This window comes from Marinobacter xestospongiae, from assembly GCF_023156385.1.
Taxonomy (GTDB): Bacteria; Pseudomonadota; Gammaproteobacteria; order Pseudomonadales; family Oleiphilaceae; genus Marinobacter; species Marinobacter xestospongiae.
Window position 1 is genome coordinate 1 of record NZ_JAKZAK010000006.1, and the last position, 222,658, is coordinate 222,658.

At 60.2% G+C, this 222,658-nt stretch carries 195 protein-coding genes, 2 tRNA genes, 1 other RNA gene and 1 riboswitch; of the genes, 118 read left to right on the forward strand and 80 right to left on the reverse strand.

Annotated elements, in window-relative coordinates; all coding sequences use genetic code 11:
- Positions 1-1,200 (forward strand): ATP-binding protein (locus MLD24_RS05520; protein ID WP_248165037.1); only part of this gene is annotated, 1,200 nt, incomplete at its 5' end.
- A 25-nt stretch (positions 1,201-1,225) separates the two neighbouring features.
- Here the strand turns inward: MLD24_RS05520 and MLD24_RS05525 are convergent.
- Both MLD24_RS05525 and MLD24_RS05530 read right to left on the reverse strand, forming a co-directional pair.
- Complete coding sequence (locus MLD24_RS05525; protein WP_248165040.1) at positions 1,226-2,278, reverse strand: ExeA family protein; 1,053 nt, start codon at positions 2,276-2,278, stop codon at positions 1,226-1,228.
- Between the two features lie 22 nt (positions 2,279-2,300).
- Positions 2,301-3,173, reverse strand: coding sequence for an XrtA system polysaccharide deacetylase (locus MLD24_RS05530; RefSeq protein ID WP_248165410.1), 873 nt, complete (start codon positions 3,171-3,173; stop codon positions 2,301-2,303).
- Between the two features lie 352 nt (positions 3,174-3,525).
- Between MLD24_RS05530 and MLD24_RS05535 the strand changes: the two genes are divergently transcribed.
- The 17 genes from MLD24_RS05535 to MLD24_RS05615 all read left to right on the forward strand — a co-directional run bounded on the left by MLD24_RS05535 (position 3,526) and on the right by MLD24_RS05615 (position 24,571).
- On the forward strand, positions 3,526-4,941 hold the full coding sequence (locus MLD24_RS05535; protein WP_248165043.1) for a TIGR03013 family XrtA/PEP-CTERM system glycosyltransferase: 1,416 nt from the start codon (positions 3,526-3,528) through the stop codon (positions 4,939-4,941).
- A 35-nt stretch (positions 4,942-4,976) separates the two neighbouring features.
- Positions 4,977-5,615 carry an XrtA/PEP-CTERM system exopolysaccharide export protein gene (locus tag MLD24_RS05540; RefSeq protein ID WP_248165046.1) on the forward strand — a complete coding sequence of 213 codons (639 nt, stop codon included), beginning with the start codon at positions 4,977-4,979 and terminating at the stop codon, positions 5,613-5,615.
- Positions 5,615-7,177 (forward strand): XrtA system polysaccharide chain length determinant, encoded by a 1,563-nt coding sequence (locus MLD24_RS05545; protein ID WP_248165049.1) that lies wholly within the window; start codon positions 5,615-5,617, stop codon positions 7,175-7,177. The genes MLD24_RS05540 and MLD24_RS05545 overlap by 1 nt, the downstream gene beginning before the upstream one ends.
- An 8-nt stretch (positions 7,178-7,185) precedes the next feature.
- Positions 7,186-8,058 (forward strand): CpsD/CapB family tyrosine-protein kinase, encoded by an 873-nt coding sequence (locus MLD24_RS05550; RefSeq protein WP_227171234.1) that lies wholly within the window; start codon positions 7,186-7,188, stop codon positions 8,056-8,058.
- Positions 8,059-8,063: 5 nt separating this feature from the next.
- Positions 8,064-9,410 carry a hypothetical protein gene (locus MLD24_RS05555; RefSeq protein WP_248165051.1) on the forward strand — a complete coding sequence of 449 codons (1,347 nt, stop codon included), beginning with the start codon at positions 8,064-8,066 and terminating at the stop codon, positions 9,408-9,410.
- A complete protein-coding gene (locus MLD24_RS05560; protein WP_248165053.1) occupies positions 9,407-10,414 on the forward strand; it encodes a polysaccharide deacetylase family protein in 1,008 nt (335 codons plus the stop codon). The genes MLD24_RS05555 and MLD24_RS05560 overlap by 4 nt, the downstream gene beginning before the upstream one ends.
- A complete protein-coding gene (locus tag MLD24_RS05565; protein ID WP_248165056.1) occupies positions 10,411-12,237 on the forward strand; it encodes a carbamoyltransferase family protein in 1,827 nt (608 codons plus the stop codon). Before MLD24_RS05560 ends, MLD24_RS05565 begins: the two co-directional genes overlap by 4 nt.
- Before the next feature lie 21 nt (positions 12,238-12,258).
- Positions 12,259-13,386 carry a GNAT family N-acetyltransferase gene (locus MLD24_RS05570; RefSeq protein ID WP_248165059.1) on the forward strand — a complete coding sequence of 376 codons (1,128 nt, stop codon included), beginning with the start codon at positions 12,259-12,261 and terminating at the stop codon, positions 13,384-13,386.
- Positions 13,376-14,515, forward strand: a complete 1,140-nt coding sequence (locus MLD24_RS05575) for a FemAB family XrtA/PEP-CTERM system-associated protein (RefSeq protein WP_248165061.1) — start codon at positions 13,376-13,378, stop codon at positions 14,513-14,515. Before MLD24_RS05570 ends, MLD24_RS05575 begins: the two co-directional genes overlap by 11 nt.
- Positions 14,516-14,598: 83 nt before the next feature.
- A complete protein-coding gene (locus MLD24_RS05580; RefSeq protein ID WP_248165063.1) occupies positions 14,599-15,858 on the forward strand; it encodes a glycosyltransferase family 2 protein in 1,260 nt (419 codons plus the stop codon).
- Complete coding sequence (locus tag MLD24_RS05585) at positions 15,855-16,766, forward strand: sulfotransferase family protein (RefSeq protein ID WP_248165065.1); 912 nt, start codon at positions 15,855-15,857, stop codon at positions 16,764-16,766. Before MLD24_RS05580 ends, MLD24_RS05585 begins: the two co-directional genes overlap by 4 nt.
- A 9-nt stretch (positions 16,767-16,775) precedes the next feature.
- Positions 16,776-18,122, forward strand: coding sequence for an O-antigen ligase family protein (locus MLD24_RS05590; RefSeq protein ID WP_248165068.1), 1,347 nt, complete (start codon positions 16,776-16,778; stop codon positions 18,120-18,122).
- 1 nt (position 18,123) lies between these two features.
- A complete protein-coding gene (locus MLD24_RS05595) occupies positions 18,124-19,281 on the forward strand; it encodes a glycosyltransferase family 4 protein (RefSeq protein WP_248165071.1) in 1,158 nt (385 codons plus the stop codon).
- The gene (asnB, locus tag MLD24_RS05600; protein WP_248165073.1) at positions 19,282-21,171 is read left to right on the forward strand and encodes an asparagine synthase (glutamine-hydrolyzing); all 1,890 of its coding nucleotides are present in this window, start codon (positions 19,282-19,284) and stop codon (positions 21,169-21,171) included.
- On the forward strand, positions 21,168-22,007 hold the full coding sequence (locus MLD24_RS05605) for a hypothetical protein (RefSeq protein WP_248165075.1): 840 nt from the start codon (positions 21,168-21,170) through the stop codon (positions 22,005-22,007). The genes asnB and MLD24_RS05605 overlap by 4 nt, the downstream gene beginning before the upstream one ends.
- Positions 22,000-23,115, forward strand: a complete 1,116-nt coding sequence (locus MLD24_RS05610) for a glycosyltransferase (protein WP_248165078.1) — start codon at positions 22,000-22,002, stop codon at positions 23,113-23,115. Before MLD24_RS05605 ends, MLD24_RS05610 begins: the two co-directional genes overlap by 8 nt.
- Positions 23,116-23,128: 13 nt before the next feature.
- Positions 23,129-24,571, forward strand: a complete 1,443-nt coding sequence (locus MLD24_RS05615) for a lipopolysaccharide biosynthesis protein (RefSeq protein WP_248165080.1) — start codon at positions 23,129-23,131, stop codon at positions 24,569-24,571.
- Between the two features lie 9 nt (positions 24,572-24,580).
- Here MLD24_RS05615 and MLD24_RS05620 read toward each other — a convergent pair whose 3' ends face one another.
- From MLD24_RS05620 to wecB, 5 genes are read right to left on the reverse strand one after another with little or no spacing between them, the layout of a single operon-like run.
- Entirely contained in the window at positions 24,581-25,516 is a 936-nt protein-coding gene (locus tag MLD24_RS05620) for a glycosyltransferase family 2 protein (RefSeq protein ID WP_248165083.1), read from the reverse strand.
- Positions 25,517-25,527: 11 nt separating this feature from the next.
- Positions 25,528-26,370, reverse strand: coding sequence for a sulfotransferase family protein (locus MLD24_RS05625; RefSeq protein WP_248165086.1), 843 nt, complete (start codon positions 26,368-26,370; stop codon positions 25,528-25,530).
- Entirely contained in the window at positions 26,360-27,799 is a 1,440-nt protein-coding gene (locus tag MLD24_RS05630) for a glycosyltransferase (protein ID WP_248165101.1), read from the reverse strand. The genes MLD24_RS05625 and MLD24_RS05630 overlap by 11 nt, the downstream gene beginning before the upstream one ends.
- A gap of 24 nt (positions 27,800-27,823) precedes the next feature.
- The gene (gene wecC, locus MLD24_RS05635) at positions 27,824-29,089 is read right to left on the reverse strand and encodes a UDP-N-acetyl-D-mannosamine dehydrogenase (RefSeq protein ID WP_248165104.1); all 1,266 of its coding nucleotides are present in this window, start codon (positions 29,087-29,089) and stop codon (positions 27,824-27,826) included.
- Between the two features lie 30 nt (positions 29,090-29,119).
- The gene (wecB, locus tag MLD24_RS05640) at positions 29,120-30,244 is read right to left on the reverse strand and encodes a non-hydrolyzing UDP-N-acetylglucosamine 2-epimerase (protein WP_248165106.1); all 1,125 of its coding nucleotides are present in this window, start codon (positions 30,242-30,244) and stop codon (positions 29,120-29,122) included.
- Positions 30,245-30,522: 278 nt separating this feature from the next.
- Between wecB and MLD24_RS05645 the strand changes: the two genes are divergently transcribed.
- Positions 30,523-31,545: a glycosyltransferase family 2 protein gene (locus MLD24_RS05645; RefSeq protein WP_248165109.1), complete on the forward strand. Its 1,023-nt coding sequence runs from the start codon at positions 30,523-30,525 to the stop codon at positions 31,543-31,545.
- Between the two features lie 225 nt (positions 31,546-31,770).
- Complete coding sequence (locus MLD24_RS05650; RefSeq protein ID WP_248165112.1) at positions 31,771-32,898, forward strand: hypothetical protein; 1,128 nt, start codon at positions 31,771-31,773, stop codon at positions 32,896-32,898.
- Positions 32,899-32,931: 33 nt separating this feature from the next.
- Here MLD24_RS05650 and MLD24_RS05655 read toward each other — a convergent pair whose 3' ends face one another.
- The 13 genes from MLD24_RS05655 to MLD24_RS05715 all read right to left on the reverse strand — a co-directional run bounded on the left by MLD24_RS05655 (position 32,932) and on the right by MLD24_RS05715 (position 52,129).
- A complete protein-coding gene (locus MLD24_RS05655; protein ID WP_248165115.1) occupies positions 32,932-33,885 on the reverse strand; it encodes a glycosyltransferase family 2 protein in 954 nt (317 codons plus the stop codon).
- Complete coding sequence (locus tag MLD24_RS05660; RefSeq protein WP_248165118.1) at positions 33,882-35,285, reverse strand: phenylacetate--CoA ligase family protein; 1,404 nt, start codon at positions 35,283-35,285, stop codon at positions 33,882-33,884. Before MLD24_RS05660 ends, MLD24_RS05655 begins: the two co-directional genes overlap by 4 nt.
- Positions 35,282-35,944, reverse strand: a complete 663-nt coding sequence (locus MLD24_RS05665; RefSeq protein ID WP_248165120.1) for an acyltransferase — start codon at positions 35,942-35,944, stop codon at positions 35,282-35,284. The genes MLD24_RS05660 and MLD24_RS05665 overlap by 4 nt, the downstream gene beginning before the upstream one ends.
- Complete coding sequence (locus MLD24_RS05670) at positions 35,941-38,541, reverse strand: hypothetical protein (protein WP_248165123.1); 2,601 nt, start codon at positions 38,539-38,541, stop codon at positions 35,941-35,943. Before MLD24_RS05670 ends, MLD24_RS05665 begins: the two co-directional genes overlap by 4 nt.
- An 88-nt stretch (positions 38,542-38,629) precedes the next feature.
- The gene (locus MLD24_RS05675) at positions 38,630-40,123 is read right to left on the reverse strand and encodes a lipopolysaccharide biosynthesis protein (protein WP_227171209.1); all 1,494 of its coding nucleotides are present in this window, start codon (positions 40,121-40,123) and stop codon (positions 38,630-38,632) included.
- Complete coding sequence (locus MLD24_RS05680; protein ID WP_248165126.1) at positions 40,123-41,595, reverse strand: exosortase/archaeosortase family protein; 1,473 nt, start codon at positions 41,593-41,595, stop codon at positions 40,123-40,125. Before MLD24_RS05680 ends, MLD24_RS05675 begins: the two co-directional genes overlap by 1 nt.
- A gap of 149 nt (positions 41,596-41,744) precedes the next feature.
- On the reverse strand, positions 41,745-42,506 hold the full coding sequence (locus MLD24_RS05685; protein ID WP_248165128.1) for a DUF4114 domain-containing protein: 762 nt from the start codon (positions 42,504-42,506) through the stop codon (positions 41,745-41,747).
- Positions 42,507-42,550: 44 nt separating this feature from the next.
- Positions 42,551-42,631, reverse strand: a riboswitch (cyclic di-GMP riboswitch).
- Positions 42,632-42,966: 335 nt separating this feature from the next.
- Positions 42,967-45,585: a tetratricopeptide repeat protein gene (locus MLD24_RS05690; RefSeq protein ID WP_248165131.1), complete on the reverse strand. Its 2,619-nt coding sequence runs from the start codon at positions 45,583-45,585 to the stop codon at positions 42,967-42,969.
- Between the two features lie 63 nt (positions 45,586-45,648).
- Complete coding sequence (gene prsR / locus MLD24_RS05695) at positions 45,649-47,025, reverse strand: PEP-CTERM-box response regulator transcription factor (RefSeq protein WP_227171206.1); 1,377 nt, start codon at positions 47,023-47,025, stop codon at positions 45,649-45,651.
- Between the two features lie 214 nt (positions 47,026-47,239).
- Positions 47,240-49,372, reverse strand: coding sequence for an XrtA/PEP-CTERM system histidine kinase PrsK (gene prsK, locus MLD24_RS05700; protein ID WP_248165134.1), 2,133 nt, complete (start codon positions 49,370-49,372; stop codon positions 47,240-47,242).
- 77 nt (positions 49,373-49,449) lie between these two features.
- Positions 49,450-50,397, reverse strand: a complete 948-nt coding sequence (locus MLD24_RS05705) for an SDR family oxidoreductase (protein WP_227171204.1) — start codon at positions 50,395-50,397, stop codon at positions 49,450-49,452.
- On the reverse strand, positions 50,397-51,212 hold the full coding sequence (locus tag MLD24_RS05710) for a lysophospholipid acyltransferase family protein (RefSeq protein ID WP_248165137.1): 816 nt from the start codon (positions 51,210-51,212) through the stop codon (positions 50,397-50,399). The genes MLD24_RS05705 and MLD24_RS05710 overlap by 1 nt, the downstream gene beginning before the upstream one ends.
- On the reverse strand, positions 51,209-52,129 hold the full coding sequence (locus MLD24_RS05715; protein ID WP_248165140.1) for a D-hexose-6-phosphate mutarotase: 921 nt from the start codon (positions 52,127-52,129) through the stop codon (positions 51,209-51,211). The genes MLD24_RS05710 and MLD24_RS05715 overlap by 4 nt, the downstream gene beginning before the upstream one ends.
- A gap of 202 nt (positions 52,130-52,331) precedes the next feature.
- Between MLD24_RS05715 and ffs the strand changes: the two genes are divergently transcribed.
- The 23 genes from ffs (at position 52,332) to MLD24_RS05830 (ending at position 78,539) form a co-directional block, all read left to right on the forward strand.
- Positions 52,332-52,428, forward strand: an RNA gene (gene ffs, locus MLD24_RS05720) — signal recognition particle sRNA small type.
- A 200-nt stretch (positions 52,429-52,628) separates the two neighbouring features.
- Positions 52,629-54,668 (forward strand): DNA polymerase III subunit gamma/tau, encoded by a 2,040-nt coding sequence (gene dnaX, locus MLD24_RS05725; RefSeq protein ID WP_248165143.1) that lies wholly within the window; start codon positions 52,629-52,631, stop codon positions 54,666-54,668.
- An 84-nt stretch (positions 54,669-54,752) separates the two neighbouring features.
- On the forward strand, positions 54,753-55,076 hold the full coding sequence (locus MLD24_RS05730) for a YbaB/EbfC family nucleoid-associated protein (protein WP_227171200.1): 324 nt from the start codon (positions 54,753-54,755) through the stop codon (positions 55,074-55,076).
- A gap of 41 nt (positions 55,077-55,117) precedes the next feature.
- Positions 55,118-55,720, forward strand: coding sequence for a recombination mediator RecR (gene recR / locus MLD24_RS05735; RefSeq protein WP_248165155.1), 603 nt, complete (start codon positions 55,118-55,120; stop codon positions 55,718-55,720).
- Between the two features lie 23 nt (positions 55,721-55,743).
- Positions 55,744-56,865, forward strand: coding sequence for a ribonuclease D (locus MLD24_RS05740; protein ID WP_248165157.1), 1,122 nt, complete (start codon positions 55,744-55,746; stop codon positions 56,863-56,865).
- Positions 56,858-57,148: a YcgL domain-containing protein gene (locus MLD24_RS05745; protein WP_248165159.1), complete on the forward strand. Its 291-nt coding sequence runs from the start codon at positions 56,858-56,860 to the stop codon at positions 57,146-57,148. Before MLD24_RS05740 ends, MLD24_RS05745 begins: the two co-directional genes overlap by 8 nt.
- Entirely contained in the window at positions 57,145-57,591 is a 447-nt protein-coding gene (locus MLD24_RS05750) for a YcgN family cysteine cluster protein (protein ID WP_227171196.1), read from the forward strand. Before MLD24_RS05745 ends, MLD24_RS05750 begins: the two co-directional genes overlap by 4 nt.
- A complete protein-coding gene (locus tag MLD24_RS05755) occupies positions 57,592-57,936 on the forward strand; it encodes a hypothetical protein (protein WP_227171195.1) in 345 nt (114 codons plus the stop codon).
- A gap of 24 nt (positions 57,937-57,960) precedes the next feature.
- The gene (locus MLD24_RS05760; protein ID WP_248165161.1) at positions 57,961-60,057 is read left to right on the forward strand and encodes a VWA domain-containing protein; all 2,097 of its coding nucleotides are present in this window, start codon (positions 57,961-57,963) and stop codon (positions 60,055-60,057) included.
- A gap of 131 nt (positions 60,058-60,188) precedes the next feature.
- Positions 60,189-61,031, forward strand: coding sequence for an AAA family ATPase (locus MLD24_RS05765; RefSeq protein ID WP_227171193.1), 843 nt, complete (start codon positions 60,189-60,191; stop codon positions 61,029-61,031).
- A 53-nt stretch (positions 61,032-61,084) separates the two neighbouring features.
- Complete coding sequence (locus MLD24_RS05770; RefSeq protein WP_248165163.1) at positions 61,085-62,263, forward strand: vWA domain-containing protein; 1,179 nt, start codon at positions 61,085-61,087, stop codon at positions 62,261-62,263.
- Between the two features lie 341 nt (positions 62,264-62,604).
- On the forward strand, positions 62,605-63,138 hold the full coding sequence (locus tag MLD24_RS05775; protein WP_248165165.1) for an AraC family transcriptional regulator: 534 nt from the start codon (positions 62,605-62,607) through the stop codon (positions 63,136-63,138).
- Between the two features lie 16 nt (positions 63,139-63,154).
- Positions 63,155-64,786, forward strand: a complete 1,632-nt coding sequence (locus MLD24_RS05780; RefSeq protein ID WP_248165167.1) for a tetratricopeptide repeat protein — start codon at positions 63,155-63,157, stop codon at positions 64,784-64,786.
- Positions 64,783-67,569: a tetratricopeptide repeat protein gene (locus MLD24_RS05785; protein WP_248165169.1), complete on the forward strand. Its 2,787-nt coding sequence runs from the start codon at positions 64,783-64,785 to the stop codon at positions 67,567-67,569. The genes MLD24_RS05780 and MLD24_RS05785 overlap by 4 nt, the downstream gene beginning before the upstream one ends.
- Complete coding sequence (locus MLD24_RS05790) at positions 67,562-68,212, forward strand: tetratricopeptide repeat protein (RefSeq protein WP_248165171.1); 651 nt, start codon at positions 67,562-67,564, stop codon at positions 68,210-68,212. Before MLD24_RS05785 ends, MLD24_RS05790 begins: the two co-directional genes overlap by 8 nt.
- A gap of 44 nt (positions 68,213-68,256) precedes the next feature.
- Positions 68,257-68,574 (forward strand): hypothetical protein, encoded by a 318-nt coding sequence (locus tag MLD24_RS05795; protein WP_248165173.1) that lies wholly within the window; start codon positions 68,257-68,259, stop codon positions 68,572-68,574.
- Positions 68,575-68,592: 18 nt separating this feature from the next.
- On the forward strand, positions 68,593-69,240 hold the full coding sequence (locus tag MLD24_RS05800; RefSeq protein ID WP_248165175.1) for a MotA/TolQ/ExbB proton channel family protein: 648 nt from the start codon (positions 68,593-68,595) through the stop codon (positions 69,238-69,240).
- A gap of 13 nt (positions 69,241-69,253) precedes the next feature.
- Complete coding sequence (locus MLD24_RS05805) at positions 69,254-69,775, forward strand: ExbD/TolR family protein (RefSeq protein WP_248165177.1); 522 nt, start codon at positions 69,254-69,256, stop codon at positions 69,773-69,775.
- Entirely contained in the window at positions 69,772-70,287 is a 516-nt protein-coding gene (locus MLD24_RS05810; protein ID WP_248165179.1) for an ExbD/TolR family protein, read from the forward strand. Before MLD24_RS05805 ends, MLD24_RS05810 begins: the two co-directional genes overlap by 4 nt.
- Positions 70,280-71,251 carry an AgmX/PglI C-terminal domain-containing protein gene (locus MLD24_RS05815; protein ID WP_248165181.1) on the forward strand — a complete coding sequence of 324 codons (972 nt, stop codon included), beginning with the start codon at positions 70,280-70,282 and terminating at the stop codon, positions 71,249-71,251. The genes MLD24_RS05810 and MLD24_RS05815 overlap by 8 nt, the downstream gene beginning before the upstream one ends.
- Before the next feature lie 343 nt (positions 71,252-71,594).
- Complete coding sequence (locus tag MLD24_RS05820) at positions 71,595-73,268, forward strand: AMP-binding protein (RefSeq protein ID WP_227171182.1); 1,674 nt, start codon at positions 71,595-71,597, stop codon at positions 73,266-73,268.
- A 155-nt stretch (positions 73,269-73,423) separates the two neighbouring features.
- Positions 73,424-77,305, forward strand: a complete 3,882-nt coding sequence (hrpA, locus tag MLD24_RS05825; protein ID WP_248165414.1) for an ATP-dependent RNA helicase HrpA — start codon at positions 73,424-73,426, stop codon at positions 77,303-77,305.
- Between the two features lie 112 nt (positions 77,306-77,417).
- Positions 77,418-78,539 carry a beta-ketoacyl-ACP synthase III gene (locus MLD24_RS05830; RefSeq protein WP_248165194.1) on the forward strand — a complete coding sequence of 374 codons (1,122 nt, stop codon included), beginning with the start codon at positions 77,418-77,420 and terminating at the stop codon, positions 78,537-78,539.
- A gap of 46 nt (positions 78,540-78,585) precedes the next feature.
- On the opposite strand, the gene MLD24_RS05835 is transcribed toward MLD24_RS05830, so the two are convergent.
- Positions 78,586-78,999: an acyl-CoA thioesterase gene (locus MLD24_RS05835; RefSeq protein ID WP_248165196.1), complete on the reverse strand. Its 414-nt coding sequence runs from the start codon at positions 78,997-78,999 to the stop codon at positions 78,586-78,588.
- Positions 79,000-79,110: 111 nt separating this feature from the next.
- On the opposite strand from MLD24_RS05835, the gene MLD24_RS05840 reads away from it, so the two are divergent.
- The 5 genes from MLD24_RS05840 (at position 79,111) to dinG (ending at position 86,264) form a co-directional block, all read left to right on the forward strand.
- Positions 79,111-79,884, forward strand: a complete 774-nt coding sequence (locus MLD24_RS05840; protein WP_248165198.1) for an MlaA family lipoprotein — start codon at positions 79,111-79,113, stop codon at positions 79,882-79,884.
- 71 nt (positions 79,885-79,955) lie between these two features.
- Positions 79,956-81,437: a DUF3336 domain-containing protein gene (locus MLD24_RS05845; RefSeq protein ID WP_227171178.1), complete on the forward strand. Its 1,482-nt coding sequence runs from the start codon at positions 79,956-79,958 to the stop codon at positions 81,435-81,437.
- Positions 81,438-81,605: 168 nt separating this feature from the next.
- A complete protein-coding gene (locus MLD24_RS05850; RefSeq protein WP_248165199.1) occupies positions 81,606-83,333 on the forward strand; it encodes an ExeA family protein in 1,728 nt (575 codons plus the stop codon).
- A 1-nt stretch (position 83,334) separates the two neighbouring features.
- Positions 83,335-84,111 (forward strand): general secretion pathway protein GspB, encoded by a 777-nt coding sequence (locus tag MLD24_RS05855; protein WP_248165209.1) that lies wholly within the window; start codon positions 83,335-83,337, stop codon positions 84,109-84,111.
- Positions 84,111-86,264 carry an ATP-dependent DNA helicase DinG gene (gene dinG, locus MLD24_RS05860; protein ID WP_248165217.1) on the forward strand — a complete coding sequence of 718 codons (2,154 nt, stop codon included), beginning with the start codon at positions 84,111-84,113 and terminating at the stop codon, positions 86,262-86,264. The genes MLD24_RS05855 and dinG overlap by 1 nt, the downstream gene beginning before the upstream one ends.
- Positions 86,265-86,611: 347 nt before the next feature.
- Here the strand turns inward: dinG and MLD24_RS05865 are convergent, their stop codons facing one another.
- On the reverse strand, positions 86,612-89,302 hold the full coding sequence (locus tag MLD24_RS05865; protein WP_248165219.1) for a winged helix-turn-helix domain-containing protein: 2,691 nt from the start codon (positions 89,300-89,302) through the stop codon (positions 86,612-86,614).
- Between the two features lie 371 nt (positions 89,303-89,673).
- On the opposite strand from MLD24_RS05865, the gene cysB reads away from it, so the two are divergent.
- The gene (cysB, locus tag MLD24_RS05870; protein ID WP_227171173.1) at positions 89,674-90,651 is read left to right on the forward strand and encodes an HTH-type transcriptional regulator CysB; all 978 of its coding nucleotides are present in this window, start codon (positions 89,674-89,676) and stop codon (positions 90,649-90,651) included.
- A 15-nt stretch (positions 90,652-90,666) separates the two neighbouring features.
- Here the strand turns inward: cysB and MLD24_RS05875 are convergent, their stop codons facing one another.
- Positions 90,667-91,395 (reverse strand): phosphoadenylyl-sulfate reductase, encoded by a 729-nt coding sequence (locus MLD24_RS05875; protein WP_227171172.1) that lies wholly within the window; start codon positions 91,393-91,395, stop codon positions 90,667-90,669.
- A 256-nt stretch (positions 91,396-91,651) separates the two neighbouring features.
- Between MLD24_RS05875 and thrH the strand changes: the two genes are divergently transcribed.
- The gene (gene thrH / locus MLD24_RS05880) at positions 91,652-92,260 is read left to right on the forward strand and encodes a bifunctional phosphoserine phosphatase/homoserine phosphotransferase ThrH (RefSeq protein ID WP_227171171.1); all 609 of its coding nucleotides are present in this window, start codon (positions 91,652-91,654) and stop codon (positions 92,258-92,260) included.
- Between the two features lie 39 nt (positions 92,261-92,299).
- Here the strand turns inward: thrH and pabB are convergent, their stop codons facing one another.
- A complete protein-coding gene (gene pabB, locus MLD24_RS05885) occupies positions 92,300-93,613 on the reverse strand; it encodes an aminodeoxychorismate synthase component I (protein WP_248165221.1) in 1,314 nt (437 codons plus the stop codon).
- A gap of 426 nt (positions 93,614-94,039) precedes the next feature.
- Here pabB and MLD24_RS05890 point away from each other — a divergent pair, with 426 nt between their 5' ends.
- Positions 94,040-94,585: a hypothetical protein gene (locus MLD24_RS05890; protein ID WP_227171169.1), complete on the forward strand. Its 546-nt coding sequence runs from the start codon at positions 94,040-94,042 to the stop codon at positions 94,583-94,585.
- Positions 94,586-94,761: 176 nt separating this feature from the next.
- Positions 94,762-95,781, forward strand: coding sequence for a DUF6160 family protein (locus tag MLD24_RS05895; RefSeq protein ID WP_227171168.1), 1,020 nt, complete (start codon positions 94,762-94,764; stop codon positions 95,779-95,781).
- A gap of 212 nt (positions 95,782-95,993) precedes the next feature.
- On the opposite strand, the gene MLD24_RS05900 is transcribed toward MLD24_RS05895, so the two are convergent.
- Positions 95,994-96,584 carry a hypothetical protein gene (locus tag MLD24_RS05900; protein ID WP_248165223.1) on the reverse strand — a complete coding sequence of 197 codons (591 nt, stop codon included), beginning with the start codon at positions 96,582-96,584 and terminating at the stop codon, positions 95,994-95,996.
- A gap of 272 nt (positions 96,585-96,856) precedes the next feature.
- Here MLD24_RS05900 and MLD24_RS05905 point away from each other — a divergent pair, with 272 nt between their 5' ends.
- The 10 genes from MLD24_RS05905 to MLD24_RS05950 all read left to right on the forward strand — a co-directional run bounded on the left by MLD24_RS05905 (position 96,857) and on the right by MLD24_RS05950 (position 107,789).
- Positions 96,857-97,849: a DUF58 domain-containing protein gene (locus MLD24_RS05905; protein ID WP_248165225.1), complete on the forward strand. Its 993-nt coding sequence runs from the start codon at positions 96,857-96,859 to the stop codon at positions 97,847-97,849.
- On the forward strand, positions 97,846-99,903 hold the full coding sequence (locus MLD24_RS05910) for a transglutaminase TgpA family protein (protein WP_248165227.1): 2,058 nt from the start codon (positions 97,846-97,848) through the stop codon (positions 99,901-99,903). Before MLD24_RS05905 ends, MLD24_RS05910 begins: the two co-directional genes overlap by 4 nt.
- 33 nt (positions 99,904-99,936) lie before the next feature.
- Positions 99,937-100,977, forward strand: coding sequence for a DNA polymerase III subunit delta' (locus MLD24_RS05915; protein WP_425562287.1), 1,041 nt, complete (start codon positions 99,937-99,939; stop codon positions 100,975-100,977).
- 106 nt (positions 100,978-101,083) lie between these two features.
- Entirely contained in the window at positions 101,084-101,434 is a 351-nt protein-coding gene (locus MLD24_RS05920; RefSeq protein ID WP_008171779.1) for a PilZ domain-containing protein, read from the forward strand.
- Positions 101,435-101,463: 29 nt separating this feature from the next.
- A complete protein-coding gene (locus MLD24_RS05925) occupies positions 101,464-102,384 on the forward strand; it encodes an alpha/beta hydrolase (protein ID WP_248165229.1) in 921 nt (306 codons plus the stop codon).
- A complete protein-coding gene (locus MLD24_RS05930) occupies positions 102,368-103,324 on the forward strand; it encodes a DUF4892 domain-containing protein (RefSeq protein ID WP_248165231.1) in 957 nt (318 codons plus the stop codon). Before MLD24_RS05925 ends, MLD24_RS05930 begins: the two co-directional genes overlap by 17 nt.
- A gap of 68 nt (positions 103,325-103,392) precedes the next feature.
- Positions 103,393-104,520, forward strand: a complete 1,128-nt coding sequence (locus tag MLD24_RS05935) for a patatin-like phospholipase family protein (RefSeq protein ID WP_227171162.1) — start codon at positions 103,393-103,395, stop codon at positions 104,518-104,520.
- 42 nt (positions 104,521-104,562) lie between these two features.
- A complete protein-coding gene (gene prmB / locus MLD24_RS05940; RefSeq protein ID WP_248165233.1) occupies positions 104,563-105,471 on the forward strand; it encodes a 50S ribosomal protein L3 N(5)-glutamine methyltransferase in 909 nt (302 codons plus the stop codon).
- A 57-nt stretch (positions 105,472-105,528) separates the two neighbouring features.
- Positions 105,529-106,629, forward strand: a complete 1,101-nt coding sequence (gene aroC / locus MLD24_RS05945; RefSeq protein WP_248165236.1) for a chorismate synthase — start codon at positions 105,529-105,531, stop codon at positions 106,627-106,629.
- Between the two features lie 17 nt (positions 106,630-106,646).
- The gene (locus MLD24_RS05950; RefSeq protein WP_282450495.1) at positions 106,647-107,789 is read left to right on the forward strand and encodes an MFS transporter; all 1,143 of its coding nucleotides are present in this window, start codon (positions 106,647-106,649) and stop codon (positions 107,787-107,789) included.
- On the opposite strand, the gene MLD24_RS05955 is transcribed toward MLD24_RS05950, so the two are convergent.
- Positions 107,790-108,968 carry a PilT/PilU family type 4a pilus ATPase gene (locus tag MLD24_RS05955; RefSeq protein ID WP_248165238.1) on the reverse strand — a complete coding sequence of 393 codons (1,179 nt, stop codon included), beginning with the start codon at positions 108,966-108,968 and terminating at the stop codon, positions 107,790-107,792.
- A gap of 53 nt (positions 108,969-109,021) precedes the next feature.
- Positions 109,022-109,903 carry a LysR family transcriptional regulator gene (locus MLD24_RS05960; RefSeq protein WP_248165425.1) on the reverse strand — a complete coding sequence of 294 codons (882 nt, stop codon included), beginning with the start codon at positions 109,901-109,903 and terminating at the stop codon, positions 109,022-109,024.
- 222 nt (positions 109,904-110,125) lie between these two features.
- Between MLD24_RS05960 and leuC the strand changes: the two genes are divergently transcribed.
- The 20 genes from leuC to cobA all read left to right on the forward strand — a co-directional run bounded on the left by leuC (position 110,126) and on the right by cobA (position 135,816).
- Positions 110,126-111,544, forward strand: coding sequence for a 3-isopropylmalate dehydratase large subunit (gene leuC / locus MLD24_RS05965; RefSeq protein WP_248165246.1), 1,419 nt, complete (start codon positions 110,126-110,128; stop codon positions 111,542-111,544).
- Between the two features lie 20 nt (positions 111,545-111,564).
- Positions 111,565-112,212, forward strand: a complete 648-nt coding sequence (leuD, locus tag MLD24_RS05970; RefSeq protein WP_248165248.1) for a 3-isopropylmalate dehydratase small subunit — start codon at positions 111,565-111,567, stop codon at positions 112,210-112,212.
- Positions 112,213-112,276: 64 nt separating this feature from the next.
- Positions 112,277-113,350, forward strand: a complete 1,074-nt coding sequence (gene leuB, locus MLD24_RS05975) for a 3-isopropylmalate dehydrogenase (RefSeq protein ID WP_248165257.1) — start codon at positions 112,277-112,279, stop codon at positions 113,348-113,350.
- Positions 113,351-113,459: 109 nt separating this feature from the next.
- The gene (asd, locus tag MLD24_RS05980) at positions 113,460-114,575 is read left to right on the forward strand and encodes an aspartate-semialdehyde dehydrogenase (protein ID WP_248165258.1); all 1,116 of its coding nucleotides are present in this window, start codon (positions 113,460-113,462) and stop codon (positions 114,573-114,575) included.
- Between the two features lie 514 nt (positions 114,576-115,089).
- Entirely contained in the window at positions 115,090-118,476 is a 3,387-nt protein-coding gene (locus tag MLD24_RS05985; RefSeq protein ID WP_248165260.1) for a FimV/HubP family polar landmark protein, read from the forward strand.
- A 121-nt stretch (positions 118,477-118,597) separates the two neighbouring features.
- Positions 118,598-119,500, forward strand: coding sequence for a tRNA pseudouridine(38-40) synthase TruA (gene truA, locus MLD24_RS05990; RefSeq protein WP_248165262.1), 903 nt, complete (start codon positions 118,598-118,600; stop codon positions 119,498-119,500).
- A complete protein-coding gene (locus MLD24_RS05995) occupies positions 119,497-120,129 on the forward strand; it encodes a phosphoribosylanthranilate isomerase (protein WP_248165427.1) in 633 nt (210 codons plus the stop codon). The genes truA and MLD24_RS05995 overlap by 4 nt, the downstream gene beginning before the upstream one ends.
- Positions 120,122-121,330, forward strand: coding sequence for a tryptophan synthase subunit beta (gene trpB, locus MLD24_RS06000; protein WP_248165429.1), 1,209 nt, complete (start codon positions 120,122-120,124; stop codon positions 121,328-121,330). Before MLD24_RS05995 ends, trpB begins: the two co-directional genes overlap by 8 nt.
- 59 nt (positions 121,331-121,389) lie before the next feature.
- Positions 121,390-122,202, forward strand: a complete 813-nt coding sequence (gene trpA / locus MLD24_RS06005; protein WP_248165264.1) for a tryptophan synthase subunit alpha — start codon at positions 121,390-121,392, stop codon at positions 122,200-122,202.
- Positions 122,203-122,252: 50 nt separating this feature from the next.
- Complete coding sequence (gene accD, locus MLD24_RS06010) at positions 122,253-123,185, forward strand: acetyl-CoA carboxylase, carboxyltransferase subunit beta (protein ID WP_227176008.1); 933 nt, start codon at positions 122,253-122,255, stop codon at positions 123,183-123,185.
- The gene (gene folC, locus MLD24_RS06015) at positions 123,169-124,500 is read left to right on the forward strand and encodes a bifunctional tetrahydrofolate synthase/dihydrofolate synthase (protein ID WP_425562288.1); all 1,332 of its coding nucleotides are present in this window, start codon (positions 123,169-123,171) and stop codon (positions 124,498-124,500) included. Before accD ends, folC begins: the two co-directional genes overlap by 17 nt.
- Positions 124,501-124,638: 138 nt before the next feature.
- Positions 124,639-125,325, forward strand: coding sequence for an SPOR domain-containing protein (locus MLD24_RS06020; RefSeq protein WP_248165268.1), 687 nt, complete (start codon positions 124,639-124,641; stop codon positions 125,323-125,325).
- Positions 125,326-125,438: 113 nt separating this feature from the next.
- Positions 125,439-125,984: a CvpA family protein gene (locus MLD24_RS06025; RefSeq protein ID WP_227176005.1), complete on the forward strand. Its 546-nt coding sequence runs from the start codon at positions 125,439-125,441 to the stop codon at positions 125,982-125,984.
- 35 nt (positions 125,985-126,019) lie between these two features.
- A complete protein-coding gene (gene purF, locus MLD24_RS06030; protein WP_248165270.1) occupies positions 126,020-127,540 on the forward strand; it encodes an amidophosphoribosyltransferase in 1,521 nt (506 codons plus the stop codon).
- Between the two features lie 11 nt (positions 127,541-127,551).
- Positions 127,552-128,781, forward strand: a complete 1,230-nt coding sequence (locus MLD24_RS06035) for an O-succinylhomoserine sulfhydrylase (protein ID WP_248165272.1) — start codon at positions 127,552-127,554, stop codon at positions 128,779-128,781.
- Positions 128,782-128,876: 95 nt separating this feature from the next.
- The gene (locus MLD24_RS06040) at positions 128,877-131,501 is read left to right on the forward strand and encodes a DNA translocase FtsK (protein WP_248165274.1); all 2,625 of its coding nucleotides are present in this window, start codon (positions 128,877-128,879) and stop codon (positions 131,499-131,501) included.
- A 73-nt stretch (positions 131,502-131,574) separates the two neighbouring features.
- Positions 131,575-132,228: an outer membrane lipoprotein periplasmic chaperone LolA gene (gene lolA / locus MLD24_RS06045; protein WP_248165276.1), complete on the forward strand. Its 654-nt coding sequence runs from the start codon at positions 131,575-131,577 to the stop codon at positions 132,226-132,228.
- The gene (locus MLD24_RS06050) at positions 132,228-133,580 is read left to right on the forward strand and encodes a replication-associated recombination protein A (protein ID WP_282450488.1); all 1,353 of its coding nucleotides are present in this window, start codon (positions 132,228-132,230) and stop codon (positions 133,578-133,580) included. Before lolA ends, MLD24_RS06050 begins: the two co-directional genes overlap by 1 nt.
- Positions 133,581-133,675: 95 nt before the next feature.
- Positions 133,676-134,953 carry a serine--tRNA ligase gene (gene serS / locus MLD24_RS06055; RefSeq protein WP_248165278.1) on the forward strand — a complete coding sequence of 426 codons (1,278 nt, stop codon included), beginning with the start codon at positions 133,676-133,678 and terminating at the stop codon, positions 134,951-134,953.
- Entirely contained in the window at positions 134,950-135,816 is an 867-nt protein-coding gene (cobA, locus tag MLD24_RS06060; RefSeq protein WP_227175999.1) for a uroporphyrinogen-III C-methyltransferase, read from the forward strand. Before serS ends, cobA begins: the two co-directional genes overlap by 4 nt.
- A 48-nt stretch (positions 135,817-135,864) precedes the next feature.
- On the opposite strand, the gene MLD24_RS06065 is transcribed toward cobA, so the two are convergent.
- A complete protein-coding gene (locus MLD24_RS06065; RefSeq protein ID WP_227175998.1) occupies positions 135,865-136,947 on the reverse strand; it encodes a 3-deoxy-7-phosphoheptulonate synthase in 1,083 nt (360 codons plus the stop codon).
- 314 nt (positions 136,948-137,261) lie between these two features.
- Here MLD24_RS06065 and MLD24_RS06070 point away from each other — a divergent pair, with 314 nt between their 5' ends.
- A complete protein-coding gene (locus MLD24_RS06070; RefSeq protein WP_248165280.1) occupies positions 137,262-139,076 on the forward strand; it encodes a DUF1631 family protein in 1,815 nt (604 codons plus the stop codon).
- Between the two features lie 73 nt (positions 139,077-139,149).
- Positions 139,150-139,536: a PilZ domain-containing protein gene (locus MLD24_RS06075; protein WP_248165281.1), complete on the forward strand. Its 387-nt coding sequence runs from the start codon at positions 139,150-139,152 to the stop codon at positions 139,534-139,536.
- A gap of 47 nt (positions 139,537-139,583) precedes the next feature.
- Here the strand turns inward: MLD24_RS06075 and MLD24_RS06080 are convergent, their stop codons facing one another.
- The 7 genes from MLD24_RS06080 to gloB all read right to left on the reverse strand — a co-directional run bounded on the left by MLD24_RS06080 (position 139,584) and on the right by gloB (position 148,971).
- Complete coding sequence (locus MLD24_RS06080; protein ID WP_227175995.1) at positions 139,584-140,369, reverse strand: enoyl-ACP reductase FabI; 786 nt, start codon at positions 140,367-140,369, stop codon at positions 139,584-139,586.
- Positions 140,370-140,433: 64 nt separating this feature from the next.
- Positions 140,434-142,074, reverse strand: a complete 1,641-nt coding sequence (locus MLD24_RS06085) for an ABC transporter ATP-binding protein (protein ID WP_248165283.1) — start codon at positions 142,072-142,074, stop codon at positions 140,434-140,436.
- Position 142,075: 1 nt separating this feature from the next.
- A complete protein-coding gene (locus tag MLD24_RS06090; protein WP_228752873.1) occupies positions 142,076-143,095 on the reverse strand; it encodes an ABC transporter permease in 1,020 nt (339 codons plus the stop codon).
- An 8-nt stretch (positions 143,096-143,103) separates the two neighbouring features.
- Positions 143,104-144,183: a microcin C ABC transporter permease YejB gene (locus tag MLD24_RS06095; protein WP_248165285.1), complete on the reverse strand. Its 1,080-nt coding sequence runs from the start codon at positions 144,181-144,183 to the stop codon at positions 143,104-143,106.
- 56 nt (positions 144,184-144,239) lie between these two features.
- Positions 144,240-146,129, reverse strand: coding sequence for an extracellular solute-binding protein (locus tag MLD24_RS06100; protein WP_425562289.1), 1,890 nt, complete (start codon positions 146,127-146,129; stop codon positions 144,240-144,242).
- Between the two features lie 76 nt (positions 146,130-146,205).
- Positions 146,206-147,939: a lytic transglycosylase gene (locus tag MLD24_RS06105; RefSeq protein WP_248165287.1), complete on the reverse strand. Its 1,734-nt coding sequence runs from the start codon at positions 147,937-147,939 to the stop codon at positions 146,206-146,208.
- Between the two features lie 237 nt (positions 147,940-148,176).
- Positions 148,177-148,971, reverse strand: a complete 795-nt coding sequence (gloB, locus tag MLD24_RS06110; RefSeq protein WP_248165289.1) for a hydroxyacylglutathione hydrolase — start codon at positions 148,969-148,971, stop codon at positions 148,177-148,179.
- 105 nt (positions 148,972-149,076) lie between these two features.
- Between gloB and MLD24_RS06115 the strand changes: the two genes are divergently transcribed.
- The 5 genes from MLD24_RS06115 (at position 149,077) to MLD24_RS06135 (ending at position 153,696) form a co-directional block, all read left to right on the forward strand.
- Positions 149,077-149,868 (forward strand): class I SAM-dependent methyltransferase, encoded by a 792-nt coding sequence (locus MLD24_RS06115; RefSeq protein ID WP_248165291.1) that lies wholly within the window; start codon positions 149,077-149,079, stop codon positions 149,866-149,868.
- Entirely contained in the window at positions 149,858-150,301 is a 444-nt protein-coding gene (rnhA, locus tag MLD24_RS06120; protein WP_227175988.1) for a ribonuclease HI, read from the forward strand. Before MLD24_RS06115 ends, rnhA begins: the two co-directional genes overlap by 11 nt.
- 46 nt (positions 150,302-150,347) lie before the next feature.
- The gene (dnaQ, locus tag MLD24_RS06125; protein WP_248165293.1) at positions 150,348-151,052 is read left to right on the forward strand and encodes a DNA polymerase III subunit epsilon; all 705 of its coding nucleotides are present in this window, start codon (positions 150,348-150,350) and stop codon (positions 151,050-151,052) included.
- Between the two features lie 286 nt (positions 151,053-151,338).
- Positions 151,339-153,045 (forward strand): FimL-related protein, encoded by a 1,707-nt coding sequence (locus MLD24_RS06130; protein ID WP_227175986.1) that lies wholly within the window; start codon positions 151,339-151,341, stop codon positions 153,043-153,045.
- A gap of 3 nt (positions 153,046-153,048) precedes the next feature.
- On the forward strand, positions 153,049-153,696 hold the full coding sequence (locus MLD24_RS06135) for a multidrug transporter (RefSeq protein ID WP_248165294.1): 648 nt from the start codon (positions 153,049-153,051) through the stop codon (positions 153,694-153,696).
- Positions 153,697-153,798: 102 nt separating this feature from the next.
- Here the strand turns inward: MLD24_RS06135 and MLD24_RS06140 are convergent, their stop codons facing one another.
- Entirely contained in the window at positions 153,799-154,113 is a 315-nt protein-coding gene (locus MLD24_RS06140) for an SCP2 sterol-binding domain-containing protein (RefSeq protein WP_227175984.1), read from the reverse strand.
- Between the two features lie 283 nt (positions 154,114-154,396).
- Here MLD24_RS06140 and sohB point away from each other — a divergent pair, with 283 nt between their 5' ends.
- Positions 154,397-155,479 carry a protease SohB gene (gene sohB, locus MLD24_RS06145; protein WP_248165296.1) on the forward strand — a complete coding sequence of 361 codons (1,083 nt, stop codon included), beginning with the start codon at positions 154,397-154,399 and terminating at the stop codon, positions 155,477-155,479.
- A 24-nt stretch (positions 155,480-155,503) separates the two neighbouring features.
- Positions 155,504-156,502: a YhdH/YhfP family quinone oxidoreductase gene (locus MLD24_RS06150; protein ID WP_248165298.1), complete on the forward strand. Its 999-nt coding sequence runs from the start codon at positions 155,504-155,506 to the stop codon at positions 156,500-156,502.
- 128 nt (positions 156,503-156,630) lie between these two features.
- On the opposite strand, the gene MLD24_RS06155 is transcribed toward MLD24_RS06150, so the two are convergent.
- The 4 genes from MLD24_RS06155 to metH form a co-directional block, all read right to left on the reverse strand.
- Entirely contained in the window at positions 156,631-157,134 is a 504-nt protein-coding gene (locus MLD24_RS06155; RefSeq protein WP_227175981.1) for a DUF934 domain-containing protein, read from the reverse strand.
- Complete coding sequence (locus tag MLD24_RS06160; protein WP_248165300.1) at positions 157,127-158,779, reverse strand: nitrite/sulfite reductase; 1,653 nt, start codon at positions 158,777-158,779, stop codon at positions 157,127-157,129. Before MLD24_RS06160 ends, MLD24_RS06155 begins: the two co-directional genes overlap by 8 nt.
- Before the next feature lie 441 nt (positions 158,780-159,220).
- A complete protein-coding gene (locus tag MLD24_RS06165) occupies positions 159,221-159,466 on the reverse strand; it encodes a DUF2970 domain-containing protein (RefSeq protein WP_227175979.1) in 246 nt (81 codons plus the stop codon).
- Positions 159,467-159,516: 50 nt separating this feature from the next.
- Positions 159,517-163,215 (reverse strand): methionine synthase, encoded by a 3,699-nt coding sequence (gene metH, locus MLD24_RS06170; RefSeq protein WP_248165302.1) that lies wholly within the window; start codon positions 163,213-163,215, stop codon positions 159,517-159,519.
- A gap of 225 nt (positions 163,216-163,440) precedes the next feature.
- On the opposite strand from metH, the gene nfuA reads away from it, so the two are divergent.
- From nfuA to MLD24_RS06185, 3 genes are all read left to right on the forward strand, one after another.
- Positions 163,441-164,028, forward strand: a complete 588-nt coding sequence (gene nfuA / locus MLD24_RS06175) for a Fe-S biogenesis protein NfuA (protein WP_248165304.1) — start codon at positions 163,441-163,443, stop codon at positions 164,026-164,028.
- A gap of 364 nt (positions 164,029-164,392) precedes the next feature.
- Positions 164,393-165,556, forward strand: coding sequence for a DUF445 domain-containing protein (locus MLD24_RS06180; RefSeq protein ID WP_248165306.1), 1,164 nt, complete (start codon positions 164,393-164,395; stop codon positions 165,554-165,556).
- Positions 165,557-165,684: 128 nt separating this feature from the next.
- A complete protein-coding gene (locus MLD24_RS06185) occupies positions 165,685-165,921 on the forward strand; it encodes a hypothetical protein (protein ID WP_227175975.1) in 237 nt (78 codons plus the stop codon).
- Positions 165,922-165,974: 53 nt separating this feature from the next.
- Here MLD24_RS06185 and MLD24_RS06190 read toward each other — a convergent pair whose 3' ends face one another.
- From MLD24_RS06190 to MLD24_RS06220, 7 genes are all read right to left on the reverse strand, one after another.
- Complete coding sequence (locus tag MLD24_RS06190; protein WP_248165308.1) at positions 165,975-167,030, reverse strand: glycosyl transferase family protein; 1,056 nt, start codon at positions 167,028-167,030, stop codon at positions 165,975-165,977.
- Positions 167,031-167,066: 36 nt separating this feature from the next.
- A complete protein-coding gene (locus tag MLD24_RS06195) occupies positions 167,067-167,387 on the reverse strand; it encodes a TusE/DsrC/DsvC family sulfur relay protein (RefSeq protein WP_227175973.1) in 321 nt (106 codons plus the stop codon).
- Positions 167,387-167,707 carry a sulfurtransferase complex subunit TusB gene (gene tusB, locus MLD24_RS06200; RefSeq protein WP_248165310.1) on the reverse strand — a complete coding sequence of 107 codons (321 nt, stop codon included), beginning with the start codon at positions 167,705-167,707 and terminating at the stop codon, positions 167,387-167,389. Before tusB ends, MLD24_RS06195 begins: the two co-directional genes overlap by 1 nt.
- A complete protein-coding gene (locus tag MLD24_RS06205; protein WP_248165312.1) occupies positions 167,704-168,051 on the reverse strand; it encodes a DsrE family protein in 348 nt (115 codons plus the stop codon). The genes tusB and MLD24_RS06205 overlap by 4 nt, the downstream gene beginning before the upstream one ends.
- A complete protein-coding gene (gene tusD / locus MLD24_RS06210; protein ID WP_227175970.1) occupies positions 168,051-168,473 on the reverse strand; it encodes a sulfurtransferase complex subunit TusD in 423 nt (140 codons plus the stop codon). The genes MLD24_RS06205 and tusD overlap by 1 nt, the downstream gene beginning before the upstream one ends.
- Positions 168,474-168,592: 119 nt before the next feature.
- Positions 168,593-169,303, reverse strand: a complete 711-nt coding sequence (locus tag MLD24_RS06215; protein WP_227175969.1) for a Bax inhibitor-1/YccA family protein — start codon at positions 169,301-169,303, stop codon at positions 168,593-168,595.
- A 147-nt stretch (positions 169,304-169,450) separates the two neighbouring features.
- Positions 169,451-170,014 (reverse strand): hypothetical protein, encoded by a 564-nt coding sequence (locus MLD24_RS06220; RefSeq protein ID WP_248165314.1) that lies wholly within the window; start codon positions 170,012-170,014, stop codon positions 169,451-169,453.
- Positions 170,015-170,190: 176 nt separating this feature from the next.
- Between MLD24_RS06220 and MLD24_RS06225 the strand changes: the two genes are divergently transcribed.
- Positions 170,191-170,281: transfer RNA gene (locus MLD24_RS06225), tRNA-Ser, on the forward strand.
- Between the two features lie 448 nt (positions 170,282-170,729).
- Positions 170,730-170,966, forward strand: coding sequence for a hypothetical protein (locus MLD24_RS06230; protein ID WP_248165316.1), 237 nt, complete (start codon positions 170,730-170,732; stop codon positions 170,964-170,966).
- 277 nt (positions 170,967-171,243) lie between these two features.
- On the opposite strand, the gene MLD24_RS06235 is transcribed toward MLD24_RS06230, so the two are convergent.
- From MLD24_RS06235 to MLD24_RS06260, 6 genes are all read right to left on the reverse strand, one after another.
- Positions 171,244-172,200: a hypothetical protein gene (locus MLD24_RS06235; protein WP_248165318.1), complete on the reverse strand. Its 957-nt coding sequence runs from the start codon at positions 172,198-172,200 to the stop codon at positions 171,244-171,246.
- Positions 172,201-172,752: 552 nt separating this feature from the next.
- Complete coding sequence (gene hemH / locus MLD24_RS06240; protein WP_248165320.1) at positions 172,753-173,844, reverse strand: ferrochelatase; 1,092 nt, start codon at positions 173,842-173,844, stop codon at positions 172,753-172,755.
- A gap of 100 nt (positions 173,845-173,944) precedes the next feature.
- Positions 173,945-174,355 carry a protein tyrosine phosphatase family protein gene (locus MLD24_RS06245; protein WP_227175957.1) on the reverse strand — a complete coding sequence of 137 codons (411 nt, stop codon included), beginning with the start codon at positions 174,353-174,355 and terminating at the stop codon, positions 173,945-173,947.
- 49 nt (positions 174,356-174,404) lie between these two features.
- Positions 174,405-174,839 carry a DUF6691 family protein gene (locus MLD24_RS06250; RefSeq protein ID WP_227175956.1) on the reverse strand — a complete coding sequence of 145 codons (435 nt, stop codon included), beginning with the start codon at positions 174,837-174,839 and terminating at the stop codon, positions 174,405-174,407.
- A gap of 3 nt (positions 174,840-174,842) precedes the next feature.
- Positions 174,843-175,280, reverse strand: coding sequence for a YeeE/YedE family protein (locus tag MLD24_RS06255; protein WP_248165322.1), 438 nt, complete (start codon positions 175,278-175,280; stop codon positions 174,843-174,845).
- Positions 175,277-175,705 (reverse strand): ArsR/SmtB family transcription factor, encoded by a 429-nt coding sequence (locus tag MLD24_RS06260; protein WP_344815305.1) that lies wholly within the window; start codon positions 175,703-175,705, stop codon positions 175,277-175,279. The genes MLD24_RS06255 and MLD24_RS06260 overlap by 4 nt, the downstream gene beginning before the upstream one ends.
- Before the next feature lie 405 nt (positions 175,706-176,110).
- On the opposite strand from MLD24_RS06260, the gene MLD24_RS06265 reads away from it, so the two are divergent.
- Complete coding sequence (locus MLD24_RS06265) at positions 176,111-176,524, forward strand: phasin family protein (protein ID WP_227175953.1); 414 nt, start codon at positions 176,111-176,113, stop codon at positions 176,522-176,524.
- A gap of 43 nt (positions 176,525-176,567) precedes the next feature.
- Here MLD24_RS06265 and MLD24_RS06270 read toward each other — a convergent pair whose 3' ends face one another.
- From MLD24_RS06270 to MLD24_RS06315, 10 genes are all read right to left on the reverse strand, one after another.
- A complete protein-coding gene (locus tag MLD24_RS06270; RefSeq protein ID WP_227175952.1) occupies positions 176,568-177,200 on the reverse strand; it encodes a TetR/AcrR family transcriptional regulator in 633 nt (210 codons plus the stop codon).
- Positions 177,201-177,224: 24 nt separating this feature from the next.
- Positions 177,225-178,037 carry an exodeoxyribonuclease III gene (gene xthA, locus MLD24_RS06275; protein ID WP_227175951.1) on the reverse strand — a complete coding sequence of 271 codons (813 nt, stop codon included), beginning with the start codon at positions 178,035-178,037 and terminating at the stop codon, positions 177,225-177,227.
- Between the two features lie 159 nt (positions 178,038-178,196).
- Positions 178,197-178,982, reverse strand: a complete 786-nt coding sequence (locus MLD24_RS06280; RefSeq protein WP_248165323.1) for a hypothetical protein — start codon at positions 178,980-178,982, stop codon at positions 178,197-178,199.
- On the reverse strand, positions 178,979-179,518 hold the full coding sequence (locus MLD24_RS06285) for a DUF2878 domain-containing protein (protein ID WP_248165325.1): 540 nt from the start codon (positions 179,516-179,518) through the stop codon (positions 178,979-178,981). Before MLD24_RS06285 ends, MLD24_RS06280 begins: the two co-directional genes overlap by 4 nt.
- The gene (locus MLD24_RS06290) at positions 179,519-180,805 is read right to left on the reverse strand and encodes an SAM-dependent methyltransferase (RefSeq protein WP_248165335.1); all 1,287 of its coding nucleotides are present in this window, start codon (positions 180,803-180,805) and stop codon (positions 179,519-179,521) included.
- Positions 180,793-181,794, reverse strand: coding sequence for a DUF1365 domain-containing protein (locus MLD24_RS06295; protein ID WP_248165337.1), 1,002 nt, complete (start codon positions 181,792-181,794; stop codon positions 180,793-180,795). The genes MLD24_RS06290 and MLD24_RS06295 overlap by 13 nt, the downstream gene beginning before the upstream one ends.
- Positions 181,791-183,062 (reverse strand): NAD(P)/FAD-dependent oxidoreductase, encoded by a 1,272-nt coding sequence (locus MLD24_RS06300; protein ID WP_248165347.1) that lies wholly within the window; start codon positions 183,060-183,062, stop codon positions 181,791-181,793. The genes MLD24_RS06295 and MLD24_RS06300 overlap by 4 nt, the downstream gene beginning before the upstream one ends.
- Positions 183,059-183,859 (reverse strand): SDR family NAD(P)-dependent oxidoreductase, encoded by an 801-nt coding sequence (locus MLD24_RS06305; RefSeq protein ID WP_227175945.1) that lies wholly within the window; start codon positions 183,857-183,859, stop codon positions 183,059-183,061. Before MLD24_RS06305 ends, MLD24_RS06300 begins: the two co-directional genes overlap by 4 nt.
- Positions 183,856-184,344 carry a nuclear transport factor 2 family protein gene (locus MLD24_RS06310; RefSeq protein WP_227175944.1) on the reverse strand — a complete coding sequence of 163 codons (489 nt, stop codon included), beginning with the start codon at positions 184,342-184,344 and terminating at the stop codon, positions 183,856-183,858. Before MLD24_RS06310 ends, MLD24_RS06305 begins: the two co-directional genes overlap by 4 nt.
- Positions 184,332-185,297 (reverse strand): acyl-CoA desaturase, encoded by a 966-nt coding sequence (locus MLD24_RS06315; protein ID WP_248165349.1) that lies wholly within the window; start codon positions 185,295-185,297, stop codon positions 184,332-184,334. Before MLD24_RS06315 ends, MLD24_RS06310 begins: the two co-directional genes overlap by 13 nt.
- Positions 185,298-185,441: 144 nt before the next feature.
- On the opposite strand from MLD24_RS06315, the gene MLD24_RS06320 reads away from it, so the two are divergent.
- A complete protein-coding gene (locus tag MLD24_RS06320) occupies positions 185,442-186,461 on the forward strand; it encodes an NAD(P)/FAD-dependent oxidoreductase (protein ID WP_248165351.1) in 1,020 nt (339 codons plus the stop codon).
- 1 nt (position 186,462) lies between these two features.
- Here MLD24_RS06320 and MLD24_RS06325 read toward each other — a convergent pair whose 3' ends face one another.
- Positions 186,463-187,926, reverse strand: a complete 1,464-nt coding sequence (locus tag MLD24_RS06325; protein WP_248165353.1) for an HD domain-containing protein — start codon at positions 187,924-187,926, stop codon at positions 186,463-186,465.
- A 123-nt stretch (positions 187,927-188,049) separates the two neighbouring features.
- Between MLD24_RS06325 and MLD24_RS06330 the strand changes: the two genes are divergently transcribed.
- From MLD24_RS06330 to MLD24_RS06365, 8 genes are all read left to right on the forward strand, one after another.
- A complete protein-coding gene (locus MLD24_RS06330) occupies positions 188,050-189,348 on the forward strand; it encodes a PP2C family protein-serine/threonine phosphatase (RefSeq protein WP_248165356.1) in 1,299 nt (432 codons plus the stop codon).
- 13 nt (positions 189,349-189,361) lie between these two features.
- A complete protein-coding gene (locus tag MLD24_RS06335; protein ID WP_227175939.1) occupies positions 189,362-189,853 on the forward strand; it encodes an STAS domain-containing protein in 492 nt (163 codons plus the stop codon).
- A 131-nt stretch (positions 189,854-189,984) separates the two neighbouring features.
- Complete coding sequence (locus tag MLD24_RS06340) at positions 189,985-191,049, forward strand: NAD(P)H-dependent glycerol-3-phosphate dehydrogenase (protein WP_227175938.1); 1,065 nt, start codon at positions 189,985-189,987, stop codon at positions 191,047-191,049.
- A 19-nt stretch (positions 191,050-191,068) separates the two neighbouring features.
- Positions 191,069-191,518 carry a SixA phosphatase family protein gene (locus MLD24_RS06345; protein WP_227175937.1) on the forward strand — a complete coding sequence of 150 codons (450 nt, stop codon included), beginning with the start codon at positions 191,069-191,071 and terminating at the stop codon, positions 191,516-191,518.
- A 68-nt stretch (positions 191,519-191,586) separates the two neighbouring features.
- Positions 191,587-192,483: a radical SAM protein gene (locus tag MLD24_RS06350; RefSeq protein ID WP_248165357.1), complete on the forward strand. Its 897-nt coding sequence runs from the start codon at positions 191,587-191,589 to the stop codon at positions 192,481-192,483.
- Positions 192,484-192,514: 31 nt separating this feature from the next.
- Positions 192,515-193,066 carry a DUF1285 domain-containing protein gene (locus MLD24_RS06355; RefSeq protein ID WP_248165359.1) on the forward strand — a complete coding sequence of 184 codons (552 nt, stop codon included), beginning with the start codon at positions 192,515-192,517 and terminating at the stop codon, positions 193,064-193,066.
- Between the two features lie 188 nt (positions 193,067-193,254).
- Positions 193,255-193,716 (forward strand): FKBP-type peptidyl-prolyl cis-trans isomerase, encoded by a 462-nt coding sequence (locus tag MLD24_RS06360; RefSeq protein WP_227175934.1) that lies wholly within the window; start codon positions 193,255-193,257, stop codon positions 193,714-193,716.
- A gap of 226 nt (positions 193,717-193,942) precedes the next feature.
- Positions 193,943-194,593 carry a PEP-CTERM sorting domain-containing protein gene (locus tag MLD24_RS06365; protein ID WP_248165361.1) on the forward strand — a complete coding sequence of 217 codons (651 nt, stop codon included), beginning with the start codon at positions 193,943-193,945 and terminating at the stop codon, positions 194,591-194,593.
- 108 nt (positions 194,594-194,701) lie between these two features.
- Here MLD24_RS06365 and MLD24_RS06370 read toward each other — a convergent pair whose 3' ends face one another.
- Positions 194,702-196,354, reverse strand: a complete 1,653-nt coding sequence (locus MLD24_RS06370; protein WP_227175933.1) for an electron transfer flavoprotein-ubiquinone oxidoreductase — start codon at positions 196,352-196,354, stop codon at positions 194,702-194,704.
- A 754-nt stretch (positions 196,355-197,108) separates the two neighbouring features.
- On the opposite strand from MLD24_RS06370, the gene MLD24_RS06375 reads away from it, so the two are divergent.
- Positions 197,109-197,858 carry an electron transfer flavoprotein subunit beta/FixA family protein gene (locus MLD24_RS06375; protein ID WP_227175932.1) on the forward strand — a complete coding sequence of 250 codons (750 nt, stop codon included), beginning with the start codon at positions 197,109-197,111 and terminating at the stop codon, positions 197,856-197,858.
- A complete protein-coding gene (locus MLD24_RS06380; protein WP_227175931.1) occupies positions 197,859-198,794 on the forward strand; it encodes an electron transfer flavoprotein subunit alpha/FixB family protein in 936 nt (311 codons plus the stop codon). It begins immediately after the preceding gene.
- 76 nt (positions 198,795-198,870) lie between these two features.
- Here the strand turns inward: MLD24_RS06380 and MLD24_RS06385 are convergent, their stop codons facing one another.
- Together MLD24_RS06385 and MLD24_RS06390 are read right to left on the reverse strand one after the other, a co-directional pair.
- The gene (locus tag MLD24_RS06385; RefSeq protein WP_227175930.1) at positions 198,871-199,314 is read right to left on the reverse strand and encodes a hypothetical protein; all 444 of its coding nucleotides are present in this window, start codon (positions 199,312-199,314) and stop codon (positions 198,871-198,873) included.
- Between the two features lie 9 nt (positions 199,315-199,323).
- Positions 199,324-199,647: a hypothetical protein gene (locus MLD24_RS06390; protein WP_227175929.1), complete on the reverse strand. Its 324-nt coding sequence runs from the start codon at positions 199,645-199,647 to the stop codon at positions 199,324-199,326.
- Positions 199,648-199,913: 266 nt separating this feature from the next.
- Between MLD24_RS06390 and MLD24_RS06395 the strand changes: the two genes are divergently transcribed.
- A complete protein-coding gene (locus tag MLD24_RS06395) occupies positions 199,914-200,333 on the forward strand; it encodes a hypothetical protein (RefSeq protein ID WP_227175928.1) in 420 nt (139 codons plus the stop codon).
- Between the two features lie 34 nt (positions 200,334-200,367).
- The gene (locus MLD24_RS06400; protein ID WP_248165363.1) at positions 200,368-201,603 is read left to right on the forward strand and encodes a saccharopine dehydrogenase family protein; all 1,236 of its coding nucleotides are present in this window, start codon (positions 200,368-200,370) and stop codon (positions 201,601-201,603) included.
- An 8-nt stretch (positions 201,604-201,611) separates the two neighbouring features.
- On the opposite strand, the gene cydC is transcribed toward MLD24_RS06400, so the two are convergent.
- From cydC to MLD24_RS06420, 4 genes are read right to left on the reverse strand one after another with little or no spacing between them, the layout of a single operon-like run.
- Positions 201,612-203,255 carry a thiol reductant ABC exporter subunit CydC gene (gene cydC, locus MLD24_RS06405; RefSeq protein ID WP_248165365.1) on the reverse strand — a complete coding sequence of 548 codons (1,644 nt, stop codon included), beginning with the start codon at positions 203,253-203,255 and terminating at the stop codon, positions 201,612-201,614.
- A complete protein-coding gene (gene cydD, locus MLD24_RS06410) occupies positions 203,248-204,960 on the reverse strand; it encodes a thiol reductant ABC exporter subunit CydD (protein ID WP_248165367.1) in 1,713 nt (570 codons plus the stop codon). The genes cydC and cydD overlap by 8 nt, the downstream gene beginning before the upstream one ends.
- Before the next feature lie 14 nt (positions 204,961-204,974).
- Complete coding sequence (gene cydB / locus MLD24_RS06415) at positions 204,975-205,979, reverse strand: cytochrome d ubiquinol oxidase subunit II (RefSeq protein ID WP_227175924.1); 1,005 nt, start codon at positions 205,977-205,979, stop codon at positions 204,975-204,977.
- 2 nt (positions 205,980-205,981) lie between these two features.
- Positions 205,982-207,412, reverse strand: coding sequence for a cytochrome ubiquinol oxidase subunit I (locus MLD24_RS06420; protein ID WP_248165369.1), 1,431 nt, complete (start codon positions 207,410-207,412; stop codon positions 205,982-205,984).
- A 188-nt stretch (positions 207,413-207,600) separates the two neighbouring features.
- Between MLD24_RS06420 and MLD24_RS06425 the strand changes: the two genes are divergently transcribed.
- Together MLD24_RS06425 and MLD24_RS06430 are read left to right on the forward strand one after the other, a co-directional pair.
- Positions 207,601-208,227 carry a class I SAM-dependent methyltransferase gene (locus MLD24_RS06425; RefSeq protein WP_248165371.1) on the forward strand — a complete coding sequence of 209 codons (627 nt, stop codon included), beginning with the start codon at positions 207,601-207,603 and terminating at the stop codon, positions 208,225-208,227.
- A gap of 91 nt (positions 208,228-208,318) precedes the next feature.
- Positions 208,319-208,405 (forward strand) — tRNA-Leu (locus tag MLD24_RS06430).
- 300 nt (positions 208,406-208,705) lie between these two features.
- Here the strand turns inward: MLD24_RS06430 and MLD24_RS06435 are convergent.
- The gene (locus MLD24_RS06435; protein WP_248165373.1) at positions 208,706-209,284 is read right to left on the reverse strand and encodes a sigma-70 family RNA polymerase sigma factor; all 579 of its coding nucleotides are present in this window, start codon (positions 209,282-209,284) and stop codon (positions 208,706-208,708) included.
- A 245-nt stretch (positions 209,285-209,529) separates the two neighbouring features.
- Here MLD24_RS06435 and MLD24_RS06440 point away from each other — a divergent pair, with 245 nt between their 5' ends.
- The 3 genes from MLD24_RS06440 to MLD24_RS06450 all read left to right on the forward strand — a co-directional run bounded on the left by MLD24_RS06440 (position 209,530) and on the right by MLD24_RS06450 (position 211,942).
- On the forward strand, positions 209,530-210,540 hold the full coding sequence (locus MLD24_RS06440; RefSeq protein ID WP_248165375.1) for a permease: 1,011 nt from the start codon (positions 209,530-209,532) through the stop codon (positions 210,538-210,540).
- Between the two features lie 40 nt (positions 210,541-210,580).
- Positions 210,581-210,817 (forward strand): thioredoxin family protein, encoded by a 237-nt coding sequence (locus MLD24_RS06445; RefSeq protein WP_248165377.1) that lies wholly within the window; start codon positions 210,581-210,583, stop codon positions 210,815-210,817.
- 63 nt (positions 210,818-210,880) lie between these two features.
- Positions 210,881-211,942: an ArsO family NAD(P)H-dependent flavin-containing monooxygenase gene (locus MLD24_RS06450; protein WP_248165379.1), complete on the forward strand. Its 1,062-nt coding sequence runs from the start codon at positions 210,881-210,883 to the stop codon at positions 211,940-211,942.
- A 4-nt stretch (positions 211,943-211,946) separates the two neighbouring features.
- On the opposite strand, the gene arsJ is transcribed toward MLD24_RS06450, so the two are convergent.
- The 3 genes from arsJ to MLD24_RS06465 are packed head-to-tail and all read right to left on the reverse strand — an operon-like array spanning position 211,947 to position 215,025.
- Complete coding sequence (gene arsJ / locus MLD24_RS06455) at positions 211,947-213,146, reverse strand: organoarsenical effux MFS transporter ArsJ (protein WP_248165382.1); 1,200 nt, start codon at positions 213,144-213,146, stop codon at positions 211,947-211,949.
- A 1-nt stretch (position 213,147) separates the two neighbouring features.
- Positions 213,148-214,152: an ArsJ-associated glyceraldehyde-3-phosphate dehydrogenase gene (locus tag MLD24_RS06460; RefSeq protein ID WP_248165384.1), complete on the reverse strand. Its 1,005-nt coding sequence runs from the start codon at positions 214,150-214,152 to the stop codon at positions 213,148-213,150.
- A gap of 45 nt (positions 214,153-214,197) precedes the next feature.
- Positions 214,198-215,025, reverse strand: a complete 828-nt coding sequence (locus tag MLD24_RS06465; RefSeq protein WP_248165386.1) for a metalloregulator ArsR/SmtB family transcription factor — start codon at positions 215,023-215,025, stop codon at positions 214,198-214,200.
- A 149-nt stretch (positions 215,026-215,174) separates the two neighbouring features.
- Between MLD24_RS06465 and arsH the strand changes: the two genes are divergently transcribed.
- Together arsH and arsB are read left to right on the forward strand one after the other, a co-directional pair.
- The gene (gene arsH, locus MLD24_RS06470) at positions 215,175-215,891 is read left to right on the forward strand and encodes an arsenical resistance protein ArsH (RefSeq protein ID WP_248165388.1); all 717 of its coding nucleotides are present in this window, start codon (positions 215,175-215,177) and stop codon (positions 215,889-215,891) included.
- A 10-nt stretch (positions 215,892-215,901) separates the two neighbouring features.
- Complete coding sequence (gene arsB, locus MLD24_RS06475; protein ID WP_248165390.1) at positions 215,902-216,972, forward strand: ACR3 family arsenite efflux transporter; 1,071 nt, start codon at positions 215,902-215,904, stop codon at positions 216,970-216,972.
- Between the two features lie 10 nt (positions 216,973-216,982).
- On the opposite strand, the gene MLD24_RS06480 is transcribed toward arsB, so the two are convergent.
- Genes MLD24_RS06480 through phnD form a run of 5 tightly spaced genes read right to left on the reverse strand, consistent with a single transcriptional unit; the run spans position 216,983 to position 221,350 of the window.
- Positions 216,983-217,930, reverse strand: a complete 948-nt coding sequence (locus MLD24_RS06480; protein ID WP_248165392.1) for an HAD-IIA family hydrolase — start codon at positions 217,928-217,930, stop codon at positions 216,983-216,985.
- A 4-nt stretch (positions 217,931-217,934) separates the two neighbouring features.
- Positions 217,935-218,750 (reverse strand): phosphonate ABC transporter, permease protein PhnE, encoded by an 816-nt coding sequence (gene phnE / locus MLD24_RS06485; RefSeq protein WP_248165394.1) that lies wholly within the window; start codon positions 218,748-218,750, stop codon positions 217,935-217,937.
- Positions 218,747-219,565 (reverse strand): phosphonate ABC transporter, permease protein PhnE, encoded by an 819-nt coding sequence (gene phnE, locus MLD24_RS06490; protein ID WP_248165402.1) that lies wholly within the window; start codon positions 219,563-219,565, stop codon positions 218,747-218,749. The genes phnE (MLD24_RS06485) and phnE (MLD24_RS06490) overlap by 4 nt, the downstream gene beginning before the upstream one ends.
- A complete protein-coding gene (gene phnC, locus MLD24_RS06495) occupies positions 219,566-220,384 on the reverse strand; it encodes a phosphonate ABC transporter ATP-binding protein (RefSeq protein WP_248165404.1) in 819 nt (272 codons plus the stop codon).
- 18 nt (positions 220,385-220,402) lie between these two features.
- Positions 220,403-221,350, reverse strand: coding sequence for a phosphate/phosphite/phosphonate ABC transporter substrate-binding protein (gene phnD, locus MLD24_RS06500; RefSeq protein ID WP_248165406.1), 948 nt, complete (start codon positions 221,348-221,350; stop codon positions 220,403-220,405).
- 486 nt (positions 221,351-221,836) lie between these two features.
- Here phnD and MLD24_RS06505 point away from each other — a divergent pair, with 486 nt between their 5' ends.
- Positions 221,837-222,451, forward strand: a complete 615-nt coding sequence (locus tag MLD24_RS06505; protein WP_248165408.1) for a tyrosine-type recombinase/integrase — start codon at positions 221,837-221,839, stop codon at positions 222,449-222,451.
- Positions 222,452-222,658: the final 207 nt, after the last annotated feature.

A 222,658-nucleotide genomic window follows, 5' to 3' on the forward strand; every position in this document is an offset into this window, starting at 1 on the left:
CGCCTGGGCCTGCTGCAGCCGAACAACGCCACCGTGCGCAGCCACGAGGAAGGCGTGCTGGCGGCCCGTGAAATCGGTTACCCGCTGGTGGTACGGCCGTCCTACGTGCTCGGTGGCCGGGCGATGGAAATCGTCTACAACGAGGAAGAGCTGGTGCGCTACATGCGCAACGCGGTGCTGGTGTCCAACGACAGCCCGGTGCTGCTGGATCACTTCCTCAACGCCGCCATCGAGGTGGACATCGACGCCATCTGCGACGGCAAGGACGTGGTCATCGGCGGCATCATGCAGCACATCGAACAGGCCGGGGTACACTCCGGTGACTCCGCCTGCTCGCTGCCGCCGTACACCCTGCCGCAGGACGTCCAGGACCAGATGCGCGACGCCGTCCGCAAGATGGCCATTGAGCTCGACGTGGTGGGTTTGATGAACGTTCAGCTGGCGTGGCAGGATGGCCAGATCTACGTCATCGAAGTGAACCCGCGGGCCTCGCGGACGGTACCGTTCGTGTCCAAGGCCATCGGCGTGTCCCTGGCGAAGGTGGCGGCCCGCTGCATGGCCGGTACGTCACTGGTTGAGCAGGGCTTTACCGAGGAAATCGTGCCGTCGTACTACGCGGTGAAGGAATCGGTGTTCCCGTTCAACAAGTTCCCGGCGGTGGATCCGATCCTGGGACCGGAGATGAAATCCACCGGTGAGGTAATGGGCCTGGGCGACAGCTTTGATGAGGCCTTTGCCAAGGCTGAGGCGGCGGCCGGGGAGCTGTTGCCGCAGGCCGGTACGGTGTTCGTTTCCGTCCGGGATCGTGACAAACCAGGCATCGTTGCGGTGGTCCGGGTATTCCTTAAATGCGGCTTTACCATCGTCGCAACCCGGGGAACGCTGGCCTATCTGCGCGCCCAGCAAGTACCCGACGACATGATTCGGCTGATCGGCAGCGATGAAACCGAGGTGCTGGCGGCCATTCGCAGCAGTGATATCCAGCTGATTGTGAACACCTGTGAGGGTCGGGAGGTTGCCGCCGCCACCGCCGCCCAGCGCATCCAGGCCCTGCGGTGCCGGATTCCCATCGTCACCACCCTGACCGGCGGGGAGGCCTTCTGCCGAGCCATCGCCTTTGGTGAGGAGCAATCGGTGCGTTGTCTGCAGCACTTGCACGCCACACTGGCTCCGGGCAACCAGACCCCGGATGGGTTCTGAGTTGCGGTGCTGTCCAGGCTTAGGGCTACTTGGTCTTGTTGCGATTGGGAGACAGCGGTTTGACGTTGTCTGCCGCCTCGGCCGCCCGACGTTTACGCTCCGCACTGCCCATGATGCGATCCAGCTTGCTGTCGATGCTTTCCAGGGCCTGGGCGATGCGGTTCAGTGCCTGGCTGGCGCCAGCGTCCAGTTGCTGCTCCGGTGACGCCTGCGGGTTGGCCTGTTGTGAAGAGGGTGGGGGCTGGCGTCTGGATTTGCGCCCGCCCGGGCCGAGATCATCCTCACCCAGCAGGTCCTTGCGAATGCTCTTGAGGTCGTGGGGATCAATGAAGGGGCGATCCTCGGAGTAGGCACACATCATCATGCCGTCGCACAACTTGTTGATCAGTCGGGGAATGCCCCGAGACAGCCGGTGAATTTCCTTGACCGTATCCTCATCAAACAAGCGGTTGCCACCATGGCCGGAGACCAGCAGACGATAGTCGATATACTCGGCGGTTTCCGCCGCTGTCAGTCCTTCCAGGTGAAAGAACAGTTTGACCCGTTGGGAAAGTTGCGGAATGGCTGTTACCTGATCCTTCAGCTCCGGCTGCCCCAGCAGGATCACCCGCATGGAGGGTCCGCCCATGCTCTCCATGCCGGTCAGCATGCGAATGTCTTCCAGGTTTTCTTCGGTCAGGTTCTGCGCTTCGTCGATGGTGAGGACCACCGGCGTACCTTTCTCCGCCATGGCCTGCAGGTACTCGGTGGCCTGGAACAGCATGGCTACCTTGCTATCGGATTCGACCGGAATTCCGGCCTTGCGAAGGATCAGGCTGAACAGGTCTTTCGATTCCAGGTTGGTGTAGGAAATATTGAGTAGCTTCAGGTTGCCATCGAGGTTGCGGATGGTCTTCTTCAACAGAGTGGTCTTGCCGGAGCCGATTTCCCCGCTGATGACCACGAACCCCTCCGAGCTCCAGATCGCTGACGACATATAGACATAGGCCCGCGAGTGTTGCTGGCTCATGAAGATGAAGTCGTCTTCCGGAGTGATACGAAAGGGGTGGCGGTGCAGGCCGAAGTGTTCCAGGTACATGCGAAAAATCCTGTCGGTGGCTTCAGGCCAGTCGAACCCGCTGGTCCGGACTGGCCTCTGGCTGCTGGCGTTGGTAATCAGTATAGCTGTCGCTCACCGTACCGAAGCGAAAGTCGGTGAGCAGGCGCTCCAGGCGCGACTCGCACTTGTCCAGGTTGGTGTAGTGGCGGAAACGGGAGAACCAGCTGGCGTTGTTGTAGCGGGGCTGGCCCGGGTCAATCTCCCAGGGGTGCAGGTAGAACATCTGGGGCTTACGGCCGTGGTCCGAAGCGCGATGGAACAGGAAGCGGAACAGCGGGTACGGGAACTGGCGGAAGTAGCCACCACCGGCGGCGGGAATGGTGACGCCAAACAGCTTTGCCGTGGTCAGCGGGAACTCCTGCAACTGATGCCCCGCCGGGGTTTCCAGGGTGTAAGGCGCGGTCGGTGAACCGGGAATCCCGTAGCGATCGTGATGAATGGGGAAAATGCTGGAATCCCAGGTAAACCCGAGCTCCGCCAGTATATCCAGGGCCCACAGGGACTGCCGGGTAATGGAGTAGCTGGCGGCTCGATAGCCCCGGACCGGTCGCTGCACCTGGTCCTCAAGCAGTGCCTTGGCACGCTGGGTTTCCTCCCGGAAGACCTCTGGTGTCTGGTTGTAGATCAGTTGATGGCTGTAACCATGGGAGGCGATCTCGTGTCCGCCCTGGGCCAGCTTGCGCACCAGCCCCGGGTAGCGCTCGGCGACCCAGCCAAGCACAAAAAACGTCGCCCTGACGTTATGGCGTTCAAACAGTGCCAGTAGCTGTTCGGTGTTGCGTTCAACCCGGGACGGCAAATCGCCCCACTGGTCAGGCCGGATCACCTGCGCCAGGGCCGCGACGTGAAAATAGTCTTCCACGTCTATACTCATGGCATGCAGCGGAGCGGGGGCTTGCCCGGGTGATTCCGTCACTGCGTCCTTGCCGGTGGTGTTGTCATCCTGCCAGGCCATGGCCTGTCCCTCCGAATCCAAAGCTGTCACCGAATTTTCACTCACTGGGGTTACAAAAACAATTCACAAAGACGAACTTAACCGCTACAAAAATGAAAACAATGTAAAAATATGTTACAAACAGATACAATTTGATTGAGCGTGCAGTGTCCAGCGATCAGAATGAATACAGAGTGTTCAGGGGATTCGGTGGGCCGGTCCATTTAGCGCCGGCTCAGGGGATTGCTTTGTCGATTGAATTTGTCGCTGATTGTCAAAACAGACGACAAGGATGTTCAGCGTGTCGTATATAAGATTCAGAAAACACTATCTCCACATCCCGTATCTGGTGCTTGCCGTGCTGGAATTCGGGCTGTTGTACGTCATTTTCTCCCTGCAGTCGCTGCTGTTCGGGCTGTTTGACATCGGCTATGCCTCGGTGTCTGTTGGCCCTCTGGCATCGCTGCTGTTTGCCTTCATTCTCAGCTGCGGCACGCTGGCCATGGGCGGCTACTTCGCCATGGTGCACGAGACCTTCTCCTCGCTGTTCTTCCGCACTCTGGTGGCCTACTGCTTTGTGGGTGGCATTGGCCTCACGCTGCTCTACGTGGTGTTTCCCGATGCCGATCCTGGCAGCACCAATCTGCTGTGGGTGGTGCTGATGGCGTCCGCAGCGGTCATCGCGCTGCGGCTGGTGTTCCTGCGCATTGTCGATTCCGAGCAACTGGTACGACGGGTGGTGATTTTCGGGTCTGGAGAGTATGCCGGTGCGCTGATGGATGAGTATCAGCAGAATCTCCGTTTCCTCGGTGTGCGGATTGTCGGCTGCATCCCGGACAGCCAGACCTCGATCGTGGATGAGGCGCATCTGCTGAATGTGCCCAACGATTTCTATCGCTACTGCCGTGAACACCGGATTTCCGAGATCGTGGTGGCGCAGCAGGAACGTCGGCGGACCGAGGGGGCCTGGTCGCTGTTGCAGGAAATGATGGAGTGCAAGCTGCGGGGTATTGCCGTGACCAGCGCCGTGGATTTCTACGAGCGGGAACTCAAGAAAGCGAAGCTGGATCTGGTGCACCCGTCGTGGATCGTGTTTTCCGAAGGCTTCAAGGGCTCCAGGAGCCGGGCATTCGCCAAGCGTTGCCTGGATCTGGCCGTCAGCCTCAGCCTGCTGGTGGTGATGCTGCCGTTTATTGTGCTGACCGCGCTGGCGGTGTTTCTGGAAACCGGGCGTCCGGTGCTCTACAGCCAGACCCGTGTCGGCCTGCTGGGCCAGGAATTTCGCATCTACAAGTTCCGCAGCATGCGCCAGGACGCCGAGAAAGACGGCAAGGCCCGCTGGGCGTCCGCCAATGACAGCCGGGTCACCCGGGTCGGGGCTTTTATACGCAACACCCGGCTCGACGAACTGCCGCAGATCTACAACGTCATCCGTGGCGAGATGAGCATCGTCGGGCCCAGGCCGGAACGTCCGGAGTTCGTGACCGAGCTGAAAACCAAGGTGCCATTTTATGACACCCGTCATTACGTCAAGCCCGGTTTGATGGGGTGGGCGCAGCTCAAATATCCCTATGGCGCTTCCATCGAGGACGCTAGAGGAAAACTGGAATATGACCTTTACTACTCTAAAAACCACAGCCTTTTAATGGATCTGCTGATCATGATCCAGACCGTCGAGGTGGTTCTGCTGGGCAAGGGCGTGCGCTAGCCGGGCAGGGCAGTAAAACCGACTTTGGGGGAACTATGAACAAAAGCAAAGCGTTGCGAGTGGGTATTCTGGGCATGTTGGCACTGTTGGTCAGTGCCTGCGGAGGCATGACGCCGTCATCGCAATCGCCCGTGCTTACCGAGGTGTCTGCCGACCCTTACCGCATTGGCGTGGGAGACATGGTGTCGATACACGTCTGGCGCAACCCGGAGCTGTCCCAGAGCATCGTGGTGCGGCCGGACGGCTTCATTTCCATGCCGCTGATGGGCGATGTAATGGCCGATGGCAAGCAGCCGGAGACGCTGGCGGAAGAGATCCGCGGCGCCTTGGCGGAGCTGATTCGCAGTCCGGAAGTGACGGTGATGGTGACCAACCCGGTCAGCAAGGAGTTTCGCAACCGGGTGCGGATCACCGGTCAGGTCATGTCGCCCCAGTCCATCGCCTTCCGGCCAGGCATGACGGTGCTTGATATTGTTCTGCAGGCCGGCGGCGTGACGGATTTTGCCGCCGAGGATCGGGCGGTACTGCACCGTGAGACTGGCGAAGGCTACAGCAGCTTTGGCGTGGATGTGGAAGCCATCCTCGACGATGGCGATATGACGTTCAACTATCCCCTGCAACCCGGGGATGTGATCAGCGTGCCACGTAAAGAGCTGTTCCGGGGCGAACTCTGATGGATGTCCAATTCATACTTGATCTGATCAAGTCGCTGCGCCGGGAGCTTTACGAGCACCGGGTAGCGGCGGCGGTGATCTTCATGGCGGTGACCTCGGGGGTACTGGCCTTCGGCTACCTGACGCCGAAAACCTACACCTCTGAAGCCCTGTTGTACGCTGATCAGTCCACCATCCTGGAGCCGTTGTTGCGGGGCCAGGCCGAAGTGACCGACCTCGACCGGATCAGCGAAGCGAGGGAGCTGATCCAGAGCCGCTCATTCCTTGAGCAGGTGGGCACTGACACCGGGCTGATAAGAGCAACCATGGACGATGGCAGCAGGAATGGCGCCATTCAGTCACTGCGTAACCGTCTCAATCTGAGGGTGTCAAACCGCAACTTTCTGGAGCTGACCTATCGCAGTGGAGATCCTGACCAGTCCTTCCGGGTCCTGAGCGCGGCTCTGAACCGGTTTATCGAGCGAACCGTGCGCAAAAAGCGCTCAGAAAGCCAGGGCGCCTTCGAGTTCATTGATTCCCAGGTGAAGCTGTACCAGCGTCAGCTGGAAGATGCCGAGCGGCGGCTCAAGGACTTCAAGTCCAACAACCAGGACGGTACCGAGGGCAGTGTCCAGTCCCGGATCGAAGGGCTGCGAGCATCCATTGAGAACCTGAAACTGGAGATTCAGCAGACAGAAGCCGAGATCCGGCTCACCACCTCCCAGCTGGAAACCGAGCAGCCGGTTCGCCGGGTCACGGTTGATCCGGGGCAGTCGTCGCTGGAACGTCGCCTGGCGGCTCTCCACCAGGAGCTGGATTCCCTGCGTTTGCGCTACCACGACAGCCATCCGGACGTGGTCAGTGTGCTGGGGCAGATCGAGGACCTCGAGCAGCAGGTTGCCTCCAGTGACGGTTCCGATCGTCGCGGGGCGGTTACCGAAGTCATGGAAAACCCGGTTTACGAAAGCCTGAAACTGCAATTGGCTGAGAGCCAGACCCAGCTTGAGGTCAAGCGCAACCGGTTGGCCTCGTTGCAGACACTGCTGGATGAAGCCTTTGCCCGTGCCGAACGGGTGGCGGTAAACCAGGCGGAGCTGTCGGAGCTGACCCGGGACTACGATGTAACCCGCAACGTCTACGAAGACATGCTCCAGCGCCGGGAAAAGGCCCGACTGTCGATGACGCTCGATGTCCAGGGCGAGGGTGTGAGTTACCAGATTCAGGAACCTGCCACCTATCCGACCCAGTGGGACGGGCTTCAGCTTTACCAGGTGGGTATTGCCGGTCCGTTCCTAGGCAGCGCCGTGGTATTGGGGGTGCTAACCATGCTGGTGATGTTTGACCAGCGCCTGCGCTCGGTCCGGGCGTTGCACATGGCGTTGCCCGAGAGCATCCCGGTGCTGGGGTCCATTCCGCACTATTCCAGCACCTGGAAGGAGCGACTGCTGCGCAAGGACGTACTGGTGCTGTTGGCTATCTTGGGGCTGTTCCTGTTCGTCTACCTGAATATTCTGGTGTTCAGCGTCATGGGCATTCAGGTTGAGCAGATAATCGCCAAGCTCACTGGTCTGGTAGGGGAGTAGCCCGGCAGATGGACGAAAGCAAACTCTACAATGCGCTCCTGAGGAGCCAGCAGGAACGTCGCAAACGCGGCTCAGACTCGGGCGAGGCGAGGGCCGAGGACAACTTCCGCAAGGAGCGTCCTTTTGCCGGAGCGACGACCGCACAGCCCAACTGGGTGCGGATAGAGACCGATGAGGAAAGCAAGCCGACGGTCTACGATTCCGCCGTTTCCCTGGGCATGATCGGCAATCCGCGCCCGTGGAACCGTGAACAAATGCGGATGCGCAAGATCATCTACCCGGGGATGGCCAACAAGGCGATTCTCGATGCCTATCGGGAGATTCGCATCCAGCTGCGGAACCGGGCCGGAGAGAACAATTTCTCGGTGCTGTTTTCCAGTCTTGGCAATGGCGAAGGCTCGATCCTGACCGCCTTTAACCTGGCGGTCTCCTTTGCTCTTGATGCCCATACATCGGCGCTGTTGGTGGACTGCGACCCCTACAGCAGCGCACTGCCGGAGTTGGTGTCGACCCCCATGGAGTATGGTCTGACGGATTTCGTCGCTGACTCCTCGCTGGCAATCAAGGACATCATCTACCCCAGCGGCATTGAGCGGCTGTCGGCGATTTCTGCGGGCACCCAGGCGTCCTCGGCGGTGGAGCTGTTCTCCTCGGTGCGGATGAAGCAACTGATGGGCGAACTCAAGCAGCGGTACCCCGATCGCTGCATCATCATCAACGCGCCCCCGTTCAGGCTCAGTACCGAAGCCCGCATTCTGGTTCGTTACGCGGATCAGGTCGTTTTCGGTGTGCCGTTTGGCAAGGTTACTGGCGACGAGCTGATGGATTCGATGGATGCCCTGGGCTCTGACAAATTCTCCGGCCTGATTTTCCAGGAGTAGGCGGTATGGCGGGTGACGTATTGTGGGCGAGTGTTGGTAGGCCTCTGGTGTTGCTTGTGGCGGCTTCGGCGGTCTCAACCGCGAATGCCGACTGGCTGGGTGAACGGCTGAACGGCTATACCGTATCCGCCTCCGGCTTCACCGCCGTCAGCCACACCGTGACGGACCGCAGTGCCGGCAAACAGTACGACACCACACCCAGTATTGGCGTTGCCGGCGGGCTGGGGGCCGATCTTGCCTGGGGTGCCAATTCCCTGTCCGCCCGCTACAGCGCGAACCTGGAAAGCAAACGCATCGACCGCAAGGACAGCAGCAGCGACACCAGCTACATCAACGGTGCCTCCCGGTACGCCTATTACCGGCCCGCAGGGCGATTCGACTTTGATCTGGGGCACTCGGTGCGGTCAGTGCGCAACGACACCGGTTTCCTTATCGATCCGGCCAACTACGATACCCGCAATACCCTGTCGACCGGCGCCGGTCTGCGGTTTTTTCCCGGCGACCTGTCGACCCTGCGCTTTTTTGGCCGGGCCGGGCGCAGTTTCGAAGAGGGTGAGCGCGAGGATACCGACTCCTACAGCTCCGGTGGCGAGTTCAGCCGGCGCCTGTCCGAGGATTCATCCCTGAGTCTCAGTGGCCAGAGGAGCTGGTCAGAGGAAGAGGGCTCGGATGTCACCATCGACAGCGCCAGCCTGGGCTATCGCAACAACCTGGAACACGGTCGTTTAGAATTTGGCGTCGGCGTCAGCCAGGCCGACGTCGAATACACCTCTGGCGGCGATACGGACAGCGACGCCGTAACCGGTTATCTGCGTCGGAGCTGGGTCTCCGAGGAGAGCACCACCGGCGTCAGCTATAACCGCAGTATGTCCAGCACCGCGCTGGACCTGGTGCTGGATCTCGGACTGCCGAGCGAGTTCGATCCCTTCACCGTCCGGGTTACCGAGCTCAACGTTCAGGACCAGCTGGAGATCTTTCACTCGTCGTCAGCGTTTTGCGGTGGCTGCTCGTTTGGCGTGGTGGCCGGCGGCACCCGCCAGGAATCCCAGACCACCGACCTCCGCACTTACCAGTACCGCGCCGGCGTTCGTTTCGGGTTTCCCGTGGCCCACCTTCAGGATGTCAATCTGAGCTACAACTGGAGAGGGGATGCCGGTGACGACAGCGGAGACATCGAAGACCAGATTCATCGCCTGAGCGTGAACTGGCGCCGCTATGTCGGCGAAGCGACCACCGTTGGCGTACGCGTGACCCAGTCTTACCTGCGCCGGGATGCCAGCGCGGACCCGGACCAGGAACGGCTGTACGTCCGGCTTTCAATCACCCATGAACTCAATGCGACCTCACGATGACCAGGGACTGTTTTCAGAATCGCACTGCGGCAACACTGCCTGCCGATCTGCCACCGCAATTGCTGGTGGTGATCGATACCGAAGAAGAATTTGACTGGAACGCCGAACCCGACTCCGCGGCGGATTCGGTCGACTCCATGGCCCATGTGGGACGTGTGCAGGACATTTTCAACGACTACGGCATCTGCCCCTGCTATGTGGTGGATTACCCGGTTGCCAGCAAGCCCGAAGGCTACCGGTTGCTGAAACAGTTCGCCGACGCGGGTCAGTGCGAGATTGGCGCCCATCTTCATCCCTGGGTGACGCCGCCGGTGTCGGAAACCCTGAGCCGATCCAATATGTACCCGGGCAATCTGCCGGCCGCACTGGAGAAGGCTAAACTGCAGAGTCTGCGGGACACCATTGCTGACAATTTCGGCACCGCACCTGTCGCCTACAAAGCCGGCCGCTATGGGTTTGGACCCAATACCCCGGCGATCCTCCGGGAGCTTGGTTTTACCATTGATCTGTCGGTCTGCCCGCCGTTGGATTCCCGCGCGGACGGTGGACCTGACTACCGTTACTTCAACGCCGAACCGTTCTTTTTCGGTGCTGATGATCCGTCGATCCTGGAGCTGCCGTGTACCGGCGAATTCGTTGGCTGGGCCAATGGCTGGTCGGTGCCGCTGTTTGAAATGGCGAATCGGCTGAAGCGCTTCAAGGTGCCGGGCATCCTGTCCCGCCTCGGCGCGGTGGATCGGCTGATGCTTTCGCCCGAGGGCTTCTCCCCGGAAGAGCACATCAAGTTGACCCGGTTCCTGTTGAAGCGGGGCGTGCGTACGTTTACCTGGAGCTTCCACAGCCCAAGTGTCGTGCCTGGTAACACCACATACGTCAAGGATGATCAACAGCTGCGGGAATTTCTCGACAGCTTCCGGCGTTTTTTCGATTTTTTCTTTAATGACCTGGGAGGGCAGGCGTCATCACCCTCCCGGCTTCGCAAGACGATGGAGAGAATGGCATGAAGGTGCTTGGGATTTCCCCCCTGGACAAGGATTCCACGGTGTCGGTGGTCGAGGATGGCAACGTCCTGTTCGCAGCTGGTGAGGAGCGGTTTTCCAGGACCAAACAGCAGTCCGGTTTTCCCAGGCTCGCATTGCAGAAGGCCCTCGAGTACACCGGCCTGTCGATGGAAGATTTCGATATGGTCTGCTACCCGTTCCTGACCTGGGAGAACGAGCAGAAGCTGTACACCCGGAACCTGGAGGAGGAACGTCAGTTTATCCGCAGTTTTCAGCCCGGCGACCTCAGCCGCCAGGTTAAGGAGGCGATGACCAGGGTGCCGGACCGCAACGAGCCGATCCATGGGCTTGAGCACCCGAACGCGACCATGGAGAAGGGGTTTCTGCACAGCTCCTATTACAGCATGGCCGGGGTTCAGAAACTGGCATCGAACAACGCCGCCCTCAAGGGCAGCCGCCAGTGGGGCGAGCTGGCCACGGAGTCCTTCCAGCACTGGCAACAGGACCTGGAGCAGGGGCTTCGGGACGTAGGCTGGGAGCAGCCCGTCAAGCGTATGGATCACCACCTGTCCCACGCCGCCAACAGCTTCTACTGCAGCGGGTTCGATGAGGCGCTGTGCGTGACCCTCGACGGCTACGGCACTGGCCTGGCGGGCTCAGTCAGCGAGGCTCGCGATGGCCGTATACATCGGCTTCATGGCCTGCCGTTTCCGAACTCGCTGGGCACCATGTACGAGCATGTGACTTCGTCCCTGGGGTTCAAGCCCAGCCGGCACGAAGGCAAGATTGTGGGGCTGGCCTCCTACGGCGATCCTTCGATTCTGGCGGACGTGCTGCTCAGTCGCATTGACCAGACGCCGGGGGATTTCCGGATCTATGAGTCCAACAACGTCTATTTCTCCCGTTACCTGGCATCCAAGTTTCCCAAGATCGATGTGGCTGCGGCCTACCAGTATGTGTTGGAGAAAGTGGCCACCGATTACATCCGTTACTGGGTCGAAAAAACCGGTATGGACACGGTGGTGCTCTCCGGCGGTGTCACCGCCAACGTCAAGCTGAACCAGCGCATCTTCGAGATCGAAGGCGTGCGCCGTATCTTTGTCTACCCCAACATGGGCGACGGTGGCTGCGGCACCGGCGCGGCGCTCTATCACAGCTGGCCGGGGGGCGCCAAACCGTCCATCGCGAACGCCTACTTCGGACCGGACTATGGGGAATCGGAAATGGCTGCGGCACTGGCGGCCGAGGATCTGGATTACCAGCGACCAGACAATCTGGCCGCGGAGGTTGCCGCGTTGATTCATGATGGCAAGGTCGTGGCGCGTTTTGATGGTCGCATGGAGTATGGACCCAGGGCGCTGGGCAACCGGTCGATTCTGTATCACGCCCGTGAGCCGGAGGTGAACCAGTGGCTCAACCAGCGCCTGGGACGCACCGAATTCATGCCGTTTGCGCCGGTGACCCTGTGGGAGGAACGTGAGCGTTGCTATCACAACATTGAGGGTGCCGAACACGCCGCCGAGTTTATGACCATTACCTTCGACTGCACCGAGTTCATGAAGCAGAACTGTCCGGCGGCCGTCCATGTCGATGGTACGGCACGGCCCCAGTTGGTGCGGCGGGAGGTCAATCCCGGCTACTACGACATCCTCAAGGAGTATCAGAAGCTCAGCGGCATCCCCAGTCTGATCAACACCAGCTTCAATATGCATGAGGAGCCCATCGTGAACAGTCCCCATGACGCGGTACGGGCTTTCCTGCAGGGCACGCTGGATTACCTGGCGATAGGGCCTTTCCTGGTCAAGCATCCCAACCCAACCCATTGACGGACTTCGGGACGGTCATTGATGACTGAGGCAACACTCACCGTCAGCCGGGCGCCGGCGACAGATCTGACCGCGCTGGCGGAGCAATGGCTGGAACTGGAAGCCAGGGCGACGCCGACGGTGTTCCTGTCGTGGCAATGGATGGGGCATTGGCTGAAGGTATACGCGCCCAAGGCCTGGGTGCTCCGGGTGGCGGACGGTGACCGGCTGATCGGGCTGGGACTGATTGTGGAGACCGACGAGCGGCGACACCGTTTTCTGCGCTCCCGCTGTCTGCGGTTACATCAGACCGGGCACCGGGTTCTGGACCAGATCTGGATTGAATACAACGGCTTCCTGGCGGAGAACGGCCGTGAGGACGAGGTCGCCGAGGCCTGTCTGAACTACCTGTGCCGGGAAATGCCGGAATGGGATGAGTTCATCGTGGGGGCGATCGATGCCGGGGATGCGGACCGCTACACCGCCATCACCGGCCTGCAGCGACAGCTGCGCTGGGAGGCTCCCTGCTACGGCGTTGATCTGGATGAGCTGCGGACCACCGGCGAGCCCTATCTCGATAGCCTGTCACGCAATACCCGCTACCAGATCAACCGGGCACACCGGCTTTACCGGCAACGCGGGCGGGTGACCCTGGTGCGCCCCGACTCACTGGAAGAGGCCCTGGAGGTGTTCGATCGAATCGGTCCCAAACACCTGGCCCGATGGGGTGATGGGCCTGACCAGAGCGGTTTCGCCAACCCGGACTTTGTCCGCTTCCACCGGGAGATGATCCGCAGTCAGTGGCCCCGGGGCGGGATTGATCTGATCACGCTGATGGCTGGAGATGATGAAATCGCTTTCTTCTACAACCTGCTGCACAAGCAGGTCGTGTACTTCTATCTGGGTGGAATGAAGCTGGAGGAAGACAACCGGCTCAAACCCGGCCTGCTGGGTCACAGTCTGTGCATTGAGGATTATCGCCACCATGGCTTCCACTACTACGATTTCATGGGTGGGGATGAGCGCTACAAGGCCAACATGGGCCGGTTGCATCGTCACCTGGTGCAGGTATCCCTGCAGCGAGAGCGTTTCAAACTGAAGCTGGAGGATGTGGCGCGTCGCGCCCGCAACCGTTGGCTGGGGGAGGGCAGCATTCACTATGAGCGTTGATCTTGCCCCCCAGGCTCTGGATGGCTCCTCCTCCGCGACCGCTGAGCTTGATGTGGTCGTGGTGGCGTTGGCGGATCTGGACGTTGCTGCCTACGACCGCTATGTCCATCAACACCCGGACGTCACGCCTTACCATGCCAGTGCCTGGCTGTTTGCGGTTGAACGGGCCTACGGCCATCCCGGCAAGGTGGTGCTGGCGATGGCGGATGGACAGTTACGGGGGGTATTGCCGCTGGTCTGGGTCCAGCGCCCGTTGATGGCTCCGGTGCTGTCCTCGCTGCCGTTCTGCGATCTGGCTGGCCCCCTGGCCGATTCGCCGGACCTTTCGCTGAAATTGATCGCTGCCGCCCGTGATCTGGCGAGGCAACAGCGGGCTGGTCGCCTGGAGGTTCGCCGGTCCCAGCCCTCAGTGGTGTCCTCACCGGGGGCTGGCGGCTGCTTTCCGGCGGGAACCAAGGTCCGCATGCTGGCGCCTCTGCCGGCATCCAGCGAGGCGCTGTTTGCCGGTTTCAAATCCAAACTGCGCAGTCAGATACGCAAGGCCGAGAAAAACGGTCTGGCGGTCTCGGTCTGTGACCAGGACAGCGCGATCGACGAGTTTTACCCGGTGTTTGCCCGCAACATGCTTCGGTTGGGGTCTCCGGTGCACAGCAAAGGCTGGTTTCAGAGTCTGAAAACCGCCTACGGCCGTCAGTTGCGGGTTGGTCTGGTGACCCTGAATGAGATGCCGGTCGGTGCCGGCATTGTGTTGTTGCTGGGTGACAGGGCCTGCATTCCATGGGCATCGACTCTGGCGGAATACAACCGTTTGGCGCCCAACATGTTGCTGTACTGGGCCCTGTTGGCTCATGTGTGTGATGCCGGTTGCCGTCAGTTTGATTTTGGTCGTTCCACGGTGGATGAAGGCACCTACCGTTTCAAACGCCAGTGGGGTGCTGAGCCCCATCCGTTGCTGTGGCAGGAGTGGTATCCCGACGATCGGGATTCGTCCTGTCAACACACGGAAACCCCCGACTCGCCGGGCCTGTCGGCGCGATTACGGCCGCTGGTTGAGCGGGTGTGGCAACGACTGCCATTGCCCCTGGCCAATTGGATTGGTCCACGAGTCCGGAAGTACATCACGTTATGACGTTCAGCACTCTGATCAGTCCGGCACGCTATCAAGATGCAGCATTCTCATGAACAAGAATACATTATGAAAAACAAATCCCTATGACGATTTTGCTTGTTACTCTCACGCTCTGCTGTCTGGCACTGCCAGGCTATGTCTACGCCGGCTATCCGATTCTGCTGTGGCTGCTGTGCCGGGGACGACCGGCCGTGACCCATCGGCAAGGGCCGCTGACACCGCGGGTGGCGCTGGTGATTTCCTGCTACAACGAGATCGGCGTGATCCGGCAGAAGCTCGACAACGCGCTGGCCCTCGACTATCCCGGCGACCGGCTCACCATCTGGGTGGTGTCCGACGGCTCTGACGACGGTACCGATGAGGTCGTGCATGAATACGCGGATCGGGGCGTGCGACTGGTGCGACAGGAAGGCCGGCTGGGCAAGACCATGGGGCTAAATCTGGTGCTTGAGGAAATCCGGGACGACGTCGTGGTTTTCAGTGACGCCAATGCGATGTACGCCACCGATGCCATTCGGATTCTGGTGAGAAACTTCCAGGACCCGGAGGTTGGTTATGTGGTGGGCGCGGCGCTGTATACCGATGGAGCATCCGGTGCCAGCGCCCGAAACGAAGGGCTGTACTGGCGCTACGAGCTTGCCATCAAGACCATGGAATCCCGTCTGAGTTCGGTGGTGGGCGGGGATGGCGCGATATACGCCATCCGCCGGCGGTTGTGGCAACCGCTGCAGCAGCGGGACATCAACGACTTCGTCAATCCACTGCAGATCATCGCTCAGGGCTACCGTGGCGTGTTTGACCCACTGGCCCGTTGCTATGAAGAGACCGCTGGCGAGTTCAGCAAGGAAATCAGTCGCAAGGAGCGGATCGTCAATCGCAGTATTCGCGGTTTGATGAGAGTCCGTGAGGTGATGAACCCTTTCCGCAGTGGCCTGTTTGCCTGGCAGGTGGTTTCCCACAAGCTCCTGCGCTGGTTGGTGCCGCTGTTCCTTGCCATTGGCGTGCTGGGCAGTGCGATTCTGGCGAGCCAGGGGCTCTGGCTGTTCCAGTTGATCACCGCCGGCGCTCTTATGGTGGTGCTGGCGGCCGGTGGTGGGCACCTGCTCCGTCACAACCAGGCCATGCCGATGCTGTTTTCTGCGCCATACTATTTTGTGATGGTCAACCTTTACGCCCTGAAGGGAATTTGGCGGGCCCTGCAGGGGCAGACCCAGGTCACCTGGACCAGTGCCCGGGCCAGTGAAGGTGGTGGTGCGGTGTCGGTATGGGGAAGCGGCGTTGCCCTGTGGCTGGTAACTCTTGCTGTCCTGGTGGGCAGCCTGGGCTGGGGAGTCTGGAAATGAACGAAGCCAATACGCAGGACAGGGAGGTCAACATGCATTCACCGGTGTTTCTGATTGGCACCCAGCGTTCCGGCACCACCCTGCTATGCCGGATGCTGACGGCACACCCCCTGGTGTTCATCAAGAATGAGTTACCGGTTCGCTCGGTGTTCACCCCTGGCGCAACCCGCGATCAGATTCGCGATGGCATCGACGGCTTTGTAAAACAGCAGTACGGCAAGAGCATCGATGAGTTGCTGGCCAGTGAAGGCAAACGCATCTGGGGACTGAAAGACCCGGAGCTCACGGCCTACCTGGAACCGCTGAAACAGTTTCTGCCGGAAGCGCGCTTCATCATCATCACCCGGGACCCCCGGGCGGTGGTCAATTCCTATATCGAGAACAAATGGGGCCTGGGCACCAACGCCTACACCGGTGCCCTGCGTTGGCGGGACGAAGTGGCAAGCCAGCTGGCGTTTGAAGCAGAGCTGGGTGACAGGGTTCTGCGTCTGCGGTACGAGGACCTGGTGATGGATCAGCAGAACTGCCTGCACCGGGTGTGCGATTTCCTCGGCATCGATTTCGACGACGCCATGCTCAACTACGCGGAACAGAAAGCATTTGTGATTCCCAGCCGGGAGAATCGCCACACCTTTCGCGCGCCGGACCCGGAGATGACCCGCAAGTGGCGCAAGAAGCTGTCAGCTCACCAGATTCGCGTCATTGATTCGCTGACGGCGGAGATCATGGCACAGACCGGCTATCAGCCGGACTCAGAACAGTACCAGGTGCCCTGGGTGTCCCAGCTCTATTACCGCGCCCATCAGGCGGTGGTCGGTGAGATGCAGATCCAGTATCGCTGGCGTATCAAGCGCTGGCAGCGGGAACTGCGGGAACGCCTGCTGCCGTCAGGGCCGTCGTCCGGGTAAGCCAGTCTTATGTCGAAGTTCGCGCTGTTATTCATAGTCGTGGTGATGGGGGGCGTTGCTGCAACGTTCCTGGTCAGCGGGGCGGCATCGTTCATCCTTTATCAGCTCATTTATTTCCTCAATCCGGGGGCCCGCTGGTGGAGTGTCGAGATACCGCAGCTGAGCTATTCCTTCATCGCCGCGGTGTTGATGCTGTTCTCCCTGGGCATCCGTTACCGCCAGTACACCGAGGTCAGTCCCTGGCGTCGGCAGCCGGCTTTCAAGTGGATGCTGGCACTGCTGGTGATGTATTTCCTCGCCAATCTCTACGCCCTCAATCCGGCAGCGCATCACCGCTTCACCATCGATCTGGCAAAACTCGTGGTGATTGTCCTGGTGGCGTACAAGTTGCTGAACTCCGAGCGCACTCTGAACGCCGCGCTGTGGGGCTATCTGATCGGGGCCACCTATATCGGTTACCTGGCCACCATTACCGGCCGAAACTCTGGCGATCGGGTAGAAGGGATTGGGCTTGTTGACTCCCCGGATGCCAACGGTGTTGCTGCAGCCCTGGTGCCCGCCGGGGCCTTGCTGATGTACTACGCCTGGATGGGCAACTGGAAAGTGCGGATGCTGTGCGTGTTCTGCGGCGCGCTGATCGCCAACGGTCTGGTACTGATCAACAGCCGGGGTGCGTTTCTTGGGGTGGTCGCCGGCTCCGGGCTGTATCTGCTGTACATGATTTTCTCCCGGTACCGGGGCAAGGGCCAGCGGGCGATGGCGATTGTGATTGCCATTGCCGGTCTGTCGGGCGCCCTTTATGTCACCGATGCCCAGTTCTGGGAGCGCATGAGTACGCTGCAGGATCTGGAATCCCGGGAGAGCGGTTCCGGACGAGTCACGTTCTGGCTGACTACCTTCGACATGCTGGAGGATCACCCCATGGGAATGGGGGTGCAGGGGTATAACCAGTTGGCTTCGGTGTACATGGATGATGCAACCCGCGGTGGTGTGGAGAACCGCAGTGTGCATTCCATGTGGTTCCAGGGGCTGTCAGAGGTTGGGCCGGTCGGTTTTGCGTTCTTCCTGATTATGCTGGTGACGCTGTATCGGTCAACGAAGCGGGCGCGACGATGGGTGATCGCGAACGGTGACAACCGGGTGTACTTCAAGATGCTGGCCATAGAGTGTGGCCTGATCAGTTATCTCGCGGCTGCCACGTTCATCAATCAGTTCCGCGCCGAAATACTCTACTGGATGGTGATGCTGGTGGCGGTGGCCGTCAACGTCTTCTATCTGCAGAAGGTCACAGAAGAGAACGTCACCCCGGTTCGGGGCCGGCGACGGAATCAATCCATGGTCAGGGAAGCAGGCTAGCATGACGACCCTTCGAGTATTGCAGTTCATTACGCCCAACGGTTTCTATGGCGCCGAACGCTGGGTCATCGCCCTGGCCAACAATCTGCCCGGAGATCACTTGCTGTGTGACCTGGCGGTGACCCGTGAGAGCGACGATCAGGACCTCTCGGTGGCTGAGTACTACCCCAGGGAAGCCGGAGAGGTGCACTACCTGCCGATGAAGGGCCGGTTCGATCCCCGGGTCGTGGGCCAGCTGGTGGAGGTGATCCGTCGGCGCCGTATTGATGTGATCCACACCCATGGCTACAAGTCAGACATTCTGGGCTGGCTGGCCGCCCGTCGGGCCGGAATCCGCTGCGTGAGCACACCCCATGGCTACTCCGGCAAGGTGGGCTGGAAGCTGGCGGCCTTTATCCGCCTGGGAACCTACCTGCTGCGCCATTTTGACGCGGTGGCGCCCCTGTCGGAGGAGCTGGTGGACGACATGCGGCGCTTTCGGGTGCCCGATCGCAAGGTGCATTTTATCCGCAATGGTGTCGACCTGCGGGAAATCGATGGCCTCCGTCAGCAACTGCAGCAGACATCGCAAGAGCGTCAGGACAATCACCGCACCCTGGGCTTTATCGGCCAGCTGATTCCCCGCAAAGGCTTGCCGGACCTGCTGAACGCCTTTGACCGCCTCCATGCCCGTTTCCCCGAGCTGAGGTTGCAACTGTTGGGGGAGGGCCGTCAGCGGGATGAGCTGGAGGCCCTGGCGTCGGGTCTCGAAAGCGCGGACGCCATAGAGTTTCTGGGGTTTCGCCATGATCGTCTGGAGCGTCTGGCAGGTTTTGACCTGTTTGTAATGACGTCCTCCCTGGAAGGCATTCCCCGCTGCATGATGGAAGCCATGGCGATGGAAGTCCCGGTGGTGGCATACGACATTCCCGGGGTTGACCAGTTGGTGGATAACGAACAGACCGGACTGCTGGCACCGCCGGGCGACGTTGACCGGTTGGTGGCGCAGTGCGAGCGGGTATTGTCGGATGCTTCGCTGGTGGCGACTCTGCGTCGTCAGGGCCGCGAGCGGATTGACCAGGACTATTCTGCTGCCCGCATGGCCCGGGAGTATGAACGACTGTTTCTGCAATTACTGGATCGTTCACCGGCACAGGCGTCCCCGGGGGAGATCCGCTAGATGTGTGGACTGGCTGGATTTCTTCGTACGCCGGCGATGCCTGCCCGCGACAGTCATGGCGCCTGGCTGGCGCGGATGACCGATGCCATTGTACATCGGGGGCCGGACGCCGAAGGCCACTATCTGGATGACCGCATCGCGCTGGGTCATCGCCGGCTGTCGATCATTGATCTCAGTGAGCATGGCAATCAGCCCATGACCTCTGCCTGCGGCCGTTACGTCATTGCCTTCAATGGTGAGATCTACAACTACCGCGACCTCAAAACGGCGTTACAGGGGCAGGGCGTTTCGTTCAGCACCGAATCGGACACTGAGGTGTTGCTGGCGCTGTATGCCCGCGAAGGCCGCGCTTGCCTGGAGCGGTTAAACGGCATGTTCGCCTTTGTGGTTTGGGACCGGGAGGCCGGCAAGCTGTTCATGGCCCGGGACCGGCTGGGCAAGAAGCCGCTGTATTATTACCAGGCCAACGGCCACTTTGCGTTTGCCTCGGAGATCAAGGCGCTGCTGCCGCTGCCACCGCTGGAGCGCCGGTTGCGCCCGGATGCGGTCAAGGATTTCTTCGCGTACCAGTATGTGCCCGATCCGAAGACGGTGTTCCAGAACCTGTTCAAGTTGCCCCCGGGGTACTGGCTGGAGACCGATGGCCAGGAGACGCAACTGCATCGCTACTGGGACGTGTCGTTTCGCTCCCTGGATGACCGGTCTGAGGAGCAGATCGCGGGGGAGTTGCTGGAGCTGATGTCAGACGCTGTGCGGGTGCGGATGGTGAGCGATGTGCCGTTGGGGGCCTTCCTCAGCGGTGGCATCGACTCCAGTGCGGTGGTCGGGTTGATGGCGGAACAAAGCAGCGGTCCGGTAACGACCTGCGCCATTGGTTTCGATTCCGAGCGGTTTGATGAGGTTCACTACGCCGAGCAGGTCGCCCGCCAGTTTTCCACGGATCACCACGAGTACACCGTGAGGGACACCGTGGCGGACCAGCTCAGGGGCATCGCCCGCTATTTTGACGAACCCTTCGCCGATCCGTCGTTTGTGCCAACCTATTTTGTCTCCCAGTTGGCCCGACAGACTGTGACCGTCGCCCTGGCCGGGGACGGCGGCGACGAGAACTTTGCCGGTTACAGCAAGTACGTCACCGATCTGTGGGAGAACCAGTTGCGGGGGCTGTTTCCCCGCCCGTTGCGACAGCGCCTGTTCCCGACGCTTGCCGGGGTGGCGGGTAAGGGCAGTCACGCCCTGTTCCGCAAGGCCGGGTCGTTGTTGTCTGCGCTTGCCCGGGAGCCGGACGAGGCGTTCTTCCTGACCAACTGTTTTTTCCGTCCAACCCTGTGGGATCAGTTGGCCACCGGGGAACTGGCCCGCGAGACCCAGCACTACGATCCGGCGGAACTGACCCGCATGCACTATGGCCATGCGGACGGGCCCGACCACCTGTCCCGAATTCTCTATACCGACATCAAGACCTACCTGCCGGGGGACATTCTGGTCAAGGTGGATCGCATGAGCATGGCCAATTCCCTGGAGACCCGGGCGCCGCTGCTGGACTACCGGGTGGTGGAATACGCCGCGTCGATACCGTCGGCGCTCAAGCTCCGGGGCCGGGAGAAGAAACACATTCTCAAGCAGTCGCTCAAGCCGATGTTGACGGATGACATCCTGTACCGGAAGAAAATGGGATTCTCGGTGCCGCTGGCGGAATGGCTGGGGCAGGAACTGCGTAACCTGGCCCACGAACGCTTCACCGCCACCGACGGCGGGCTTGCCCAGTGCTTCGACATGACTCAGTTGCAGTCCCTCTGGCAGCGTCACCTGGCTGGCGAGCAGCAGTTCAGCCAGGAATTGTGGAGCCTGCTGGTGTTTGATCTCTGGTGGCAGGAGTACGGTCCATGAAAGCCGTCCGCACGGGCATCGTCCTGATCGCCGTGGTATTGGGACTGACGCTGTTGGCGATCAATCTGTATGGCCTGAGCCAGCCGCTGCGCAGGCCCGGACTTGGCGTGACCGAGCTCGACCAGCTGCGGTTTGTGCCCAAGGAAGTGGTGAGCTACCACCGCAGCCTGGCCCTGATTGATGAGCTGGCAGAGCTGGACTCTCCTCATGTCGTGGCGGAACGGGCCAATCAGATCACTAACGCCAGCCTCGTTCATGTCGACTGGAAACGGGTAGACCCGGTGGCCTATCGCCAACTGGTGCCCGTCTGGGAGAACTATTTCCTCTGGGCCATCGGACGGTTTTCCGGCCTGCCCCAGTTCGAGCGGTATCACTATGCCGATTACCGCCGCAACCTGAAGCGGGGCATCGGCATCTGTGGCGATGCGTCGACCATCCTGTCGTCGGTTCTGGACCGGTACGACATCGACAACCGCATTGTCTCCTTCGCCGGTGGCCACGTGATCGTGGAATATCAGGTGCCGGGCGAGGAGAGCGCACGACTGTTGGACCCGGACTTTGGTGTGCCGTTGACCGTGTCCCTGGACCAGTTACTGGCCGACCCGGGCCAGGTGCGCGACGCTTACCTGGCGGCGGGTTACAGCGCGGCGGAAGTGGATTATCTGGTGGAGATCTACGGTTCCCGCTATGCCTTGTTTGATGACACCTATCACTTTATGACCAAGCGCTATCTCTTTGAAAATATGAGTTATGTTATGAAGTGGCTGTTGCCTGTCGGGCTTCTGGCGGTGGCGGTTTTTCTGGCTCCCAGCAGACAACGCAGGTTCCATGGCTAAGACTCCAATCCGTATTACGCACGTTACCTTCAACATGGGCATCGGTGGGACCGAGCAGGTGATCCGGCAACTGGTGTCCAACATGCCGCAGTCGGACTTCTGCAACCAGATCGTCTGTATCGACGGTCAGATTGGGGAGATCGGCCAGCAACTGGCCCGCGACGGCATCGAGGTACGCTCGGTTCCCCGCCAGCCCGGTTTCGACTGGCAGCTTGTGAGGGCGCTGAGGGACCATATCCGCGAATTCGACAGTGATCTGGTGCACTGCCATCAATACACCCCCTGGGTGTACGGCTGGCTGGCGGCGCGGGGCACGGGGGCTCGCGTGGTGTTCACCGAGCATGGTCGTTTCCACCCGGATCGACGCCGATACAAGGCCATGCTTATCAACCCCATGCTGGCCTTGCTCAGTGGCGCGGTGGTGGCGATATCCCGTGCCACCCGGGAGGCCCTGCACCGTTACGAATTCCTGCCCCGGCGGGGGATTCGGGTTATTTACAATGGCATTCGTGGTTTACAGCGGGATGCCCGTGAGGGGCAGTCGATCCGCCAGTCCCTGGGCATCCCCGGGCAGGCGCGGCTGGTCGGAACCGTGGCCCGACTCGACCCGGTCAAGAATCAGGGCATGATGTTGGCGGCGTTTGCCGAACTTGCCAGCGAGATGCCGGATCTGTGGTTGTTGATGGTGGGGGATGGTCCGGACCGTGCGGGCCTGGAGCGGCAGGCGGAACAACTGGGACTGGCGGAGCGGATTGTCTTCACCGGGTTCATTGAACAGCCCGCCCAGTACCTGGCCACCATGGACCTTTTCCTGCTCTCGTCCCACACGGAAGGCACCTCGATGACATTGCTGGAAGCAATGAGCCTGGGCGTTCCCGCGGTGTGCACCGAGGTCGGTGGCAACCCGGAGATTGTGGCCGACGGAGAAACCGGGCTGCTGACACCTCCAGGCGACAGCGCGGCGTTTGCTGAAGCCATGCGCCAGCTGCTGACCCGGCCAGAACTGTATCAGCGGCTGGCGAGCAACAGCCGCGACCGTTTCGCCAAGCGCTTCTCCGTCGATCACATGTTGGCGGAGTACAGCGCCATCTACCATTCCCTCGCTTGAGCCGCAGTTGCCGATGTCTTCCATTCGTCAGGCCGTTATCTATTCCTCCGCCGCCCGCTACAGCATGAAGCTGATCGGGCTGGCGTCCACCATGCTGATTGCCCGGCTGCTGACGCCGGATGAGATCGGTACCTTTGCGATTGCCAGTGCCATCGTGATGATCATGACCGAGTTTCGTATGCTTGGCGCCGGCGGCTACCTGGTTCGTGAGGAGGAGCTCACCGCCGATAAGGTCCGGCGGGCGCTGGGGCTGACGGTGATTATTTCCTGGGGGCTGGGCGCGCTGATCCTGCTATCGGCACTCCCGGTGGCGAGATTCTATGACCTGGAGCCGCTGGCTGGCATTTTCGCGATACTGGCGCTGGGGTTCTTTCTGGCGCCTTACATCAGTATTCCGACGTCGCTGCTGTCCCGGCACATGGAGTTTCGGGTGCAGTTCAAGATCCGCTTTATCGGCAGTATCGTCGGTTTTGTTTCCACCATCGGGCTGATACTGGCCGGCTTTAGCTATTACGCGCTGGCCTGGGGGCAGACCCTGGTGGCTCTGCTGAACTTCCTGATGCTGATCCAGCTCAAGCCCCGGGACATGGTCTGGAAACCCAGCTTCCGCGGTCTCGGTGAGGTAGCCAGCTTTGGCGTGTTCAGCTCAGCGACCAATTTTCTTCGCAAGCTGAAAGTCACCGCCCCGGACATGATCATCGGCAAACTGGGGACCACCACCCAGGTGGGTATGTTCTCCCGTGGTCTCGGCTTTGTGGAATTCATTTCCCAGACCCTGATGATGGGGGTGACGCCGGTGGCGCTGCCATACCTCTCCAAAACCCGGCGCGAGGGCGGTGACGTGACCCAGGCCTATCTGCGGGCCAGTGTGTTACTGGGGGCACTGGTGATTCCGGTGCTGGGGGTGGCGAGCCTCGCCAGCCTGCCCACCATTCGCCTGTTCTTCGGGTTGCAGTGGGACGCCGCAGCGCCCATTGCCACCTGGCTGGCGTTCTGGGGAATGGCCAGGTGTGTGCACTGGTTTGCCAACGACCTGCTGCTGGCGGCAGGCCGTGAGCGGATCATGCTGGTCAAGGAAGCGCTGGTGCTGTCGACGCTGGTGCCGGGGATCTTCTGGGCCTATCCCTATGGCCTGGAGTGGATCGGGCGGGCGTTTCTGGTGGCGGGGATCGCAGAGGTGCTGATTACCACCGTGCTGTTGCGGGTGTTGTTTCAGCTGCACGTGACTGATTTGCTCAGGGCCTGGCTTGGCAATGGCGTTCTGCTGTTGCTGTGCATGGCCGCCACCTGGGGGATCGGGCTGTGGGTGCCGTTTGACCAGGACCAGTACTGGAAGCCGATTCTGGTGATTGCTCTGGTATTGCCATGGGTCTGGTTGGCGGGGCTGGCGCTGCTGCGGCATCCGTTGTTTGATGAACTCCGGGGCCTGGCAGGGCGACTCCGGCGCAAGCGCTGATACCGGTGGTCAGAAAAACTTGTACCGGACACTGCCGGTGAGTACGTAAGCCAGCTCGGAGCGTGCCTGCCACAGTGCATACAGCTTCTTGCGGCCATGATGACTGCTGCCGAGACTGCGGATCAGGTGCAGGCACTCCATCACCCTGCGTTTGACCAGTATTTTTTCGAAGTCAGGGTGACCGGAGCGACGGCACCACTCCAGCGCGTTGCTGATGGCCGTCAGGTTGTCCTGGATCAGCAGGCATTGGGGACGAACCCGTGAGGCGCCGTCACTGGTGATATGGATGATGACGTCCAGCGCATCGGAATAGCCCACCCGATGAGCTTCAACGACCGCCCGCCAGAAGAACTCATAGTCCTGACAGGTTTTCAGGGTCGGGTTGTAGTGGTATTCCAGCCGGTCCAGCAGGCTGCGCCTGACCACCACGGTCGAGGTCTTGATGCCCCAGACTGCCAGAAGATAACGCTTGTCGCCAAAATCCGAGGCGGGCTGGTGCTGCCGGCCATTGTCCTGGCGACCATCACTCCAGTGATGGCGCCGGTTGCCATGGAGAAACTCCAGGTCCGGTGTGGCCAGGATCATTGCGCGGTCAGTGGCGAGCTTGTTGGGCAGCCATTCGTCGTCGGAGTCCAGGAACGCAATCCAGTCACCCCCGGCATGTTCGATCCCCCGGTTGCGGGCAGCCGCTGAGCCGGCATTGGCCTGCCGCAGGTAACGCACACGGCTACCAAACTGCTGTTGCACCAGCTGCTCGGTGCCGTCGGTGGAGCCGTCATCGACAACCAGAATCTCCATGGGTGGGCAGGTTTGCGACAGCACGGATTGAATCGCCCGTGTCAGGTTGTGGGCCCGGTTGTAGGTCGGAATCACCACGCTGATGCGGGGTGTGTTTGCGGTGTCGGGGGCTCGGCCTTGAGCTTGTGATGAAACGGGCTTGATCATCGTCGTGCGTCCTATTCCGGTACCCAGGTTGAGGTGTCGATACCAAACTCGCTCTGCAGCAAACGGCTGTCCTGATGATAGAAACGCTGGAGTTTGTCGCGTTGGGCCTCGGTCAGGGCGGGTTTTCTGATTTCCTGGCCACCAATGTCGCCAAGGCTGGCGACCGCTTTCTTGAAGGTGAAGGGCAGGTCCCGCTGCTCCAGGTGGCGGCGATAGAACTCGGAGATCCACTTGCCCATGGGGGACTTCATGACGACCCGGTTGGTAGCGTTGTGGATACGGTTCAGGTCCGGGGCCTGATAGGTCTCATCGACGTTCAGAAAGCGATAGATGCGTTTGACCGTGTCAGCGGCATTGTGCTTGAGGTCTTCCATCGCAAACACCAGCAGCTGATCGCGATCAAATTTCTGGAGGTAGTGTTCCAGCTGGTAGAAGTAGCGGCCCTGCCAGGCACTGGCCTCGTTGTCCAGATTGTCCAGGGTGCGCTCGAAGGGGCGGCTTTCAATGCCGGTCTGAACGCGCTTCAGGTAGTGGGAAAGGTAGCGCTCAATGGGGTCGCGAACCACATAGATCAGTCTCATGGCCGGGTTGTAGTGCGCAATGCGGCCGGGTACGTCGTCGGTGAAAGGTGCTTTGGTGTAGCTGGTGGAGGCTTCGCCAGCGGCCTTGATGCTGCTGGCGTTGGGGAAGCGGGATTCGTACCAGTCGAACCCCTTGTTCCAGTATGTGGGATTGGAGAAAAAATTCAGTTCTTTAACCTGGGACATGCCAATTTCAGGGTGGGGTTCCAGGTATTGGAAAAGGCTGGTCGTACCGGATCTTGCTGCGCCTATAACCACAAAATTAGGTTTCATGGGGCTGCCTTTCGCGACTGAGACTGAGTAGGGTCTGGATCAGGTCCTGAGTGATGTTCTCAATCAGGAAACGGCTCCGGTTCGGGTAGGCCTCGTCAATGCCGGCACCCGTCGCAACTCGTTGTATACGATTAACAAGATAGTCCACGATGGCCTGATGTTCCTCCTGCGCCAGGCAGGTACCGAGCTGATATTTTCTGACCAGATTGGCAAGCGCGCCGTGATCGGGCGTGATGTGCAGAATGGGCTTCTCCAGCGCCAGGTAGTCGTAGAGCTTCGACGGTACCTGGGTTTTGGTGCCGGACTGGATATTGACCACAATGTCAGCACCGGCAAGATCACCCAGACACTGACGGTACGGCTGGGCGGGTTTGACGATCAGCGACCCCTGCTCGATCAGATCGGCGTAGCGGTCGTGGACATCGTAATCCAGCGACAGGTCACCAATCTGGGTGAACACCACCTTCTGGTCCGTCTCGGCCAGCTGGCCGTTGACCTCGCGTATGGCATCCAGCAACGACGCCGGGTCGCGGACGCCATACAGGAAGCCGGCGTGGCACAGGTTCAGAGTGCCAGCCTGATGGGGTGCGGTGGCATCCGGCAGGTCCTGGAAATCAGATTGATCAATTCCGTTCGGCATCACCAGGAACTTGTCCGGATTGACCTCGGGATAACGCTCGAGGAATTCCGTCATCAGCGGTTCGGTGTTGAGAGACACCGCCGAGGCGTGCATTACGATGCGGCGCTCCAGTTTGGCGCTCAGACGGTCCAGCCAGGGCCCTTTGGACTGATGGAACGGGTTGTTGACCCAAGGGTCGCGGAAATCGGCCACCCAGGGCTTGCCACTGACCAGACTGATCAGATAGCCCACCAGCAACCCTGACCAGGGAGAGCCGGTGGCAAAGATGACGTCAACCTGGCCGCGCCGGACCAGGCGCCAGCCGCGGAAGAACGCCGGCAGAATCCATGGGCCGGCCTGGTCGGGAAAGTAGCAGAGGTTGTAGATGAAATCCTTCAGCTGCTGCAGGCGCCCACGCTTGCCGGCGCCATCAGCTTCGGATTTGAACACCACCTTTTGCGGCTGGGTGGCGGATGCCTGGTTAGTATCCTCCGTCGTACCGGAGGAACGAACCCGGGACAGCAGGGACTTGATCAGCCCCCGCAATGCGAGCAGCAGCTTAAACAGATCCCAGCCTTTGACCCGGTGGATGGTCTCGCTGTTGACGGGCAGTTGCACGTGGCTCAGGGCGTTGTCGCCATCCGCTACGTCCTGATCGTTGGTGAGTACGTGGCATTCGCCATTCTCAAGGTTTCTGAGAAATTTCAGGGTGCGCATGCTACCTGGCACACCGGTACTGACGGTCGGAGGGTAAAAGTACGCGATGAACAGCGCCTTGGTTCCCTGAAGGTCGGCCTTGGGGGCAGTCATGGAAACATCTCGCTTGCCGGGTTTTTAGTTAACAAGTCCAACAGTATCAATAAGCTGCGGAATGCTTTTTATCTCGTTTCTGGCTTCTGTGAAGGGCTTGTGCCTGACCAGTATGCAGACAATGTCGGCTTCTTCCAGTGCCTCGGACAGTGAGGCTTTACGCAGGTTGGGACGGCTGAGGTGGTCCGGCAGCGTGCGGACGTTGGGCTCGACCACCAGCACCTGGCAACCCAGTTCAGCGATGGCCCGGGTGATCTTCAGCGCTGGGCTTTCCCGAAGATCGTCGATGTCTGGTTTGAAGGCGACGCCCAGGCAGGCAACCTTGATGTCCTGGCGGGTGCGACCGGGCAGATCCCGGTGCAGAGCTTCCATCATGCCGGTGACTTTCTGCAGTACCCAGTCCGGCTTATGGTCATTGACCTCCCGCGCCAGCCGGATAAGTCGGGCCTGCTCCGGCGCACTGTCCACAATGAACCAGGGGTCAACAGCGATACAGTGCCCGCCCACGCCGGGGCCGGGGCTGAGGATGTTGACCCGGGGGTGACGATTGGCCAGTCGGATCATCTCCCAGACATTGATGTCCAGGCGATCACAGATCAGTGACAGCTCATTGGCGAAGGCAATGTTGATGTCGCGGAAGCTGTTTTCGGTGAGCTTGGCCATCTCCGCGGTGCGAGCGGTGGTGGTGATGCAGTCGCCCTGGACCACCTTTTTGTAAAGTTTCAGCGCTTCGGTGGCACAAGTTGGGGTAATGCCCCCGATCACCCGGTCATTCTCCACCAGTTCCCGTATCACCTGGCCTGGCAGCACCCGCTCCGGACAATGGGCAATGCGGATATCCGAGGCATCACCGGCCTGATGGGGAAACGTCAGGTCTGGGCGCTCTTCCGCCAGCCAGGCGGACAACTGCTCTGACGTCCCCACTGGTGATGTGGATTCCAGCACCACCAGGTTGCCTGCCGCCAGAACCGGAGCGATGGCCCGCGCGGAACTCTCGACATAGGCCAGATCCGGCACCTTGTCGTCCTTGAACGGGGTGGGGACGGCGATCAGGAAGGCATCGGCCGGTTCCGGTTGGGTCGCGGCTTTCAGGTAGCCTTCGGTAACGGCAGCGCGGACCACGATGTCGAGGGAGGGCTCGACAATGTGAATCTCGCCCCGGTTGATGGTATCGACGGCCTGCTGGTTCACGTCCACCCCCAGCACCTGGATGCGCCGGGAGGCGAACACTGCGGCGGTGGGGAGGCCGACATACCCAAGCCCCATTACTACGATCTTACTGACATTCATGGTCCTGTTCCTTGAACTGCTGATCGGCTGTCATCGAAGGGTCTGTGCCAGGCTGGCGATGATGCGCTCGCAGGCCTGACCGTCACCATAGGGATTGTGCGCCCGGGCCATGTCGTCGTAGGCCCGGGTATCGTTGAGCAGGGTCTCCACGGTGCCGGTGATGGCCTCCACGTTGGTGCCCACCAGTTTCACGGTGCCTGCGTCCACCGCTTCCGGGCGTTCGGTGGTATCCCTGAGCACCAGTACCGGCTTGCCGAGGGAGGGCGCTTCCTCCTGAATGCCGCCGGAATCGGTGAGTATCAGGTGGCTGCGCTGCATCAGGTAGACAAACGGCAGGTAGTCCTGGGGCGCAATCAGGTGGACGTTTGGTGTCTGGCCAAGACGTCTGCGTACCGGTTCCTGAACCTGGGGGTTGAGGTGAACCGGGTACACCACGTCGCACTCCGGGTGATTTGACGCGATGCGGGCCAGGGCGTCGCAGATCCGCTCGAAGCCGCCGCCAAAGCTTTCCCGTCGATGGCCGGTGACGAGAATCAGGCGACGATCCGCGGCCAGGAATGGAAAACGTCCGGCGAGTTCGGCCTGCAGTTCCGGCGCACGCTGAATGCGATCGGCGACATTGAGGAGAGCGTCAATCACGGTATTGCCGGTAACGGTGATGAGTCCGTCTTCCACGCCTTCGGCAAGCAGGTTCTGACGGGCACCATCGGTTGGCGCGAAATGCAGGTTGGTCAGGGCTCCAGTGAGACGGCGGTTGCCTTCTTCCGGCCACGGGGAGTAAAGGTTGCCGGTTCGCAAGCCCGCCTCGACATGGCCAATGCAGGTTTTGTGATAGTAGCCCGCGAGGCTGGCCGCGAACGTGGTGGTGGTGTCGCCATGAACCAGCAGGCAGTCCGGTCGCACCTCCTGCAGCACCCGGTCAACCCCGGCAATGACCCGTCCGGTCAGCTCTGCAAGACTCTGTCCGGGTTTCATCACATTGAGGTCGAACTGGGGTTCGATGGTGAACAGATTCAGCACCTGATCCAGCATCTCCCGATGCTGGGCGGTGACACACACATAGGACTCGAAACGGGAATCGTCGCCGAGCGCCTTAACGAGCGGAGCCATTTTTATGGCTTCCGGTCGGGTTCCGAAGACAGTGAGAACCTTCATCAATGTCCTTCCATGGTCCGATACATTTCGGATAAAATTTGTTACAAAAGTTTACCAGATAAATGCCGGTGACTGCATAGCACAATTATCAGCATCGCGATGAAACTGGATGGAACGGGTATCGGACGATATACCTTTATATAGCAGCCGGCCGTCAGGTTTGCCCGATCGCGAGTGACGGGCTAATGACGGGCTAATGACGGGCGAGCGACGGCCAAGCTGATGGACAAAGCAGCCACCAGCGAATTCTGAGGCGACAGGGAAGGGAGCAGGCGCGAGTGTCGGAAACATCAGTACCGGGGGATTTAGCGGCAGCGGGCGACGCTGATCGCGCGGTCGGCATGACAGTGGTGATCCCGGCCCACAATTGCGAGCAATATATAGAAGAGACCATCGCCAGTGTGGAGGCCCAGACTCTGCCGCCGGTCGAGGTGATTGTGGTTGAGAACGCCTCCAGCGACGGTTCCCGGGAACTGATTGCCCAGTTGGCGGAAGAAAGCCATCTGAAAATCCGGTTGGTGACGACGGATTGCCCGGGCGTGTCCAACGCCAGGAACCTGGGCTTCTCCCTCGCTCACACACCGCTGGTTGCCATGCTGGATGCTGACGACCGCTACCTGCCTGGATTCCTCAATTCGGCCTCTGAAGCATTTTCCCAACAGCCAACGTTGTGCCTGTTCTTCGGAAACCGCAGACCGCTGCGTGATGGCGAGGTGGTTGATGAGCCCTTTCTGGAGCGCACGGGGTTGCCTTCACTGGCATTTACGCCATTGGCAGGGGACAGCCGGCTGATCCGCAACGGACTGTTTGAGCTTCTGCTTCGGGGCAGCGTGGTGTCCTGCAGTGGTGCGGTTGTTCGACGTTCTGCCGCCTATCGGGCGGGGCTGTTTCCGGTATCACTGAATTCCAGCGAAGATCGCTGCTTCTTCAGCCGACTGGCACTGGAAGGCCCGGCGGCCTATACCCTGGCGCCGACGCACCACTACCGCAGCCACCCGGCCAGCAAGACCGGCAGCAGCGGCTGGCTCGAGATCCGGCGCAACATGGTGCGCTGTCTGGCCCAGCTCCAGCTGGACACGCTGGAACGGGGGCTCACCGCCGCTCAACGTGAGGCACTTCAGCAGGCGTTCAGCCAGGCACTGGCCGGATTTCACTATTCTGCGGCGGACAACGGCCTGGCCAGCTTTCTTGATGCCCGCGCCTGGAGCCGCCGGGCCGGGTTGCCGGTCACCCGGTCGCCAAAACTCTGGCTGAAGGCGGTAAAAAACAGCATCGGTCGACAACAGCCGGCAAATATATAACGGAAGGGGATATGGTGGCGGTATTCAGCAGAACTCTTTCTATAGTGCGTCTGTGCGCCATAACATTCGGTGCTAGACTTTGTGTAATTGCGACCTATCCGTCGCAGGCGCTTTCGGTTGACGAGTCGTGATCCAGGACCTGCCAGGGCCGTTGGTTTGGTCACAACCACAGGGACAGGAATCCTTTACCCTAGATCAAGGGTTGCATGTATAGGGCTAAAAACTATGAATATCTCTAAATTGGCTTCAGGTCTGGTACTGGCATTGGGTATGAACTCGATCGCCATGGGCGAAGCCGGCGTGATCTTCCAGGACAACTTTGACAACCAGCCGGATTTTACCTCCACCATGCATTCGACCGAGTCAGCACAGGACGCGAGCCTCGGATTCACTCTGCCGGAAGGTTGGACCCACCTCTACCAGGGCACCCGCTGGTCGCCGGAGACCGGCTATCCAGACAACCATGCGTCCCTGGAAATACTGGCATCCAATGCCGACAAGGCCCGCGGCGGTAGCGGCAAGTCCGCGGTGTTCTGGCGGGAATCCTACACTCCGGATTCCGGCTGGGCGATGTGGAACTCTGACAGCCAGTTGATGAAGATCCTGGATCGGGGTTACGACCAGCTCTACGTTGAGTTTTACATCCGTTTCTCAAAGGAATGGTGGAACCGCACCAACGCCTCCAGCTATACCTCGAAAATGTTCCGGGTCGGCCACTGGAATGGTCAGGGGACTCCCTACAGCGGCTATCGCGGCGACCTGGGGCCCATCGCTTTCTGGGATTACAAGCGTGACAACTACGGTCTCAGGCACGTGATCGCCTTTCGCGGCGGGCCGCCCCAGACCGACAACTACTACTTCAAGGATCAGTACCGCCGTGGTGAATCCCGCAACTACACCTCCTCGATAGAAGGCCAGGAAGAGGGGGGGACTGATCCGAAGCTTCAGGATCAGGTCTATGGCGGCAACATTGTGGATTACAGCGGCATCGTGGAGCACGACCAGGTCTTCGGGGATGAGAATCGCTGGACCAAGGTGGGCTTCTACGTGAAGATGAACTCATCACCCGGTGCCACCGACGGCATCTATCGGATCTGGGTGGATGGGCACCGGGTACTCAACCGAACCAACATTCCCTGGACCATGGACAATCCGGAAAACCGGATGGTCAAGTGGAATTACTTTGCCATCAGTGGCAACGACTATTTCCAGGCGGAGCCCAACAGTCAGAGATTCGAGGACTGGTACGCTATTGATGACGTGGTGGTAATGGACGACTACCCCGGTTCAACCGGCGGCGTGGACGATGGCGTGATGCCGCCGAATCCGCCCCAGAACATCACGGTGGAATAGCGTTCTAACGATTTCAGCGCGGTTTGAAAGGCCTCAGGCGACTTGGCGGTTCCTGAGGCCTTTTAGTATCCCGAGGCTGCGGCCGACCAGGTAGGCGAGGTCGAGCAGATAGATGCGGACCAGTGCGGTCGGGCCCGGTGGCCGCCGGAAACCTGCCCGCAGCAATCGCTTGGCAGTCAGCACCAGTGGCAGCAGCAGGCTGAACACCAGCAGCCCGAGCCCAATGGGGGGCAACAGAGCCAGGGCCGCCAACGCCGTTAACAGGCACACCAGAAATACGCTCACCAACAGGAACACCGGGTCCCGGATCGAATCCTCAATGCGGGAGAGGTAGTTCTCTGCGTGCCAGCTTTGTCGACGAATGAACTCGCCAAGGGTGAGGGCATTGCCAAGATGGACGACGCTCAAGCGGTCGTCGAAGCGCAGTGGCAAGCCGGCCTGGATGACCTGGTCCGACAGCATGGAATCCTCTCCAGAGCTCACCTGTTCGTTGAAACCACCGAGTGTCTCAAACGTGTGTCGGGCAATGAGGATGGAGGCACCGATGAGCTTGGAGGGCAGTGTGGTGGGACGATCCGGGGCGGAAAGCAGCCAGTACTTCTCGACCCAGACCGGGTCCGGTCGCAGTTTGCAGCCCCCGCCAAACACCGACCCGGGATGGGCCGCAATCAGCGCCTCGGCGTGAGCCAGCCAATCCGGGGACAGCAGACAGTCACCATCAATAAACACCAGAAACTCGCCGCGACTGTGTCGGGCGCCATGGTTGCGCACGGCGCCCACTTTGCCATCCGGAAACTCCAGTATCTGCACGCCGGCAAAGCCGCGGGCCAGCGCAACGGTGTTATCGCTGGAGCCATTGTCCACGACGATGACTTCGACGTCGCCACGCTGGCCGATGCCCTCGCGGATTGAGGTCAGGCACTGGCCAATGTATTGGGCTTCATTATGGGCGGGTATCACGATGGAAAAGCGGTAACGAGTGGTCATGCCTGGTCCATTGCCTGCGTTCCCTGGGGCGCTGAAAGTTCGCGGATCACCGCCCGAAACTTGCCATTGGCCCCCCGGGGAATCCGGTCCACCTGCTGTACGGTGATGGCCAGCATCCCGGCGGTGCGTTTGCTCAGGTTGTCCTTAAGCGTCCGCAGTTCGGCGGGGTCGAGATCCGGCTGCACCACCACCTTGATGGTGCAGTGATCTTTGGCGTCCTGAATAATCTGGGCTTCGGCGATGCCGTTGAGGCCCTTGAAGATGTGATCCAGCCGGCCGATACGGCGACCATCGGGGGTCTCGACGTAGTCGTCGATGCGGCCATTGATGCGGGCAAGGCTGGTGGGGCGTAGCGGTTGGTATGCCGGTTCCGGCAGTTGGGCGGTATCACCGATGTGGTACCGTAACAGTGGCATGGTGGTATTCGTCAGCGTGGTTGCTACCAGGGTGGCGGTCTCGGCCCCCGTCGTCTCATCGGGAATGGCTTCGGTGATACCCAGCACCGGGTTGAGCCGATAGAGTCCCTCACTGTCCTGTCCGGCAAACAGGGCGTACTCGGCCGTGCCATAGTAGTCCCGAACCGGGCAGCCGAACACGGATTCAATCACTGTTCTCTGCCAGTCCAGCAGGGTTTCGGAGTTGGTGACCACCGCCTGTGGCTGAAAGCCCGGGCGGGTTCCTGCCTGCTGGTAGTGGTTGGCCAGGTCGGCAATAGCCGATGGGTAGCCAATCAGCTCCATCGGCTGAAAATGCTCCAGCGCCTGTTGATACCAGGGAAAACTGTTGTCATTGAGGTGGTAACTGGAGAACAGCATCTGGTTCTCCGCCCGGTTGAAGCGGGCAAAGGGGGGCGTTGTGCACTCAGCGGGCTGGATCATGCGCCCGGCGAAGGTGGCCCGTCGGGCGCCAAAGGGAACCCCATGGTATTCCTCGAATTCCACCAGCAGTGCCATGGCGAGTTGGTAGGTGCGGCGGTTCACTGCCAGCGCCAGGGGGGTGCCGGTCGACCCGCTGGTATGCTGGATCATAAAGGGTTGCTCACCGGCTGCGCGGAATCGTTCGGGCTCTGCGCGCAGGGTCGCCTTGTCGAGGATGGGCAGTTTGGTCAGGTCCCGGGTGGCGGTGAAATCCTGTTCGGTCAGCCCCAGTTTTGCAAACAGGGACTGGTAGTAGGGGACGGAGTGACGACAGTGTCGCACCATCTCATGGAGTCGTTCGGACTGGTAGGCTTCGATCTCATCGGCGTCCCAGTGACGGGCCCGGCGCACTTGCTCGAGCAGCTCACGATAAACGCCGGTATAGCGTTTACGGTAGAGGTTATAGCCATAGGCTGACACCAGCAGGTTCTGAAACCAAACCGGTGAGCCGTCATAAACCCGTTGAACAATTCCGGCGGTCATGGTGACGTTTCCTCCCTGACAGTACCCTCAGTGCTGGAACCCCGTTGTTCGCCGTCAGCGTCATGTGCCTGCTGGTAGCGGTTGCGCAGGCGGCGAGCCGGGTTGCCAGCCAGAATGTCGCCGGTTTCGAATTCGGCGACCACCACGCTGCCGGCGGCGACGATGCTGTGATCCTTCACTGAGGTCAGTACCACGGCCTGATTCCCGAGCCAGCAGTCGGCACCAATCGATACTTTCTCAAAACTGCCTCCCTGCTCACGAATGGGCTTGCCGGGATCGCTGAAATCATGCTGTCGGCTGCCACTGAGAATGTGTACGCCACTGCCCAGCAGTGTATTGGGACCGATAAAGCACTTGCCAATATTGCACTGGGGCCCGATGTAGACGCCGGATTGAATGCTGGTGTCCCGATGCGACAGAACGGTCAGAAAACCAATGGAAATGTCGTCGGAGGTGTCGGGGCAGGCGAGTCGATAGAAGGCTGCCCGAAGGTAGATGCCCAGTTTTCCCGGCACCAGGCTCAGGGACTGGGAGAACGACTGAAACACGCCATCCCGGTTTCCGGCCAGACTCATCAGATGGCACAGCAGCCACAACGGCAGGGCGAGGCCCAGAAACACCGTTTTCACTGCCCGTTTGATCACCTGCCGCCTGTTCATGAGCGATCCAGCCTCGCGTTGAGCCAGGCCTTCTCCCGTGCTGGCCGAAAGCCCACGATCCCGGTGATCAGGCGCCGGGTCATCCGTGCCAGCAGGTGGGACCAGGTCATGACCGGAGTCGACAGGGCCGCGATGGCCTGCTCGTTCGGTTCCGGCGCCTGACACGGCACGGGAAGGGGCTGCTGATGGGGGCCATGGTTCTGCATAAGGATCACCAGAATGCGAGTGAAATGGGCTTCCGGGCTGTCGGTCAGGGTGTCGGTAACCTGGTCGAGCCAGTGTTTGCCCTGAGCCAGGAAGTCAGTGCGCTGGTCCGGGAACAGGCCGCCAGCCTGGTACATCAGCATGGCCTTGCGGATATCCTGGGCGACCCAGGTATCGTTGGCGAATTCCAGTGGTTCGGGGTCCTCAAGAAATGGCCGTTCGTGAGTCCTCATCCATTGCGCATAGTGACGGAACGCCGAGAGCGCGAACTGGTACGGACCGTCCGTACGGTCGAACTGGCGCTTGAGGTTGAGGTATTTCACCAGGCTGGCGAGCAGCACCAGATAGGACCAGCCGGTCTCAACATCGAGCAGATCCCGCTGGTCCAGGTTATCATCCGGGTGGATGGTGCCCTGAATCACTGATTCGCAACGCGCAAGCCAGCGCGATTCTCCGGTAAGCAACCAGGCATCGAGCAGGGCGTTGAGGTAGTTACCGGTTCCCCGGGTGAACGGGTAACGGTGTTTGAGCGGCGCCTTGCCCTGGAGTAGATCTTTGAGCTTGGGGACGTCCTGTTTCTTCAGTGCCAGCAGTTGCTCCAGCAGTCCGCCTTGCCCCTCATGAATCGTCACCATCCACTCCGCCAGTTCCAGCACGGCGTCCCGGGAACGGTCATTGCCTGTTAAGTAGTAGTGATACAGCAACCCACTGGTGTAACAGTGTTCCGCCGCTGGACCGCCACCAGTCTGGCCGGGGGTGGAGCTGGTGTGGTTGTGTTGGCTGAAGGTGCGATGGGTGGCGGTATGGGCATCCAGATAATGGTCGGTATGCCAGAACAGCCCGTTGTTGTATTCAGAGCGGTCTTCCTGGGTATGGTAGATGTCGATGTCGGTGACATGGCAGGCCAGATCGTCCATCAACTCATACCAGCGCTGATCGCCGGTCAGCGCAAACTGGCGGGCAAAGCCCTGAATCGGATCGTACTGGTTGTTGTAGTGAGAAATCAGAGGCGGCTCACCAGGCTCCTGATACAGCGTTTCATGGTCGGCAAACAGGTCGCCGAAATTGCGCCAGCCATACTCGTCGATGATTTTCCGTTTGGCGAAAAAACCGGTATCTGGATCGAGACCCCGCTGGATCAGCGCCTCCAGGGCTCCGGGTTTGGCGTCGGCCTGGAAGTGAGGAAAGACCTGGCAGGTTTCGACATGGGCAGGTTCCAGTACTGGGCAGAGCGGCTGCTGGGTCCAGTCCAGCGCCTGGGCATCGTCCCCCCAGTGCAGGTAAGCGGTCCGGGTTTTCCGTTCCCCGCCCTGCAGTTCATGACAGTCGGCGGTATCGCCGGGGAAGAGTTCGATCACCAGGCCATCGCTGTCGGCGCCAAGCCTGCTTGGAAAGTTCTGCCAGAAGCGCTCCAGACTGGCCTGGAGGGTGGTATCCGCCCGGGTAAAACCGAGGATCGGGCTGGCCTGATCACCGCCTTCCGGAGGCTGGTTGCCGATATTGACCCGGTAACCCCGGAACCGGGGCCGGCTGACACCATCGGCCCCGATATGGTTGCGGCTGTGCCAGTTGTCAAAACCACTGGATTCCTGCAGCAGACTGATGGTGTCTGAAGACGTCCGGGATTCGGCCAGCGGCGTTGGCTTCAGCCAGACCTGGTAGGGCCGTTCGGCGGACTCCCGGTCCACGTGCAGTGCCAGGCTCCTGAAGCGCAGTGAGCCTTCGTCACCCAGATCCCAGAGCCCACCGGAATGCCTTGCCCGCCGCGGGTTGTGCAAACAGATCTCTGCAGCCAGGGTGCGGCCATGGTCCAACAGGTCCAGGCGGCATTGGAAATGCGCCACAGCCTTCTTCTTACCGTCACCCCGAGGGTCGAGGAAGTACCCGCTGGCGTGGAATCGGCGGCTGATCAGGCCCTTGCCAGCCAACGCCCAGCTGGTGTCGAGGGCTCCGCGGTACTGGGTGCCATCCTCGCCTTCAAGAACGAGGGAACAACGGGCCTTCTGATCGTTGTTCGGGGCATTGAAGCGCCAGCTTGGCTGATTGTCGTCAAACTGCAGATTGTCTGGCCAGGAGGGCGTTTCAGCCTGAAGGGCTGGCCCTTGCTGGTGCTTTAACTGGAGGGTAAGAGACTGTCGGGCATCCAGATCGAGCAGGAATTCCAGCAATACCCAGCGGAGGCTGCCATCTGGCCAACGGCCAGTGACGGTAACGTCGCAGGGAACCGCCGTTTCCTTTCGTTCACCTTGTCCCGGTCCTTGCTCCATCGAAGTGAGTGTGAGTTCTTCGGTCTGGTGGACCTGAGAGCGGGCAATGGGCACGCCGCAGCGTATCCGCTCCCGTCGCCGGTTGAGGCCGTGGTGTTCCTGAAGCTGTATCGAAATGGGGGTCACGGTTGCGCTACTACCTGAACTGTCAAAGTATGCGAGTTATTGAAAGAATAGCTCTTTTTTTGTGTTACATAAAGTTACATTCGGCTCGTTAACGGGCATCGCCGGGGTGTCGGTTCCTTGTCAGCAGACTTCCCAGCAACTCCTGCACCTGCCGGAATTCCTCGGTATGGCGGAGGATCAGCAGGCAGGCCACGATAAACACCGCGCCATAACTCACCAGCACCAACGGGCCCATCCAGAGCAGCTCGATCACTCCGATCGGCTCGCCTGCGGCGGTCAGTGAAGACCGTCCAGCCAAGGCGAGAAAGGCCGCGAGCGCGGCCAGCAGGGCAGTGGCCGTTGGCAAACAGAGGAAGGCCAGGCGTTGCAGGCCAAACTGGCACCAGCGATTCAGTAACAGCATCAGGGCGGCGGTTGTCAGCACCGCCAGCCAACCCCGCAACCAGGCCATGGTGTCGAGGTTGCTGCTGCCATAGAGCAGGAGGGCCGCGATGATGGTTAGTGTGGAGATCACATCAAACCAGAACAGGGGCTTGACCCGCCCCTGGGCGATTACGGCGTCGCTAGTCAGGGCGAACAGACAAAACGTGAAAAAGAACAGGCCAAAAGGACGCAATAGTGGGCCATAGGCCGCCCAGTCACTGCCCAGCAACAGGGCGACGATGGCCTCTGGAAACAGCATGATGATGGCAGTGATCGGGGTGAGCAGGGTAATCATGATGGCCAGGCTGAGGCGCACCCGATAGGCCAGCACCTCGGCCTGATCCTTGCGCTCGGCGATCGCCGCCAACAGCGGCTCACTCATCGGGATAATGGCGGACAGCGCCGGCAACAGGCTGATCTCCCGTACCAGGTTGTAGCCACCAAGCTTCTCGGTGCCGAAGAAGCGGGACACCAGCAAGTTATCAATCTGGGATCGGGTGAACCCGACCAGGCCACGCATCAGCAACCATTGGCTGAACTGCCATTGCTCCCGGGCATGGACCAGGGTCCATCGCGGCCGGAAGCTGTGGACGCGATAGGACCCGACCGCCAGTATGACCGCCGACACCACATTGCCGGCAATGATGGCCCAGTGATCCGGACGCACCAGCGCCAATCCGATGACCGTGATGAACGACAGGCTCTTCTGCCACAGCGTCAGTCGGAACAGCGGGCGGTAATTGATCTCCCTGGCCAGCTTCATCATTCCGGGAGTTTTGAGGGCCCGGATTGGCAGTGTCAACGCCGCTACGCTCAATGCCAGGGTTAGTTCCGGGGTGTCGAAATAGCGGGCAAGCGCCGGCGACGAGGCGATGATCAGTACCGCCACCGAGGACTTGATCACGACGTCGAGACTCCACGCGGTGTGGAGGTCGTCATCGCTGAGGTGCTTTTTCTGGACAATGTACTGCTGGTTCCCGGTTTCGACGAGAAGCTCAAAGAACTGCAACGCAATGGTGACCAGGGCAACGATGCCGAAATGCTCGGGGGTGAGCAGGCGGGCCAGGATCAGCGTGCTGATAATGCCCAGCCCACGCTGGACTACCTGCAGGCCCAGCAGCAGGGCGGCGCTTCTGATGACCCGGAATCCGGCTGACACTAGCTGTTTGATCCGTCGATTGTCTGGGGCGCCTCATCCCTGGGGTGCAGCGTCAAGGTAGCAAGTTGCGCTTCCATGTCCAGCAGGGCCTGGTCACAGCTGAGCCGATCGCAGGCCAGTTGCGCAGTAACCAGCGCGAACCGGCTCTGGCCACTTAGGGTCGCCGGTATCTGAAGTAACTTGGCCTGTTGGTAGCTCTGCGCCCGGAACTGCCCAACCTGATACCACTGGGCCAGCACGACCTGTTCGCGGGTAAAGATATTGCGGTAGAGGCGGGCCCCTTGAGGGCTGGTTTTCTGTAACTGCCAGGTGTCCTTATCAACCGGGGGGCGTAGGTAGGGAACCAGTTTGTCATTGCTCTGGCGTTTCTGAGTCTGGGCCAGGGAATACCAGAACGGCCCGGATTGCCAGACTTTCTGGTCAAGATTGCCCGGTAGTTCCATGGGCAGCGGCAGTCCGGCACTGGCCTCCACCCGGGCATCGACGAGCTCCAGGGTCCAGGGTGGTTTCGGGTTACCCGGGGCCTGGAAAAACGCCAGCGAAACGGGCCCCAGCAGAGCGGCTGCAACCACAAAAGCGAGTGCCGGGCGACGGATCGAGCCTGGTGCTGTGATGTGTCCCGGTTGGCGACGTTTGACCGGTGCCAGATACAGAGCAGGCCCGATAAAGAAAGCAAACACCACCCAGCCGAGGAATTCGTGATCGGTGATCAGGGCACTTTCCATATCCGTAGCGTAGGCCACAACCACCAGGATGGTGATGCGTACCCAGTTGGCCAGCAGGCCGAGGGCTACCGCAACGCCCAGGCATGCAAGCCAGCCGCGCCAGCGATAGTCGTTGAGAACCGCCGTTACCATCGACAGCAGAATGGCGATGGCGAAGTAACGAATGCCGGAACAGCCATCGGCGATGACCAGGCGGCCATAGGGCAGGGTGATGTAATGCCCCTCAATCAATGCGGTCATCCCCATCCATTGCACCCAGGTGCCCACGACCGCGCTGGCCATTGCCACCAGTGGTGGCACCAGGTCGGCCCAGATTGGCAGGGACAATGACAACAGCAGCAGGTATGGAAGAAACGCGCGGGTAGCCGCCCAACCCAGCAAGGTCCAGCAGGTGGCTGCCAGCCCTACTGGAAGAAGCAGGTAGGCGAGGGTGTCGATACGTGCCAGTTCAATCAGTAGCCAGACAAGAACGGTGGCCACAAGCGCGAGGCCGCCACCCAGGGAGGCTTTGTTCAGAGAAATCGAGGGTGTGTCTGCGTTGCGGGCGGTCAGAGGTGGGTGCAGCAGTAACAATCCGATGAACAACGCTGCGGTGGCCAGACCGTGGACCAGCACCTGTTCAAACTGCAACCACTTTGACAGCAAACGCCACCAGGTGGGGTAAAAAAGTATCAGGCTGATCAGTGTGACCGTGAGATAGGGTACAGCCTGGGGCAGGTTCGTGTGCGCCTTCCTTAACATCGACATCCGGGGTCCGCCTGACCTGAGCGACTACGTTACAGCATACTGGGTATTCGCCGCCGTTCAACAACCTGGGCTTAACCGGCGGTGATTTGGCCCTGGCAGAGCCAATAAAAAAGCCAGCCGAAGCTGGCTTTGGGATACTACTTGCTGGCTTACGCCTTTTTACGACGGGCCGCGCCCAGACCGGCCAGGCCGAGACCGAGCAGCGCCAGGGTTCCCGGCTCGGGAACAGGCAGTACGGACTCAACCATCACCACCAGGTCATTGAAGTCCTGGTCGCCATCGGCGTAAAGCACGTCTTCCCAGCCGAGGATGAACTCGTTGTCAGTCCAGGTGCCGGCGAAGTAGCCAGGGATGTTGATCGTGTCAACGTCGTTGCCCTGCAGGGCCACCATCTGATCAGAACCGTTGGCGTTCAGATCGCTGTCTGAGAAGAAGGTGGGACCGGAAGCGCTGCCCAGATAGTAGCCGAACTGGTTGCTGGAAAAGTCGATGCCAGTGTCGGAGCCATTGATACCAACCGAACCATCGGCCAGGAAGCTCAGAGTTACCTGGCTGCCGAAACCGTTGTTGGGGCCGTCGCTGCCGGAAAACAGTTCAACGAAGGTCGTTGGATTCGAGCGATCGTAGACACCGAATGTGTTTGACCCGGAATTGCCCGCAACCTCTACTACGAAGGTGCTGACACTGCCGCCTGAGCCGGTAATGCTCCAGTAGCTGTCCAGACCGTCATCCAGTTGATCCGCGTTGACATCAATGGAAGAACTTCCCGGGGTTGGTGCGGTGGTGATTGCGTCAATCTGGCCCTGCAGACCGGTACCAACGCCGTCATCGCCATCATTACTGACATAGACCGCACTGGCCGAGGAAGCCCAGGTCAGTGCCATTGCTGCAGTCAGGAGTTTCAGTTTCATGGAATTGTCTCCAATTTGTCACTAATTCCTTGTATCCATCTCTCTTGTGCAGCCAGGCCGTCTCTATTGTTTTGAGATCCTTGGCTTTCCGTCCCACCCTCACAGATGGTTTGGCCGGTGGGTGAGCTTGTTCAAACCCCTCCCTGCCGAGTAATAAGCGATTACCGTGCCAATGTTGTAGCTAATTGATTTTCTGAACTTTCCGAGGTGCTCTGTAATGGGCATGTAAAAGAAGCTGACAAGCAGGGTGTGGTAGAGCACCAACACTGTTACGCCCACTGTGCCTGGAATTGGCCGCTTGGTACGGCTAGTGAGCTGTTTTAACGATAATTCTTCTGGTTGAGGGTGGTGAGAGGAAGACCTGTTCCGTGGGGTGTACAAAGTCTGACGCTGGGTTTTGCGGGCATGTAACCCACCGATGACAGACGTAGGCGCTGTCATCGGTGGACGGTGTCTATGCCTATAGTGCCTGTTTCACCTGTTCCAGATGGTCGGCAATTTCTTCGCTTTGTGGTGCTGCTGCCAGAGCCTTTTCAATGGCTGCCATGGCTTCCTGGTGCTTGCCCTGCAGATGGAGTACCCAACCGTAAGTATCCAGCACAGCGGGATTGTCCGGTGCCAGCTCGCTGGCCCGTTGCGCCAGCTCCAGCGCTCGTGCCGGCGAGGACTCCCGCAGTAGCCAGGCCAGGTTATTCAGCGCCAGTATGTTGTTGGGTTGCCGATCCAGGACTTCCTGGTAGTGTCGGGCTGCCGCCGCATCGTTGCCCTGTTGCATCAGGTAGTTGGCTCGTTTCATCTGGGCCTGCAGATTGCCGGGCGCCTGGCCCGCCCAGGTCTGGGTGAGTTCGTCCACGCGATCCGGGTCCTGGGTCTCAGCCAGACTGATCAGTGCTGGCAACATGCGCTGATCTTCACTGGCCTGCCATTGCTCTTCCAGATACCGATAGGCCTCGTCGGCCCGATCCATCTGCTGCAACAGCGAGGCCCGGCTGACCACAATTTCAGGTCGGGTGCCGAATCGCTCTTCCACCTCATCCAGTTGCGCCATGGCCTCTTGCTGCTTGCCTTCGAGTTGGTAGAGCCGCGCTGGCAGCAGTGCGAAGCCCAGATGTGCCGGTTGCAACGCAATGGCCTGGGTCGCGTTGGCCTGGGCGTCGGCCCAGTTTTTATCACCAATCAGGCCCTCCGCCTGCGCCACCAGCAGACGGGCTTTGGCGTGTTTGACTGGCTCAGAGGCGGTGTCTGCGTCGATTCCGGCCAGAGTGTTGGCCGCCGCGTCCAGCTCGCCCTGACGCACCTGAACCATGGCAATCAGCGCCGCACCGCTGTTGCTCAGCTCTGGATCATCACCGGTCTGCGACTTCAGCCATTCAGCGACTTCCTCCATGGAATGGGTCATGGCGTACAGTCGGCCGGCCTGTCGCAGGGGTTCCAGATTCTGTGGCGTGAGTTTCGCCGCCTTGATCATGGTCTCCGCTGCTGCCTCGGTGCGTTCCAGCTTGGTTTGCAGGTTGGCGAGGGCAATAAGGCCCGGCTGGTAGTTGGCCTGCTTGGTGGTCAGCTCCTTGAGCCTGGCCAGGGCGCGTTCGTTGTTTTCCAGGCCGGCATCGACAAGGCTGGCCATCAGAATAGCCTGGGGCGAGTCCGGATACCCGTTAAGTAGGGAATCGCGAATCTCCCTCGCTTCGCCCAGCTCGTCCTGTCGCAGCAGTTCGCCGACGTAGGAACTGGTGGTGGGCCAATCTGCCGGGTTGTTTGCGAACGCCATTCGCAGTTGCCCCAGTGCCTGTTGTGGTTGACCTTGTGACAGGTGGTGGCGGGCAAGGGCCAGGTTAAGGCGTGTCATCTGGGGATTTAGCCCCAGGGCCTTGCTGATGCTGGCAACGCCCTCATCAGCGCGTCCTGGCAGTGACAGCGCCAGCACGCCATGCATCGCAAGCAGGTCCGGGTCGTTGGGTCTGGCCTCGATGGCGCGGCTGAGATTGTCGAGGGCATCTTTGCGCTGGCCCTGCTCAACCTGGGCCAGGGTGGCGGCGCGAATGAAGGGGGTGGGGGACGTTTCCGGGTCCAGGTTCTCGGCCAGCAGACCCGCGCCTTCACTCAGATCCCCCAGTTGCAGGTTGAGGGCGCCAAGCATCAGGGCGGCCTGCTCGTTCTCCGGGTCCAGCTGCAGCATGTCCTGCAGGGTGACCCGGGCTTCCTCCAGGTTGCCGGACTGGATCGCTGAAACCGCGGCCTTGGCGCGTTCACGAGCGTCGGTGTCGGTGTTCTCCGCGAGGATGCGGTTGTAGAGCTGGGCCTCGGTAATCCGGCCCTGCTGTGTCAGGGCCTGGGACAGCAGCGTCAACAGGTCTCTGCGCACCGGCAGGAAGACATCAACGCTGGGCAGTGCGCCCGTTGCCTCGGTAAGCACCTCGATGGCCGATTCGACCTGACCCTGTTTGTACAGGGCCAGACCTTTCAGGAATAGCAGTTCCGGGTCAGGGTTCTGCGGGTCGAGGGCATTGTCGGCTGTCGCCACTGCCTGGTTCGCGTCTCCCAGGTCGATGCGGGAGCGCAGTATGCCGATCAGAGCCTCCCGGTTATCCGAACTGCGCTCATGGACGGCCTGGAAGCCGGCCAATGCCTGTCGGGGCTTGCCTGACTGCCGCAGGGCCTCGGCCCGAACCAGCTCGTGCTCCAGTTCCGCCGCTTCCGATTCCGGTTCTATGCGGTCCAGGGTCTCAACCGCCGAGAGGTGCTTGCCCCTGGCGAGGTAGGCCTGGGCCAGGGTGAGGGCGACCGCCTGGGTTTGATCTTCAAGCCAGGGCTCAAGAAGATCGGATGCTTCCCGTGCTGCGCCAAGTTCCAGATACAGCGAGGCCAGTTGAACCAGGTGGTTCACGTTGTTGGGTTCTTTCTGGATGGCATTCTTGATTTCGAGAAGCGCCGGGCGATACTGGCCCTGCTCAACGTAGGTGTCGCTGCGGGCGATGTGGGACAGCGCCTCGGACTTCTCAGCCTGGTCTCCGCAACCGGTCAGCATCGGCAGCGGCAGGGCCAGCGCTCCAATCAGCAGTAGATGACGGAAGTTGGTCATGAACGTATTCCCTGTTGGTATTTTATTGTGAGGCCATTCGCACGATCTGGTTGCGCCGGCAGACTAGCCGGCGCTGGACGCCTCCGGTGACGTTTCGATCCGGTACTTGTCCGTCAGGTTATAGAGGGTGGGGCGGGTAACGCCGAGCAGGCGTGCTGCCTGAGCCATGTTGAAGCCGCTGCTTTGCAGGGCTTGCAGAATGGCCTGGCGTTCTGCGGTTTCACGCACCTGGCGCAGGTTGATGGCATCCTGACCTGAGCTCGTCGGGGCCTCCAGCTCAAGATCGGAGGCGGTCACCCGTTTGCCTTCCGCCATGATGGTGGCGCGCTTCACCTTGTTGATCATCTCCCGCACGTTGCCTGGCCAACCATAGGTATTGATGGCCCGAACAGCGCATTCCGAAAACGTCAGATTGGGACGCTCCATCTGCTTGCCGAGGGATTTCAGCAGCGAATGGGCAATCACCAGCGCGTCGCCATCCCGCTCTCGCAGTGAGGGCACGTCCAGGGTGATTTCGCTGATGCGGTAGTAGAGATCCTCGCGGAAGTCGCCACTGTCGATCAGTTGCCGCACATCCCGGTGGGTTGCGCACACAACCCGTACATCGACCGGTATCGGGTTGACGCTGCCGACCCGGTCGATCAGCCGTTCCTGCAGAAAACGTAGCAGCTTTGCCTGCAGCGGCATGGGCATGTCGCCGATCTCGTCCAGGAACAGGGTGCCGCCATTGGCACTCTCGATCTTGCCTTTCTTGCTCTGGGTGGCGCCGGTGAAAGCGCCTTTCTCATAGCCGAACAGCTCACTCTCAAGCAGATTTTCCGGTATCGCAGCGCAATTGATGGCGGCAAAGGGCTTGGTGGCCCGGTGGCTGAGGTCGTGCAGTGCCCTGGCGAGCAACTCCTTGCCGGTGCCGGTTTCGCCGGTAATCAGTGTGGTTACGTCTGTTGGGGCAACTTTCTCCAGGGTGCGGCAAATGGTCAGCATCTGCGGGCTGGCGGCAACAATGCCCTTGATGTTGGCACCATTGTTCTGGCGGTTGAGCTCCTGGTTTTCCTGCTCCAGCTCTGCCAGGCGAAACGCCCGATTGACCACGAACGAGAGAATGTCGGCGTCCAGCGGTTTCTGGTAGAAATCGCTGGCCCCCATGCCAATGGCCTTGACAGCGTTTTCCTTGTCTTCACGGCCGGTAACCACGATGACTTTGGTTTGTGGAGCGAGGCGAAGAATTTCATCGAGCAGGGCGAAGCCCTCGGAGGCGCCGCCGGGATCGGGTGGCAGGCCCAGGTCGAGGGTAACCACCTCGGGTTCATGCCTTCTCAGGGCGGCCATGGCAGCCTCCCGGTTGTCGGCAACCGCCACTTCCAGGTCATCACTGAAACACCAGCGCATCTGGCTCTGCAGGCCTGGGTCATCCTCTACGATCAAGAGTCGCTTAGTCACAACTGCAACAAGTCCTTGTACTGTCTGGATAGATCAAGTACCGGGCCCTGTGCGGCTGAACCTTTGTTTTGCCAGCCCGTGAGGGGGGGTGGCTTAGCGCGCGAGCAACGTTGAGCCCCGGTACACTCTCGGCACGATTTCTCGTTACCGTCGATTCTTAACTGTAGTTTAGGCTATTGCAATCGTCTCTGGGCGGTTTTTTGGCACTCGACGATCAGCTGGCGGTGTTAATGCGCTTTGGTGACTTGATTTCGTCGTTTTCTGTGGTTTGTTGCGAGGTTGGCGCGTTGGGTTGGGCCAGCGGCAGACGCACCGAAAAGCACGAGCCGACCCCTGGCTCGCTGGTCACGTCGATGTTGCCGCCAATCTTGCGGATATACTCGCGGGCCTGATAGGCCCCGATACCCATGCCGGTAAGGCCTTTTGTGCTCTCAAACGGTTTGAACAGCTGGAACTTGATGAATTCCTCACTCATGCCACTGCCTGTGTCCTGAATGAACAGCACTACCTGGCCCTGGGACGTTTTCAGGGTCAGTGTGACTTCTCCGGTTGGCGGTGTGGCATCCTGGGCGTTTTTTACCAGATGGCCCAGAACGTTACGCAGCTGGTCAGCGTCGGCGTGAATCAGCACCCGGTCCGGATTGCCGATCAGTTGCGGAGCAGGCTGGTCGTTGCTGTGGTGCTCCAGCAGCTGCTGGACAACCGCAAAGAGATCGATCGTGGCGGTTTCGTTGCCGCTATCCTCCGGCTTGCGGATATGCTCCACCAGGTTCGACATCTTCCGTACCGCGTGCTCCGTGGTTCGAATCATGTCGTCGATAAACTCAGGATTGTTCCGGTGGCGATGGGCATTGTTCACCAGCAGGCCAAGCTGGGCGATCAGGGTCTTGAGGTCGTGCACCATAAACGCTGAGGCCTTGCTCACGGCCTCGAACTGCATGGCCCGGGACAGCCGGTTCTGGGCATCGGCTTGCGCCAGCAGGTTACAGGTCTGGCGCGCGACTACCTTGATCAGGTCAAAGTTCTCCCAATTCAGCTCAACTTTGGCGTAGGGGCTGCCAATCAGTGTCAGGCCGTAGAACGAATTATCCAGGTACATGGGGATAACCAGCCAGCCGTCGGTGAACTTGGTGATGGCGTCGGGAATCTCCAGCAGGTTATAGCGCACTGGATCTTGCCGGTACTCCGCCAGGTTGATGATCCACTCACGCTCCTGCAGGAATCGGATCAGCTCGGATTCGCCATCGATGGTGGTGTATTTGGGAGGCGTCATGTTGGTGGCGGCCTGCAGGGCAAAGTTGCCATCCTCGTCCCGCAGCCAAAGGACGCCGGAATTGCTGTCCACCAGGTCGCCAAGGATGCGGATCACCCGCTCCGGCAGGGGTGGAGCGTCCCCCAGATCCGCCAACTCCCGGGTCATCTTCAGCCACTCGTCCCGGTAGTCGTACTTGTAGTCGAAGAAATTCTGACTGATGAAAATCATGGTCCGGGCACGTACTCGGCGGGAAGTGACCAGAATGAGGAACGCCGCCAGGGACAGGGTGATGAACAAAACCTGCAGGGCTTCGCCCCAATCACCGCCCATGACCTTGACGTAGTAGCCGCCAAGTGCAAGAAAAATCAGATAGATACCGGCAAAACTTAATGTGCCGACATGGTAAACGGCGTTGCGTGACAGCTGGAATTCCACCGGCTGCTTGCGGGTATTGATGACATTTACCGCGAACAACGGCACCAGGAAGGCATTGATGAAGCCGCGGGCGTCCCAGAACGAATCGGCGATCTGGCCAAACAGCAGGGCATCGGCGTACATGAAGAAATCAAACGCCATCAGAGTGGCGGTGCCAACGCATATGTACTTCATGCTGGAGCGGCCGAGGCTGCCGCAGTTGCGCCAGATTTGCTCCACCAGAGACAGGCCGAGCAGCGACAACGCGATCTGGCCCACCACCTTGGTCTTGCCATCCAGCAGGGCAATGCCGAAGGCATATTCCAGGACGCCGGAGGCAAGCAGCAACAAGACAAGCGTGATGGTGGCGTTGCTGAGCACGGTGCGAACCTTGCCCATGAACTGGCCGGAGCGTCCGGCATCCCGCAGCAGTGCCAGCAGCACGGCAATCCAGGCGGCGTCGCGGATCAGCTCCAGCAGGTAGCGCAGGAAAAAGCCAGGCTGCTGCCACAGGCTCTGGCTCACCAGCGAGAATGCCCAGATGGCGGACACCAGGGCGGCGAGGAACATGGTGCGATCCACTTCGCGACGCAGGTACTTGCCGGCAATAAGAATGGCGAGCAGCAGGTATGACAGCACTGCTGCAGAGTGGCTGATTACACCAAGGTCGGTCGCCATAGGCTATTGCGTCCCTTGCCCTGTGAACGAATGGACTCCGTCTGCGCGGGCGTCGGAGTCCTTACCGACCTGTCGCCCTAGACGGGATGCTTGTTTTCCCGATAGTACCGGAAAATTTCCTTCAGTGACCGCTCGGGCGTGAAATCAAACTCCCGGGCAAACAGCCGACCGTCGATCACTACCGGGTACTTGAAGAAATTCATCAGGTAGGAGGGGAAGCTCCTGAGTTTCAGTGTACGCAGGATTGTCCTTGCCAGGGATGGCGGAATGGAAGGCACGGGAATACGTCGGCAGCCGCATAGCTGCAGGGCATGCTGATAGGCCACCCAATCGTCCGGAGCTACATTGAACACTCCACGGGCCTTGTGGTGATAGGCGAGCACGAGAGCGGTGGCCATGTCGTCGATGTGAATGAACTGCATCATCGGAGAGAAACCGGCCAGCACCGGCGCATGTTCGCTGCCAAGCAGAGTACTGATGCTGTTGCGGACACCCGGGCCGACGATGTTACACGGCCGCAGAATGGTGATGTTGAGTTCCGGGTAGCGCCACAGGTAGATGTTGGCCAGATTCTCCAGTTCCACCGAGTCCACCAGGTCCATGGACAGGCCGGCGCTTTTCAATGGCGCTTCCTCATCGATGAGCGCCGGATTGTAGGCGGTGGCGCCGTAGACGTGGTAGGTCGACAGCACCACCACGCGGCGGATGCCGTATTTGTGGCTGAGATCCAGCAGCTTCTGGGTGCCCAGCACGTTGGCGTTGTAACGGCGCATGCGGGTCAACTGGCTGGACTGGACGCGCCCGAGGTGAATCACGCCGTCGAAATCGTAGCGGCGAAACAGGTCTTCGAACACCCGCTTGTTGAAATCGATGCAGTAGCTGGGAATGTCGTCCCCGAGGTACACCTGTTCACGGAAATCCACCGCCACCAGGTCACAGTCCTGGCGCAGGCGCTGGATTACCTGTTGGGCCAGGGCACCGGCGGCGCCGGTTACCAGGATGTGTGGTCGTTTTTGTTCGCTCATCAGAAAAGCCCCTTGCGTTCGCTCAGTCCCTTGTCGATCAACTCGCTGATTGCGGCCTTGACCTGTTCCACCCGCTCGGTGACCTGCTCCTCGGGAATCTCCGATTCGTCGAAGATCATTGGGTCACCGAAGTTCAGGTGTACTTTGGCGGGGAGGACCGCCGGTACCGCAACGGGCACATAAGGGACGCCAAGCAGCTTGGCCAGGGGTTTGACGTTGGCGATGGCGGGGATGGTCTCTTCGCAACCAACGACGCCAACCGGCACGATGGTCGCGCGGTATTTCATCGCCAGGTGCATGAAGCCATTGCCGAACCGCTTGAGCTGGTAACGATCCCGGTAGAGCTTGCCGGAGCCGCGCACGCCTTCGGGGAACACGATCACCGCCTCGTTGTTTGCCAGCATCTTGGCGCAGTTCACCGGGTCTCCGAGAACCGCGCCGAACTCATTAAGCAGGTTGCCCAGATAGGGCACGGTCGGGAAAAAACGCTCGATCATGGCCCTGGGAATCCGGGGCTTGTCGCTGCGGGAGGCCAGGGCGTAGCCAATCAGCAGCCCATCCAGCGGGAGCTGGCCGCTGTGGTTGGCAATCAGCAGCACCGGTCCCTCCGCGGGTACCTTTTCGACGCCGTGAGTCTCAACCCGAAAGTACTTTTCATACAGCAGTCTGGTAAATGAAAAGCCGTACTTGATGGTTTCGTTGTTATAGCCCCAGGGGTCGTAGCCAAGGCTGCCAATGGGCTTACTGATTTTGCGGATCTGGTCTTCCAGGGATGATGGAACCAGGGCAGATTTTATTCTTGATGTCAGGCTCATGAGTCGCTAGCAAGTCCTTGTCGACAGCTGATCATTGCTCCAAGGGTATGGGTCTGTCCGCTATTTAGCACCCGAAAATCGTGCAGCGCATTGGCAGTTTCGACGCAGACCATCGATCGCCAGGCCTCGGCGGGAAAGTCGGACAGGCAGTCCGCTTTTTCCGGGCCGGGATTCCAGACCACCGTAGAGCGGCTGCCGAGGCTGGTGATCTGTTGCTGGCGGTTGCCGTTGTGGATGCAAACCTGCTGCTCGGCCGGGCGTTGATAGATCCGGTCGACTTCGCCATCGAAGGTGACCGGGCCGCATTGCTCATAAAGCTCCCAGTCTCGCAGGGTGTCGACGACCTTAACGCCATCAAAACCCTCCAGCTGGGTGCTGGCGATGTCGTCGCAGGGCAAATAGGTGTGAAGCGCCTGGGTAAGCGCCAGTGGTTTGTTGTCCAGGTTGGTGGTGGTGAGGGCAATGTGAAGGAGATCGGCGCTGAACCGGAACGTCAGCAAAGCCCGGGCCTTGCCGCGCCATAGCGTGGGCATGTCGTCGTCTATCTCCAGTGCCAGGCTGACTTCCACGGTTTCCGGGGACTCCGTCAGTTGGTCCAGCTGCCACAGTTGGGTGCGGGCGAAGCCGTGACTTTGCCGGGTCTGAATGTGTTCGCGGACCTGTGGTGGGTTTCGGTCCGGAACGCCAAACCAGGGCCAGCAGATAGGAATGCCACCTCGCACGGCTCGGCCGGTTTCAAAGCGGGCGGCCTTGCTCAACCACAGCCAGTTGGCCTCGCCGGTGGGGGCGAACTGAATCAGGTGTGCTCCCTGAAGCAGCAGCTTGGCATGAAAATCCGGGTGGTGAATCTCCAGCCCCTCCAGCTGTCCTTCGGTTATCCAGCGGGTAAATGACCAGCTTCCGGGAGTTTCAGTCACGTGCACCTCGTATCGGGTTGGAGGATCCATTCATGTGGTTTTCCGAAGATTAATCCAATTGCGTTACCGCTGCGAGGGTGGCCTGGGTATGAGGAAAACACCCGGAAAGAAATCAACAACAAAAAGCGTTGATGCGCCTGCCAACCCCTGTTAACATGCGCGCCGCATCTGGACGAGCACGTCCGGATCGTTATGGTGGCTCCATTGGTGCCTTCGCAACAATAAACCGTGAACCCGGTCAGGCCCGGAAGGGAGCAGCCGCAGCGGTGGACTTGTGTGCCGGAGTGTCGCTGGTGGGGCCACCCCCAGTTTTTCAGTACTCCCCGCATCCCGCCTGTTGGACTCACAAGCCAAACCTGTTGCCCAAGCCTCGTTTACTTCCCCTTTTAGAACCAAAGATTTGCCGGCAATTCAGCAAGTTGAACCATTGGGTATTGGCTTCTTATCAATCCGGGTCCATGCTAAGGTTGAGGCTGATCACAACCGCAGTTGATGGACAATGAGCTACCAGGTACTCGCCCGTAAGTGGCGCCCGCAAACATTCCAGGACATGGTAGGGCAGGAGCATGTGCTTCAGGCTCTGGTGCATGCACTGGAGACCCAACGGCTGCATCACGCCTATCTGTTTACCGGCACCCGAGGTGTGGGCAAGACCACCATCGGCAGGCTGCTGGCCCGTTGCCTGAACTGCGAAACCGGCATCACCCCGAATCCCTGCGGCGAATGCACAACCTGCCGAGAGATTATGGAGGGGCGTTTTGTCGATCTGATCGAGATTGACGCCGCCTCACGAACCGGGGTGGATGACATGCGGGAACTGACGGACAACGTTCAGTACTCGCCGACTCGCGGCCGCTATAAGGTGTACCTCATCGATGAGGTGCACATGCTCACCAACCAGTCATTCAATGCATTTCTGAAAACCCTGGAGGAGCCGCCAGAGCACGTCAAGTTCCTGCTGGCGACCACGGACCCCCAGAAGCTGCCGGTTACTGTGCTGTCACGGTGTTTGCAGTTCAACCTCAAGCGCATGACGCCGGAGCATATCGCCGGTCACCTCAATCATGTGTTGTCCCAGGAGGGCATCCCGTTTGAAGAGGCCGCATTGTGGCTACTGGCACGGGCCGCCGATGGCAGCATGCGGGACGCGCTCAGTCTCACCGATCAGGCCATTGCCTTCGGCAACCAGAAACTGGCGGCCAGTGATGTCAGCAGCATGCTGGGCACAATCGATCAGCGGGACATCGAGAAACTGGTGGATGCCCTGGTGGCCGGCGACGGCCCGGGACTGTTGTCGGAGATTCAGCGGGTGTCCGACTTTGCACCGGACTACGGCGTCATCCTGGCCGATCTGTTGTCCCTCTTTCATCGGGTCACCATGGAGCAGGTGGTTCCGGGCAGCGTTGATAATGCCCTGGGGGATGTCGGTAAAGTTCAGTCGCTGGCGCGCCAGCTCAGTGCCGAAGACGCCCAGCTGTTCTACCAGAGTGCACTGATGGGACGAAAAGACCTGGCAGTGACGCCGGACGCCCGCATGGGATTCGAAATGACCCTGCTGCGGATGCTGGCGTTTCGCCCCGGCGTTGAGCGTCGTGAACCGCCGACGATAGCGGCCCAGGGCGCGCCAGCGCTGCCGGAGAATGCCGATGAGCCTGGGCCGGCTCCGGCGCCTGTCGCCGACGCGGAGAAGGCACCATCGAGTGCGGCCGAGAGCCCGGCTGCCCCACCTGAGCCAGTGTCGCCCGTTTCATCAGCGCCAGCGCCATCAGAACCCGCGCCGGAACCGACCGCATCCCCGGTCAGCGAGCCGAGCCGGGGCAGTGAGGCGGCTCCGCCCCAGCCGGTTGAGTCGTCACCAGCGGTCAACTCGATGCCGGAATCTGCACCGGCGGAGGATGGCCCGCCCCCGGCCAGTTACGATGATCTGCCACCGGAATACCTGGCGTACAGCGAAGAGCCAGCAGCCCGGAACCCGGCGCCGGAAGCGGTGACGCCGCCCGAGCCGGTAGCGCCGGCACCGTCCGTGCCAGACGCCGAGATGGCAGAATCCATGCCGGCACCGCCAGCACCAACCGGGCAACCTGAACCAACCGAAGCCGTTCCTGCCAGCGACCAGCCGGAGGCGGCGGGGATGGATAGCCCCGCGCCAGCACCGGCAGCAGACGAATTCCACTGGCCGCGGGATTTCCGTTCCCTGGGGATTGTCGGTATGCCGGGCAACCTGGCCAGCCACGCAGCCATGAGCCGGGACGGCGATACGGTCGTACTGACGTTTGATGAGGGGCATGCCCGTCTGCTCAACGACCGTCACCAGGACCGTATTGCGGATGCCTTGCGTCAGTTCTTCGGTGACCAGGTGCAGCTCTCGGTACGCCAGGGTCATCCCGGTGGAGACACCCCCGCGGCCTGGGAGCAGCGAGCGCGACAGGAGCGGCAGCAGGCGGCAGAAGCTTCCATCCAGAACGATCCCCACGTACGTTCCATCGTGGAACGCTTTGAAGGCAGGGTGGTCGAAGACTCCATTAAACCGGTATCGTGATCCGCAGCCAACAAACGCCGTGGTAATGATGCCGAACCAGTTCACCCGGACTTCCGGGCAGGCAAGAACAGAGGTAGAAAGACGATGATGAATGGCATGGGCGACCTGATGAAAAAGGCCCAGCAAATGCAGGAAGAGATGAAGAAGGCCCAGGAAGAGATCGCCAAGGCGGAAGTGACCGGCGAGGCCGGCGCGGGCCTGGTGAAAGTGACCATGAACGGCCGTCACGATGTCCGTAAGGTGGACATTGATCCCAGCCTGATGAGCGAAGAGCGTGAAGTGCTGGAAGATCTGCTGGCAGCGGCGGTTAACGATGCGGTGCGTCGTGTCGAGGCCAACCAGAAGGACAAGATGTCTGGCATGATGTCCGGAATGGGCATGCCGCCGGGCTTCAAGATGCCGTTCTAAGGGCTACTCGATGTTGATCACTTTGCAGCCGGGAGAGCAGCATGGCTTTTAGTCCTCTGGTGGACGAGCTGGTGGAATCCCTGCGTTGTCTGCCCGGCGTTGGCCAGAAGACGGCCCAGCGGATGGCCTTTCACCTGCTTGAGAAAGGACGCACCGGCGGCCATCGCCTGGCCGAGTCCCTGCAATCGGCGATGGACGGCGTTCGCCGCTGCGAGCGCTGCCAGAATTTCTCGGATACCCCGGTATGCGGGATCTGCGAGAATCCCAAGCGCGGTAACGGCACCATCTGTGTGGTGGAGAGCCCCTCTGACCTGTTGGCCATCGAGCAGGCCGGCGATTACCAGGGTGGCTACTTCGTATTGATGGGGCACCTGTCGCCCATCGATGGTATTGGACCGGCCGACATCGGCATCGAGTGCCTGCTGCAACGGATCAACGACGAGGACATTTCCGAACTGATCCTCGCCACCAACCCCACTGTCGAAGGTGAGGCCACGGCCCATTACATCGCCGATCGTCTGGACGGTCGTGATGTATTGATCACCCGGCTGGCTCACGGTATCCCCGTGGGTGGCGAGCTGGGTTATGTGGATGGCTTCACCCTGACCCATGCCTTCCGCGGTCGCAAACCCCTGAGCGACTAGCCCCAACCCAGTCTCTATACACCATGACCACTGATTCACAATCCCCTGCCTGCTGGCTTCATAGTTCTGCCGAACTGGACGAAGTACTGGATAGGCTTGGCGATCAGCCACTGGCGCTGGACACCGAGTTTGAACGGGTATCCACCTTCTTTCCGATTCCCGGACTGGTACAGCTTGGTGTCGGTGAGGATTACTACCTGGTGGACCCGGACGTCGCCGCCGGCTCCACCCGCTTCCGGGATACCCTGGCGGATGCCGGCAAGACCAAGATCCTCTACGCCATGAGCGAAGACCTTGAGCTGTTTCGTCATTGGCTGGACATTGAGCCAGCCGGGCTACTGGACCTTCAGCTCGGAGCCGCGCTTGCCGGGGCGGGCTTCTCCGTTGGCTATGCCCGCCTGGTGGAAACCCTGTTCGGGGCGACCCTGGACAAGTCCGCTACCAGATCGGACTGGCTTGCACGTCCGTTAACGCCAGCGCAGGAACAGTACGCCCTGGATGACGTCCGTTTCCTGTTGCCGCTCTACCGCTGGGTGACCGAGTCTTTGGAGGCGCGTGGTCTGTTGCCCGCGCTGGCAGAAGAGACCGCACGGTTCGCCACCGACCTGGCTGCCCAGGATAATCCACAGCGCTATTACCTCAAGATTCGCGGAGGCTGGGCGTTAACTACCTCCAAGCAGCAGGTTTTGCAGAGACTTGCGCTCTGGCGTGAACAGGAGTGCCGGCGCCGGGATCGTCCCCGCAACCGGGTGGTGTCTGATGCGCTGCTGATCGCCATCGCAGACGCCATGCCGGCACGAGTGGGCGCACTGAACGGCATCAAGGACCTGCCAGCGCCGGTCGTTCGCCGTTACGGCGAACAGATTGTGGAGATGGTCAACCAGCCGGTTGCGGCGGATGGCGACTTTGAAACCATCCGGCCGCCATTGACCCGGGAGCAGCAGAAGCTCTACAAGCGGGTAAAGGCGTGCTTTGTGTCGGCAGCGGAGACCGCGGATGTGCCCATTGAGCTGCTTGCTCCGCGCAAACGGCTGGAGTCCCTGGTGCAACAGGGCGAGGTTTCCGGCGAATGGCTGTCGGGCTGGCGCGGTCAACTGATCGAGCCGGTCCTTTCTGAGATTGAAGCGGAACTGCAACATGACTGATAAAACCTTTGTCTCTGTCTTTCGCAGCAGCAAGAAGGCAGACACCTATATCTTTGTACGGCGTGGCCATGACTGGTCGACATTGCCGGAGACGTTGCGCGAAATCTTTGGCCAGCCGGTGCATTCGATGGACCTTGTGCTGACGCCTGAGCGCAAGCTGGCGAGAACCACGGGGCAGGCCGTTCTCGAGGCTATCGAAGATAAGGATTTTTACCTGCAAATGCCTGAAGAACTGGAAAGTTATGTCGTAGAATTTAAGGAAAAGCTCAAGGACAGAAGATGATAGCGGCCATCCCGTTCTGGCAGCGGAAGCGACTCCATGAGATGAGCCCCACGGAATGGGAATCGCTGTGCGATGGTTGCGGCAAGTGCTGCCTTGCCAAGCTGGAAGACGAGGACACCGGCGAGGTATACCATACCGACCTGGTGTGCCGGTATATGGATCAGGAGAGCTGTCAGTGCACGGTGTATGCCACCCGCCTGGCGAAGGTGCCTGGTTGTACCGTTCTGACCCCGGCCACGGTGGGTGACTACCAATGGTTACCCTATACCTGCGCCTACCGCACACTTCACGAAGGACGTCCTCTGGCGGACTGGCACCCGCTGGTATCCGGTGATCCGGACAGCGTTCACGCTGCCGGCGTATCGGTCCGGCACCGGGTCTTATCCGAAGACCGGGTGCCGGAAGAGGACTGGGAAGAACATATTATTCACTGGGTTCTGTAAATGATGAATGCGGAAGCACAACTGGCGTATGGCATATTCTGGGGAATCTACATCCTGGGTTTTCTGGTGTTTTTCTATGTGATGAGCCGGTTCTTCCGACTCCTGCCGCTTTATGGATTGCGGACCCTGCTGCAGGCAGTGCTGATCGTCGCCATCGCGACGCCGGTGGAATCCTCCGAGGTGGCGGGGTGGTGGATACCTGCCTGGTTGCATGGCGGTTATGAGGCCATACTGGGTAATGCCGAGGAGGCGGCCAGGGCATTCTTCAACATGGGACTGGCTGCCATGGTAATGACCCTGGTCTGGTTACTGGATCTGGTTCGTTATCGTCTGACCCGGCGCTGACACAGCACTGATTCAGGAGACACTATGCTCAAAGGCCTGAAACGCCTCCTCATCCTCGGGGTTGTGGTCCTCGCCCCGGTTGTCCAAGCCCAGCAAAGTACCCTGGAACTGCCTGAAGACAGCGATGTCCGGGTGATCGTTGATATTTCCGGGTCAATGAAACAGACCGATCCCAACAACCTGCGGCAGCCTGCTGTCCGGTTGCTGGCCCGCATGCTGCCCAGCGGTTCGACCGCCGGCGTCTGGACCTTTGGCCAGTACGTCAACATGCTGGTGCCCCACGGGGAAGTGAGCGAGGTCTGGCGGGACAAGGCCATTGAACGTTCCCGGGCCATCAATTCGATCGCCCTTCGCACCAATCTGGGCGAGGCTCTGGAAGTTGCCAGTGACGACTTCTACACCGGTGGTGATCTCAGCCGAACCCACTTCATCCTGCTCACCGATGGTAAGGTCGATATCTCTCCGGATTCGTCGGCCAACAGCCGTGAGCGCCAGCGTATTCTGGATTCGCTGCTGACCCGCCTGCAGGATGCGGGCGCCACAATACACACCGTGGCTCTTTCGGACCAGGCGGACCTTGAACTGCTGCGGCAATTCGCCAGCCAGACCGAGGGTTCCTATTCCCTGGCCGAATCGGCCGATGGGCTGAACCTGGCGTTCCTGAGAGCGTTGAATACCGCGGTTCCACAGGAGCAACTGCCGATTGAAGACAACGGCTTCCTGGTGGACAGCGGCGTCAAGGAATTCACCGCGTTGATCTTTCCGGGTGAGCGCGTCAATGGTGAGGCGGCAGTTGAGCTGGCACTGATCGACCCCCAGGGCCGTCGCAGTCAGGCAGACTCGCCTCAGGACGGATTGCGCTGGGCCAGTGAAACTGGCTATGACCTGATCACCGTATCCAACCCAACCGCCGGCCAGTGGACCATCGACGGTGACCTGGGTGAGGGCAGCCGGGTCACCGTGGTCAGTGATCTGCGAATGGTGGTCAGCCCCATTCCGCCGGCGTTTACGGCTGATGAGCCGCTGGCGATCCAGGCGATGTTCTACGAGGAAGATCAGAGTATTCAGGACCCCGATTTCCTTGGCGTGATCGATGTCTCCCTGACCATCACCTCTGCGGACGGCCGTTCCGGCACCAAGCCTTTGGCGCCAAACGGACCGCCGGAAGACGGCGTCTATCAGGACACCATTCCCAAACTGCCGGCCGCCGGTGACTATCAGTTGTCACTGGTGGCGGATGGCCAGACCTTCTCCCGAAAGTTCAGCCAGATTGTTACCTTCGAGTTGCCGGAAACCGGTGGCGAGGTTGCCGGGGCGCCTTCAAAGCCATCGCCTGCGGTAGAACCGGAGCCTTCAGCGGAAGCAGAGCCATCAGCTGAGCAAGAGCCCCCAGCAGAATCAGCCCCGGCGATACCCGAGGCCGGTCCAATCGATGTCAGTGACGTCGAGGAGCCGACAGAAACTCCGCCGGAGCCCGCGGCAGACGATACCGGGATTGATCAGAAGTGGCTGTTCATTGGTGGCGCAGGGATCGGTGGTGTGGTGTTCCTGGGCGCGCTGTTCTTGTTGTGGCGTCGCCGGAACAAGGCCAAGGCTGCTGCAGAGCCGGATAAGGAAGCCGATACCAAGTCAGCGCCAGAGCCGGAACCCGAGCCGGAACCCGAGCCAGAACCAGAGCCAGAGCCAGAGCCAGAGCCAGAGCCAGAGCCAGAACCAGAACCAGAACCAGAACCAGAACCAGAGCCAGAACCAGAGCCAGAACCAGAGCCAGAACCAGAGCCAGAACCAGAGCCAGAACCGGAGCCAGAACCGGAGCCGGAGCCAGAGCCAGAGCCAGAGCCAGAGCCAGAACCGGAGCCAGAACCGGAGCCAGAACCGGAGCCAGAACCGGAGCCAGAACCGGAGCCAGAACCGGAGCCAAAACGGGAATTCCCAGAGGATTTTGACCTCGATGAGGAGATCCCTGAGCTGGACCCGTTCCCGGACGATTCGGAAGATGATGACGATGAGTTCGGCCTGGAGGACTTTGATCTGTCCGATATCGAGGACTTCGATCTGCCCGATGAGTCGGGCGATGAAGACGAAAACCGGGAGCGCAGAAAAGATGACGGAAAGGAGTGATCGTCGGGCTATCGGGCCGAATTCGACGCGATACGAATAGAAAAGGACGCAGGCTAAGGTTTTCAGTCCGGTAGGCGTCCGGCTATACTCGGCCGCCAGATCCGACGATAACAGCAACAGGAATCGACCGTATGAAGTTCACCGGCTCCGACAAGTACGTCGCCACCAATGACCTGCAAATGGCCGTTAACGCAGCCATTTCTCTGCAACGCCCGCTGCTGATCAAAGGCGAGCCCGGCACCGGCAAGACGCTGCTGGCCGAGGAGATGGCGGCTGCCCTGGGCATGAGACTGATCCCGTGGCACATCAAGTCCACCACCAAGGCCCAGCAGGGACTGTACGAGTACGATGCGGTTTCACGGCTGCGGGATTCCCAGCTCGGCGACGAGAAGGTCAAGGATATCCGCAACTACATCGTCAAGGGTAAGCTCTGGGAAGCGTTTGAAGCCGACGAGCAGGTGGTGCTGCTGATTGACGAGATCGACAAGGCCGACATCGAGTTTCCCAACGATCTGCTGTTGGAACTCGACCGCATGGAATTCTTCGTCTACGAGACTCAGGAGTTCGTCAAGGCGAAGAAACGTCCGATTGTGGTGATCACCAGTAACAATGAGAAGGAACTGCCCGATGCTTTCCTGCGTCGCTGCTTCTTCCACTACATCAATTTCCCGGACCACGACACCATGCAGAGCATCGTGGATGTGCACTTCCCCAATATCCAGCAGGAAGTGGTACGGGATGCCCTGGAAGTGTTCTTTGATGTTCGCAAGGTACCGGGGCTCAAGAAGAAGCCTTCCACCTCTGAGTTGATTGACTGGCTCAAGCTGCTGATGGCGGATGACCTGTCTGCCAAGATGCTCCAGGACAAGGACGCTGGCAGCGCGCTACCGCCGCTTTATGGCGCACTGGTCAAGAATGAGCAGGACGTTCACCTGCTGCAGAAGCTGGCGTTCATGGCGCGCCGCCGCAGCTGATTGAGGGGGTGCCACGGTGCACCCCACCATTCATTCAGGGCAGGGGACCTACCATGCTGATCGACTTTTTTCTGGAAATCCGACGTGCCAAAGTGCCCGCCAGCCTGCGGGAGTTTCTGGATCTGCTGGAGGCCCTGAAAAGCCGGCTGGCCTTCGCCGATATGGAAGAATTCTATTACCTTTCCCGATTGTGTCTGGTAAAGGATGAGCGTCATTTCGACAAGTTTGACCGGGCCTTTGATGCCTATTTCAAGGGGATTGAAAACCTCGACGAACTGCTTGAGGCGCTGATCCCGGAAGACTGGTTGCGGGCCGAGTTCGAGAAACAGCTGTCTGACGAGGAAAAGGCCAGGATCGACTCCCTTGGTGGCCTGGAAGAGCTCATTGAAGCCTTCAAGCAGCGAATGGAAGAGCAGAAGGAACGTCACCAGGGTGGCAACAAATGGATCGGCACCGGTGGCACCTCGCCATTCGGAGCCAACGGCTATAACCCCGAAGGTTTCCGCATTGGCCAGAAGGACGGCCGTCAAGGCCGCGCCGTCAAGGTCTGGGAGAAGCGCCAGTTCCGTGACCTGGACGATGGCATTACGCTGGGTATCCGCAACATCAAGGTGGCGCTGCGCCGGCTTCGCAAATTTGCCCGTCAGGGCGCCGCGGATCAGCTGGATTTGGACGACACCATTGCCTCCACAGCCCGCAACGCCGGTTACCTGGATCTGAAGATGGTGCCGGAGCGCCACAACGCGGTGAAGGTGCTGATCTTCTTTGACGTCGGTGGTTCAATGGACCCCCATGTGCGGGTGTGTGAAGAGCTGTTCTCCGCCGCAAGGCTGGAGTTCAAGCACATGGAGTACTTCTATTTTCACAACTTCATTTATGAGAGCGTCTGGACCAACAACATTCGCCGGATGAATGAAACCACAGACACCTGGGACATCCTCCACAAGTATTCACCGGACTACAAAGTGATCTTTGTCGGTGATGCCACCATGGCTCCCTACGAAGTTTCCCACCCCGGAGGCTCTATCGAGCACTGGAATGAAGAGGCCGGTGCCACCTGGATGCAACGGGTAACCGACCACTTCCGTAAAGTCGTGTGGCTGAATCCGTTGCCAGAGAGTTACTGGGGGCAGGGCGGCTCCCTGGGCATGACCCGCCAATTGGTGTCGGATCACATGTACCCGCTGACGATCGACGGCCTTGAATCCGCCATGCGGCACCTCAGCAAGTAAGCAGAATCCCCGGGAGAGGGGCGCCCAGGCAAAAAAAAAGCCGATGCGGTTGAGGGCATCGGCAAAGCTCGGCATATCAAGCGGTCGGCGCCCTTGGGCGCTACCGCCACCCTGGCTGAAGCAATCGCGAGGCCATGTCTTAATTTTTCAGTATTTTCAGTGGCCTGAAAATCTCCAGCTGATCCGGCTGGGTGTTTTCTCCCTCCAATCATCACCTCGCTGTAAAAATCCCCGACGAACACCGGTTTTCCATTTGGTGACCTGGATACCGTTCTTGTCAGTTTCCCAGTGTTACTCTCCATATACCTTTTGTTACAGAGTACATGCGGAAGCAGGCAGTTATGACGGCAACAGGTTTGTACGCGCCGGGCTGGCAGCGCCTTGCCCTGGCATCGGTGATGGTTGTCTCGGCATGGTCCGGGGCGGCATGCGCCGAAGCACTGGATCAACGGATTGATCGGCTCAAGTCCGAGGTGTCACAACTGAGTGAATCCCTGTTCACTCTGGAGCAGCAAGTGCTGCATCCCGCTGATACCCGGCTTTCTGTCTTTCTATCGCTGGATAATGTCGAGGCGCTGGAGCTTGACTCCATCGAACTCAGCATCGACGGCAAGCCAGCAGCATCCTATCTCTACAGTGCCCGTGAACTGAGGTCCCTGCAGGCCGGCAGTCTGCAACAGCTGTATGTCGGCAACGTGGCATTAGGGCCCCATACCCTGTCGGTGACCTTGACCGGCCAGGGCGCCAACGACCGCTACCTGCGCCGGGAAACCGAATTGGATTTCCGTAAGCGAAGTGGCGAAGCGCACCTGGAACTGGTTATCGCCGCGGAGGCGCCGGACTTTGAACCGGAAGTCCTGCTCAATCACTGGTAGTTGGCCTGGAGGTAGCGTGGTCAGGGTTGTCTGCTCAATCATTCTGATGCTGTCCGTGACGTTGGTGACCGCCGCACCGTCAACGGATGCTGAGCGCCGGCTGGCGCTGGCGCGATTCAGTGAAGCGGCCGGCGAACCATCGCAGGCCCTGGCCTGGCTGCAGGGGCTGGCGTCTCCGACCGCCAATCTGGTCCGAGCCAAGGCGCTGCTGGCCAGTGGCCGCCCAGAACACGCTCGCCAACTGCTGGAAGCGCTGACCCGGGGCGACCGCCACCGTGGCGAAGCCTGGCTATTGCTGGCACGAGAGCAACTGGCGGAGCAGGGTCGGGAGGCGGCCCGTCCGGCACTGCAGAACGCCGCCCGTCTCAGCCATGGAGCAACCAGGCAGGAAGCCCTGTACCACCTGGCTGACGACTATCTTCAGCTAGGGCAACTGGATCAGGCCGGGCGGGTTCTGGCCAGCATGGATGATGGCTACTGGGCAGCGATGGGCTATCACAACATCGCCACGGGCTACAGTGACGTTGACAGTACCTCGGCCAGATCCCTGGTGGCGATCCGGGTGGCGCTGGCGATGCTGGATGGTGATGGCAACCGGCGGCGAGCAGAGGCGCTGCGTGCCGAGCTTCTGCTTAAAGCCGGTTTTCTGGCCTACCAGAGCAATGAGTTCCAGAAAGCCACCGGTTTTCTTGACGACGTCCCGCTGAACAGCTTCGCGACCCCTAGAGCCCTGTACCTTCACGGTTTGGCCACCTTCGCCCAACGCCATTACCGTGGTGCGATGCAATCCTGGCACCGCGCCCGCAAGTTTCCGCTGGCCTTTTCCGGTTCGGTGGACGCCTGGCTGGGAATGGGGCGCAGCTATGATGAACTGGGCTACCTCGCCCAGGCCGGCGAAGCCTACCTGGCGGCCAACGCTGCCCTGGAAAGTGAGCAGGTGACCCTGTCCACGCTTGCCGACGAAGTCGACAACAAAGGCGCTTATCAGGCCATGGTACTGGCTGCCCGCAACAGCGATGTGGAGTGGTTCCTCGCCGACAGCCGTACACTGACACAGCCACGACTGGCGTATCTGCTCCACCTGGCCAAACAACCGGATGCCCAGCAGGCGATCGCTCGGCTGGCGACCCTCGCGGATCTGGCACAGACGCTTCAACGTCACGAGCACGACCTCGGACTGTTCATTGAGACCCTGGATGAGCGTCAGCGGACGTCCGTCTCAAACCCGACAGCCGAGCAGCTGGCCGCTCAGGCAACCAGGTTGGCCCGTGCTCTGGCGAACCTTCAGGGCGACGGGGAGCAAGCCAGCCGGACGGAGCTGGCGTCGATCACGGTCCAGCTGTCGGACATCCGGGATTCGCTGGATCGCTGGCAGGACCGAACCACGCTCGCGAGAACGCAGCAGTCCCGTCTTCGTGATCGGGCCCGGACATTGAAAACGACCATCCCCGGGCTCCTGACAGCCGTAACCGAGTTGCAGGAGGCGGCGGGACAGGAGCTTGACCGCATCGCTACCGACTTTATTGAAGGTGAACGCCGACGCATTCGTCTTGCACAGGATCGTGCTGAACAGCACATTGCCTACCTGTATGAGTATCTGGCGCTTAACACCCTCGAGCGGGATTTGCAGCGGGAGGTGGCGGAATGAGATGGCCAGCGTCCAGGGCGCATCTGTTGCTCGGCTTGGTGCTGGCAACATCGACTCCGGTATGGGGGCAGGAGGCCTTCCAGGTAACCCTAGACCGTGATGGCGAGACCATTGGGGACATGCGGCCTGTGTTCCTGCAATTCGAGAGCAAGTCGCTTCCGGCCATCTCGCCCCGGGAAGTGGCCCGCCGCTACGTTCGCATGTTCGACCAGACCTTTGATCCGACGTTGCGGATTGATGCCCTGAACCGTCTGGCCAGCCTTCAGGACCGGGCGGCCGGGGATCTGCAGATAGATGTTGAAACCGAGCTTCGCCTCTATCGTGAAGCCATCAGGGACTACGAGCAGCTCATTGCGACCGGTGAGTCCGATTACCCGCGGGACCAATTGCTGTACCAGCTTGCCAAGGCCCACGCCTTGGTTGGAGAAGGCGAACGCAGCATCGCCCAGTTGCAGCGTCTGGTCCGCGAACACCCGCGCTCGCCACTGATTCACGAAGCCCGTTTCCGTATTGCTGAACGGGCGTTTGCGCTGCAGGACTACGCTCAGGCCGAGGCCGGCTACCAGCAGGTCATCAAGGCCGACGACGCCACCGACAGTCTCAAGACCAAGACCTGGTACATGCTGGGCTGGAGCCAGTACAAACAGGAAGCGCTGGATCGGGCGGGAGACTCCTTCATCGCAGTGCTGGACCAGAAAGCCGCTGTTACCGACCGCTTCCGGGCTGTTCCCGACGGTGAGTTGGAAGTGGTCGACGATACCCTGCGCATTCTGGCGTTGATCAGTGCCCGGACTGGCGGAGCCAATGCCTTGGCGAGCCGTCTAGCGCGTGTCGGCGAGCGGGACTACGAATATCTGCTGTATGACCGGTTGGCTGACTACTACGCCAGTGAAGGTCGAGCCAGGGACAGCGTAGCGGCAGCGGAGCGCTTTATTCGCAATCAGCCAGCTCACGCCAGCGTGCCGGCCTTGCGCCAGCAGGTTATTGCCGTCTGGCAGCAGCAGGGGTTTGCCGATCAGGCCCGTGATGCCAAGGCCGACTACATCGCGGCCTACCGCGATCAGGGCAGCTACGATCGGCTGCAGGAGAACGAGCAGGTACTGTGGCAGCGTTATACCCGGGAACTGGCGGATTACCACTATCAGCGCGCCGGCACGGCGACTGCCACCGCCGAGGAATTTGCCCGTTCTGGCGATCTCTACAGCCTGTTGGCGCCACGTCTGACCGATAGCGGCGACGTTCAGCGCCTGGCCGGGGATGCCTGGCTGCAGGCCGGGGACTATCAACGGGCGCTGGATGAATACCGCAACGCCGGTTACAACGCACCGGGCTACAACGAGGCGGCCGATGCCGCCTGGGCGGCGGTGCGGCTTATGGCCGAGGGTCTGGACCGGAAGGTGGCGCTGGCCATCGACCTGGATGGCTACGTTGCCGGCATCCAGCGCTTCCATCGTCGCTTTGCAATGGACCCCCGGGGATACCAGGCCTTTGTTGATGCTGCCAACCGCTTGCTGACGGCGGAGCGCGACGCCGAGGCGTTGACCATGGCTGCCGAGGTCTCCGCTGATCCTGCCGCGAGCCCGGAGGATCGTTACGCCGCCTGGCTGGCCCAGGGCCGCGCCCAGCAGGGTTTGTCCCGGTTTGATGCGGCCGAGAGGTCCTGGCGTGAAGCGCTGGCCATGACGACCCAGGGCCTTCTGGCTGTTGTCGAAAGCGAGCGCCAGGCTCTGGTGGAGCAGCTTGCCACCAGTATCTACCGGCAGGCCGAGGTAGCGCTGGCTGCGGACCAGATCGATGTCGCTGTGGCCCATTTCCAGCGCATCGACAGTGTCGCTCCCTCCAGTGAGCTGGCGATCCGGGGTCGGTTTGACGCGGCCAACACCCTGTTGAGCAGTGAACGCTGGCAGGCCGCCATCAACGAACTGGTGCGGTTCCGGGGCGATTTCCCCGACCACACGCTTGCAGCCCAGATCCACGACAAACTGGTGTATGCCTACCATGCATCCGGCCAACCCATTCGCGCTGCGGATGAACTGATGGCCGGAGCCTCGCAGAACAAGGTGTCCTGGGAAAAACAGCTGCGGGCGGCGGAGTTCTACCACCAGGGAGGCGCTGATGGCGATCGCAATCGCATCTATCAGGCTTACCTGGCGACAGCGGCCCCGGCGGGAGATGAGCAGGAACACCTGTTGCAGCAGCGGATGCGGCAGCGGCTGATCACCTCTGGCGCTGCCGGAGATGCGCTGCGGCAGACTCTGGTCGCCCGCGAGCTGGAGAGTGACTGGCACTCGGAAGCCTCGCTGGCGGCCGCCGCCGAGGCGGCGCTGGTGCTGGGGCGTGCCGCCGGCGAGAGCTTTGCGGACATTGCGCTGGTTCATCCATTGCCCCAGTCCCTGGCCCGTAAACGTCAGGCGCTGGACCGTGCGCTGGAGCGCTACCAGCAAGCGGTCCGGTTTGGCACCGACGCCGCTGGCTCGGAAGCTCTGTATCGCCAGGCTGAGTTGTACCGGAAGCTGGCGGCAGACCTGATGGCTTCCAGCCGGCCAGACGGTCTTAATGAGCTGGAGTCGATGCAGTATGACCTGTTGCTGGAAGAACAGGCCTACCCGTTTGAAGAGAAGGCCCTGGCGCTTCACGCCCGCAATCACCAGCGGCTGTCTGAAGGTTACTTCGACGAATGGGTGGCACAGAGCCTGGATGTCCTGTCCCAGTTGCATCCGGGGAGATACCAGCGGGATTCCCGCTGGATGGCCTGGACAAACGAGGAGGGTGGAGATGCCTAGCGCACAGCTGTCACTGGTGTTGAGTGTGCTGATTGCCCTGGCGGGCTGCGCCGGTAACCCGATGTCTGGCGACGACGGGGGACGTCCGGAGGGAGCCGGGCAGGCGGCAAACACCGCTCGGCAGTCGCCGGTGTCCACCAGGGCGATACCTCCGGAGCCGGAACTGACCGAAGTCCAGCAACAGCTGGTCGAACGTGCCCGAATGGCGGCCGCAAGTCAGGCGTGGGATGACGCCGCCCAGGCACTAGAGCAGCTGTTGCAGCAGCGGGATGACCTCCCGCGATTGACCGCGCGCCTGGCCTGGGTGCGTCAACAGCAGGGGCGCACGGGGGAGGCAACGGTGCTCTACCACAACGCCGTCGCTGCCAATCCGGCGGATGCTCTGAGTATCAACAACCTTGCCCTGCTGTTGCGGGAGGCCGGGGACTTCCGCCAGGCCAGTCAGGTCCTGGAACAGGGGCTGGCCTATTCCCCCCGGGTGCCGGAGCTGCATTTCAACCTGGCGGTGCTGAGTGAGTTGTATCTGCTGGACCTGCCGCGGGCGCTCGACCATTACCGCCAATACCAGGCCCTGCTGCCAACGCCGGAAAAACGGGTTGAAGGCTGGATTGCAGACATCGAACGCCGGGTGGACGAATCATGATCGGCCATGACCAACCTGTACAGATCAGCTGCCGAATGCCGCTGATGGCTGTTGCTTTGATGACCATTGGCCTGATGGCGACCACATTGCCGGCGCTGGCCGAGGAGACGGTTACTGACACGATATCCAGGACCCAAGGCCTGGGGGTGGAAGGACAGGCCTCATTCAACAAGGACGATGATCCGCGAGTGCTGTACATACTGCCCTGGCGATCACCGAGCATACCCCGGCGACCGAGAGCGGCGCTGCCGGCGGCCGGGGATGGTTTTATGAGTCCGCTGGAGCCGCTGACGTTTGAGCGTCACCGGCAGTTCCGGCAGACATTGAATCCCGATCTGGATTCGGTGCACAACCAACAATAATCACAGTGGAGTATGACGATGCTGGAAACAGTGGTGCGGTTCTTTCAGGACGGTGGTCCCTTCATGTACCCGATTGCTGCGGTGCTGGTGATTGGTCTGGCCATAGCGCTGGAGCGTTTCCTGTTCCTGGGCAGTGTGCGTCGGCGCAATCGCCGCATTTTTGAGAAAGGCCTGCTGCCGCTCCTGCACAAGCGCGATTATCGCCGGGCCATGAAGGCGGCCAGCAATTCCAGCAGTGACATCGCGGCCATCATTGGCGCCGGGGTTGGTCGGCTGCTGAACAACCAGCGTCGGGAGGACATTGAGTACGCCATGGAAGAGGGGCTGATGGAGGTACTGCCGAGACTGGAAAAACGCACCCAGTACCTCGCCACACTGGCCAATGTGGCTACGCTGCTGGGCCTGCTGGGTACCATCATCGGGCTGATTGCTGCCTTCACGGCGGTCGCCAATGCGGACCCCTCGCAGAAAGCCACGTTGTTGTCCGAAAGTATCTCCGTGGCAATGAACACAACGGCCTTTGGCCTGATGTCAGCGATTCCGCTGCTGATGTTCCACGCCCTGCTGCAGACCCGGACCAATGAGATTGTCGACAGTTTCGAGATGGCCGGAGTCAAGCTGCTGAACATCATTTCCGACCAGGCGGCCGAGCCGGCTGCAGCCTGATCAGGAGAGCGGCATGAGACGCAGACATCGCCGGATGAATACCACGCCGGAACTGGACATTACCGCCTTCATGAACCTGATGATTGTGCTGGTGCCGGTGCTGTTGCTGGGCATGGTGTTCAGTCAGCTGCACATGATCGAATTGAACTTTCCGGGCATGGCCCCCGGTGAGGCTCCGGAGGCGGAGGAATTGCAGCTGGTGGTGACCGTCACCGACCGTGGCTTGCTGGTGGCGGACAGCGAGCGAGGCAACCTCGGCCAGCTGCCGTTGGTGGAGGGCGCGCAGGACTTTGACGGGCTACGTGAGCTGCTGATCCGAATCAAGCAGCGGCTTCCAGAAAAAACCGACATTATCCTTGAGGTCGGTGAAAGCGTTGATTATCAGACCCTGGTAACGGCGCTGGATACCGTGCGCTCCTACGAGGCCGTAGTGGCTGCCAGCGTGGTGAAAGCGGAGCTGTTCCCGGATGTGTCCCTGGCCAGCCCGGTGCCCGGTACCGCGATCAGTCCGATCGCGACGGGAGGGGCGACATGAAGCGTTCGAGTCGCGCCCTGCGGCGCCAGCGCCACTACGGTCGCATGCATCGCGCCGGTGGTCTCAACCTGGTTTCTCTGATGGATATCTTCACCATCCTGGTGTTCTTCCTGATGGTGAATTCCTCGGACGTCAAGGTGCTCAAAACCAACACCGACCTGCCGCTGCCGGCATCCAGTGCCGATCAGCTGGCGGCTGAGAGCCTGACGGTTGAGGTCAAGGGCAGGGCTATTCTTATCGATGGCCGTCAGGTCGCTGCCCTCGAGGTAACGGAGGGTGAGGGGCCCGATGGCGGAGTGGCTCCGGAGGGGCTGGATGCGCTGGCGGCAGCCCTGGCCAGCCGCCGCGAACAGCAGGGTGAGATTCCGGACGCGGGCCTGCCGGTGACGGTATTGGCGGGCAAGGACACCGAGTACAAACTGCTGCGACAGGTGCTCCAGACCTGTGTTGATGAGCAGTTCCGTCAGGTGCGACTGGCGGTAAAACCGCTGGAGGTGGCCGCCCATGGCTAGTATCACCGCACCGGCCGTTAGTTTGCCCTGGTCTTCTGGGTCAGCAGAGGGCCATCGTTTTGGCGTGATTCTCGTTATCCTGATGGTATTGGCGGCGGTGCCGGCCGTCTGGATTCCCTGGATTCAGTTACCAGAACCCAGCCTGGGCGAGGTTCAGCGGACACCGCCACAATCTGCACAGCTGCTGCCACCCAGGCCCGTTGAGCCACCGCCAACCCCTGTTCAGCCTGAGCCCGTGGAGCCGGAACCTGTTCCCGAACCCAGGCCCAAGCCGGAACCGAAACCCCCGGCAGCCAGAGCGGCGCCACAGCCTGAGCCGGCGCCGCAACCGAGGCCCGCTGTAACCGAGCCGCCGCGCCAGACGGTGGAGCAGGCCAGGGAGAAGGCGGCCAGCTCCGGGCTGCTGGCACTGCAGGACCAGTTGGCCAGTATGCAGCAGGATACTGCCATACCTGCGGGGCAATTGCGGGCCAATGCATCAGATCGGCGCAACACCGATACCCGGGAGCCGGAAAAGGACGTGCTGGCCAGCAGTGGTGGTGTGGCTGATACCAAGGCACCGCAACGGAGCGCGGAACTGGCGGATCATCAGGTCAAATCGGTGACGGTGGCGGCAGAGGCGGCTCCAGCCAGGCCCCGGTCCGAGCCGGCTCCGGCAGCCGGTGATGGCAATGGCGAACGCGCCATGAGCAACATTCGCCAGGTGTTCGATGCCCAGAAGAATGCCCTGTATTCGTTGTATCGACGGGAACTGCGCCAGGACCCGACACTGGAAGGCAAGGTCCTGCTTGAGCTGGTCATTGAGCCGGACGGTCGGGTGTCGAAATGTGAGGTGGTGAGTTCTGAGCTGTCACACCCGGAACTGGAAACCCGGCTGGCCAACCGGGTACGGTTGTTCAACTTCGGAGCTGATGCCGTCGACAAGCGCACGGTTCGCTTTCCCATTGAGTTCCTGCCGTCATGAGGCGGATATGGTTGTGCTGGTTGGGCCATCAAATAGGGCGATGGTGATGGTAATTCATCACTGGGGGAGGGTATAAAGGACCGGGATCAGGGCCTTATTCCGAAAACTACCTCATCGTTCGCAAAACTGCTATTCTCTGCGCTCGTTTTCAGGACTGAGACTTTAGTCTGGTTGTTTTTTGGGCTAAGAGTGTGCAATCGCGACGGAGTGCATTGTCACATTATCCCAGCCGTGACTCACTGATATTGTGGCCTGATATAAAAAGAGTGAAGGGTGAGGAGCCGCAGAGCACCGACCGTACCCAAGAGCCTACAAGCACAAACGACAAACAGGAGATGGTGTGATGGATTTTGAGCAGTTCTATCAGGATAAATACCCGGGCGGCGTGCCCCGGGAGGTAGACCTGGACAAGTACCAGAATATGATCGAGGTATTCGAACAGGCCGTTAAGAAATATTCTGATCGCCCTGCCTTCAGTGCTGTCGGTGTCACTCTGACCTACCGCGACCTGGATACGCAAAGCCGTAACTTTGCTGCCTGGTTGCAGAACCATACCAACCTCAAGCCTGGCGATCGCATCGCGGTCCAGATGCCGAACCTGACCCAGTATCCGGTGGTGGTTTTCGGTGCCATGCGTGCCGGCATGATTGTGGTGAACACCAACCCGCTCTACACCACGCGGGAAATGGAACACCAGTTCAACGATTCCGGTGCCAAGGCGCTGGTTGTGCTGGCGAACATGGCCGATAACGCCGAGAAGGTGGTCCCGCATACCGGTATTGAGCATGTCATCGTGACCGAAATCGCTGACATGCACTCGCCGCTCAAGCGCACCCTGATGAATGCGGTGGTCAAGCACGTCAAGAAGATGGTTCCGGCCTACAACCTGCCCAAGGCGCATCGCCTGCCCGCGGTGCTCAGTGCTGGCGGTAAGGCCAAATTTACCCCGGTGGACTGCAAGAAGGATGACATCGCAGTGCTCCAGTACACCGGTGGCACCACCGGTGTGGCCAAGGGCGCCATGCTGACTCATGGCAACCTGGTGGCGAACCTGCTGCAAACCCGCCCGATGATGGGGTCTATCGTCCAGGAAGGGCAGGAAGTGGTGATCGCGCCGCTGCCGCTTTACCACATCTACTCCTTCACGCTGAACTGCGGCATCATGCTTGAGGCCGGTGCCCACAACGTGCTGATCCCCAACCCGCGGGACATTCCGGGCTTCGTCAAAGAGCTGAAGAATCACAAGTTCACCGCCTTCCTGGGACTCAACACCCTGTTTGTGGCGCTGTGCAATAATGACGACTTCAAGAACCTGGATTTCAGCGCGCTGAAGATGACCGCTTCGGGTGGTATGGCGCTCACCAGTGACACCGCCAAGATGTGGCAGCGTGTGACCGGTTGTGAAGTCACGGAAGGCTACGGCATGACCGAAACCTCACCGGTCGTCACCTTCAATCCGCCCAGCGCCATCCAGCTTGGCACCATCGGTCTGCCGATCTGCAACACCGAGATCAAGACCATTGATGAAGAAAGCAATGAGACCCCTCTGGGTGAGCCGGGTGAGTTGTGCGTCAAGGGCCCGCAGGTGATGCGTGGCTACTGGCAGCGCCCGGAAGACACCCAGAAATCCTTCACTGACGACGGCTTCCTTCGCACCGGTGATATTGCCCTGATCCAGGAAGACGGTTACATTCGCATCGTCGATCGCAAGAAGGACATGATCATCGTGTCCGGGTTCAATGTGTTCCCGAACGAAATCGAGGATGTGGTGATCAGTCATCCGAAGGTGATCGAGTGTGCCGCGGTGGGTGTTCCCGATACCAAGAGCGGCGAAGCCGTGAAGGTGTTCCTGGTGGCATCGTCGTCGGATCTGACCGAAGGCGAGCTGAAAGAGTTCTGCCGCGAGCGCCTGACCGCTTACAAGGTGCCCAAGTTGTTTGAGTTCCGCGAGGAGCTGCCGAAGACCAATGTCGGCAAGATCCTGCGTCGGGAACTGCGGGACGAAGCGACCCAGTAACCGGCGTCACGGATATCGGTCGTGTCCCTCCGAGGGCGCGACCGCCAGGCCCCGAAAACCCTGCCTTGGCAGGGTTTTTTCGTTGATTAGAGAAGGTTTCCGAAGTCCCTATGCCAGCCCAAGACCCCCACGCTGAAGCCACCAATCCGGCCGAAATGAGTATTGGCGAATTGCTGTCGAAACTGGACCACTGCAACCAGCAGGAAGCGGCCCGCATTCGCCGTCTGATGGCCCGAAGCCGGGGGCGCAAGCTCTCCGCCCGGGATCAGGACAAGGCCCGTGACTGGTTCAGCCGAGGCCTGGCCAAGGTTGAGGCGCGTCGCCAGAGCCATAGGGCCATCAGTTATCCCGATGGCCTGCCGGTGTCAGAGCGGGTTGATGACATTGCCGCGGCGCTCGCCGAACACCAGGTCATCATCGTGGCAGGGGAAACCGGCTCGGGTAAAACCACCCAGATACCCAAGATCTGTCTTAACCACGGCCGCGGTACCCGCGGGCTCATTGGCCATACCCAGCCGCGACGGCTGGCGGCCCGCAGCGTCGCTGGGCGTATCGCCGAGGAACTGGGAGAATCGGTGGGCCAGCAGGTGGGTTACCAGGTCCGCTTTACCGACAATACCAGCGACCAGTCCCGGGTCAAAGTGATGACCGATGGTATTCTGCTGGCGGAAATCCAGCATGACCGTTTCCTCGATCGTTATGACACCCTGATCATCGACGAGGCCCACGAGCGCAGCCTCAACATCGACTTCCTGCTGGGCTACCTCAGGCAGTTGCTGCCAAAGCGGCCGGACCTCAAGATCATCATTACCTCCGCGACGATTGAAGTGGAGCGCTTCAGTGATTTCTTCGGTGAGGCGCCGGTGCTGGAAGTCAGCGGTCGGACCTACCCGGTGGAAACCCGCTACCGTCCCCTTGCCGGCGATGAGGATGACCGCGACCAGAGCTGGGCCGATGGCATTCTCTCTGCGCTGGAAGAAATTGAGGCTCACGAGCGCGGCGCCGGCCAGGGGCCAGGCGATGTGCTGGTGTTTCTGCCGGGGGAGCGGGAGATTCGCAACCTCAGCAAACAGCTGCGGCATTCGGACCTGCGCCACGCCGAGGTGTTGCCGCTGTATTCCCGGCTCAGCAACCAGGAGCAGAACCGGGTGTTTCAGGCGCACCGGGGCCGACGCATCGTGCTTTCCACCAACGTAGCGGAAACCTCGCTGACGGTGCCGGGTATTCGCTACGTCATCGATACCGGCGTGGCCCGCATCAGCCGGTACAGCGTGCGTTCCAAGATCCAGCGCCTGCCGGTGGAGCCGATTTCCCAGGCCAGCGCCAATCAGCGGGCTGGTCGTTGCGGACGGGTGGCTCCGGGGATCTGCTTCCGTTTGTACGATGAAACCGATTTCATCAATCGCCCGGAGTACACCGATCCGGAGATTCTCCGCACCAACCTGGCGTCGGTCATCCTGCAGATGGCCACCAGCGGGTTGGGGGACATCCGTCAGTTCCCGTTCCTTGAGGCGCCGGACAACCGGCTGATCAACGACGGTTATAAGTTGTTGGAAGAACTCAACGCCGTGGATGGCAAGCGCAAGGTGAGCCAGTTGGGGCGTACCATGGCGCGGTTGCCTCTCGACCCCCGGCTGGCGAGGATGCTGGTAACAGCGGCGGACGAGGGCAGCCTCAGTGAAGTGCTGGTGATCATCGCCGGCCTGAGCGTTCAGGACCCAAGGGAGCGGCCGCAGGAAAAGCAGCAGGCAGCGGATCAGGCGCATTCGGAATTTGTCGACAAGGAATCGGACTTTGTCAGCCTGCTCAACCTGTGGAACTTCTATGAGGAGCAGCGCCAGGAGCAGACCCAGAACCAGCTCAAGAAACTCTGCAAGAAGTATTACCTGTCCTGGATGCGGATGCGGGAATGGCGGGACATTCATCGCCAGCTCACCCTGATCTGCCGCGAGCAGAAGCTGGCATTCAATGCGGAAGCCGCCGCATACCCAGCCATTCACAAGGCCATCCTGGCCGGTCTGCTGGGGCAGGTGGCCACCAAAATCGAGAAACGGGAATACCTGGCCACCCGCAACCGCAAGGTGCAGATCTTTCCCGGCTCCAAAGTCTCCAAATCCGCGCCGAAATGGCTGGTGGCGGCAGAGATTGTCGAGACCAGCCGGGTGTTCGCGCGCATGGTGGCGAAGATCGAGCCGGAATGGATCGAGCCGCTGGCGGGCCACGTCGTCAAGAAACACCACTTTGAACCCCACTGGGAGCGTAAGCGGGCTCAGGTGGTCGGTTTTGAGAAGGTCTCATTGTATGGTCTGGACGTGGTGCCTCGACGGAAGATCAACTACGCCAAGGTCGACCCGGCACAATGCCGTGAGCTGTTCATTCGCCGGGCGCTGGTCGAAGGGGATTACACCAGCAAGGCCCCCTTCCTGGAAGCGAACCGGGCCATGCTGGCCGACGTGGAGGATCTGGAACACAAGACCCGTCGTCGTGACCTGCTGGTGGATGACGAAACGCTGGTGGCGTTCTACGATCAGCGGCTGCCGGACGCCGTCATCAGCGGCGGGCATTTTGAGCGCTGGTGGAAGTCGCTTGCTGCGGACGAGCTGAAGGCGCTGGAGCTGACCGAGGATGACGTTCTGCAACGCCCGGTCGATGAGGGAGAGCAGGCGCAGTACCCGGATTACCTGGAGTGGGAAGGCGTCAGTTACCCGCTGAGCTATCAGTTCGAACCGACTGGCGACGACGACGGTGTCACCCTGCAGGTGCCGATTGTGGCGCTGAAACAGTTGCCCAACCAGCGCCTGGAATGGCTGGTGCCCGGGCTGGTGCGGGAGAAATGCATAGCGTTGGTGAAGGCGTTGCCGAAGTCGCTGCGCCGAAACTTCGTGCCGGTGCCGGATTTCGTCGATGCGGCGCTGGAGAACATGGCGCCTTCCAATGAGCCATTGACCGAGACCCTGGCGCACCAGTTGCGGCGGATGACCGGGGTACGAATTGAACCGCAAGACTGGCAACTGGATGGCTTGCCCCACCACCTGCGGATGAACGTCCGGGTGGTGGACGATCAGGGCGGAGTGATCGCTCAGGGCCGGGATACCGACCAACTCCAGCAAACGCTGGAGAGCCGGGCGGAGGAGGCTCTGTCATCAGCCCCGGTTAGCGGAAACGATCTGCCGGATCTGCCCGATGCGCAGGACTGGCAGTTTGGCGAATTGCCCGTCCAGGTTCAGACCGAACGCGGTGGCATGCAGGTTACTGTCTATCCGGCGCTTGAGGACCTGGGCCAGGACGTCCGGCTCACCCAGTACCTCGATCCACTGGCAGCAGAACGGGCCAGTCGTAAAGCCATTGCCCGGCTGATCATCAACCGCCTGGGTAACACCCTGGAGGATGTAGATCGACGTCTGGCTCACTTCAAGGCCTCCGCACTGCTGTTTGCCCCCATCGGTCAGGCCCGGGTGCTGCTGGATGACCTGTTGCTGGCGGCCGCCATGGCGCATTTCCTGGGCGAGGGGCTGCCGCGGTCGGAGCCGCAGTTTGTTGCGTTGTACGATCAGCGGCGGGGGGATTTCTTTGACACCCTGTCTGCCCTTGACGAGCATCTGCACCAGGCCATGACCGGCTACCACAACATCATGAAGCGGCTCAAAGGCAAGATAAATCTGGCTCTGGCCAACAGCATGGCGGACCTTAAATTCCAGCTTGAACACCTTGTGTTCCCCGGCTTCCTGGTGCAGACCCCGGGTGAATGGCTGGCGGAGTTTGGCCGCTACTTTGAGGCTGCCCAGGTGCGACTGGAGAAAATGCCCCGGGAGATGGGCCGGGAGCGGGAGTTCCTCCACGCCATCGAGCCTCTCTGGAGTCGGTATGCCAAGAGGTTGGAGCAGCATCGTCGCCAGGGCATTGATGACCCGGAGCTGACGCTCTATCGCTGGATGCTGGAGGAGTACCGGGTGTCTTACTTTGCCCAGCAACTGGGAACCCGGATGCCGGTGTCCATCAAGCGCCTCGACAAGCAGTGGGAGCAGGTGCGGCAGTGAGGGGACACTCGTGATCGGTGTCCGACACAAGTCGTGTCAGCCCAGGCGCCAATCTGTGCTAGGATTTGCCTTTGATTGAACCGTTTTCAATAGACATGACTTGGGGTTACGCGTGATTAAAGCCGTCATTAGCGGGACTGGACTGTACACACCGCCTGCAACCATCAGCAACGAAGAGCTGGTTGTCGCCTTCAATACCTTTGTAGAGCGCCACAATGCCAGCAACGCTGAAGCCATCGAACGGGGTGAGCTGGAGGCATTGCAGCCTTCGGCCGCCGATTTCATCGAGAAAGCCTCCGGCATCAAGCGTCGTCATGTCATTGATCGTGAGGGGATTCTGGACCCGGAACGGATGGCCCCGCACATCCCCGAGCGCAGCAACGATGAGCCGTCGGTACAGTGTGAAATGGCGGTGTCAGCCTGCCAGCAGGCGATGGAATCCGCCGGCCGGACCGCGGAAGACGTGGATGCGGTGATTGTGGCCTGTTCCAACATGCAGCGGCCCTACCCCGCGGTTGCAGTGGAAGTGCAGCAGGCACTGGGTATTGACGGTTTTGGTTACGACATGAATGTGGCCTGCAGCTCCGCCACCTTTGGCCTGCAGGCGGCGGTCAATGCGGTGGAGAACGGCACCGCCCGGGCGGTCTTGGTGGTCAGCCCGGAAATCTGCTCCGGTCACCTCAATTTCCGCGATCGCGACAGTCATTTCATCTTTGGTGACGCCTGCACCGCGATCCTGGTTGAGCGGGACAGCGATGTTGATGCCGGCAAAGGCTTCGACATCCTTGGCACTCGCCTGAAGACCAAATTCTCCAACAACATCCGCAACAATTTCGGTTTCCTCAACCGCGCCGATGAGAGCGGCATTGGCAAGCCGGACAAGCTCTTCGTTCAACAGGGGCGCAAGGTGTTCAAGGAAGTCTCGCCGATGGTTGCCGAAACCATTCTGTCGCACCTTGAGAGCCTGTCGCTGACCCCGGATGATCTCCGTCGCCTGTGGCTGCATCAGGCTAACCTGAACATGAATCAGCTGATCGCCCGCCGGGTACTCGGTCGGGACGCCACCACAGAGGAAGCTCCGGTGATTCTGGACGAGTACGCCAACACCAGTTCGGCGGGTTCAATCATCGCATTCCACCAGCATCAGGACGACCTGGCCAGTGGCGATCTGGGCATTATCTGCTCGTTCGGAGCCGGCTACTCCATTGGCAGCGTGGTGGTGCGTCGACGCTGATGCCGGAAGGGCGGCACCGTGGTGCTGCCCATCTTTCCTACGCCGCTCAGGCTTCTGTCAGAGCCAGTTCCCGAAGCTGGTCTGGCAGGCGAGTGGAACTGCGGGAAGTCCAGTCCATCCAGACGATCTTGGCATATCCCTCGGCGTAGCGAACCCCCGTGTCCACGTCAGTCAGAGTGTACTGGGTGTCAAGGCTGGAATTTCCGGCCTTACCCACGTATGTTTTCACTTCCACGGTTGCCGGGTGGGCCATCTCCCTGAGAAACGTCGCACCGGTGGTAATGATGACCGCGCCGCTGGACGCGTTTTCATCGGCCAAACCGAGTGAGTCGAGCCAGACCATTCGGGCCTCTTCAAAGAAACGGAAGTACACGGTGTTGTTGGCGTGGCCCAAGGCATCCATATCGCCCCAGCGTAGGGGGATACGGAGACTGCTGACCGGGTTGCCGGAAATGGACATGGATTCTCCTCTTTAGACGTACGAACGGGCGTTAAAAGCCCGAGCGGGTGCTGATTTCGGGGGAGTCTACTTTTAACCAATTGAGACAGGTATCACAACCTCAGGAAGGCTATGGTGCAGTATCTGAGCAGGGTATGGATCGCGGTTGCATGTTTCTCGATGATGGTGGGTTGCTCAACCCAGCAGGCCCGGCCGGATGCCGACACCTGGGACGATACGCCGCCTCAGGTTGATCCCGCCGATCCCTACGAAAACTGGAACCGGAATATCTTCGGTTTCAACGAGTTTGTTGACGACTGGTTCCTGCGCCCGGTTGCTGAAGGCTACCGCTGGGTGATGCCAACCTTCGCTGACCGCGCCGTGACCAACTTCTTCAGCAACCTTTCCGAATTGGGCAACTTTGCCAACAGCCTGCTCCAGCTGAAAGGGGAATCGGCGATCGTGGCAGCCGGGCGCTTCACCTATAACACCGTGTTCGGGCTGGGCGGGCTGATTGATGTGGCCACGGTGTTTGAGCTTCCGGAGCGCCCGGAAGACTTTGGCCAGACTCTGGGCTACTGGGGTGTCAACAGTGGCCCCTACCTGATGCTGCCGTTCCTGGGGCCGTCAACGCCGAGAGATTTTGGCGGCATGCTGACCGACATGTACGCCATGCCATCGCTGTGGAGCCTGGCCGAAGCACCGGAAATCTACTATGCCCAGGGCGTTCAGATCGTCGACATCCGTGCGGATCTTATCCCTGCCGAGAGCTTTATTTCCGGCGACAAGTACAACTTTATCCGTAACGCCTATCTGCAGCGCCGGGAGTTCCTGATCAACGACGGTGAAGTCCAGGAAGACCCGTTTGCCCAGGAAGATGAAGATCTGATGCTCGACGACTTTTGATGCACTTTTGATACCGCCCGGTGGCCGGGTTATAGTCCGGATACACCCAGCCACCCGGGATTGGTAGTGCCATGATGGATTCCCGTATCCGCAAGTTCCGGCAAATGCTCGTCAACGCGCCCAACTACGAAGTGTGGAAGGGCGCGGCACTGGAGCTGGATTACCTGGAAGGCAATGTGGAGTGGAAGGAGGAGTTTGCCTCTGACCTTTACCATTATGAACTGATCCTCGACCGCCTCACCAACCTCAAACACTACCGTCAAGGCGGGGAGTATGATCGCCTCAAGCGTGCCCTGAGGGAGGGGCTGCACCACGATCTGGGTAACATTGGCAACCCCGCGCTGTACACTCACTCCCATGTTGGTACCAAGCACCTGATCGAGGAATACATTACCCAGGTGTGCGAATCCCTGGATTTCCTCTGTGATACGCCGATTCCCGACTTTCCGGTGCCTGACAAACTCCAGTTCTTCCGCGATACCCTGACCAGTTTCGGTCGTCCCACCCTGTTGCTGAGCGGAGGTGCCACGCTGGGGATGTTCCACCTCGGGGTGATCAAGGCGCTGTGGGAAAAAGGGTTGTTACCGCAGGTTGTGGCCGGTTCCTCCATAGGTGCCATCATTGCGGCCATGCTTGGCGTTCACACCGACGCCGAGATTCCCGAGATGCTGGTGCCGGAAACCCACAACCTCAAAGCCTGGAAGTGGCGCGGCCTGCTCAGCGCCTGTCGTGGGGACGGGTTGATGGATCAGGCCCAGCTCAAGGCTTGCCTGCGCAACAACATTGGTGAGTACACCTTCGAAGAGGCCTATCAGAAGACTGGGCGTTCCATCAACATCAGCGTCTCACCGACCCAGAGCCATCAAAAGGCCCGCCTGCTCAGTGGCTACACCTCACCGTACCTGCTGGTGTGGAGCGCGGCCCTGGCCAGCGCCGCGGTTCCGGGGGTGTTTCCGCCAGTAACGTTGATGAAGAAAGATCTGCAGGGTTCGGTGTTGCCCTACATGTCCCGGCAGCAGTTTGTGGACGGCTCGGTGGTCAGCGATCTGCCCATTGAACGGCTGATGCACCTCTACGACGTCAACTTCACCATCGTCAGTCAGACCAACCCCCATGTGGTTCCTTTCCTCAACCGGCGCGGTCGGGATGAGAAACTGAGCCTCTGGCAGCTGCCGCTGCATGTGCTGCAGGCCGAGGTGCAGTTTCATGGCCAGGGCGTGTTTGACTACCTGCGCAAGCGGGTGCGTCCGGAACTGATGCGCCAGGTTTCCGGGCATCTGTACACCATCATGGCGCAACGATACTTTGGCGATGTCACCATTGCCCCGCACTACACCTTCGCCCATTACCGCCGCATGCTGGCCAATCCGGAACCGCAGTTTGTACGGCAGCTGATCCTGGAAGGTGAACGTGCAACCTGGCCGAAGATTTCCATGATTCGCTCCCACGCCCGCATCTCCAAGACTCTGGAGCGGTGCGTGGCCCGGCTGAAAGACCAGCAGCGCCGCAGCCAGCGTGAACTGTATCTGGTGAAGCCGGATAAGTCGGGCTAACGGGCTGGCCGAGATGGCGTGACCCCGGCCAGACAGGTATCATATCGCGAATATTCCGACCCCAGGGTCGGCTGACCCGCGCTGCCAGGGATCGGGCAAACGAACGTCCGGCGTACCGTTTGCAACCTGCGCAGGGAAGTCGACGGAAGGCACCAGATCTGGATACCCATGTACTACGATTTCTTCGGCTTTCGGGAGCCGCCGTTCTCCATTGCGCCGGACCCTCGCTACCTCTACCTCAGTGACCGCCACAAGGAAGCGCTGGCACACCTGATGTATGGTGTTGGCGGCCAGGGCGGTTTCATTGTCATCACCGGCGAGGTTGGCACCGGCAAGACCACGGTCAGCCGCTGCTTCATCGACAATGCGCCCGACAACGTTGACATGGCGATCATCCTCAATCCGCGGCTGTCGGCCCGGGAGTTGCTCTCCAGTGTCTGTGATGAGCTGGGTATCCGCCACCCGGCAGGGTCGTCCATCAAGCGACTGGTGGACCTGATCAATGAAGACCTGCTGAAAGCCTACGCCGCCGGCCGTCACAAGGTGCTGCTGATTGACGAGGCCCAGAACCTCTCTTCGGAAGTGCTGGAACAGCTGCGATTGCTGACCAACCTGGAAACCGCCGAGAAGAAGCTGCTGCAGATCATCCTGCTGGGCCAGCCGGAGCTCAACGACATGCTGTCGCTGCCGGAACTGCGCCAGCTCAACCAGCGCGTTACCGCCCGCTATCACCTGGACGCCCTGCAGAAAGAAGAGCTGCCCAGCTACCTGCAGTATCGGCTGAGTGTGGCCGGACAGCGGGGCGAGCTGTTCTCCCGGGGGGCGATCCAGGCGCTGTACAAACTCAGCGGCGGCGTACCCCGGTTGATCAACCTGGTCAGCGATCGGGCCCTGCTGGGGGCCTACGCCGAGGGCGAGCATCTGGTGACCCGTGAGCACATCCGCACCGCAGCGCGGGAAGTGACCGGTCCCGATATGCCTGGTCGCAGGCAGTTTCCCCGCAAAAGCGTCTTTGCCGCCCTGGCGGTTGTGGTGCTGGCCATCGCGGTGTCATGGGGGCTATCCGACCGTGAACGCCGGCAATGGCTGACCAGCCCCTATGTCGCCCAGGCGGCGGGTGACTCGGAGCCGGAGGTGTCCGGTTCAGATCCTGGCGAGGCCGAGGGCCAGGGCGCAGCCGACGTCGATGGCGCAGACGGAAACGAATCAGCTGAGGCGCAGGACACCGCGCAATCGGACCAGGCGGCACCCGTCGGTGACCTGGCCGAGCCAGCAGCGCTGGCGCCGTTCCGGTTTGATACCGATGCGCTGTCCAAGGTCGAGGCGTTCCAGGCCCTGTTCCAGCAGTGGGGCGAGCGTTACACGCCGTCCGACTTCCCGGTTGCCTGTGAGTTTGGCCGGCGCCAGGGCCTTGGTTGCCTCCATCGCGAAGGCACCCGCCGCAGTCTGCTGCAGATCGACCGGCCGACCATCCTGCGGTTGCGTGATGGCAATCGGGAGCGTTACGTCACCCTGGTTTCGCTGCGTGGTGACGAGGCGCAGCTACGCCTTGCTGATGGCGAGATCCGCACGGTGTCGTTCCGCGAGCTGGAGGATTTCTGGTACGGCGATTTCAGTGTGCTCTGGCGGCTGCCGCCGTATCTGGGTGACAACGACAGTACCAGCAAGGAAATCTGGCTGAGCAGCCAACTGATGCAGCTGGCCGACCTGCATGCGGCGTCGGACCGGGAACGGGTGGAGGTCCAGAACATGGGCCCGGAGCAGCAGGTGGAATGGTATCAGGGTATCAAGGGCCTGCAGGTGGACGGTATTCCCGGCGCCATGACGCTGATCCAGATCAACAACGACCTGCACCCCGGCGTGCCCAGGCTGGCCAACACCGGGGCGGAGGGCTGAGATGTCGTACATCCTGGACGCACTGCGCAAATCCGAGAGCGAACGGCAACAGGGGCGGGTGCCGGACTTTGCCCAGCAGGTGCAAATGATTCACCGGCCTCGTCGACAACGCCGTTCGGTGATGATCTGGGTCATTCTCGCCCTGGCATTGCTGCTGAACGCAGGGGTACTGGCTTATCTTTTCTGGCCTGGGCATCGAACCGATGCGGTAACACCTTCGATGGCATCTGCGCCTCAGGCCACGGAACCGGCTGCGACTCAGTCGGCGAACGCGACCGGGGTGGCGGAACCAGCGCTGGCGCCGACACACTCTGTTCCAACAACGTCTGCTCGGACAACGCCTGATCCGTCAGAGGCGGCGTCGGTTTCGCTCAGTGACAGTACGCCACAGCCTGAGTTGACGGACGATCCGGTGAGCCAGCAGGGCGACCCGGGTGTCTCCCAGCCCAGTGAGCGGCCGACGGTGATTGTTCCATCCACACCCCGGCCTCTGCCGGCCGCAGCCGCGTCAACCGCGGAATCCACCAGCCGGGTTCCGCATCTGGTGGAGTTGCCTTTGTCGTTCCAGCGCAGTGTTCCGGACCTGATTTTCAACAGCCATATCTACGCCTCCGATCCGGCGGCACGACGGGTGATGATCAATGATCACTACCTGCGGATCGGAGACCGGTTCGACGGACTTCGGGTTGAGCGCATTACCGAGCAGGGTGTGGTTCTCAGCCAGAATGGCGTCAAATTCCGTGTCGGCACGGTCCGGGACTGGAAGCGACCACGCTGATGGCTCTGTCGGACGCACTCAAACAGGAAATTCAGGTCGCCTACCGCGCAGTGCTGGAGGGAAAGGGCATTCGTGCCCGTTATGGCCAGCGCCTGATGATTGCCGAGATTGCCCGTTACCTGGGCGGTATCACCGAGAATGACGGCCAGCGCACGTCGGCTCCGGCTACCTGCGTGGTGGAGGCCGGTACCGGTACCGGCAAAACCCTGGCCTATCTGATTTCCGCGATTCCCATCGCCCGGGCACTGGGTAAGACGCTGGTGGTCTCCACGGCGACCGTGGCGCTGCAGGACCAGATTGTTAACAAGGATCTGCCAGACCTCCGCAAACACAGCAAACTCAAGTTCAACTGGACCCTGGCCAAGGGTCGGGGACGTTATCTGTGCATGTCGAGGCTTGAGGCCCGCCTGCACGATGAGGGCAACGGCGACAGCGACACCATGCCGCTGTTCCTGCTGGACGAGAACAACGATGAAGAGCCCGGTACCCGCGCGTTTTTTGAGGACATGCTGGCGCGCTACGGCTCCCGCGAGTGGGACGGTGACCGGGATCACTGGCCGACGCAGATTCCCGATGACACCTGGCGCCAGGTGACCACCGATCACCGTCAATGCACCAACCGTCATTGCAGCTACTTTGACAGCTGTGCCTTTTTCGATGCCCGCAAGGGGCTGGAAGAGGCCGACGTCGTGGTGGCGAACCACGACCTGGTGCTGGCGGACCTGGCCCTGGGCGGCGGGGCTATCCTGCCGGAACCGGAGAACGCTCTGTTCATCTTCGATGAGGCGCACCACCTGCCGGACAAGGCGCTCAACCACTTTGCGGCGTCGGTGCCGCTGAATGGCACCCAGCAGTGGCTCAAGCAGCTATCCCAGGCCCTGGCCAAGATCCCACCGTTCCTGGCGCCCGCCACCCTGGCCGCCAAAACCGTGGACAAGATCAGCACCGCGGCCCGGGATGTCGGTGTGGAACTCGATCAGGTCTACCAGCAGGTGAATCTCAATACCGACTGGGACATGAGTGAAGAGCGCCGCTCAGCGCAGTGGCGTTATCCGGAAGGCGCGTTGCCGGAGGATCTGCGGGAGCTGGCCGGTAACGCCCAGGTCGCCACCGCCACGCTGGTGCGTCAGTTGGGCGTGCTGGCCGACGAACTGCAGAAAGCCTTCGACGACAAGAAAGAGCACGACGTTGACCGCGAGACCGCCGAGGCCTGGTATCCGGTGATCGGCTCCTTTCACAGCCGCGCCGAGGATCAGTCGCGATTATGGGCGGCCTGGCGGGAGGATCGTCCGCTGGATGATGAGGGCAAGCCCAAGGGACCACCAGCGGCGCGCTGGGCGATCAAGCAGCGCTGGGACCATGCAGAAGACATCACCCTGTACAGCAGTCCTATCCTGGCGGACAACCTGTTGCACAGCAGGCTCTGGTCCCGGGCTTACGGTGCGGTACTGACCTCTGCGACGTTGACGGCCCTGGGCCGGTTTGACCGCCTCCAGAGCCGCGCCGGTCTGCCATCCGACAGCCGCTTCCTGGTGGTGCCATCGTCGTTCCGTTACGCCGACATGGCGACCGTGGAGGTGCCGTCGATGACGGTACTGCCGACAGACGAGGGGTACGCCGAGGCATTGGTCAAACGTCTGCCGGAACTTTGGGCCGGCGAAAAGGCCACGCTGGTCCTGTTCAACTCCCGTCGCCAGATGCACGACGTGCGGGATGCCCTGGCGTCGGACTACCCGGAGCTGATCATGACCCAGGACGACATGGCCAAGGGGGAAGTGCTCAAGCAGCATTGCGAGCGGGTAGACAGCGGCAAACCCAGCGTTCTGTTCGGGGTCGCCAGTTTTGCCGAGGGCATTGACCTGCCCGGCAAGTACCTGGGGCATGTGGTCGTGACCCGGTTACCGTTCTCTGTTCCGGATGACCCGATCGATGCGAGCCTGGCGGAGTGGGTGACGGAGCGGGGCGGCAACCCGTTCATGGAGATCACCGTACCGGATGCGTCGATCAAGCTGGTCCAGGCTGTGGGGCGATTGTTGCGGACCGAACAGGATACCGGGCGGGTGACCATTCTTGATCGTCGTATTGTCGCCCGTCGCTATGGTCAGTTGCTGCTGGACGCATTGCCGCCATTCCGGCGCATCATTGAACGCTGAAAACCGGCCGAGCAACGCTGGCCAGGCAGAACAAGCAATGCCGCGCAGTAGCGAAGGGCTGAGCCAGCGAGAGGTTCCGGGGGTTTTCGTGGACAAAAAAAAGTGCCAACAAAGGTTGGCACTGTCGGAAGGAGTTAGTGTGAACTCAAGTGCGTCAGTAGAACGCAGGACAAGAAGACTGAAGGCCTGAAGTTTCAGTATTCTCTGTGAGGGTCATCTCACTACGGGTTCATCATAGGGAATCGGCGGCGTAGGCGGATCGTCCAAAGGGCGTAGGTGGGGGGATTAGCCCCCCTGAAATGTGATTACCATCACGTAACCTGACACCATCCGTGGCCCGCCAGGTGTTATTCCAACAGCCCCAGCTCCCGGGCTCTCGCCAGTGCCTCGGTACGACTGCCGACGGCCAGCTTGCCGTAGAGGTTGCGGATGTGTGCTTTTACAGTGGCTGCCGCCACCTCCATGGTTGCGGCAATATCCTTGTTGGCCAGACCCTGGTGGATCAGTTCCAGCACTTCCCGCTCGCGCTGGCTCAGCGGCTCAAGCAGTTGGCTGTTGGCCGTCTCGGTACCCTCGGAGACCGGCGCAGTCCTTGCTGTCTGCGCTTCCAGTAACCGGCACAGCGCCTCGGCCCGCTTGCCACCGCGGATCAGCGTCGCCCTGGCAAGCAGGCGGGTTTGCAGTCTCGATGGGGTATCCGCAAACAGACGCAGGAAGCCCGCCTCAAGGCCATTCGCCAGCAGGGCGTCAAGAATGCCATCGGCTTCGGCCTCCTGTTGGCGACTCAGCAGGATCTCGGCCTGAACCAGTCCGGCTTCCAGTGCCAGTTGGTGGAAGCCGCGTTGCTGAGCCGATGCGAGCACGGGCTGTAGTCGGTTATGGGCCTCATCGACACGGTTGTCCGCCAGCAACACCCGCACCGCAACCAGCGTTTCATGAAGCTGGTTGAGAGGGCTGCCGGAGCGGTTGGGGTCTTCTGCCTCCAGCCAGTGGCGGGCACGGGCCAGCTGGTTGCTGGCCAGCAGGCAGCGAACCAGTAGTGCCCCGCAGGCTGGCGGGTCGAACACAATCTGCTCCCGCCGCCGACGGGCGACCGCTTCGGCATCTTCCAGCGCGTCAATCGCCTCTTCAAACCGCCCCTCACTGAACGCGAGGTGACCGCGTACGTACTGGATAACAATGTGCTGCCCCGGCTCGGTGCCGGACTTCAGATGGTCCAGCAGCGGCGACAGGTGGGTTTGCGCCAGTGCTGGTTCGTTCCGCTCCCGGTAGATCTCTGTCAGCACGCTTTGCTGCCAGCAGGAGATCAGGCGGGGTTGTTGCGGATCGTAGAAGTGCTCGTCGACCCAGTGCCGGATGTCGTTGCAGGTTTCCAGCGCCAGGTCGAGGTCGCCCTGATAGTACTGAATCCAGGCCAGCAGGCCGCCACTGGAGAGTACGGTGCTGGGTTTGCGCTCGATGCGCCCATGCTGGACCGATGAGCGCAGTGCTTCGGCGGCGGCAACCAGGTCGCCCTGGCCGAAGCAGTCCAGTCCCAGGCCATAGTAGGTGACAGACTTTAATGGAATGCGGGTGTGGTCGAGCTCCTGCAACACCTGACGGGTCAGGTCACTCGCGCTTTTCTCGTCGTTGTGGATGCGGGCCAAGTAGGACCGGATCAGCGAAATCTCGCTGTGCAGGGCCAACGCCCCTTCAGCATCGGGATGGGAATCGGCGACCTGCCGGTCCAGTAGATCCTCCAGCTCGCCCAGTAACGGTTCAATCCGGTCCACCCGGTTGGCGAAGTACAGGCCCCAGATCTGCAGCATCAGCAGGGGCGGGCTGTCATGCAGCCAGCGGTCCGGGAGGTGGTCGAGCCACTCCAGCACCGGCAGGTGGAAGCCAGCATGGATCAGTGCATTGCCATGCTGCGTCAGCGCGGAAGCAAGGCCCTCCCAGTCTTCCCGGAGAATCTGCTGACTGATGCCTTCCTGGACATGGTCATTGGCCAGCAGCCAGTCAATGGCCCGCGCCTGGCACTGGTCAAGCCGGTGCGGGGCCTGGTGGCTGGCACGCTGGATCAGCGCCTCGCGAAACAGGTCGTGGTAACGGAACCAGGTGTTGGTGTCATCCAGCGGCACCAGAAACAGGTTTTCCCGCAGCAGACGTTCCAGATAGTCCTGGCTGTCGGACGATGCCCGGATGTGATCACACAGCGACCCACACACCCGGGTGCAGGTTGCCGTATCAAGCAGGAACTGACACAGCGCTGGCGGCTGGTTATCGAGAATCTCCGTCAGCACGTAATCGCTGATATGGCGCCCGTCCAGCTTGACCGTGGGCTTGCCGCCATCAGCGCTGCCGTCAGTACCTGACAGGGCCGTCAGTTGCATGGCGGCGGCCCAGCCCTCGGTGGTCTGCCACAGGCTGCGGATCTCGTCATCCGACAGTGCCAGGGACATGAAGTCACGAAAGAAGTGACCACATTCCTGCTCTGAAAACGCCAGGGTGCGAGGGTGAATCTCGCTGAGCCAGTGGCGGACTCGCCAGCGCGCCAATGGCAGCTCGGGTTCGTTGCGGGAGGTGAGGGTGACCGTGACGCTGGCCGGAAGATAGTCAATGAAGAAGGCCAGTTGCCGCAGAATGGTCCGGTTCTGAATGGCGTGGAAATCATCCAGCACCAACAGAACCGGCTCACTGGTGGCGGCCAGGGCGTTCAGCAGGCCGGTGACGCCGCCGTCAAGTTCTGATGCCTCGGCCTGGCTCAGTGTTCGCTGGGCATCGTCCACACCATTCAGTCCGCTGTGTGCCAGCGAGCCCGCGACATACTGCCAGAACCGCCGGGGCTCATTGTCCGCGCTGTCCAGGGACAGCCACGCCAGCCGTTCGGTCGCGCCCGCGCACCATTGGCCCACCGCCGTCGTCTTGCCATAGCCGGCCGGTGCGATCACCAGGTTGAGCCGCTTCGGCGGTGCCGGTTCCAGCATCTCAACCAGCCGAGGGCGCTGCACGGCCCGGGGATCGGTCGCTGGAGGCAGAAATTTGGTGGTCAGCAGCATAGCGCAGCCCAAGAAAAGTGTCGTTCGGAGGCAGGGTCGGTATGGGACATCAGTGTCCGGACTGGTCAGAGGTTCCCAGGCACTCCGTGGTCAATAAGCCTATGAATTGTGTGGTTTGTCACAGTGAAGTCAAGGGGCGATATGCCTTTTGGGATGAGGATGGTCCGTTGAGTCGCAGGATATGGTCTAAACTGACTAACAGGTAACAATCTATTCTAAAAATTCATGAAAAACGATTTTTTTATGCGTATTCTATTCGGCGAGTCTTAAGCTGGGAGCCTGAACCGCTACCCAGATGCCACCAACGCTGAAACTGATCGTGCCCCGCGCTGTCGGGGCGCCGCGAACCGTTCCAGGGAGCAACTAGGTCGATGAAACTACAGCAGCTGCGCTACATCTGGGAAGTGGCACACCATGACCTGAATGTGTCTGCAACCGCGCAAAGCCTGTTTACTTCGCAACCCGGCATTTCCAAACAGATCCGGTTGCTGGAGGATGAATTGGGAATCGAAGTGTTTGCCCGCAGCGGCAAGCACCTGACCCGCATCACGCCGGGCGGTGAAACCATCATCCGGGAGGCCGGTGAGATTCTCCGCCGGGTGGAGGGCATCAAGAAGATTGCCCAGGAGTTCAGTAACCAGCGTAAGGGTGATCTAAGTATCGCCACCACCCACACCCAGGCGCGTTACGCCCTGCCACCGGTGATCCAGGGGTTTATCGAAGCTTTTCCGGACGTATCATTACACATGCATCAGGGCACGCCGATGCAGATATCGGAAATGGCCGCCAACGGCGCCGTGGACTTTGCCATTGCCACAGAGGCGATGGAACTGTTCTCCGACCTGATCATGATGCCCTGCTACCGCTGGAACCGCAGCATCATCGTGCCCCGCGAGCATCCCCTGGCGAAAGTCGGCGAGCTGACCCTCAAGGACCTGGCCGAGTACCCGCTGGTCACCTACGTCTTTGGCTTTACCGGACGTTCCAAACTGGATGAGGCGTTCCAGAGCCAGGGGCTGACGCCGAAAGTGGTGTTCACAGCGGCTGACGCGGACGTGATCAAGACCTATGTGCGATTGGGTCTTGGTGTCGGTATCGTCGCCAGCATGGCCTACGATCCCAAGACCGACGCCGACCTGGTGTGCCTCGACGCCAAGCAGCTGTTCCGCCCCAGCGTCACTCGCATCGGGTTCCGCAAGGGCACCTTCCTGCGGGGTTACATGTACGATTTCATCCAACGTTTCGCTCCCCACCTGACCAAAGAGCGGGTGGACGAAGCGGTTGCCCACCAGGGCAACCGGGCCGAGCTGGAAGCGTTGTTTGATGATATCGAGTTGCCGACCTACTGAGTGTTTCAGGGCGCCTCAGTCTTGCCCGGTGGCAATGATATTCCCCGCATGCAGGCCACACTCTTTCTTGGTGGCCTCTTCCCACCACCAGCGGCCCTCCCGTTCGTGCTGGCCGGGCAGCACCGGGCGGGTGCAGGGTTGGCAGCCGATGCTGATGTAACCCTGTTCATGGAGCTTGTTATAGGGTGCTTCTGACATGCGGATGTAGTCCCAGACTTCCTTGGAACTCCAGTTTGCCAGCGGGTTGAACTTCACCAGCGTACGCCCTTCGCCGGAGAAGGTGGTATCGAGCTGGACCACGGGGACATCGTTGCGGGTGCCGGGGCTCTGGTCCTTGCGTTGCCCGGTCACCCAGGCATCCAGGGTTGCCAGCTTGCGGCGCATGGGATTGATCTTGCGGATGCCACAGCATTCCTTGTGGCCATCCTGATAGAAGCTGAACAGTCCCTTGCGGCGAACCAGATCCTCAACTTCGGCGGAATCCGGAAACATCACTTCAATATCCAGGTTGTAGTGCTCGCGAACCCGGTCTACGAACTCATAGGTTTCGGGATGGAGTCGGCCGGTGTCGAGGGTGAAGACCTTGAGGTTGTCGGTGAGCTTGTGGGCCATCTCGATCAGTGCCACGTCTTCGGCACCGCTGAATGAGATGGCGATGTTGTCGTAATGGGCGAGGGCAGCCTTCAGGATGGCGCGGGGACTCTTGCCTTCCAGTTCCTGCCTCAGGGTATCGATATCAGTCATAGTGCTCTTATCAGGAGTTGGCCGGCAGTGCGGCTACTCAGCCATGGTTATGATTGTGTACCCGGGCGCGTGGGTAAGTGTTCGTTTTCTGGAGGCTTTACAATCTACCACTCCGCGGTGAACGTCTGAAAGACATTGCACTCATATCCTTATAGCAGTGCCTTTGCCCGGTGCATTCTCGGCCCTAATTACATATCATACCGCGAGACCCAAACGGCGTTCGTTCGCGCCCCATGAACAAACCAAGGAGATCACCGTGGAACTCGCATGCCTTGACCTTGAGGGAGTACTGATCCCGGAAATCTGGATCGCTTTTGCTGAGAAAACGGGAATTGAAGAGCTCAAGGCGACCACCCGCGACATTCCGGACTACGACGTGCTGATGCAGCAGCGGCTGCGACTGCTGGATGAGCATGGCTATGGCCTGCCTGAGATTCAGGAAGTGATCAGCACCCTGGACCCGCTGGAAGGCGCCCGTGAATTCCTGGACTGGCTGCGTGAGCGATTCCAGGTGGTGATCCTGTCAGATACCTTTTATGAGTTCGCCATGCCACTGATGGCCAAGCTGGGACATCCCGCGCTGCTGTGTCACAAGCTGGAGGTGAACGAACAGGGGCGTATCACCAACTATCTGTTGCGTCAGCGTGACCCCAAGCGCCAGTCGGTACGGGCATTCCAGCTGCTGAACTATCGGGTGATTGCCACCGGCGATTCCTATAACGACACCACCATGCTGACCCAGGCTGAAGCTGGCATCCTGTTCCATGCGCCTGACAATGTGATCGCGGAATTTCCCCAATTCCCGGCGGTGCACAATTACGACGATCTGCGAGAAGAGTTCCTGAAAGCCAGCGAACGCTTCTGAGCCCAGAAAAGCCTTCGCCTATAGTGGCGGAGGCTTTCTCTACTCCCCAAACGCCAGTTCCAGCGCCTGCATCAGCGGCCCTACCTTATCCAGTGTCTCCCGGTACTCCTCTGCCGGATCAGAATCCGCAACAATACCGCCGCCGCCGTGGCAGTAGAGTGTGTTCCCCCTGGCGTACAGGGTGCGGATGGCAATGTTGCTGTACAGCGTGCCGTCGCCGTCGAGGTGGAATACGGAACCACAGTACGGGCCTCGAGGTGACGTCTCCAGCTCCCGGATAATCTCCATGGCGCGGATCTTGGGTGCGCCGGTGATGGAACCTCCAGGGAAGGCCCGAAGCAGGGCGCTGATGGCGTCACAGTCGGTCGCCAGCCGCCCCGAGACGGTGCTGACCAGGTGGTGCACGTTGCGGTAACTTTCCAAAGCAAGTAACTGATCCGCCCGTACACTGCCGGGTTGGCAAAAACGGCCCAGATCATTGCGCAGCAGGTCGACGATCATGATGTTCTCGGCGCGGTCTTTGGGGCTTTCTTTCAACGAGCGCGCCAGCGCCTGATCCTCTTCCTCTGTTTCGCCTCGGGGCCGAGTACCCTTGATAGGCCGGGTGACCACTTGCCGGTCCCGGTCGATGGCAAGAAAGCTTTCTGGCGAGATCGACATCACCTGCTGTTCACCCTGGCGCAGGAAAGCGGCATGATCGGTGGGGATGCACTGGGTCAGGTGACGGTAAGCCTGCCACAGGTCGCCGTTAAAGCGGCACTGGAAGCGTTGCGACAGGTTTACCTGATAGCAGTCGCCAGCGAGGATGTAGTCTAGGATGCGCTGTACTTTTCGCCGGTAGCTGGTCTCGTCCTCATCGGCCCTGAAGGGGGACAGAGTAAGGGGGGCGACTTCAGCACTCGGGGCAGCTCTGCTCTGTCGTCTTAGAACGTCCAGCTTGTCGAGGGTGGTCGAATCCGCCGTCGCTGCCAGATGAATCTGCCAGCGCAGACCGTCGTGGTCGACTGGAACAAGTTGCCAGTCGTACCAGCCGGCGGATGCCGGCGGGGGCGTGTCTGCCAGCCCCGGAGCACTCTTGGCGAAGGCACTTTCTGTCCAGTAGCCCAGTTCATAATCCAGACAACCCGCCAACCGGACACCGTTGGCCAGGCCTTGGGCGACGCACTCATGGAAATCTTCCGTACCGGAGTTTGCCAGCGTTCTGATGGGCCAGGCGGAAAGCCAGCAGGGCGCCCCCCTGGGTCGCCCGGGATCGCCAAAGCAGACAAATCCGGGCTGCGAGGCAAACGCAGTGAGAAAGCGTTCACGGTGTTGGTGTGAATCTAGGTGCAGGATGTTGCGGTGTTCTGACATTGGAACTCGGGTTTGAGAGATGAACCCCAGAAACAAGGTATGTTGCCGGGTGCTGGCTGGGTAGATGCTGAACCCGGCCAATTATCTCAGACTTTACCGCAAAATGGGCGGCTCGCATTGCCCGAAAATAACAACGAAGCTAAGGAGTCTCTGATTAACTCCGGATCACCTCTGGCCTTCAGAGCGGTTCACACTCAAGGCGCGGCTTTGCAGGAAGGCTGGTTGCCTTTCAAGAAGGTGCAACGCCGAGTGTGGATCGCTCTGAAGACCCCGAAGGGCGTGCTCTGAGGGCTGCATCTGCGGCGTTACGGTCCTTGCCAAGGGCTACGGCCATTGGCTGCGAACCGCGCCTTGCAGCTACAGCCCTCAGATCGCGCAGAGGCGATTCGGATTTAATCAGAGGCTCCTCAATCACCTGGAGGTACTGTGAAAAAGCTGATTGCTGCTACGGCCCTGTCCCTTACACAACTTTTGACTCCCGCGCAGGCGGAGGAGCAGGCACAGGCACCAAAAACCGTGACCACCGAGCAGGTGGCGCGTGAGATCCGCACCAACACTCAATACCTGTCTCGTCACGCCCTGCGCAAAGCCAAGGCGCTGATGGAAGCCTACGGCGATTTTGCGCCGTTTGGTGCGGGGCTGCTGCCCAATGGTGACGTGAAGTATGTCTGGGCGGTGAAGCCTGGCGAAGAGATTGAGAACATCAATGCGCCCCTGGTGCTGGACGCGATCAGGCGGGCGCTGGCAACCCAGGCCGACTCCGGCCGGATACTGGGGTCTGCCGTGATCTACCAGTACAAAGGCGACGAACAGCCGCAGATCAATATCGAGCTTGAGTACCTGACCGGATTCGCGCAGATCCTGGCAACCCGGTACCGCGAATCCGATGCCGGAATTGAGTATGGAGAAGGGGTTACGGGCACCTTCGACGCTATGATCTTTGTAGAAAATCGAGGAAATTCGGCTAATTAGCGGCGTTCTCCGTAGAACTGGTACGCGCCTCTCAGAAATGTAAGGAAATGTTAGTGACGGGTTAAATATTGTGCACCGTATCGCAGAATCGCCCGTCCTGCTCTGCAACACTGGCCTTGCGGTGACGGAATCAAGCCGCAACAAAAATAAAAGTTATTTCCTTTAAGGAGAACAAAATGAAAGGCCTGAAGAAACTTGCTTTGGCAACCGCGGTTGCATCCATTCCCTTCGCTGCCCAGGCAGAGCTCAAAGCCCTCGACGATTCCATGATGGGCAATGTGACCGGTCAGAACGGTATCACCATCGAGCTTGAAGCTGAGGTGGGCATTGGCGAGATCGCGTATGAAGACGCCGGTTTCCTCGCCATCTCCGACGTTAAAATTGGTGGTGCAAATAACCCGCTGACTGGTACTGGTGGTACCAATGGCGCACTTGATGACGTCGCACTGTACATTGACGTGGCTGGTAGCTCCGGCGCCGGAGACACTGCACAAGCTTCGATCGGAATGGGTAACAGCTACCTCGTTGGTGCCGACACCAACAAGCCTAATGTTACGTGGACCAATACCGAAACCGGAACTGGCGGAACTGCGAGCTATGAAGCAGACATGCCTGAGGTTCAGAACGGTGACCTCGTAATTGGCATTCGTTCAGTATCTGGCGTACCGGTTGACTTTGGTGTGAGCATCGGCGCTGTTAGTCTCGCGAAGCAAGGTAGCACGGTTGGTAATCTCGATGCGGAACGACGTGCCAACGGCGGAACCAGCACCACGCTCGTTTCCGATCTGGACATCACCGGTCTGCTCGGTCCGATCGACATCGTGATCCAGGAAGACCAGAACGCGCTGAACGTCAACGCCTACTTCAACGCCAACGGCAGCCTGAATGCTGATTTCATCGGCACCTACATGGACTTCAAACTGCACAACAGCCGTGGCGATGACACCAACGGCCTGACCATTGTTGACGCCTCCGGCACTCCGATCGTTGACACCAGCTTTGCTCACGCTCAGGTTGATCTGGGCACCGCGACCAACAACGCGGGTAATGATGCTCTGGCCTTCAACATCAACAACTTCTCCGGTGACCTGGATTTGGAAAACATCCGCATGGGTAGCAGCACTGCTGCCAGCATCGGTAACGTCTACATGACGGATCTGGACATCAGTGCGAAGATGACCGTCTACGGTCACTAAGACAGCAAGGCAGTTTCATTGCCTGACTGGAGAAATCCAAACACCGGATTTCTCCTCTGTCGAAGACCCGGGGGATTGCCTCCGGGTTTTTTTGTTTTGGAGCCGGGCATGCGACTGTTAGGCCTGACGGATCAACATAAAAAAGGCGCTCGCCATTGCTGGCGAGCGCCTTTTTACATTGCGTAGGCGTCTTACATTGCGCAGGCGTCCGGTTATTGCTGGTCCGGCACCTGGATCGAAAGATCAAACCCGCCACCCGGTCGCGGGGTCAGGCGCACCGGGCCATCATTGATGCCCTGCGGCATGGTGATCTGGTCGACCCCCGGCAGATTGCCGAAGGACAGGTTAACGTTCTGGCCGTCAAAATTGATGCCCAGCTGATCATTAAGAAACATCTGGGTAAAAGGTTCGTCCGGGATCACTGCCTGCTGCCCGAAGACGATGGTTGGTATCTCCGGATTGAAATTCGCCGGTGGCTGGGCAAGTGCCAACTGATCCTGTGGAATCAGCAACGCCCGCCGGAGAAACTCCTCCTCCGCCTGGGCCAGGGCATCGTCCTGGTTGAGCGACTGGTAATGGCGGATCGAATCCTGATAGGCCAGTTCCTCCGCTTCCGTGATCACCGGCTCGCCCGGGGAGATCGTCAGCGACTTCAGAATTCGGCGCCGATCGGCGTCGGATTTGCGCTGGGACTGGGGGACAACAATAACCGCAGAGTCCTTGACGTACGTTTCTACCATTTCATCGGAGGTCAGTGTTCGAACCCCGGCATTCACCGGTAATGAGATGATCAATCCTGACATCCCTGCTAAAAGCCATTGCTGTCTTGTCATAGTCCACCTCAGGTGTTTAACCCGATTGCTGCGCCCCGGCGTACCTCATTGAAAGGGCGGAAAAAGTATTGCGCGTTTATGCTATTGTCAGGCCACTTGGCAAAGTGGCTGCAGACATCGGTGCATTGGCCAGTATTTAGCCTGCGACACGGCATTGCAAGTCGCTTAGCGGGTCTTTGTGAACGTAATGGGTAATGATTGGTCACTCACTGTCAGAAGCTGTTAACAACCCCGGGAAACGCATGCTGTTGAAGTCCGTTAGAAAACGCTGGCAAGGCTGGGTCAACCGACGGATTCCCCGTTCGGACACCCAGCAGTTCGTGCAGAACAACATCTTTATCCTGCCGACCGGTGTTGGTGTGGTGTTCGGTCTGCTGTTGGTGGTCATGCTGCTGACGGGAATCAACTACCAGAACAGTCTTATCTATCTGATGACCTTTATTCTGGGGGTGGTGTTCGTGGCGGCGATGCACCAGACCCACCGCAATCTCAGCGGGCTGCAGTTGACCCTTGTACAGACGGGTGAGGGCTACGCTGGTGACAAGATACCTTTCGTGTTTCGGGGGACGAGAAGCAAGGAGGCAACCCTGGCCCTGGAACTCCGTTACCACGATCAGGTACTGGCGCAGCAGCACATTCAGCCCGGGGAATCCCAGGATATGACGTTGCTCGCCCGCAGCAGCCTGCGTGGCTATCTGGTGATGGACCGGGTGAGGGTGGAAACCCGTTTTCCGTTTGGTCTGCTCAAGGCCTGGTCCTGGATTCGACCGGCGACGGCTGCGGTGGTGTACCCAAGACCGCTGTTACCTCCGGAATCGCCCATCGCCGAGGGCGACGACGGTGAGGCGGACGCCCGGACCACCAGCGATGGCCAGGATCACGTGGATATCCGCCCCTGGCGCCAGGGGGACCTGAGCCAGCGGGTGCTGTGGAAACGCTATGCCCGTACCGGAGACATGGTCATCGCCGAGTGGAGCGGGCAGCAGGGCAGTCCGGACTGGCTGGACTACGACGCGTTCCCGGGCGTGGAGCAGGAGCTGAGACTCAGTTATCTCACCGCCCTGGTGCAGCAGAAACTGGGGGCAGATGAGGCCTTTGGCCTGAAACTGCCCGGGGAGTTCATTGCACCGGACACCGGCCCTGCCCATGGCGCTCGCTGTTTGCGTGCGCTCGCCGTATTTGGTCAACACGATCCCGCCGATCAGGGAGCGGGGCACCGGGGGGCGATGTCATGAAGTTGGCTCAACGCAGTAACCCGGTTTCATCCAGCGGTACACCGATTCCCGCCAGTGCGCTGTTGTGGCTGATCGCGGCGTTTTTCATCCTGCTGCTGCCGCAATGGGACCGGCTGCCTCCCTGGCTGCTGGGCGCCTGCGGTCTGCTGGCCGGCTGGCGCTGGCTGGTTCAGAGCGGGCGCGTGGGGCTGCCGGGACGCTGGCTTCGGCTGACGGTTATGGCTCTGCTGATCGCGACCTACATCGTCACCGTCGAGGGCCGGTTCACGGTGGATACGGCGGCTTCCTTCTTTGTCATTGCGGTAGGCCTGAAATGGCTGGAGACCCGCACGTCCCGCGATTTCTATGTTCTGTTCTTCATTCTGGTCTATCTGGCGACGGTCAACTTTCTGTTTGAGCAGGGCATTTTCTGGACACTGCTGAACCTTGTGGGGGTGGCGCTGCTGCTGCTGGGCATCCAGGTGCTGAACGCTCCGGGCGCGCCTCATGTACTGGCAGCCGGCTGGCGCCGTCTTGGCGGAATGTTTCTCAAGAGTCTGCCGATCGTTTTGCTGCTGTTCCTGTTTTTTCCACGGCTTGAGCCTTTGTGGAGCGTGCCTCTGGTGTCTGATCGGGGCCAGACCGGTATCAGTGACACCATGTCCCCCGGCGATATTTCGAACCTGGCGCAGAGCAGTGAGCGAGCCTTTCGTGTGACCTTTGCCGATGGCCTGCCGCCGAATCGCGAGCTGTACTGGCGGGGGCTGATCCTTGACCGGTTTGATGGCACGACCTGGCGCCAATGGGATACCGAACGGCCGACCCGTCCCGGCCGGGTGTCCGTCGACAGTGGTCTTGAAGAGCTTCAGGACAACGAGTACGACGTCCTGATGGACCCCAGCGGTCAGCGCTGGGCATTCGCACTGGCCGATTCCCGGGCTGTATCGGAGAACCTCGAGGAGGAGCGCTGGGGCCTGTTCCGCTTCAAGCGGCCCGCGGATACGCCGGTGCGCTACCGCTTGTCCCGGGATACCGCCACTTTGCTCAACGCCGGTCTGTCACCGGCCTTTCGTCGCCGATTCCTGCAATTGCCGGCACAGGGCAACCCACGTGCCAGGGCCCTCGCCAGCGAGCTTAGGGCTACCTCCAGTTCGGATCGGGAACTGGTTGCCCGCCTTCTGACCCGGTTCCGTGAGCAGCCGTACTTCTACACCCTGCGTCCACCGCTGATGCCGGACGATGGCATCGACACTCTGCTGTTTGATGAACGACGGGGCTTCTGTGAACACTACGCCGGGGCCACCACCTTTGTACTGCGTTCGGCGGGCATTCCGGCCCGTGTGGTTGCGGGTTACCAGGGCGGAGATCCCGGTGCCAATAACGAATACCTGATTGTCCGTCAGTACGATGCCCACGCCTGGGTGGAAGCCTGGTTGCCGGGCTCCGGTTGGACCCGGGTAGACCCGACGGCGGCGATCGCACCGGACCGTATCGAATCCGGTCTGCGGGAAGCGGTGGCGGACGAGGGTTCGTTTCTGGAAGAGGACTGGACGTCACCACAGCGCTATGGCGATCAGGCGCTGATCCGCTGGGCCAGTCTCCAGGTCGACCGACTCAACTACCAGTGGCAGCGCTGGGTGGTCGGCTACCAGGGGCAGTCGCAACTGGATCTGATGTCCCGCTTGCCTGGCAACATCGGTATGAAGGAACTCGGTTACTTCAGTGCTGGCCTGGTGGCGTTTGGCCTCCTGGTGGCAGGTCTGGTGTCGGCCTGGAAGCAGCGGGGGATTCTGACGCGGGACCCGTATCTGCGGGTGGTGGCGCAATGGCGTCAGCTGTTGGAGCGCTCCGGCCTGGAGGCGCCGACAACGGCAACCCCCAGCCAACTGGCGGACTCGGCAGAGGCTCGCTGGCCAGCCTTGCGGGGGACAGCAAGAGCTTTTGCCCGGATGGTGAACAGCCATTACTATGGTGCCTCGGCCGGAAGCGTTGAGCCTGCTCAGCGCAAGGCCGATCTGGCACGCCTGAAACGCATCTTGGGCGTGAACCGGCGCATTCTTCGCAAAGCCCGTTGACGGCCGATGAACACACAGACTCCAGGAACCAACTTGATCACCGCGATTGACTCCATGCCCTGGCTGCACACAGCCTGGAACCAGCTGATCAGCAATCTCCGCAATGATCGCCTGCCTCATGCCTTACTGGTTGCCGGAGAGCGCGGGGTAGGGAAACGTGACTATGCCGAGGCGGTGGCGGCGTTGCTGGTCTGTGACCGGCTTACCAGCGTGATCGCTGACTCCTGGCCTGTGCCCTGCGGACAATGCAAGCAGTGTGAGCTGGTTGCCGCGGACTCTCATCCCGATATCCGTCGCTACGCGCCAGAAAAATCCCGCATGATCAAGGTCGATCAGGTGCGGGCATTGTCCGCGTTTGCGGTTGCATCCCCTCAGGTCAGCCATCGCAAAATTGTCATTGTGAATCGCAGTGATCAGCTAAATATCAATGCAGCCAACGCGTTACTCAAGACTCTTGAAGAGCCATCTGATGATGTCACACTGCTGTTATTGCAGGAGACCGGTCGGCCAATACTGCCAACCCTGCGTTCCCGCTGTCAGACCGTCACTTTGCCGACCCCGGACTTCGCAACCGGCCTGACCTGGTTGCAGCAGCACATCCCTGAGGGCAATTCCGGGCAGGGTGGAGCCATGGACCAGGAACACCTGGCCCAGGCACTTCGGTTGGCTGGCATGGCACCCAGACTGGCCCTGGATTACCTCACCGGTGACTTCATCCAACAGAGACAGACCGCTCTGGACGCGTTTCGTCGGTTCATGAAAAACGAGCTGTCACTGCCGGAAGCTGCCAAGCCGTTCAAGACCCTCGGGCTCGATGGCTCGCTGCTACTGATGGAAAAGTGGGCGGCGGACTTGGCGCGCCTGGGTGTGGGGGCTGATCCTGCTGATCCCGAGGCGGCGGAAATGCTGCGCTATCTGGCCAAACACAACCCGCCCTGGCGAGCTCACGAGCTGTTGTCATCAGTGCGGGAGAGCCGGGCGGCCGGCATCAACAATGTCAGTCCTGAGCTGGAGGCGGAACGGCTGCTGATGCAGTGGCAGGCGCTGATGCCCAGGCGTCGCCGGCGGGCCTGAGCGGGCCGCTGTGCGGGGCTGGTGTTAGCCTGCTATGATTGTGAAATATAATGAATTTTGGACAGCCCCTCCGGTCTTGGGGCCATTAGCACAGAGGTAGTTGATCATGGGGCCTGGATTTGGCGCTCGAAGTGGCATTCTGACACTGACCATCAAGGACAAAGCGGTGCTTTACGCCGCCTATATGCCCTACATCCGCCAGGGCGGCTTGTTCATTCCTACCCAGAAGCAGTATCAGCTCGGGGACGAGGTGTTCCTGTTGCTGAACCTGATGGATGAGCCGGAGAAGATTCCGGTTGCCGGCAAGGTCATCTGGATCACGCCCAAGGGTGCCCAGGGAAACCGGGCGGCGGGTATTGGCGTACAGTTCAACGGCGATGACGAAACGGCACGCACCAAGATCGAATCGTACCTGGCTGGCTCCCTCAGCTCGGATCGCCCGACTCACACGATGTAGCGGGCGCCGCCCGCGAAAGGCCGGACTTCATGAACCACAAAGCGACGCCAGTGCCGGACGTTTCCGAAGCCGGAGGCGGCCAGGAGATTCGCTGGCCACTTCGACACCTCACTCTTGCCGGGCTGCACTGGCCTAAAACCAGGGTTGATTCATCCGCCGCGACCCCGGTGGTGATGGTCCACGGCTGGCTTGACAATGCCCGCACCTTTGCCCGCCTGGCTCCTGAGCTGGCTGGCACCCGGGATGTGTTTGCCATTGACATGGCAGGGCACGGTCACTCCGATCACCGTCCGGCCGGCCAGTCCTACCTGTTGGTGGACTACGTTGCTGATCTTGCAGAACTGTTGGCCAATCATTTTGACGAGCCAGTCGATCTGGTATCCCACTCGCTGGGGGGGACCGTTTCCCTTCTGTGCGCGGCGGCATTCCCGGAGCGGGTGCGTCGGCTGGTCATGATCGACAGTCTAGGGCCCATCACCCGGCCGCCGGAACAGGTGTTGGGGCAACTGCGCTCGGCCCTGGTCAAACGCGAACAGGGCTCCTCACCCGGGCCGCTGTATCCGTCACAGGAACAGGCCGCCAGAGTTCGTGCAGGCGGGTTGAGTCCCCTGTCCCAGCAGGCCGCGGAAGAGCTGGTACCCCGTAATCTGGTGGCAGTGGATGGCGGCTATCGCTGGCGTACCGATCCCCGCCTTCGGCACCCATCCAGTATGCAGTTTGATGAGCAGCAGGTGCTGGCCATGCTGACCGAGGTCAACACGTCGGCGCTGCTGCTGGTCGCAGAGAACGGGCTTCTGCCTGCGCGGCCAGAGATGACAAGGCGCCTGGATGCTATCCGGTCATTACGCAAGGTTTCGGTGCCGGGCGGTCATCATTGCCACCTGGATGGTGAGATTGCTCCGGTCAGTCAACACATCAAGGAATTTCTGGATGATGACTCGCAGAATTAGTCCACTACGCCTTTTCAAGCCGGTGGTCGTGCAACCTCGGGGGCGCCGGGCAAGTGCCCGGGTCCTGACTGCTCTCGGGTTGCTGTTGGGGCTGATTGTGCCCCTGTCGCTGCAGGCACAGACGGTTGTTCCGGCCTTTCCTCTTGCCTCAGTTGAAGCCGAAACCGAGATTGTGTCGCCGGCCCACCTGGTGCTGCTCAGCCGGGTGAGGGAGGTGAATGACCGTATCCGTTCGGAATCGCTGGCACGGGTGCCGGTCAACGGCGAAGGGCAATTGTTGAAGATTGCGGAAGACTCCAATCGCGAGGACGCCCGGGCCTACTACTTCAATCAGCTCAAGAAGCTCAATGCCCAGATTCTCTATCAGTGTGAAGGTCGCAGTTGCGGCCGGAGCAGCGTCTGGGCCAACCGTATATTCCGGCAGTCAATTCTCTACGGCCGCGATGCCAACCAGGACTACATGGTTGCCGCGGTGCAGGAAGGCGCCTCGATTCACCTGGTGTTGGTGTACACCGTCACCCGCGGTAACCTGACCGACTATGTCTGGGTGGAGCAACTGCGCCTGGGCGAGGGTGCCGATGTGCCTGGTCTGGATCTGTTGTCGGAACGGGTCCGGGGGCCGATTGTGGTGCCCTGGCAGGGAGGAATCACCTATCGTTTCGAGTGGGATTCCGCCGATCGCCGGCAGGTGACGGATTGGGCCAGCGGCGCGGACAGCGCCGTGGTGATCACCGCCCATTCGTCCCTGGCAGACGGTGAAACCCTTGAAGTCTCAATGGCGCGTGCCAGTGAGGCGCTGGAAGCCATGTCGTCACTGCTGCAGAAAAGCGGGATCAGTCGTGAGCAGCAGGTGCCGATTGTGGTGGGCCCCGCCGTTTCCATGCCAACCCCGGATCGCAGCGGTGACCGTATTGAGATTGTGGTGATCTCAGCCCCCTGATCCGTCATCCGCTACCTGAGCCAGGCTGGCCGGGTAGCGGCACAGTGCATTTCTGCAGGACAGTATTCATGAGTGACCACCCTGACGCTCAAGGTGACCCGTCCCCCGCGGTTACCGGGGAAAACCCGCCCACGCCCCAGACTGGCAGGCGAAAGACCGTCGCATTGACTCTGGGCAGCGGTGGTGCCAGGGGCTATGCCCATATCGGCGCCATTGAGGTGCTGCAGGAGCGGGGTTACGACATCATTGCGATCTCCGGCTGCTCCATGGGGGCGCTGATCGGCGGTATGCATGCGGCGGGCAAACTGAAAGATTACAAGGACTGGGTCACCGGTCTCGGTCAGTTCGATGTACTCAAGCTTCTGGACGTCACCTTCAATTCCGTTGGTGCAATCCGTGGTGAGAAAGTGTTCTCAGTGGTCAGAGAGCTGCTCGGCGAAACCCGGATTGAAGACCTTCCAATTCCCTACACCGCAGTGGCCACTGACCTGCTGGCCCATAAGGAAATCTGGTTTCAGGAAGGCCCTCTGGATCAGGCTATCAGGGCCTCCATCGCGATACCGAGCGTGGTGACCCCGCTGGTGCTGAATGGCCGGGTGCTGGTGGACGGAGCCTTGCTTAACCCATTGCCGATCATCCCCACCATTTCTTCCCACGCCGACCTCATCGTCGCGGTGAACCTCAGCGGGGAAGACGACCGCCGGCGTCCGCCGACCGCCCCCGATGCCAGTTTTGATCTGGCGGAAGACAGCGAGAGTGACGCGGAGGAGTGGGTTCAGAAGGTGCAGGAGAAGGCGTCCCGATGGTTCGACTGGGACCTGCTTAAGGCCTTTACCGGCAAGCGGGAGCAGGGCGAGGGTGCCGATGTGGAGGCGCGCATCAGCAAGGCCGTGTCGGAGAAAAAAGACGAGGATCGCAAAGGCACGGACGAGGGAGCTGCCATTGACTGGGAGCGTCTGGGTATCGGTAAGTTCGATGTGATGAACCTCACCATTGAGACCATGCAAAGCGCGCTGGTGCAGTACAAGATTGCCGGCTATCCGCCGGATCTGCTGGTGAACGTGCCCAAGAATGCCTGCCGTACCTACGATTACCACAAGGCACCGGAGTTGATACAGCTGGGCCGTGAGCGAATGATTCTGGCCCTGGATCGCTACGAACAGGCGCAGAACAGTTCTGGTCCGTTGGCGATCTAGCGTATAATTCGCCACCCGACGCATTGATCTCAAGGAAATGACGTGACCCAGCCGATTGACGACCTGCACACCGTGCGCGATTACCTCCGCTATGTCTCTTCCCGGTTTGCAGCCTCGCCGCTGTTCTATGGCCATGGCACTGACAATGTGTGGGATGAGGCCGTCCAGCTGGTGATGCGCAGCCTCCATCTGCCGCTGGAGAACAACAAGCTGTTCCTGGATGCCCGTCTCACCCGGGAAGAGCGAGAGCTGATCCTGGACAGGGCTGACCGCCGTATCAATGAGCGCGTGCCGCTGGCCTACCTGCTGGGTGAAGCCTGGTTTATGGGGCTGCCATTCCATGTCGATGAGCGGGTTCTGGTGCCCCGATCGCCGATTGGTGAACTGCTTGAGGCTGGCCTGCAACCCTGGCTGGGGGATCGTCCGGTCAACCGGATACTGGATCTCTGCACCGGCAGCGGCTGTATTGGTATCGCCGCGGCGGCGGTGTTTGAGGATGCCGAGGTGGATCTGGCGGATCTTTCCGGCGATGCCCTGGACGTTGCCGTCAGCAACATCGATTACCATGAGCTGGGTGACCGGGTGCAGGCCATTCAGTCCGATGTGTTCGACAACATCGAAGGCCGCTACGATGTGATCCTCAGTAACCCGCCGTACGTGGATGCCGAAGACATGGCGAGCATGCCGGATGAGTTTCGACATGAACCGGAACTGGGGCTTGCTGCGGGGGACGATGGTCTTGATATTGCCCATCGGATACTCGCCCAGGCTGCGGACCATCTGACCCCGGACGGTTTGCTGATAGTTGAAGTCGGGAACAGCTGGCCGGCGCTGGATGCCGCCTACCCACAACTGCCCCTGACCTGGCTGGAATTTGAGAACGGCGGTGATGGTGTATTCCTGCTTTCCGCTGCCGACCTGAAAGCCTGGCGAGCGCAGAGTGGTCGTTAGGTCGGCATCTTCAATGGCTCGAACCTGTTTTAAATAACCTGAATAAGATATTGAATTATGTCTGGAAATACCTTTGGAAAGCTGTTTTCGGTGACCACCTTTGGGGAAAGCCACGGGCCAGCTCTGGGGTGCATCATTGATGGATGCCCACCCGGAATTGAGCTGAGCGAGGCCGACCTGCAGGGCGATCTGGACCGTCGCAAGCCGGGCACGTCACGCCACACCACCCAGCGCCGGGAACCGGATCAGGTCCGCATCCTCTCTGGCGTCTTCGAGGGGCGTACCACTGGCACACCGATCGGCCTGCTGATTGAGAACACCGACCAGCGTTCCAAGGACTACTCCAAGATTTCCGAGCAGTTCCGGCCGGCCCATGCCGATTACACCTACACCCACAAGTACGGGTTCCGCGACTATCGTGGTGGCGGCCGCTCTTCCGCCCGGGAGACCGCGATGCGGGTTGCCGCAGGTGCCGTGGCCCGCAAGTTTCTGCAACAACGGCTTGGTATTAACATTCGTGGCTACCTGTCCCAGCTTGGTCCCATCGTGATCGACAAGCTGGACTGGGACCAGGTACACCAGAACCCGTTCTTCTGCCCGGACGCCGACAAGGTGGCGGAACTGGAAGCCTACATGGATGCCTTGCGCAAGGAGGGTGACTCCATTGGCGCCCGCATCAATGTGGTGGCCGAAGGCGTCCCGCCGGGGCTTGGCGAGCCGATCTTTGATCGTCTTGACGCCGATCTGGCTCATGCGCTGATGAGCATCAATGCTGTCAAAGGCGTTGAGATTGGGGCCGGATTCGGATCGGTCAGCCAGAAGGGGACCGAACACCGGGACGAGCTGACGCCGGAAGGCTTCCTCTCCAATCATGCCGGCGGTGTCCTCGGGGGCATCTCTTCCGGTCAGCCGATCCTTGCCAGTATCGCGCTCAAGCCGACTTCGAGCCTGCGCCTGCCGGGGCGTAGCATTGATGTCCATGGCAACCCGGTGGAAGTGATTACCACCGGTCGCCACGATCCTTGTGTCGGCATCCGAGCGACACCCATTGCCGAGGCCATGATGGCCCTGGTGCTGATGGATCACTATCTGCGCCATCGCGCCCAGAATGGCGACGTGGAGGTTGCCACCCCGGATATCGAGCGCAACCGAGGGTAGGGCGTATTTACTGGCGGCTGTCCAACCTCTACTTCTGGTTCTTTGCCCTGCTGGGGGCGCTGCTGCCTTACTGGTCGCTGTATCTGGAAGACAGAGGGTTCAGCTACCTTGAAATCGCCACCCTGATGGCGACGATCCAGCTCACCAAGATCGTCGCGCCCAGCGTCTGGGGCTGGCTCGGCGACCGCACCGGACAGCGGGTGCGACTGGTGCGCACCGGCGCTCTGGTTGGCGCCGTCTGCTTCTCCGGCGTGTTTCTGGAACCGGCGTTCTTCGGACTGTTGCTGGTGATGCTGGCCTTCACCTTCTTCTGGAACGCCGTGCTGCCGCTGTATGAGGTGATCACCCTGCAGGGGCTGGGTCGGGATCGGGCGCGCTATGGCCGGGTTCGGCTCTGGGGTTCGGTGGGCTTTGTCGGTGCGGTGGCCGGTGTTGGTGCGATCCTGGAGTGGCTGCCCATCGGTTTCCTGCCGTGGATTGTGATGCCGGTGTTTGCCGGCATCGCCATCTCCGCCTTTCTGGTGCCAGCCGAGCGTGGTCCGGCACGCTCAACGGCCGGTGCTGCCGAGTTATGGGCCATCCTGCGGCATCCGGCAGTGATCGCCTTCTTTCTGATGAACTTCCTGCTACAGGTGTCGCACGGCGCCTACTACACCTTCTTCAGCATTCACCTGGAACAACACGGCTACGGCAAGTTTGCCATTGGCGTGCTCTGGTCGCTGGGGGTCATTGCTGAAATTGCGCTGTTTATCGTAATGCATCGGCTGTTTCGTCGGTTCACTGTGCGCCAGATTGCGATCGCCGCGCTGCTGTTGACGCTGTTACGGTGGGTGCTCATCGCCGAGGCAACGTCCCTGTTGGCCGTTCTGGTGTTTGCCCAGCTGCTCCATGCCGCATCTTACGGCGCGCTGCATGCGCTGTCGGTCCAGTACATCCATGGCTATTTCGGCGGCGGCCATCATGGCCAGGGTCAGGCACTCTATAGTGGCCTGACGTTTGGTGCCGGCGGCGCTGTCGGTGCCTGGCTCTCCGGCTTCCTGGTGGAGGGCGTGGGTACCGACGGGGCATTCTGGGGCAGTGCGGTCGCCATCGCCCTGGGGGTGCTGGTTGCCTGGCGGGGCCTCAAAGCGCCGCCGGAGCCTTCCGGTGTTCCCGACTGATCAGCTTTGATCCGGGTCCTCATCCGGTTCCTCCAATTTGAGCGACAGGCCGCCATCCGGTTTGCCTGGTGCCGATGCTGGTCGGGGGCTGGCAGTTACAGTTGGCGGACTGTCAGGCTGGCCACCATCCAGCTTGATCTTGAGGCGGAGGTTGTTGGCAGAATCCGCGTTTTTCAGCGCCTCCTCCTGGCTGATCCTGCCTTCTTTCCAAAGGTTGAACAGCGCCAGATCAAAGGTTTGCATGCCAAGGTTCGACGACTTTTCCATAATTTCTTTAATGCCATCAATCTCGCCACGGAGGATCAGCTCGCTGATCGTGGGCGTGCCCAGCAGCACCTCGATAGCGGCGCAGCGCTTGCCGTCCAGGGTTGGGATCAGGCGTTGTGACACAAAGGCGCGAATGTTCATGGCCAGGTCCATCAGCAACTGAGGACGCCGCTCTTCCGGGAAGAAGTTGATGATCCGGTCCAGGGCCTGGTTGGCGTTGTTGGCGTGCAGCGTGGAGATGCACAGGTGGCCGGTTTCGGCGAATGCCAGGGCGTGCTCCATGGTTGCCCGGTCGCGGATTTCGCCGATCAGGATAACGTCCGGCGCCTGTCGCAGGGTATTCTTCAGCGCCTGATGAAAGCTCCGGGTATCAACGCCAACTTCCCGTTGATTGACGATGCACTTCTTGTGACGGTGAATGTACTCAACCGGGTCTTCAATGGTGATGATGTGACCCCGGGAGTTGGAATTTCGGTGATCGATCAGTGCCGCCAGGGAAGTGGATTTACCAGAGCCGGTCGCGCCAACGAACAGCACCAGGCCACGCTTGGACATCACCACATCTTTCAGGATGGGTGGAAGCCCAAGGTCATCCGCGTTGGGAATCTCGGTCACGATATTGCGGGCCACAATGGACAGCTCATTGCGCTGTCGAAAGATGTTGATACGGAACCGGCCTACCTGGGGAATGCTGTAAGCCAGGTTCATTTCCAGTTCCTGCTCAAATTCCTCGATCTGCTCCTGATCCATGATCCGGTAGGCGATCTCCTTGATCTCGCCGGGCTTCAGGGGCGTTCGGTCGATCGGCTTCAGGGTGCCCTGGAACTTGGCGCAGGGTGGCGCGCCTGTGCTGAGGTACAGGTCAGAGCCGTCTTTGACGGCAAGGATCTTGAGGTAGTCGTCGAAGCCCATTCGGGTCTCCTTGTCTCTGTCGTTAAAGCGGGTTCAGTGAGGGAGATCTCTGTTCAACCCGGTGTCTTGATCTGTTCGCCATGAACAATATCCCGCAGCGCCCGTGCCGCCGAACTCAGCGTGCGTCCGTCCAGGCCGATGGCGCCCAGAACCCGGCTCACCGGCTGGGTGATCGGCAGGCGAACGATGGAGTCATCCACCATGCTCAGCGGCAGCACACTCCAGCCCAGCCCAACGCTGGTCATCATTTTGATGGTCTCCAGGTAGTTGGTGGGCATCTTCGGCTTCAGTGCCAGGGACTGCTCCAGGAACAGTCGGCTGACCACTCGATAGGTTGCGGTGGAGGTGTCGGGCAACAGCGCCGGGTACGGGCTAAGGTCCGCGAGCCCGGGTGCGGTCAGTCGCGCCAGCGGATGCTCCGGTCCGCTGACGAAGACCATGGGGTCCGCCCATTGTTCGTACACCACGAAGTTGTTGTCCATGTCATCACTGAGGGTGACGAACGCCAGTTCGGCGTTGCGTTTTCGCATTTGCACGTAGGCGCTTTCGGACTCCATGAACTGCAGGTTCAGGCGCACCTGTGGGTGCTCCCGATTGAACCGGCGCAGCCAGGCTGGCAGGTGATGGAGTCCGATATGGTGGCTGGCAATGATGTCCAACTCCCCTCCAATATCGTCGTTGTCTGGCGAAAGCGCCACCCGGGCGTTGTGAAGCTCGTCCAGAATGCGGCGGGCATGGGGCAATAGCCGGCTGCCGGCTTCGGTCAGTTGCAGGTGACGCTGGCGTCGATCCACCAGCGGGCTGCCGAGTTGATTCTCAAGGGCTGCCAGTCGTTTACTGATGGCGGGCTGAGTCAGGTGCAGGGTTTCAGCGGCCTCTGAGAAAGAGCCGATATCGACAATGGTGACGAACGCCTTGAGGCTGTTGGTGTCCATGGTTGTCCCTGCAGGCATTTGCATTCCTAAGTGGAATGCAATCTATAAAAAACATGAATTGAGGTTATCTCAAGGAAGGGTATACCATGATCGCCACAGTCACCGCCACTTGTTCCAGGGATTCACGCGCCGGGCAGGCGGTTACCGAAAAGACGTTGTCGGATAGACGCGGTCGAATAAAACACAGTCAGAATAACCACTGAGAGAGCTGAGGAGCCAGTCATGGCCGGTAAAACCCTTTACGACAAATTGTGGGATGACCATCTCGTCAAGCAACGGGATGACGGGTCTGCGCTGATCTATATCGATCGCCAGTTGCTCCACGAAGTCACATCGCCCCAGGCGTTTGAAGGCTTGCGCCTGGCCAACCGCAAACCGTGGCGACTGGACGCCAACCTGGCGACGCCGGATCACAACGTGCCAACCACCGATCGCGACAAGGGCATCGACGGCATCGTGGATCCGGTATCCCGTACCCAGGTTGAGACTCTGGACCGCAACTGCGACGAGTTTGGCATCCTCGAGTTCAAGATCAAGGATCAGCGTCAGGGCATCGTTCATGTCATCGGGCCGGAGCAGGGCGCCACGCTGCCGGGGATGACCGTCGTGTGCGGTGACTCTCACACCTCGACTCACGGCGCGTTTGGCACACTGGCCCACGGGATCGGCACGTCCGAAGTTGAGCACGTCCTCGCGACCCAGTGCCTGGTCCAGAAAAAGATGAAGAATATGCTGGTGAAGGTCAACGGCGAACTCGGTGCCGGCGTGACCGGCAAAGACGTGGTTCTCGCCATCATCGGCAAGATCGGCACCGCCGGTGGTACAGGCTATGCGATCGAGTTTGGCGGCGAAGCGATCCGCAAGCTGTCAATGGAAGCCCGTATGACCATCTGCAACATGTCCATTGAAGCCGGTGCCCGGGTCGGTATGGTGGCGGTGGACGACATCACCATCGATTACGTCAAGGGTCGTCCGTTCGCCCCGAGCGGTGAGCAGTGGGATGCCGCGGTTGACTACTGGCGCACCCTGCACAGTGACGATGACGCGGAATTCGACAAGGTCGTGGAGCTGGAAGGTCGTGATATTCAGCCTCAGGTAACCTGGGGCACCTCGCCGGAGATGGTCACAGGTGTGGATGGTACGGTGCCAGACCCGGCCGCCGAAGCGGACCCCATCAAGCGCGAAGGCATTGTCCGGGCGCTGAAGTACATGGGGCTGGACGCCAATATGCCGATTACGGACATCAAGCTCGACCGGGTGTTTATCGGTTCCTGCACAAACTCCCGCATTGAAGATCTGCGCGAGGCGGCCGCGGTGGTGAAAGGCCATAAGGTGGCGGCAAGCCTGAAACAGGCGATGGTGGTACCGGGCTCCGGTCTGGTCAAGGCCCAGGCCGAACAGGAAGGCCTCGACAGGATCTTTATCGAGGCCGGTCTGGAATGGCGTGATCCCGGCTGCTCCATGTGCCTGGCGATGAACGCCGACAAACTGGGGCAGGGCGAGCACTGCGCCTCCACCTCCAACCGTAACTTCGAGGGGCGGCAAGGCTTCGGTGGCCGTACCCACCTGGTGAGCCCGGGTATGGCGGCCGCGGCAGCCATCGCCGGCCATTTTGTCGACGTTCGCGATCTGACCCACTGATCCACAAGGAGATAAGTCCCATGCGCGCTTTTACGCAACATCAGGGCGTTGTTGCCCCCCTGGACCGTTCCAATGTGGATACGGACATGATCATTCCCAAGCAGTTTCTCAAATCCATCAAGCGCAGCGGGTTTGGTCCCAATCTGTTCGATGAACTGCGTTACCTGGACGAAGGCAAGCCGGACCAGGACTGCTCGCAGCGTCCGCTGAATCCGGACTTTGTCCTCAACCAGCCGCGTTACCAGAGCGCGAGTGTGCTGCTGGCGCGAACCAACTTTGGCTGTGGCTCCAGTCGTGAGCACGCTCCCTGGGCTTTGGACGACTTTGGTTTCCGGGTCATCATTGCCCCGAGTTTTGCCGATATTTTCTACAACAACTGCTTTAAGAATGGCTTGTTACCCATTGTTCTGGAAGAGTCTGTGGTTGACCAGTTGTTTGCGGAAACTGAGCAGCAGGAAGGCTATCAGTTAGCCATTGACCTCGAAGCCAAGACGGTCATGACGCCTGGCGGCGACACCTTTGGCTTTGAGGTGGACGACTTCCGCCGTCACTGTCTCCTCAATGGCCTGGACGACATTGGCGTGACCCTGGAAGATGCGGACCTGATCCGGGATTACGAGAGCAAGCGCCGCCAGAGTGCGCCCTGGCTGTTCAATACCGGTAATTGATTCCCGGCCCGGGGCTGCCCCGGGCCGGACAACGACAGAACAACAGGTTGAGAAGGAGTAGAGCATGAGTAAATCGGTATTGTTGTTGCCCGGCGACGGCATCGGCCCGGAAATCGTGGCAGAGGCGGAGAAGGTGCTGCACAAGGTGAACGAGCAGTTCGACCTCGGGCTGGTGTTTGATTCCGCTCACGTTGGCGGCGCGGCGATTGATGCCACCGGAGTGCCGTTACCGGACGACACCCTGGACAAGGCCCGCAAGGCCGACGCGATCCTGCTGGGCGCTGTTGGTGGTCCTAAATGGGATGGCCTGGACATGGCCATTCGTCCCGAGAAAGGCCTGCTGGGTCTGCGCTCGAGCCTCGAGCTGTTCGGCAACCTGCGGCCGGCCATTCTCTACCCGCAACTGGCATCGGCGTCTTCCCTCAAGCCGGAAGTGGTGTCTGGCCTTGACATCCTGATCGTGCGCGAGCTCACCGGTGGCATCTATTTTGGCCAACCACGAGGTGTCCGTGAGCTGGATGGAGGAGAGCGCCAGGGGTACAACACGTATGTGTACTCCGAGTCCGAGATCCGTCGAATTGGTCGGGTCGCGTTTGAGGCTGCGCAGCAGCGCAACAAGAAACTGTGCTCTGTAGACAAGGCCAACGTACTGGAAGTAACAGTGCTGTGGCGGGAGATCATGGAAGAGTTGTCGAAGGACTACCCTGATGTCGAACTGAGCCATATGTACGTCGACAATGCGGCGATGCAGCTGGTTCGCGCACCCAAGCAGTTTGATGTGATTGTGACCGGCAACATGTTTGGTGATATTCTTTCCGACGAAGCGGCAATGCTGACCGGCTCAATTGGCATGTTGCCATCGGCCTCACTGAACTCTGACAAGCAGGGCATGTACGAGCCCTGTCACGGTTCCGCGCCGGACATCGCCGGTCAGGGCATTGCCAATCCGCTGGCCACCATTCTGTCTGCCGCCATGATGCTGCGTTACAGCCTGCAGGCGGAAAACGCAGCACAGGCCATCGAGGCAGCGGTCAGCAAAGTGCTGGACCAGGGACTGCGTACCGCGGACATCATGTCCGACGACGGCCGCAAGGTAACCACCCGTGAAATGGGTGAGGCGGTACTGGCAGCGCTATAACATCAGCGAACCCGACGGCAACAAGATGCGTTGCCGCGGGATCATCCATCCTGTCCCTGCCGGCGATACGGGCAAGGGGCGGGCATAAAATGAGGTTCAAAGGTCGCACATGAAGCGAGTTGGACTTGTAGGTTGGCGTGGCATGGTGGGATCAGTCCTCATGCAGCGCATGCGTGAAGAAAACGATTTCGCCGACATCGAACCGGTATTTTTCTCCACTTCCCAAACCGGTAAACCGGCACCGGACGTGGGCAAGGATGGCGTTCCACCTCTCCAGGACGCGTTTGACATCGAGACCCTGAAAGGAATGGACGTCATCGTCACCTGTCAGGGTGGCGACTACACCCAGGACGTATTCCAGCGCCTGCGTGACAGTGGCTGGGAAGGCTACTGGATTGACGCCGCGTCTACGCTGCGGATGGCGGATCATTCCGTCATTGTTCTGGACCCGGTCAACCGTAACGTTATTGATGAAGCGCTTGACCGCGGCGTCAAGGACTACATCGGTGGCAACTGCACCGTCAGCCTGATGATGCTGGCCCTTGGTGGTCTGCTGGAGCAGGACCTGATTGAGTGGGTATCTCCGATGACCTATCAGGCAGCCTCCGGTGCTGGCGCCCAGAATATGCGGGAACTTTTGTCGCAGATGGGCGAGCTGCGTGATGGCGTGTCGGAGCTGCTGGCCGATCCGTCCTCTGCCATTCTGGACATTGATCGCAAGGTCACCGAAACCATGCGTTCTGACAGCTTCCCAACCGACCACTTCGGCGTGCCGCTGGGTGGCAGCCTGATTCCGTTTATCGATAAACAGCTCGATAACGGTCAGAGCAAGGAAGAGTGGAAAGCGCAGTGCGAAACCAACAAGATTCTGGGTCGCAGCGATAACCCGGTGCCGATCGATGGCATCTGTGTTCGTATCGGCGCCATGCGCTCCCACAGCCAGGCGCTGACCATCAAGCTGCGCAAGGATCTGCCGCTGGACGAGATCGAATCGATTCTTGATGGCGCCAACGACTGGGTGAAAGTCGTTCCGAATGACAAGGAAGCGACCATGCAGGAGCTTACGCCTGCAAAGGTTACCGGCACCTTGGGCATTCCGGTGGGTCGAATCCGCAAACTGGCGATGGGGCCGGAGTATATCTCCGCATTCACCGTTGGTGACCAGTTGTTGTGGGGTGCGGCGGAACCATTGCGCCGGATGCTGCGGATACTGCAGGAGCGCTAATGGCGCCACCGGCACTTTGGCGTTCTGCCAACTGTGTCCGGTTTCCGGCAACCAAACAGGGGCGGAGGCTGACTTTCAGTCTCCGCCCCTGTTATTTTCGGTGGTTGCCGGTTCACGCCGTCTGGCGTGTAGGCTAGACTTGCAAGTCTCCCAGGCGACCCCCCTTGAGACCGGTCGTTTCCCTTCCGGATGACGAATGGATGCAACCTGCTTCACTGGTAAGCTGGGTTGTCCGGAGTCAAAGGAGCGATCTGCTGGGAATGACATACTGCGCGTCATAAAACTGAAGCTATGATGACGCGGTAACAGCAAGTTCCATGAAACAGCTAAAAAATTGGTGGAACGAAAAGGGCTGATTGATTGATAAAACTGGCTTTATCAACAATACTTGCCCAATCACTACGATGTCGGGTCGCATAATAACTAGAAGAGTTATAGACGATAGTCATCCAACCTCGTCCGATTCTGTTTGAATAAAGCAGTAACGAATAACGGAGACTGGAAAGGAAAAAGCATGAAGGTACGCAAGCTTGCGGTTGCCCTGGCGCTGGCTGGAGGGCTCGGCTCGGGAGTCGCACAGGCTCTTGGATTGGGAGATATTGAGCTTCAGTCCTATTTGAATGAGCCGCTCGAGGCCGACATTTCCCTCAACAGCAGTGAGGGCGTTAACCCCAACGAAGTCTTTGTGAACCTCGCTTCGGAAGACGCGTACCGGCGGGTTGGCATTGATCGAAATTACTTCCTTAGCAGACTCCGCTTTAACGTCAGTACGGCTGCCGATGGCAGTCTGATTGTCAACGTTTCCACCACGGAACCTGTCAAAGAACCCTATCTCAACTTCCTGCTGGAAGTGACCTGGCCCAGCGGCCGGTTGATGCGGGAATACGCGGTGCTGGTTGATCCACCGGTCTACGCCGAGGATTCCGGTGTCGAGGAGACCGTTCAGGCGCCCACCACCCAGGCACCGACGCCCCAGCGTCAGGTATCTGCACCCAGCACGCCGTCTCGTCAGGCTCCGGCGGCGCCGCGTGCGTCTGCCGGCGATACGCTGGGGCCAACCAGTGCCTCGGACACGCTCTGGGGCATCGCCTCACAGGTTCGTCCGAACAACAGCGTTTCCCATCAGCAGGTGATGCTGGCAATCCAGGACCTGAACCCGGATGCGTTTATTGGCGGCAACATCAATCGCCTCAAGCGCGGCCAGGTACTGCGAGTGCCCAGTCTTGAGCAGATCCAGTCCCGTACCGCAGGTGAGGCCAGTCGCCAGGTTGCCCAGCAGAATCAGCAGCTGTCTACTGAACGCCGTGCCGTGGATGCGCGCGATGATGCGCCTTCAGCGCCATCGACGGACTCCGGTACCGCGAGCAGCGGCCCGGATGAGCTGAAGCTGCTGGTTGCCGATGATGAAGGCTCTCGTGATGCCGACGACGGTGGTTCCGCCGGCGGCCAGGGTCAACTGGCTGGTGGCGTGGATGCCGGTAGCGCAGTGGCGATGGAGGAACTTGAAGCCACTCGTCGCGAAAACGAAGACCTCAGTGGCCGGGTTGAAGACCTTCAGGATCAGGTCGAAACCCTGCAGCGTCTGTTGGAGCTTAAGAACACCCAGTTGGCGGAGTTCGAACAGTCGGTATCGGAAGGTGACGCGCCGCAGGTGTCTGCCCCGGTTGAAGGTGGTGATGACATCACCACCAATGAAGCCGCAGGTGACGATGCCATGGCCAGTGAGGTTGACGCCTCACAGGACGGGATGGCGGATGATATCGGCCTGGAGCCGGCAACGGACGTGGAGGGCGAGGCCCCGACCGAACTGGCCGGTGATGAATCCGAACTGGCAGACGATGATGGCATGATGCCTGACGGTGGCGATGAAGCGACCGGCTCAGACACCATGACTGCCGAGCCAGATGCTGAGACTGGCATGGCGGCAGACGGCGAAACGGATATGGCCGGCATGGATCAGTCATCCAGTCAGCCCGAGTCTGCGGCCGGAGAGCAGGCCGCACCGGCAACGACGGCAGCCAAAGAGCCCAAGAAAGCCGCCCCGCCTGCGCCGCAGCCCGAGCCCGAGAAAGGCTTCCCGGACAACCTCATCGACGAGATCATGACCAACCCGATGTACCAGATTGGTCTTGGTGGCGGTGTGGTTGCGCTGTTGCTGGGTCTGTTGCTGGTGGCTCGCCGCAACGCCAGCAAAGAGAAAGAATTCTACGAGCAACTCACCAACGAAAGTGACGACGAGGGCGATTCCATTGCCCTTGGCGATGAGGTCGAGACCGGCGAGGAAGCCGCACCTCAGGATGCTGAAGAGCGGGTCGACCCAATCGCTGAGGCCGATACCTACGTCGCTTATGGTCGTACCGATCAGGCTGTAAGCACTCTGGAGAATGCCATTTCCCGGGAGCCGAGTCGCACCGATCTGCGCCTCAAGCTGCTGAGTGTTTACGCTGACGCTGAAGATCGCGACTCCTTTGAGAAGCAGTACAGCGAGCTGGAAGCGTTTGAGGATGAGCAGGCGATTGCGGAGGCCGAAAGCCTGAGAGCACGCCTCGAGGAAGCCGAGTCGGTTCCGAGCATTGACGATCTGGAATCCCAGTTGATGTCGGACAGCTTCGGTGCAACGCAGCCAGAAGAGGACGAACAACCTGAGGCGGCGCAGCCGCAAGCTGACGATGACGCACTCACTGCGGACCTCGAAGGCGCACTGGAGGGCCTGGACGAAAACGGCGTTGAGGAAGATGATCGCGATACCCGGGACCGTCCCATCGAGTACGATCTGTCGGATATCGACGTGAAATCCGGTGAGGACGACGCTGGTGTCGAGTCGGCGGAAGCAGACGAGACCACAGAGCCGGCAAGCGAGGACGATGGCTACAGCCTCGAGTTCGATTCCGTAGAGTCCACAGACAGTGCGGACGACTTCGATGCAGAGCTGGCAGAGCTGGAACAGTCACTGGATCTGGGCGACGACGTCGAGACTGGGCTTGAGAGTGCTGACAGCGATTCACTGGAGGATGAGTTTGCCTCCCTGGATCTGGATGACGGTGATCTCGATGGCCTGCTGGAGGACGATCAGGCTACTCAGTCCAAAGATGCGGACAAAGACGAGCTGGAGTCGCTGGACGATCTCGATATCGACGCCCTCGACCTCGAGGAGCCCTCCCAGGAGGAGAGCACTGAAACGCCATCTCTGACCGATGAAGATCCGCTTGCCACCGAAGATTTTTCGGCCCTGGAAAGTGGGTCAGAGTCTACGGATGATGCCGGAGCGCAAGGCGATCTGGTGGTTGGTGAAGACGGTGCGCTGGATGAGTCGTTCCTTGACGAACTGGACGCTGAGCTGGACAAGGTTGCCGGTGAAGATGAGAGTGACGCCCTGGCAGGTGATGATGGCGGTCTTGATGATCTGGAGCTCGATATCAGCGATGAGGATCTGGCGCTGATGGAAGAGGTTGCGGAGGAACAGCCAGCCCAGCCTGAGTCTGACGCCGAGGTGCCGGAAGCTCTGGATTCACCGGCCGACAGCGACGATTTAGAAGCCGCTGACGCCGATCTGTCAGTCGCGGATGATCTGACTGACGAGGATCTCGATATTCCGCTGGCAGATGAATCTGTTGACGACACAGCGGATGCCGGGCAAGAAGCGAAGGAATCGGATCAGTCGGAGTCGAAAGCGGAAGGCCGTTCAGCCGTTCCGGATATCGATGAATCCGAGCTGGGGGACGATGATGACTTCGACTTCCTTGCCGGTACCGATGAGGCTGCCACCAAGCTCGACCTGGCGCGAGCCTACATCGAGATGGGCGACAGTGATGGTGCCCGGGACATTCTCGAAGAGGTCGCGATTGAGGGGAATGACCAACAGAAGGCAGAGGCGCAGGATCTCCTTAAAACTCTGTCCTGATTGGTTATAATAACCTCTCACCCTGTAAGCCGCCGGCCCGGACTTGGGCCGGCGTTTTACGTTCTGGCGGCGGCTCAACAGGGCTGCCGACAAGACCCATACGATCAGGCGCTGACGACCCTTGTTTATCGATCCACCCCCGCTGAGTACTGATAATGCGATTGGCGATGGCCGTGTCGCGGTAGTTTTTGAATACGATGGCGAGCACTTTCACGGCTGGCAGTACCAGAAGTCCGGAGTGCGTTCTGTCCAGGGGGAATTGGAGAAGGCCATTGCCAGGGTCGCGGACCATCCGGTGGAGCTGGTCTGCGCAGGCCGCACCGATGCGGGTGTTCATGCCAGCTATCAGGTCGTGCACTTTCACACCACCAGTGTCCGCAACCGCCGTTCCTGGGTGATGGGCATCAACACCGCCTTGCCCGATGACATCTCGGTTCACTGGGCGGGAGCCATGGCGCCAGATTTCCATGCCCGCTTCTCCGCTATCTATCGGCGCTACCGTTACGTCATTTTCAATGGGCCGGTGCGGCCTGGCATTCTTCGCCGCCAGGTCAGCTGGAACTTTCGGCCACTGGACGCAGAAGCAATGCATCGCGCTGCTCAGGCACTGGTCGGCGAACACGATTTCACGTCGTTCCGCGCCGCCGGTTGTCAGTCTCGGTCCCCCAATCGCTTCATGGAGTTTGTGACGGTCAGCCGCCATGGTGACTATGTGGTGATTGACGTTCAGGCCAATGCCTTTCTCCATCACATGGTCCGGAATATCGCCGGTGCACTGATGGCGGTGGGCACTGGGAAACGACCGGAGCAATGGGTTGCCGAGGTACTGGCCGCCCGCAATCGGTCCCTGGCAGGGGTAACCGCGCCACCGTTTGGCCTTTATCTGGTTGATGTGGGGTATCCTGAGGGCGTTGGTCCACCACTCGCAAATTGTGGGCCGGGATTCCTGAGACCCTGGTTTGGTGATGGTGGCAATCGCCCGCGACCAATTTCACAGATCCATGTCAAAGCCAGGCACAACTGATGAAGACCAAAACCAAGATTTGCGGCATTACCAACGTCGGCGATGCCCTGGCGGCGGCCAACGCTGGTGCTGATGCTATCGGCCTGGTGTTTTTTGACCCCAGCCCGAGGGCTGTCGACGTTGCCCAGGCGCGGGGAATTGCTGCGGCCGTGCCTGCATTTGTCACTTTGGTCGGGCTGTTCGTCAATCCCGACGCCGACTATGTTCGTAACATTCTCGACCAGGTGCCGCTGGATCTGCTCCAGTTTCACGGCGACGAGTCACCCGAGTTCTGCAATCAGTTCGGGCGACGCTGGATCAAGGCGGTCCGGGTGGCCACCACCGAAGATGTCGAAGACGCGTTTGAGCGCTATTCGCTGGGGTCGGGGTTGCTGCTTGATGCCTATGATCCAAACCTTTATGGCGGTACAGGCAAGTCCTTTGACTGGACCCTGATCCCGCAGCAGCGGCCGCTGCCGCTCATATTGGCCGGGGGGTTGAACTCTGATAACGTAGCCCGCGCCATTACCGCCGTGAAACCCTGGGCCGTTGATGTCAGCGGTGGCGTGGAAATCCGCAAGGGCGTGAAAGACGCCGCTCGAATCAAAGAATTCCTGAACGAGGTTCATCGTGTCGATAAAACTGACTGAAGAGATGCTGGGTTCACTGCCGGACAGCCGCGGACATTTCGGGGCGTTTGGTGGCCGTTTCGTGTCCGAAACCCTGATGGATTCGTTGATGACCCTGGAGCGAGAGTACCTCCAGCTGAAGAACGATCCGGAGTTTCAGGCGAAGTTCGACAAAGACCTGGCCGATTACGTGGGTCGCCCCAGTCCGCTGTACTTTGCCGAAAGGCTCACCCGTGAAGTCGGCGGTGCCCAGATCTGGCTCAAGCGCGAAGACCTCAATCACACCGGCGCTCACAAGGTAAACAACACCATCGGCCAGGCGCTGCTGGCCAGCTTTCTCGGCAAGAAGCGTGTTATCGCAGAGACCGGGGCAGGGCAGCACGGCGTGGCGACGGCAACAGTCTGTGCCCGGCTTGGACTGGAGTGCCATGTGTTCATGGGCGCCGAAGACATTGCCCGCCAGACCCTCAATGTCTATCGCATGAAGCTGCTGGGTGCCGAAGTGCATGCGGTTGAAAGTGGCACCCGTACTCTGAAAGATGCAATGAACGATGCCATGCGGGACTGGGTCTCCCATGTCGACGATACCTTTTACATCATCGGCACGGTGGCTGGTCCCCACCCATACCCGCTGCTGGTGCGGGATTTTCAGTCGGTGATAGGCCGTGAAACCCGGGCCCAGAGCCTGAAGCAGGCCGGTCGTCTGCCGGATGCGCTGGTGGCCTGCGTTGGCGGTGGCTCCAACGCCATCGGCATGTTCTACCCGTTCCTGACCGATGAAGGCGTGGAAATGTATGGTGTTGAAGCCGGCGGTCACGGAATCGAGACCGGGCAACACGCGGCGCCGCTGTGCTCCGGCCGCCCCGGGGTGCTTCACGGTAACCGGACCTACCTGATGGAAGATGAGAATGGCCAGATTGCGGCTACTCATTCCGTCAGTGCCGGCCTGGACTACCCTGGCGTCGGACCCGAACACAGCTGGCTCAAGGACATTGGGCGTGCCAACTACGTGTCTGTGACCGACGACGAGGCACTGGCCGGCTTCCGTCAGCTGACCCGTGTTGAAGGCATCATGCCGGCACTGGAGTCCGCCCATGCCGTGGCCTACGGAACCAAACTGGCGGCGACCATGGACAAGGACCAGATTCTGGTTATCAACGTCTCGGGTCGGGGCGACAAGGACATTCACACCATCGCCAAGATCGACGGCATCGAAATCTGAGTTAACCGAGCTTCTGCCGGGTGGCGACGCCGCCCGGCCGGCCTGCACAAGGAGCAGCCATGAGTCGTATTGAAGGGGTACTTAAGAACCTCAAGGGGCAGGGACGAAAGGCCCTGATCCCGTTTATCACTGCCGGCGACCCGCACCCGGATCAGACCGTATCGCTGATGCATACGCTGATTGAAGCCGGCGCTGACATCATTGAGCTGGGGGTCCCGTTTTCCGATCCCATGGCCGATGGCCCAGTGATTCAGGCGGCCTGCGAGCGCGCGCTGGTTCATGGCACGTCCCTGCGTCAGGTCATCGACATGGTTCGCCGCTTTCGCGAGGATGACAACGATACGCCAGTGGTGCTGATGGGCTACCTCAACCCGATGGAAGCCATGGGCTATGAGACGTTCGCCGATGCTGCCGCCGCAGCCGGCGTGGATGGTGTACTGACGGTCGACCTGCCGCCTGAAGAAGCGGATGACGTGGCGCCACTGTTTGCGGCCCGCAAGCTCGACCCGATCTTCCTGCTGGCACCGACCACCACGGACGACCGTATCCGGGCGATCAGCGATCACTCCTCCGGCTATGTGTACTATGTTTCCTTCAAGGGCGTTACCGGCGCAGCCAAGATCAACGTTGACGAAGTGGCCGAACGCGTGCAGCACATTCATGACCTGACCGCGTTACCGGTTGGCGTTGGCTTTGGTATCCGGGATGCAGAAACCGCCGCCGCTGTGGGGCGGGTATCCGATGGTGTAATTGTCGGTAGCGTGCTGGTCGATACAATTGCCCGAAACCAGGCGGATCCGGAGCAGCTGAAGCGCGCTCTGGGGGATCTGCTCAAACCTATGCGCACCGCACTGGATGACCTCGCCTCCTGATCAACAGGCCTGGTGAGGCTCAGGCAGGCATCGAAGGACAGGACAAAACCATGAGTAACTGGCTTGACAAGATCATGCCGAGCAAGATCCGCTCGGAATCCAAGCAGCGGACTGGCGTTCCCGAAGGGTTGTGGAAAAAGTGCCCCAAATGCAGCGCTTTTCTGTACAAGCCCGAGCTCGACAAGAATCTGGATGTCTGCCCCAAATGTAACCACCATCTCCGGGTTACTGCTCGCCGCCGTCTCGACATTTTTCTCGACGCCGACGGCCGCGAAGAGATCGGTGCCGATCTGGAACCCTGGGATCGCCTGAAATTCAAGGACAGCCGCCGCTACAAGGAGCGGTTGGCCCAGAACCAGAAAGCCACCGGCGAAAAGGAAGCCCTGCTTGCCATGCGCGGTAAGACGCTGGGTATTCCGCTGGTTGCCTGCGCCTTCGAGTTCAACTTCGTTGGCGGCTCCATGGGTCAGGTGGTTGGTGAGAAATTTGTCCAGGCTGCCAACGTCTGTCTGGAAGAACGGATTCCGCTGGTCTGCTTTTCCGCCAGTGGCGGTGCCCGAATGCAGGAGGCGATCTTCTCGCTGATGCAGATGGCAAAGACTGCTGCGGTATTGGAGCGGATGAAGCAGGAGGGGATTCCCTACATCTCGATCATGACCGACCCGGTGTTCGGTGGCGTTTCCGCCAGTCTGGCCATGCTGGGCGACCTCAACATTGCCGAACCGAACGCGCTGATCGGCTTCGCCGGTCCCCGGGTCATTGAGCAGACCGTCCGCGAAAAGCTCCCCGAAGGTTTCCAGCGCAGCGAGTTCCTGCTGGAGCACGGCGCCATCGATATGATCCTGCACCGTCACGAACTGCGCGAGCGCGTCTCTGGCCTGCTGGCAAAATTCACCGATCAGGAGCGCCCGGAAGGGGAGCCGCCGATCGAGTTTGAGATCACCGAGAAACCGGACGCTGATGCCGATGCCGACGTCAGCTGAACCACTGGCGCCCGGGCCGAACGCCAGTCTTGACGACTGGCTGGGCTACCTGGAAGCCATTCACCCGGTTGAGATCGATCTTGGCCTTGACCGGGTCCTCACCGTCTATCGCCGCCTGTTTCCCCGACCGCCCGTAGCGCGGGTGGTGACCGTTGCCGGCACCAATGGCAAGGGCAGCACCGTGGCGTGTCTGTCCGGGGTCCTTTCTGCCGCCGGCCGCACCGTGGGCTGCTACACCTCCCCCCATCTGCATCGCTACAACGAACGGGTCACCATCGACGGCCGCCAGGCGACGGACGATGAACTGATGACTGCGTTCGCCCAGGTCGAAGAGGCCCGGCGCGGCGTTTCCCTGAGTTACTTCGAATTTGGCACCCTGGCGGCATTTGTCGTGCTCGCCCGGGCTGGCGTGCAGGACTGGGTGCTTGAGGTGGGGCTCGGGGGCCGTTTGGATGCGGTCAATGTAGTGGATGCGGACCTGGCGATCATCACTTCGGTGGACATTGATCACGTCGCGTTCCTGGGTAACGATCGCGAGGTTATCGGCTTCGAGAAGGCCGGTATCTTCCGGGTTGGTCGACCCGCCATCTGTGTCGACCCCAATCCGCCCCGGTCGGTGCTGCAACAGGCCGCCGCCCAGAGGGTTGCGCTCAAGCGCCTGGGGGTCGACATGATGCTGACGGGAGACGCTGCCCAGCCGGTTTTGTCGATTCCTTCACTGGGTCAACAGTTGTCACTGCCCCGGGATGCGGCGCTGCCATTGGCAAGCATGGCCGCCGCGGTGATGGCGGCGCTGACGTTGCTGCCGGAGATGACGGCGACGGAGATCGAGGCGGCTCTGGCGAAAGTCCATCTGCCTGGGCGTTTTGAGCAGCGTGCCCAGCAGCCGGATGTCTATCTGGATGTCGGCCACAATCCCCATGCCGCTGCCTGGCTGGCAAGCCGGGTGCAGGCCAGGTGTCGCGCCGGCGGTGTCGTCCGCGCGGTCTATGCCTGCCTGGCTGACAAGGACGCCGGCGGTGTCGTCGATGCCATGGCCACCGTGGTGCAGCACTGGTACCTGGCGGGGCTGGACCAGCCTCGGGGGCGCAGTGCGGATACCCTGGCGGCACTGGTGTCCGAGCGGTTGGGAGAGTGCGCCCTGACGCAGCAGGCAACCGTTGCCGATGCCCTGAAGCAGGCCGTTGCCGACGCTGCTGAAAATGACCTGATTGTCGTGTTCGGATCGTTCTTTACGGTTGCCGAGGCGCGAGTGGCGCTCGGGGCGTCCGATGAACGTGCGGAGGCATTGGCGGCCGAATCGAAGGCGCCTTAAACTTCCGTCATCCGGTGGCGATGATTTTGAGTTCTTGACCCTGGCCGGTTAGTATCGGCGGACATCAAAGACACATCGATACGTTGAACACAGCACGTTGAACACAGCACGTTGAACACAGACAGGGGTTAGCTAAAGGTGGACGGACTCAAACAACGGGTGATCGGCGCATTGGTGTTGGTGTCCCTGGCGGTTATCTTCGTGCCCATGCTGTTCGATGAGCCTCACTCCAAGCGCTCGACCCAGGTTATTCCCCTGCCGGAGGAGCCGCCATTCCCGGAGGTTGAGCCGGTTGAGGAACAGGATATCCAGCAGCCTTCCTACTATCTGGAAGAGGCGGACGGCCAGTCCCAGCCAGAGCCGATCATTGAGCCGGTAGACGACGAGCCGCAGGGTGTCGCGGCAAAGAGCAATACCGCTGAGCCCGTCGCTGAGTCCGTCAATACGACACCGGAGCCGGCTCCCCAGTCAGAACCCACGCCTGAACCAGAGCCAGCCCAGGCTGAGGTTGCCGCAGAGGCCGCCCCGAAGCCGTCTCAGCCAGCAGCCGAACCACCGGCAGATGAAGAGTACAGCCGGTCACTGGAGGGTGCCTGGGTGGTGCAGCTTGGCAGTTTTGGTAACGCCGACAATGCCCGCCGTCTTCGGGACAATGCCCGCAAGGAGGGTTACAGCTCCCACCTGCAGACCGTCAGTCGGGGCGACAGCACGCTGACGCGGGTGTTCTGTGGTCCTTTCGCCGACAAATCCGAGGCCGAGCGTGCGAAAAAAGCACTGGATGGCATGTTTGGCCTCAACAGCCTGATCACCAGCTCCGATCGGTGAGCAGCGTCAAGGTAAGCGCCTGCGACAACGGGGGTAATCACGTTTTTGTGCACCCCCGATTCCTGTTAGACTAGGCGCTTCGCTTTAACCCTGAACCTTCGCTGCTGGACTCCATGAACGCGCTGATCTGGATCGACTGGGTCATCATCACCCTGATTGCTGTTTCCACGCTGATCAGCCTCAAACGCGGCTTTGTGCGTGAAGCCCTGTCCATGGTTGCCTGGGTCGGTGCCTTCGTGATTGCCCGCACGTTTCACCCGCAGATGCAGTCCCTGCTCATCGACACTGTTGAGACTCCAATGGTTCGGCTGGTGGCCGCTTTTGCCATCCTGTTCTTTGCCACCCTGATCATCGGCGCCATTATCAATAACATGGTGGGACACCTGATACATGCCACCGGGCTGACCGCCACTGATCGCGTTCTGGGCATGGCGTTCGGCCTGCTTCGGGGACTGGTGATCGTAGTGGTCGCCATTGCCCTGGTCCGCTACACCCCGCTGGCCAATGATACCTGGTGGCGGGAGTCCGTCATGATCGAGCGCCTCGCCACCGTAGAAGACTGGTCGCGCCGCACCTTTGGCGATGAATTTGCCCGCTTTCTCGGCCCCGCAGGGGAGCCGTCACAACCCCCTATGGAACCAGCGGCCACCACCCGCTAACATTCAGTTTTAACGCTTCGGAGAAGACCCTATCCATGTGTGGAATTGTCGGTATTGTCAGTACTTCAAACGTCAACCAGTCGCTGTATGACGCGTTGACGGTGTTACAGCACCGGGGCCAAGATGCGGCGGGGATCGTGACGTTCCAGGATGAGCGCTTCTACCTCCGCAAGGACAATGGCCTGGTGCGCGACGTATTCCGCACCCGCCACATGCGTCGTCTGGTGGGCAACGTCGGCATTGGCCACGTACGTTACCCCACCGCCGGCAGTTCCAGCTCGGCCGAAGCTCAGCCATTCTACGTCAACAGCCCCTATGGCATTACCCTGGCCCACAACGGCAACCTGACCAATGCCGACGACCTGAGCCAGGACCTGTTCCGTACTGACCTGCGCCACATCAACACCAACTCCGACTCCGAAGTCCTGCTCAACGTGTTCGCCCACGAGCTGCAGAAGCTGGGCAAACTGAATCCCACCAAGGATGAAATCTTCGCCGCTGTAAAGGCCGTTCACAAGCGCTGTAAGGGCGCCTACGCGGTCATTGCGATGATCACCGGTTATGGCATTGTGGGCTTCCGTGATCCCAACGGTATCCGTCCGGCCTGCTACGGCACCCGCGAGACCGAAGAAGGCACGGAATACATGATCGCTTCGGAGAGCGTGGCACTCAGTGCCGCGGGCTTCACCCTGGTGCGGGACATCGAACCGGGCGAGGCGGTGTACATTGAAACTGACGGTACCCTCTACACCCAGCAGTGTGCCGACAAGCCACACCTGATTCCCTGCATCTTTGAGCATGTCTACTTTGCCCGCCCTGACTCCATCATCGACAAGGTGTCGGTCTACAAGGCCCGTCTGCGGATGGGCGAGACCCTGGCAGACAAGGTACTGCGGGAGCGACCGGACCATGACATTGATGTGGTGATCCCGATCCCTGATACCAGCCGGACCTCGGCGATGCAGATGGCTCACCGCCTGGGGGTCAAGTTCCGGGAAGGGTTTATCAAGAACCGCTACATCGGCCGCACCTTCATCATGCCCGGCCAGAAGATGCGCAAGAAGTCCGTGCGTCAGAAACTGAATCCGATCGACCTGGAGTTCCGTGGCAAGAATGTGATGCTGGTGGACGATTCCATCGTTCGCGGCACCACCTGTGAGGAAATCGTGCAGATGGCCCGTGATGCCGGCGCCCGCAACGTCTACTTCGCGTCCGCGGCGCCCCCGGTGCGCTACCCCAACGTCTACGGCATTGATATGCCCTCTGCCCACGAACTCATTGCGCACGACAAGAGCGTGGATGAGATCTGTGAGATCATCGGTGCGGACTGGCTGGTTTACCAGGACCTGGAAGATCTCATCACCTGCGTGAATGACGTCAATCCTGAAATTGAATCCTGGGAATGCTCGGTGTTTGACGGCAACTACGTCACCGGTGACATCGACACCGCCTACCTTGAGCGCATTGACGCCCTGCGCAACGACAAGAGCCGCAGTGCCAGCAATGGCGATGATGAAGACAACGGTATCATCGACCTGCACAACGACGAAGACTGAGAGGACCACCCATGACTCACCGCCGCGAAGAACACCTCTGGATCCCGGAATCGGATCTGGACGGCATGTCGATCGATACCCTGGCGGTGAGGGCGGGGCAGATCCGCACTGGCCAGTTGGAGCACAGTGACCCGATCTTCCCCACCTCCAGCTTTGTCTACGGCAGTGCCGCCCAGGCTGCAGCCCGCTTTGGCGGTGACGAACCGGGAAACATTTACTCCCGCTTCACCAACCCCACGGTGCAGGCTTTCGAAGGCCGGATCGCGGCGATGGAAGGCGGTGAACGGGCCGTCGCCACGGCGTCTGGCATGGCGGCCATCCTCAGCACCTGCATTGCGCTGTTGAAAGCCGGAGACCATGTGGTGTGTTCCCGCGGGGTCTTTGGCACCACCAACGTGCTGTTCCAGAAGTATCTCGCCCGTTTCGGCGTGGAGACGTCCTTCGTGTCGTTGACCGATATGGAGGAATGGCGGGGTGCGGTTCGTGACAACACCCGCATGCTGTTCCTGGAAACCCCCTCCAACCCGCTATGCGAAGTTGCCGATCTGGCGGCACTGTCTGATCTGGCCAGGGCCGCGGATGCTCTGCTGGTGGTGGACAACTGCTTCTGTACCCCGGTGCTGCAACGTCCGTTGTCGCAGGGCGCCGACATCGTCATTCACTCGGCTACCAAGTACCTGGATGGTCAGGGTCGCTGTGTCGGCGGCGTGGCGGTGGGCTCAGCCAAACTGATGGAGGAAGTCTACGGATTCCTCCGTTCCGCCGGCCCGACGATGAGCCCATTCAATGCCTGGGTGTTCCTCAAGGGCCTGGAAACGTTACCGATTCGTATGCGTGCCCACTGTGACAATGCGTTAGAGTTGGCGCAGTGGCTGGAGCAGCAGGACGCCGTTGAAGAGGTGTTCTACGCCGGATTGAGCCACCATCCGCAACATGAGTTGGCGGCCCGTCAACAGGATGGCTTTGGTGGCGTGCTGTCTTTCCGGGTTCGTGGAGGCCGGGAGCAGGCGTGGTCGCTGATCGACGCCACCCGCATGATTTCCATCACCGCCAATCTGGGCGACGTTAAAACCACTATCACCCATCCCGCCACCACGACTCACGGTCGCCTGTCCGACGATGACAAGGCGCGGGCTGGTATTACCGAGAACCTGGTGAGGCTGTCGGTCGGCATCGAGTCGGTCGAGGACCTCAAGCAGGATCTCGCCCGGGGACTGGCGGCACTTGCTGCCGGCGCCTGATCCGGGATATTGGCCGGGCCTGACAGGGCAGGGGAGGGCGCTTCCTCCCATCGGGCCCGCCGTACACGAACTGTAACGGAATAATCAGATCATTCATGGCCGAGTCCAAAAAGACAGAGAAACAGAAAACGCCGGAATTGACCGAGAAACAGCTGCGGTTCCGGCGCCTGGTTGCCCAGGGCAGCCGTGAAGGCGCCGTCATTGCGCTGATCGTACTGGCGATCTATCTGGGCATGGCGCTGGTGACCTTCAGTCCGGCCGATCCAGGCTGGGCCAGCATCGGCCATCAAACCCAGGTCTCCAATGCCGCCGGGCGTACCGGTGCCTGGCTGGCGAGTCTGTTGATGGACTTCTTCGGTCATGTCGCCTTCCTGTTCCCGCTGATGGTGGCGGGGTACGCCGTGATGCTGGTGCGCAGGCGCAATGATCCGCTGGAAATGCACTGGCCGCTGTTCATGGTGCGTTTCGGGGGCTTTCTGCTGATTCTGCTGTCGGCAACCAGCCTGTTGTCACTGTACTCGTTGTTTGGTCTGAGCGCCTCATCCGGAGGTGTGATGGGCATGGCCGTCTCTGATGCCATGGTCCGGTTTTTCAATCTGCCGGCCACGACCCTGCTGCTGGTAGCCATCTTCCTGTTCGCCCTCACCGTCACCACCGGTCTGTCCTGGTTCTGGCTGATGGACAAGGTTGGCGAGCTGACCCTGCAAACGGTCGAGCGAGTGAAGGCGTTTGCGCTTTCCCTGCGGCCACAACCCCAGACCGAGCCTGCAGTACCCGAAGAAGCGGCAGTGCCGGAACCCCGGCGCCCAGTCGTCAGGGAGCCGGAACCTCCTGTGCTTCGGGAACGGGTCGAACTCGACGACGAACCGCAAGCGAATGATAAGCCCGCCTGGTGGCGCCGACTGCCATTCCTTGGCGGAAGCAACAAAGACGACGGCCAGGCGCCGGAGCGCAGCGAACCGGGCCTGGAAGACCTGCCGTTTGAGCCCGATGACGTGCCCCTGGTGGCGGACCCGGTATCCCGCCCGGTAGCTGAAGAACCGGCGCCGCGCCCAGCCCGCAAGAAACCCAAAGCCGAGCCCGCAGCCACAGACAGCAAGCCGGCGGAGAGTAAGGCCAAGTCGGTCCGGATCTCGCCCTTCAAGCGGGAGGATCGTGCCAGTTCGCCAGCGACGGATCGCAAGCAGCCATCTCTGCTGGAGGATCTGGAAAGCCCGATTCCGCCGTTGAGTCTGCTGGACCCGCCTGAAAGCCAGAAAGAGAGTGGGTACTCCGAGGAGTCTCTGGAGCACATGTCCAGGCTGCTTGAGGAGAAACTGGCGGACTTCGGTGTTTCGGTGGAAGTGGTGGAGGTCAACCCGGGCCCGGTGATCACCCGGTTTGAGATCAAGCCGGCACCCGGGGTCAAGGTCAGCAAGATTTCCAACCTGGCGAAGGATCTGGCGCGCTCCCTGGCGGTTCTGTCTGTCCGCGTTGTGGAAGTGATTCCCGGCAAATCGGTGATTGGTATCGAGATCCCCAATGAAAGCCGGGAAATTGTGCGACTCAGTGAAGTGCTGGGCGCCAAGGTATTTACCGAATCCAGCTCGCCGGTGACGCTGGCACTGGGTAATGACATCGGCGGCAACCCGATGGTGGCCAATCTCGCCAAGATGCCTCACCTGCTGGTGGCAGGGACCACCGGCTCCGGTAAATCCGTTGGGGTCAATGCGATGCTGCTGAGCATGCTGCTGAAAGCCTCACCGGAGGAGGTCCGCTTTATCATGGTGGACCCGAAGATGCTGGAGCTCAGCATCTACGATGGCATTCCCCACCTGCTGGCGCCGGTGGTGACCGACATGAAGGAGGCCGCCAACGGCCTGCGCTGGTGCGTTGCCGAAATGGAACGCCGCTATCGGCTGATGGCCAGTCTCGGGGTGCGTAACCTCGCCGGCTATAACCGTAAGGTCCGAGAAGCCCGGGACGCCGGCGAACCGCTGCTCGACCCGCTGTGGCAGCCCGAAGATCACCTGCTGAATGAGGAACAGGAGCGTCCCGAACTGGAAACCCTGCCGTTCATTGTGGTGGTGATCGACGAGTTCGCCGACATGATGATGATTGTCGGCAAGAAGGTGGAAGAACTGATCGCGCGGATCGCCCAGAAGGCGAGGGCGGCCGGCATCCATCTGATCCTGGCAACCCAGCGGCCGTCGGTCGATGTGATCACCGGCCTGATCAAGGCCAATATTCCCACCCGAATCTCGTTCCAGGTGTCCTCCAAGATCGACTCCCGGACCGTTCTTGACCAGGGCGGCGCCGAGCAGTTGCTGGGGCATGGCGACATGCTATACCTGCCACCGGGCACCGGTCTCCCGGTACGGGTCCACGGCGCCTTCGTCGATGATGATGAGGTCCATCGGGTGGTTAGCGCCTGGAAGGCCAGGGGTGAGCCGGAATACGTCGACGAAGTGCTCACGGGTGCCGAGGGTGAGAGCCTGCCGGGGGTGCCGTCACTGTCCGAAGGCGGCGGGGACAGCGAGGGCGACTCGCTGTACGACGAGGCCGTGGCCTTCGTGACCGAGGGCCGACGGGTGTCCATTTCCTCGGTGCAGCGCAAGTTCAAGATCGGCTATAACCGGGCCGCCAACCTGGTGGATGCCATGGAGGCCTCCGGCGTGGTCAGCGCTGCCGGGCACAACGGCGCCCGCGAAGTGCTGGCACCCCCACCCCCCAGGGACTGAACCGCTCCCACAGCAATACAGAACCAACCGGGGCGTTCAGCCCCGATAGCTCAAACACAGGAGTTCAACAGTAATGGAATCGATACGAACACTAGGCCGTCGCCTGATCCACCTGGCGGCCGTGGTTGCCCTGGTGGCCAGCGCCCCGAGTGCCTGGGCCGAACCGGCTGCGGAGCAACTGGCTGATACCCTGAAGTCGTATCGGACTTACCAGGCCAGTTTCATCCAGATATTGGTCAATGAAAGCGGTGGTCAGGTTCAGGAAACCCGTGGTGAGCTCAAGGCTAAACGCCCCGGACTGTTCTACTGGTCAACCCACTCGCCCATGTCCCAGTTCATCGTCAGTGACGGTGAAGAAGTCACGCTCTATGACCCGGATCTGGAACAGGTCACTATCCATAAACTCGACCAGCGCGCCTCCAGCACGCCGGCGCTGCTGCTCAGCGGCGAAGTGGATAATCTTGCTGAAACCTATGACATCAGCCACCGTGCGCTTGGCAACGAGACCGAAGAGTTCACCCTGACACCGAGGAATCCAGATTCCCTGTTTGTATCGCTGAAACTGTCGTTCGTCGATGGTGAGCTGCAGGAAATGCGCATGCGGGATTCCCTGGCGCAATTGAGCATTCTCAGCTTTGACAGCATCCGCCTGAATCAGGATCTGGCCGACAGTGCCTTTGAGCTGGACTACCCCGAATCCGTGGACGTCATTCAGGACGCCCCCTGATGCAGGATACGCTGTTCAATGAGCAGGGCTTTGAGCCCCTGGCGGCCCGCATGCGGCCCCGCTCGCTGGACGAATACGTCGGTCAGGATCACCTGGTCGGACCGGGCAAGCCCCTGCGTCGGGCCCTGGAGCAGGGACAACTGCACTCGATGATCCTGTGGGGGCCGCCGGGGGTGGGTAAGACCACCTTTGCCCGCTTGTTGGCCAATGTCGGTGATCTCAGTTTCGAAACCGTGTCCGCCGTGCTCAGTGGTGTGAAGGAAATTCGCACCATCGTTGAACGGGCCAAGCTGCGCAAACAGGGAGAAGGGCGCGACACCCTGTTGTTCGTGGACGAGGTCCACCGCTTCAATAAGGGTCAGCAGGATGCCTTCCTGCCCCACATTGAGGACGGCACCTTCATTTTTGTTGGGGCCACCACCGAAAATCCCTCATTTGAGCTCAACAGCGCGCTGCTGTCCCGGACCCGGGTCTACGTTCTCAAACACCTGGACACCGACCAGTTGCAGGGGCTGATGCGCCGGGTTCTGACAGATCCGCGAGGTTTGGATGGCCGCATTGCCGTCACCGACGAAGTTCTGTCCCTGGCGGCGATCGCCGCCGGTGGCGATGCCCGGCGAGCGCTGAACATTCTGGAGGTGGGGAGCGATCTGGCCGAGCCGGATGACCAGGGGCGGCCGGCGATTACCGCCGCCGTGCTGGAACAGGTACTGCAAACCAGCCTGCGCCGGTTCGACAAAGGCGGTGATCGCTTCTACGACCAGATTTCCGCGCTGCACAAGTCGGTTCGCGGTTCTGATCCGGATGGCGCACTGTACTGGATGTGCCGGATGCTGGATGGTGGATGTGATCCGCTCTATGTGGCACGGCGACTGGTTCGGATCGCCAGCGAGGATATCGGCAACGCCGATCCCCGGGCACTGACCCTCAGCCTGAACGCCTGGGATGCCCAGGAACGGCTGGGTTCGCCAGAGGGGGAACTTGCCCTGGCCCAGGCCACCACCTATCTGGCGATGGCGCCAAAGAGTATCGGGGTGTATCAGGCCTTCAATCAGTGCATGGCGGATATCCGCCAGGACCCGGACTATGAGGTGCCGGTGCATCTGCGCAATGCCCCCACCGCACTGATGAAATCCCTCGGGCATGGCGATGAGTACCGTTACGCTCACGACGAGCCCGACGCCTTCGCCGCCGGTGAATCCTATCTGCCGGAACCGATCCACCACCGGCGTTACTATCAGCCCGTCAACCGGGGGCTGGAGATCAAGCTGGCAGAAAAACGCCAGCGACTGGACGCTTTGAACCAGGCCAGTAACCGACGGCGCTACCCCGGTTCGGACCCGGCGGAGTGACGCTCCGTTGGTGGCCGAAATATGGCATGCCACGTCTGCACAGGTATAATGCCCAGACACGCAAACCACTCAACCGATGACCAATCAGGATTAACATGCTCGACCCCAAACGCGTCCGCACCCAGACCGAAGAGATCGCCCGTCAACTGGCCGTCAAAGGCTTTGACTTCGACCAGTCCGCCTTTGAGCAGCTGGAAGAACGTCGTCGCTCGATCCAGGTGAGTGCGGAGTCTCTGCAGGCCGAGCAGAACAAGCGCTCCAAGTCAATCGGTAAGGCCAAGGCCGCCGGTGAGGACATCCAGCCGCTGCTGAACGAAGTGGAAGAACTCAAACGCCAGCGTTCCGAGGCCGAGGATGAACTGCGCCAGGTACAGGTAGAGCTCAATGCCTTCCTGGCCGGCATTCCCAACATTCCCGATGCCACCGTACCGGCCGGGGCTTCAGAAGATGACAACGTGGAAGTCCGTCAATGGGGCACCCCACGCACCTTCGACTTCGAACCCAAAGACCACGTTGCCCTTGGTGAAGAACTCGGCGGCATGGACTTCGAGCGCGCAACCAAACTGGCTCATTCCCGTTTTGTGGTTATGAACGGTCAGCTGGCGAGGCTGCACCGTGCACTGGCCCAGTTCATGCTCGACCTGCACGTAACCGACCACGGCTACACCGAGACCTACGTGCCTTTCCTGGTCAACGGCAACACGCTGTTTGGCACCGGCCAGCTGCCGAAGTTTGAAGAAGACCTGTTCAAGGCGGGCGACGACGAGCATCCCCTATACCTGATTCCAACTGCCGAGGTACCGGTAACCAACCTGGTGGCAGATACCATCGTTGACGCCGACCAGCTGCCACTGCGGATGGTCAGCCATACGCCCTGTTTCCGTAGCGAGGCGGGTTCCTACGGCCGTGATACCCGCGGCATGATTCGTCAGCACCAGTTTGAGAAGGTGGAGCTGGTGCACGTGGTACGTCCGGAGGATTCCGATGCCGCGCTGGAGACGCTGACCGGTCACGCCGAGAAGGTGCTTCAGTTGCTGGAACTGCCGTACCGAGTGGTTGAGCTGTGCGGTGGCGACATGGGCTTCTCCGCCGCCCGTACCTACGACCTGGAGGTCTGGCTGCCGGGGCAGGACAAATACCGTGAAATTTCTTCCTGCTCCAATACCCGTGATTTCCAGGCACGGCGCATGCATGCAAGATGGCGGAACCCGGAAACCGGGAAGCCGGAGCCTGTGCATACGCTGAATGGTTCTGGCCTCGCCGTCGGTCGCGCTATGATCGCTGTGATGGAGAACTACCAGCAGGCCGACGGCAGCATCCTGGTTCCGGATGTACTCAAGCCGTACATGCGAGGCATTGACAGGATTCAATGAACCAAAACAGACCGATAAGCGCCCCGAAAGAGGGCGCGCGCACCGCGACGGTGCCGCCCCGTTACCGGAACAATCCGGTAACGGACAATCCCAACAACTCTGCGGGTGAAGTGTTTCTGGTGGGAGCTGGCCCCGGTGATCCGGAACTGCTGACGCTGAAAGCCTGGCGCATCATCACCTCGGCTGAAGTGGTGCTTTACGACCGCCTGGTCTCCGCCGACATACTGGCGATGATTCCGCCGCAGGCGGAGCGTATCCACGTTGGCAAACGCCGTTCCGATCACACCCTACCTCAGGACCAGATCAACCAACGCTTGGTGGACCTGGCACAGGCCGGCAAACGGGTCGTGCGCCTCAAAGGCGGCGACCCGTTTATCTTTGGCCGTGGTGGTGAGGAGATTGAGACACTGGCGGATGCCGGCGTTCGCTTTCAGGTTGTCCCTGGCATCACCGCTGCATCAGGCTGTGCCGCCTACGCCGGTATCCCGTTAACCCACCGGGATTATGCCCAATCGGTCCGATTTGTGACCGGGCATCTCAAGAACGACACCTGCGATCTGCCGTGGCAGGATTTCGTGCAGAACAACCAGACCCTGGTGTTCTACATGGGGCTGGTGGGGCTGCCGATCATCAGTCGAGAACTGATGCGGCACGGCATGCCGGATACCATGCCTGTTGCCCTGGTATCCAAAGGCACGACGCCCGATCAACAGGTGGTTGTGGGCAATCTTGGCAACATCGTCACCAGGGTGGAAGAGAGTGGGGTGCCGGCACCGACGTTGATCATCATCGGTGACGTGGTGTCGCTGCGCTCCAGGCTGGACTGGATCGGTGCACAGCCGATAGGCGAGCCAACGATCTGACTGCCGCAATACTGACCCGGAACGGCTTGCCCGTCCCGGGTCGCTTCCTCAGCCCTCGCCGTTCAGGCGCTTGGGCAGTACATCCTTGAGCTTGTCGCGCATTTCCCGGATGGCCTTTTCGGTGGTTTCCCAGTCGATGCAGGCATCGGTAATGGAGACGCCGTACTTCATTTCATCCCGGTTTTCCGGAATCGGTTGGCTACCCCAGTTCAGGTGACTCTCGATCATCAGACTCTGAATGGAGGTGTTGCCCTCGACGATCTGGTGGGCGATGTCCTGCATCACCAGCGGTTGCAGCGCCGGGTCCTTGTTGGAATTGGCGTGGCTGCAATCGACCATGATCGACTTGCGCAGCCCGGCTTTCTCGAGCGCCTGCTCACACAGTGCAACGCTGACAGAGTCGTAATTCGGCTTGCCGCCGCCACCGCGCAGCACCACATGGCCATAGGCGTTGCCACGGGTGCGGATGATGGATACCTGGCCCTGCTGGTCAATGCCCAAGAAGCTGTGGGGGTGGGAAACCGACTTCATGGCGTTCACCGCCACGTCCAGACTGCCATCGGTTCCGTTCTTGAAGCCGATGGCCATCGACAGGCCGCTGCTCATCTCGCGATGGGTCTGCGACTCGGTGGTGCGGGCGCCAATGGCCGACCAGGCAATCGTATCCTGCAGGTACTGAGGTGAGATCGGGTCCAGCGCTTCGGTTGCGGTGGGCAGCCCCAGTTCGGCGATGTCCAGCAGCAGCCGGCGGCCAATGTGCAGGCCCTGTTCGATGTCAAAGGTGTCATCCAGGTGCGGATCGTTGATCAGCCCCTTCCAGCCCACGGTGGTTCTCGGCTTTTCAAAGTAGACCCGCATCACGATCAGCAGGGTATCGCTGACTTCGTCGGCCAGCACCTTGAGCTTCTCTGCATACTCCCGGGCGGCCTTGACGTCATGAATAGAGCAGGGGCCAACCACCAGAAACAGGCGGTGATCCTTACCATCCAGAATGTCATAGATGGCCTGGCGACCCTGGTCTACGGTAGTTGCGGCCTGATCGGAAAGCGGCATTTCCTGTTTCAGGGCGTCGGGAGTGATCAACGTTTCCTGGCTGGCAACGTTGAGGTTCTCAAGCTTCTTGCCGGACATGCTTTAGTCTACCTCGATGTATTACGTTGTCGGGGCTGCAACGTTGGCACGTATTGGCCCTCTCACTTTTATAATTTGCAGTCCCCGTCCTGTCCTCTTGCGCGGTCGTTTGTCAGACTGCCCGCCGTCTGCCAGAGCAGGGCCGGGCGGCCTTTGCGGCCAGGTTTCAGGGAGTTCGATATACTGCGGGATTTGGGGGGGCAATGCAATGCGGCCCGCTCTGCCGCGCGGATTCACTGGACGAAGGCGGGCAAGCATGCTGCAATGAAACGTGGATTTCCCCTCCCGCCATACCAAGCTGGACCATCTGCTGAATGTCGCAACAAACCAAGCCATCCGCCAACCCGGCTTCATCGGCACCGAGCCAATCTATTGCCGAGCTACTGGCCGGCATCCGCATTCCGGCTCTGCCGTACCCCGTTGGCCAGGTGGAGCCGGGACAGGCCAAGGACTGGCGGCCGCTGCTGCAGTCCTGCTGGTCGGAACAGCGTGATGAGTCGGTTACCAGCCTGCTGAAGTCTCTCGAGCTGACCTGGACCGTGCGCCAGGTGAACTCGGCGTTTCTGGCGGATCGGGTTATGGATGCATTCCTCGCCACCTCCGGCCTGCACCCGGTGCTGGCCGCCAAGGTGGCACGGCTGCGCTTCTTTCTGGCCTGGCGCCTGGATCAGGACTGTGACGCCGCCTTTGCCGACAGCCTGCGGGACTGGCTCGACAGCCTGGTGGAGTGGCGCGGCTGGAGTGATTCGGGGGGACGCTCGGCGCGGGCGCTGCTGGACCAGCTGGAGCAGATGGTGGTGTCGGTCTCGGCCTGCTTTGAATACGGTCAGATGGCGCCGTTCAAGGACTTCGCCAGCCAGTGGGACGTTGACAGCCAGAAGCGTCAGGAACAGATCACCAAGTTGCGCCAGCGCCTGCTGGTCACTGAACAGGGCGCCGCCCGTCAGCGCCGGGCGGATCAGACGTCGCGAGCCGTCATTGGCCGCGCCCTCCAGGGCCGGCAGCTGCCACCGCCGATCTCGGAGTTTATCCGTGAGCATTGGTGCCCCCTGGTGCGCCAGGTTGTCTGGCGCAACGGCACCGAAGGCGACGACTGGAAACATGCCAGCAAACTGTTGGAATGGCTGGTCTGGATCGGTGATCCGACGCTGTCCGAACGTTCCCTGGATCGTCTTTACCAGGTGGGAGAACAGATTGGGGACCGCATACTGGCGGTCTGGCAACGTGTTCAGGAGAGACCGCTCCCCCAGCATGCCCTTGCCGGAGTGGAAGCCGTTATCGTCAGTCGCCTGCGGGGCGAAACGCCGGCCCTTGCGCCGGCTCTGGACGAGCGTTTCGAGTTTGATCTCAGCTGGCTGGGGTTTCAGCCTCCCCAGGAAGACCAGCTCACACAGGTGATCCAGCAGTGGTTTGTTGAGGGGGAGGGAGCCTCGGAGCAACGCCGCTACTTCTTTGCCCTGCTCGAGGACACCTGCGAAGTGCTGTGGACCAACGGCTCCGGCGTCAAGCTGGGTCTGATGCCCTGGCGGGATTTCATGGCGGCCAGGCAGGCCGGCCGGCTTCGTCCGTTACCGCCACTGAACCGGTTCCAGGACGTTGCCGGTAAAACGGTGACGCAATTGCTTGGCGTGTTCCAGCAGCAACGACAGCAGCGGGAGAAAGCCGCCTGCGAAGCCAGAGAACGGGCGGAAATGCTGCGCCGCAAGGTGGAGGCTGCCGAAGCCAGGAAGCGGGAGGAGTTGGCGGCCCGGGAGGCCGAGCGGGCCCGTGCCGAGGCTGAAGAGGCCGCCAAACGACAGGCCGAAGAAGAGGCAGAGCGTGAGCGGGTGGAGCGTGAGCTGACCGCCGCGGCGCAGCACGCCATCGACAATCTCAAGCTCGGTGGCTGGATAGCAATCGAACCCACACCGGATCATCCGGAGGCGGTGCGATTGAAACTGGCGGTCCGGCTCAACGCCACCCGAAAACTGGTGTTTGTTGACCGTCTTGGGCTCAATCGGACGGAGTATCCGGAAGACGACCTGGTCACTGACATCGTGGCGGGCCGGATTCGGGTGCTGAGCAGTTCGGCGGAGTTCGATGACACACTATCCCGGGTGGTGGGACGCATCCGGGTAGGTCGAAACTGAACGCTCGCAGGTCTGGCCAATCCCCAAGGGAAGGAGAAATGCCAGCCCGGGTCGAGCAGAGCGGTGATACGCGATGACAAAGCCTTCGTCCGGTGCCCACAGTGCACCGGAGCAACGTTCCGAATACCGGTTGACCGGTCGGGCCAGAGTCCGGCTGGAGCTGGAGGCGGCGGATGAACTCGGCGGCTATCCGGCCAGGTATCTGGAAAGCTGGTCTACAGACCTGTCGACCAACGGCGCCCGTTTGACCACCGATCAGTCAGTGCCCATCGACGCCCTGCTGCCAGTCTCCATTCGGCTTCAGGAAGGGCAGGCGGCGCATAATCTGACGGCGGAAGTCATCTGGAGCAACCCGCTGGAGGACGGCCGCTGGACGGTCGGGCTGAGATTTCTGGAATCCGAGGACGCCGACTACCTGTGCTGGATCGAGGCGATGGCAGTGGCGATGGTTGGGGACTGACGTGACCGGCCGAATCATAAACAGCGCCGGCCACGCCGTCAGGACACTCAGTCTTCCAGAGTGCCCATGGCAGTCACGTTGAAACCGCCGTCCACGTGCAGGATTTCGCCGGTGATGCCACTGGCCAGGTCAGAACACATAAAGGCGGCGGCATTACCCACCTCCTCCTGAGTGACGTTACGCTGCAGAGGCGCCCGCTTGGCGTTCTCGGCCAGCATGCGACGGAAGCTCTTGATCCCCGAAGCCGCCAGGGTCTTGATTGGACCTGCGGAAATGCCGTTTACCCGCACACCATCCGGTCCCAGGCTCGACGCCATGAAGCGCACGTTGGCTTCCAGCGATGCCTTCGCCAGCCCCATTACGTTGTAGTTGGGCAGAACTCTCTCGGCGCCGAGGTAGCTCAGGGTCAGCATGGAGCTGTTGTCGCTCAGCATGTTGCGTGCGCCTTTCGCCAGCGCCACGAAGCTGTAGGAGCTGATGTCATGGGCGATGCGGAAACCATCACGGGTGGTAACATCAACATAGTTGCCATCCAGCTCATGCGCCGGTGCAAAGCCAACGGAGTGCACGATGATGTCTACCTTGTCCCAGTGCTCGCCCAGGGCCTTGAAGACATTCTCAATTTCTTCGTCGTTGCCGACATCGCAGGGGAACGTCAGTGAGCTGCCCCAGCCCTCGGCAAAACCTTCAACCCGGGATTTGAGTTTTTCGTTCTGATAGGTGAACGCCAGTTCCGCCCCTTGCTGGTGGAATGCTTCGGCGATACCGGCCGCAATGGAATGTTTGCTGGCCACTCCGACAATCAGTGCCTTCTTGCCGCTGAGTAGTCCCATTGGTGATCTCCCTGTGTTTCAGTGTGGGGGCATTATCCCTGATGGCTGACCTGCCGGGTAACGCTCAATTGGTCGTAGTCAATTCGGTCGCGCGATCGTGGTCGTCCCGGCCGGGGTTGCGGTAAAAGAACGCCGCGCTGAGCAGTTCCCGGGTGTAGTGCGATTCCGGTTGGGCAAAGATCCGCTCCGCCTCACCGTACTCGACGACCTCACCTCGTCGCAGCACCATCAGTTTGTGGCTCAGGGCCCGGACCACCGCCAGATCATGGCTGATGAACAGATAGCTTAACCCATATCGGGCCTGCAGCGCCCGCAGCAGGTCAATGATCTGCCGTTGAACCGTGCGGTCCAGCGCCGACGTGGGCTCGTCAAGAACGATCAGTTTTGGCTGCAGCACCAGTGCCCGGGCGATGGCAATACGCTGGCGCTGGCCGCCGGAGAACTCATGGGGGTAACGGTGCCGGGCCTCCGGGTCCAGGCCGACCTCCCGCAGCACCTGAATGACTTTCTGTTCCTGATCATCCTTGGTGGTGTCCGGTTCATGAATCTCCAGACCCTCCCGGATGATTTCGGACACCGACATCCTTGGGCTCAGGCTGCCGAAGGGGTCCTGGAACACAATCTGCAGGTGGCGCCGCACCGGTCGAAACTGCTTCTGGTTCAGATCCGAGAGGTCATTGCCGTCAAGTACGATCTGGCCCTTGCAATCCAGTAGCTTGAGCAGGGCATGGCCAATGGTGGTCTTGCCGCTGCCGCTTTCGCCCACCAGTCCCAGGGTTTCACCGGCGTTGATCGAAAAGTTGATGGCCTTGGCGGCCTCGAACCAGCTCTTGGGGCGGCCAAACCAGGACTTGGCCGTAGTGAAACGTACCGCCAGATCCTCAACCGTCAGCAAAGGCTGTGCAGGGCTGGCCGCCGGAGGCGGAGCGCCCTGGGGCTCGGAGTCCAGCAATTTGCGGGTATAGGGGTGGTTTGGGGACTCAAACAGGGTCTGTGTTTCGCCCTGTTCCACCAGTTGCCCCTGTTCCATCACCGCAACGTAATCGGCGTAGCGACGGACGATGGTGAGATCGTGGGTAATCAACAGCACCGACATGCCCAGCTTCTGCTGCAGTTGCCCCAGCAGTTCGAGCACCTGTTTCTGGACGGTCACATCCAGCGCGGTTGTGGGCTCATCCGCAATCAGCAGGTCCGGCTCGTTAGCCAGGGCCATGGCAATCATCACCCGCTGCTTCTGGCCTCCGGAAAGCTGGTGCGGGTAGCTGGCAAGACGCTGTTCCGGTTCCGGGATACCCACCATCTCAAGCAGTTCGAGGCAGCGGCGGCGGGCCTTGTCAGCCCGCAGGCCCCGGTGCAGGGCCAGGGTCTCAGTAATCTGTTTCTCTACCGTGTGCAGCGGATTCAGCGATGTCATCGGCTCCTGGAAGATCATGCTGATCCGACGCCCGCGAACCTGCCGCAGGCGGGACTCCGGTAGCGTCAGCAGATCTTCGCCATCGAACCGGATGCAGCCGGAAGGGTAGTCTACATGGCGGGCATCCAGCAGTCGCAGTACCGACAGTGCGGTAATGGACTTGCCCGATCCGCTCTCACCGACCAGCGCCAGGGTCTGGGATCTGGCGACGTTCAGCGAGACACCTTTGACCACCTCTTTGCCCTGGTCGAAACGGATGGTGAGGTTGTCGATTTCCAGCAACGATCCCATGTCAGGCTTTCCTTGGATCAAAGGCATCACGCACCGCTTCGCCGACGAACACCAGCAGCGTCAGCATCAGCGACAGACTGACAAACGCCGAGATGCCCAGCCACGGAGCGTGCAGGTTGGATTTGCCCTGGGCAATCAGTTCACCAAGGGAGGGTGATCCGGAGGGCAGGCCGAAGCCGAGAAAGTCCAGCGAGGTCAGCCCGGTGATCGCGCCCGTCAGAATGAAAGGCAGGAACGTGAGGGTGGCAACCATGGCATTGGGCAAGATATGGCGGAACATGATCATCCGATTACCCAGTCCCAGGGCGCGGGCGGCACGGACATACTCGAAGTTACGCGCCCGCAGGAACTCGGCGCGCACCACATCAACCAGGCCCATCCAGCTGAACAGCAGCATGATGCCCAGCAGCCACCAGAAATTGGGCTGCACGATGCTGGAAAGGATAATCAGCAGATACAGCGCCGGCAGTCCGGACCAGATTTCGATAAAGCGCTGCCCCAGCAGATCCACCTTACCGCCATAGAAGCCCTGAATGGCTCCCACGACAACGCCAACAAGACAGCTGAGCAGAGTCAGGATCAGCCCGAACAACACGGAAATCCGGAACCCGTAGATCACCCGGGCAGCAACATCCCGGCCCTGGTCATCGGTGCCAAGCCAGTTTTCCGCTGAGGGCGGTGCCGGTGAGGGTACGTCCAGGTTATAGTTGATGGTGTCATAGCTGAAACGGATCGGTGGCCACAGAATCCAGCCGTTGGCCTCAATCTCATCCCGAATAAAGGGGTCCCGATAGTCCGCCTCGGTCGGCAGGAAGCCGCCAAAGGTCTCCTCCGGCACGGTCTCCACAACCGGGAAGTAGTGTTCGCCCTGGTAAGACACCATCAATGGTCGGTCATTGGCGACCAGCTCTGCTCCCAGTGATAGCAGGAACAGGATGAGAAACAGCCAGAGCGACCAGTACCCACGGCGATTGGCCTTGAAGTTCTGCAGGCGACGCTGCTGGATAGGAGTCAGTTGGATGCCGGACACTAGCCCTCCCGACTTTCGAAATCGATGCGGGGGTCCACCAGCACGTAGGTGACGTCACTCACCAGCTTCAGCACCAACCCCATCAGGGTAAAGATGTAGAGGGTGCCGAACACCACCGGATAGTCCCGGTTCAGCGCCGCCTCGAAGCCCAACAATCCCAGACCATCGAGCGAGAAGATCACCTCGATCAACAGCGAGCCGGTAAAGAACAGGGCGACCAGTACCCCCGGCAGGCTGGCGATGACGATGAGCATGGCATTGCGGAATACATGACCATAGAGCACCTGCCGCTCCTCCAGCCCCTTGGCTCTTGCGGTCACCACATACTGCTTGCCAATCTCATCCAGAAACGAGTTTTTGGTTAACAGGGTGAGGGTGGCAAAGCCGCCGATAACGTTGGCGGTGACCGGCAGCGCCAGGTGCCAGAAATAGTCGGCAACCTGCTGATACCAGGGCATCTGGTCCCAGTTAGGCGAGGTCAGGCCGCGCAGAGGGAAAATATCGAAGTAGGTTCCGCCGGCAAACAGTACGATCAGCAGGAAGGCAAACAGAAAGCCGGGGATGGCATAGCCCACCACAATGACCGAACTGGTCCAGACATCAAAACGGCTGCCATCGGTGACCGCCTTGCGAACCCCAAGGGGAATCGAGATCAGATAGATTATCAGCGTTGACCACAACCCCAGGGAAATCGACACCGGCAGTTTCTCCAGCACCAGTTCCACCACGGTACGATCACGATAGAACGACTCGCCGAAGTCGAAGGTGGCGTAATCGGTCAACATCTTGAGAAAGCGCTCGTGTGGGGGCTTGTCAAAACCGTAGAGCACTTCCAGTTCCTTCAGCAGTTCCTCGGGAATGCCGCGTGCCCCGCGACTGTCCGAGGAGCTATCTGCCACTTCCGCGCCACCGCCACCGGTGGCCCGATCGAGGGTGCCGCCGCCATGGCCTTCCATGTTGGCGATGAACTGTTCAATCGGACCGCCCGGGGCGGCCTGCACCACTATGAAGTTGAGCAACATGATCCCCACCAGGGTAGGGATCATCAGCGCCAGGCGCCGCAGGATGTAAGCGCCCATGGGCTAGCCTCCGCGCCTGGTGGAATGGATTTGCAGACAACGCAACATCGGCGGGCTCACTCTGCGTCCGGGTCGATCCACCAGGTATCGAGGTCGAAACCGTCCTTGGGCAGGGCTTCCGGGCGTTCCAGTTTCGACCAGTAGGCAACCCGGTCCATGGTCATGTGCCATTGCGGAATCACATAGTGACCATGGAGCAGTACCCGATCCAGCGCGCGGGTGCGGTAGACCAGCTCCTGGCGATCCGGAGCCTGGATAATCTGCTCCACCAGATCGTCCACCACCGGGTCACTGACGCCGGCGTAATTTCGGGAGCCAACGACATCAACATTGTAAGAACCCCAGAATTCCCGTTGCTCGTTACCCGGGGAGTCGGACTGGGCGATCACCAGACTGACCACGTCAAAGTCGAAGCGCCGGACCCGTTGCACATACTGGGTGGTATCCACCAGGCGGACCTCGGCATCAATACCCAGCTTCGCCAGGTTGGCCTTGAACGGCAGCGCAATGCGCTCAAAGGTCTTGCTGCGCAGCAGGAACTCGAAGGTCAGTGGTTCACCGGTGGCGACATGGACCATCTTGCGGTTCCGGATCTCGAAACCGGCTTCTTTGAAAAGCTCAACGGCTTTCCGAAGATTGGCTCGTAAGCCATTGGGGCCATTGGTTGTTGGCGGATGGTACTCGGACTCGAACACCGCATCCGGCAACTGATCCCGATAGCCCTCGAGGATCTCCAGTTCACGCCCGTCGGGCAGGCCGCTGGAGGCCAGGTCGCTGTTCTCGAAATAGCTGTCGGTGCGGGTGTACTGCCCGTAAAACAGGTTGGTGTTGGCCCACTCGAAATCAAATGCCATTGCCAGGGCGCGCCGGACTCTCGGGTCGGCGAACTGGGGACGGCGGCTGTTGATGACGAACGCCTGCATGCCCATCGGCTTGTGGTGCTCCAGTTCCTCCACCACGATCCGTCCCTGCTCGAAGGGGGTACCGGTATAGGCCGTCGCCCAGGACTTGGCGGAAGACTCGCGTCGGAAATCGTAGTCGCCGGATTTGAAGGCCTCCAGAGCCACGGTTTCATCGGTGTAGTAGTCGTAATGGACGCGATCAAAATTGAACTTGCCACGACGAACGCCCAGATTCGCCGCCCAGTAATCGTCCACGCGGGTAAAGGTGATGGAGCGGCCGGCGTCAAAGTCACCAATGCGGTAGGGGCCGCTGCCGACAGGGGGGGTAAGGCCGTTGTCGCCAAAGGTGCGGTCCTGCCAGTAGTGCTGGGGCAGAACGGGCAGCTGTCCCAGTATCAACGGCAGCTCACGGTTCTCGGTTTCCTTGAAATCAAACCGTACCCGATGCGGGCCTTCCACGGTCACCGCCCTGACGTCGCCATAGTAGTTGCGGAACAGCGGGTGTCCCTCGGTGGTCAGCAGCTCGAAGGAAAATTTAACGTCCTCGGCGGTGATCGGTTCACCGTTCTGAAAACGGGCCTGCTCGCGGAGGTTAAACACCACGTAGCTGCGATCCTCGGGCGTTTCCAGCGACTCGGCGATGAGCCCGTAGGCGCTGAAGGGTTCATCCGACGACTTTACCAGCAGGGTGTCGTACACATAGGCGCCGACACCAACCGCCGACACCGTCCCAATCACGTAGGGGTTGAACGAATCGTAGCCATTGGCCACCACGCCCAGGCGCAAGGTGCCCCCCTTGGGGGCATCCGGATTGACGTAGTCGAAATGCTCGAACCCGGCGGCATAGGCCGGTTCCCCATGCATGGCAATACCGTGGGCCGGGGTGACCGCGGTTTCGGTGGTGCCGAGGGAAACGGAGGGAATGGCGAAAGAAGCGGCCGCGATCAGGTTGCAGGCCAGCCGGCGAGAAAAAGGGAATGTCCGTGTCGGGGTGCTGGGAGTTGGTCGGGATGTACGCAATGAGGTCTGCCTGTGTGTTCCCATGTGCCTCTCATGCTTTTCTGATTATTGTGTGATTGCCGGCACCGGGAACTCCGTTCACCAGTGCCGGACTCAGTAATTAGTTGCTATTGCGAATGTCCACGTAGAGTACCAGACTTTGTCCCGGTTGCAGATATCGGGACGTGTTGAGGTTGTTCCAGCTTGCGATGTCACTCACGTTTACTGAGAAACGGCTGGCAATGGTCGACAGCGAATCGCCCCGGCGAACCCGATAGCCCACCTTGCGCACCATGGCCTGGTTACGGCTGTTGCTGGCCAGGGTGGGAGACGGCGTGGCCGACTGGGACCAGATCACCAGTTGCTTGCCAGGCATCAGCGGATCGCCCGGCGCCATGCCGTTCCAGGACGCGACCTGCCGCACACTCACACCGTGTTCCCGGGCGATATCCCAGAAGGTGTCGCCACGCTGCACCCGATAGTCCACGCGGGTACCGCTACCACTGCGCCCACCGCGAGCCTGGGTTGCGGCCAGTCGTTGCTGCTGACTGAGGGCGTAAGCGTCGTCACCCCGGGAGGCGGTGGGAATCAACAGGCGCTGGCCCACCCGGATCAGGTTGCCCCGAAGATTGTTGACATCCCGCAGCACATCCACGGTGATGCCGAATTTGCGGGCAATGACGATCAGGCTGTCACCGCCAACCACCTGGTAGTTCTGCCAGGATACCCGTTGCTCCGGCGGCAGGGCGTCCAGGCCGGCGCGGAACTGCTCAACGTTGGCAACCGGCACCAGCAGCCGGTGAGGACCCGCCGGGGTGGTCGCCCAGCGGTTATAGGAAGGGTTCAGCAGATAGATCTCGTCCATGGAGACGCCGGCGAGATTGGCGGCCTGGGCGAGATCAAGCTGGGACCCGGTCTCGACTACTTCGAAGTAGGGTTTGTCTTCCAGGGCTGGCAGCTCAATGCCATAGGCTTCCGGGTCCTGGTAGATTTTCGCCAGGGCGATCAGCTTCGGCACGTAGTGACGGGTTTCCCGGGGCAGGTCCAGCGACCAGTAGTCGGTGGGCTTACCCCGCCGATCGTTACGGCGGATGGCGCTGGACACCGTGCCGCCGCCGCTGTTGTAGGCGGCCAGGGCGAGGGTGTAATCGCCGTCAAAACGCTCGGCGAGTCGGTCCAGGTAGGTGAGGGCGGCGTCGGTCGCGGCCACGATGTCACGGCGTTCATCGTGCCACCAGCTGCGCGTCAGGCCAAAGTACTTGCCGGTGGACGGGATGAACTGCCACAACCCGGAGGCCCGGCCATGGGAATAGGCAAACGGATCAAACGCGCTTTCCACTACCGGCAGCAGGGCCAGCTCGGTGGGCAGTCCGCGTTCCTCGACTTGAGAGAGAATGTAATGCAGGTAGCGGCTGCCACGCTCAGACACCCGCTGAATGTATTGGGGATGTTTGCGGTACCACGCCAGCTGTTGTTGCACGCGGGTGTTGCTGACGCCCAGATCCAGTGCAAAGCCGGCCCGCAGGCGCTGCCACAGATCCACCGTGGTGTTGGCTTCGTCCACCTGATCGGGGATGGCATCCAGGGATTCCCGTGCCTTGCTCGCCGCCGCCTTCAGCTCCGGGTCGATGGAGTCGTCCAGCTCCGCGTTGGCGGCGCTGCCGTCTCCCGATTCGATGGCCCTGACCAGTTCATCGTCTCCGGCTGCCACCTGGAGGTTCTCGGATTCCAGCACTTCATTACCGGAGGCGTCGGACTCGGAGCTCCAGAATGCCAGTCCGGACGATTGCAGATTGGCGCAGCCAGAGGTGAGAGCGCTGACAAGCAGCAGGGCGGGGAGACGTTTCGAGGTCATAGGGCGGTGATCCGGAAGCTGGCACCGAGGGCCGGCTTCCCCTGATAAGTGGGTTGAATTTCATGCAAAATTGCACGAATTCTATGGCAAGGACACGGTTGGGGCAAGGCGCCCGGGGTTACGCCAGTGACAGATTCTGTAACTGCGGGCGGGTGATGTAACCGGCAGCTCCGAGGCCGGACACGCGGTTCCGGCGCTCATACCCGTTCATGGATCTGCCGATCACTTGTCGTCAGGCTAGAAATGGTCCTTGCCATGGCGTACGGCGGCAAACACGTCATCAGGGCTGCCAGTCGCAAGGCCGTGGGCTTCGGCGTAAACCCTGGCCGCTTTCTCGACGTCGGGATCATCCCAGCGCAGGAACGGATTGAGCTGACGCTCCTGCTCCAGAATCACCGGAACCGTGGGTTCGTTCCGGGCCCGTCGCTGCTGACACTGGCTTTCAAAGTGTTGCAGAGCCTCATCATCCGGTAACAGATGGCGGGCATACCGGACATTGGCCAGGGTGTACTCATGGGCACAGTAAACCGCGGTGTCCCCGGGCAGGGCGCGGAGTTTGGCCAGCGACGCCCGCATCTGGGCAGGTGATCCCTCAAACAGCCGGCCGCACCCGCAGACAAACAGGGTGTCACCGCAGAACAGCACCGGGTGCCCGGATACCTGGGTCCTGGTGTGGTAGGCCAGGTGATCCAGGGTATGGCCGGGTACTGCGATCACTTCAAACGCCAGGCCCTGCCAATCCACCACGTCGCCGTCGGCAACACGCTCGGTGCCGCCCTGGTAGGGCGAGCTTTCCGGCGCCACGATTCTGGCGGGGCGGCAGTTCGCTTCCAGCGTTGCCACGCCACCCACGTGATCGGGGTGATGGTGGGTAATAAGGATGGTGTCGAGGGTCAGGTCATTGGCCGCAAGGTAGGTCTCAACCGGGGACGCCTGCCCCGGGTCAACGACCAGCGCCTTGCGGGTGTCGGTGTCATAGAGACACCAGATGTAGTTGTCGTTAAAAGCCGGAATGGCCGCAATGGAACGCATACAATCTCACATGTGACCGTGGGGGTGTCATTGCTATGATAGAGCAATCACAGCGGGTGCCCAACCACTCGCCAACCACTGCCGCCGGTACACCAGGTGATGCCCATGGAACTGGAACAGCCAGATTACGATGAACGCTGCCGCCGCTTTGAACGCTGGTTCCAGACGCCGCTGGGGCGCGCCCTGATTGCCGACCAGCGACGCTGTGTCGACCAGGTGCTGGCCGATATCCTGCCTGGCGCCCGGCAGCTTCAGGTCGGCGTCAGCCATCGCCTGCCGCTGGCCAGCGGGACCGACTTTGCGCACAAAATAACCACAACCCCGGAGTGGTGTCCTGACCTGCCCGAGGGCGTGGCGGTGTGCAGCAGTCATGAGCTGCCGTTTCCGGGCGATTCGATGGATCTGGTACTGCTGCATCACAGCGCTGATTTTTCCGCCTACCCCCATCAGGTGGTGCGGGAGGCGTCGAGGGTGCTGCGCGGCGGCGGGTTGTTGCTGCACATCGGTTTCAACCCAATCAGTCTCTGGGGATTGCGCAAAGTGCTCAGTCGCAGCCGCAGTGGCCCCTGGGGCGGACGCTTCCTGTTCCGGTCGCGGATGGAAGACTGGCTCAGTCTGCTGGATTTCAAGGTCGAGAAATCCGCAAGTTACTTTATGGGGTTACCCTTCCAGAATTCCCGGTTGATGGAACGGTTGTCCCTGTTGGAACGGATCGGCGGCCATGGATTCCTGCCAGTTGGTGCCTATTACTGTATCCTTGCCACCAAACGGGTGGACGCGCCGATCCGGACCCGGCGCCGCTGGCGCCAGGGCAACGTTATTACACTGCCCGGAACCGGTGCCATTGGCGCATCCAGAGGGTGTATTCGCGAGAACGGTAGGTTCAATGACAGCTAACGTAATTATCTATACCGACGGAGCCTGCAAGGGCAACCCCGGCCCCGGAGGCTGGGGGGTTGTGCTCCGATACGGCGACGCCATGAAGACCCTCCATGGCGGTGAACGCAACACCACCAACAACCGTATGGAGCTGATGGCCGCCATCAAGGGCCTCAAGGCCCTGAATCGCTCCTGTGAGGTGGCGCTTTATACCGACTCCCAGTATGTCCGCAAGGGCATCACCGAGTGGATGAAGGGCTGGAAAAAGAACGGCTGGAAAACCGCCGCCCGCAAGCCGGTCAAGAATGACGATCTCTGGAAGGCCCTCGACGAAGAGGTCGGCCGCCACCAGGTCGAATGGCACTGGGTCAAGGGTCACGCCGGCATTCCGGACAACGAGCTGGCTGACGAACTGGCCAATCGCGGCGTGGACGAACTGCTCAACGCCTGACCTTTTATTGACGTCTTAACCGAACAGAAACTGCCCGGAGCATTCCATGCGACAGATCGTCCTGGATACTGAAACCACAGGCATCGATCCCAACGCCGGTCATCGGATCATCGAGATCGGTTGTGTCGAGATGATTGAGCGTAAGCTCACCGGCCGACACTACCATGTCTATATCAACCCGGAACGGGAAGTGGACGCCGAAGCAATCAGCGTCCATGGTATTACCAACGAATTCCTTGCCGATAAACCGAAGTTCGCCGAGGTTGCCGAAGAGTTCTTTGAATTCATCAAGGGTGCCGAACTGGTCATTCATAACGCGGCGTTCGACGTTGGCTTCATGGATGCCGAATTTGCACGCCTGAAACCGGTCCGCAAGACCGCCGATCACTGCGGTGTTCTTGACACCCTGGCGGTGGCCCGGGAAAAGCATCCGGGGCAGAAGAACAACCTGGATGCCCTGTGTAAGCGGTACGGCGTCGACAACAGCAACCGCGAACTTCACGGCGCACTTCTGGATGCCGAGATCCTCGCCGACGTCTTCCTGCTGCTGACTGGGGGCCAGACCGCGCTGGTACTGGATGACGAAGAAGAGGGCGGCGGCGAAGCCGGTGGCATTCGGCGGCTATCCGCCTCCAGGCCACAGCTGGCGGTGCCACGGGCCAGTGATGAGGAGCTGGAAGCCCACGATGAGCTTCTGGAGGTGATTGCCAAGGCGGCTGGCGAAACCCTGTGGAGCAAGCTGTCGCACTAACGGCCCCGGATCGACTCCCATCCGAACTGTCGCGCTAGCAGACAGTAAAAGTTATGCCGGCGCCGCATTGTGAGAACTGCATTCAGGTGTACTTATTGTTACATTTGGTGTTTCTTGAGGGACTTGAGTTTTGTGTTATAAGTAATGGTTAGTACGCCAGTTTTACAGGCTGGCCGCACTTTCCGAAATGCCGCCGGTGATTGGCAAGGAACTCGCAAATCAATCTTCCGCCCGGTTCGATAAGAAGAGGACGCGGAATTCTCCGCAGTTGCTACAGGAAGCGTTTATGGTCCAATCGTCTCTTGCGACGAAATCTCAGTCGTTTGACCTGGTCAAAAGTGAAATCGAACAGACGATCAGACAGGCTGAGGCCAGTCTCGAGCGCTTCCAGGAAAACCGGGAGAGCGGTGAAGATCTCCAGAACTGCGTCGATTTCATCAACCAGTTGCGCGGCATTTTCGTGCTGGTGGAGCTGCGGGGAGGCACACTGCTGTGCCAGGAAGCGGTTACCCTTGCCAATGACGTGCCGGTTGGCGCCAATGACGACAAGAACGTACTGCTGACAACCCTCAACAGTGCACTGTTCATCCTGCGTCGCTACGTGGAGTACTACCATCGCCAGCGGGAGGACCACCCGGAACTGCTGCTGCCGGTGATCAATGACCTGCGGGAAGCCCGCAAGGAAAAGCCCTATCCCGAGTCCTGCTTCTTTGAAGCGGACGTCAAACACCGCCCGGATTTCTGCCAGAAGCTCGCCGCTGCGCCTTTTGAAGGCCAGGAGAGCGACTACGAAATCATGGCCCGGCGCATGCGGTTGACCTTCCAGGTTGCCCTGCTGGGCATCCTCAAAGGACGCAACGAGGTGGTGAGCAAAAAGCTCATTGGTCGGTCCGCACGCGGGTTTGTTCGTCTGTGCGGTGATGCGCCCATGGGGCAGATGTGGTGCCTGGTGGCAACCGTGGCCGACACCATGCTGGATCGCGCCATGGGCTTCACCAAGGCCCGCAAGCGTTTGATCATGCGCATCGAGCGCTACACCCGCGAAATTGTTTATGTCGGTAAGGTGGCAACCGGCAAGGATGCGCCGGATTCGCTGATCAAGGAGCTGGTTTACCTGCTTTACCGCAGCGGCTCAGCCAACCCCGAGGTCACAGACATCCTCGCTGCATTCCACCTGGCGCCCGCGGAGTTTTCCGACGCCATGCTGGAATCCCACGGCAAGCGCCTCTACGGACCAGGCACCGACGTACTGAAGTCATTGTCCGAGGCATTGCAGGAAGAGCTCAATCAGCTCAAGGACAAGCTTGATATTATCGAGCGCGGCATTGAACCGGATCTGGCGGAACTGGCCAGCATCGCGGGCTCTCTGGAGCAGTTGGCAAATACCCTGTTGATGCTCGATCTCAAACAGCTGGCCGAAGCCGCGAAAGTCGAAGCCGGTAAATTGCGGCACTGGGAAAGCGAATCACGACTGCCAGCCGAGGAGGAGCTTTACGGCCTGGCGGATTCGGTTCTGGCCATCGAGAGCGCTATTGCCCAGATGGTGAGTCATGGCATCACCTCGGAAACCGACGGTCTGGCGGAGAATCAATCCACCAGTGAGGAGTCACTGTATCTTCGCGAGGCGCTGTTCGTTGTGGGGGATGAGGCGCGAAGTGCGTTGACGCTGGCCAAACGGGCCATCACCGCATTCGTGGAATCGGATTACGACAAGCTCCACCTGGCCAACCTGCCAGCGACCTTGCACAGCATCTGGGGTGGTTTGCAGATGGTGGAGGATACCGCCGCCGCCAACGTTCTCGACCGGGTTGCGGAGTCCATTCAGCGTCGACTGCTCGATGAGAAGGAAGCGCCGTCCCATCAGGTGCTCGAGGCTCTGGCGGACGCACTGACGTCACTGGAGTACTACATCGAAAGCGTTGGTACCCGGGAAGACCGTAACCTCGACCTGCTTAATCTGGCCGAATCGTCTCTGGACGACGTAGGGTTGTAATTCATGTCTTACCAGTCCGTCATGGCAGTACTGGCCGGAATCGGCGCCACTCTGCTCATCGCCGGGCTGGCCTTCTGCCTGCGCCCCCGCTGGTTTTTTGCCTGGCTTAAAGGCACCCTCGCACTGGCCCTGCTGGCCAGTGGCGGGTACGCCGTGGTGGTTGCCGCCGGTCTTACCCAGTATCAGTCCCTCACCGGTATGCGCACCGTTGCCACGGTGGGGGTTGCGCGTCTGGGGCCACAGCTCTGGCAGGTAACCCTGGAAACCGAAGCCGGCAAGCAGGGTCGCTACACACTCCATGGAGACCAATGGCAGGTGGACGCCCGCATCATTCACTTTGGCGGGCCGCTGACATGGATGAAGGTAGAGCCGGGGTACCGTCTGGAGCGCCTCAGCGGCCGCTACGTGTCATTGGAGCAGGAGCGGCAGGCCACCCGCAGTGTCGTCGCGCTGAATGAGGCCGCATGGCCGGACCTGTGGGCGCTGGACCGGCAGTTCAATCTGCCGTTTGTTGACGGGGTGTACGGCAACGCCACATTCATGCCCATGGCCGATGGCGCACTGTTTGATATCAGGCTCTCAGCGACAGGGCTCGCTGCTACGCCGGCCAATACAGCGGCGCGGGAGGCGGTGCAGGTCTGGATTCACTAGCGGAAAGTCGTCAGACATTGGCAGGTCATCAGACATTGGCAGAAGGCAATCAGGCACAAAAAAACCTGCCGCTGGGGCAGGTTTTTCACGAAACTGTCGGGCTTAGCCCATGGTGAACAGTTCACCCAGTTTGGTCGCAAGCATCATGTCGCCTTCAGCACGCAGCTGACCGGCCATGAACGCCTGCATGCCATCAGTTTCGCCGGAAACGATGCCCTGAAGGGTTTCGGAGTTCATGATCAGGGTAACAGACGGGTCGTCGTGAGCACCTTCAGCCAGGTTGCAGGTGCCGTCATTGATCACCAGGTGGTAGGTTTTGTCGTCTTCGATATCGAACTGGAACACCAGATCCAGACCGGCCGCTGCGTCAGCATTAAAGTTCTGTTCCAGCTTTTCAAATACCTGAGCTACAGACATTGGATTACCCTTATTTTCTGTATGGCTTGCGCTTGTTAGTCGTGTTGCCGGAGCCTTGGAAAGGCCGGTCTTGTTGGACCCGTCAGTGGCTGACCCGGCAATGCCATTCGACTTTATGGTGACCATTGGGCTCTGTCAAGCTCGATCGAACGCTTGTTTTAATTTTCTTCGATGTCCTACGCAATCTGGCGTTTTTGGCCGGAAATCGCAGGGTTGTCCCTGAGTCCGGCTCAGTTACAATCGTTGCTCATGCCCACATACCTTACAGAGCTGGAGAAGCGCTTTGGAATTTCTTTCGGATTATGGACTGTTCCTGGCTAAGGCCGTCACCCTGGTGATTGCAGTCGTGGTGGTGGTCTCCGTCATTGTCTCGGCCGCCCACCGCAACCAGGGCGGGCAGGAAGGAGACGGGGAGTTACGGACCCGCAAACTCAATGACCATTACCGCAAGCTGAAGGAGGCGCTCCAGGCCAAGCTGATGGACGACCAGGAGCGCAAGGTTTGGCAGAAGCAGCAGAAGAAACAGCGCAAGGCCGAAGACAAGGCCCGCAAACAGGCTTTGAAAGCCTCTGCCGACAGCCCTGAGAGCGACTCTGACGGGGCTGCCAAAGCTCGCGTGTTTGTGCTGGATTTTGATGGTGATATCAAGGCCAGCGATACCGACAACCTGCGCAAGGCCGTCACCGGTGTTCTCAGCGTGGCGGAACCGGGCCGGGACGAAGTGGTGGTCCGGCTTGAAAGCGGTGGCGGACTGGTGCACGCCTACGGCCTGGCCTCGGCCCAGCTCGATCGAATTCGGGACAAGGGCATTGCGCTGACCGCCTGCGTCGACAAGGTGGCCGCCAGTGGCGGGTATATGATGGCTTGCGTGGCTGACCGCATCGTAGCCTCGCCCTTTGCGGTTATTGGCTCAATTGGCGTTGTTGCCCAACTGCCCAACTTCCATCGATTTCTGCAGAAGAACGATGTCGACTTTGAAGTGCTCACCGCCGGCGAGCACAAGCGCACCCTGACGATTTTCGGTGAGAACACCGACAAAGGCCGGCAGAAGTTTCTGGCCGATCTGGAAGATACCCACGGTCTGTTCAAGGAGTACGTCAGCCAGCGTCGTCCGGACCTGGATATCGGCGCGGTCGCCAATGGCGATATCTGGTTCGGCAAACGGGCATTGGACGTTCATCTGATTGACGAGATCCGCACCTCGGACGAGTATCTGATCGAAGCCTGTGATCGCGCTGACGTCATCACCGTCAGCTTCCACCACAAACGTTCGGTTGCCGAGAAACTGGGGCTGGCAGCCAGCGGCGCCATTGAGCACGGCTTCTGGCGCCTGATCAGCGCCTTCCGTAACCAGAAAATTCAATAACAACGCCGAGAACGGAGAGACAGCATGACCGAAAGTCTGGAGTACCAAGCCTGGGTCGTCCGGGAGCAGGACAACGGTTTCGCCGGCCAGGAAGAAACCTGCAGCACCGCGGATCTGCCGGACCATGAGGTTCTGGTTCGGGTGAGCCACTCGTCACTCAACTACAAGGACGCGCTGTCTGCCTCCGGCAACAAGGGGGTTACCCGATCCTATCCCCACACCCCCGGCATCGATGCGGCGGGAGACGTGGTGGCTTCGTCCAGCGAAGCTATTCAGCCCGGCCAGAAAGTGATCGTGACCGGTTACGATCTGGGCATGAACACCGCGGGTGGATTTGGCGAGTACATTCGGGTCCCTGCTGGCTGGTGCGTTCCAATGCCCGCAGACTGGACGGCGGAGACCGCGATGATCTATGGCACCGCGGGCCTGACGGCCGGTCTTTGTGTCAGCAAGCTGCTGATGGCAGGCGCTGATCCCGGCGACGGTACGGTTGCAGTGTCCGGAGCCAGCGGTGCTGTTGGCTCCGTTGCGGTGGAAATCCTGGCCTCGCTGGGCTTTGAGGTTGTGGCGATCAGCGGCAAGGCGAGTCAGGCCGATACCCTGAAGGCCCTGGGTGCCAAAAACGTCCAGGGGAGGGAGGTTCTTGGTCCCGAGAAGAAACCGCTGCTGAAACCCGTGTTCGCCCACGGCATTGACACCGTCGGCGGCAGTCCGCTATCGGAGCTGCTGAAGCAAATCCGGCCCGGCGGGTCGGTGGCGTGCTGTGGCCTGGTTGCCGGCCCGCAACTGGAAACCACCGTGCTGCCTTTTATCCTGCGTGGCGTGAACCTGCTGGGCGTGGATTCGGTGGAGATTCCGCTGGCCGACAAACAGCAGGTCTGGCAAAAACTGGCGGGCTCCTGGGCCTGCCCGACGACCGAAGGGCAGGCGCGTCGTATCGGGCGCGGGGAGTTGGATTCGGCACTGGCCGCGTTCCTGCGGGGTGAGTCCGCCGGCAAGATCGTACTCGATCACTCGCTGTGAGGCGTTGAACCGACGCGGTTTCAATGCCCGGTTCTGGCAGTTCGCATCCCATAAAAAAGAGGCAACCGCTTGGCGGCTGCCTCTTTTTTTGATCGATCACCCCGCTGTGCAGGGTAATACCAATCCCGTCAGGATGCCCGACGGCGGAACAGCGGTGTATCGTTGTCCGTTGCGGCCTGGTAGTTCTGGCTGAAGAAGTTCAGGCAACGGGCCGCCTTGGCCGGGTCCTTGTCCTCCCGGAGTGCGAAGCTGTCAAAGCCGCAGCGTTTCATGAACTGCAACTGGTCCAGCAGTACATCGCCAATCGCCCGCAGCTCGTTACGGAAGCCGTAACGCTCCCGCAGCAGGCGGGCAATGCTGTAGCCTCGACCGTCGGCGAACTTGGGAAAATTCACGGCAATCAGCGGCAGCTCATTGACCAGTCCATCCAGGGTTTCCGGTTCGTCGTGGCCTTCGAACCACACGCCGATGTCACTGCGATCGGCGAAGTGCTCACGGCCGGCGAGCCAGAGGTCGACTGGCACCAGGGCAGGGCCTTCAGGCACCACCAGCGATTCACCATCAGCCGGGCGGGCAACCACCTGCCATTCGTCGTTATGGACGCTGCCATCGAGTTTGATGATGTTAGGCATAAACACGCTCCTTGAAGGGATCGATCCCAATCCGGCGGTAAGTATCGATAAAGGCTTCTTCGTCGTTGCGGTTCTGGACATACACATCAATGATCTTCTCGATCACGTCCGGCATGGCTTCCCGAGCAAACGAAGGCCCAAGGATCTTGCCAATGGCGGCGTCGTGATGGGACGAACCGCCCAGGCTGATCTGGTAGAACTCCTCACCCTTTTTGTCGACCCCCAGCACACCGATGTTGCCAACGTGGTGGTGGCCACAGGCGTTCATGCAGCCCGAGATGTTTAGGTCGATGTCGCCCAGGTCGTACAGGAAATCGAGATTGTCGAAACGACGCTGGATTGACTCGGCCACCGGAATGGACTTGGCATTGGCGAGTGCACAGTAGTCACCGCCCGGGCAGCAGATGATGTCTGTCAGGGTATTGAGGTTGGCGGTGGCAAAGCCCATCGGGGTGATGGCCTGCCACAGCTCGAACAGCTCGTCCTGACGCACGTCTGCAAGTACCACGTTCTGCTGGTGAGTGACCCGGACTTCGCCGAAGCTGAAGCGGTCCGCCAGATCAGCCAGATGATCCAGCTGCTGGTCACTGATATCGCCCGGCGGGGTGCCGGTGTTCTTCATGGTCAGGGTCACCAGCGCATAGCCGGGATGCTTGTGGGTTTCGACGTTGTGGGCAATCCAGTTGTCGAATCCCTTGTGCTCGAATCGCAGTTTCGCCAGCGCGTCGCTCTGATCCGGTACCGCCTGATAGTCCGGCTCAGTGAAGTAGACTTTCACCCGCTCAACCGCGTCCGGCGTCAGACGGGTCGGGGAATCCTTGAGATGGGCCCATTCCGCTTCCACTTTCTCGGCAAATACCGCCGGACTCAGCGCCTTCACCAGGATCTTGATCCGCGCCTTGTATTTGTTGTCGCGTCGGCCATAGCGGTTGTAGACCCGCAGCACCGCTTCGAGGTACGTCAGCAGATCCAGCTCGGGCAGGAACTCACGAATCACCGGCCCGACCATGGGTGTCCGCCCCAGGCCACCGCCGACATGCACGCGGAAACCAAGCTCGCCCTGATCGTTGCGGACCAGCTGCAGACCAATGTCGTGCACCTGAATCGCCGCGCGATCGGTGTGTTCGGAAGCGTTGACCGCTACCTTGAACTTCCGTGGCAGGAACGCGAACTCCGGGTGGAACGTTGACCACTGGCGGATGATTTCGCAGTAGGGGCGCGGATCGGCCACTTCGTCGGCCTGAACGCCGGCAAACTGGTCGGTGGTGGTGTTCCGGATGCAGTTGCCGCTGGTCTGGTTGGCGTGCATTTCCACCTCAGCCAGTTCGGCCAGGATGTCAGGCACGTCTTCCAGCGCGGGCCAGTTCAACTGGACGTTCTGGCGCGTGGTGAAATGGGCGTAGCCCTTGTCGTAGTCCCGGGTAACGCGGGCCAGGCGACGCAACTGGTCGGAACGCAGCATGCCGTAAGGAACACAGAGCCGAAGCATCGGCGCAAAGCGCTGGACGTAGAGGCCGTTCTGCAATCGCAGCGGCAGGAACTCGTCTTCACTCAGCTCACCGGCCAGAGCGCGGTCAGTTTGATCACGGAACTGGGCGACCCTTTCGGCGAGGATCTGCCGGTCGTGTTCGTCATAAACATACATAGCGGAACTTCCTGCTAATCAGTGCGGGGTGGTTGTGCGCAAGGGAGAATATCACCCTGTCTTTATTGTTAAAATGATTATTTCTAAATATGGTTATCGATTTAGGAGATATAAATCGGCGCTCATTGGTGCGCTGGCAGACTGGACGTCCGGCCGTTCTCGACCTAGCTTCTTAAAGAGTCTCTGAAGCATCCGCAGACTATCCATCAACGCTGTTCGCAGCTTTTTCCTTCAGTGCAATCGACCATCACTGTGGGCAGCAAGACAGGCAGCACAACAACAAAGCGCCACTACAAAGCGCATCACAAGGAACCGCGAGATGAAGAAGAACGAGCTTTCAGACAGCCAGGCCGATGCCGTCGTTATCACCGTCGTGATCCTGTTGGCGGTCAGCTTCGCCGTGATCTGGGTAAGCGGGCAGTAGCGCGACTGGTGGTTGGATCAGGATGACAGCACCCAACGCACCACCAGTGCCAGCGTGAGCACGAAACCGGTGGTGAACAGGATGCCTGCTACGATGTAGGGCCAGGGACTGTGGCCGGCAAAGTCTTCCTGACGCCGCTTCTCGGACTGAACCCCAAACGCCCCGGCCAGGATGCTCTGCATGACTTTGAGTACCCCGGGGGAGCGGGCTCGGTCAGGCTGGGATTCCGGCGTTTGGGTCTGTGATTCTCGCTCTTCCAACATGTCTCTGCCTCCTGGTCGTCCTTGGGGGAGCGCTGGAGGCAGAGCGGCGGTTATTCCGCCGGATCATACCCCAGGCTGGGGGCCAGCCAACGCTCGGCATCATCACGGCTGATGCCCTTACGTTCAGCATAGTCCTCCACCTGGTCACGTCCAATGCGGCCAACGGCAAAGTACTTTGACTCAGGGTGGGCAAAGTACCAGCCCGACACCGCCGCAGCCGGGAACATCGCAAAATGCTCGGTCAGTTCAATGCTGGCGTTCTCGGTCGCGTTGAGCAGCTCGAACAGCGCGGCTTTCTCGGTGTGGTCCGGACAGGCCGGATAGCCGGGGGCAGGGCGAATGCCGCGGTAGCGCTCCTTGATCAGCGCGTCGTTATCGAATGCCTCATCCGGGTCGTAGCCCCAGAATTCCTTGCGCACACGTTCGTGCATGCGCTCGGCGAAAGCCTCGGCCAGACGGTCCGCCAGGGCCTTGACCATGATCGCGTTGTAGTCATCGTTGGCGGCTTCGAACTCTTTGGCAAACTCTTCTGCTCCGATGCCGGTGGTGACGGCAAAACCGCCGACGTAGTCGCAGCGCTCATCCCCCTCGGGCAACACAAAGTCGGACAGCGCCTGCATCTGCTTGCCCGGTGATTTCTCATCCTGCTGGCGCAGGTGGTGGAGCACGGTCAGTTCCTCACGGCGGCTCTCATCGGTGTACACCACGATGTCATCACCACGACGGTGCGCCGGCCAGAAACCGATGACACCCTTTGCCGTGACCTTGCGCTCATCGATCATCCGGCGAAGAATCCGCTGGGCGTCGGCAAACAGGGTGCGGGCCGCGTCACCCCGCTTGGGATCGTCAAAGATGGCGGGGTACTTGCCGGACATGTCCCAGGAAATGAAAAACGGCGTCCAGTCGATGTAGGGTTCCAGTTCCGCCAGATCGTAGTCCTCGAACACCCGAACCCCGGTGAACTCCGGCCGGGTCGGGTTATAGTCCGCAAGTTCCAGCTCGGTGGCGCGCTCACGGGCCTGTTTCAGGGACACCAGCTTCACCCGGTCGCCACGATTCTTGCGGCGCTCCCGGATGGTGTCGTACTCGTCGCGGGCAGCGGAGACGAAGCGCTCCTTGGCTGAATCACTCAGCAACTGGGACGCCACGTTGACGCAGCGGGAGGCATCGGAGACATAGAGTGCAATGTCGTTCTGGTACTGAGGCTCAATCTTGACGGCGGTATGGGCCTTGGAAGTGGTGGCACCGCCAATCATCAGCGGAATCTGGAAATCCAGCCGCTGCATCTCCCTGGCAACATGCACCATTTCATCCAGCGAGGGGGTGATCAGGCCACTGAGGCCGATGATGTCCACGTCCTCTTTGCGGGCGGTTTCCAGAATCTTGTCGCAGGGCACCATTACCCCGAGATCGATCACCTCGTAGTTGTTGCACTGCAGCACCACGCCGACGATATTCTTGCCAATGTCATGAACGTCGCCCTTGACCGTCGCCATCAGGATCTTGCCCTTGGCTTTCTGGCCTTCGCTCTTCTCCGCTTCGATGAACGGAATCAGATGGGCCACCGCCTGCTTCATGACCCGGGCGCTTTTGACCACCTGGGGCAGGAACATCTTGCCGTCGCCGAACAGGTCGCCCACCACGTTCATGCCATCCATCAACGGGCCTTCGATCACTTCGATCGGGCGCTCGGCGTTGATGCGGCAAGCCTCGGTGTCTTCAATAATGTAACTGGTGATTCCCTTGACCAGCGCATGCTGGAGCCGCTTCTCAACGGGCCACTCCCGCCAGGCCAGGTCTTCCTCCTGGGTCTTGCCGCCTTTGCCGCGGTACTTCTCGGCGATCTCCAGCAACCGGTCGGTGCCATCGGCACGCTTGTTGAGGACCACGTCCTCAACCATTTCCTTCAGATCCGGCTCGATCTCATCGTAGACCACCAGCTGGCCCGGATTGACGATCCCCATGTTCATGCCGGCCTTGATGGCGTGGTACAGGAACACGGAATGGATCGCCTCGCGGACCACGTCGTTGCCCCGGAACGAGAACGACACGTTACTGACGCCGCCGGAGATCGAGGCGTGGGGCAGGTTTTCACGAATCCAGCGGGTCGCCTCGATGAAATCAACTGCGTAGTTGTTGTGCTCCTCAATCCCGGTGGCGATGGCGAAGATGTTGGGGTCAAAAATGATGTCGGCCGGGCTAAAGCCAATCCCTACCAGCACATCGTAGGACCGTTTGCAGATCTCCACCTTGCGTTGGTAGGTGTCGGCCTGACCGGTTTCGTCAAAGGCCATCACCACCACCGCGGCGCCGTAGCGCATACAGTCACGCGCGCGCTTGATGAATTCGTCTTCGCCTTCCTTCAGGCTGATGGAGTTCACCACCGCCTTGCCCTGGACGCACCGCAGACCGGCCTCGATCACCTCCCACTTGGAGGAGTCGATCATGATCGGCACTTTCGAGATATCCGGCTCGGAGGCCACCAGATTGAGGAAGGTGACCATCACTTCCCGGGAATCCAGCATGCCCTCATCCATGTTGATGTCGATCACCTGGGCGCCGTTCTCGACCTGGTCCCGGGCGACACTCAGCGCTTCCTCATACTGCTCCTCTTTGATCAGGCGCAGGAAACGCTTGGAGCCGGTGACGTTGGTGCGCTCACCGACGTTAATGAACAGAGTGTTCTCGTCGCCGGTGAACGGCTCCAGCCCGGACAGCCGCAGAGCGGGTTTGACGTCCGGAATGGCGCGGGGAGGGTACTTGGCCACGGCTTCCGCGATGGCGGCAATGTGGTCGGGGCGGGAACCACAGCAACCACCAATAATGTTGAGGAAACCATCCCGGGCGAACCCCTCAATGATCTCCGCCATCTCCTCCGGCGTCTGATCGTACTCACCAAACTCATTGGGCAATCCGGCGTTGGGGTGGGCGCTGACGTAAGTGGTGGCACGCCGGGACAGCTCTTCCACGTAAGGCCGCAGTGCATCCGCACCCAGGGCGCAGTTGAGGCCCACGGAGATGGGCTTGGCATGGGCAATGGAGTTCCAGAACGCCTCCGTGGTCTGGCCGGACAGGGTCCGCCCCGACGCATCGGTGATGGTGCCGGAAATCATGATCGGCAGGGCAATGCCGCTGTCCTCAAAAAACTGTTGGGTGGCGTAGATGGCCGCCTTGGCGTTGAGGGTGTCGAACACCGTCTCGATCAGGATCAGGTCGCTGCCGCCTTCAACCAGGCCACCCACAGCTTCGTAGTAGTTGTCCACCAGGGTCTGGAAATCGACATTGCGGTAGCCGGGATTGTTCACGTCCGGTGAAATGGACGCGGTGCGGGAGGTAGGGCCGACGGCGCCGGCGACAAAGCGGGGTTTGTCGGGCTGGCGTGCCGTCACCTCATCGGCGATTTCCCGTGCCAGGCGGGCGGATTCGACATTGAGCTCACGGGCAATTGACTCCAGGCCATAGTCCGCCTGGGACAGCTGGGTGGAGTTGAAGGTATTGGTTTCGATGATGTCGGCGCCGGCAAGCAGATAGTCCTCATGGATTTTCCGCAGCAGTTCACGCTGGGTCAGGCACAACAGATCGTTGTTGCCTTTCACCTCCCGGTCGTAATCGGCAAATCGTTCGCCACGGAAGGCAGCCTCATCCAGCTTTTCATTCTGGATCATGGTGCCCATGCCACCATCGAGGACGACGATGCGCTCTTTCAGGATCTTGTTAAGGGTGGCAAGGCGCGTTTCGCGGTCATTCATAGGACGTGCTTCCGGCTCTCATCGGTGTCAGGTGGCGCGAGATCATAGCAAAAATGCTACACACCGTCCTGAAGGTTTTCGTCTAAGGATATGATCCCTGACCCGTTTTCCCGGACTGCGCAGCGCACAGGCACCCGGGAATGTCTGAGTGTATTGGTTGGTCTTTTTTGTTCGCTGGAACTCCATTAAAATAAACCCACATTCTTCAAACAGGTTTTATTGGAAATGGCACTGGTAACTGTGACAGATTCCGCGCGGGACTACCTAGCGCAACTTATCGAGAAGCAGGACGTGGAAGGCATGGGGGTTCGCATCTTCGTGACCCAGCCCGGTACCAAGCATGCGGAAACCTGTTTGGCTTACTGTCCGCCGAACGAGATTGTGCCCACCGATGAGCAGGTTGATCTGGAGAAGTTTACCCTGTTCCTGGATCATGCCTCGGTACCGTTCCTGGAAGATGCCTATGTCGACTACGCCAAGGACCAGATGGGTGGCCAGCTCACCATCAAAGCGCCCAACGCCAAGGTACCGAACGTTGACGAGAACGCCCCGCTACCGGATCGGATCAACTACGTCCTGGCCTCTGAGATCAACCCCGGCCTGGCCTCCCACGGTGGCGATGTGTCCCTGGTTGAGGTGGTGGACGAATCCGTCGCGGTATTGCGTTTTGGCGGCGGCTGCCAGGGCTGCAGTGCGGTGAGCCTGACCCTCAAGCAGGGTGTGGAATCGACCCTGAAAGAGCGGGTGCCGGAGATTACTGCGGTCCGCGACGTCACCGACCATTCCGTCAAGGACAATGCCTACTATCAATAACTGTGATCACTATCAGTAACCGCGATCGCTGTCAGTAACCGTACCTGGTTTCAACAGGAGGTTTGCGGACCCGCAACAGGCCGGTGATCCCTAAAAAGTCGGCCCCTCTGGCATTGTGATAGACCCTTCCTGACAAACCGGCGGTATGGCCGGTTTGTCGTTTTTACGGCTTCGTTTCCCGTCTGTGCATGGCGGCACGGCCAATGCCCGCCATTCCCGTATACTTCATCATTTTTCGCACAACGAGAATAAGGGTGGGCGTTTCCGGTTGGGGACGGTCACTGCAGCAAACCATGCGCGCAAGCGCCGAAATTTGTCACTGGGGTTTATCTTGGTCGATCTCGCACTTTGGTCAGTGCCGCTCATGGCTGCGATCGTGGGCTGGTGTACCAACTGGCTGGCAATCCAGATGTCGTTCTATCCGGTCCAGTTTATTGGGCTTGGCGTTGTAGGCTGGCAGGGGGTCATTCCCCGCAAATCCGAGAAGATGGCCCACATCTGTATTGACCGCACTCTGCAGCAGTTCGGCAACCTCAATGAAGTCTACCGAAAGCTGGAACCCCAGCGCATCGTTGAACAGATTGTGTCCCAGGTTACCCCCCGGCTGGACGAGTACATCGATGAGGTGATGTACGAGATCCAGCCCGTGCTGTGGGACAACATGCCGCTGTTCCTGCGCAACCGCATCTACCAGTGGGCCAGGGAACAGCTACCGTCCCGGATTGAAACCATGGTGGAGGATTTCGGTGACGACCTGAACGACCTGGTGGACCTCAAGGCGCTGCTGAGCCGGGAGCTGTCCACCCATCCGGACCTGATGAACCGCATCTTCAAGGAGGCAGGCTCTGTTGAGCTGAACTCGGTGATCAACAAAGGCGCCATTATTGGCGGCCTGCTGGGGGCTGCACTGGTGCCATTCTGGGTGCATTATCCGGAACCGTGGTTGTTGCCACTGGGCGGATTTCTGGTGGGGTTTGCCACCAACTGGCTGGCCATCAACCTTATTTTCAGCCCGCTGCGTCCCCGCCGACTGCTGTTCTGGCGCATCCAGGGCCTGTTCCTGCGGCGCCAGCCGGAGATCAGCGAGATCTGGTCGCGACTGGTGGCGGAAGAGTTGATCACCGTTGAAAAAGTCGCCGACGCGATGATTCACGGTAAACACGGTGACCGCACCCGCACCATCATCCAGAAGCACCTGCGACCGCTGCTGGACAACACCGTGATGATGAAACTCACCACGCAGGTGGCCATCGGCATGACCGGCTACACCGATCTCAAAAAAGCAATGAACAACAAGGCGGTACTGGCCACCCAGGATGTATTCTGCGACCCTGCGTTCAATCGTGAACGGGCGCCGGTTGTCGCCAGCGTACTGTCGCAGCAGATGAAAGGGCTCGGACCGGAGGAGTTTCAGGACATCCTGCGGCCAGCCTTTCGGGAAGAAGAGCTGCAACTGATGGTGATCGGCGGTATTTTCGGCGCATTGGCAGGGGCACTGCAGTTTGCCCTGCTGAACCTGGCGGCCTGACTGGAGCGGGAGACGTTATGGCATTCTGGCAGACACTGCTGATTCACATTGTCGCAACAGCGGCGACAGTAACACTCGTTTTATCAGTATTTTACTGGCTTATTCTAAAGCCTTTCCTGAATAGGAAAGTGGAACAGCTTATTGCCGCCACTGACCAGCTGGAGCCAAAGGTACGGGCCGGGGTAAAACAGGGGGTCAGCGAGTCCCTGAAGGAGCTGCCGGACGCCGCGGCGAAAGAGTCCACCCGCCAGTTCCTGCGGTTCGGTTCGGATCTGTTTGAGAATGGCCTGAGCAGCTTTCTGGGCACGGCCGAGGACCTCGCGCGACGATCCAACGGCCGTGAGCGCCCCCGCAACCAGTCGTAACAGGCCGGTTGTATCAGCTAGGTCGTAGCTTGAAACAGGCAGGGAGCAACTAGTTAGGGCGCCGCAAAGCGTGTCTTGTCGCGTCCGTCCCATAACCGCTGGGCGAGGGCCATCGCGCCCTCCTGGCTGTCGGCGTGGCCGGTCTCCAGCAACGCCAGGGCAGCCGTCGACACGGTTGCCGCCTCGCCGTAACTGTCCCGTTCCTCACCCCGCCAGACCCGGCGCATCGCCTCCATTCCAATGGTTTCGGGCTTGACATGCCGGCGTTCGAACAGCGCCGGCCAGGTCACTTCCGCCAGGCGGCCTTCGCCCACACCATCTTCAGCAAGTGTTGCCTGGAACACCTTCAGGGCGTTGTCCGGATTGCGCTCAATCTCACCGCCTTCGCCACGGATCACCGCCAGGTGCTGATAGCCCAACAGCAGCCCCGCCTGTTGGTGCATGGGCGCATAGGGTGGGTGAAAGATGCCCTGAAGCACCGTACGGGCACCCAGCGGGTTAATCAGCCGGGCCAGGGAGTGCACAGGGGAGCGCAGGCCCATGATCGGGCGCAGGTCAATCATCTCTGCCAGGGGTTTGGCAAACCGGGCCAGGGGCAGGTAACTGAAGCCCTGGCTATCGAGCTGGCTTTTCACCTCATCCCAGGACTCCGCCGTCCGAAACCCGAAATCCGCCATCGCTTCACTGAGGTAAATGCGCTCGGGGGTATGTCCCTCGGCACCATGGACGAACACGCGAAGGCCGTGTTCGGCCAGCAGCAGGATGGAGAACAGGAACCAGGGATTGTGGCGACGCTTACCGGCGTAGGATGACCAGTCCAGATCCACCTGCAGTGAGGCCGGCGCCTGCGCCTGCTCCCGCACGGCCTGAACGAAGCCTGCCAGCTCCTCCGGCGTTTCCTCCTTGACTCGCAACAGCATCAGGAAGGCGCCCAACTGGACGTCCTCCACCTCACCACGAAGGATCAGTGCCATGGCGTGCCGCGCTTCGTCGAATGTCAGCGAGCGGGAGCCGCGCTTTCCCTTGCCCAGGATGCGGACATAGGGCGCAAAGGGGTGCTCACCGGGTTTCGGCTCGGGCAGGGCAGAAGATGGCTGCTTCAGGTCCATGGCAACTCCAGGGTCAAACAATGAAATGAAAAGCGGTTACAGGCAGTTGGTTGGCCTGGGCAGACCGGCGATGCGGCAGGCGGTCTTGGCCGGGGTACCCGGGAACAGCTGCATCAGATAGATGCTGTTGCCCTTGTCGTCTCCCAGTGTTTCCTTCACGGCCTTGACGAACAGCCGGTTGGACGGCGGGGACATCTGGTAATCCCGGTAGAACGAGCGCAGGAACTCGATGATCTCCCAGTGCGCCCCGGTGAGTTCGATTCCGTCCTCACCGGCAATCACCGCCGCAACATCGCGGCTCCAGGCCCACGGATCTTCCAGAAAGCCTTCGTTGTTTCGTTCAGGGGTCTGCGACATTACCAACTCACTGTCTTGTCAGCGCCAGCGGCCAAGGCCACCAACTCCTCATAATCAATCACGATCACGCCAGTCTGGCCGTTATCGGCCGCCAGACCTCGGGCCGCCAGATCTGGGCCCAGAGCATAGACGGCGGCGGAGGTGTCAAGCCCGCTGGCCAGCGCCAGCACCGCATCCTCAATCAATACCAGGGCATCGGTCGCCGCCAGGGTGGCGAGGCACAGATGGGTACGTGCATGCCCCGGCGGCTTATTGAGAATGTGCAACACTGCATGACGGCTCGCCATACCGGCGCCATCAGCCACTGAGGATTCACTCATAAACACACCACATCATCAAAGCGGGCCAGCAGCGTCGGCTCCACCGTCACCGGCATAACGCCGGTGACGCACTGGCTGGCATCAAGGCCAAAGTCTTCCAGGGACTGCTGGTCTGCCAACAGGGCGCCAATGCCAAAAATCGGGGCTGCAGCGAGATTGCGCTCCACCGCCTTCTGGAAGATGCTGGCCGGGTCCTGTCCCGCACGTAGCCAGTTCACACCAACGCCACTAAACAGCAGGGTGACGGGTTGATCAAAGGCCGCCAGGGACAGCGCCATGTCCATCGATTCGCGACCACTCCAACTGCCATAGGGCGAGCGATCCACAATCACCAGCACCGACATCAGTGACCGCCTCCCGGCTGGAAATACAGCACCCGTGACGAAGAGGTCATGCTCTCCACCCATTCCCCGAGCCCCAGCAACCGGAACGGAGGCTGGACATTGTGGGCATCCCGTTCGTAACGCCGGGCCTCGCCGTCATCCACCAGGCCGCGGCGCAGGGCAGAGGCAATACAGGCCACGGCGGGAATCTGTTGTTGGGCAATAAAATCCGACCATTCCCGGTGCCAGTTCACCTCGTCGCTGGGAGCGCAGCAAAGACTGCTGGCCAGGTGAACGCCGTCACCATAGAGGAATACCCGATCAATGGCATGCCCAGCAGATACGGCCGCCCTGGCAAACGACAGCGCTGTCTGCGGCGCCTGACTGACGTACGGGGCGCCGGTAATCACCAACGTAAACGAAACCGGTTTGACGGCACTCATTGCAACCTGCTGAATTCCAAAGCGAATGGATGAATGAAATGGGATAGTTCTGGCCGCATTGTAACCCAGAAACAAAAAACCCCGGCAATAGGCCGGGGTTTTTCTTGCCAGCGGGCAGATCAGTCGTCGCTGAAGGCGCCGATGAGGTGCAGCAAGCTGGTGAACAGGTTGTAGATGTTCAGGTACAGCGCAGTCGTGGCCATGATGTAGTTGGTCTCACCACCGTTAACGATACGGCTGGTATCGAACAGGATCAGACCGGACATCAGCAGCACGATGGCGGCACTGATGGCCAGGCTGAAGGCGCTGACATCAACACCGAACAGGGAAGCAACGAAGCCACCCAGGGCAGCGAAGATCACCACCATCAGGCCGGCGAACAGGAACCCGCCCATGAAGCTGAAGTCCTTCTTGGTGGTCAGCACGTAGGCAGACAGCGAGAAGAACACCAGGGCCGTTCCGCCCAGGGCCTGCATCACAATGGCGCCGCCATTAGGCAGGGCGAGGTAGTAGCTGAGCAGCGGCCCAAGGGAAAGACCCAGCAGACCGGTGAACGCGAAAACCACGCCGATACCGGCCGTGCTGTTGGCGGTACGCGGCAGCACCAGCCAGACCAGCGCCAGGGCGCCAAGACTACAGATCAAGCTGGCGCCACGGCCCAGACCAACTGCCATGGACACACCGGCCATCACGGCACTGAATGCCAGAGTCATGGCCAGCAGGGTGTAGGTGTTACGCAGGACCTTCGAGACGTCAGCATTGAGACCGGTGGATGTACCGGCGTGCGACGCCTGGTAGGCCTGCCGGGTGTGAACTTGTCTGTGTTCCATTATTTTCTCCGATTGAATGACGAGCCAGGGTTTGTAGTTACGATGACTCTTACACTACCCCTCATCATAATGTTGCATACGTAACTTTCAATCATTTACGACCTCCAACCCCCACAAGGATTTCATTAAATCGGGGTAATGTTGGCGTTACTGCTCGGGAGAGGGCGGGGCGTCCTCAAACCCGGAAGCGCTGACTGGCAGACCTTCCTGCGCCAGAAAGCCCGCGACCACCTTCCAATCCCGGCTATCGTCGGGAAACCAATAGCGGTAACCAGCGCCGTCTTGATACCTGCTAGTCAGAAACAGACAGTGCCGGTCACGGCCAAACTCCAACCCCGACAGACTTGCCAGAGCAATGGTGTCCGGTTCGCCATCCCGGAACAGAAAGAGGGTCTCTTTCCCCAGAGCAACCGCGGGGTCGCGGTCGTCGGGAAATGGTTTACAGCCCGCATAGTCGGGAAACTGCTTCTTCAACCTCGCCTGGTGGCGCCTGATCAGAACCGGGTCTATCGTCTTGAGCAAAAACGGCAGAACTTTCCAGATGAAGAAAACCATCAGAACGCTTTTTGCCAGGCTTCCCAGGTAGCGCCAGAGATCGCCCTCCGCTTGTTGCCATTGCGTGATCATTGCCTGCCCGAGCGTATAGAGTAGAAACGCCATCAGTGCGATATAGACGAGCAGGCGTAACAGTTTTTTGAGGGCATTCTTCATAGGCGTCCATGTCCCGGGCAGATCTTTCCATAAGGTGATGATACGTTCTTTCCGCCCGACCATGAAAACGGAGGACTCAAAGAATTCCATGAATTCGATTGCAAGGCGTTGACAGGCAGGGCGATTCCGGTATGATGCACACCGCTGTCGCAACGACGGCGTAAAAAGTGTTAAACGGTGGGCTGGCAGAGTGGCTGAATGCAGCGGTCTTGAAAACCGCCGAAGGTTAATAGCCTTCCCGGGGTTCGAATCCCTGGCCCACCGCCACTTTCTTCTCTAGCTTCAACCTCTTAGCACTACCTCCCGATACTCTTGAATCCCCCTAGAAAGTGCCGCTTATAACATCCATGTTATAAGGTTTTAGAACATGATTTTGAAAAACGGCCAAAATCGACTTGTATTACTCACCCCCTTTTCTGCGCACCAATGGCGTGATCATGGTTGCCTTCTTTGACCTCAGATAGGTCTTGGTCGTGCGCCCATCATCGTGCAGCAGATTGTCTGTAGCGTTGCCTCCAGATGCCTCTATCTCCGTCGCGTGTTTCGCTCGAAGGTCGTGTTCAGTGAACCTCTCTGTAGTGGTTCAATGATTCCGGACACCAGCCTAGGTGGTAAATCGCCACCATAAACGAGGTGTCTGATGACCAGAAAATGACGGTCCTTTGCTCCTGAATTAAAACAGGAAAAAGAAGATCGTCCTGTCTGGATAAAGCTGTTGAGAGCGGCGTCTTCCTTGTCGCTTATTGGCGCAACAACTTACATTGTTTTTGCGGGATTCAATCTGATAGTCGCTTTCGTGCTTGTCTTATCCTTTGGGGCAATAGCAACCCCAGTTGTGATAGCCGCTGACAGCGCTCTGGAGTGCATTACAGGTTTCTTCGAAGTGTTCGTGGAAGGTGTGCTTTCTGTTTTTGAAATGATCGGCAATATTATTGGTTCAATCTTCGGGTGATTTTGCTATTTGCATGTGGTTCCGCTCAGGACGGTTCCTCCAGTTGCTCAACTGGCAACCGTTGCGCCAAGGATTGATCGATCCGGTGTGGCTGTCAGAATCAGAATGGCGTTACCGGCGCTCAACGAGACCACTTCAGCAACCGCCAGCAACACCAGAACAGGAGGAGTATTAGCGCGACCGCGCTTTCCTCGACATACCTTACTCCTCCGCAATGATCGCCAACGGCCACCAATTTAAGGAGCAGGCACGCCAGGGGTAGGGGTGTTGGTAGAAGTCACCCCTTGCCGTTGTCCTTGTCCCATGCCAGGGCGTTGTCGCGGAATGACGCGAACTTGTCGGACACCTCGTTAAGCCGGGCGTCCCACTCGGGGTCTGGCTCCTGGCCTTCGGTGGTATTGAAGAAGATCTGCATCAGGGCGGTCATGCCCAGCGGCTCAATGACGGCCTGTTTGACGCCCCAGGCAAAGACCAGAGCAATAATCACCGTTAACGGACCTGCGGTACCGGGAAACAGAGAAACCAGTCCGGCCACCGGGGCCAGGATCAGCAGGAACACGACCAGGGTCATGCCCCAGATCACGAATGCCAGGAAGAAGGCGTTTTTCAGAAAGACTTTGTAGTTCTGCGCGTAGAGAATCAAGGCTGTCTGACTGGCGCGCCAGGGGTTGTCGGCTTTGGTGCGCAAGTTGTACGCCAGGATGACCTCATCCAGATAGGTCAGTGACAGGTTGATGACGGTATTGATGAAATTGGCCACACCTTGGAAACCCGGAATCGGGATCAACGACGAAAGCGTGAAAAAGGCCTTGTTAAAGGTCTTCAATACCGCCTTTATCAACTGGTCAACGCCGAACAGTGTTGATGCCTGGACAAAACGCTGACGCACGATTTCCTGGGCATAGTCAATCTGGCCGCGCCCCTGCGGCAGCTCGCGACCTTCCATGAGCTCCACCAGAACGGCGATATGGCCTGCCTTGACCACGTACAGCAGGTATTCGCGAAGAAAATAGGCCACGCCCGAAATAGCACCGAACCCGATAAGGCCACCCCCGGCGCCGTACCCACTGGGATCGTCACCGATATGACCGACGAAATAGCCCAGGCCTGCACCTATGCCGGTCGCAAGGACATAGGCGAGGGTGATACCGAAATAGATCAGAAAGCGGAAAATGAGAAAAGGAGCGGTCTGGCGCATCAACCCCAGAACTTCGCCCATCTTGAAGTCCTTCATAAGCATCCCTTCTTACTGTTTGTAGGGCCTCTCAATCGCCTGTACTGCCGGCCTGCAGCGTCTCCGACAGCGTCCTTTCAGTGTTTGCAGCTCCGGTGAGCGAGGGCCTGATGAGGCTTAAATGCATGCCGTTTGCACATCGGCAGCGCGCCGCAGAGTGTAAAACAGACGCGGACGGTCAGGCAATAATTATGCTCAATATTTCAACAACCTGGCTGCCTTTGCTGGTAGTGGACCGGGGCGGCATGGTAGGCCAGCGAAGCCGTCGTAAGCTCACTGAGTTTCTGTGCGGAACCTTTTCAGGCCATGAGTCTCTAATGGCCACTCAGGAACCGATTCCGCTGCTTCGCCCAGAAGGTTTTCTCATGAGCAAAGACCATTCAGAAACTGATCGCATGGAGAATTCTCGATACGCCGTGTCGACCAATCGGGGACAGTCCCGGCACCGGGTCCGGTATGTGGAAACCGGGGGCGCCGGGAACGACCTGGAGGACTGCGTGTTCTGCCAATCACTGCCAGGTCAGGACCAGGAGGGGAATGAAGAGCTGGGGTCTAGTTCTCAGCGCCCAGGGCCTGGGCCTGCTGAGCCTGATCCTGCAACAGCTGCTCGCGATTGTCCGGACGGGGCCAGCCCTGAAGGTTCTGCTCAATAAGTGCGACCAGCGCGTCGATATGGCCGGGCTCGCTGTTCAGTGCGGGGATGTAGCGGAAGGACTCGCCACCCGCTTCCAGGAAGTACTCCCGGTTTTCTTCGTCAATTTCCTCAATGGTCTCCAGGCAGTCCGCCGAGAATCCCGGGCAGAACACGTCCACGCTTCGCACGCCCTGTCCGGGTAGCGATTTGAGCGTCTCATCGGTATAGGGCTTGAGCCACTCTTCGCGGCCAAACCGTGACTGGAAGGTGGTGAGGTAATCCCCGGTTTCAAGCCCAAGGCGTTCGGCCAACAGCCGTGATGTCTTGTGGCATTCGCAGTGATAGGGGTCGCCGTTCTTCAGGTAGCGCAGCGGAACACCGTGGTAGGACAGCATCAGCTTGTCGCTGCGGCCATGAGCCTGCCAGTGCGCCTCAATGTGAGCAGCCATCGCCTCGATGTACGGCGGAAAGTCGTGGTAGTGGGAGACAAACCTCAGATCTGGCAGCCGACGGCGGGCGACAAAGTCCGCGGCCAGGGCGTCAAAGGTAGAGGCGGAGGTGGAGGCGGAATACTGAGGGTACAGCGGCAGCACCAGAAGCTTGCGCACGCCTTTGGCTTCCATCCGGTCCAGCGCCTGAGCAATCGAGGGTTCGCCGTAGCGCATGGCAAAGTCCACCACCAGATCGTCGCCGTAACGGGCCTGCAGTACCGCCCGGATGCTTTTGCATTGCTTTTCGGTGTGGAGCATCAGCGGTGACCCTTCGCTGGTCCAGACTTTCTTGTAGGCTTCGGCCGAGCGGGATGGCCGAATACGCAGGATCACACCATGCAGAATGAACCACCAGATCAGTCGCGGCACTTCCACCACCCGGGGGTCTGCCAGAAACTCCGCCAGGTATCGACGCAGGGCGGGTGTGGTGGGGGCATCCGGCGTCCCCAGGTTGGTAATCAGAACCCCAAGCCGCTCAGGCTGGCCATGAGTGAAGTGATCGACACCTTTGTATTGCATGAAATGAGAGTTCCTTTGGCGCAAATGACAACTGGTGGAATACGGGGCCGCAGCCGATAGAGATCAGTCGGCGGATGCAGCCCGGGCAGGGCAGTCGGTGCTACAGCAGCCGATACTTCAGGCCGGAAAGGTCATAGCCGGCATTGAGTGCCTTGAGCAGGATGATGTCTGCAGGCAGTTCCCCGGCATGGCTGAGGGCCCACAGGGCGCAGCAACGGGTGCCACTACGGCAGAACGCAAGCACAGGTTTTTGGGCATCCCGGTAATGGTGGCCGAACGCCTCGACGTCCTGATCCTGGATATTGCCGGACTGAACCGGCTGATAGATCCAGTCCAGACCATGCTCACGGGCGAGCGCGGCAATTTCGTCCATCTCCGGCTGCCCCATCTCCTCATGATCCGGACGGTTGGCGATCAGCGTCTTAAATCCCAGACGCGCGGCCTCTGCCACGTCTTCCGGCTGAATCTGCGGTGCTACCGAGATGTCGTCGTCTATCTTTCTTGGGTCCATGCAGCAGGTCCTCTGGGCATCATGTTTCCGACACGGTTGATCAACTATTCTATCCGGCCCGCCGGGGTGTGCGCCAACGTTCAAGCAATTCAAACAGTGCCATACCGGCGACCATCGCCGCCACAAACACCGCAGCCTTGGGAATACCGGCGCCAAGAGCCACCAGGGCCGGGCCGGGGCAGAAGCCGGCAACGCCCCAACCGACGCCGAAGGTCAGACTGCCCAATACCAGACGACGGTCCGGGCGGACTGCTGTCGGCAGCTGGAACTCGCGACCAAATACCGGTGCCGACTGTCGCTTCACCAGAGCAAACGCGACACTGGCGACTGCAATGGCCCCCACCATGACCAGCGCGAGGGACGGGTCCCAGGCACCGGCAAGGTCGAGGAAGGACAGCACCTTGTCCGGGTTTGCCATGCCGGAGGCGATCAGCCCAAGCCCAAAGACCAGCCCGGCCAGAAACGACGTGATCCAGAGTTTCATCGATTAGCCCCCCACAACGTGTCGAATCAGGTAGACGGTGCCAAAGCCGGCGGCCATAAAGCTCAGCGTGGCGATCAGCGACCGGGGCGACAGCCGCGACAGCCCGCACACGCCATGACCGCTGGTGCAGCCGGAGCCATAGCGGGTGCCAACCCCAACCAGTAATCCCGCTACCACCAGGGTGGCGTAGTCGGCCTCGATCACCGCAGTGGGCAGGGCGGCAACCAGCATCCACAGCCAGGGAGCGAGGAACAGGCCGGCCAGAAAGGCCAGGCGCCAGCCGGCGTCGCGACGATTGCCGACAAGCAGGCCACCGAGGATGCCGCTTATGCCGGCAATGCGACCGTTGAGCAGCAACAGCAGGCCTGCCGCGCCACCAATCATTACGCCCCCCAACAAGGCCGACAGGGGCGTAAAGGAGGCCCAGTCAATGGTGATCATTTCATGTCTCCAATGGTCTCATCCGGTTGTTCATCCGGGCCTTGGGGCCGGCAGAACAGTTCGTAAAGCTGGCCGAGCAGAGCCTCGACCCGGGGATCGGCCAGACGGTAGAACACCTGCTTGCCGGCGCGCCGGGGCGCGATCAGCCCTTCCCGGCGCAACACCCCCAGTTGCTGGGACAGCGACGGCTGGCCGATGCCGGTTCGCAGTTCCAGATCACTGACGCTGGCTTCGCCCTCCGTCAGTTGGCAGAGCAACAGCAGGCGATCACGGTTGGCCAGGGACTTCAGAAACAGACTGGCCTGTTCCGCCGACTGCAGCATGGCGTCCTGATTAATGTAGTGTTCAGGACAGTGATCAAGACGGTGATCAGAGCTGTGGTCAGAATGGCAATCAGGGTCGCTATCAGGGTTGCGATCAAGCATGGGCGCTCTCCGGTCAATCCGCAGCGGACCAATGGGCAGCCCGCAGTGTCAATATACTATTATACAATATATTAAAGTGTATATCGTTTTGCCGGCGGAAAAAAGCCCGGCACTGATGGCCGGGCAGAGGCGTGCGAGTAGTATCCATGAAAGACTTCCAGACAAACCGGCATCAGCAGGGATACCGGTATAGGAAGTATTGACGAAATTTTACACAGTTCAAGGTGGTTTCACGGCTGTTTGAGTTCATTTCGTCATATTGAACCAATGCTTATAGCAACCGTTCCTGATTACGCTTTTTTGACTCCGCTCAGGCCGCTAAGACACTGAATTTCTGACAACACTGCGATACAATGAGAACGCTGCACAACAACACCCAAGCCCCTTGCGCCCGAGGTTTTACCGATGTCTGAACACGACGATCACAAGCCAGAAACCGATCCCCAGCTGCATGGTAAGATCAAGGACTCGGCCCGGCAGATCTGGCTGGCCGGTCTCGGTGCCTACACCAAGGCGGAAGAGGATGCCGGCAAGTTTTTTGATCGACTGGTACAGGAAGGCGAACAGCTTGAGAGCAAAACCCGTGGCGTGGTTGAGAAACACGTGAAGTCGGTGGAAGACCGGGTCGAAGACGTTCGGGAAAAAGCCACCGGTACCTGGGACAAGCTGGAAAACCTGTTTGACCAGCGGGTCTCCGGCGCACTGCGCCGGCTTGGTATTCATCGCCGGGAGGAAATCGAACTGCTTGAAAAGCGCATCGACGCGCTGGAGTCGGAGCTCCGTGAACTGCGGGGCGAGCCGCGGTCAGAAGAAGAGTAGGGGAATTTCAATGCGCCGAGCCGGCTCTTGCCGGCGGTCATGCCTACCAGTAATCCTGGCTGATCAGCGCCATCTGTTCACGTTCTGCTTCGCCCAGGTAGGGCATCAGCAGGTGCAGCATCTGGTAAACCCCACGCCCCGGGTTTACCGAGTCCCGATCTTCAAGATGTGAAAGGGTGTCGTAACTACTCCAATAACAGCAAGTTAGCGTCAACTGCTCACAAAGTGCATCAAGCTGGGGCCCCGGCAGTGCCACCATCTTCTGGCGCTGGAGACTGGCGCACAGGGTCTGAAAGGCCCGCTTCTTGGCCGCCAGAATACGGCGGAATCTGGCCTGCAGGGCATCGTAACGGGACAGCACGTTAACCAGGTCCTGGTACAGAAAGCGGTAACGCGCCACCGCCTCAAACAGCAGATGCAGGAAGATGCCCAGCTGGTCCAGCGATACCTCCACATCGTCCGGCACCGCCAGCAGGTCCTGCATTTCCAGTTCAAACTGGTCAAACAGTTCGGCGACAATGTCGCCCTTGCTCTTGAAGTGGTAGTAAAGGTTGCCGGGGCTGATTTCCAGTTCGTCGGAAATCAGCAGGGTCGTCACGTTGGGTTCCCCCACCGAGTTGAACAACACCAGACTGGTGCTGAGAATGCGATCCCGGGTCTTGACCTTTTTCTTCATGGTGGCGCGATCGGCCCTCCGTCCCTAGATATCAATCCGCGCCCACACCGGACAATGATCAGACGGACGCTCCATCCCGCGGATTTCGTAGGACACGCCGGCCTCAACCGCCTTATCCAGCAACCCGGCACTCGCCATGATCAGGTCGATACGCAGGCCCCGCTTGGGGTCCCGTTCAAAGCCGCGGCTGCGGTAGTCAAACCAGCTGAAGGTGTCCGCTTCCTCAGGATGAAGGTGGCGGAACACGTCGGTCAGCCCGCGAGACTCAACCTGTGACAGCCACTCGCGCTCCTCCGGCAGGAAGCTGGTCTTGCCCTCCCGCAGCCAGCGCTTGGCGTTGGCATCGCCAATGCCGATATCCCGGTCGGTGGGGGAGATGTTCATGTCGCCCATCACCACGATCTGGCGGTTGTCTCCACCGATATCGTCGAGGTATTGCATCAGGTCGGCGTAAAATTTGCGCTTGGCCGGAAACTTGGTCTCATGACTGCGGTTCTCCCCCTGGGGGAAATAGCCGTTGATCACCGTCAGGGTCTGGTCACCAACCTCAAAGTCCGCCGCTACAAACCGGCGCTGGGCGTCCTCGTCATCCCAGGGGTATCCCTTCTGCACCGAAGCCGGCGCCTGACGGGACAGCAGGGCAACGCCATAGTGGGTTTTCTGGCCATGGAAGTGAACGTGATAGCCCATGGCCTCCACTTCCGCCCGGGGAAACGCGTCGTCCGCCACCTTGGTCTCCTGCAGACCAATCACGTCCGGCTGGAAGGTGTCGATAACAGCCTGCAACTGATGCAACCGGGTACGGATGCTGTTGACGTTGAACGATACAAACATCATGGGCGAATACTCAACTGACTCATAGGGTTAGGGGGCTTTGAGACAGCCCCGTCAAATATCGCCCGAGTCTAACACAGAAAGCCCGGAGCGGATGTGGCACGGTCTACGGCAATCGGGGCGAAAGTGTCAGTTGCGAGTCGGCCGAGGCCAGAGCGGGCGTTATTGAGGGGAAAGCAGGGGGCAGGCGGGCTGGGTTGTCACCTGGTAGCGGATGTCCGCTTCATGGTTCTGGTCCCGGGTGCGGGGAATGTTGGTCAGGCCGGCATAGTGCACCAGGGCGCCGGTGCGGTCGTAGCCCAGCACAATCGGATCGACCAGCAGTCTCATCATCAGCCCGCTGGGCCGGATGGTGACCGCCAGGTGATAGTCATTGCCCGGCTCGGGCTCCAGCTCAAAGCCATAGTGCTCGCCCCGGGACGGCGCCAGAAACCGGAAAGGCACCGATTCGCCGTTTAACAGGGTCGACCAGTGTTGCCGAACCAGGTGGTCAAAGCCGGCATCAACCACCACGGCGTCGCTGATTTCGACTCTGGCGGTCTCAAGCTTCCCGCGCTCACGGGATTCAACCCGGAGTTCCCCGTTGCCACCGGATGTAATCACCAGGGACTGCTGCCACGATGGCAGCTCAAATCTCACCTCCGGCTGGGTCAGCCGTCCGGGGTAGGTCAGCTGCTTGCTACCGATGGTTTTGCCACTGCCAACATCGACATAGTGCACCTCGTGCTGCTCCGGCCGGAACCGGCCCTGAAGGCATTGGCCGCGCACCTGGTGCTGCTCTTCATAGACCGGCTGCCCCGACCCGGCGTAGGCGGTGCCGGTAAAGCGGAATTGCTCTTGCGCTGTCGCTGGTCCTGTCACCAGTGCCAGCGCCGCTGCAGCGGCCGCCGCCACCTTACGGACAGGCGGGACAGACTGAGGACGTGGTCGATAGTCGACCGCGGTCATGAGGTCTCTCCCGCTGCCAGCGCCCCGAACCAGCGGTTGCGAAGCTGGATCAGCAGTGGAAACACCAGCAGCCAGCCCAGCGCGATGAAGGCCAGCGACATCGGCTGCAGCCTGACGGCATCAAGCTGGCTTGCCGACCAGTACGCCAACGGGCCGGCAATGGGAGCGAGCAGCCAGGGCAGCCAGCGGTGGTCAGCCACCCACGCCAGGGAGTGATTGATGGTGGTCAGGAACAGCGACCACAGCAACACCAGCCATAACGGAATCCATGCCGCATCCAGTGCGCCGGTTGCCGGCTGCAGGATACCGAGTTGCCACCACAGCCCGTCCAGTAGTGAACCTGCGACGGTACCGAGAGCTATGTATCCCAGCTCCAGCGCCGGCCGGTGACTGACCAGCAGCAGATGAAGCACCACCAGCGCCACAGCCACCAGCACCGCCAGATGGTTGGTGCCGATAACGCACACCAGCCAACCGGCCTGGAACAGCACAAAGTTGGTGAACAGACGCCAAGGACGGGATCGGATGTGGCTCATTCAGACTCCGACCGGCTTCTCCAGCTGGATCTGGGCGACACCGACGGTCCGCTCCGAGAATCCAGCCTCGCAGTAGGCGAAATAGAACTGCCACAGCCGGCGGAACCGCTGGTCATAGCCAAGCGCCTCTAGGCGGTCGCTGTGGGCGATAAAGCGCTGGCACCAGTCAGCCAGCGTGCGGGCATAGTCCGGGGTCAGATCCTCCACGTGTGAGAGCACCAGATCGCTACGCCGCCGTACCGAGCCCAGGATGGCTCCGAACGACGGGATAAAGCTGCCCGGGAAGATGAAGCGCTGGATAAAATCCACATTTTTCAACGCCCGTTGATAACGCTGCTCCGGCATGTTGATGGCCTGAATCAGTGCTTGGCCACCGGGCTTGAGCAGTTGATCAATCTTGGCCAGATAGCTGTCCAGATACTGCGGGCCCACCGCCTCGATCATTTCAATCGACACCAGCTTGTCGAACTGGCCGGCAAGGTCACGGTAGTCATCGAACAACAGGGTGATGCGATCCGCCAGAGCTTCTTCTTCAACCCGCGCCTTTGCCAGCGCCAGCTGCTGTTCGGAGATGGTCGTCGTAGTGACTCGACAGCCATAGTGCTTCGCTGCGTGGATAGCAAAGCCACCCCAGCCGGTGCCGATCTCCACCACATGATCGTCGGGCCCGAGATCCAGCTTGCGGCAGATCAGGTCCAGCTTGTGCACCGCCGCTTCCTCCAGCGAGGCCTGCTCATGGGGGTACTTGGCGGAGGAGTACATCATGGTCGGGTCGAGGAAGGTCTCGAACAACTCGTTGCCCAGATCGTAATGAGCCTGGATGTTCTTGCGGGAGCCCGTGGGGGTATTGCGATTGAGCCAGTGCAGGCCTTTCAGCAGCGGCTTTGAGATCCAGGCGAAGCGATCTTCGAACCGATTCATCCGGTCGACGTTACGGGCGAAGAACCGCAGCAGACTGGTAAGATCCGGTGTGTCCCAGTCGCCGGCAACAAACGCTTCAGCCGCTCCGATGCTGCCGCCGGTGACCAGATCGGTCCAGGTGCTGGCATCGTGCACCACCATCTCTGCGGCGGGATAGCGGGCATCGCCATCTCCCAATACCACGTCCGCCCGGCCAGGCTCCCGAATCCTCAGCACACCGTTACCCAGGGCGCCCAACTGGGCCAGCACCAGCTTGCGGGTGAGCTGGGTAGCGGCACCGCCACCATCGCGTGATGACGCGGCATCACCGTTCGAGTTGCCATTCCCGGTCTGTGAGACGGTATTTGCTGATTCTAGGTTCGCCATGAATGGACCCTTCCACTGTCTGTCGGTGTTTGCCTGCGGTTTGTTTGTCGGCTGTTACTGTTAATGTCACTGGCACTGTCACTGTTAATGTCACTGGTACTACCCGCCGCGGTTCCCGCACTACCCGGTAACAGACGCCCGGTGTCGTCGCGGCCCAGGGCGTGCTCCGGGCAGTCCTCCGGCAGTTTGTCCGGGTGGGTATAGAACGGCGCGCCCTTGAGTTTCAGCCGCAGCGCGTGCCAGTAAATGCCGGTGACCACCTTGGCGCACTCCAGGGGAAAGCGCCGCAGCGCCTGATGGAAGATCTTACGAGTCAGTGGCTGCCTTTGGATCGCCAGGGTGGCGTCAAACTGTTTCTCACCGTTTTCGTACACATTCATGTGAATGCGCAGCTGGTCATCACGAAAGCTGAACAGCCACTGGTAGTCCTGCCGCATGCCGTTGAACGGAGAAACATGGAAGCGTTTGGGGAAGCGGAAACGCACGCTCTGCCAGCCGCCAGCCTTGCGCTCCTGCTGTTCCGTGTCCGGTTCCAGGCAGTAGACGTGGCGCTCTTTCCAGGGCGTGTTGGTGATCTGGGCCAGGATGACTCTCGGCACGGCGCCGCTGGCAGGGTCCGCGCTCTCCGGATAGCAGAAGTAGAAGCTCACGGGGTTGAACACATGGCCGGCGTAGCGGGGGTGCGTCACCAGCTCAACGGCCCCGTCCGGGCGCCAGCCGGTGGCATCGTGTACCCAGTCTCGCACCGCTGTGTCCAGATCCGGTGCCTCGGGCAGAAAGTAGTCCCGTCGGTACAGGGATACCCAGTTGAAGCGCTCCACCGACAACCAGCGACTGAGGGAGTCCAGCTGGTGCCATTCCGCCAGGTTCAGACACAACATGCCGGTGTTGTAACGGAACTCATGGTTCACCGGTGCCCGGCGCCGGTGACGGACCTCGCCCTGCAGCCACTGGCTACGCCAGGGCGATAGCGCAGACGTTGCGGTCATGAGTCCAGCCCCAGACCAAAGGCTTGTGCCACGCGCAGGCCACTGCGAACGCCATCCTCATGGAAGCCGTTGAACCAGTAGGCACCACAGAAGTGGCTGCGGTTGTGACCGCCAATCTCGTGGTAGCGCTGCTGGGCGGCAACGGCCTCCATGCTGAACACCGGATGGGCGTAGCGGTACTGATCGATGATCTTGTCGGGATCAATATCCCGGGTCCGGTTCAGGGTGACGCAGAACGTCTCCGACGACTGATGGAAATTCTGCAGGATGTTCATGTTGTAGGTCACCGACACCGGTTCCGTGGCATGGGCCGGCACCCGGTAGTTCCAGGCGGCCCAGGCCAACCGGTTGGAAGGCAGCACCGATTCGTCGGTGTGCAGGACCACTTCGTTCATCTGGTAGGGAATGGCGCCAAGGATCTCCCGCTCGGCCTCGGTCGGATCGGCCAGCATCGCCAACGCCTGATCGCTGTGGCAGGCGAACACCACCTGATCGAAGGCTTCGGTGCCGTCGGCACAGGACACCAGCACCTGGTCCGCCTCGCGCCTGACCGAGGTCACCGGGCAGTTGAGCCGGGTACGCGAGCCCAGGGTAGCCATCATCCGGTGTACGTAGCTGGCGGACCCGCCGGACAACACCCGCCAGGTGGGGCGGTCATCCACCGACAGCATGCCGTGGTTGTTGAAGAACTGCAGGAAAAACCGCACCGGGAACTGTTCCAGCACCACCTCAGGCGCCGACCAGATCGCCGCGCCCATGGGCACGATGTAATGGTTGCGGAAGTAGCGGGAGAAACCGTGACGGTTGAGGTAACTGCCCAGCGGCTCATCGTCCTGGATGCGGTCGTTGGCCAGGTCATCCCGGGTCAGCCGGTTGAACCTGAGAATCTCCAGCACCATCCGCAAAAACGGCGGATTCAGAAGGTTACGGCGCTGGGCAAACAGGGTATTGAGGCGATTGCCGTTATACTGCAGGCCCGACGCCTCGCTGTCGACACTGAAACTCATGTCGCTCTCTTCGGATGGGACCCCCAGCCGCTCCATCAGCTTGATGAAGTTGGGGTAGGTCCAGTCGTTGAACACGATGAACCCGGTGTTCACTGGCCAGTCAACGCCATTGCGATGGACCACCCGGGTATGGGTATGGCCACCGGCGTAATCGTTGGCCTCGTAGAGCTGTACGTCGTGCTCATCTTTCAGCAGCCAGGCGGCGGTGAGCCCGCCGATCCCGGTTCCGATGATGGCAATTCGCTGACGCGGTTGGTTCATTGATTGGCTTCCTGCTGGTTTTTTTGGTTCCTCGACATTGCCGCCGCCATGCGGTCGATCAAGCACCGGGGCAGGGCACCAAGCAGCCGCAGTGTCCAGGTAAAGCGTCGGGGAAACTCGATGTCTCGGCGCCCCTTTTCCAGCCCGCTGATGATTCTGCCGGCGGCATCGTCAGCATCGATGAGAAAAGGCATGGGAAAGTCGTTGCGATCAGTGAGCGGGGTTTTCACAAACCCCGGCGATACCGTCACCACCTCAATGCCCTCCGCAGCAAGGTCCGCCCGCAGGGCGTGGGCCAGGTAGCTCAGGGCAGCCTTGGAGGCGCCGTAACCCTCGGCACGGCCAAACGGAAACCACCAGGCCGAGGACGACACGATCACCAGGGTGGCGGGCAGTCCCTGGGCCCGAGCCTGGCGGAGCGCCGGCAGCGCCGCTTCAATGCAGCGGCTGGTACCAATCACGTTGGTGGTCAGATTGGCCTCCACCACCGAGCTTTGGTAATCCGCCGGGTCCAGGTACTCGCAGGTACCGGCGTTGAGTATCACCATCTGCAACGGCCAGGGCTGGTCGAACGCGGCCCGGGCCTGCGCCAGATCCTCCTGGCTGGTGGTGTCCAGGGCCAGCGGCATGACCCGTTCACTGTTCAGGGCCTGCAATGCCTCCAATGCGCTTTCATTACGCCCGGAGGCAATCAGCCTATGCCCGCGGGCCACCAGCTGTTCCGCCAGGGCCCGGCCAATGCCGGAGGTCGCCCCGGTCAGCCAGATGGTGGTTGGTGTCGTCAGTCGCCGGGTCATACCGCCTGCCTCCGCAACCAGCGAACCGCCGAACCAAGCAGCGGTACGTTTTCATAGAGCAACTGGCCGGCATCAAAGTAATCCCGGTGCAGTCGCACCAGGCCAGAGTCCACCGTGAGCTGGCTGATGCCATCCACCCGGATCAGTTCGCCCTTTCGGAGCCGGCGGTGGCGCAGGGACATCGTCCAGGGCTGGCAGAATCCCCGATCATCGGCAACGGTGGCGCCAAAGGCGAAGTCACAGCGGATCACGTTCTGGTAGGCGCCTTCAAAATAATGGGTTAACGCTTCAAGCCCCTGAACCCGGGTGAACGGGTCCACAAACACCACGTCCGGATGATAGACCGCCTCCAGGCCGGCAACCTGTCCGCCGGCCATGGCCTGGAACAGCGCCTGGAAACGTTCAATCATGTCCTTTTTCGCGGCCTCCGAACTCATCGACCCGTTGGATGCCGGAGTGCCATTGATTGCGGTTACTGACGACATGTTCCCCTCCCGTTCTTGGCATCCCTGGCCCGGGTTTCCTGCTGGATATGCTCCGGAACCGGTTTCAGGTCCCAGATGATCCCGAGACGCGCCATCAGCCAGAGTGCGTAGTAAGTGAGATCAATTTCATACCAGCGAAAGCCCTGGCGGGCCGACTGGGGCCAGCGATGGTGGTTGTTGTGCCATCCTTCCCCCAGCGTCAGCAGGGCAAGGAAGAAGTTGTTGCGACTGTCATCGGCGGTGTCAAAACGCCGCCTGCCCCAGACGTGGGCCAGTGAGTTGATGGAAACCGTGGCGTGGAACAGCACCACGGTGGAGACGAAGAATCCCCACACCAACAGCTGGTAGCCATTGGTGCCGAGGGAGGGCGCCGTTGCCGCCAGCAGCTCGCCGAGTCCGAAGATCGCCAGGGCGGCCGTCAGCGGAACCAGCGCATCAAACCGGTTGATAAAACGCAGCTCAGGAAAGCGCAGCCAGTCCCGTACCCTGCGCTCGTCGGTGACAAAACCGGCATCGCAGGTGAACCAGCCGATGTGGGACCACCAGAAGCCGCCATGATGTGGGGAATGCAGGTCATCGGAGCGATCGGAGTGTTGATGATGGTGGCGATGGTGGGCCGCCCACCACAGCGGCCCCCGCTGCGCCGCACTGGCCCCCAGCAGGGCAAACAGGAACTGCCAGAAGCGGGAGGTGCGGAAGGTCTTGTGAGCGAAATAGCGGTGATAGAACGCCGTGATCGCGAACATCCGCACCACAAAGAACGCCAGCGCAAACGCCAGCGCAAAGGGACTGACGCCAACCACCAGAACCAGCAGGCAGGCGGCATGAAGTAGCAGGAAAGGTATCACCCTCAACGCATTGAATTTTCGGGATCTGGAATCAATGTGATCCAATCCGGCCTCGGAATCGAACCACCTTAGAATGTTTAAAAGCCAACGGTTCGCCTGGGTCATACCCGCTGTTTCCTTGTCATTTCCTGTACGTGTCTGCTCGGTGCTGTCGCGCTGATAAGACCTCGAAATACCTTGGCATTCAGCGAACAAAGCAATGTTATGACCTTAACTACGTTTAGGATCATGAGTTTGGATGCGTCAAGAATGAGAAAAGAATCGTCAATGCTGGCAGGGGTACGCCGTATCGCCGTGATCGGTTCAGGCATTGCCGGCCTGACCCTGGGCCAACGCCTGAAACAGGCCGATTTCCAGGTCACCCTGTTCGACAAGGCCCGGGGACCTGGTGGCCGCATGGCCTCGAAGCGGCTTGAGCAGGGCAGCCTGGACCTGGGCGCGCAGTACTTCACCGTACGGGACCCGCGATTCCGCCGGTTTCTGGCCGACCACGCCAGCGGTTGCCTCGGCGAATGGACGGGAACGCTGCGCTACCAGCGCCCTGACGGCACCCTGAGCCCCTACCATGCCGACACCCGGTATGTCGGCGTGCCCCGAATGTCAGCCATCACCCGGGCCCTGTCAGGCGGCCTGGCGCTGAACACCGGCACCCGCATTACCCGCATCAGCCAAACCCCGGACCAGGGCTGGCAGCTGGAGGATGAGGCCGGCGCCAGCTGGGGCGACTACGATCGGCTCATCCTGTGCCAGCCGCCGGTTCAGGCCCGGGACCTGCTGGCGGCCAGTGATCTGGACGATGAGGCCGATGTCCTGGCGGATCACCTCGACGCCCTGACGCCCTGCTGGGCGGTGGCGGCGCACTTCAGCACACCGTTATCCCTTGACTACGATGGCATTCAGTTTCAGCAGGGGCCGCTGCAGTGGGCCGCCAACAACAGCAGCAAGCCCGGCCGCAAGGACGCTGGCCAGTGGTGGGTGCTGCATGGCAGCAGTGAGTGGTCCGATAGCCACCGGGAGGCCACCGGCGCCGAGGTGGAGGCTGCGCTGTTGGCGGCGTTTCGGGAGCAGACCGGCGAGACTGTACAGCCGGATCAGGTATTGAGCCACCGCTGGCTGTTCGCCCGTGCCGAGGTGTCCGCCGCACCGGGCCACCTGGTGCTTGCTGGCGGAGAGCTGGCGGTGTGTGGCGACTGGCTGAATGGCGGCCGGGTGGAGGGCGCCTTCCTCAGCGCTGAAAGCCTGCTGACAGCCTGGGGGCTGAGCGGGTAGATCAGTCTCTCAGCAGGGTCGGGCGACGGTAGAAGTGAGTGATGGTGCCGTCGCCAAACTTGCTGAAGAAGGCGCTGACATCGGTAATCTTCTTCAGGCTGCGGGTGCGGTGGATCGGGTCTTTCATCAACACTTTGATGCCGTTGAAGTTGTCCTGGATATTGGAGAACCGGGCGCGCATCGAGCAGGTCACCACTTCGCCAGTGGCCATTCCCAGTTGCTGCTCCAGCGCCTGGCAGTGGTCCTGGATCGCCTCCTGACTGAGATTCTCACGGGTGTCGAGGTGATCCAGCTTGACCCGGTCAACAATGCAGCGTGAGTAGCTCCGCGGGTGCCGGCGGGCGTAGCGGCGGAAGGCTTCCCAGAAGAAGCTGTCGGTCAGGTCGGCAAAATGGGTCATATCGCTGAGGCAGGTGTCGACCCAGTCAAAGGTCTCGGATTCCTCCAGCACTTCGTTGATGGCCTCCCTCAGCAGCCAGTCAAAACCCAGGGCGGTCTTGTGGGCATAGACCTTGCGGTACATCTGGTGTCGGCTGTAGACGAAGTCCTCCAGCGCACCAAGACCCTTGTGGGTAATCGCCAGGCCCAGCCAGGGTGTTTCCACCTCCCAGCCAAACCGGAGGTTACTGAGCAGGTGGTCCAGATTGAACCCGCCAATGGTGACCGATGAGTGGAAGCCGTCCCGCAGCATGTAATCGGCCCGATCGGCATCAATCTCTCCGGACACGATGGATGACAGCAGGTCCATCACCAGCCGGGGGATATTCTCGTGGGCGAGGGCGCCGCTGTCGGCGTCACCACCGGCGATGAACGACCAGAAGGTCCGGGCGTGACGACAGAAGGCCTCGCTGGGCAACACGTCTGTGGTCTCCATGATCCCCAGCACGTCTTCGGTATGCAGGCCGGCTTCATCCAGCCCGATGGCACCCAGAACATCATGGGCCACCCGCACGGAATAGTGCTCGTGCTTCAGCTCCGGTGGCTGGTCGGGGTAGTACCGCCGGTAATCCTCCCCCCGCCACAGTTCCTCAAAGCGGTTGCCCCGAGCCATCAGCTCGTTGATCCGCCGGGCCTGGGTGAACTGGTGAGAGAAACTGGAGTGGCCGCTGTCATGCAGCAGGCAACCAAGACGGATCACCTTGGTGAGGTAATCGATGGCATCGAGCTGGCTCAGGGTCAGATCCACCTGTTCGCTGAGCTGCTTCTCCCGCAGGTAGGCATCGATCATCGCCCGGAACATCCGCCCACCCACGTGCATGACCCCCACGCTGTGGAGGAAACGGGAGTGGGTGGCACCGGGAAACACCAGGCTGAGGATGTCGTTCTGGCAGATGTTGCGCAGTCGCTGGAACAGCGGGTGGTCGATGACCCGGATTTCGTGGCGGTAAAGCGGAATACCACCGTGAACCGGGTCCATGATCAGCTTGTCATAAGCACCAAGCAGGTCGTTTACGGCGCTGCGCATTGTGAATTTGTCTCCAACAGACGGATTCGTGTCTTGTTATATCACAGGGACGTGCCAGAATAGGCAAATATGGACTCTTCCAAGCGATTTGTCGTTTCACACTGGTAGTTTAGGGCGACAGCCATGACCTCGCGCACCGAGCGCATCGTGATCATCGATCCGGATGAAACATCCCGACAGGAACTGGATCGTTACCTTGAATCCAAGGGCTTCTATGTCTGCGGCTACGCCGATATGGCATCCGCAAAGGCCCTGTCCTCCGAACCCCGGCCTGACGCCGTCTTCGCCGACCTGTCACCCGCCGACCTCCGTAAACTCTGCGACCAGCTTGAAGCCACAGACACCTTCATCCCCGTCATTGCCTACGGCGAAACCGCCGAAGCCACCGTGGTAGTGGAGGCCCTTCGTGCCGGCGCGGAGGACTTTGTACTCAAACCGCTGCGTGACAAGTCGCTGATCGATGACGTGCTGGGCAAGCTGTTTGACCGGGTTCGGGTGAACCGGCTCAACCAGCTATACCGCCAGGAGCTTGAGGAAGCCAACAGCGATCTGCGGGCCGGTATCTCGGAGCTGCGCGCTGATCAGCGGGCCGGTCGCAAGGTTCAGCTCAAGATGCTGCCGGAGCACGACTACCAGCTCGGAGCGCTGGACATTGATCACCTGATCAAACCGTCGCTCTACCTGAGCGGTGATTTCCTCGACTACTTCCGCATTTCCCGCGACCAGACCCTGGTCTACATCGCCGATGTGTCTGGCCACGGCGCCAGTTCGGCGTTCGTCACCGTACTGCTGAAGAACCTGACCAACCGGCTCCAGCGCAACCTGCGGCGAGGTTCCAGCGACGACATTCTGTACCCCGACCGGTTCCTGCAGCGAATTAATTCGGAATTGCTGGATACCGGCCTCGGAAAACATGTCACAGTGTTTGTAGGCATTATTTCGGAGAAAGAACGCACGCTGACCTACGCGGTCGGTGCCCATTTCCCGATGCCCATCCTGTCTTTCGAGCAGGGGGAAACGCTGTTTCTTGAGGGCAACGGATTACCGGTGGGACTGTTCGAAGATCCCGAGTGGGAGGTGTACCAGGTTCGCCTGGACAGGCCATTCCAGTTATATCTATTTTCCGATGGAATACTGGAAGTTATAAAGGCCAAGAGCCTCGCCGAAAAGGAGGCGAGATTACTTGAACTCGTATCAGGAGGTCGTCACACTATCGCATCTTTGAGCGACGCCCTGCAGCTTGGTGAGATGAACGAGCTGCCGGATGACATCGCGATTGTATCTGTGTCCGATAGAGCTCTGTCCGGGTCAGACGTCACTGTAGCTGAGTCCGATTCCGATGGAGTACCCGCGACCGATGGCGAATCAACCGCTGCCCCAGCAAACGGACCCTTGCTGACGGACAGCCCCGAGTCGAAATAGTGGCAGTGTGAACATGGCTGGCTACAAGATCCTCCAAGCTGAGAAACAGGGCATCTACGTCCTCAAGTTTATTGGCGAGATCCGTCTGAACCTGTGTTCGACGCTGGATAATCTGGTGGAATCCATCACCCAGGACCCGCACTTCAAGACGGTGGTGATTGATCTGACGGAAACCGAAATCATCGACAGCACCACCCTGGGACTGCTGGCGAAGATCGCGATGGCCGCCCACCGACAGAGCAAATTCCTGCCCACACTGATTTCGACCAACCCGGACATTACCCGAATCATCACCTCTATGGGGTTCGACAAGATCTTCATCATTGTTCGCGAACCCGCCTCTCGAATTGAAGAACTAGAAGAAATTCCAGTCCTGCGGGCCAGCGAACACCAGGTCCGCGACAAGGTACTGGACGCTCACCGCGTACTGATGGGCCTGAACAGCAAGAACCGCGAAGAGTTCAAGAATCTTGTCCGGGCGCTGGAATGCGAGGACCACGGCTGAGTCACTGCCCACTGCATTGGCTTGTGTTGCCACGGTTGCACGCACTGTCACGGGTGTAATGCGAGGGCGACGCCGCTCCGCCGTGCTCCAGCCACACAGTACGTTCTCATGGATGCGTAGACGGAAACCCTATGTCTCAACAATCTCACTCAACCTCATCCCACTCCGACCAGAAGAAGCAGGTCGCCGTGCTCGGCGGTGGCAGCTTTGGCACGGCCATCACCAAGGTGCTGGCGGAGAACGGCCACACTGTGCACTTCTGGATGCGCGATGGCGAACAGGCCCGGGAAGTGGCAGAGCAGGGCACCAACCAGCGTTACATGCCCGGAATCCAGTTGACGGGTGACATTCGCCCCACCACCGATTTCTCCACGGCCGTGCAGTCGGCCGAGGCGGTGTTTGTCGCCATTCCCAGCAAGGCCTTCCGCGCGGTGATCCAGCAACACGCCGCGGATTTCTGCAACGACCAGATCGTAGTCAGCCTGACCAAGGGCATCGAACGCCACGGCTTCAAGCTGATGAGCGAGATCCTCCAGGAAGAGATTCCCCGCACCCGGATCGGGGTGCTCAGCGGGCCCAACCTGGCGGGCGAGATTGTTAACCGCGACCTGACCGCCACTGTGATTGCCGCCAAAGACCCGGATGTTCGCCGCACTGTGCAGGGGCTGCTGGGCTGTGAGTATTTCCGGGTCTACGCCAATGTCGACATCTACGGCGTGGAGCTGGCCGGTGCACTGAAGAACATCTATGCCATCGTCTCCGGCCTGGCCGCGGCGCTGGATCTGGGCGAGAACGCCAAAGCCATGCTGATTACCCGCAGCCTGGCGGAGATGAGCCGATTTGCCGTCAGTCTCGGTGCCAATCCCATGACCTTCATGGGGCTGGCCGGTGTCGGCGATCTGGTGGTGACCTGCACCTCCTCAAAAAGCCGCAACTACCGGGTGGGCTACGCGGTGGGCAAGGGTGCTTCCCTCGAGGACGCCGCAGCCGAGTTGGGCCAGGTTGCCGAGGGCATTCACACCCTGCAACTGGTGAAAGAAAAGGCCGAGGACGCCGGCATCTACATGCCGCTGGTGCGGGGCCTTTATGAGATCATCCATGGCGGCGCGTCCATCAAGGCCGTCATCAATGGCCTGATGATGGCGGTGCAGAACTCCGATGTGGAGTTTATACTGCCGCGAACGCTGACCTACTGATGACCAGGGTGGTATGCCGATGAACCTGTTGATCATGCGCCACGGCGAAGCCGGCTGGCATACCCTGGACCAGCAGCGGGAGCTGACCGAAGCCGGCCGACTGGCGACGGCCGCCGTTGCCCGCAAGCTGGCGGACTCTCCCTGGCGGCCCAGTGAGATCTGGTCCAGCCCGCTGGTGCGGGCTCACCAGACAGCCACCATCGTTTCCGAGATCCTCAACTGCCCGGTGATCGAAAAGCCCTTCATCACCCCCGATGACGATCCGGGCGAATGCCTGGACGAACTGATCCGCTCAGCACCCGACGCCCTGATGCTGGTGTCGCACATGCCGTTCGTCGGCGCACTGTCGACACTGCTGGTGGACGGCCACCGACACGGCATTCCCTTTATGACCAGCCAGGCCGTCATGCTCGACATGCCCATTGCCGGCCCGGGGTGCGCCGATCTGCGGGCCCAGTTCCTGCCGTGAGCGGACAACCCACGCTGATAACCAGAACGCTCCATTGAAGAGCGTCACCAACAACCGTCGAATTTGCTATGAACCAGTTTCCGATTGATTACATCGAGCCGGTCTTCCGGCCGCCCAGCGAGGCCAAGTCGCTGATCCTTCCCGTCACCAATGGCTGCTCCTGGAACCGCTGCACCTTCTGCGAAATGTACACCCAGCCGCAGAAGAAGTTCCGTGCCCGTAAAGATGAGGATATCCGCCAGGACATCGAGCGCGCCGCCAGAGCTTTCGGCAGTGTCCGTCGCGTGTTCCTTGCCGATGGCGATGCCATGGTGTTGCCCACCCGGCGCCTGCTGGCGATCCTCCGGGATCTGCATCAGGCGTTCCCGGACCTGCAGCGGGTGTCGAGTTACTGCCTGCCGCGCAACCTGGCGAAGAAAACCGTGGAGGAGCTGGCCGAGCTGAAAGCCGCCGGCCTGCACTTCATGTACGTGGGGATGGAATCCGGCGACGACGAGGTGCTGCGCCGGGTCAACAAGGGGGAGACCTACGAGTCGACCCGCTCCGCCCTCGACAAGATCCACGCCGCCGGTCTGACCAGCTCGGTCATGGTGCTGAACGGACTGGGGGGCACCGAACTGTCCGAGCAGCATGCCACCAACACCGCACGGCTGTGCAACGACACCCAGCCCAATTACCTGTCCACACTGGTGGTCAGCTTTCCGCAGGGAGAGGAGCGCTTCCGGGAAGGGTTCGGCGGCGACTTTGAGATGCTCAACCAGGACGGCCTGTTCAACGAGATCCGCCTGTTCCTTGAGCATCTGGAGCTGGAAAAAACCATCTTCCGCAGTGACCACGCCTCCAACTACCTGGTGCTCAAGGGCACCCTGGGGCGCGACAAGGAGCGCCTGCTGGAGCAGGTGAACCTGGCTATCGCCAATCCGGGAGCTGCTGCCTTGCGCCCGGAGTGGATGCGCGGACTGTGACACCGGAACGTCCAGAATCAGGAGAGGCACCATGAGTCGTGATCCCAAGCAACTGGCCGACCAGATCCAGGCCGCCGCCGACAGCGGCCGGAGCCGGCCGCCGCTGGAGACGTGGCATCCAGAGCTGTCCGGCGACATCGATATCCGCATCTTGCGCGACGGTACCTGGCTGTACCAGGGCGAGCCCCTGAAACGAGCGGCCATCGCCCAGCTGTTCTCGACCATCCTGCGTCGCGAGGACGACGGCGACTACTACCTGGTAACCCCGGTGGAGAAATGGCGCATCCAGGTTGAGGACGCGCCACTTCTGGCCCACGGGCTGGAGCGGGAAGGCGAGGGCAGCAAGCAGCAACTCTGGTTGACCACCAACATGGACGAGCGCTTGCTGGTTGGGGCTGACCACCCCCTGTCCGTCGGCCATTACCCCAACAGCGAAGAACCCCGGCCGGTGATCCGGGTCCGCCACGGACTGGAAGCCCGGCTGACAACCGCCACCTTCTACGACCTGGCAGAGCAGGTAGTTGAGGATGACGGACAAGGCTACGGCGTCTGGAGCGGCGGGGAGTTTTTCCCGCTGGGCTGAAATCCCGGCGTGCACGGTGGCGTTGGCCGTCTTCGGCCTGTTAAACTGTCCGTTCGATCTTGTTACCGAGCCAAGCTCAATAACGAGGCTTGGTGGTCGTTAGTCCCTCTGTGCAGTCCGGCTGTTCACGATCACTTTCGATCGCCCGCAAACCAACTAACAGTCATTGCGACCCGCAAGGAGAACACATGGCCCAACCTCGCGTTGTCTCCATTCACTACACTCTGACCAACGACCAGGGAGAAGAACTGGATTCCTCCCGTGTAGAAGGTCGTGAGCCCCTGTCCTACCTGGAAGGTGCCCAAAACATCATCAGTGGCCTGGAAAGCGCCCTGAACGAGAAAAGCAGCGGTGACCAGCTGAAGGTGACAGTCGCTCCGGCAGATGGCTACGGCGAGGTCAATGAAGAACTGATCCAGCCAGTACCGCGTACCGCTTTCGAAGGTGTAGAAACCATCGAGCCAGGCATGCAGTTCCAGGCCCAGACCCCAGGCGGCCCCCAGATCGTACGGGTTGTTGAAGTGGCTGACGAAACCGTCACCATCGACGCCAACCACCCGCTGGCTGGCCAGACCCTGCACTTTGACGTGGAAGTCGTAGAAACCCGCGATGCCACCGACGAAGAGCAGGAGCACGGTCACGTGCACTGATTGCCGACAGGCAACCGTCCTTAACGGACGCGACGGCCCCGTCCGGCAGGCGCATTACGCGCCTTCTGGTCGAGGCCGTTTTCGTTCCAGACCCGCCCCCACCCGTCAGCCCACTTTACGGTCATCGTTTCTCCCGAAAAGCAACAAACTGTATTTACTGACTTAAAGGATAGTGGTCTCACGCTTGCTTTACCCGTACCTCCAGTCTAAGAATGGAGGAATAGACGTGTCATACAAGTTGCTTATCCCGGCTTTGATGCTCACCACATCTTCAATGAGCGCTCTGGCAGCGCCGATTTACCTCAATGAGTCGAACATTTCCGTCTCCGTGGGACAGGGCACATCAGCAGGCTCGTTCAACAACACGTTTTCCAATGGCAATACCATCCAGAAAGTCATTGATGCGCCAAATGCCGACGCAGCAGAGTTCCACAATCAGGGAACCCATATCTGGTTCACGGCAGATGCTATTGGCGGAGGCCTGGAGCTGTTGTTCGATTTCGGCACTGAATACGACTTAAACACCCTGCATTTCTGGAACTACACCGCCGAGAGCTACGATGTTGATAACATCAGTTTCAGTTTCTTCGATTCGTCAAACTCCGCCGTTGGCAGCCTGTCAGTATCACCCGACCTGGGCTCATCGCCAGGAATCTACGCTCAAGACATCGCCCTCAGTGCTCCGCTGAACGTGCAGTACGTTACCGCATTTCTTACTGGCTCAAACCGACAGGTAGACTTTCAGAACATCGGTTTCACAGCAGAGTTGTCCGATCCTAAACCGGTTTCTGAATCCAGTGTCTTCGGGTTACTGGGGGTTGCCTTCGCCGCTATGATTGCCCGCCGCAGACGCACTCGCACTTCCGGGACTTACTAAGCCTTTCCCTGCATTGGCATCGCCCCATCCTTGATAAAGACGGCTCGCTAAAGCTCTGCCGACGAAAAACGGCCCTGCGAAGGGCCGTTTTTTACACAAACAACAGAATTACATGTTCGGGTAGTTGGGGCCACCGCCGCCTTCCGGCGTTACCCAGGTGATGTTCTGGGCCGGGTCCTTGATGTCGCAGGTTTTGCAGTGCACGCAGTTCTGGGCGTTGATCTGGAACTTCTTGCCGCTGCCATCGTCCGCTTCCACCACCTCGTATACACCCGCCGGGCAGTAACGCTGCGCAGGCTCGTCGTACTTGGGCAGGTTTTCCTTCAGCGGAATCTCGGCGTCTGTCAGTTTGAGGTGAACCGGCTGGTCTTCCTCGTGGTTGGTGTTGGATACAAACACCGATGACAGTCGATCAAACGTCAGCACGTTGTCCGGCTTCGGATAATTGATCTTTTTGGCCTCGGATGCCGGCTTCAGGGTGGCGTAATCCGGTGTGGTGTCGTGGAAGGTGAGGGGCAGGCTACCGCGCAGGATGTTCTGCTCGAAGAATGCCACAGCGCCACCGACGATGTTGCCGAACTTGTGCATGGCCGGGCCAAAGTTACGCTCGTCGTAGAGCTCCTTGTACAGCCAGCTGTTCTTGAAGCGATCGCCGAAGCTGGTGATCTCTTCGCCAGACTTGCCTTCCTTCAATGCTTCAAAGACCGCTTCAGCACCCAGCAGACCAGACTTCATGGCGGTGTGAGAGCCTTTGATCTTGGAGCTGTTCAGCGTTCCGGCATCACAGCCCAGCAGCAGGCCGCCCGGGAAGCTCATCTTCGGTAGGGCGTTGAAGCCGCCCTTGGCGATAGCCCGGGCACCGTAGGCCACGCGCTTGCCGCCTTCCAGATATTTCTTCACTTCCGGGTGCAGCTTCAGGCGCTGGAATTCCTCAAACGGACTCAGGTGCGGGTTGCTGTAGGACAGGTCGGTAATCAGGCCAACGTAAACCTGGCCGTTTTCCAGGTGGTACAGGAAAGAACCACCGGTAGAGCCGGACTCGTTCAGCGGCCAGCCCGTGGTGTGAACCACCAGGCCCGGCTCGTGTTTGGCCGGATCGATATCCCACAGTTCCTTGATACCGATACCGTAGTGTTGTGGGTCTTTGCCTTCATCGAGGTTGTAATCCTTGATCAGGCGCTTGCCCAGGTGACCACGGCAGCCTTCGGTGAACAGGGTGTACTTGGCGCGCAGTTCCATGCCAGGCATGAAGCCGTCTTTCTCACTGCCATCACGGGCAACACCCATGTCACCGGTGATGATGCCTTTGACCTGGCCATCCTCAACGATGGTCTCGGAAGCGGCAAAGCCGGGGTATACCTCAACGCCCAGGGCTTCGGCCTGCTCGGCCAGCCAGCGGCAGAGGTTGCCAAGACTGATGATGTAGTTGCCATGGTTGTGCATGTTGCGGGGCACAAAGGCGTTGGGAACCTTGGTGGCGGCTTCCTGGTTCTTGAGCAGGAAGATATCGTCCCGGGTTACCGGCGTGTTCAGCGGGGCGCCTTTTTCTTTCCAGTCCGGGAACAGTTCATTGAGGGCCGTCGGCTCAAATACGGTACCGGCGAGGATGTGCGCGCCGATCTCCGAACCTTTTTCGACAACACAGACGGTCAGTTCTTCGCCAGCTTCCTGCGCCAACTGCATGACGCGGCAGGCCGCTGACAGGCCGGCAGGGCCTCCGCCGACGATCAGAACATCAAATTCCATCGATTCGCGTTCCACGTTGGTCTCCTCAAACTTCTTAGTGGATATAAGGACTTCGACGCTCGGTCGCTCAACCGCCCGGCGCGCGCGGCCACCGGAATAACAGAGCAAGCTGTTTCGAATTGCGAAGAAAAATCCTGTCTCTCTATTTTTGCTGGCAGCCACCAGGCCGCTCAGGGGGCGTAATAATAGCGGACTCTGGCCGCCTACACGACTCCCGAAGGCCACTTTGGCTGGCCTTATGGCCCTCTAGGATATAACAATCGCAGAATCAAACAAACGTTTGTTTGAATTTTGCCGATTCCTTTGGCATTGTTAGCTGGCTCACAGCGTTTGAGCGCGTGACCCCAGGCCTGCACTGACTGCGGCCAGGGAAATCACGGGCGGAGTTCCGTCTCTTGCGATCGGGCGCTTCCTTAATAGAAGACGCCTGAAACCGGGGAGGGCCAACACGGGTGTAATTTGAGTCGTTTTTTAGTATCGTCTCATCGCACCGTGGACGTCAATACACCCTTCCGTTGGCCTATATAGCGGCTTTCGGGCGTCGTTGGGGACTATTGACCCGCCCGGGCTTTGCCTTCAGTATTAGGGCGCCCTGACCGTGAGTCCTGCGCTTAGGTACTGTTTGAACAGCCGGTTTGTACCCGCGGGTTCACCGGTACGACAGGAATCATGAATACTCTGCCGCCGTGCTGACCAACTCCAAGCGAAGCCATTCGCGAGTATTTCTGATTGCGAGTCATTAAACCCATCGTAGAAGAACGAGGAATCTATGAAGGTTCTGGTCGCTGTAAAACGAGTAATCGACTACAACGTTAAGGTGCGGGTAAAACCGGACAACACCGGCGTTGATCTCGCCAACGTCAAGATGGCAATGAACCCTTTCTGTGAAATCGCGGTAGAAGAAGCGGTTCGCCTGAAAGAGAAGGGCGTTGCTACTGAAATCGTCGTGGTTTCCATTGGTCCCAAGGCCGCCCAAGAGCAGATCCGTACCGCTCTGGCACTGGGTGCCGACCGTGGTATCCATATCGAAACAGAAGAAGAGGTTCAGTCTCTCGAAGCGGCCAAGCTGCTCAAGTCTGTTGTCGAGAAGGAAGAGCCCAAGCTGGTTATCCTGGGCAAGCAGTCCATCGATTCCGACAACAACCAGACTGGCCAGATGCTGGCCGCGCTGACCGGTATGGGTCAGGGCACCTTCGCTTCCGAAGTTGTTGTTGACGGTGAGAAAGTAAACGTTACCCGTGAGGTTGACGGTGGTCTGATGACTGTCTCCCTGAACCTCCCGGCGGTGGTCACCACCGACCTTCGTCTCAACGAGCCGCGCTACGCTTCTCTGCCGAACATCATGAAGGCCAAGAAGAAGCCGCTCGAGGCTATCAGCCCGGCCGATCTGGGTGTTGAGATCGCCCCGCGCCTGTCCACCCTGAAAGTTGAAGCTCCGGCAGCACGCCAGGCGGGCATCAAGGTGGCTGACGTTGCGGAACTCGTTGATAAACTGAAGAACGAAGCGAAGGTGATCTAAATGAGCATCCTGGTAATTGCTGAACACGATAACAGCAGCCTGAAACAGGCTACCCAAAGCGTGGTTGCTGCGGCCAAGGCCATCGGCGGCGATGTGGACGTTCTGGTTGCCGGCGAAAACTGCGGCGGTGTTGCCGAAGCAGCTGCCAAAGTTGATGGCGTGAACAAGGTTCTGGTTGCCGACAACGCAGCCTACGGCCACTTCCTGGCTGAAAACCTGTCCGAGCTGGTTGCCGAAGCAGGCAAAGGCTACAGCCACATTCTCGCGGCTGCCGGTACTACTGGCAAAGACTTCATGCCGCGCGTTGCTGCGCTGCTGGACGTTGCCCAGATCTCCGACATCATCCGTGTTGAATCTGAAGACACCTTCGTTCGTCCGATCTACGCCGGTAACGCCATCGCGACCGTCAAGAGCAGCGACAGCGTGAAGGTCATCACCGTTCGTCCGACCGCGTTCGACGCCGTACCGGCCGAAGGTGGTTCCGCAGCGGTTGAGGCCCTGGACACTGTTAAGGACGCCGGCCTGTCTTCCTTCGTTGGCGAAGAGAAAGCCGAATCCGATCGTCCGGACCTGGCCAGCGCCGGTATCGTCATCTCCGGTGGCCGTGGCATGCAGAACGGCGACAACTTCAAGATGCTTGAAGAAGTGGCTGATGTTCTGGGTGCGGCCGTTGGTGCCTCCCGTGCCGCTGTTGACGCCGGTTTCGTACCGAACGACATGCAGGTAGGTCAGACCGGTAAGATCGTTGCTCCGCAGCTGTACATTGCCGTCGGCATCTCCGGCGCCATCCAGCACCTGGCGGGTATGTCTGACTCCAAAGTGATCGTTGCGATCAACAAGGACGAAGAAGCACCGATCTTCCAGGTAGCGGACTACGGCCTGGTTGCCGACCTGTTCGAAGCGGTACCCCAGCTCAAGGAAGAACTGCAGAAGTAAGTTCTTCCCGAGCAAAAAAAGAGCGCCAATTGGCGCTCTTTTTTTTGCCTGTTGTTGGTCAAAAACTGTCGGCCACTCAGCGTTCCGACTTGTCCTCATCCTTGCCGCGTTGGCCGACCATATCTCCCAACACATGCAGCACCCGGTTGGTGGAGCGGATCGCCCGATAGAGGCTGCGGGTGGTGTCATCGTGCACCTCCCGGGCACGGCGGGCCTTGGCCCGGAACTCATCGGAGGTGGAGTAGCGGTCCACCAGATCAAATGTCACCCCGGTTATGGTCCGGTGCAGCGCCTCCACCGCCGTGGTGCCGCCGTGGACGCTCTCTTCCATCAGTTTCTTGCGGTTACGCCGTTCCAGTCGCTCCAGTCGCCGCCGCCCGGCCTCGCTGCGATCCCGGAGCAGGGCACACTCAAGCTGCCGGCCCAGCAGATGATTGCGCCACGCCGCTCGCACAGCCAGAGCCACCAACGCCAGGGTCACCAGTGCAGGAATCAGGGTTACGCCTTGAATCAGTGACATGGCATCTCCTCAGCGGTACTCGATCTGCAGGTCGACGTCGATGTCCCGCTCTTTCAACTCCAGCGCCAGCTCTTCCTGGACCTGCTGGTACACCATGCGGGTGACCATCACCGGCAGCCGGTCCGCCACCATTCGCGCCGAGCGGGATTCCCGCTTGGCCAGCACCAGAGGATCGCGGACCTTCAGGGTCAGCACCATCTCCGGCTCCAGATTCTCTTCGCCACGTCGGGCCAGCGTTCGTGCAAACAGGCGCTGCTGCCGGCGCAGGGCCACATAGAGCAGGCCTGTCACCACAGCCAGCGCTACAAACGCAGTCAGCAGTAGATAGCTCACACCAGGTTCCTCATCGCTGTCATTGTCGTTATCCGACCCAATGTTTGAATATCAGGCACAGTGTGCAGTAGCCGGCCGGGAATGCGATTGGCCGCCCAGACAGCCCCCTCGCCGAAAAACAGACAGCTTCCTTTGCCGCAGAAACATCAGCCCTTTCGCAAAAAACAGAAAGCGTCCAGGCAGTTGCAGGCCACTGCCGATATTTGCGCCAGATCGCGAATCGCGCCACACTTTTCGGCGTTACCGCCCAACGGATGGATAGAACGATGATATGGTTGAAAGCCTTCGTCAGTGGCTTCCTGGCGACACTGATTTTTCATCAGGGTCTGTTTACCCTGTTTCACGTCGCCGGTGCGGTTGCCGCCGAACCGTTCAACTTCGAGCCTGTTCCGCCCCTGGGAATTCCCGCTGTGGTGTCACTGTCGTTCTTCGGTGGCCTATGGGGGCTGGTGCTGTGGGCCCTGCTTGGGCGCCTGGCAACCAAACCGTTTTGGGCCCTGTCGGTGGTATTGGGGGCGATCTTCCCAACCGCGGTGGCGATGCTGGTGGTCTTCCCACTCAAAGGTCTGGCCGTTACCCAGACGACCTGGCTGGGCGGTTTGCTGCTTAACGGATTCTGGGGGCTGGGGGTGGCGGTTTTCCTGGCCCTGATGGGAGCACGGCGCCCGCCTGATCCGATCTCTTGACGTTTCACTTCGCTCTAATGGCTAAGGGAGCACTATGGAAAAGCAACAGTTCGACCTGGTGGTGTTTGGTGCCACCAGTTTTGTGGGACAGATTCTCACTCGCTACCTGACAGAGACTTACGGCGTCGGCGGCACCGTCAGTTGGGCCATCGCCGGCCGCTCCGGCCACAAGCTGGAAACCCTCAAGAATGAGCTGGGCGAAAGCGCCCGGGAGCTTCCGATCCTGCTGGCCGATGCCAGTCGCCCGGACTCCCTCGACGAACTGTGCCGGCAGACCCGGGTCATCATCTCCACCGTCGGCCCTTACGCGCTGTACGGTGAACCGCTGATAAAAGCCTGTGTCACCTCCGGTACCGACTACTGCGACCTCACTGGCGAAGTGCAGTGGATTCGCGCCATGATCGAGCGCTACGAGGATCAGGCCAAGGCCTCTGGCGCCCGCATCGTCCATTGCTGCGGCTTTGATTCCATTCCTTCTGACCTTGGCGTGCTGTTCCTGCAGCAACAGGCACGGCAGACCTATGGTCATCCCTGCACCCAGGTCAAGATGCGGGTCAAGGCTGCCAAGGGCGAGTTCTCCGGTGGCACCGTCGCCAGCCTGATGAACGTTGCCAAAGAAGCCGCTGCCGATCCGGGCCTGCGCAAGGAGCTGGCCAATCCGTTCTCCATCTGCCCGCCGGGACACCGCTCAAGCCAGCGCCAGCCCAACGTAAAATCAGCCACTTACGATAAGGACTTCGACGCCTGGACAGCACCGTTCGTGATGGCGGCGATCAACACCCGCATCGTTCATCGCAGCAACGCACTGATGGCGACCGGCTACGGCAAGGAGTTCCTCTACGACGAAGCCATGCTCACCGGGCGTGGACTCAAGGGCAGGGCGACCGCCTACGCCATCACTGCGGCCCTCGGTGGATTCCTGGCAGCCTCGGCCATCAAGCCAACCCGCTGGGCCCTGGAGCGCTTTGTGGTGCCCAAACCCGGCGAGGGCCCAAGCCCGGAAGCCCAGGAGAACGGCTTCTACGATCTGCGGTTTGTGGGCCATACCGAGGCCGGCGAGAGCATCCGCACCCGGGTCACTGGCGACCGGGACCCGGGCTATGGCTCCACCGGCAAAATGCTGGGTGAGGCCGGCGCCTGTCTGGCGTTCGACCTCGACCCGGACGCCCCCGGCGGCTTCTGGACTCCAGCCAGTCTGCTGGGCCAGTCTCTGCTGGACCGGCTGACCACCCGCGCAGGCCTGCGCTTCGAACTGCTGGAGAACAACTGAGGGCAGGGTCAGCGCTGGTCCAGGTGGATCACCTGTCGCACCGGGACCAGCGCGTCCTCGTCATGGGCCAGCACCACCACGGTTCGACCTTCCAGCCAGGCGGGTAGCTGCTGGCAGATCCGCTCCCGGGTGGCCCGGTCCAGGCCGGTAAACGGCTCATCCAGAATCACCAGATCCGCCGGATGCAGCAGCACCCGCGCCAGCGCCACCCGCCGGGCCTCACCGCCAGACAGCTTGCTGCCGTAAGCCCCCAGCCAGGTATCCAGGCGCCCGCGACTGGCTGCAATCCGCTCGCCAAGCCCCACCAGTTCCAGCACCCGCCACAGGGTTTCATCCGATACCGGACGGCCATCCGGCACCAGATTGGCCCTCAGCGTATCGTCCAGCAGGGTGGTCTGCTGGGTCAGATAGGCGACCCGGGCCGCCGGCACGCCTTCTCGTTGGCCCGCTGCCAGCGGCGCACACCCGGCCAGGGCATCCGCCAACGACGACTTGCCGCTACCGGAGCGGCCCACAATCCCCAGCCAGTCTCCCGCCTCAAGCGTCAGAGTCAGCCCCTTCAGGACCGGCTCCAGCCCCGCAGGGCCAATATCGGCATTGCGTAGGCAGATTCCGGTTTGAACGCGATCGTTGCTGTCGCCAGCCCGCTCTCGGCCAGAGCCAGAGCCAGGAACAAGGGGGCCACTGTCGCGATTCAGCCGCGCCGCGGATGTCACGGTGGCGCCCAGGCGTCCGAACGCTTCCGGCAGTTGGCCATAGACCTCCACCAATCCCAGCAGTGCCAGAGGCAGAATCACCGCCACCGGCCCGGTAATCGCACCCGCCGCCATCTGCTGAAGCCCCAGCACAAGCGCGGTCAGCGCCGCGAGGTTCACCAGCACCCCGGCCAGGGCCTGATGCCAGGCGGTGCGAGTATCCACCACCACCTGACCGGCCATGTAGTCGTCCCCCCGGGCTGACAGCGCCTGCTGTTGCTGAGGCAGCAAACCGGCGGCTCGTAGTTCCGCCTGACCCTCCAGGTGTTCGATAGTGGCTGCTCGCAGATCCGCCTGCTGCACCATGATGGCAGCGGCATGGTCACCGGTACGCAGGTGCAGCAGCACCGTGGCAACCAGGAAGCCGGCGGCCAACAGCACCGCCAGCGCCAATGCCAGCAGCGGTGACACCAGCCACCAGGCCACCAGCACCAGACCCACGCTGACCAACAGCGCCAGCGCGGTGGGGGCGATGAGGCGCAAATAGAGACTGTCCATCGCATCCAGATCCGTGGTCAGCCGATTCAGCCAGTCAGCGCCACGCAGCGATCGCAGATGGCGGTAGGACTGTCGCGCCAGACCCCGGAACAGCTGAATCCGGACATCCGCCAACAGTTGCAGGACGGTGTCGTGGTTGTAGAGTCGCTCCAGATAGCGCGCCACCGTCCGCGTCACCGCAAAACCGCGGATACCGCCACCGGGGGTGTAAATGTCGAGACTGGCCTGGATGCCGGCGGCAAGCAGCAACCCGGTCACCGCAGTGGCGGTGATGAACCAGCCCGACAGCGCCAGCAGACCCAGGCCTGAGAGCAGCGTCAGCAGAATCAAGCCGGCACCGACAAGCAGTCGTGAACGGCGGCGCTGGATCACTCGGAGCCAGGGAAGCAGTTCAGACATCACGGACGTCACCTCCCTCGACGTGCAGACAGCGATCCGCCAGGGCCAGCAGGCTGTCGTGGTGGGTCGCCAGCACCAGCGTCCGGCCTTCCGCCTTCAGCGCCGCCAGTGCCTCGATGATCACCGTCTGGCTGTCGGCATCGAGACCGGCGGTGGGCTCATCCAGCAGCACCAGCGGGTAATCCGCCAGGAAGATTCGTGCCAGGCTGAGACGCCGGGCCTGGCCGCCGGAAAGGCCGCTGCCCTGTTCACTGACAGGGCTGTCCAGACCCGCTGCCCGCTGGCCCGGTAAATCTCCCAGGCCCACCCGGGCCAGTGCCTGTTGCATGTCGGCCTCGGTGGCCGCCGGTGCCACCAGTCTCAGGTTGTCCGCCCAGGACCCCTGCAACAGGAACGGCGATTGCCCCAGCCAACCGAACGGACGGTGGCCGGGCGCTTCCCCAAACACCGAGACCGTACCGCCGTCCGGTGGCAGGAAACCGGCCAGAACGTGCAACAGTGAGGATTTGCCGCCACCGGATGGCCCGACCAGCGCCACACAACCACCACGGGGCAATGACAGCGACAGCCGGTTCAGCACCGGGCCACGGTCTTCATAGCGGAGGGTCACCGAGTGCAGTTCGATCCGGTCCGGATGCGCGGCGAGGGTTGAGGAGGGTGGAGTGGTCGTTGGCGCTGACTGCAGGCGATCCATCAGCTGTGCCGACGCACCCAGGGCCGCCGCCCGGTCGTGATAGTGCTGGGCCAGTTGCCGCAGAGGCTGGAAGAACTCCGGCGCCAGCAGCAGAATCCACAACCCACTGAACAGGGTGAGGCTGTCCGACGGGCCGAAGCTGATGTAGCCCAGCAGACCAAAACCGATGTAGATGGCCACGACCGCGATGGCCACCGACGAGAAAAACTCCAGCACCGCAGACGACAGAAACGCGACCCGCAGGGTTTTCATGGTGACGTCGCGGTATTCCTCAGAACGTGCAGCCAGAATGTCGGTAGCCCGTTCAACACCCCCAAACAGTTGCAGCGTGGTTAGCGCCCGCACCTTGTCCAGAAACTGGCCGGAAAGCCGGCCAATCACCTGGAAGTGCTGCTGGTTGACCTTCTTTGCGCCCATCCCCACCAGGGCCATGAACAACGGGATCAGCGGCGCCGAGAACAGCAGCAGCAGGGCGGCCAGCCAGTCGAGCCAGGCCGCCACCGCGAGAATGGCCAGCGGTACCAGCACACACAGCATCATCTGGGGCAGGAAACGGGCAAAGTAGCCATGGAGCGCCTCCACCTGGTCCAGCCACTCGCTGGCCAGGGTCGCGGCGGACTCGCCCTGCAGCCGACCGGGACCGGCCTGCTGCCAGGTCGCCAGCAGCTGACGGCGGACGGCGCCCCGAATGGCGCGGCTGCTGGAGGCCGCAAAGCGTCCCTGCAGACCCAGCAGGGCGCCCCGCAGAACAATCATCAGCACCAGCGCCGCCATCACCGCCATCAGCTGTGACAGCGGCGTTTCGACGATCACCGTCTGATGCACCAGCCAGGCCAGCAGGCCCATCTGTGCGATGGTTGCCAGACCAGCCAGGGTGCCCGCCAGAATCGTCAGCCGAATCTGGCGCTGACCAACGACGGCCAGGCCGGCCAGCCAGCGGCGAGGGGTGAGGCCGGCCAGCGGCGCCTCCGCGGAGGCACCGGCATCTGGCCGGGATTCAACAGCTTCCATTAGGGCCAGGCCGCTCAGTGATAACCGGCGTCGGCCCGCACCTTGCCGCGGAACACCCAGTAGGTCCAGGCGGTGTAGGCCAGCACGATCGGAATCACGAACAGCAGGCCCAACAGCAGGAACAGCTGGGAGTTGTACGCCGAAGCAGCGTCCCACAGGGTGTACTCCGGCGGCACCACATAAGGCCAGCGACTGACCAGCAGCCCCAGGTAGGTGGTGACAAACAGGCCAATGGTGGCCACGAAGGGCATGCCCTCGGCCCGGTTCCGCACCGAGCGGAAGATCTGGTAGGCGAAGAACAGGGTAAACGCCGGCAGAATCCAGATTACACTCAGGTTGGAGAACCAGCGCTCACGCACCAGATCGTCCACGAACGGCGTCCACACACTGATCACCCCGAAGATCACCAGCACAGCCAGCAGCAGCGGGGTTGTCAGGCGATAGGCCCAGGCCTGAAGTTCACCTTCGGTTTTGAGGATCAGCCAGGTGGAGCCGAGCAGGGTATAGCCTGCCAGCATGCCCACCCCGGTGAGCAGGGTGAACGGTGTCAGCCAGTCGAAGGGGCCGCCCACGAACACACCATCGGCGGTGTTGAAGCCCTGAATGTAGGCACCCACCACGGCGCCCTGGGCAAAGGTGGCAACGGTGGAACCGCCGGCGAAGGCCCAGTTCCACAGGTAACGGGAGGTTCGCGCCTTGAAGCGGAACTCGAACGCCACGCCCCGGAAGATCAGCCCGGCTACCAGCAGGAACACGCCGATGTACAGCGCCGGCAGGAAGATGCTGTAGACCAGCGGGAACGCGGCCAGCAGGCCGGCACCGCCAAGCACCAGCCAGGTTTCGTTGCCGTCCCACACCGGTGCCACCGAGTTCATCATGATGTCGCGGGATTCCTCGTCCGGAGCGAAGGGGAAAAGAATCCCCACACCCAGATCAAACCCATCCATCAGCACATACATGATGATGCCGAAGCCGATAATGAAGGCCCAGATCAGGGCCAGGTCAAATGGTTCTTGCATGATCAGTGACCTCCCTGGTTGACGGGATTGCCGTGAGCATCGTCGTCGATCTCAAACGGCACATGGGCGGCAGACAGCGGACGGGCAGGGCGGTCGCTTTCCACCGCATCTTCTGCATGAGGGTCTTCAAGCCCCACAAACAGCACCCGCATCAGGTAGTAGACGCCTGCGGTAAACACCATGGCGTACACCACTACATAGCCAATCAGCGTAAACAGGGCCATGCCACCGGTCAGTGACGGGGTGACGGCCTCTGCCTGCGTCATCAGGCCATACACCAGCCAGGGCGCGCGACCGGTCTCGGTCACAAACCAGCCGGTCAGCACCGCCAGGAACGGCGCAATACTCATGCCCCGAAGCCCCTGCAGGAACCAGCGGGTACGCCAGTAACGGCCACCGGCCCGCAGGCACAGGCCCGCCAGCGCAAACAGCACCATCAGCATGCCAATACCCACCATGATGCGGAACGCCCAGAACACCACCGCCACCGGCGGTTGCTCTTCCGGAGCCACCTCTTCCAGACCCTTGATTTCGCCGTGCCAGTCGTGGGTGAGGATCAGGCTTGCCAGGTTGGGGATGCCAATCTCGAAATGGTTGGTCTGGTTTTCCTGATCCGGAATCGCGAACAGCAACAGCGGCACATCACCGGAGGTTTCCCAGTGGCCTTCCATCGCCGCCACCTTCATGGGCTGGTGCTCCAGAGTGCTGAGACCGTGGAAGTCGCCAACCACCGCCTGCGCTGGCGCAATGAACAGGATCAGCCACAGACACATCGACAGTGCCTTGCGGTTGGCTTCCACCTCGCGCCCCCGCAGCAGATACCAGGCACTGACGCCCGCCACCACAAAACTGCCGGTCAGGAACGACGCCAGCGCCATGTGCATGAAGCGGAAGGGGAACGACGGGCTGAAGATGGCCTCGCTCCAGGACACCACATGGAACATGCCATCCCTCAGCTCCACCCCGGCCGGGGTCTGCATCCAGCTGTTGGCTGCGAGGATCCAGAAGGCGGAGATAAAGGTACCGGTGGCCACCAGAATGGCCGAAGCCAGGTGGGCGCCGGGTGGCACCTTGTCACGGCCGAACAGCAGCACCCCGAGGAACGCCGCCTCCAGGAAGAACGCCGTCAACACCTCATAGCTGAGCATGGGGCCAAGGAAGTTGGCGGATGCCTGGGCAAAGTTGCTCCAGTTGGTGCCGAACTGGAAGGACATCACAATGCCCGACACCACACCCATACCAAACACCACCGCAAACACTTTGGTCCAGAACGTGGACAGCTTCATCCATACCGGATTGCGGGTCTTGAACGCCAGCCCTTCCAGGACCGCGATGAACGATGCCAGACCGATGGTAAACACCGGAAAAATGGCATGAAAGGAAACCACAAACGCGAATTGGATTCGCGAGAGAAAGACAGGATCGAGTTCCACAGCAACCTCCGCTGGACAGAACCGAAAGAATGGCAAGGCAAGGGAATGCCCGTTTGGAAAGCAGGGGTATCTTGATATTAATCATGGCATCTCGCAAATGATCAACATCAACAGGCCCAACTTGACCCTTGCGCCGGATTCCGGCTAGCCCCAACATGTGCCTATTCCAACTTACGGAACATGGTGCCATGGGGTTCTACGAACAGAACATACTGCCTCACCTGATCGACAAGGCCTGCTCTCTGGGGCAGATGATGAAACTGCGTAGCCAGGTTGTCCCCCATGCCAGGGGAACCGTGCTGGAAGTCGGCATGGGCTCGGGCATTAACCTGGAATTCTATCGTCCGCAAAGGGTGACGAAATTGTACGGCCTGGAACCCTCGGCGGGGATGCGGCAAAAGGCCGCACACAACCTGAGCCGCTCGCCGGTCGCCGTGGAATGGCTCGATCTGCCCGGCGAACAGATCCCATTGCCGGACAATTCGGTAGACACCGTGCTGCTCACTTTCACACTGTGCACCATCCCCGACGCGAACGCCGCCCTGGCGCAAATGCGCCGGGTACTGAAACCCGACGGCATCCTGCTGTTTCTGGAGCACGGACTGGCGCCGGACCGCCGCGTGGAAATCTGGCAACACCGCATCAACCCGGTCTGGCGCCGCCTCGCCGGCGGCTGCAACCTCGACCGTCCCATCAGCCGGCTGCTGGAGCAGGCCGGCTTCCAGGTGGATGAGCTGAACAACCTCTACATCCCCAAATCGCCGAAAATCGCCAGCTACATCTACCAGGGCCGCGCCAGCCTGCCCACACCGTGAAAACGCGGCGACGAATTGCGTTCCCCAGCAAGGCCTTATACAATTCGGCCCCCTGGGAGCAACGATGCCTCCCGCACCCTCCTCGAAGTACGCCCGGATGGTGAAATTGGTAGACACAAGAGACTTAAAATCTCTCGGCCGCAAGGCCGTGCCGGTTCGATTCCGGCTCCGGGCACCAATAAAATCAATCAGTTAAATTGGTTTCTTTTTGGCTGATTCACCCGACATTTCCTGTGTAGACGCTATGTAGACAAAGCGCCACCTTCTGGCCGCCCAAAATTAGCGTGTACTTTCCCTTATAAACAAAAGCGAACATTCCCTTTGCGCCCATTCGCGGCGGTTTTTCCTCGTCTGAGACACTTGGTGGAGTGGCGGGAAAGCGAACCACTGCTGCGTGTCCAGTTCGTCGCAGGGAAAGCAGGTGAGCTGATTCAGACCGCCGTAATAGCGCTGTGCGCCGAGGCTTTTAACAAAAATTTCAGCCAGTTGCTCTGTTGTGCGAGCTAGGAAAGCACCGGCTGGAGCCATCCAGTTCGGCGTGGCAACAGACGTTGCCAGCGCTATCCAGTGCCACATCGCAACGCTTTGTCAACGCCTCCCGCAGGCGCTCTCTTGCCCTGCGGATCCTGGCTTTTGCAGCGGGAAGCGAAAGGCCTCTGGAGTCCGCATAGGCCTCCTGAGACATCGGGCCCAGATCACAGGCCTGCAATATGTCCCGCTCACTCTCCGCCAAATCCGGCAGAGTCGCGTCGATGCAGGCATCCAGTTCATCCACCGGTGCCCGATCCGGTGCGCGCTCATCCGGTAAATGATCCGGCACCGGCACCCAGTCCTTGCGCAGCCGGTGGCTGTCGGTCAGTGCGTTACGGGCAACCCGGAACAGCCAGGCGCGGGGGTTCTGCAATTCACAGAACCCGCGCCCCTCGCGCATGGCCTTGAAGAACACATCCTGCAGGACATCGTCCGCCATCGCTGGCTCTTTGATCTGACCGATCAGAAAGCCGCGAAGCTCTGCCTGATGATCGTGCCAGGCCTGTAATACACAGTCGAATGTCATCTCGATCCACTCACTTCAAGGGGCAGGACGAGGCCCCCGCCGCCATTGTTTATTCCCTATTATGCCTCAAGACGAAGAGTCGCACCGCTTGATCCATATCTGGCATCGCCGGAACTGCCACGGAGGGTTCATCGTCCCCTCCGGATCAGCCATTTTTTTCGGAATAGGGGAGTATCCTTTAACGACACGGTTCGTCTTCCACTCAGCAATCCATTTTCAACAGGATAACAAGGGCGCCTGCGACCATGTTTGAAATATTCACGCTCCTCGCCAACTGGCTGGCCTATGACCTGGTGGGGCTGAGCCCGGACACCAAACTGGGCAGCTCCCTCCATTTTTTCATTGAAGACACCACCAAGATCCTGTTTCTGCTGGTCGTGATGATTTATCTGATCGCGCTGGCAAGGGCCTCTCTCAATCTGGAACGGGTTCGGGCCTATATCCAGCAGAAACATCGATTTATGGGTTATGTGTTCGGCTCCGGATTTGGTGCCATTACCCCGTTCTGTTCCTGCTCCAGTATTCCGCTGTTCCTGGGCTTTACTAGCGCCGGCATTCCCCTGGGCATCACCATGGCTTTTCTGTTCACCTCGCCCATCATCAATGAAGTGGCCGTGATCATGCTTTGGGGCCTGCTCGGCTGGAAGTTCACCCTGGCCTATATTGTGATTGGCATGGCCGTTGGCATTATCGGCGGTATGATTCTGGATGCGGTAAAGGGGGAGCGTTGGCTGAAGGATTTTGCCGCCAAAGCCTATCAGGCAGCCGCTGCCGAAACCCGGGAGCACGACGTTGATGTCCCCGAGGCACCAAAGCTGACCATGGCTGAAAGGCACCAGTTTGCCAAAGACGAACTCAGGGAAATTGTCGGTCGCATCTGGAAGTGGGTGCTCATCGGTGTTGGCCTGGGCGCGGCTTTGCACGGCTTTGTGCCGGATGGCTGGTTTGCTGAGAACCTCGGCAGCGGCCAGTGGTGGAGTGTACCCGCGGCTGTGTTCGCGGGCCTGCCCCTGTATTCCAACGCCACCGGCGTGATACCGGTCATGGAGAGCCTGATTGTCAAGGGCCTGCCGGTGGGCACCACGCTGGCCTTCTGTATGGCCACCGTGGCGGCCAGCTTTCCGGAATTTATCATGCTCAAGCAGGTCATGACGTACCGTCTGCTGGCCATGATTTTTGTGATCCTGCTGGCCAACTTCATGGTGGTCGGCTGGATAATCAACGGGATTGGCCCCTGGCTGTTTGCCGGGTTCTGATCAAAACGTCGAGCATGAAACAACCAGACTGGAGAATCTTATGAAACGTGTCGAAGTACTGGGTACCGGCTGCAAGAAGTGCGTTACCACTGCTGAGAGCATTGAGCGCGTGGCTCAGGAACTGGCCCAATCGGTCGAGGTCATCAAAGTTACCGATCCGGCGAAAATCATGGCGTACAAGGTGATGTCCACCCCAGCGGTAGCGATTGACGGCAAGGTCGTGCACAGCGGCTCGATCCCCGAAAGGAGCAAGATTGTCGGCTGGCTGGAATCCTGACCCGCTTTACCGAATGGCCCTGCCCGGTGAGTCGTTCGACCTGGTGAAAACAAAGGAGCACACATGAGTTCAACGGCAGTTGATGTCCTGGTGATCGGTGGTGGTCAGGCCGGTTTGGCAACCGGCTATTTTCTTCGGCGGCACAAGCTGGATTATCAGATTCTGGACCGGGAGCCGGCGCCGGGTGGCGCCTGGCGGCATGGCTGGGATTCCCTTCAGTTGTTCTCGCCAGCGCAATGGAGTTCCCTGCCTGGCTGGCAGATGCCGGAAACCGAAGATGGCGAATGGCCGCAGCGGGATGAAGTCATCGACTACCTGGCGCGGTACCAGAAACGCTATGACATACCGGTCGAACGGCCGGTGACCGCGGCGTCCGTTACCCGAGGGGCCAACGGTCTGGCGGTTGAAACCGATCGTGGCACCTACCACGCAAAAGTCGTTGTCAGCGTCACCGGCACCTGGAGTCAGCCCTTCATTCCTCAGGTGGAAGGCATCGGAGACTACCGGGGGCGTCAGGTTCACTCCGCCCACTATCGGCGCCCTGAGGATTTCCGGGATCAGCGGGTTCTGGTGGTTGGCGGGGGCAATTCCGGCGCCCAGATCTATGCGGAGGTTTCCAGGGTGGCCAATGCCATCTGGGTCACCCGGCATCCACCGAAATTTCTACCGGACGACGTGGATGGCCGCGCACTCTTCGAGATGGCCACAGAGAAGTGGAAAGCTGAGCAGGAGGACCGGGAATACACCCCCGCGGGCACCCTGGCGGACATCGTTATGGTACCGCCGGTCAAGGAAGCCCGGGAACGGGGCGTGCTGGAAACCCGTCGAATGTTTACCCGCTTTACGTCACAGGGTGTGGTCTGGCCGGACGGCGAAGAGGAAGCCGTTGATGCGGTGATCTGGTGTACCGGGTTTCGTCCCGCGCTGGCTCATCTTGAAGGCCTCGGCGTGGTGGAGGCCGATGGCCGGGTAGATACCGAAGGCACACGCTCCGTCAAGGAGCCCCGTTTATGGCTGGTGGGTTACGGCGACTGGACCGGATTTGCCTCTGCGACCCTGCTGGGCGTCATGCGCAGCGCCCGGGCCGCTGCGCGTGAAATCAATGACTATCTTGAGGGTTCCTGAGGGCTTAGTGGCTCTCCATCACCGGACGCTCCTCCGGTAGCATCACCGACAACAGTGCCGCGGTTGCGACCAACGCTGAAGATATCCACAAGCAGGCTTCCAGCCCGTATGCCTGATAGACCCAGCCAGACAGGATGGTACCCAGCAAACGGCCGGCCGCGTTGGACATATAGTAGAACCCCACATCCAGCGAGACGCCATCGCCCCGGGCATAGCTGACAATCAGATAACTGTGCAGCGAGGAATTAATGGCAAACGTCACACCGAACACCAGCAAGCCACCGACCACCACTACCTGGGCCGACCAGCCGGCCACCAGCGCACCAGCAATGCCGGCTGGAATGAGCGCCAGTACCGCCGCCCACAGCACGGCGCCGGATTTGCCGCTTGAGTGGCCGGTGATGCGCGGCGCGATCGTCTGAACAAAGCCGTAACCGATGATCCAGCTGGCCATAAAGCCGCCGACTTGCCAGTGATCCCAGCCGAAGACCGTGGCCATGTAGACCGGTAGCGCGACTACAAACCAGATATCCCGGGCACCGAAAAGAAACATGCGGGCCGCAGACAGCACGTTGATGGCCCGGCTTTTCGACAGAATATCGCTGAACTTCGGCTTGGCCTTACTCTTGCCCAGATCCTGCCCGAGCAGGAACAGGCTGGCCAACCAGACCAGCCCCAGCGCCACGGCCATGATAATCACCGCGCCCTTAAAACCGGCGGCCATCAGCAGCACACCGCCGAGGAAGAAACCCACACCTTTCAGGGTGTTCTTTGAGCCCGTGAGGATCGCCACCCACTTGTAGAGGGTGCCCTGCTGCTCATCCGGCACCAGCAGCTTGATGCCGCTTTTGGCTGACATCTTGTTCAGGTCCTTGGCAATGCCGGAGAGCGCCTGGGCCGCCATGACCCAGGGCACCGTCAGCATGGCCGCCGGTACTGCCAGCATACCCAGTGCCACAATCTGCAGGAACAGCCCGATGTTCATGGTGCGGTTCAGACCCATACGAGCCCCCAGATAACCGCCCACAAGGTTGGTGACCACGCCGAAGAACTCGTAGAAGATGAATAGCAGGGCAATTTCCAGCGGCGAGTACCCCAGCTGGTGGAAATGCAGCACCACCAGCATCCGCAGCGCACCGTCTGTGAGGGTGAATGCCCAGTAGTTGCCGGTGATGACGAGGTACTGTCGGATGGAGGTCGTCATATCAGGCAGAGCCTACCAGGCGAGCCAGCTCGACGGTCCGGTTCGCGTAACCCCATTCGTTGTCGTACCAGGCGTAGATCTTCACATGGGTACCGTTGACCACCATAGTGGACAGGGCATCGACAATGGATGACCGTGGGTCGGTTGTATAATCAATCGACACCAACGGGCGCTCTTCGTAGCCCAGAATACCTTTCAGCTCACCTTCGGCGGCTTCTTTCAGAAGGCGATTGACTGTTTCACAGTCCGTGGGCTGCTCAACTTCAAACACGCAGTCCGTCAGTGACGCATTGGTCAATGGAACGCGAACTGCATGGCCGTCGAGCCGGCTTTTCAGCTCCGGGAAGATCTCGATGATGGCCGTGGCCGAACCCGTGGTTGTGGGGATCAGAGAGCTGCCACAGGATCTGGCCCGCCTCAAGTCTTTGTGGGGCGCATCGAGAATCGTCTGGGTGTTGGTCAGGCTGTGAATGGTGGTGATGGAGCCGTGCTTGATACCCAGCTTCTCATGAATCACCTTCACCACCGGAGCGAGGCAGTTGGTGGTACACGAGGCAGCCGTCACAATGCGGTCGTTAGCGGGGTCAAAACTCTTGTCGTTTACGCCAACCACAATATTTCTGGCACCGGCTTCCTTCACTGGGGCAGTTACTACTACGCGCTTCACACCCTGATCCAGATACCCCTGCAGCACCTCGACCGTCTTCATTTTGCCGCTGGCTTCAATCACCAGATCACAGCCGGACCAATCCGTTTCCGCAATGGTTTTGTTGCGGGTAACGCGAATCCGCTGCTCGCCGATCATGATATGGTCGCCGTCCGCCCCGGCCTCGTGGCCCCAGCGGCCGTGTACACTGTCAAAGTTCAGCAAGTGCGCCAGCGTGTGTGCATCCGCGCCAGGGTCATTGATCGCGACAAACTCCATGTCCGGCCACTCCCAGGCCGCCCGAAGGGCCAACCGGCCAATCCGGCCAAACCCGTTAATACCTACCTTGATCTTGCTCATAATGGACTCCTTGGAAGCTCTTTTATCAATGGATTCATGGTCATTTCAGACAAGCCGGATACCGGGCCGGTCAGGTATCGCCAGAAGTGCCGCTTTCTCCCGTTGTGTCAGCCCGGGGTTACTTTCCGCTGTCTCGTCCAGAACCCGGAGCACCCAAGGCGGCAACTGGGGATGCAGGTAATAAAAGACCCACTGCCCCCTGCGCTCCGTCTCCAGCAGTCCGGCCTCCCTCAGCGTTGCGAGGTGCCGGCTGATTTTCGGTTGCGGGGCATCGAGCGCTGCGGTCAGCTCGTTGACGCAGAGCTTCTTCTGATCGCGGATCAGCATCAGCATGGCCAGACGAAGCTCCTCTCCTAATGCCCGGAATACGTCAGCCGGTTTGTAATCCATCGGCTTCATCCCGGTTTCTTTCTGGTGCACCAGGGTGAACAGCCCGATTCGCTCCTTCAGTTCTTTGAGAGTGAGGGCAAAGGTCGCATGGCGGTTGCTGGGGACCGGGTCCGGAAAATCCCATGCAATCTGCTGGGCCGACGGACAGACGCTGCCACATTCGTTGGCGGCCTTCTCACAGAGTGTAATTACGTAATCCCATTCTGCCTGCTGCAGATCAGCCAATGACTTGCTATGGAGTCCGTCTACCTCGATTCCGGATTCTTTGAGCACCTGCAACGCCATGGGATGGGGCTCGGCAGGCTCAGTGCCGGCACTGGCAACTTCAAAGCGGTCGCCCGCCATGTGTTTTAACAACGCCTCAGCCATGAGAGAGCGGGCGCTATTGGCGGTGCAGACAAACAGAACTCGGCGCTTCATATGCGGTTTTCCATATGTTTTATATTCTACATATACCGTTTTTTGGATAGTATCTGAGGTCATCGACGATGTAAACGTGTGCGAGGACACGAGCACCTGAGTCTGAAAAAAATTTTCTGAAGGCAGTATCTTTCTGGCAAGAGGTTCGTCTTCTTATCGAACTCTACGCCGACCATTTTCTTGAATTAAGTCGTACAAAACTGAGGAGCAACATGGGTAATTCAGACCTGCCCAACGTCAACCCGGAATTCTTTGTAACCCCGACCACCGCCCAGGTATTCGCGGACAAACCTTCCACTCACGCACCGCGCATCCTGCTGCTCTATGGCTCGTTGCGCGAGAGATCGTTCAGCCGGCTGGCCGTGGAAGAAGCCGCCCGCCTACTGGAGGGCATGGGTGCGGAAACCCGCATTTTTGACCCCCGCGGCCTGCCCCTGGCGGATGCCGAGGATGCCTCGTACCCGAAAGTTCAGGAACTGCGGAACCTGGCGGAATGGTCCGAGGGTATGGTGTGGTGTTCGCCGGAACGCCACGGCGCCATGACCGGTATCATGAAAACCCAGATTGACTGGATCCCGCTCTCAATTGGCGGCATGCGCCCCACCCAGGGCAAGACCCTGGCCGTGATGCAGGTTTGTGGCGGCTCCCAGTCTTTCAATGCGGTAAACCAGTTGAGGGTGCTTGGCCGATGGATGCGCATGGTCACCATCCCCAATCAGTCGTCGGTGCCCAAGGCGTTTATGGAATTTGACGATAACAACAGGATGAAACCGTCGCCCTATTACAATCGCATCGTCGATGTCATGGAGGAACTGGTGAAATTCACCCTGCTGATCCGGGATCGTAGCGACTACCTGACCGACCGGTATTCGGAGCGGGTAGAAAGTGCTGAAGAAGTCTCCAAACGCGTCAACCAGCGGTCAATGTGAGGGAAGGGCGATGAATAGCAGCACCGAAATGACCCAGGCGGAAAGCTCTGGCGAAGGCATGGATCTGTTCGGCAGGTATCTGTCGGTGTGGGTGGCTCTGGCCATCATCGCCGGCGTGGCGCTCGGCCAGTTTGCGCCGGTGATACCGGAAACCCTGTCCCGTTTCGAATACGCTCAGGTCTCCATTCCCATCGCCATTCTGATCTGGGCGATGATTTTCCCGATGATGGCACAGATTGATTTCAGCGCCGTGGTCGGAGTGAGAAAAGAACCCAAAGGCTTGGCCATCACCACCACCGTCAACTGGCTGATCAAGCCCTTCACCATGTTTGCGATTGCCTGGTTCTTCCTGATGGTGGTGTTCGAGCCATGGATTGCCCCGGGACTGGCCAGCGAGTACCTGGCCGGTGCGATCCTACTGGGTGCGGCTCCGTGCACTGCGATGGTCTTCGTCTGGAGCTACCTGACCAGGGGCGATGCCGCCTATACGCTGGTGCAGGTGTCCCTGAACGACCTGATCATGTTGTTTGCGTTTGCACCGATTGTTGTGTTCCTTCTGGGCATCTCCGATATCGAAGTACCCTGGGATACCGTCATAATTTCCGTGGTGCTGTACATTGTCATCCCGCTGTCCGCCGGCTACCTGACCCGACGCAAGTTGATTGCCCGCCGGGGACAGCGCTGGTACGACGAAGTGTTCATGGAGCGTCTCGGCCCTGTTACCCCGGCGGCACTGATTGTCACCCTGGTACTTCTGTTCGCCTTTCAGGGTGAAGTGATCCTGAACAATCCTCTGCACATTCTGCTGATCGCCGTGCCATTGATTGTCCAGACCTTCCTGATTTTCTTCCTGGCCTACGGCTGGGCTCGTTTGTGGAAGGTGCGCCACTGCATCGCGGCGCCCGGCGCCATGATCGGCGCCAGTAATTTTTTTGAACTGGCGGTGGCCGCAGCCATCGCGCTCTTCGGCCTGCAATCCGGCGCAGCGCTGGCCACGGTAGTGGGTGTTCTGGTGGAAGTACCGCTTATGCTGATGCTGGTAAAAATAGCCAATCGCACGCGGAACCGGTTTCCCGCCTGATTGAACAACGTTAAATCATCGGAGCGATAAAGTCCGGCACAATTCCAGACTGCGAAATGCAGTCTGGAATGTTCATGCCCTGCAAGGCGCCTTCTGCTGTTATCAGCATGGTTTTCATGCCTGCGGCCTGGCCGCCCAGAATGTCTGTATGCAGTGTGTCACCCACCATCAGCACATCGACCGGGTCAACGCCTTTCAGCGTTTCCAGTACTGAATCAAATGCGGGTCGATACGGCTTGCCGAAAAACTCCGGCTCTATGGCGGACTGGCCCATCAACAGGTGCGCGAAGTAACCGGGTTCCAGAGTCAGGCAATCGCCTCTGGGGGCGACCAGGTCGGGATTGGCCACGAGCAGCGGGCGCGGGTGGCGCGCCAGGCTCTTGGCCAGCGCTTCCTGAATTTCTTCATTCCAACCCTCACTACTCAGGAAGATAAAACCGTCCAGCCGGTCCAGATCGTCTGCCCGGATGCCTGGCCGGACCGGCAGCCAGTCGACCCCCAGGGTATCCGGAGCGGAAGATGCGGGTGAAAGGACACCGAACCTGCCTTTGCGGAGTTGGCGAGATAACGACTGCTCAAGCACCGAACGGCTGGAAATCAGTTGATCATGCCCGATATCGAAACCCATACTCCGGTACTTCGCGACAAGCGCGCTGTGGCTGGCAGTGGCTGCGTTGGAGAGGATCCTGACGGTCTTGCCCCGTTGCTGGAGCTGTCTGATCCGGCTTATGGCTGAAGGAAAGGCCCGGGGGCCTGCGTTCAGCACGCCAAAGGCGTCGAATACAAACACCTGGAAATGGTCGAGAAGAGGTTCGAGTGATTCCAGTTCCCGTGTGCAGGGAGCCTGTTCCGACGGCAAGCCGGCAGGCAGAGTCTTGCGGATGCGCTGATATTCGGCGAACGCCCAGGCAGGGGAAGGCGTCAGGCCAGCAAAGGAAATCGGGTGGGTATCGATCATCGGCTTAGAGTACCGCCTCACGAACCTTTGCGGAAACCCATTCCGAGAGCACGACGGTTCCAAGAATCACGATGAAGATCATGGCCACCTGATTCCAGGCCAGGGTGCTCAGGGAGGCGTTGAGTTGTATCCCGAGCCCGCCAGCGCCCACCAGCCCGAGAATGGTCGATTCACGGATGTTGATGTCCCAGCGGAACACACTGATGCCCCAGAACGCCGGCAGAATCTGTGGCACCACCGCGTAATCGATCACCTGAGCGCCTGAGGCTCCGGTGGCCCGCACAGCTTCCACCTGTTTATCGTCGATCTCCTCAATGGCCTCATACAGCAATTTGGCAATAAAGCCGATGGACCGCAGGCCGATTGCGACGATGCCCGCGAGCAGACCGGGACCAATAATCGCTACCAGCAGAAGAGCCCAGATCAGAGAATTGATGGAGCGGGAGGCGACAATAATAAAAAGCGCCAGCGGTCTCACGAATCGGGTACTGGGGGTGGTATTGGTGGCTGCCAGAAACGCAACAGGCACAGCGATCAGAATGCCCAGCAGGGTGCCAAGGGTAGCAATGTTGATGGTGTCCCAGAGTGGTTCCCAGAGATTGTTAATGTAACTCCAGGCCGGTGGGAACATTCGGTCGCCGATGTCGGCGGCCTGGTCCGGCGCATCAATGACAAAGGCCCAGATAGTATTCTCATTCATGACCTGCCAGCAGAAAACGGTAAGGGCAACAAGCCAGAACCAACCGAGCCAGCGCAGCAGGGTCTGCTTCGGAGTCCGGAACTGCCAGGATGATTGTGCCCCGGGAACCTGAGTGTTCACTGTACCCACCTGCGGATGTATGAGGACGAGTATTCCACCACCAGAACAATGGCGATGATGATGATCAGGACGGCCCCTGCCGAGTCGTACTCGTAACGGTCGATAGCAGTGTTTAGGGTCGCCCCGATACCGCCGGCGCCGACAATGCCAATCACCGCGGATTCCCGGAAGTTGATGTCCAGCCGATAGAGGGACAGCCCAACCAGACGGGGCATGACCTGGGGTTGAACCGCGTAATTGACCACCTGCCACCAGCTGGCCCCAGTGGCCCGGATAGCCTCAATCTGGCTACGGTCGCAGTCTTCAATTTCCTCAGCCAGCAGTTTGGAAAGGAAGCCGATGGTGGCGAAGGCCAGGGTCAGAAACCCGGCAAAGGGACCAAACCCGAACATGGCGACCAGCAGGATGGCAATGATCACTTCCTGAAAGGATCGCGAGACGGTGATAATGCCTCGACAGGCCAGGTATACCGGCGCCGGCGCCAGGTTGCGGGCCGCGCCAATGCCGATGGGCACGGAAATCAGGATGCCAGCGACGGTGGACGTCACGGTCATGGTCAGGCTCTCCATCAGGCCGGCGTAGATATCATTCCAGCGCGAGGTGAAATCCGGAACCAGAAAGCCCTGAACGAATCGCCAGCCGCGCTCCAGCCCCAGATAGACACGCTGCCAGTCAACCTCAACGGTCTGAATGGCCAGCACCAGGTATACAAGGCCACCAAGCAGGATGATCTTCCGCCATACAGGATGTGTCAGCAATACCGGAGGTCGTTTCCAGCGGGTAGGATAGGATTGGGCCATTGGCGCTTCAGCCATTTACACCCCCTCCGCAAGATCGACCGCCGGTGCTTCCGGATCCGTTGACTGTTCGGCGTTGTCGCCACGCAGCTGGGTCCAGTCTTCATCCCCGTAGATGGTGGTCAACACCTCATCGGTGAGCGCATCCGGCGCGCCGTCGAACACAATTTCGCCAGCCTTCAGGCCGATAATCCGGTCCGAGAACTGTTGTGCGAGCATCACATCGTGAATGTTGATGATCGCGGGCAGGTTGCGCTCCTGACAGGCGGTGCGAATCAGCCGCATGATCTGCCGGGAGGTCTTCGGATCGAGGGAGGCTGTGGGTTCATCCACCAGTAGCAATTCCGGGTTCTGCTCCAGAGCCCTGGCAATGCCGACACGCTGCCGCTGGCCACCTGATAGCGCATCCGCCCGTTTGTTGTAATGATCGGCAAGGCCGACCCGATCCAGCAGGGAGAAGGCCTGTGCGATATCATCCGGGCTGAATTTTCGCAGGTAGGAGCGCCACGCTGGCACATAGCCCAGCCGACCCGACAGCACGTTTTCCATCACGGTCAGGCGTTCCACCAGGGCGTATTCCTGGAAGATCATGCCAATCCGCCGCCGGGCGCGACGCAGCTCCCGACGATTCAACCCGGTAAGCTCAGTGTCGCCCAGGGTGATTGAGCCCTGGGTGGGCTCCACCAGTCGATTGATGCAGCGGATCAGGGTGGATTTGCCCGCCCCTGAGGGTCCGATCAGGCCCACCACCTGGCCTGCCGGAACTTCAAAGCAGGCGTTGTGGAGGGCCTTGTCGCCGGTCTTGTAGGTTTTCGAAACCTTGTCCAGTTTCAGCACTTGGTACCGCCCGGCCTGTTAACGACAGTTGTAAGCAACACCGTTGGCTGCGTCGATCTTGCGAATCACTTCCCAGTGGTTCTTGAAGGTGATGGGCACAAACTGGGCTTCACCGGATTTCGAGAACTCTTCTTCCAGCGCAGTGCCGTCCCAGTTGAAAGAGAAGAACGCGTCCTGGATTTTTTCCTGCAGTTCCGGTGTCAGATTGTGGGCGATGCCGTAACCCGTGGTGGGGAAAGTCTGGGACTTGTACAGACTGACAATCTGGTCTTCGCTGACCACATCCCGGCTGAGCATCCGGTTGAGCACCGAGTTTGCAACAGCGGCAGCTTTATAATCCTTGTTGGCAACACCGAGGATGGAGTTGTCGTGCTTGCCAGAGAACACCGGCTCGAAATCTTCACCGGCGATCATGTTGTAGTCGGCTTTGAGAATGGCGGAAGGTGCTTTGAAGCCGGAATTGGATGTCTGCGAGGTGAAGGCCAGCTCGCCGCCACGAATGTCTTCCACATCATTCACGCCGGAGCCGGGATAGCTGATGATTTCCATTTCATAGCCAAAAGAGCCATCGGCTGCTGCCATCATGGTAAACGGGCGGAAGCCGGCACAGGCGACAGCCAGCGGGTTGGAACCGGTATTGAAGCCCGCGATATGCAGGCGGCCCGCACGCATGGCTTCAATCTGCGCTGCGTTGGACTGTACCGGGAAAAACTGGACATTCTTGCCAGTGGTTTCCGCTAGGTGATCGAGAAACTCGGACCACACTTCTTTATAAACGGCCGGATCTTCTACCGGAGTATAGGCAAAGACCAGGGTTGAGGGATCCACCAGCTTTGACTCATCAGAGGGGATGTCAGCAATCAGGTCGCCGTCGTTGTCTTGGTAACGGCTGTCGAGCTGGAATGCACCATGGGCCAATACCGGTGTGAGCATGGTGGCACAGGCCAAGGTCAGAAGCTTTTTCATTGTTTGTCTCCTCAGATCACTAGGGATAACTCTGAAGAAACCGTAAGCTCAGTTGATGATGTTTTTGTGACAATGATTGTCCTATCAAAAAGGTTCCTGAGGCAGGTTAGAACAGAATTCAGACACTGGACGTATCAATCCTTTCGAAGGCTGACCTGGAACAGCTGAGCCCCCTGAATAACGAAGCGTTACGAAGGTCTATGACTCGGGGGCTCGCGTGTCCAACATCCATTGACGCTAGCCCTGTGATTTTTAGCTTCCAGAACCACTTCCCCGAAGCTGTCGAAGCCGACCCTGACGCCGTAATAGGTCTACCCAGGGTTGGAAAATCCAGCTCTGCCGCGTCACTGCGGACACTCTCAAAAGGGGGCGAGGGAAAGCGTTGGTCGGTCCGCCTGAATGTTCGCTTTGCGACCAGGTTGGACAACAGGAAACAATTTCCTGAGCCATACTTAATGGCCCTTACCTTCCAAAGAGGGCCACACCATGACACTTCTTATCAGCAAAGCTCCCTGGAATAAGGGAAAGCTCGTTGGCCAGAAACTACCGCTCAAACTCGAACAAATATGGGCTATCCGTATTCGGTTGGAGATTGCTAGGAACATCCGAGAGCTGGCGATGTTCAACATGGCAATTGATTGCAAGCTCCGGTCCTGCGATTTGGTAAAGCTCTTGGTTCGAGATATTTCCAGAAATGGAGAGGTTCTGGATCGGGCGCAAGTCACTCAGCAGAAAACCAGTCAACCTGTTCAATTTGAGATAACGAAAAAGACGCGCGAATCGGTTGAAGCGTGGATAGAATTGCGCGGACTCTCAGGTATGGATTATTTGTGGCCGAGTCGGATGAGAAAGTTCGACCACATCACTACCCATCAATATGCCCGTCTCGTCAAAAAATGGATAACCAGCATTGGACTTGATCCTTCAGTCTACGCAACCCATTCGATGAGACGAAGCAAAGCTACATTGATCTACAAGAAGACCAAAAATCTGCGAGCTGTACAGTTGCTGTTGGGGCACACGAACATGTCGAGCACCGTGCGATACCTTGGCGTTGAAGTCGAGGACGCTTTGGAGATAGCCGAGAGCATTGAGATCTGAATGCGTAACCTGGCTACTTGGTCGCTAGATGTTGCAGACGCTGCCAGATCCGGTCGATGGTCACCTTCGGGCTTCGATCAGGCTCCTTCAGTCGTTTAAACCCTGAAGTCAAACAATAAGTGCAGCACCGCTCGTTGGTAGTGCCCCGGAATATTCTCCCCAGAACACCTCCGCCGGTGTGCGGTACCCCAGCCGTTTTCTGGGGCG

What these genes read in the sequence shown, in the direction of transcription:
- MLD24_RS05525 (WP_248165040.1), bottom strand. Translation starts at nt 2,278, where the DNA reads ATGTACCTGGAACACTTCGGCCTGCACCGCCACCCCTTTCGTATCACT.
- MLD24_RS05530 (WP_248165410.1), bottom strand. Translation starts at nt 3,173, where the DNA reads ATGAGTATAGACGTGGAAGACTATTTTCACGTCGCGGCCCTGGCGCAG.
- MLD24_RS05535 (WP_248165043.1), top strand. Translation starts at nt 3,526, where the DNA reads ATGTTCAGCGTGTCGTATATAAGATTCAGAAAACACTATCTCCACATC.
- MLD24_RS05540 (WP_248165046.1), top strand. Translation starts at nt 4,977, where the DNA reads ATGAACAAAAGCAAAGCGTTGCGAGTGGGTATTCTGGGCATGTTGGCA.
- MLD24_RS05545 (WP_248165049.1), top strand. Translation starts at nt 5,615, where the DNA reads ATGGATGTCCAATTCATACTTGATCTGATCAAGTCGCTGCGCCGGGAG.
- MLD24_RS05550 (WP_227171234.1), top strand. Translation starts at nt 7,186, where the DNA reads ATGGACGAAAGCAAACTCTACAATGCGCTCCTGAGGAGCCAGCAGGAA.
- MLD24_RS05555 (WP_248165051.1), top strand. Translation starts at nt 8,064, where the DNA reads ATGGCGGGTGACGTATTGTGGGCGAGTGTTGGTAGGCCTCTGGTGTTG.
- MLD24_RS05560 (WP_248165053.1), top strand. Translation starts at nt 9,407, where the DNA reads ATGACCAGGGACTGTTTTCAGAATCGCACTGCGGCAACACTGCCTGCC.
- MLD24_RS05565 (WP_248165056.1), top strand. Translation starts at nt 10,411, where the DNA reads ATGAAGGTGCTTGGGATTTCCCCCCTGGACAAGGATTCCACGGTGTCG.
- MLD24_RS05570 (WP_248165059.1), top strand. Translation starts at nt 12,259, where the DNA reads ATGACTGAGGCAACACTCACCGTCAGCCGGGCGCCGGCGACAGATCTG.
- MLD24_RS05575 (WP_248165061.1), top strand. Translation starts at nt 13,376, where the DNA reads ATGAGCGTTGATCTTGCCCCCCAGGCTCTGGATGGCTCCTCCTCCGCG.
- MLD24_RS05580 (WP_248165063.1), top strand. Translation starts at nt 14,599, where the DNA reads ATGACGATTTTGCTTGTTACTCTCACGCTCTGCTGTCTGGCACTGCCA.
- MLD24_RS05585 (WP_248165065.1), top strand. Translation starts at nt 15,855, where the DNA reads ATGAACGAAGCCAATACGCAGGACAGGGAGGTCAACATGCATTCACCG.
- MLD24_RS05590 (WP_248165068.1), top strand. Translation starts at nt 16,776, where the DNA reads ATGTCGAAGTTCGCGCTGTTATTCATAGTCGTGGTGATGGGGGGCGTT.
- MLD24_RS05595 (WP_248165071.1), top strand. Translation starts at nt 18,124, where the DNA reads ATGACGACCCTTCGAGTATTGCAGTTCATTACGCCCAACGGTTTCTAT.
- asnB (WP_248165073.1), top strand. Translation starts at nt 19,282, where the DNA reads ATGTGTGGACTGGCTGGATTTCTTCGTACGCCGGCGATGCCTGCCCGC.
- MLD24_RS05605 (WP_248165075.1), top strand. Translation starts at nt 21,168, where the DNA reads ATGAAAGCCGTCCGCACGGGCATCGTCCTGATCGCCGTGGTATTGGGA.
- MLD24_RS05610 (WP_248165078.1), top strand. Translation starts at nt 22,000, where the DNA reads ATGGCTAAGACTCCAATCCGTATTACGCACGTTACCTTCAACATGGGC.
- MLD24_RS05615 (WP_248165080.1), top strand. Translation starts at nt 23,129, where the DNA reads ATGTCTTCCATTCGTCAGGCCGTTATCTATTCCTCCGCCGCCCGCTAC.
- MLD24_RS05620 (WP_248165083.1), bottom strand. Translation starts at nt 25,516, where the DNA reads ATGATCAAGCCCGTTTCATCACAAGCTCAAGGCCGAGCCCCCGACACC.
- MLD24_RS05625 (WP_248165086.1), bottom strand. Translation starts at nt 26,370, where the DNA reads ATGAAACCTAATTTTGTGGTTATAGGCGCAGCAAGATCCGGTACGACC.
- MLD24_RS05630 (WP_248165101.1), bottom strand. Translation starts at nt 27,799, where the DNA reads ATGACTGCCCCCAAGGCCGACCTTCAGGGAACCAAGGCGCTGTTCATC.
- wecC (WP_248165104.1), bottom strand. Translation starts at nt 29,089, where the DNA reads ATGAATGTCAGTAAGATCGTAGTAATGGGGCTTGGGTATGTCGGCCTC.
- wecB (WP_248165106.1), bottom strand. Translation starts at nt 30,244, where the DNA reads ATGAAGGTTCTCACTGTCTTCGGAACCCGACCGGAAGCCATAAAAATG.
- MLD24_RS05650 (WP_248165112.1), top strand. Translation starts at nt 31,771, where the DNA reads ATGAATATCTCTAAATTGGCTTCAGGTCTGGTACTGGCATTGGGTATG.
- MLD24_RS05655 (WP_248165115.1), bottom strand. Translation starts at nt 33,885, where the DNA reads ATGACCACTCGTTACCGCTTTTCCATCGTGATACCCGCCCATAATGAA.
- MLD24_RS05660 (WP_248165118.1), bottom strand. Translation starts at nt 35,285, where the DNA reads ATGACCGCCGGAATTGTTCAACGGGTTTATGACGGCTCACCGGTTTGG.
- MLD24_RS05665 (WP_248165120.1), bottom strand. Translation starts at nt 35,944, where the DNA reads ATGAACAGGCGGCAGGTGATCAAACGGGCAGTGAAAACGGTGTTTCTG.
- MLD24_RS05680 (WP_248165126.1), bottom strand. Translation starts at nt 41,595, where the DNA reads ATGTCGATGTTAAGGAAGGCGCACACGAACCTGCCCCAGGCTGTACCC.
- MLD24_RS05685 (WP_248165128.1), bottom strand. Translation starts at nt 42,506, where the DNA reads ATGAAACTGAAACTCCTGACTGCAGCAATGGCACTGACCTGGGCTTCC.
- MLD24_RS05690 (WP_248165131.1), bottom strand. Translation starts at nt 45,585, where the DNA reads ATGACCAACTTCCGTCATCTACTGCTGATTGGAGCGCTGGCCCTGCCG.
- prsK (WP_248165134.1), bottom strand. Translation starts at nt 49,372, where the DNA reads ATGGCGACCGACCTTGGTGTAATCAGCCACTCTGCAGCAGTGCTGTCA.
- MLD24_RS05705 (WP_227171204.1), bottom strand. Translation starts at nt 50,397, where the DNA reads ATGAGCGAACAAAAACGACCACACATCCTGGTAACCGGCGCCGCCGGT.
- MLD24_RS05710 (WP_248165137.1), bottom strand. Translation starts at nt 51,212, where the DNA reads ATGAGCCTGACATCAAGAATAAAATCTGCCCTGGTTCCATCATCCCTG.
- dnaX (WP_248165143.1), top strand. Translation starts at nt 52,629, where the DNA reads ATGAGCTACCAGGTACTCGCCCGTAAGTGGCGCCCGCAAACATTCCAG.
- MLD24_RS05730 (WP_227171200.1), top strand. Translation starts at nt 54,753, where the DNA reads ATGATGAATGGCATGGGCGACCTGATGAAAAAGGCCCAGCAAATGCAG.
- recR (WP_248165155.1), top strand. Translation starts at nt 55,118, where the DNA reads ATGGCTTTTAGTCCTCTGGTGGACGAGCTGGTGGAATCCCTGCGTTGT.
- MLD24_RS05740 (WP_248165157.1), top strand. Translation starts at nt 55,744, where the DNA reads ATGACCACTGATTCACAATCCCCTGCCTGCTGGCTTCATAGTTCTGCC.
- MLD24_RS05745 (WP_248165159.1), top strand. Translation starts at nt 56,858, where the DNA reads ATGACTGATAAAACCTTTGTCTCTGTCTTTCGCAGCAGCAAGAAGGCA.
- MLD24_RS05750 (WP_227171196.1), top strand. Translation starts at nt 57,145, where the DNA reads ATGATAGCGGCCATCCCGTTCTGGCAGCGGAAGCGACTCCATGAGATG.
- MLD24_RS05755 (WP_227171195.1), top strand. Translation starts at nt 57,592, where the DNA reads ATGATGAATGCGGAAGCACAACTGGCGTATGGCATATTCTGGGGAATC.
- MLD24_RS05760 (WP_248165161.1), top strand. Translation starts at nt 57,961, where the DNA reads ATGCTCAAAGGCCTGAAACGCCTCCTCATCCTCGGGGTTGTGGTCCTC.
- MLD24_RS05765 (WP_227171193.1), top strand. Translation starts at nt 60,189, where the DNA reads ATGAAGTTCACCGGCTCCGACAAGTACGTCGCCACCAATGACCTGCAA.
- MLD24_RS05770 (WP_248165163.1), top strand. Translation starts at nt 61,085, where the DNA reads ATGCTGATCGACTTTTTTCTGGAAATCCGACGTGCCAAAGTGCCCGCC.
- MLD24_RS05775 (WP_248165165.1), top strand. Translation starts at nt 62,605, where the DNA reads ATGACGGCAACAGGTTTGTACGCGCCGGGCTGGCAGCGCCTTGCCCTG.
- MLD24_RS05785 (WP_248165169.1), top strand. Translation starts at nt 64,783, where the DNA reads ATGAGATGGCCAGCGTCCAGGGCGCATCTGTTGCTCGGCTTGGTGCTG.
- MLD24_RS05790 (WP_248165171.1), top strand. Translation starts at nt 67,562, where the DNA reads ATGCCTAGCGCACAGCTGTCACTGGTGTTGAGTGTGCTGATTGCCCTG.
- MLD24_RS05795 (WP_248165173.1), top strand. Translation starts at nt 68,257, where the DNA reads ATGGCTGTTGCTTTGATGACCATTGGCCTGATGGCGACCACATTGCCG.
- MLD24_RS05800 (WP_248165175.1), top strand. Translation starts at nt 68,593, where the DNA reads ATGCTGGAAACAGTGGTGCGGTTCTTTCAGGACGGTGGTCCCTTCATG.
- MLD24_RS05805 (WP_248165177.1), top strand. Translation starts at nt 69,254, where the DNA reads ATGAGACGCAGACATCGCCGGATGAATACCACGCCGGAACTGGACATT.
- MLD24_RS05810 (WP_248165179.1), top strand. Translation starts at nt 69,772, where the DNA reads ATGAAGCGTTCGAGTCGCGCCCTGCGGCGCCAGCGCCACTACGGTCGC.
- MLD24_RS05815 (WP_248165181.1), top strand. Translation starts at nt 70,280, where the DNA reads ATGGCTAGTATCACCGCACCGGCCGTTAGTTTGCCCTGGTCTTCTGGG.
- MLD24_RS05820 (WP_227171182.1), top strand. Translation starts at nt 71,595, where the DNA reads ATGGATTTTGAGCAGTTCTATCAGGATAAATACCCGGGCGGCGTGCCC.
- hrpA (WP_248165414.1), top strand. Translation starts at nt 73,424, where the DNA reads ATGAGTATTGGCGAATTGCTGTCGAAACTGGACCACTGCAACCAGCAG.
- MLD24_RS05835 (WP_248165196.1), bottom strand. Translation starts at nt 78,999, where the DNA reads ATGTCCATTTCCGGCAACCCGGTCAGCAGTCTCCGTATCCCCCTACGC.
- MLD24_RS05840 (WP_248165198.1), top strand. Translation starts at nt 79,111, where the DNA reads ATGGTGCAGTATCTGAGCAGGGTATGGATCGCGGTTGCATGTTTCTCG.
- MLD24_RS05845 (WP_227171178.1), top strand. Translation starts at nt 79,956, where the DNA reads ATGATGGATTCCCGTATCCGCAAGTTCCGGCAAATGCTCGTCAACGCG.
- MLD24_RS05850 (WP_248165199.1), top strand. Translation starts at nt 81,606, where the DNA reads ATGTACTACGATTTCTTCGGCTTTCGGGAGCCGCCGTTCTCCATTGCG.
- MLD24_RS05855 (WP_248165209.1), top strand. Translation starts at nt 83,335, where the DNA reads ATGTCGTACATCCTGGACGCACTGCGCAAATCCGAGAGCGAACGGCAA.
- dinG (WP_248165217.1), top strand. Translation starts at nt 84,111, where the DNA reads ATGGCTCTGTCGGACGCACTCAAACAGGAAATTCAGGTCGCCTACCGC.
- MLD24_RS05865 (WP_248165219.1), bottom strand. Translation starts at nt 89,302, where the DNA reads ATGCTGCTGACCACCAAATTTCTGCCTCCAGCGACCGATCCCCGGGCC.
- cysB (WP_227171173.1), top strand. Translation starts at nt 89,674, where the DNA reads ATGAAACTACAGCAGCTGCGCTACATCTGGGAAGTGGCACACCATGAC.
- MLD24_RS05875 (WP_227171172.1), bottom strand. Translation starts at nt 91,395, where the DNA reads ATGACTGATATCGATACCCTGAGGCAGGAACTGGAAGGCAAGAGTCCC.
- pabB (WP_248165221.1), bottom strand. Translation starts at nt 93,613, where the DNA reads ATGTCAGAACACCGCAACATCCTGCACCTAGATTCACACCAACACCGT.
- MLD24_RS05895 (WP_227171168.1), top strand. Translation starts at nt 94,762, where the DNA reads ATGAAAGGCCTGAAGAAACTTGCTTTGGCAACCGCGGTTGCATCCATT.
- MLD24_RS05900 (WP_248165223.1), bottom strand. Translation starts at nt 96,584, where the DNA reads ATGTCAGGATTGATCATCTCATTACCGGTGAATGCCGGGGTTCGAACA.
- MLD24_RS05905 (WP_248165225.1), top strand. Translation starts at nt 96,857, where the DNA reads ATGCTGTTGAAGTCCGTTAGAAAACGCTGGCAAGGCTGGGTCAACCGA.
- MLD24_RS05910 (WP_248165227.1), top strand. Translation starts at nt 97,846, where the DNA reads ATGAAGTTGGCTCAACGCAGTAACCCGGTTTCATCCAGCGGTACACCG.
- MLD24_RS05920 (WP_008171779.1), top strand. Translation starts at nt 101,084, where the DNA reads ATGGGGCCTGGATTTGGCGCTCGAAGTGGCATTCTGACACTGACCATC.
- MLD24_RS05925 (WP_248165229.1), top strand. Translation starts at nt 101,464, where the DNA reads ATGAACCACAAAGCGACGCCAGTGCCGGACGTTTCCGAAGCCGGAGGC.
- MLD24_RS05930 (WP_248165231.1), top strand. Translation starts at nt 102,368, where the DNA reads ATGACTCGCAGAATTAGTCCACTACGCCTTTTCAAGCCGGTGGTCGTG.
- MLD24_RS05935 (WP_227171162.1), top strand. Translation starts at nt 103,393, where the DNA reads ATGAGTGACCACCCTGACGCTCAAGGTGACCCGTCCCCCGCGGTTACC.
- aroC (WP_248165236.1), top strand. Translation starts at nt 105,529, where the DNA reads ATGTCTGGAAATACCTTTGGAAAGCTGTTTTCGGTGACCACCTTTGGG.
- MLD24_RS05955 (WP_248165238.1), bottom strand. Translation starts at nt 108,968, where the DNA reads ATGGGCTTCGACGACTACCTCAAGATCCTTGCCGTCAAAGACGGCTCT.
- MLD24_RS05960 (WP_248165425.1), bottom strand. Translation starts at nt 109,903, where the DNA reads ATGGACACCAACAGCCTCAAGGCGTTCGTCACCATTGTCGATATCGGC.
- leuC (WP_248165246.1), top strand. Translation starts at nt 110,126, where the DNA reads ATGGCCGGTAAAACCCTTTACGACAAATTGTGGGATGACCATCTCGTC.
- leuD (WP_248165248.1), top strand. Translation starts at nt 111,565, where the DNA reads ATGCGCGCTTTTACGCAACATCAGGGCGTTGTTGCCCCCCTGGACCGT.
- leuB (WP_248165257.1), top strand. Translation starts at nt 112,277, where the DNA reads ATGAGTAAATCGGTATTGTTGTTGCCCGGCGACGGCATCGGCCCGGAA.
- asd (WP_248165258.1), top strand. Translation starts at nt 113,460, where the DNA reads ATGAAGCGAGTTGGACTTGTAGGTTGGCGTGGCATGGTGGGATCAGTC.
- MLD24_RS05985 (WP_248165260.1), top strand. Translation starts at nt 115,090, where the DNA reads ATGAAGGTACGCAAGCTTGCGGTTGCCCTGGCGCTGGCTGGAGGGCTC.
- trpA (WP_248165264.1), top strand. Translation starts at nt 121,390, where the DNA reads ATGAGTCGTATTGAAGGGGTACTTAAGAACCTCAAGGGGCAGGGACGA.
- accD (WP_227176008.1), top strand. Translation starts at nt 122,253, where the DNA reads ATGAGTAACTGGCTTGACAAGATCATGCCGAGCAAGATCCGCTCGGAA.
- folC (WP_425562288.1), top strand. Translation starts at nt 123,169, where the DNA reads ATGCCGACGTCAGCTGAACCACTGGCGCCCGGGCCGAACGCCAGTCTT.
- MLD24_RS06025 (WP_227176005.1), top strand. Translation starts at nt 125,439, where the DNA reads ATGAACGCGCTGATCTGGATCGACTGGGTCATCATCACCCTGATTGCT.
- purF (WP_248165270.1), top strand. Translation starts at nt 126,020, where the DNA reads ATGTGTGGAATTGTCGGTATTGTCAGTACTTCAAACGTCAACCAGTCG.
- MLD24_RS06035 (WP_248165272.1), top strand. Translation starts at nt 127,552, where the DNA reads ATGACTCACCGCCGCGAAGAACACCTCTGGATCCCGGAATCGGATCTG.
- MLD24_RS06040 (WP_248165274.1), top strand. Translation starts at nt 128,877, where the DNA reads ATGGCCGAGTCCAAAAAGACAGAGAAACAGAAAACGCCGGAATTGACC.
- lolA (WP_248165276.1), top strand. Translation starts at nt 131,575, where the DNA reads ATGGAATCGATACGAACACTAGGCCGTCGCCTGATCCACCTGGCGGCC.
- MLD24_RS06050 (WP_282450488.1), top strand. Translation starts at nt 132,228, where the DNA reads ATGCAGGATACGCTGTTCAATGAGCAGGGCTTTGAGCCCCTGGCGGCC.
- serS (WP_248165278.1), top strand. Translation starts at nt 133,676, where the DNA reads ATGCTCGACCCCAAACGCGTCCGCACCCAGACCGAAGAGATCGCCCGT.
- cobA (WP_227175999.1), top strand. Translation starts at nt 134,950, where the DNA reads ATGAACCAAAACAGACCGATAAGCGCCCCGAAAGAGGGCGCGCGCACC.
- MLD24_RS06065 (WP_227175998.1), bottom strand. Translation starts at nt 136,947, where the DNA reads ATGTCCGGCAAGAAGCTTGAGAACCTCAACGTTGCCAGCCAGGAAACG.
- MLD24_RS06070 (WP_248165280.1), top strand. Translation starts at nt 137,262, where the DNA reads ATGTCGCAACAAACCAAGCCATCCGCCAACCCGGCTTCATCGGCACCG.
- MLD24_RS06075 (WP_248165281.1), top strand. Translation starts at nt 139,150, where the DNA reads ATGACAAAGCCTTCGTCCGGTGCCCACAGTGCACCGGAGCAACGTTCC.
- MLD24_RS06080 (WP_227175995.1), bottom strand. Translation starts at nt 140,369, where the DNA reads ATGGGACTACTCAGCGGCAAGAAGGCACTGATTGTCGGAGTGGCCAGC.
- MLD24_RS06085 (WP_248165283.1), bottom strand. Translation starts at nt 142,074, where the DNA reads ATGGGATCGTTGCTGGAAATCGACAACCTCACCATCCGTTTCGACCAG.
- MLD24_RS06095 (WP_248165285.1), bottom strand. Translation starts at nt 144,183, where the DNA reads ATGGGCGCTTACATCCTGCGGCGCCTGGCGCTGATGATCCCTACCCTG.
- MLD24_RS06100 (WP_425562289.1), bottom strand. Translation starts at nt 146,129, where the DNA reads ATGGGAACACACAGGCAGACCTCATTGCGTACATCCCGACCAACTCCC.
- MLD24_RS06105 (WP_248165287.1), bottom strand. Translation starts at nt 147,939, where the DNA reads ATGACCTCGAAACGTCTCCCCGCCCTGCTGCTTGTCAGCGCTCTCACC.
- gloB (WP_248165289.1), bottom strand. Translation starts at nt 148,971, where the DNA reads ATGCGTTCCATTGCGGCCATTCCGGCTTTTAACGACAACTACATCTGG.
- MLD24_RS06115 (WP_248165291.1), top strand. Translation starts at nt 149,077, where the DNA reads ATGGAACTGGAACAGCCAGATTACGATGAACGCTGCCGCCGCTTTGAA.
- rnhA (WP_227175988.1), top strand. Translation starts at nt 149,858, where the DNA reads ATGACAGCTAACGTAATTATCTATACCGACGGAGCCTGCAAGGGCAAC.
- dnaQ (WP_248165293.1), top strand. Translation starts at nt 150,348, where the DNA reads ATGCGACAGATCGTCCTGGATACTGAAACCACAGGCATCGATCCCAAC.
- MLD24_RS06130 (WP_227175986.1), top strand. Translation starts at nt 151,339, where the DNA reads ATGGTCCAATCGTCTCTTGCGACGAAATCTCAGTCGTTTGACCTGGTC.
- MLD24_RS06135 (WP_248165294.1), top strand. Translation starts at nt 153,049, where the DNA reads ATGTCTTACCAGTCCGTCATGGCAGTACTGGCCGGAATCGGCGCCACT.
- MLD24_RS06140 (WP_227175984.1), bottom strand. Translation starts at nt 154,113, where the DNA reads ATGTCTGTAGCTCAGGTATTTGAAAAGCTGGAACAGAACTTTAATGCT.
- MLD24_RS06150 (WP_248165298.1), top strand. Translation starts at nt 155,504, where the DNA reads ATGACCGAAAGTCTGGAGTACCAAGCCTGGGTCGTCCGGGAGCAGGAC.
- MLD24_RS06155 (WP_227175981.1), bottom strand. Translation starts at nt 157,134, where the DNA reads ATGCCTAACATCATCAAACTCGATGGCAGCGTCCATAACGACGAATGG.
- MLD24_RS06160 (WP_248165300.1), bottom strand. Translation starts at nt 158,779, where the DNA reads ATGTATGTTTATGACGAACACGACCGGCAGATCCTCGCCGAAAGGGTC.
- MLD24_RS06165 (WP_227175979.1), bottom strand. Translation starts at nt 159,466, where the DNA reads ATGTTGGAAGAGCGAGAATCACAGACCCAAACGCCGGAATCCCAGCCT.
- metH (WP_248165302.1), bottom strand. Translation starts at nt 163,215, where the DNA reads ATGAATGACCGCGAAACGCGCCTTGCCACCCTTAACAAGATCCTGAAA.
- nfuA (WP_248165304.1), top strand. Translation starts at nt 163,441, where the DNA reads ATGGCACTGGTAACTGTGACAGATTCCGCGCGGGACTACCTAGCGCAA.
- MLD24_RS06180 (WP_248165306.1), top strand. Translation starts at nt 164,393, where the DNA reads ATGGCTGCGATCGTGGGCTGGTGTACCAACTGGCTGGCAATCCAGATG.
- MLD24_RS06190 (WP_248165308.1), bottom strand. Translation starts at nt 167,030, where the DNA reads ATGGACCTGAAGCAGCCATCTTCTGCCCTGCCCGAGCCGAAACCCGGT.
- MLD24_RS06195 (WP_227175973.1), bottom strand. Translation starts at nt 167,387, where the DNA reads ATGTCGCAGACCCCTGAACGAAACAACGAAGGCTTTCTGGAAGATCCG.
- tusB (WP_248165310.1), bottom strand. Translation starts at nt 167,707, where the DNA reads ATGAGTGAATCCTCAGTGGCTGATGGCGCCGGTATGGCGAGCCGTCAT.
- MLD24_RS06205 (WP_248165312.1), bottom strand. Translation starts at nt 168,051, where the DNA reads ATGTCGGTGCTGGTGATTGTGGATCGCTCGCCCTATGGCAGTTGGAGT.
- tusD (WP_227175970.1), bottom strand. Translation starts at nt 168,473, where the DNA reads ATGAGTGCCGTCAAACCGGTTTCGTTTACGTTGGTGATTACCGGCGCC.
- MLD24_RS06215 (WP_227175969.1), bottom strand. Translation starts at nt 169,303, where the DNA reads ATGGAACACAGACAAGTTCACACCCGGCAGGCCTACCAGGCGTCGCAC.
- MLD24_RS06220 (WP_248165314.1), bottom strand. Translation starts at nt 170,014, where the DNA reads ATGAAGAATGCCCTCAAAAAACTGTTACGCCTGCTCGTCTATATCGCA.
- MLD24_RS06235 (WP_248165318.1), bottom strand. Translation starts at nt 172,200, where the DNA reads ATGAAGGACTTCAAGATGGGCGAAGTTCTGGGGTTGATGCGCCAGACC.
- hemH (WP_248165320.1), bottom strand. Translation starts at nt 173,844, where the DNA reads ATGCAATACAAAGGTGTCGATCACTTCACTCATGGCCAGCCTGAGCGG.
- MLD24_RS06245 (WP_227175957.1), bottom strand. Translation starts at nt 174,355, where the DNA reads ATGGACCCAAGAAAGATAGACGACGACATCTCGGTAGCACCGCAGATT.
- MLD24_RS06250 (WP_227175956.1), bottom strand. Translation starts at nt 174,839, where the DNA reads ATGAAACTCTGGATCACGTCGTTTCTGGCCGGGCTGGTCTTTGGGCTT.
- MLD24_RS06255 (WP_248165322.1), bottom strand. Translation starts at nt 175,280, where the DNA reads ATGATCACCATTGACTGGGCCTCCTTTACGCCCCTGTCGGCCTTGTTG.
- MLD24_RS06260 (WP_344815305.1), bottom strand. Translation starts at nt 175,705, where the DNA reads ATGCTTGATCGCAACCCTGATAGCGACCCTGATTGCCATTCTGACCAC.
- MLD24_RS06265 (WP_227175953.1), top strand. Translation starts at nt 176,111, where the DNA reads ATGTCTGAACACGACGATCACAAGCCAGAAACCGATCCCCAGCTGCAT.
- MLD24_RS06270 (WP_227175952.1), bottom strand. Translation starts at nt 177,200, where the DNA reads ATGAAGAAAAAGGTCAAGACCCGGGATCGCATTCTCAGCACCAGTCTG.
- xthA (WP_227175951.1), bottom strand. Translation starts at nt 178,037, where the DNA reads ATGATGTTTGTATCGTTCAACGTCAACAGCATCCGTACCCGGTTGCAT.
- MLD24_RS06280 (WP_248165323.1), bottom strand. Translation starts at nt 178,982, where the DNA reads ATGACCGCGGTCGACTATCGACCACGTCCTCAGTCTGTCCCGCCTGTC.
- MLD24_RS06285 (WP_248165325.1), bottom strand. Translation starts at nt 179,518, where the DNA reads ATGAGCCACATCCGATCCCGTCCTTGGCGTCTGTTCACCAACTTTGTG.
- MLD24_RS06290 (WP_248165335.1), bottom strand. Translation starts at nt 180,805, where the DNA reads ATGGCGAACCTAGAATCAGCAAATACCGTCTCACAGACCGGGAATGGC.
- MLD24_RS06295 (WP_248165337.1), bottom strand. Translation starts at nt 181,794, where the DNA reads ATGACCGCAACGTCTGCGCTATCGCCCTGGCGTAGCCAGTGGCTGCAG.
- MLD24_RS06300 (WP_248165347.1), bottom strand. Translation starts at nt 183,062, where the DNA reads ATGAACCAACCGCGTCAGCGAATTGCCATCATCGGAACCGGGATCGGC.
- MLD24_RS06305 (WP_227175945.1), bottom strand. Translation starts at nt 183,859, where the DNA reads ATGACCCGGCGACTGACGACACCAACCACCATCTGGCTGACCGGGGCG.
- MLD24_RS06310 (WP_227175944.1), bottom strand. Translation starts at nt 184,344, where the DNA reads ATGTCGTCAGTAACCGCAATCAATGGCACTCCGGCATCCAACGGGTCG.
- MLD24_RS06315 (WP_248165349.1), bottom strand. Translation starts at nt 185,297, where the DNA reads ATGACCCAGGCGAACCGTTGGCTTTTAAACATTCTAAGGTGGTTCGAT.
- MLD24_RS06320 (WP_248165351.1), top strand. Translation starts at nt 185,442, where the DNA reads ATGAGAAAAGAATCGTCAATGCTGGCAGGGGTACGCCGTATCGCCGTG.
- MLD24_RS06325 (WP_248165353.1), bottom strand. Translation starts at nt 187,926, where the DNA reads ATGCGCAGCGCCGTAAACGACCTGCTTGGTGCTTATGACAAGCTGATC.
- MLD24_RS06330 (WP_248165356.1), top strand. Translation starts at nt 188,050, where the DNA reads ATGACCTCGCGCACCGAGCGCATCGTGATCATCGATCCGGATGAAACA.
- MLD24_RS06335 (WP_227175939.1), top strand. Translation starts at nt 189,362, where the DNA reads ATGGCTGGCTACAAGATCCTCCAAGCTGAGAAACAGGGCATCTACGTC.
- MLD24_RS06340 (WP_227175938.1), top strand. Translation starts at nt 189,985, where the DNA reads ATGTCTCAACAATCTCACTCAACCTCATCCCACTCCGACCAGAAGAAG.
- MLD24_RS06345 (WP_227175937.1), top strand. Translation starts at nt 191,069, where the DNA reads ATGAACCTGTTGATCATGCGCCACGGCGAAGCCGGCTGGCATACCCTG.
- MLD24_RS06350 (WP_248165357.1), top strand. Translation starts at nt 191,587, where the DNA reads ATGAACCAGTTTCCGATTGATTACATCGAGCCGGTCTTCCGGCCGCCC.
- MLD24_RS06355 (WP_248165359.1), top strand. Translation starts at nt 192,515, where the DNA reads ATGAGTCGTGATCCCAAGCAACTGGCCGACCAGATCCAGGCCGCCGCC.
- MLD24_RS06360 (WP_227175934.1), top strand. Translation starts at nt 193,255, where the DNA reads ATGGCCCAACCTCGCGTTGTCTCCATTCACTACACTCTGACCAACGAC.
- MLD24_RS06375 (WP_227175932.1), top strand. Translation starts at nt 197,109, where the DNA reads ATGAAGGTTCTGGTCGCTGTAAAACGAGTAATCGACTACAACGTTAAG.
- MLD24_RS06380 (WP_227175931.1), top strand. Translation starts at nt 197,859, where the DNA reads ATGAGCATCCTGGTAATTGCTGAACACGATAACAGCAGCCTGAAACAG.
- MLD24_RS06385 (WP_227175930.1), bottom strand. Translation starts at nt 199,314, where the DNA reads ATGTCACTGATTCAAGGCGTAACCCTGATTCCTGCACTGGTGACCCTG.
- MLD24_RS06395 (WP_227175928.1), top strand. Translation starts at nt 199,914, where the DNA reads ATGATATGGTTGAAAGCCTTCGTCAGTGGCTTCCTGGCGACACTGATT.
- MLD24_RS06400 (WP_248165363.1), top strand. Translation starts at nt 200,368, where the DNA reads ATGGAAAAGCAACAGTTCGACCTGGTGGTGTTTGGTGCCACCAGTTTT.
- cydC (WP_248165365.1), bottom strand. Translation starts at nt 203,255, where the DNA reads ATGTCTGAACTGCTTCCCTGGCTCCGAGTGATCCAGCGCCGCCGTTCA.
- cydD (WP_248165367.1), bottom strand. Translation starts at nt 204,960, where the DNA reads ATGGAAGCTGTTGAATCCCGGCCAGATGCCGGTGCCTCCGCGGAGGCG.
- cydB (WP_227175924.1), bottom strand. Translation starts at nt 205,979, where the DNA reads ATGCAAGAACCATTTGACCTGGCCCTGATCTGGGCCTTCATTATCGGC.
- MLD24_RS06425 (WP_248165371.1), top strand. Translation starts at nt 207,601, where the DNA reads ATGGGGTTCTACGAACAGAACATACTGCCTCACCTGATCGACAAGGCC.
- MLD24_RS06435 (WP_248165373.1), bottom strand. Translation starts at nt 209,284, where the DNA reads ATGACATTCGACTGTGTATTACAGGCCTGGCACGATCATCAGGCAGAG.
- MLD24_RS06440 (WP_248165375.1), top strand. Translation starts at nt 209,530, where the DNA reads ATGTTTGAAATATTCACGCTCCTCGCCAACTGGCTGGCCTATGACCTG.
- MLD24_RS06445 (WP_248165377.1), top strand. Translation starts at nt 210,581, where the DNA reads ATGAAACGTGTCGAAGTACTGGGTACCGGCTGCAAGAAGTGCGTTACC.
- MLD24_RS06450 (WP_248165379.1), top strand. Translation starts at nt 210,881, where the DNA reads ATGAGTTCAACGGCAGTTGATGTCCTGGTGATCGGTGGTGGTCAGGCC.
- arsJ (WP_248165382.1), bottom strand. Translation starts at nt 213,146, where the DNA reads ATGACGACCTCCATCCGACAGTACCTCGTCATCACCGGCAACTACTGG.
- MLD24_RS06460 (WP_248165384.1), bottom strand. Translation starts at nt 214,152, where the DNA reads ATGAGCAAGATCAAGGTAGGTATTAACGGGTTTGGCCGGATTGGCCGG.
- MLD24_RS06465 (WP_248165386.1), bottom strand. Translation starts at nt 215,025, where the DNA reads ATGACCTCAGATACTATCCAAAAAACGGTATATGTAGAATATAAAACA.
- arsH (WP_248165388.1), top strand. Translation starts at nt 215,175, where the DNA reads ATGGGTAATTCAGACCTGCCCAACGTCAACCCGGAATTCTTTGTAACC.
- arsB (WP_248165390.1), top strand. Translation starts at nt 215,902, where the DNA reads ATGAATAGCAGCACCGAAATGACCCAGGCGGAAAGCTCTGGCGAAGGC.
- MLD24_RS06480 (WP_248165392.1), bottom strand. Translation starts at nt 217,930, where the DNA reads ATGATCGATACCCACCCGATTTCCTTTGCTGGCCTGACGCCTTCCCCT.
- phnE (WP_248165402.1), bottom strand. Translation starts at nt 219,565, where the DNA reads ATGGCTGAAGCGCCAATGGCCCAATCCTATCCTACCCGCTGGAAACGA.
- phnD (WP_248165406.1), bottom strand. Translation starts at nt 221,350, where the DNA reads ATGAAAAAGCTTCTGACCTTGGCCTGTGCCACCATGCTCACACCGGTA.
- MLD24_RS06505 (WP_248165408.1), top strand. Translation starts at nt 221,837, where the DNA reads ATGACACTTCTTATCAGCAAAGCTCCCTGGAATAAGGGAAAGCTCGTT.